Annotated in this window: 205 protein-coding genes, 2 tRNA genes and 1 riboswitch (1 of these 208 running past the window's edge); of the genes, 118 read left to right on the forward strand and 89 right to left on the reverse strand. The window is 72.8% G+C overall.

Annotated elements, in window-relative coordinates:
* A partial coding sequence (locus tag ACWD4U_RS04155) for an ABC transporter ATP-binding protein (RefSeq protein ID WP_363450254.1) occupies window positions 1–582 on the forward strand: 582 nt, incomplete at its 5' end.
* Between the two features lie 61 nt (window positions 583–643).
* Here the strand turns inward: ACWD4U_RS04155 and ACWD4U_RS04160 are convergent.
* The 10 genes from ACWD4U_RS04160 to ACWD4U_RS04205 form a co-directional block, all read right to left on the reverse strand.
* Window positions 644–1,744 carry an ABC transporter ATP-binding protein gene (locus ACWD4U_RS04160; protein WP_363450252.1) on the reverse strand — a complete coding sequence of 367 codons (1,101 nt, stop codon included), beginning with the start codon at window positions 1,742–1,744 and terminating at the stop codon, window positions 644–646.
* Window positions 1,745–1,761: 17 nt separating this feature from the next.
* Complete coding sequence (locus tag ACWD4U_RS04165; RefSeq protein ID WP_363450250.1) at window positions 1,762–2,835, reverse strand: ABC transporter ATP-binding protein; 1,074 nt, start codon at window positions 2,833–2,835, stop codon at window positions 1,762–1,764.
* 64 nt (window positions 2,836–2,899) lie between these two features.
* Entirely contained in the window at window positions 2,900–3,877 is a 978-nt protein-coding gene (locus ACWD4U_RS04170) for an ABC transporter permease (protein ID WP_363450248.1), read from the reverse strand.
* Between the two features lie 87 nt (window positions 3,878–3,964).
* A complete protein-coding gene (locus ACWD4U_RS04175; RefSeq protein ID WP_363450246.1) occupies window positions 3,965–5,728 on the reverse strand; it encodes an ABC transporter substrate-binding protein in 1,764 nt (587 codons plus the stop codon).
* Window positions 5,729–5,815: 87 nt separating this feature from the next.
* On the reverse strand, window positions 5,816–6,859 hold the full coding sequence (locus ACWD4U_RS04180) for an ABC transporter permease (RefSeq protein WP_363450244.1): 1,044 nt from the start codon (window positions 6,857–6,859) through the stop codon (window positions 5,816–5,818).
* Window positions 6,860–7,339: 480 nt separating this feature from the next.
* The gene (locus ACWD4U_RS04185; RefSeq protein ID WP_363450242.1) at window positions 7,340–9,052 is read right to left on the reverse strand and encodes an ABC transporter family substrate-binding protein; all 1,713 of its coding nucleotides are present in this window, start codon (window positions 9,050–9,052) and stop codon (window positions 7,340–7,342) included.
* A gap of 213 nt (window positions 9,053–9,265) precedes the next feature.
* Window positions 9,266–11,422 (reverse strand): peptidoglycan binding domain-containing protein, encoded by a 2,157-nt coding sequence (locus tag ACWD4U_RS04190; protein WP_363450240.1) that lies wholly within the window; start codon window positions 11,420–11,422, stop codon window positions 9,266–9,268.
* Window positions 11,423–11,764: 342 nt separating this feature from the next.
* Window positions 11,765–12,190, reverse strand: coding sequence for a DUF6113 family protein (locus ACWD4U_RS04195; protein WP_363450239.1), 426 nt, complete (start codon window positions 12,188–12,190; stop codon window positions 11,765–11,767).
* Window positions 12,187–13,068 (reverse strand): N-acetyl-1-D-myo-inositol-2-amino-2-deoxy-alpha-D-glucopyranoside deacetylase, encoded by an 882-nt coding sequence (mshB, locus tag ACWD4U_RS04200; RefSeq protein ID WP_363450237.1) that lies wholly within the window; start codon window positions 13,066–13,068, stop codon window positions 12,187–12,189. The genes ACWD4U_RS04195 and mshB overlap by 4 nt, the downstream gene beginning before the upstream one ends.
* Window positions 13,069–13,099: 31 nt before the next feature.
* On the reverse strand, window positions 13,100–13,294 hold the full coding sequence (locus tag ACWD4U_RS04205; protein WP_363450235.1) for a DUF2304 domain-containing protein: 195 nt from the start codon (window positions 13,292–13,294) through the stop codon (window positions 13,100–13,102).
* Window positions 13,295–13,554: 260 nt separating this feature from the next.
* Here ACWD4U_RS04205 and ACWD4U_RS04210 point away from each other — a divergent pair, with 260 nt between their 5' ends.
* From ACWD4U_RS04210 to ACWD4U_RS04230, 5 genes are all read left to right on the forward strand, one after another.
* The gene (locus ACWD4U_RS04210) at window positions 13,555–15,672 is read left to right on the forward strand and encodes a S9 family peptidase (RefSeq protein WP_363450233.1); all 2,118 of its coding nucleotides are present in this window, start codon (window positions 13,555–13,557) and stop codon (window positions 15,670–15,672) included.
* Between the two features lie 120 nt (window positions 15,673–15,792).
* Complete coding sequence (locus tag ACWD4U_RS04215) at window positions 15,793–16,764, forward strand: ABC transporter ATP-binding protein (protein WP_363450231.1); 972 nt, start codon at window positions 15,793–15,795, stop codon at window positions 16,762–16,764.
* On the forward strand, window positions 16,761–17,486 hold the full coding sequence (locus ACWD4U_RS04220; RefSeq protein ID WP_363450229.1) for an ABC transporter permease: 726 nt from the start codon (window positions 16,761–16,763) through the stop codon (window positions 17,484–17,486). Before ACWD4U_RS04215 ends, ACWD4U_RS04220 begins: the two co-directional genes overlap by 4 nt.
* 8 nt (window positions 17,487–17,494) lie before the next feature.
* A complete protein-coding gene (locus ACWD4U_RS04225) occupies window positions 17,495–18,730 on the forward strand; it encodes a sensor histidine kinase (protein ID WP_363450227.1) in 1,236 nt (411 codons plus the stop codon).
* A 9-nt stretch (window positions 18,731–18,739) separates the two neighbouring features.
* Window positions 18,740–19,348: a response regulator transcription factor gene (locus tag ACWD4U_RS04230; protein WP_363450225.1), complete on the forward strand. Its 609-nt coding sequence runs from the start codon at window positions 18,740–18,742 to the stop codon at window positions 19,346–19,348.
* Window positions 19,349–19,358: 10 nt separating this feature from the next.
* On the opposite strand, the gene ACWD4U_RS04235 is transcribed toward ACWD4U_RS04230, so the two are convergent.
* Window positions 19,359–20,228 (reverse strand): transglutaminase-like domain-containing protein, encoded by an 870-nt coding sequence (locus tag ACWD4U_RS04235; protein ID WP_363450223.1) that lies wholly within the window; start codon window positions 20,226–20,228, stop codon window positions 19,359–19,361.
* Window positions 20,229–20,277: 49 nt separating this feature from the next.
* Window positions 20,278–21,294, reverse strand: a complete 1,017-nt coding sequence (locus tag ACWD4U_RS04240) for a GNAT family N-acetyltransferase (protein WP_449787096.1) — start codon at window positions 21,292–21,294, stop codon at window positions 20,278–20,280.
* A gap of 127 nt (window positions 21,295–21,421) precedes the next feature.
* Between ACWD4U_RS04240 and fdxA the strand changes: the two genes are divergently transcribed.
* Both fdxA and dapC read left to right on the forward strand, forming a co-directional pair.
* Window positions 21,422–21,748 (forward strand): ferredoxin, encoded by a 327-nt coding sequence (fdxA, locus tag ACWD4U_RS04245; protein ID WP_363450219.1) that lies wholly within the window; start codon window positions 21,422–21,424, stop codon window positions 21,746–21,748.
* A gap of 17 nt (window positions 21,749–21,765) precedes the next feature.
* Complete coding sequence (dapC, locus tag ACWD4U_RS04250; protein WP_363450217.1) at window positions 21,766–22,911, forward strand: succinyldiaminopimelate transaminase; 1,146 nt, start codon at window positions 21,766–21,768, stop codon at window positions 22,909–22,911.
* Window positions 22,912–22,978: 67 nt separating this feature from the next.
* Here dapC and ACWD4U_RS04255 read toward each other — a convergent pair whose 3' ends face one another.
* Together ACWD4U_RS04255 and ACWD4U_RS04260 are read right to left on the reverse strand one after the other, a co-directional pair.
* A complete protein-coding gene (locus ACWD4U_RS04255; RefSeq protein ID WP_363450214.1) occupies window positions 22,979–23,695 on the reverse strand; it encodes a hypothetical protein in 717 nt (238 codons plus the stop codon).
* A gap of 358 nt (window positions 23,696–24,053) precedes the next feature.
* On the reverse strand, window positions 24,054–25,043 hold the full coding sequence (locus ACWD4U_RS04260) for a hypothetical protein (protein WP_363450211.1): 990 nt from the start codon (window positions 25,041–25,043) through the stop codon (window positions 24,054–24,056).
* Between the two features lie 147 nt (window positions 25,044–25,190).
* Between ACWD4U_RS04260 and dapE the strand changes: the two genes are divergently transcribed.
* Window positions 25,191–26,264: a succinyl-diaminopimelate desuccinylase gene (dapE, locus tag ACWD4U_RS04265; RefSeq protein ID WP_363450209.1), complete on the forward strand. Its 1,074-nt coding sequence runs from the start codon at window positions 25,191–25,193 to the stop codon at window positions 26,262–26,264.
* Window positions 26,265–26,325: 61 nt separating this feature from the next.
* Window positions 26,326–27,138 (forward strand): LOG family protein, encoded by an 813-nt coding sequence (locus ACWD4U_RS04270; RefSeq protein ID WP_363450207.1) that lies wholly within the window; start codon window positions 26,326–26,328, stop codon window positions 27,136–27,138.
* A 24-nt stretch (window positions 27,139–27,162) separates the two neighbouring features.
* Here ACWD4U_RS04270 and folP read toward each other — a convergent pair whose 3' ends face one another.
* Complete coding sequence (folP, locus tag ACWD4U_RS04275; protein WP_363450286.1) at window positions 27,163–27,975, reverse strand: dihydropteroate synthase; 813 nt, start codon at window positions 27,973–27,975, stop codon at window positions 27,163–27,165.
* Between the two features lie 205 nt (window positions 27,976–28,180).
* Between folP and ACWD4U_RS04280 the strand changes: the two genes are divergently transcribed.
* Window positions 28,181–28,582 carry a DivIVA domain-containing protein gene (locus ACWD4U_RS04280; RefSeq protein WP_449787097.1) on the forward strand — a complete coding sequence of 134 codons (402 nt, stop codon included), beginning with the start codon at window positions 28,181–28,183 and terminating at the stop codon, window positions 28,580–28,582.
* Window positions 28,579–29,145, forward strand: a complete 567-nt coding sequence (locus ACWD4U_RS04285; RefSeq protein ID WP_363450203.1) for a DNA-3-methyladenine glycosylase I — start codon at window positions 28,579–28,581, stop codon at window positions 29,143–29,145. Before ACWD4U_RS04280 ends, ACWD4U_RS04285 begins: the two co-directional genes overlap by 4 nt.
* A gap of 95 nt (window positions 29,146–29,240) precedes the next feature.
* Here ACWD4U_RS04285 and ACWD4U_RS04290 read toward each other — a convergent pair whose 3' ends face one another.
* Window positions 29,241–30,041, reverse strand: a complete 801-nt coding sequence (locus ACWD4U_RS04290) for an enoyl-CoA hydratase/isomerase family protein (RefSeq protein ID WP_363450201.1) — start codon at window positions 30,039–30,041, stop codon at window positions 29,241–29,243.
* A 337-nt stretch (window positions 30,042–30,378) separates the two neighbouring features.
* On the opposite strand from ACWD4U_RS04290, the gene ACWD4U_RS04295 reads away from it, so the two are divergent.
* Window positions 30,379–30,546, forward strand: coding sequence for a DUF3117 domain-containing protein (locus ACWD4U_RS04295; RefSeq protein WP_014137929.1), 168 nt, complete (start codon window positions 30,379–30,381; stop codon window positions 30,544–30,546).
* Between the two features lie 133 nt (window positions 30,547–30,679).
* Here the strand turns inward: ACWD4U_RS04295 and ACWD4U_RS04300 are convergent, their stop codons facing one another.
* Window positions 30,680–31,357: an O-methyltransferase gene (locus ACWD4U_RS04300; RefSeq protein ID WP_449787098.1), complete on the reverse strand. Its 678-nt coding sequence runs from the start codon at window positions 31,355–31,357 to the stop codon at window positions 30,680–30,682.
* 247 nt (window positions 31,358–31,604) lie between these two features.
* On the opposite strand from ACWD4U_RS04300, the gene sigE reads away from it, so the two are divergent.
* The 4 genes from sigE to ACWD4U_RS04320 all read left to right on the forward strand — a co-directional run bounded on the left by sigE (window position 31,605) and on the right by ACWD4U_RS04320 (window position 34,641).
* The gene (sigE, locus tag ACWD4U_RS04305) at window positions 31,605–32,312 is read left to right on the forward strand and encodes an RNA polymerase sigma factor SigE (protein ID WP_449787099.1); all 708 of its coding nucleotides are present in this window, start codon (window positions 31,605–31,607) and stop codon (window positions 32,310–32,312) included.
* A complete protein-coding gene (locus ACWD4U_RS04310) occupies window positions 32,309–33,175 on the forward strand; it encodes an anti-sigma factor (protein WP_363450197.1) in 867 nt (288 codons plus the stop codon). The genes sigE and ACWD4U_RS04310 overlap by 4 nt, the downstream gene beginning before the upstream one ends.
* 136 nt (window positions 33,176–33,311) lie before the next feature.
* A complete protein-coding gene (locus ACWD4U_RS04315; protein WP_363450195.1) occupies window positions 33,312–33,746 on the forward strand; it encodes a sec-independent translocase in 435 nt (144 codons plus the stop codon).
* Between the two features lie 223 nt (window positions 33,747–33,969).
* Window positions 33,970–34,641, forward strand: coding sequence for a hypothetical protein (locus ACWD4U_RS04320; RefSeq protein WP_449787100.1), 672 nt, complete (start codon window positions 33,970–33,972; stop codon window positions 34,639–34,641).
* A 46-nt stretch (window positions 34,642–34,687) separates the two neighbouring features.
* Here ACWD4U_RS04320 and ACWD4U_RS04325 read toward each other — a convergent pair whose 3' ends face one another.
* Window positions 34,688–35,014 (reverse strand): hypothetical protein, encoded by a 327-nt coding sequence (locus tag ACWD4U_RS04325; RefSeq protein ID WP_449787101.1) that lies wholly within the window; start codon window positions 35,012–35,014, stop codon window positions 34,688–34,690.
* A gap of 85 nt (window positions 35,015–35,099) precedes the next feature.
* On the opposite strand from ACWD4U_RS04325, the gene ACWD4U_RS04330 reads away from it, so the two are divergent.
* Window positions 35,100–35,909, forward strand: coding sequence for a protein phosphatase 2C domain-containing protein (locus ACWD4U_RS04330; RefSeq protein WP_363450191.1), 810 nt, complete (start codon window positions 35,100–35,102; stop codon window positions 35,907–35,909).
* Window positions 35,910–35,984: 75 nt separating this feature from the next.
* Here ACWD4U_RS04330 and ACWD4U_RS04335 read toward each other — a convergent pair whose 3' ends face one another.
* The 4 genes from ACWD4U_RS04335 to ACWD4U_RS04350 form a co-directional block, all read right to left on the reverse strand.
* Window positions 35,985–37,145 (reverse strand): Mrp/NBP35 family ATP-binding protein, encoded by a 1,161-nt coding sequence (locus ACWD4U_RS04335; protein ID WP_363450189.1) that lies wholly within the window; start codon window positions 37,143–37,145, stop codon window positions 35,985–35,987.
* Window positions 37,146–37,201: 56 nt separating this feature from the next.
* Window positions 37,202–37,837 carry a DUF1003 domain-containing protein gene (locus tag ACWD4U_RS04340; RefSeq protein WP_363450187.1) on the reverse strand — a complete coding sequence of 212 codons (636 nt, stop codon included), beginning with the start codon at window positions 37,835–37,837 and terminating at the stop codon, window positions 37,202–37,204.
* Complete coding sequence (locus ACWD4U_RS04345; RefSeq protein WP_363450185.1) at window positions 37,827–39,134, reverse strand: magnesium transporter MgtE N-terminal domain-containing protein; 1,308 nt, start codon at window positions 39,132–39,134, stop codon at window positions 37,827–37,829. Before ACWD4U_RS04345 ends, ACWD4U_RS04340 begins: the two co-directional genes overlap by 11 nt.
* 207 nt (window positions 39,135–39,341) lie before the next feature.
* Window positions 39,342–39,872, reverse strand: coding sequence for a pyridoxamine 5'-phosphate oxidase family protein (locus ACWD4U_RS04350; protein ID WP_363450183.1), 531 nt, complete (start codon window positions 39,870–39,872; stop codon window positions 39,342–39,344).
* 126 nt (window positions 39,873–39,998) lie between these two features.
* Here ACWD4U_RS04350 and ACWD4U_RS04355 point away from each other — a divergent pair, with 126 nt between their 5' ends.
* Window positions 39,999–40,928 carry a DMT family transporter gene (locus ACWD4U_RS04355; RefSeq protein WP_449787102.1) on the forward strand — a complete coding sequence of 310 codons (930 nt, stop codon included), beginning with the start codon at window positions 39,999–40,001 and terminating at the stop codon, window positions 40,926–40,928.
* A gap of 21 nt (window positions 40,929–40,949) precedes the next feature.
* On the opposite strand, the gene corA is transcribed toward ACWD4U_RS04355, so the two are convergent.
* A complete protein-coding gene (gene corA, locus ACWD4U_RS04360) occupies window positions 40,950–42,068 on the reverse strand; it encodes a magnesium/cobalt transporter CorA (RefSeq protein WP_363450181.1) in 1,119 nt (372 codons plus the stop codon).
* A 405-nt stretch (window positions 42,069–42,473) separates the two neighbouring features.
* On the opposite strand from corA, the gene ACWD4U_RS04365 reads away from it, so the two are divergent.
* Window positions 42,474–43,118: a suppressor of fused domain protein gene (locus ACWD4U_RS04365; protein ID WP_363450179.1), complete on the forward strand. Its 645-nt coding sequence runs from the start codon at window positions 42,474–42,476 to the stop codon at window positions 43,116–43,118.
* 7 nt (window positions 43,119–43,125) lie between these two features.
* On the opposite strand, the gene ACWD4U_RS04370 is transcribed toward ACWD4U_RS04365, so the two are convergent.
* The 6 genes from ACWD4U_RS04370 to ACWD4U_RS04395 all read right to left on the reverse strand — a co-directional run bounded on the left by ACWD4U_RS04370 (window position 43,126) and on the right by ACWD4U_RS04395 (window position 49,817).
* Window positions 43,126–43,752 carry a MarC family protein gene (locus ACWD4U_RS04370; RefSeq protein ID WP_363450177.1) on the reverse strand — a complete coding sequence of 209 codons (627 nt, stop codon included), beginning with the start codon at window positions 43,750–43,752 and terminating at the stop codon, window positions 43,126–43,128.
* Window positions 43,753–43,806: 54 nt separating this feature from the next.
* On the reverse strand, window positions 43,807–44,655 hold the full coding sequence (locus ACWD4U_RS04375) for a PHP domain-containing protein (RefSeq protein WP_363450175.1): 849 nt from the start codon (window positions 44,653–44,655) through the stop codon (window positions 43,807–43,809).
* Between the two features lie 31 nt (window positions 44,656–44,686).
* Window positions 44,687–45,325 (reverse strand): DUF6758 family protein, encoded by a 639-nt coding sequence (locus ACWD4U_RS04380; protein ID WP_363450173.1) that lies wholly within the window; start codon window positions 45,323–45,325, stop codon window positions 44,687–44,689.
* A 270-nt stretch (window positions 45,326–45,595) separates the two neighbouring features.
* On the reverse strand, window positions 45,596–45,739 hold the full coding sequence (locus tag ACWD4U_RS04385; RefSeq protein WP_363450171.1) for a hypothetical protein: 144 nt from the start codon (window positions 45,737–45,739) through the stop codon (window positions 45,596–45,598).
* 427 nt (window positions 45,740–46,166) lie between these two features.
* Complete coding sequence (locus ACWD4U_RS04390) at window positions 46,167–47,012, reverse strand: alpha/beta fold hydrolase (RefSeq protein ID WP_363450169.1); 846 nt, start codon at window positions 47,010–47,012, stop codon at window positions 46,167–46,169.
* A gap of 324 nt (window positions 47,013–47,336) precedes the next feature.
* Window positions 47,337–49,817, reverse strand: coding sequence for a DEAD/DEAH box helicase (locus ACWD4U_RS04395; protein ID WP_363450167.1), 2,481 nt, complete (start codon window positions 49,815–49,817; stop codon window positions 47,337–47,339).
* 576 nt (window positions 49,818–50,393) lie between these two features.
* On the opposite strand from ACWD4U_RS04395, the gene ACWD4U_RS04400 reads away from it, so the two are divergent.
* A complete protein-coding gene (locus ACWD4U_RS04400) occupies window positions 50,394–51,119 on the forward strand; it encodes a ferritin-like fold-containing protein (protein WP_363450165.1) in 726 nt (241 codons plus the stop codon).
* Between the two features lie 42 nt (window positions 51,120–51,161).
* Here ACWD4U_RS04400 and ACWD4U_RS04405 read toward each other — a convergent pair whose 3' ends face one another.
* The 3 genes from ACWD4U_RS04405 to ACWD4U_RS04415 form a co-directional block, all read right to left on the reverse strand.
* The gene (locus ACWD4U_RS04405) at window positions 51,162–51,476 is read right to left on the reverse strand and encodes a hypothetical protein (RefSeq protein ID WP_363450163.1); all 315 of its coding nucleotides are present in this window, start codon (window positions 51,474–51,476) and stop codon (window positions 51,162–51,164) included.
* 132 nt (window positions 51,477–51,608) lie between these two features.
* A complete protein-coding gene (locus tag ACWD4U_RS04410; protein WP_363450161.1) occupies window positions 51,609–51,836 on the reverse strand; it encodes a DUF3107 domain-containing protein in 228 nt (75 codons plus the stop codon).
* 152 nt (window positions 51,837–51,988) lie between these two features.
* Entirely contained in the window at window positions 51,989–52,645 is a 657-nt protein-coding gene (locus ACWD4U_RS04415) for a TetR/AcrR family transcriptional regulator (RefSeq protein ID WP_363450159.1), read from the reverse strand.
* A gap of 206 nt (window positions 52,646–52,851) precedes the next feature.
* On the opposite strand from ACWD4U_RS04415, the gene ACWD4U_RS04420 reads away from it, so the two are divergent.
* From ACWD4U_RS04420 to ACWD4U_RS04445, 6 genes are all read left to right on the forward strand, one after another.
* Window positions 52,852–53,772: an alpha/beta fold hydrolase gene (locus tag ACWD4U_RS04420; RefSeq protein ID WP_363450157.1), complete on the forward strand. Its 921-nt coding sequence runs from the start codon at window positions 52,852–52,854 to the stop codon at window positions 53,770–53,772.
* A 280-nt stretch (window positions 53,773–54,052) separates the two neighbouring features.
* Complete coding sequence (locus tag ACWD4U_RS04425; protein ID WP_363450155.1) at window positions 54,053–55,624, forward strand: DUF3492 domain-containing protein; 1,572 nt, start codon at window positions 54,053–54,055, stop codon at window positions 55,622–55,624.
* The gene (locus ACWD4U_RS04430) at window positions 55,621–56,565 is read left to right on the forward strand and encodes a hypothetical protein (protein WP_363450153.1); all 945 of its coding nucleotides are present in this window, start codon (window positions 55,621–55,623) and stop codon (window positions 56,563–56,565) included. The genes ACWD4U_RS04425 and ACWD4U_RS04430 overlap by 4 nt, the downstream gene beginning before the upstream one ends.
* 106 nt (window positions 56,566–56,671) lie before the next feature.
* Complete coding sequence (locus ACWD4U_RS04435) at window positions 56,672–57,616, forward strand: NAD-dependent epimerase/dehydratase family protein (RefSeq protein ID WP_363450151.1); 945 nt, start codon at window positions 56,672–56,674, stop codon at window positions 57,614–57,616.
* Between the two features lie 161 nt (window positions 57,617–57,777).
* Window positions 57,778–58,956, forward strand: a complete 1,179-nt coding sequence (moeZ, locus tag ACWD4U_RS04440; protein WP_363450149.1) for an adenylyltransferase/sulfurtransferase MoeZ — start codon at window positions 57,778–57,780, stop codon at window positions 58,954–58,956.
* A 64-nt stretch (window positions 58,957–59,020) separates the two neighbouring features.
* The gene (locus ACWD4U_RS04445; protein ID WP_363450147.1) at window positions 59,021–59,239 is read left to right on the forward strand and encodes a Rossmann-fold NAD(P)-binding domain-containing protein; all 219 of its coding nucleotides are present in this window, start codon (window positions 59,021–59,023) and stop codon (window positions 59,237–59,239) included.
* Here ACWD4U_RS04445 and ACWD4U_RS04450 read toward each other — a convergent pair.
* Window positions 59,236–61,929 carry a lysylphosphatidylglycerol synthase domain-containing protein gene (locus ACWD4U_RS04450; RefSeq protein WP_449787103.1) on the reverse strand — a complete coding sequence of 898 codons (2,694 nt, stop codon included), beginning with the start codon at window positions 61,927–61,929 and terminating at the stop codon, window positions 59,236–59,238. The genes ACWD4U_RS04445 and ACWD4U_RS04450 overlap by 4 nt on opposite strands.
* A gap of 134 nt (window positions 61,930–62,063) precedes the next feature.
* On the opposite strand from ACWD4U_RS04450, the gene ACWD4U_RS04455 reads away from it, so the two are divergent.
* The 4 genes from ACWD4U_RS04455 to ACWD4U_RS04470 all read left to right on the forward strand — a co-directional run bounded on the left by ACWD4U_RS04455 (window position 62,064) and on the right by ACWD4U_RS04470 (window position 70,409).
* Window positions 62,064–62,414: an MGMT family protein gene (locus ACWD4U_RS04455; protein WP_363450143.1), complete on the forward strand. Its 351-nt coding sequence runs from the start codon at window positions 62,064–62,066 to the stop codon at window positions 62,412–62,414.
* Between the two features lie 130 nt (window positions 62,415–62,544).
* Window positions 62,545–65,796: an ATP-dependent helicase gene (locus tag ACWD4U_RS04460; protein ID WP_363450141.1), complete on the forward strand. Its 3,252-nt coding sequence runs from the start codon at window positions 62,545–62,547 to the stop codon at window positions 65,794–65,796.
* Window positions 65,783–69,004: an ATP-dependent DNA helicase gene (locus tag ACWD4U_RS04465; protein ID WP_363450139.1), complete on the forward strand. Its 3,222-nt coding sequence runs from the start codon at window positions 65,783–65,785 to the stop codon at window positions 69,002–69,004. The genes ACWD4U_RS04460 and ACWD4U_RS04465 overlap by 14 nt, the downstream gene beginning before the upstream one ends.
* Window positions 69,005–69,200: 196 nt before the next feature.
* Window positions 69,201–70,409 carry a PP2C family protein-serine/threonine phosphatase gene (locus ACWD4U_RS04470; protein WP_363450137.1) on the forward strand — a complete coding sequence of 403 codons (1,209 nt, stop codon included), beginning with the start codon at window positions 69,201–69,203 and terminating at the stop codon, window positions 70,407–70,409.
* A 136-nt stretch (window positions 70,410–70,545) separates the two neighbouring features.
* Here ACWD4U_RS04470 and ACWD4U_RS04475 read toward each other — a convergent pair whose 3' ends face one another.
* Window positions 70,546–71,463 (reverse strand): endonuclease/exonuclease/phosphatase family protein, encoded by a 918-nt coding sequence (locus ACWD4U_RS04475; protein WP_363450135.1) that lies wholly within the window; start codon window positions 71,461–71,463, stop codon window positions 70,546–70,548.
* Between the two features lie 77 nt (window positions 71,464–71,540).
* Between ACWD4U_RS04475 and ACWD4U_RS04480 the strand changes: the two genes are divergently transcribed.
* The 5 genes from ACWD4U_RS04480 (at window position 71,541) to nudC (ending at window position 78,260) form a co-directional block, all read left to right on the forward strand.
* Window positions 71,541–72,182: a PadR family transcriptional regulator gene (locus ACWD4U_RS04480; protein ID WP_363450133.1), complete on the forward strand. Its 642-nt coding sequence runs from the start codon at window positions 71,541–71,543 to the stop codon at window positions 72,180–72,182.
* Between the two features lie 16 nt (window positions 72,183–72,198).
* Window positions 72,199–72,963 (forward strand): ABC transporter ATP-binding protein, encoded by a 765-nt coding sequence (locus tag ACWD4U_RS04485; protein WP_363450131.1) that lies wholly within the window; start codon window positions 72,199–72,201, stop codon window positions 72,961–72,963.
* Window positions 72,960–75,794, forward strand: a complete 2,835-nt coding sequence (locus ACWD4U_RS04490; RefSeq protein ID WP_363450129.1) for an FtsX-like permease family protein — start codon at window positions 72,960–72,962, stop codon at window positions 75,792–75,794. The genes ACWD4U_RS04485 and ACWD4U_RS04490 overlap by 4 nt, the downstream gene beginning before the upstream one ends.
* 74 nt (window positions 75,795–75,868) lie before the next feature.
* Complete coding sequence (locus tag ACWD4U_RS04495; RefSeq protein ID WP_363450127.1) at window positions 75,869–77,266, forward strand: dipeptidase; 1,398 nt, start codon at window positions 75,869–75,871, stop codon at window positions 77,264–77,266.
* Window positions 77,267–77,318: 52 nt separating this feature from the next.
* Entirely contained in the window at window positions 77,319–78,260 is a 942-nt protein-coding gene (nudC, locus tag ACWD4U_RS04500; RefSeq protein WP_363450125.1) for an NAD(+) diphosphatase, read from the forward strand.
* A 69-nt stretch (window positions 78,261–78,329) separates the two neighbouring features.
* Here nudC and ACWD4U_RS04505 read toward each other — a convergent pair whose 3' ends face one another.
* Window positions 78,330–78,857 (reverse strand): ATP-binding protein, encoded by a 528-nt coding sequence (locus tag ACWD4U_RS04505; protein WP_363450123.1) that lies wholly within the window; start codon window positions 78,855–78,857, stop codon window positions 78,330–78,332.
* A gap of 186 nt (window positions 78,858–79,043) precedes the next feature.
* Between ACWD4U_RS04505 and ACWD4U_RS04510 the strand changes: the two genes are divergently transcribed.
* On the forward strand, window positions 79,044–79,832 hold the full coding sequence (locus ACWD4U_RS04510; RefSeq protein WP_363450121.1) for a GntR family transcriptional regulator: 789 nt from the start codon (window positions 79,044–79,046) through the stop codon (window positions 79,830–79,832).
* 162 nt (window positions 79,833–79,994) lie between these two features.
* On the opposite strand, the gene ACWD4U_RS04515 is transcribed toward ACWD4U_RS04510, so the two are convergent.
* Complete coding sequence (locus tag ACWD4U_RS04515; RefSeq protein WP_363450119.1) at window positions 79,995–80,246, reverse strand: mycoredoxin; 252 nt, start codon at window positions 80,244–80,246, stop codon at window positions 79,995–79,997.
* A gap of 263 nt (window positions 80,247–80,509) precedes the next feature.
* Between ACWD4U_RS04515 and ACWD4U_RS04520 the strand changes: the two genes are divergently transcribed.
* The 4 genes from ACWD4U_RS04520 (at window position 80,510) to ACWD4U_RS04535 (ending at window position 84,220) form a co-directional block, all read left to right on the forward strand.
* The gene (locus ACWD4U_RS04520; RefSeq protein ID WP_363450278.1) at window positions 80,510–82,696 is read left to right on the forward strand and encodes an ATP-dependent DNA helicase UvrD2; all 2,187 of its coding nucleotides are present in this window, start codon (window positions 80,510–80,512) and stop codon (window positions 82,694–82,696) included.
* Window positions 82,697–82,855: 159 nt separating this feature from the next.
* Window positions 82,856–83,269, forward strand: coding sequence for a hypothetical protein (locus ACWD4U_RS04525; RefSeq protein WP_363450117.1), 414 nt, complete (start codon window positions 82,856–82,858; stop codon window positions 83,267–83,269).
* A 169-nt stretch (window positions 83,270–83,438) separates the two neighbouring features.
* A complete protein-coding gene (locus tag ACWD4U_RS04530; protein WP_449787104.1) occupies window positions 83,439–83,807 on the forward strand; it encodes a WhiB family transcriptional regulator in 369 nt (122 codons plus the stop codon).
* 167 nt (window positions 83,808–83,974) lie between these two features.
* Window positions 83,975–84,220: a hypothetical protein gene (locus ACWD4U_RS04535; protein WP_449787112.1), complete on the forward strand. Its 246-nt coding sequence runs from the start codon at window positions 83,975–83,977 to the stop codon at window positions 84,218–84,220.
* A gap of 137 nt (window positions 84,221–84,357) precedes the next feature.
* Here ACWD4U_RS04535 and ACWD4U_RS04540 read toward each other — a convergent pair whose 3' ends face one another.
* Window positions 84,358–85,689 (reverse strand): ABC1 kinase family protein, encoded by a 1,332-nt coding sequence (locus ACWD4U_RS04540; protein WP_363450113.1) that lies wholly within the window; start codon window positions 85,687–85,689, stop codon window positions 84,358–84,360.
* Window positions 85,690–85,871: 182 nt separating this feature from the next.
* Window positions 85,872–86,981: a ThiF family adenylyltransferase gene (locus ACWD4U_RS04545; RefSeq protein WP_363450111.1), complete on the reverse strand. Its 1,110-nt coding sequence runs from the start codon at window positions 86,979–86,981 to the stop codon at window positions 85,872–85,874.
* A gap of 204 nt (window positions 86,982–87,185) precedes the next feature.
* Between ACWD4U_RS04545 and ACWD4U_RS04550 the strand changes: the two genes are divergently transcribed.
* Window positions 87,186–87,839 carry a M48 metallopeptidase family protein gene (locus ACWD4U_RS04550; protein ID WP_363450109.1) on the forward strand — a complete coding sequence of 218 codons (654 nt, stop codon included), beginning with the start codon at window positions 87,186–87,188 and terminating at the stop codon, window positions 87,837–87,839.
* Window positions 87,840–87,887: 48 nt separating this feature from the next.
* On the opposite strand, the gene ACWD4U_RS04555 is transcribed toward ACWD4U_RS04550, so the two are convergent.
* Both ACWD4U_RS04555 and ACWD4U_RS04560 read right to left on the reverse strand, forming a co-directional pair.
* Complete coding sequence (locus ACWD4U_RS04555; protein WP_363450107.1) at window positions 87,888–88,451, reverse strand: NUDIX hydrolase; 564 nt, start codon at window positions 88,449–88,451, stop codon at window positions 87,888–87,890.
* Window positions 88,448–90,016 carry a zinc-dependent metalloprotease gene (locus ACWD4U_RS04560; RefSeq protein WP_363450105.1) on the reverse strand — a complete coding sequence of 523 codons (1,569 nt, stop codon included), beginning with the start codon at window positions 90,014–90,016 and terminating at the stop codon, window positions 88,448–88,450. Before ACWD4U_RS04560 ends, ACWD4U_RS04555 begins: the two co-directional genes overlap by 4 nt.
* Window positions 90,017–90,204: 188 nt before the next feature.
* On the opposite strand from ACWD4U_RS04560, the gene ACWD4U_RS04565 reads away from it, so the two are divergent.
* The 4 genes from ACWD4U_RS04565 to ACWD4U_RS04580 all read left to right on the forward strand — a co-directional run bounded on the left by ACWD4U_RS04565 (window position 90,205) and on the right by ACWD4U_RS04580 (window position 93,405).
* Entirely contained in the window at window positions 90,205–91,353 is a 1,149-nt protein-coding gene (locus tag ACWD4U_RS04565; RefSeq protein WP_449787105.1) for an NAD-dependent epimerase/dehydratase family protein, read from the forward strand.
* Between the two features lie 99 nt (window positions 91,354–91,452).
* Window positions 91,453–91,893: a molybdenum cofactor biosynthesis protein MoaE gene (locus ACWD4U_RS04570; RefSeq protein WP_363450103.1), complete on the forward strand. Its 441-nt coding sequence runs from the start codon at window positions 91,453–91,455 to the stop codon at window positions 91,891–91,893.
* A gap of 176 nt (window positions 91,894–92,069) precedes the next feature.
* Window positions 92,070–92,249, forward strand: coding sequence for a hypothetical protein (locus tag ACWD4U_RS04575; protein ID WP_363450101.1), 180 nt, complete (start codon window positions 92,070–92,072; stop codon window positions 92,247–92,249).
* 76 nt (window positions 92,250–92,325) lie between these two features.
* The gene (locus tag ACWD4U_RS04580) at window positions 92,326–93,405 is read left to right on the forward strand and encodes a YlbL family protein (protein ID WP_363450099.1); all 1,080 of its coding nucleotides are present in this window, start codon (window positions 92,326–92,328) and stop codon (window positions 93,403–93,405) included.
* Window positions 93,406–93,432: 27 nt separating this feature from the next.
* On the opposite strand, the gene ACWD4U_RS04585 is transcribed toward ACWD4U_RS04580, so the two are convergent.
* Window positions 93,433–93,990, reverse strand: coding sequence for a PPA1309 family protein (locus ACWD4U_RS04585; protein ID WP_363450097.1), 558 nt, complete (start codon window positions 93,988–93,990; stop codon window positions 93,433–93,435).
* A 137-nt stretch (window positions 93,991–94,127) separates the two neighbouring features.
* On the opposite strand from ACWD4U_RS04585, the gene ACWD4U_RS04590 reads away from it, so the two are divergent.
* The 4 genes from ACWD4U_RS04590 (at window position 94,128) to ACWD4U_RS04605 (ending at window position 101,705) form a co-directional block, all read left to right on the forward strand.
* A complete protein-coding gene (locus ACWD4U_RS04590) occupies window positions 94,128–97,010 on the forward strand; it encodes a UPF0182 family membrane protein (RefSeq protein ID WP_363450269.1) in 2,883 nt (960 codons plus the stop codon).
* 56 nt (window positions 97,011–97,066) lie between these two features.
* Window positions 97,067–97,140, forward strand: a tRNA-Met gene (locus tag ACWD4U_RS04595).
* A gap of 258 nt (window positions 97,141–97,398) precedes the next feature.
* Window positions 97,399–99,426 (forward strand): glycosyl hydrolase family 18 protein, encoded by a 2,028-nt coding sequence (locus tag ACWD4U_RS04600; RefSeq protein ID WP_363450095.1) that lies wholly within the window; start codon window positions 97,399–97,401, stop codon window positions 99,424–99,426.
* A gap of 353 nt (window positions 99,427–99,779) precedes the next feature.
* Complete coding sequence (locus ACWD4U_RS04605) at window positions 99,780–101,705, forward strand: tetratricopeptide repeat protein (protein ID WP_363450093.1); 1,926 nt, start codon at window positions 99,780–99,782, stop codon at window positions 101,703–101,705.
* A 99-nt stretch (window positions 101,706–101,804) separates the two neighbouring features.
* On the opposite strand, the gene hisN is transcribed toward ACWD4U_RS04605, so the two are convergent.
* The 5 genes from hisN to ACWD4U_RS04630 form a co-directional block, all read right to left on the reverse strand.
* Entirely contained in the window at window positions 101,805–102,602 is a 798-nt protein-coding gene (gene hisN / locus ACWD4U_RS04610) for a histidinol-phosphatase (protein ID WP_363450092.1), read from the reverse strand.
* A gap of 18 nt (window positions 102,603–102,620) precedes the next feature.
* A complete protein-coding gene (locus ACWD4U_RS04615) occupies window positions 102,621–102,944 on the reverse strand; it encodes a DMT family transporter (RefSeq protein WP_363450090.1) in 324 nt (107 codons plus the stop codon).
* Between the two features lie 88 nt (window positions 102,945–103,032).
* A complete protein-coding gene (gene rsgA, locus ACWD4U_RS04620; RefSeq protein ID WP_363450088.1) occupies window positions 103,033–104,088 on the reverse strand; it encodes a ribosome small subunit-dependent GTPase A in 1,056 nt (351 codons plus the stop codon).
* Window positions 104,089–104,103: 15 nt separating this feature from the next.
* A complete protein-coding gene (aroA, locus tag ACWD4U_RS04625) occupies window positions 104,104–105,423 on the reverse strand; it encodes a 3-phosphoshikimate 1-carboxyvinyltransferase (RefSeq protein WP_363450086.1) in 1,320 nt (439 codons plus the stop codon).
* A gap of 28 nt (window positions 105,424–105,451) precedes the next feature.
* On the reverse strand, window positions 105,452–106,156 hold the full coding sequence (locus ACWD4U_RS04630) for a M50 family metallopeptidase (RefSeq protein WP_363450085.1): 705 nt from the start codon (window positions 106,154–106,156) through the stop codon (window positions 105,452–105,454).
* Window positions 106,157–106,280: 124 nt separating this feature from the next.
* Between ACWD4U_RS04630 and ACWD4U_RS04635 the strand changes: the two genes are divergently transcribed.
* From ACWD4U_RS04635 to ACWD4U_RS04675, 9 genes are all read left to right on the forward strand, one after another.
* Window positions 106,281–107,018, forward strand: coding sequence for an SOS response-associated peptidase (locus ACWD4U_RS04635; RefSeq protein WP_363450083.1), 738 nt, complete (start codon window positions 106,281–106,283; stop codon window positions 107,016–107,018).
* A gap of 26 nt (window positions 107,019–107,044) precedes the next feature.
* A complete protein-coding gene (locus tag ACWD4U_RS04640) occupies window positions 107,045–107,671 on the forward strand; it encodes an alpha/beta hydrolase family protein (protein WP_363450081.1) in 627 nt (208 codons plus the stop codon).
* 267 nt (window positions 107,672–107,938) lie between these two features.
* The gene (locus ACWD4U_RS04645) at window positions 107,939–108,652 is read left to right on the forward strand and encodes a sigma-70 family RNA polymerase sigma factor (RefSeq protein ID WP_363450079.1); all 714 of its coding nucleotides are present in this window, start codon (window positions 107,939–107,941) and stop codon (window positions 108,650–108,652) included.
* Window positions 108,649–109,023, forward strand: a complete 375-nt coding sequence (gene rsrA, locus ACWD4U_RS04650; protein WP_363450077.1) for a mycothiol system anti-sigma-R factor — start codon at window positions 108,649–108,651, stop codon at window positions 109,021–109,023. Before ACWD4U_RS04645 ends, rsrA begins: the two co-directional genes overlap by 4 nt.
* Window positions 109,024–109,219: 196 nt before the next feature.
* Window positions 109,220–110,596, forward strand: a complete 1,377-nt coding sequence (locus ACWD4U_RS04655; protein WP_363450075.1) for an HD-GYP domain-containing protein — start codon at window positions 109,220–109,222, stop codon at window positions 110,594–110,596.
* Entirely contained in the window at window positions 110,593–111,900 is a 1,308-nt protein-coding gene (locus ACWD4U_RS04660; RefSeq protein WP_363450073.1) for an HD-GYP domain-containing protein, read from the forward strand. The genes ACWD4U_RS04655 and ACWD4U_RS04660 overlap by 4 nt, the downstream gene beginning before the upstream one ends.
* Window positions 111,901–112,029: 129 nt before the next feature.
* Complete coding sequence (locus tag ACWD4U_RS04665; RefSeq protein ID WP_363450071.1) at window positions 112,030–113,016, forward strand: tetratricopeptide repeat protein; 987 nt, start codon at window positions 112,030–112,032, stop codon at window positions 113,014–113,016.
* 76 nt (window positions 113,017–113,092) lie between these two features.
* Window positions 113,093–113,746 (forward strand): peptide deformylase, encoded by a 654-nt coding sequence (gene def / locus ACWD4U_RS04670; RefSeq protein ID WP_363450069.1) that lies wholly within the window; start codon window positions 113,093–113,095, stop codon window positions 113,744–113,746.
* 284 nt (window positions 113,747–114,030) lie between these two features.
* On the forward strand, window positions 114,031–114,258 hold the full coding sequence (locus tag ACWD4U_RS04675; protein WP_363450067.1) for a BTAD domain-containing putative transcriptional regulator: 228 nt from the start codon (window positions 114,031–114,033) through the stop codon (window positions 114,256–114,258).
* Between the two features lie 49 nt (window positions 114,259–114,307).
* On the opposite strand, the gene ACWD4U_RS04680 is transcribed toward ACWD4U_RS04675, so the two are convergent.
* The 3 genes from ACWD4U_RS04680 to ACWD4U_RS04690 all read right to left on the reverse strand — a co-directional run bounded on the left by ACWD4U_RS04680 (window position 114,308) and on the right by ACWD4U_RS04690 (window position 118,620).
* Window positions 114,308–115,321: a ribonucleotide-diphosphate reductase subunit beta gene (locus tag ACWD4U_RS04680; protein ID WP_363450065.1), complete on the reverse strand. Its 1,014-nt coding sequence runs from the start codon at window positions 115,319–115,321 to the stop codon at window positions 114,308–114,310.
* A complete protein-coding gene (locus tag ACWD4U_RS04685) occupies window positions 115,321–117,735 on the reverse strand; it encodes a ribonucleoside-diphosphate reductase subunit alpha (protein WP_363450063.1) in 2,415 nt (804 codons plus the stop codon). Before ACWD4U_RS04685 ends, ACWD4U_RS04680 begins: the two co-directional genes overlap by 1 nt.
* Window positions 117,736–117,906: 171 nt before the next feature.
* Window positions 117,907–118,033, reverse strand: a riboswitch (cobalamin riboswitch).
* 92 nt (window positions 118,034–118,125) lie between these two features.
* Entirely contained in the window at window positions 118,126–118,620 is a 495-nt protein-coding gene (locus tag ACWD4U_RS04690) for a GNAT family N-acetyltransferase (protein ID WP_363450061.1), read from the reverse strand.
* Window positions 118,621–118,889: 269 nt separating this feature from the next.
* Here ACWD4U_RS04690 and ACWD4U_RS04695 point away from each other — a divergent pair, with 269 nt between their 5' ends.
* Window positions 118,890–119,861 (forward strand): helix-turn-helix domain-containing protein, encoded by a 972-nt coding sequence (locus ACWD4U_RS04695; protein ID WP_363450059.1) that lies wholly within the window; start codon window positions 118,890–118,892, stop codon window positions 119,859–119,861.
* Window positions 119,862–119,919: 58 nt separating this feature from the next.
* On the opposite strand, the gene ACWD4U_RS04700 is transcribed toward ACWD4U_RS04695, so the two are convergent.
* The 8 genes from ACWD4U_RS04700 to ACWD4U_RS04735 all read right to left on the reverse strand — a co-directional run bounded on the left by ACWD4U_RS04700 (window position 119,920) and on the right by ACWD4U_RS04735 (window position 128,987).
* Complete coding sequence (locus ACWD4U_RS04700) at window positions 119,920–120,666, reverse strand: histidine phosphatase family protein (RefSeq protein WP_363450057.1); 747 nt, start codon at window positions 120,664–120,666, stop codon at window positions 119,920–119,922.
* 162 nt (window positions 120,667–120,828) lie between these two features.
* The gene (gene mctP / locus ACWD4U_RS04705) at window positions 120,829–122,451 is read right to left on the reverse strand and encodes a monocarboxylate uptake permease MctP (RefSeq protein WP_363450055.1); all 1,623 of its coding nucleotides are present in this window, start codon (window positions 122,449–122,451) and stop codon (window positions 120,829–120,831) included.
* A complete protein-coding gene (locus ACWD4U_RS04710; RefSeq protein WP_363450053.1) occupies window positions 122,448–122,747 on the reverse strand; it encodes a DUF3311 domain-containing protein in 300 nt (99 codons plus the stop codon). The genes mctP and ACWD4U_RS04710 overlap by 4 nt, the downstream gene beginning before the upstream one ends.
* 293 nt (window positions 122,748–123,040) lie before the next feature.
* A complete protein-coding gene (locus tag ACWD4U_RS04715; RefSeq protein ID WP_363450051.1) occupies window positions 123,041–123,826 on the reverse strand; it encodes a GntR family transcriptional regulator in 786 nt (261 codons plus the stop codon).
* Window positions 123,827–123,997: 171 nt separating this feature from the next.
* Window positions 123,998–125,578 carry a glycoside hydrolase family 3 protein gene (locus tag ACWD4U_RS04720; RefSeq protein ID WP_449787106.1) on the reverse strand — a complete coding sequence of 527 codons (1,581 nt, stop codon included), beginning with the start codon at window positions 125,576–125,578 and terminating at the stop codon, window positions 123,998–124,000.
* A gap of 55 nt (window positions 125,579–125,633) precedes the next feature.
* Entirely contained in the window at window positions 125,634–126,554 is a 921-nt protein-coding gene (locus ACWD4U_RS04725) for a carbohydrate ABC transporter permease (RefSeq protein WP_363450047.1), read from the reverse strand.
* On the reverse strand, window positions 126,551–127,540 hold the full coding sequence (locus tag ACWD4U_RS04730) for a carbohydrate ABC transporter permease (protein WP_363450045.1): 990 nt from the start codon (window positions 127,538–127,540) through the stop codon (window positions 126,551–126,553). The genes ACWD4U_RS04725 and ACWD4U_RS04730 overlap by 4 nt, the downstream gene beginning before the upstream one ends.
* A gap of 154 nt (window positions 127,541–127,694) precedes the next feature.
* The gene (locus tag ACWD4U_RS04735; RefSeq protein ID WP_363450043.1) at window positions 127,695–128,987 is read right to left on the reverse strand and encodes an extracellular solute-binding protein; all 1,293 of its coding nucleotides are present in this window, start codon (window positions 128,985–128,987) and stop codon (window positions 127,695–127,697) included.
* Between the two features lie 559 nt (window positions 128,988–129,546).
* Between ACWD4U_RS04735 and ACWD4U_RS04740 the strand changes: the two genes are divergently transcribed.
* The 3 genes from ACWD4U_RS04740 (at window position 129,547) to ACWD4U_RS04750 (ending at window position 133,956) form a co-directional block, all read left to right on the forward strand.
* On the forward strand, window positions 129,547–130,854 hold the full coding sequence (locus ACWD4U_RS04740) for an extracellular solute-binding protein (protein WP_363450041.1): 1,308 nt from the start codon (window positions 129,547–129,549) through the stop codon (window positions 130,852–130,854).
* Window positions 130,855–130,981: 127 nt separating this feature from the next.
* Window positions 130,982–132,040 carry an SIS domain-containing protein gene (locus tag ACWD4U_RS04745; RefSeq protein WP_363450039.1) on the forward strand — a complete coding sequence of 353 codons (1,059 nt, stop codon included), beginning with the start codon at window positions 130,982–130,984 and terminating at the stop codon, window positions 132,038–132,040.
* Window positions 132,041–132,435: 395 nt separating this feature from the next.
* Window positions 132,436–133,956, forward strand: coding sequence for a sensor histidine kinase (locus ACWD4U_RS04750; RefSeq protein ID WP_363450037.1), 1,521 nt, complete (start codon window positions 132,436–132,438; stop codon window positions 133,954–133,956).
* 320 nt (window positions 133,957–134,276) lie between these two features.
* Here ACWD4U_RS04750 and ACWD4U_RS04755 read toward each other — a convergent pair whose 3' ends face one another.
* Together ACWD4U_RS04755 and ACWD4U_RS04760 are read right to left on the reverse strand one after the other, a co-directional pair.
* A complete protein-coding gene (locus ACWD4U_RS04755; protein WP_014138019.1) occupies window positions 134,277–134,528 on the reverse strand; it encodes a WhiB family transcriptional regulator in 252 nt (83 codons plus the stop codon).
* A gap of 344 nt (window positions 134,529–134,872) precedes the next feature.
* Window positions 134,873–135,844, reverse strand: coding sequence for a diacylglycerol/lipid kinase family protein (locus ACWD4U_RS04760; protein ID WP_363450035.1), 972 nt, complete (start codon window positions 135,842–135,844; stop codon window positions 134,873–134,875).
* Between the two features lie 51 nt (window positions 135,845–135,895).
* On the opposite strand from ACWD4U_RS04760, the gene ACWD4U_RS04765 reads away from it, so the two are divergent.
* On the forward strand, window positions 135,896–136,309 hold the full coding sequence (locus ACWD4U_RS04765; RefSeq protein WP_363450033.1) for a hypothetical protein: 414 nt from the start codon (window positions 135,896–135,898) through the stop codon (window positions 136,307–136,309).
* 95 nt (window positions 136,310–136,404) lie between these two features.
* On the opposite strand, the gene ACWD4U_RS04770 is transcribed toward ACWD4U_RS04765, so the two are convergent.
* The 4 genes from ACWD4U_RS04770 to sodN form a co-directional block, all read right to left on the reverse strand.
* Window positions 136,405–137,388 carry an RNA polymerase sigma factor SigF gene (locus ACWD4U_RS04770; protein ID WP_363450031.1) on the reverse strand — a complete coding sequence of 328 codons (984 nt, stop codon included), beginning with the start codon at window positions 137,386–137,388 and terminating at the stop codon, window positions 136,405–136,407.
* A gap of 42 nt (window positions 137,389–137,430) precedes the next feature.
* Window positions 137,431–137,844 (reverse strand): ATP-binding protein, encoded by a 414-nt coding sequence (locus ACWD4U_RS04775; protein ID WP_363450029.1) that lies wholly within the window; start codon window positions 137,842–137,844, stop codon window positions 137,431–137,433.
* A gap of 158 nt (window positions 137,845–138,002) precedes the next feature.
* The gene (locus ACWD4U_RS04780) at window positions 138,003–138,482 is read right to left on the reverse strand and encodes a GNAT family N-acetyltransferase (RefSeq protein ID WP_363450027.1); all 480 of its coding nucleotides are present in this window, start codon (window positions 138,480–138,482) and stop codon (window positions 138,003–138,005) included.
* A 163-nt stretch (window positions 138,483–138,645) separates the two neighbouring features.
* Window positions 138,646–139,044 carry a superoxide dismutase, Ni gene (sodN, locus tag ACWD4U_RS04785; protein WP_363450026.1) on the reverse strand — a complete coding sequence of 133 codons (399 nt, stop codon included), beginning with the start codon at window positions 139,042–139,044 and terminating at the stop codon, window positions 138,646–138,648.
* Window positions 139,045–139,196: 152 nt separating this feature from the next.
* Between sodN and sodX the strand changes: the two genes are divergently transcribed.
* Window positions 139,197–139,556, forward strand: coding sequence for a nickel-type superoxide dismutase maturation protease (gene sodX / locus ACWD4U_RS04790; protein ID WP_363450267.1), 360 nt, complete (start codon window positions 139,197–139,199; stop codon window positions 139,554–139,556).
* A 7-nt stretch (window positions 139,557–139,563) separates the two neighbouring features.
* Here sodX and ACWD4U_RS04795 read toward each other — a convergent pair whose 3' ends face one another.
* The 5 genes from ACWD4U_RS04795 to ACWD4U_RS04815 form a co-directional block, all read right to left on the reverse strand.
* Window positions 139,564–140,151: a CGNR zinc finger domain-containing protein gene (locus tag ACWD4U_RS04795; protein ID WP_363450024.1), complete on the reverse strand. Its 588-nt coding sequence runs from the start codon at window positions 140,149–140,151 to the stop codon at window positions 139,564–139,566.
* A 141-nt stretch (window positions 140,152–140,292) separates the two neighbouring features.
* Window positions 140,293–141,045, reverse strand: coding sequence for an amino acid ABC transporter ATP-binding protein (locus ACWD4U_RS04800; protein ID WP_363450265.1), 753 nt, complete (start codon window positions 141,043–141,045; stop codon window positions 140,293–140,295).
* 35 nt (window positions 141,046–141,080) lie between these two features.
* Window positions 141,081–142,058 carry an amino acid ABC transporter permease gene (locus ACWD4U_RS04805; protein ID WP_363450022.1) on the reverse strand — a complete coding sequence of 326 codons (978 nt, stop codon included), beginning with the start codon at window positions 142,056–142,058 and terminating at the stop codon, window positions 141,081–141,083.
* A 35-nt stretch (window positions 142,059–142,093) separates the two neighbouring features.
* Window positions 142,094–143,026, reverse strand: coding sequence for an ABC transporter substrate-binding protein (locus ACWD4U_RS04810; RefSeq protein WP_363450020.1), 933 nt, complete (start codon window positions 143,024–143,026; stop codon window positions 142,094–142,096).
* Window positions 143,027–143,319: 293 nt separating this feature from the next.
* Window positions 143,320–144,249 carry an ABC transporter substrate-binding protein gene (locus tag ACWD4U_RS04815; protein ID WP_363450018.1) on the reverse strand — a complete coding sequence of 310 codons (930 nt, stop codon included), beginning with the start codon at window positions 144,247–144,249 and terminating at the stop codon, window positions 143,320–143,322.
* A gap of 477 nt (window positions 144,250–144,726) precedes the next feature.
* Here ACWD4U_RS04815 and ACWD4U_RS04820 point away from each other — a divergent pair, with 477 nt between their 5' ends.
* Together ACWD4U_RS04820 and ACWD4U_RS04825 are read left to right on the forward strand one after the other, a co-directional pair.
* Entirely contained in the window at window positions 144,727–145,923 is a 1,197-nt protein-coding gene (locus tag ACWD4U_RS04820) for an NAD(P)-dependent malic enzyme (protein ID WP_363450015.1), read from the forward strand.
* An 83-nt stretch (window positions 145,924–146,006) separates the two neighbouring features.
* Window positions 146,007–146,969, forward strand: coding sequence for a zinc-binding dehydrogenase (locus ACWD4U_RS04825; RefSeq protein ID WP_363450013.1), 963 nt, complete (start codon window positions 146,007–146,009; stop codon window positions 146,967–146,969).
* Window positions 146,970–147,064: 95 nt separating this feature from the next.
* Here the strand turns inward: ACWD4U_RS04825 and ACWD4U_RS04830 are convergent, their stop codons facing one another.
* The 6 genes from ACWD4U_RS04830 to ACWD4U_RS04855 all read right to left on the reverse strand — a co-directional run bounded on the left by ACWD4U_RS04830 (window position 147,065) and on the right by ACWD4U_RS04855 (window position 155,351).
* A complete protein-coding gene (locus ACWD4U_RS04830; protein WP_363450011.1) occupies window positions 147,065–148,081 on the reverse strand; it encodes a PadR family transcriptional regulator in 1,017 nt (338 codons plus the stop codon).
* 1 nt (window position 148,082) lies between these two features.
* Window positions 148,083–148,976, reverse strand: a complete 894-nt coding sequence (locus ACWD4U_RS04835; RefSeq protein ID WP_363450010.1) for a DUF4097 family beta strand repeat-containing protein — start codon at window positions 148,974–148,976, stop codon at window positions 148,083–148,085.
* 203 nt (window positions 148,977–149,179) lie between these two features.
* Window positions 149,180–149,359 carry a DUF6104 family protein gene (locus ACWD4U_RS04840; RefSeq protein ID WP_363450008.1) on the reverse strand — a complete coding sequence of 60 codons (180 nt, stop codon included), beginning with the start codon at window positions 149,357–149,359 and terminating at the stop codon, window positions 149,180–149,182.
* A gap of 30 nt (window positions 149,360–149,389) precedes the next feature.
* Window positions 149,390–153,121 (reverse strand): multifunctional oxoglutarate decarboxylase/oxoglutarate dehydrogenase thiamine pyrophosphate-binding subunit/dihydrolipoyllysine-residue succinyltransferase subunit, encoded by a 3,732-nt coding sequence (locus tag ACWD4U_RS04845; RefSeq protein WP_363450006.1) that lies wholly within the window; start codon window positions 153,119–153,121, stop codon window positions 149,390–149,392.
* A 300-nt stretch (window positions 153,122–153,421) separates the two neighbouring features.
* A complete protein-coding gene (locus ACWD4U_RS04850; protein WP_363450004.1) occupies window positions 153,422–154,561 on the reverse strand; it encodes a HAMP domain-containing sensor histidine kinase in 1,140 nt (379 codons plus the stop codon).
* Between the two features lie 79 nt (window positions 154,562–154,640).
* Window positions 154,641–155,351 (reverse strand): response regulator transcription factor, encoded by a 711-nt coding sequence (locus ACWD4U_RS04855; protein ID WP_363450002.1) that lies wholly within the window; start codon window positions 155,349–155,351, stop codon window positions 154,641–154,643.
* A gap of 397 nt (window positions 155,352–155,748) precedes the next feature.
* On the opposite strand from ACWD4U_RS04855, the gene ACWD4U_RS04860 reads away from it, so the two are divergent.
* The 3 genes from ACWD4U_RS04860 (at window position 155,749) to ACWD4U_RS04870 (ending at window position 159,664) form a co-directional block, all read left to right on the forward strand.
* Window positions 155,749–156,462, forward strand: coding sequence for a rhomboid-like protein (locus tag ACWD4U_RS04860; protein ID WP_363450000.1), 714 nt, complete (start codon window positions 155,749–155,751; stop codon window positions 156,460–156,462).
* A 195-nt stretch (window positions 156,463–156,657) separates the two neighbouring features.
* On the forward strand, window positions 156,658–159,054 hold the full coding sequence (lon, locus tag ACWD4U_RS04865; protein WP_363449998.1) for an endopeptidase La: 2,397 nt from the start codon (window positions 156,658–156,660) through the stop codon (window positions 159,052–159,054).
* Window positions 159,055–159,130: 76 nt separating this feature from the next.
* Window positions 159,131–159,664: a GtrA family protein gene (locus ACWD4U_RS04870; protein ID WP_363449996.1), complete on the forward strand. Its 534-nt coding sequence runs from the start codon at window positions 159,131–159,133 to the stop codon at window positions 159,662–159,664.
* 7 nt (window positions 159,665–159,671) lie between these two features.
* Here the strand turns inward: ACWD4U_RS04870 and ACWD4U_RS04875 are convergent, their stop codons facing one another.
* Window positions 159,672–160,706: an ABC-2 transporter permease gene (locus ACWD4U_RS04875; RefSeq protein ID WP_363449994.1), complete on the reverse strand. Its 1,035-nt coding sequence runs from the start codon at window positions 160,704–160,706 to the stop codon at window positions 159,672–159,674.
* Window positions 160,707–160,814: 108 nt separating this feature from the next.
* Between ACWD4U_RS04875 and ACWD4U_RS04880 the strand changes: the two genes are divergently transcribed.
* Together ACWD4U_RS04880 and ACWD4U_RS04885 are read left to right on the forward strand one after the other, a co-directional pair.
* Entirely contained in the window at window positions 160,815–161,279 is a 465-nt protein-coding gene (locus ACWD4U_RS04880; RefSeq protein WP_363449992.1) for a MarR family winged helix-turn-helix transcriptional regulator, read from the forward strand.
* A 105-nt stretch (window positions 161,280–161,384) separates the two neighbouring features.
* Window positions 161,385–162,953 carry an MDR family MFS transporter gene (locus ACWD4U_RS04885; RefSeq protein ID WP_363449990.1) on the forward strand — a complete coding sequence of 523 codons (1,569 nt, stop codon included), beginning with the start codon at window positions 161,385–161,387 and terminating at the stop codon, window positions 162,951–162,953.
* 70 nt (window positions 162,954–163,023) lie between these two features.
* On the opposite strand, the gene ACWD4U_RS04890 is transcribed toward ACWD4U_RS04885, so the two are convergent.
* Window positions 163,024–163,254: a hypothetical protein gene (locus ACWD4U_RS04890; RefSeq protein WP_363449988.1), complete on the reverse strand. Its 231-nt coding sequence runs from the start codon at window positions 163,252–163,254 to the stop codon at window positions 163,024–163,026.
* Between the two features lie 13 nt (window positions 163,255–163,267).
* Window positions 163,268–164,431: an inorganic phosphate transporter gene (locus ACWD4U_RS04895; RefSeq protein WP_363449986.1), complete on the reverse strand. Its 1,164-nt coding sequence runs from the start codon at window positions 164,429–164,431 to the stop codon at window positions 163,268–163,270.
* A 335-nt stretch (window positions 164,432–164,766) separates the two neighbouring features.
* On the opposite strand from ACWD4U_RS04895, the gene ACWD4U_RS04900 reads away from it, so the two are divergent.
* Window positions 164,767–166,284 carry a C40 family peptidase gene (locus tag ACWD4U_RS04900; protein WP_363449984.1) on the forward strand — a complete coding sequence of 506 codons (1,518 nt, stop codon included), beginning with the start codon at window positions 164,767–164,769 and terminating at the stop codon, window positions 166,282–166,284.
* Window positions 166,285–166,342: 58 nt separating this feature from the next.
* Here the strand turns inward: ACWD4U_RS04900 and ACWD4U_RS04905 are convergent, their stop codons facing one another.
* The 3 genes from ACWD4U_RS04905 to ACWD4U_RS04915 all read right to left on the reverse strand — a co-directional run bounded on the left by ACWD4U_RS04905 (window position 166,343) and on the right by ACWD4U_RS04915 (window position 171,558).
* On the reverse strand, window positions 166,343–168,622 hold the full coding sequence (locus tag ACWD4U_RS04905) for an FdhF/YdeP family oxidoreductase (RefSeq protein WP_363449982.1): 2,280 nt from the start codon (window positions 168,620–168,622) through the stop codon (window positions 166,343–166,345).
* A 93-nt stretch (window positions 168,623–168,715) separates the two neighbouring features.
* The gene (locus ACWD4U_RS04910) at window positions 168,716–170,602 is read right to left on the reverse strand and encodes an FAD/NAD(P)-binding protein (protein WP_363449980.1); all 1,887 of its coding nucleotides are present in this window, start codon (window positions 170,600–170,602) and stop codon (window positions 168,716–168,718) included.
* Between the two features lie 5 nt (window positions 170,603–170,607).
* A complete protein-coding gene (locus ACWD4U_RS04915) occupies window positions 170,608–171,558 on the reverse strand; it encodes an amino acid ABC transporter permease (protein WP_363449978.1) in 951 nt (316 codons plus the stop codon).
* 551 nt (window positions 171,559–172,109) lie between these two features.
* On the opposite strand from ACWD4U_RS04915, the gene ACWD4U_RS04920 reads away from it, so the two are divergent.
* From ACWD4U_RS04920 to ACWD4U_RS04945, 6 genes are read left to right on the forward strand one after another with little or no spacing between them, the layout of a single operon-like run.
* Window positions 172,110–173,246 carry an LLM class flavin-dependent oxidoreductase gene (locus ACWD4U_RS04920; RefSeq protein ID WP_363449976.1) on the forward strand — a complete coding sequence of 379 codons (1,137 nt, stop codon included), beginning with the start codon at window positions 172,110–172,112 and terminating at the stop codon, window positions 173,244–173,246.
* Window positions 173,243–173,743, forward strand: a complete 501-nt coding sequence (locus ACWD4U_RS04925; RefSeq protein WP_363449974.1) for a GNAT family N-acetyltransferase — start codon at window positions 173,243–173,245, stop codon at window positions 173,741–173,743. Before ACWD4U_RS04920 ends, ACWD4U_RS04925 begins: the two co-directional genes overlap by 4 nt.
* Entirely contained in the window at window positions 173,740–174,663 is a 924-nt protein-coding gene (locus ACWD4U_RS04930; RefSeq protein WP_363449972.1) for an ABC transporter substrate-binding protein, read from the forward strand. Before ACWD4U_RS04925 ends, ACWD4U_RS04930 begins: the two co-directional genes overlap by 4 nt.
* Before the next feature lie 12 nt (window positions 174,664–174,675).
* Window positions 174,676–175,623, forward strand: coding sequence for an amino acid ABC transporter permease (locus ACWD4U_RS04935; protein ID WP_363449970.1), 948 nt, complete (start codon window positions 174,676–174,678; stop codon window positions 175,621–175,623).
* On the forward strand, window positions 175,620–176,387 hold the full coding sequence (locus ACWD4U_RS04940) for an amino acid ABC transporter ATP-binding protein (RefSeq protein ID WP_363449968.1): 768 nt from the start codon (window positions 175,620–175,622) through the stop codon (window positions 176,385–176,387). Before ACWD4U_RS04935 ends, ACWD4U_RS04940 begins: the two co-directional genes overlap by 4 nt.
* A gap of 29 nt (window positions 176,388–176,416) precedes the next feature.
* Window positions 176,417–177,421 carry an ABC transporter substrate-binding protein gene (locus tag ACWD4U_RS04945; protein WP_363449966.1) on the forward strand — a complete coding sequence of 335 codons (1,005 nt, stop codon included), beginning with the start codon at window positions 176,417–176,419 and terminating at the stop codon, window positions 177,419–177,421.
* A 28-nt stretch (window positions 177,422–177,449) separates the two neighbouring features.
* Here ACWD4U_RS04945 and ACWD4U_RS04950 read toward each other — a convergent pair whose 3' ends face one another.
* From ACWD4U_RS04950 to ACWD4U_RS04970, 5 genes are all read right to left on the reverse strand, one after another.
* Window positions 177,450–178,298 carry an STM4011 family radical SAM protein gene (locus tag ACWD4U_RS04950; RefSeq protein ID WP_363449964.1) on the reverse strand — a complete coding sequence of 283 codons (849 nt, stop codon included), beginning with the start codon at window positions 178,296–178,298 and terminating at the stop codon, window positions 177,450–177,452.
* A complete protein-coding gene (locus ACWD4U_RS04955) occupies window positions 178,295–179,620 on the reverse strand; it encodes an STM4012 family radical SAM protein (RefSeq protein ID WP_363449962.1) in 1,326 nt (441 codons plus the stop codon). The genes ACWD4U_RS04950 and ACWD4U_RS04955 overlap by 4 nt, the downstream gene beginning before the upstream one ends.
* Window positions 179,617–180,438, reverse strand: a complete 822-nt coding sequence (locus ACWD4U_RS04960) for an STM4013/SEN3800 family hydrolase (protein ID WP_363450263.1) — start codon at window positions 180,436–180,438, stop codon at window positions 179,617–179,619. Before ACWD4U_RS04960 ends, ACWD4U_RS04955 begins: the two co-directional genes overlap by 4 nt.
* Window positions 180,439–180,546: 108 nt before the next feature.
* The gene (locus ACWD4U_RS04965) at window positions 180,547–181,761 is read right to left on the reverse strand and encodes an STM4014 family protein (protein ID WP_363449960.1); all 1,215 of its coding nucleotides are present in this window, start codon (window positions 181,759–181,761) and stop codon (window positions 180,547–180,549) included.
* A 6-nt stretch (window positions 181,762–181,767) separates the two neighbouring features.
* A complete protein-coding gene (locus ACWD4U_RS04970) occupies window positions 181,768–182,718 on the reverse strand; it encodes an STM4015 family protein (RefSeq protein ID WP_363449958.1) in 951 nt (316 codons plus the stop codon).
* A gap of 151 nt (window positions 182,719–182,869) precedes the next feature.
* Between ACWD4U_RS04970 and ACWD4U_RS04975 the strand changes: the two genes are divergently transcribed.
* The 3 genes from ACWD4U_RS04975 to ACWD4U_RS04985 all read left to right on the forward strand — a co-directional run bounded on the left by ACWD4U_RS04975 (window position 182,870) and on the right by ACWD4U_RS04985 (window position 185,388).
* Entirely contained in the window at window positions 182,870–183,196 is a 327-nt protein-coding gene (locus tag ACWD4U_RS04975; RefSeq protein WP_363449956.1) for a hypothetical protein, read from the forward strand.
* A 66-nt stretch (window positions 183,197–183,262) separates the two neighbouring features.
* On the forward strand, window positions 183,263–184,369 hold the full coding sequence (locus ACWD4U_RS04980; protein ID WP_363449954.1) for a DUF6745 domain-containing protein: 1,107 nt from the start codon (window positions 183,263–183,265) through the stop codon (window positions 184,367–184,369).
* Between the two features lie 179 nt (window positions 184,370–184,548).
* The gene (locus ACWD4U_RS04985) at window positions 184,549–185,388 is read left to right on the forward strand and encodes a fumarylacetoacetate hydrolase family protein (protein ID WP_363449952.1); all 840 of its coding nucleotides are present in this window, start codon (window positions 184,549–184,551) and stop codon (window positions 185,386–185,388) included.
* Window positions 185,389–185,530: 142 nt separating this feature from the next.
* On the opposite strand, the gene ACWD4U_RS04990 is transcribed toward ACWD4U_RS04985, so the two are convergent.
* Window positions 185,531–186,277, reverse strand: coding sequence for a TetR/AcrR family transcriptional regulator (locus tag ACWD4U_RS04990; RefSeq protein ID WP_363449950.1), 747 nt, complete (start codon window positions 186,275–186,277; stop codon window positions 185,531–185,533).
* 139 nt (window positions 186,278–186,416) lie between these two features.
* Between ACWD4U_RS04990 and ACWD4U_RS04995 the strand changes: the two genes are divergently transcribed.
* From ACWD4U_RS04995 to ACWD4U_RS05015, 5 genes are all read left to right on the forward strand, one after another.
* Entirely contained in the window at window positions 186,417–187,094 is a 678-nt protein-coding gene (locus ACWD4U_RS04995) for a rhomboid-like protein (protein ID WP_449787107.1), read from the forward strand.
* A gap of 30 nt (window positions 187,095–187,124) precedes the next feature.
* A complete protein-coding gene (locus ACWD4U_RS05000; RefSeq protein ID WP_363449946.1) occupies window positions 187,125–188,837 on the forward strand; it encodes a DUF885 domain-containing protein in 1,713 nt (570 codons plus the stop codon).
* Between the two features lie 168 nt (window positions 188,838–189,005).
* Window positions 189,006–190,511 carry an MFS transporter gene (locus ACWD4U_RS05005; RefSeq protein WP_363449944.1) on the forward strand — a complete coding sequence of 502 codons (1,506 nt, stop codon included), beginning with the start codon at window positions 189,006–189,008 and terminating at the stop codon, window positions 190,509–190,511.
* 210 nt (window positions 190,512–190,721) lie between these two features.
* Complete coding sequence (locus tag ACWD4U_RS05010; RefSeq protein ID WP_363449942.1) at window positions 190,722–191,684, forward strand: trypsin-like serine peptidase; 963 nt, start codon at window positions 190,722–190,724, stop codon at window positions 191,682–191,684.
* Between the two features lie 107 nt (window positions 191,685–191,791).
* A complete protein-coding gene (locus ACWD4U_RS05015) occupies window positions 191,792–192,526 on the forward strand; it encodes a hypothetical protein (RefSeq protein WP_363449940.1) in 735 nt (244 codons plus the stop codon).
* A gap of 8 nt (window positions 192,527–192,534) precedes the next feature.
* On the opposite strand, the gene ACWD4U_RS05020 is transcribed toward ACWD4U_RS05015, so the two are convergent.
* On the reverse strand, window positions 192,535–192,882 hold the full coding sequence (locus ACWD4U_RS05020) for a hypothetical protein (RefSeq protein ID WP_363449938.1): 348 nt from the start codon (window positions 192,880–192,882) through the stop codon (window positions 192,535–192,537).
* Window positions 192,883–193,037: 155 nt separating this feature from the next.
* Window positions 193,038–193,109 (reverse strand) — tRNA-Arg (locus ACWD4U_RS05025).
* A 165-nt stretch (window positions 193,110–193,274) separates the two neighbouring features.
* Here ACWD4U_RS05025 and ACWD4U_RS05030 point away from each other — a divergent pair.
* The 31 genes from ACWD4U_RS05030 (at window position 193,275) to ACWD4U_RS05180 (ending at window position 227,259) form a co-directional block, all read left to right on the forward strand.
* Window positions 193,275–193,784 carry a response regulator gene (locus ACWD4U_RS05030; protein ID WP_363449936.1) on the forward strand — a complete coding sequence of 170 codons (510 nt, stop codon included), beginning with the start codon at window positions 193,275–193,277 and terminating at the stop codon, window positions 193,782–193,784.
* Between the two features lie 117 nt (window positions 193,785–193,901).
* Entirely contained in the window at window positions 193,902–195,557 is a 1,656-nt protein-coding gene (gene argS, locus ACWD4U_RS05035) for an arginine--tRNA ligase (RefSeq protein WP_363449934.1), read from the forward strand.
* 97 nt (window positions 195,558–195,654) lie between these two features.
* Window positions 195,655–197,046, forward strand: a complete 1,392-nt coding sequence (gene lysA / locus ACWD4U_RS05040; RefSeq protein WP_363449931.1) for a diaminopimelate decarboxylase — start codon at window positions 195,655–195,657, stop codon at window positions 197,044–197,046.
* Window positions 197,047–197,177: 131 nt separating this feature from the next.
* Window positions 197,178–198,470: a homoserine dehydrogenase gene (locus ACWD4U_RS05045; protein ID WP_363449929.1), complete on the forward strand. Its 1,293-nt coding sequence runs from the start codon at window positions 197,178–197,180 to the stop codon at window positions 198,468–198,470.
* 3 nt (window positions 198,471–198,473) lie between these two features.
* Window positions 198,474–199,562, forward strand: coding sequence for a threonine synthase (gene thrC, locus ACWD4U_RS05050; RefSeq protein WP_449787108.1), 1,089 nt, complete (start codon window positions 198,474–198,476; stop codon window positions 199,560–199,562).
* Between the two features lie 279 nt (window positions 199,563–199,841).
* Window positions 199,842–200,762 carry a homoserine kinase gene (thrB, locus tag ACWD4U_RS05055; protein WP_363449927.1) on the forward strand — a complete coding sequence of 307 codons (921 nt, stop codon included), beginning with the start codon at window positions 199,842–199,844 and terminating at the stop codon, window positions 200,760–200,762.
* Window positions 200,763–201,273: 511 nt separating this feature from the next.
* Window positions 201,274–203,382 (forward strand): transcription termination factor Rho, encoded by a 2,109-nt coding sequence (gene rho, locus ACWD4U_RS05060; RefSeq protein ID WP_363449925.1) that lies wholly within the window; start codon window positions 201,274–201,276, stop codon window positions 203,380–203,382.
* Between the two features lie 139 nt (window positions 203,383–203,521).
* Entirely contained in the window at window positions 203,522–204,688 is a 1,167-nt protein-coding gene (locus tag ACWD4U_RS05065) for an LCP family protein (RefSeq protein WP_363449923.1), read from the forward strand.
* Window positions 204,689–204,811: 123 nt separating this feature from the next.
* A complete protein-coding gene (gene rpmE / locus ACWD4U_RS05070; RefSeq protein WP_363449921.1) occupies window positions 204,812–205,036 on the forward strand; it encodes a 50S ribosomal protein L31 in 225 nt (74 codons plus the stop codon).
* A gap of 129 nt (window positions 205,037–205,165) precedes the next feature.
* Entirely contained in the window at window positions 205,166–206,242 is a 1,077-nt protein-coding gene (gene prfA / locus ACWD4U_RS05075) for a peptide chain release factor 1 (protein WP_363449919.1), read from the forward strand.
* 210 nt (window positions 206,243–206,452) lie between these two features.
* Window positions 206,453–207,319 carry a peptide chain release factor N(5)-glutamine methyltransferase gene (gene prmC / locus ACWD4U_RS05080; RefSeq protein WP_363449917.1) on the forward strand — a complete coding sequence of 289 codons (867 nt, stop codon included), beginning with the start codon at window positions 206,453–206,455 and terminating at the stop codon, window positions 207,317–207,319.
* 117 nt (window positions 207,320–207,436) lie between these two features.
* Window positions 207,437–208,084: an L-threonylcarbamoyladenylate synthase gene (locus tag ACWD4U_RS05085; protein WP_363449915.1), complete on the forward strand. Its 648-nt coding sequence runs from the start codon at window positions 207,437–207,439 to the stop codon at window positions 208,082–208,084.
* Window positions 208,081–208,746, forward strand: coding sequence for an arsenate reductase/protein-tyrosine-phosphatase family protein (locus ACWD4U_RS05090; protein WP_449787109.1), 666 nt, complete (start codon window positions 208,081–208,083; stop codon window positions 208,744–208,746). Before ACWD4U_RS05085 ends, ACWD4U_RS05090 begins: the two co-directional genes overlap by 4 nt.
* 196 nt (window positions 208,747–208,942) lie before the next feature.
* Window positions 208,943–210,205: a serine hydroxymethyltransferase gene (locus ACWD4U_RS05095; RefSeq protein WP_363449913.1), complete on the forward strand. Its 1,263-nt coding sequence runs from the start codon at window positions 208,943–208,945 to the stop codon at window positions 210,203–210,205.
* A 150-nt stretch (window positions 210,206–210,355) separates the two neighbouring features.
* A complete protein-coding gene (locus ACWD4U_RS05100) occupies window positions 210,356–211,708 on the forward strand; it encodes an MraY family glycosyltransferase (RefSeq protein ID WP_363449911.1) in 1,353 nt (450 codons plus the stop codon).
* Between the two features lie 361 nt (window positions 211,709–212,069).
* On the forward strand, window positions 212,070–212,423 hold the full coding sequence (locus tag ACWD4U_RS05105) for a hypothetical protein (protein WP_363449909.1): 354 nt from the start codon (window positions 212,070–212,072) through the stop codon (window positions 212,421–212,423).
* A gap of 279 nt (window positions 212,424–212,702) precedes the next feature.
* Window positions 212,703–213,518, forward strand: coding sequence for a F0F1 ATP synthase subunit A (gene atpB / locus ACWD4U_RS05110; RefSeq protein ID WP_363449907.1), 816 nt, complete (start codon window positions 212,703–212,705; stop codon window positions 213,516–213,518).
* 81 nt (window positions 213,519–213,599) lie between these two features.
* Window positions 213,600–213,830 (forward strand): ATP synthase F0 subunit C, encoded by a 231-nt coding sequence (gene atpE / locus ACWD4U_RS05115; protein ID WP_363449905.1) that lies wholly within the window; start codon window positions 213,600–213,602, stop codon window positions 213,828–213,830.
* Between the two features lie 41 nt (window positions 213,831–213,871).
* The gene (locus tag ACWD4U_RS05120; protein ID WP_363449903.1) at window positions 213,872–214,429 is read left to right on the forward strand and encodes a F0F1 ATP synthase subunit B; all 558 of its coding nucleotides are present in this window, start codon (window positions 213,872–213,874) and stop codon (window positions 214,427–214,429) included.
* The gene (locus ACWD4U_RS05125; RefSeq protein ID WP_363449901.1) at window positions 214,426–215,241 is read left to right on the forward strand and encodes a F0F1 ATP synthase subunit delta; all 816 of its coding nucleotides are present in this window, start codon (window positions 214,426–214,428) and stop codon (window positions 215,239–215,241) included. Before ACWD4U_RS05120 ends, ACWD4U_RS05125 begins: the two co-directional genes overlap by 4 nt.
* A gap of 154 nt (window positions 215,242–215,395) precedes the next feature.
* Window positions 215,396–216,970, forward strand: coding sequence for a F0F1 ATP synthase subunit alpha (gene atpA, locus ACWD4U_RS05130; protein WP_363449900.1), 1,575 nt, complete (start codon window positions 215,396–215,398; stop codon window positions 216,968–216,970).
* A 32-nt stretch (window positions 216,971–217,002) separates the two neighbouring features.
* On the forward strand, window positions 217,003–217,917 hold the full coding sequence (locus ACWD4U_RS05135; RefSeq protein WP_363449898.1) for a F0F1 ATP synthase subunit gamma: 915 nt from the start codon (window positions 217,003–217,005) through the stop codon (window positions 217,915–217,917).
* A gap of 2 nt (window positions 217,918–217,919) precedes the next feature.
* Window positions 217,920–219,365: a F0F1 ATP synthase subunit beta gene (gene atpD, locus ACWD4U_RS05140; protein WP_363449896.1), complete on the forward strand. Its 1,446-nt coding sequence runs from the start codon at window positions 217,920–217,922 to the stop codon at window positions 219,363–219,365.
* A gap of 192 nt (window positions 219,366–219,557) precedes the next feature.
* Window positions 219,558–219,938: a F0F1 ATP synthase subunit epsilon gene (locus ACWD4U_RS05145; RefSeq protein ID WP_363449894.1), complete on the forward strand. Its 381-nt coding sequence runs from the start codon at window positions 219,558–219,560 to the stop codon at window positions 219,936–219,938.
* Between the two features lie 127 nt (window positions 219,939–220,065).
* Entirely contained in the window at window positions 220,066–220,566 is a 501-nt protein-coding gene (locus tag ACWD4U_RS05150; protein ID WP_363449892.1) for a DUF2550 domain-containing protein, read from the forward strand.
* A gap of 127 nt (window positions 220,567–220,693) precedes the next feature.
* The gene (locus tag ACWD4U_RS05155; RefSeq protein WP_363449890.1) at window positions 220,694–221,266 is read left to right on the forward strand and encodes a cob(I)yrinic acid a,c-diamide adenosyltransferase; all 573 of its coding nucleotides are present in this window, start codon (window positions 220,694–220,696) and stop codon (window positions 221,264–221,266) included.
* Between the two features lie 124 nt (window positions 221,267–221,390).
* The gene (locus tag ACWD4U_RS05160) at window positions 221,391–222,581 is read left to right on the forward strand and encodes a sensor histidine kinase (protein WP_363449888.1); all 1,191 of its coding nucleotides are present in this window, start codon (window positions 221,391–221,393) and stop codon (window positions 222,579–222,581) included.
* On the forward strand, window positions 222,578–223,234 hold the full coding sequence (locus tag ACWD4U_RS05165) for a response regulator transcription factor (RefSeq protein WP_363449886.1): 657 nt from the start codon (window positions 222,578–222,580) through the stop codon (window positions 223,232–223,234). Before ACWD4U_RS05160 ends, ACWD4U_RS05165 begins: the two co-directional genes overlap by 4 nt.
* A 182-nt stretch (window positions 223,235–223,416) precedes the next feature.
* Window positions 223,417–224,289: a 3-hydroxyacyl-CoA dehydrogenase family protein gene (locus ACWD4U_RS05170; RefSeq protein ID WP_363449884.1), complete on the forward strand. Its 873-nt coding sequence runs from the start codon at window positions 223,417–223,419 to the stop codon at window positions 224,287–224,289.
* 307 nt (window positions 224,290–224,596) lie between these two features.
* Window positions 224,597–224,932 (forward strand): STAS domain-containing protein, encoded by a 336-nt coding sequence (locus ACWD4U_RS05175; protein WP_363449882.1) that lies wholly within the window; start codon window positions 224,597–224,599, stop codon window positions 224,930–224,932.
* A 107-nt stretch (window positions 224,933–225,039) separates the two neighbouring features.
* Complete coding sequence (locus ACWD4U_RS05180) at window positions 225,040–227,259, forward strand: ATP-binding protein (protein ID WP_363449880.1); 2,220 nt, start codon at window positions 225,040–225,042, stop codon at window positions 227,257–227,259.
* A 4-nt stretch (window positions 227,260–227,263) separates the two neighbouring features.
* Here ACWD4U_RS05180 and ACWD4U_RS05185 read toward each other — a convergent pair whose 3' ends face one another.
* A protein-coding gene (locus tag ACWD4U_RS05185; RefSeq protein WP_363449878.1) for a nucleotidyl transferase AbiEii/AbiGii toxin family protein crosses the window boundary here: on the reverse strand, window positions 227,264–227,672 show its 3' end. The gene runs 791 nt beyond the window's last position; 409 of the gene's 1,200 nt are visible here — the last part of the coding sequence; its start codon lies beyond the right edge, outside the window — the gene reads right to left on this strand; its stop codon occupies window positions 227,264–227,266.

Genomic DNA, 227,672 nt, shown 5'->3' on the forward strand with positions numbered 1-227,672 from the left:
GGCCTGAACCCCGAGTACATCAACCGGTACCCGCACCAGTTCTCCGGCGGCCAGCGCCAGCGCATCGGCATCGCCCGCGGCCTCGCGCTCAAGCCCGAGATCATCATCTGCGACGAGCCGGTCTCCGCGCTGGACGTCTCGGTGCAGGCCCAGGTGATCAACCTGCTGGAGCAGCTCCAGGGCGAGTTCAACCTGTCGTACATGTTCATCGCCCACGACCTGTCGATCGTGCGTCACATCTCCGACCGGGTCGGCGTGATGTACCTCGGGCGGATGGTGGAGATCGGCACCGACCTGGAGATCTACGACCACGCCACCCACCCGTACACCCAGGCGCTGCTGAGCGCGGTGCCGGTGCCGGACCCGGCGGCGCGGGAGTCGCGGGACCGGATCGTGCTCACCGGCGACGTGCCCTCCCCGGCCAACCCGCCCTCCGGGTGCCGGTTCCGGACCAGGTGCTGGAAGGCCCAGGAGAAGTGCGCGAGGGAGGACCCGGCGCTGACGGTGCGGGACTGGCTGGAAGGGCGGGCCCGGCACGACTCCGCCTGCCACTTCGCCGGCGAGCGGGAGATCGGCCAGTAGCAGCGCGGACACGGAAGGGCCCCCACCGAGCGGATCGGCGGGGGCCCTTCGTGACGTGCGGTCAGGCCTCGGTGCGGGGCTCCGGAACGGCCACCGCGATCGCGCCGTCCTCCGGGCTCTGCTTGATGTCCCCGGCCTCGGGGAAGTGACAGGCCGTCAGGTGCCCCGGCTTGTTGCCGGAGATCTGCACCAGCGGCGGCTCGTCGGTCGCGCACTTCTCCTGCGCCTTCCAGCAGCGGGTGCGGAACCGGCAGCCGGACGGCGGGTTGATCGGCGAGGGGACGTCGCCGACCAGGCGGATCCGCTCGCGGTTGTCGTCCGGGTCGGCCTCCGGCACCGCGGAGAGCAGCGCGTGGGTGTACGGGTGGCGGGGCGACTCGTACAGCGAGGCGCGGTCGGCGATCTCGACGATCTTGCCGAGGTACATCACCGCGACGCGCTGCGAGAAGTGCCGCACCACCGAGAGGTCGTGGGCGATGAACAGGAAGGCGATGCCCAGGTCGCGCTGCAGCTCCTGGAGCAGGTTGACCACCTGCGCCTGGATCGACACGTCGAGCGCGGAGACCGGCTCGTCGGCGACGATCAGCTTCGGGTTGAGCGAGAGCGCGCGGGCCACGCCGATGCGCTGGCGCTGGCCGCCGGAGAACTCGTGCGGGAAGCGGTTGTAGTGCTCCGGGTTGAGGCCGACCGTCTCCAGCAGCTCCTGCACCCGGCGCTGGATGCCGCCGGCCGGGTTGATGCCGTTGATCTCCATCGGCGCGCCGATGATCGAGCCGACGGTGTGCCGCGGGTTCAGCGAGGAGTACGGGTCCTGGAAGATCATCTGGATCTCGGACCGGATCGGCGCCAGCTGCTTGCGCTTGGCGTGCGTGATGTCCTGCCCGGCGTAGGTGATCTCGCCGCCGGTCGGCTCCAGCAGGCGGGTGACCAGCCGACCGAGGGTCGACTTGCCGCAGCCGGACTCGCCGACCAGGCCGACCGCCTCGCCGCGGAACACCTCCAGGTCCACGCCGTCGACCGCGTGCACCGCGCCGACCTTGCGCTTGAACAGGAAGCCGTCCGTGACCGGGAAGTGCTTCTCCAGGCCCGAGATCGACAGCAGCGGGTCGCCGGTGGCCGCGGCCGGGGCGGCGGACTTGTCGAGGGTGAGTTCGTTGCTCATGGTGTCGCCGGTCCCTCTCAGCCGAGCCGCGGCTTGATCTGGTCGATGAAGATGTCCTGCCGCTGCGCCGCCTTCAGGTGGCAGGCCGCGGCGTGCCCGGTCTCCGGGCTGAGCGCCGGGCGCTCGCTGGTGCAGCCGCCGCCGATCACCTGCTCGCGGAAGTCGCAGCGCGGGTTGAACGGGCAGCCGGTCGGCAGGTTGATCAGGCTCGGCGGAGTGCCGCGCACCGGGGTCAGCGGCACGTTCACGTCACCGGTCAGGCTCGGCATCGAGGACAGCAGGCCCCAGGTGTACGGGTGCTGAGGGGTCTTCAGCACCTCGCGGACGGTGCCGCGCTCGATCGCCCGGCCCGCGTACATCACCATGATGTTCTGCGCCGTCCGCGCCACCACGCCGAGGTCGTGGGTGATCAGGATGATCGCGGTGCCCATCTCCTGCTGAAGGTCCTTCAGCAGGTCCAGGATCTGCGCCTGGACGGTGACGTCGAGGGCGGTGGTCGGCTCGTCGGCGATCACCAGCTTCGGGTCGCAGACCAGCGACATGGCGATCATCGCGCGCTGGCGCATACCGCCGGAGAACTGGTGCGGGTAGTCGTCGACCCGGGTGGTGGGCTGCGGGATGCCGACCTTGGTCAGCATCTCGATCGCCCGGTCCCGGGCCTCCTTCTTGGAGGCGCCGGTGTGCTTGCGGTAGGTCTCGCCGATCTGCTTGCCGATGGTGTGGAACGGCGAGAGCGCGGTCAGCGGGTCCTGGAAGATCATCGACATGGTCTTGCCGCGGAGCTGCTCCAGCTCGCGGTTGGACGCGCCGACCAGCTCCCGGCCGTCCAGCTTGATCGAGCCGCTGATCTCGGTCCGCTCCGGGTTGTGCAGGCCCAGCACGGCCAGGTTGGTGACCGACTTTCCGGACCCGGACTCGCCGACGATGCCGAGCGTGGTGCCCGGGGCCACGTCGAAGGAGAGGTTGTCCACGGCCCGGACCACGCCGTCCTCGGTGCTGAAGCGGACCGAGAGGTCGCGGACTGAGAGGAAGGGCGCGCTGCCGCCGCTGCCGGCGGGCGACGCCTCCTCGGGCTTGGCCTGGGTGGTCATGGACTGGGCTCCTCGGTGCGGTACGTGAGGTCGGGACTGCTGGATCGGCCTGGGGTGCGGCCGGTCAGGCCAGGCGGATGCGCGGGTCGATCAGGGCGTAGGCGGCGTCGACGACGATGTTGAAGGCGACGATCAGGGTGGCGGCCACCATGGTGACGCCGACCAGCAGCGACAGGTCGGAGTCGCGGAAGGAGTGGATCGCCAGCTCGCCGAGGCCGTGCAGGCTGAAGGTGGTCTCGGTGATGATGGCGCCGCCGAGCAGCACGCCCAGGTCGATGCCGAAGACGGTGACGATGGTGCCCATCGCGCCGCGCCAGGCGTAGCGCAGGAAGACCGAGCTGCCCGACATGCCCTTGGCGCGAGCGGTCCGCACGTAGTCCTCGGAGAGCTGCTCGACCATCGAGGAGCGCGTCATGCGGGTGTAGTTGGCGGTCCAGATCAGCGAGAGCACGATCCAGGGGACCAGCATGCCGGTGATCGAACCGATCGGGTCCTCGGTGAACGGCACGTAGGCGGGCTGCTTCATCAGGTCGGTGCTGTAGACCAGCGCCCACAGGGCGAGCGGGCCGGCCACGTAGATCTGCATCGAGGAGGCGAGCAGCGAGGCGGAGCTGGCGATCTTGTCGACGGCCTTGCCCTGCTTGTGGGCGGCCAGCATGCCGGTGCCGATGCCGAAGATCAGGAAGATGATCGCCGAACCGATGGTCAGCGACAGGGTGGTCGGGAACCGGTCCAGCAGGATGCCGCCGACCATCTCCTGCTTGGCGAAGGAGTAGCCGAAGCAGGGGGCGGCGCAGTTCTTGCCGTCGATGATCTGGCCGGTGAAGATGCCGGAGAGCCAGTGCCAGTACTGCACCGGTGTGCTCTGGTCGAAGCCCATGGCGTGCTTGATCAGGGCGAGGTTCTCGGGGCTGCAGGTCTTGCCGCAGTAGAGCCGCGCCGGGTCCGCCGGGATCGCGAAGAACAGCGCGTAGGTGACCATCGAGACGATCACCAGAATGACGAGCGCGCCGAGAGATCGGCGGACGAGGAATCGGAGCATCGGACGGGCTCTCCTGATCGGGGTGCGGGGCGCCGGCAGATCGTGCCGGCGCCCCCACCGTGAGCTAGCGCTCGGTGATGACTACTACTACTTGACGTAGATGTTCAGCGGGAACTGCAGGCCGAACAGGCTGTCGAACTTGACGCCGCCGAGGCCCGAGCCGTACAGGCTGATCGAGCGCTGGTACACGTCCGGGATGGAGGCGGCCTTCTGCTGCAGCTGCTTGTCGATCGCGGCCCACGCCTTGCCCTGGGCGATCGGGTCGGCGATCTTCGCTGCGGCGTCGATCGCGGTGTTGATCTCCGGGTCGTTGAAGTGGGCGTAGTTGGACGCGCCGTCGGCGATGGTGCGACCGTCCCAGACCGGCTGGATCGAGGTGTAACCGGTCGGCCAGTCGGCGCCCCAGCCGCCCCAGTACAGGTCGTACTCGTTGTTCACGAGGCCGGTCTGGTCGTAGTAGGTCTTCGAGTCGAGCGGCTTCGGCACGAACTTGAAGCCGGCCTTCTCGAGGGCGTCGCGGATCGCCTCGGTGACCTTCTGCTGGACCGGGGTGTTGTTGTAGGCGTAGACGATGGTCTGGCCCACGGCGTTGGCCTCGGTCAGCAGCTTCTTGGCGGCCTCCGGGTCACCCTCGGGCTTCTTGAGGACGTCGTAGAGGTCGTTGGCCTCGTAGCCCAGGACGGTCGGGCTCATGTACGAGGTCGCGTAGTCGCCGTAGCTGGTGCCGCCCTGGAGCTGGCGGGTCTGCTGGTGCGGGAACGCGCGGATCAGCGCCTCGCGGACCTTCTGGTCCTTGATGCGGGTGTTGTTGATGTAGTAGTAGTCCACGTACGGGGTCAGACCCTGGAGCGTACGGGGCTTCAGCTTCTCGTCGGCCTTCACCTGGTCGATGTAGGTGGTGTGGACCTGGTTGTGGAACGAGAAGGCGGTCTTGTCCGGGCCGTTGTCCGCCATGAAGCGCTCGGTGGACTGCTGGGCCTGGACGCCGAACTCCATGTGCCACTTGTCCGGGTAGGCGTTCCGGATCGGGTCGGTGGCCGGGTCCCAGTTCGGGTTGCGCTCCAGGTCGAGCGACTTGTCGGTGACATGCTCGACGATCTGGTACGGGCCGGAGGAGAACGGCTTCTTGTCGTACTCCTCCTTGGTGTCGTGGGCCTTCGGCACGATGCCGTAACCGGTCATCGCCAGGGTGAAGTTCGCGTCCGGGTGCACGTCGGCGAAGGTGATGACCACGGTCTTGTCGTCCGGGGTCGCGATCGCGCCGAGCTCCTGGCCGCCCATCGGGCCCGGGTACGCGTCGCGGTACTTGTCACCCGAGATCCAGGACTGGATGTAGGTCGGGCCGGACTTGATGAAGGAGGCGTAGGTGCGCTCGATCGAGTACTTGACGTCGCCCGAGGTGATCGGGGTGCCGTCCTGCCACTTCACGCCGTCCTTCAGCGTGAACTTCCAGGTCTTGCCGCCGTCGGTGGTGGTGCCGGTGTCGGTGGCGAGGTCGCCGACCAGCTTCTGGCTGCTGCCGTCCGCCGAGTACTTGTAACCCGTCAGCTGACGGGTGAACAGCAGCGAGACCTCGCTGTTGTAGTTCATGTAGACCTGCGCCGGGTCCAGGTGCGAGAAGTCGTCGCGGTCGATCATGTTGACCGTGCCGCCCTTCTTCGCGCCGGGCTCGGCGACGGCCGGGCCCTTCGAGTCGGCGGCGGTGCCGACCGAGATCGCGGTGGCGGCGACCGGCGACTTCGAGGCCGAGGCCGAGTCGCTGTTGCTGTGGCCGCTGGAGCACGCCGTGGTGACGGTCAGGGCCCCGGCCACCAAGATGGCGGCGGCGAGCCGCATGTTGCGAGAGCTCATTCTCATCCTGCCTGGGGTAGGTGTTGACAACTTGAGTGGGTGTGCCCGGGGCCTGGCTTGCCCATCCCCCCGGAGTCTTTGGGGCTGCTAGCGGTTGGTCTTGGGGTCGAAGGCGTCCCGGACGGAGTCACCGAGCAGGTTGAAGGCCAGGACGAAGATCACCATCGCGAGGCCGGGGAAGAGCAGGAACGTGACGTCGGTGCGGAGGTAGTTGGCCGCGTCGGCGATCATCCGGCCCCAGTCGGGGGTGGGCTCGTTGACGCCGACACCGAGGTAGGAGAGGCCGGCCTCGGCGGTGACGAAGGCGGGCAGCGCCAGCGTCGACTGCACCAGGATCGGGGTCCACAGGTTCGGCAGGATCTCCTTGAAGATGATCCGCGCGGGGGAGGCACCGGTGACCTTGGCCGCCTCGATGAACTCCCGCTCGCGCAGCGACAGCGAGACACCGCGCAGGATGCGGGCCAGGCCCATCCAGCCGAGCAGCGAGAGCACGATGGTGACCGCGACGAACGGCAGCCAGCCCGGCTCCTTCTCGTCCGGGGCGACCAGCAGGCTGGTGACCACCGGCATGGTGGCGATCAGGAAGATCTGCGAGGGGAACGACATCAGCACGTCGATGACGCGACCGATGAAGTAGTCGGTCTTGCCGCCCAGGTAGCCGGCCGCGATGCCGAGCGCGACACCGATCACGGTGGTCAGCAGCGAGGTGGCGAGGGCGATGACCAGCGAGGTACGGATGCCGTAGATCAGCTGCATCAGCACGTCGCGGCCCAGGCCCGGCTCCAGGCCGAACCAGAAGTCACCGCTCATGCCGCCGTTGGCGCCCACCGGCAGACCGGAGTCGGTCAGCAGGGAGGGGTCGTTCTGCCCGTAGTGCGTCTGCGGGTCCTTGCCGTACACAAGCGAGATCAGCGGTGCCAGCACCGCCACGGCGATGAAGAAGAGCACCACGCACGCACTCACCACGCCGGTGCGGTCGCGCAGGAAGCGCCGCCACATCAGCTTGCCGGGCGAGAGGCCGCGGAAGCCGGGATCGGCGGGCGCGTCGGCCGAGGCGTTGTCCGCGAGGTCCGTCGTGGACCCGGGACGGAGGGTGTCCCCGTCCGTCGTGGCCCCAGAAGGCGTCGTCATGGTGCAAAAGCTCCCGACCGTGGTCCGTGCAGAAGCAAGGAGTAAGAACTTGGATGAATGGACTCTTGCAAGTCGTTTATCGAACGTCAAGAGTTCCTCAGTTGCTGGTGGGGCATTTCCTGCTTCGTGCTGGAATGTCAACCACTTCGTAGTTCTGAAACTCTTGACACGCAGTCAGCAAGACGGTCATAACCGGACAAATGCGGTCGAGGCCTGTTCACCTGTCCGTAACGATGGACCATCAGCTCCGCTATCAGGACGGCGAGTTCGGGCAGGCGGTCAGGCGACGCGCGTAGATCCGATGTCCGTTTTGCCGCTGTTCGGCGGAATTATTGTCGGCAAATGAGTGTCCGATAATCGGACACCGGTGTTTTCGGGCGTGCCGAAGCGAATTCACTGTATGGTCGCCTTAATTCTGGCGACAGGCCGCGCGGTCGCACCCCTGGCAATTTCCCGCCAATGGCGAGTCCTCGCCGCGCGCTACTTCAGCAGGCCGATGTTCTCGTACACGAAGTCGGCGAGCCCGGGGGCGCCGAGGTTGGCGAGGTTCTTGCGCACCCCGTAGATCGCCGGCCGCTGGTAGAGCGGGACCAGTCCGGCCACCTGCCACGCCTCGGCGTCGGCGCGGTTGAGCGCCTCCGTCTCGCCGTCCACGGTGTCCGCCTTGGCCGCCTCGGCCATCGCCTTGTCGAGCGCCTTGCTGCCGACCTGGGACCAGTTGGAGCCGGAGTCCTGCTGGAAGGTGCTGATCGAGTTGGAGACGGGGAAGGGGGTGCCCAGCAGGGCGAAGGCGGTCAGGTCGAAGTCGTGCTTGTACACGTAGCCGTCGAAGAACTCGCCGGCCGGCACGGTCTGCACCGTGACCTTCACCCCGATCTCGCCCAGCATCCGGGTGACCAGCGCGCTCTCGTTGGCGGCCAGGTTGTTCGAGGCCGGCGCCAGGAAGCGCAGCGCCAGTTCCTTGCCGTCCTTGGTGCGGACGCCCGAGGGGCCGGCCTTCCAGCCCAGCGAGTCCAGGGTCGCCTTCGCGGCGTCCGGGTCGAAGCGGCTCAGGCCGCCCGAGTTGTCCTGGTAGCCGTGCTGCGAGGGCACCAGGAAGTGGTTGTTCATCGGGACGTAGGGCCAGTCCAGGCCGTTCAGGTCGGTCCGGGTGATCTCCGAGCGGTCGATCGCCTGGATCAGCGCCTGACGCAGCTTCGGATCGCCGAGCAGCGCGCTGCGGCCGTTCAGCACCAGGTGCCGCAGGTTCGGCCCGCCGGCCTTGCGCACCTCGGCGCCGGCGGTGGCCTGGATGGTGCGGTAACCCTCGGCGTTGGGGCCGTTGTTGTAGAAGTCGATGTCGCCCTTGGCGAAGGCCTGCGGCATCGCGCCGGTGTCGACCACCTTGAAGACGATCTTGTCCAGCAGCGGCTTGTCACCCCACCAGCCGGGATCGGCGACCACCGTGACGGTGTGTGCCTCGCCGTCCAGCTTGGCCACCTTGAACGGGCCCGCGGTGACCGGGATGCGGCCCTTGAAGGCGGTGTTGAACAGGTCCGGGGTGGAGATGTACTTCGCGGGCAGCAGCGGGGCGTTGCCGGCATTGTTGAACATCGCCTGCCACTCCGAGTACGGCTCCTTGAAGGTCATCACGGCCTGGAAGTCGTCCTGGCCGCGGACCACGCTCTCCACCTGGTCGAAGCCGTTGCTGGTGGCGGTCTTGAAGGCCGGGTCCTGGCCGTTCAGCGCCTGCCAGTTGGCCTGGATGTCGCGCCAGGTGATCGGCTCGCCGTCGGACCAGTGCGCCTTCGGGTTGAGCGTCCAGACGACGGTCTGCTTCCCCTGCCGGGTCTCGGCCCGGGCGTCCGCCAGGTAGGCCGGGTTGGGGGTCTGCACGCCGCCCGCGTCGGAGCGCCACAGGGTCGGCAGCAGGGCCTTGACCACGTCGTTGGTGGAGGCCTCGGAGCCGTCCGCGTGCACCGGGTTCCACTGGCTGGAGAACTGGTCGATCGCCCAGTTCAGGGTGCCGCCCTGGCGCAGTGCGGTGCGCGGTTTGGCGTTCAGCGCCTGCTGGGTCATCCGCGGCACGTCACCGGCCGCCGCCGCCCCGGCTCCGCCGCCCGCCGGGCCGCCGGTGGAGGCGCACGAACACAGCGCGAAGGACAGCGCCGCCACCGTGGCGGTCAGGGCGGACGGAATGCGGGGTCTCGGCACGCGGCACATCTTGCGTACCGGTGAACAGACTTGTCGACCGGCTCCGGATCAAGGATTGGTAACGCGACGTGTCCGGTCGGTCGCCCGGGGCGTTTTGCCCGGTTGTGCGACGCCACTGGCGAGGATCCGCCAAGAACGGCCGCGGGCCGGGGCGCCGGGTCGGACGCCCCGGCCCGTCGGCCGGATTGACGAGGGGTCAGGTGGTGGGGCGGGTCAGGCCGGGAACTTGTACGTCCGGTCCTTGCCGCTCTTGCCGATCACCTGGCCGATGCCGTCCGCCACGTCCTGCGCGGTGATCGGCGACTGCTGCCCGTTCTTGGTGAACTTCAGCTTGTCGAAGGTGGTGCCGATCGCCGCGTCCAGCTTGGCGAGGTCCCACTTCAGCACGACCTGGCCGGAGGCGTCCGGGGCCAGCACCAGCGCCTTCGCGGCGGTGCCCTTGCCGAACAGGAACTGCTTGGTGCCGGACACCACGGTGATGTTGCCGTTCAGCACCTGCTTGCCGAGCGAGTCCGCGGCGGCCTGCAGCACGTCCTGGCCGACCTTCGGCTGCGCGGCGGTGAGGTTGAGCGCCAGCTCCGCGTCCGGCTTGCCGGCCGCCCGGTCCCGGTACGCCTGCTCGACCTGGTCGGCGGCGGCCGCCGAGTCCAGCGCCTGGCCGGCCTTGCCGGGGACGACCTCGGTGGTGCCCGCGTCGGTGAACCGGACGAAGCCCTCCTGCAGGCCCTGCCCGGACTTGCCCGCCAGGTCGTCGAGCGCCGCGCGCAGCTTCGACTTGTCGACCCGCACCTGCGGGGCGACCGCCTTGCCGGTGCCGGTCAGCGCGCCGACCACCTCGACCGGGTTGTAGCTGTGCTTGGTCAGCGAGTCGACCGTGGCGGTGGTGTCGAAGGACAGGCCCGCGCTGGCCGGGTCGAGGGCGACCGACTGGTCGCCGATCTTCAGCTTCAGCGGCTGCTGCCCGGCCTTGCCGACCGTGCCGTCCAGCGCGGTCACCGCCTGGTCGCGGCTGTCCCCGCCGATGGCGGTGCCCAGCACCGTGGTGCCCTTGGGGATGTCCGACTGATTCATCATCAGGCCGGCGCCGTACGCCGCGGCGCCCGCGAACACCAGGGCGCCGAACGCGGTCACCGCCAGCTTGCGGGCCCGGCCGCGCTTCTTCGGCTCGTCCGCGTCGTCGTCGTCCGACTCCGGCGGCGGCACCGGGGCGTCCGGGCGCTTGGGGGTGGCGGCGCGGGAGCCGCCGGGGAACGGCTGGGCCTCGGGGACGTCGGCGAACCGGCCGCCGCCGGGCGCCGCCGGGCGGGGGCGCTCCTGGGCGAAGGGGTCGGCGGCGGGGGCCGCGCCGCCCGGGCCCGAGGCGTTCAGGAAGAGCTGGGTGGTCGGCGGGTCCGGTATGCCGCCGTTCGGCTCGCGCTCCTCGCCGGTGATCGGGTCGAAGCCGCCGATCTGGGTGTCCTCCGGCTCCTGGCCGCCGGGGAACGGGGCCTTCGGCGCGGCGCCGCCGCGCCCCGCCGGGGCGGTGGAGAACGGGTCGACCGGTCCGCGCGCGGCGGGGTCCGGACGGCCGCCCTGACGGGTCGCGTCCGGACGGCCGCCCTGACGGGTCGGCAGCCCGCGGCCGTCGGTGCGGCCGGAGTCGGCCGGGCCGCCGAACGGGTCCGCCTGGGCGAACGGGTCCGGCTGCGGCGCGCCCTGCGGGCCGGCCGCGAACGGGTCGGCGGAGGCGGCGGCGCGGAACGGGTCGTCCGGCTGCGCGGGCAGCGGAGTCTGGCCGGTCCGCGAGGCGGCCGGTTCGGCCGGCGGCGCGAACGGCGAGGCGGGGGCGCCGGAGGGCCGCGGCGCGGCCTCCCGGGCAGCGGCGGCGGGCCCGGGCGGGGCGGGCGCCGCAGCGGCCGGAGCGGGCTCCTGACGGCCCTTCTGGCGCGGCTTGAACCACTCGCCGGTGGAGTCCGACTCGGCGGGCTTCCCGCCGGGCGCCGGCTCCTGCCACTCCGGCGGCAGGTTCGGCGGCGTGGCGGTGCGGGCGCCGGAGTCCATCACGCCGAGCACCGGGTCGCCGGCCCCGCCGCGGTGGCGCGGACCGGCCGGCTCGGCCGGCTTGTCGTCCTTCACCTGGCTGCGCACCACGACCGGCGGGATCGGCCGCGAGCCGGGGATGTTGATCCGCACCCGGGTGGTCAGCGTGGTCTCGGTCTTCGGCACCTCGGACTCCCCGGCCCGCGGGCCGGGGGCGGTCCGTCCGGCCGCCGGGTCCGCACCCAGACCGCCGGGCAGGCCGGTGCCGTACGGCGGGGTGCCGGACGGGTAGGCGTCGGGCCCGCTGCGACGGGGCTGCGGGTTGGCGCTGTCAGATTCGCGGCTGCTCAATGCTGCTCTGCTCCGGGTTCGCGGCCGGGCCGGCGGGGCCGTCCGCTGCGTATGGGGCGGGTCACCGCCGAACGACGGCGAGGCGGCGTTGCGACGGGCCGACCGGCCCCGGGGACATCAGCTTGTTCACATGTCGGCTGCGGCGATCGCCCCCGCCACGCGAGTGGTGCCGAAGGTACCCTCCGGCCCGGCTCGCGCGCACAGTGGGGTTGCCGCCGCGGCACCACCATACCGACAAGCAATTCGGCCCGTCCGGCGACCGGGAGATCCCTTTGGTCCGAATCCCCCCGCTATGCGGCTACTTCCGGCCACTCCTGACGCCCCGTCGGGACCGGTCCCCGGTCAGGCGGCGGGCGGTGCGCCGAACAGGAAACCGGACCGGGTCGGCAGGGTCGCGCAGACCACGCCCGAGACCGCGCCGAGGAAGAGGTACAGGTAGGCGGAGGCGGTGGCGGCCAGCACCAGGTCGCCCTCCGGACGGGGCGCCAGCAGCACGGCCAGCACCAGGAACCAGCCGGCCAGCGGGGCGCCCGCGCCGAGCTTGGTGCCGGTGGCCCGCAGCCCGCCGTAGAACACCCCCGCGGTCGCGGCCAGCGAGACCAGCAGCCCGAGCGGGGGCCACAGACTCTGCACGAAAGCTCCGCACACGGACACCGCGGCGCCCAGCAGGAAGAGCACCACGTACGCGGTGATCCGCAGGCCGCGCGGCGGCAGCGGCTCGGCCAGGCGCTCGTCGCGGGAGCCGAAGAACGGCTGAAGGATCCTCACGAGGCCACCCCGGCGAACAGATCGGTCTCCGGCCCGCCCGCGCCCAGCGCGCCGCGGACCAGCTCGTAGTACTCGGTGGCGAGCAGCGGCTGCCCCAGGTCGTTGCTGAGCGCGAAGAAGTCGCCGTCGACGGTGATCTGGGTGGCGTGCGCCCGCATCGCCGCGGCCTTCGCCCCGGCGTGCGCCGCACCGTCCAGCACCGTGGTGACCAGCAGGTCGTCCACCACGCCGGGCACGTCGGTGACGGCGGCGGTGCCGGGGAACGGGGCCTTGGCGGCGGTCTCGCGCAGCGCGGCCTCGATCACCGAGCGGGGCATCCGGTTGTAGTAGACCTTGGCGATCCGCCAGGGCGCGCCCAGTTCGGGGCGGAAGGCCGGATCGGCGGCGAGCTCGAAGGCGCGCAGCGCCACCCGGTGCGCCTGGATGTGGTCGGGGTGGCCGTAGCCGCCCTGCTCGTCGTAGGTGACCAGCACCTGCGGGCGGACCTCGCGGACGACCGCGACCAGGTGGCCGGCCGCCTCGTCGAGGTCGGCCCGCCAGAAGCAGTCGGGGTGGTCGTTGTCCGGGACGCCCATCATCCCGGAGTCCCGGTAGCGGCCCTCGCCGCCCAGGAAGCGGTGGTCGGTGACGCCCAGCTCGCGCATCGCGGCGGCGAGTTCGCCGACCCGGTGGGCGCCGAGGGCGTCCTCCCGGTCCTGCGTCAGGCGGGCCAGCTCGGGCGGGATCACCTCACCGCCCTCGCCGAGGGTGCAGGTCACCAGCGTGACGCGGACACCCTCGGCGGCGTAGCGGGCCATGGTGGCGCCGTTGCCGATCGACTCGTCGTCGGGATGGGCGTGCACCAGCAGCAGGCCGCGCGGGTCGGTCTCGGTGGTCATGCCCCGCAGCCTAGCCAAGTGCGGCGCGGTCTCAGAGCTTCAGTCCGTTGATCATGCCGGCCAGGTTGGCCGTCACCTGCTGGATCGACGGGGCGATGGAGGTGGACGCCAGGTAGAAGCCGAGCAGCGCGCAGACCAGGGCGTGACTCAGCTTCAGACCGGAACGCCGGACCAGCACCCAGACCACGACCAGCATCAGAACAGCGGCGGAGACGGACAAAGCCATGACGGCTCACACCCTTCCTCGGGTGCGCTGCCCCGGGGCGGGGCAGCGGGCGGAACGATGCTCCAACTGATACCCGATGAGTGACGGCGGAATGACGTTCCGTGAGGTCGCCCGGGGTGTCGCGGGGGCGTGCGGGAGGACAGCGGGGCCGGTCAGGGCCGGTCCGAACGACCGTGCGCGACTGTTGGTGGAGGCTGCGCCGAACGAGTGATCACGAAATGTCCGGGGCCGCGGCCGGGTCGGCGCTTAGGGTCGGCGGCATGACCACCGAGAAGTCGCACGACACCTTTCCCCGGCAGTACGCGCGCACCCAGCGGTACACCGTGGGCGCGCCCCGGTCGTTCAGCGTCACGCCCGACGGGGCGCGGGTGCTGTTCCTCCGCTCCCGAGGGGGGAGGGAGCGGGCCAACCTGCTGTGGAGCCTGGACGTCGCGAGCGGGGCCGAGCGGGTGCTGGCCGATCCGGCGGTGCTGCTCGGCGGCGGGGCCGAGGAGCTGTCCGCGGCCGAGCGGGCCCGCCGGGAGCGCAGCCGGGAGACCTCGGCCGGGATCGTCGGGTACGCGCTTGACGCGGCCGGGGAGCAGGCCGTCCTCGCGCTCTCCGGGCGGCTGTTCGCCGTCGACACCACGACCGGGAAGGCCCGCGAACTGCCCGCCGCCGGGCCGCTGCTGGACCCGCGGCCGAGCCCGGACGGCCGGCTGGCGGCGTACGCCACCGCGGGCGGCGAGCTGCGGGTGACCGCGCTCGACGGCAGCGGGGACCGGCTGCTGGCGGGGCCGGAGGAGGACGGGATCGCCTGGGGACAGGCCGAGTTCATCGCGCAGGAGGAGATGGGGCGCGACCGCGGGTACTGGTGGGCGCCGGACGGCTCCGCGCTGCTCGCCGCGCGGGTGGACGACCGGCCGGTGCGCCGCTGGTGGATCGCCGACCCCGCCAACCCGGACCGGCCGCCGACGCAGGTCGCCTACCCGGCGGCGGGGACGCCCAACGCCGAGGTCGGGCTGTGGCTGCTCGGCCTGGACGGCGCCCGCACCGAGATCCGCTGGGACCGCGCCGCGTACCCGTACCTGGCGCGGGTGCACTGGTCGGCGGGCGGGCCGCCGGTGCTCCAGGTGCAGGCCCGCGACCAGCGCGAACAGCTGCTGCTGGAGGTCGAGGTGGCGACCGGTGCGACCAGCGTGCTGGTCACCGAGCGGGACCCGGACTGGCTGGAGCTGTTCGCCGGGGTGCCGGCCCGGCGGGCCGACGGGGAGCTGGTGCGGATCGCCGACCGGGACGGCGCCCGGGTGCTGCTGGTCGGCGAACGGCCCGTCACCGACGCGGCGCTGCACGTGCGTTCGGTGCTGGGCCTGGACGGCGAGCGGGTGCTGTTCACCGCCTCCGCCGGGGCCGCCGAGTTCGAGGTGCGGCCGCCCGGCTGGCTGGGCGTCTTCGAGGCCGGCCCGGACGGCCTCCGCGAGCTCGGCGACGGCGCGCTCGGCGCGGTCCGCGGCGGCGGCGTCACCGTCCTCACCACCGCGACGCCCCGGCGGCCCGGCAGCACCGCGACCGTGCTGCGCGGCGCCGACGAGCCGCTGGTGATCGCCTCGTACGCCGAGACGCCGCTGCTGACGGCCCGTCCGGTGTTCCGGTTCGCGGGGGAGCGGCGGATTCCGTGCGCGGTGCTGCTGCCCACCGGGTACGACCCGGACGTCGACGGGGAGCTGCCGGTGCTGATGGACCCGTACGGCGGGCCGCACGGGCAGCGGGTGGTGCAGGCGCACAACCCGCACCTGACCTCGCAGTGGTTCGCCGACCAGGGCTTCGCGGTGATCGTCGCGGACGGGCGCGGCACCCCCGGGCACAGCCCCGGCTGGGAGAAGTCGATCAAGGACCGGACGGCGGAGGTCTGCGTCGCCGACCAGGTCGACGCGCTGCGGGCGCTGGCCGCCGATTTCCCGCTCGACCTCACCCGGGTCGGCATCCGCGGCTGGTCCTACGGCGGCTACCTGGCCGCGCACGCCGTGCTGCGCGAACCGGAGGTCTTCCACGCCGCCGTCGTCGGCGCGCCGGTCACCGAGCACGAGCTCTACGACACCCACTACACCGAGCGCTACCACGGCGACCCGGAGGCGAACGCCGAGGTGTACCGGGCCAATTCGGTGGTCGAGCTGGCGCCCACGCTGCGCCGGCCGATGATGATCGTGCACGGCCTCGCCGACGACAACGTGGTGGCCGCGCACAGCCTGCGGCTGTCCACCGCGCTGCTCGCCGCCGGCCGCCCGCACACCGTGCTGCCGCTCTCCGGGGTGACCCACATGACCCCGCAGGAGCAGGTCGCGGAGAACCTGCTGGTGCTCCAGGTGCGCTTCCTGAAGGACGCCCTCGGCATCGCGTGACGGCCGCTCCCGTGACATCTGTCATGCGGAGCCCACGACGGCGCACACTGCCGCGGCCACCCCCGTTCCCGGGAGTCTTGAGGTGTCGGAGAGAACACGGCACCGAGAGGACGAGGCGAGATGGGTACGGGAACGGGGGAGGTCGCGGCCTTCCGGAACGTCAGCAAGAGCTACGGCCGGGTGAAGGCGGTGAGCGGGCTCGACCTGGTGCTGCGACCGGGCGAGACCGTGGCGCTGCTCGGCCCCAACGGCGCGGGCAAGTCCAGCAGCCTGGACCTGCTGCTGGGCCTGCGGGAGCCGGACAGCGGCACCGTCGAACTGTTCGGCGGCGCCCCGCGCGAGGCGATCACCGGCGGCCGGGTCGGCGCCATGCTGCAGAGCGGCGGCCTGATGAGCGACGTCAGGGTCCGCGAACTCGTCGCGCTGGCCTGCGCCGTCCACCCCAAGGGCCACCGGCCCGCGGAGGTGCTGGAGTCCGCCGGGATCACCGAGATCGCCGACCGCCGGGTCGACAAGCTCTCCGGCGGCCAGGAGCAGCGGGTCCGGTTCGCGCTCGCCATCGCCGGCGCCAACGACCTGATCGTCCTGGACGAGCCCACCACCGGCATGGACGTCTCGGTCCGCCGCCAGTTCTGGGCCGCGATGCGCGCCCAGGCCGACGCCGGACGCACCGTGCTGTTCGCCACCCACTACCTGGAGGAGGCCGACTCCATCGCCGACCGGGTGCTGGTCCTGCACAAGGGCCGCCTGATCGCCGACGGCTCCTCCGCCGAGATCAAGGCCCGGGCCGGCGCCCGCCGGATCGGCTTCGAACTGCACCCCTCCGACGGCGGTGCCTTCGACGAGGCGGTGCTGCGCGCCCTGCCCGGCACCGTCGGACTGGACGTCAGCGCCCGCGCCGACGGCGTCCGCACCGTCCGGATCCGCTCGACCGACGCGGACGCCGGTGTCGCCGCCCTCTACAAGGCGGGCCTCTACCCGCGCGGCCTGGAGGTCACCAGCCTCGGCCTGGAGCAGGCCTTCCTGACCATCACCGGGGAGCAGGACGAGCACGACGAGCAGGACCACGACGTGGAGGAGAGCGCGCGATGACCACCCTGATCAAGCTGGAGATCCTGCGCACCCTGCGCAACAAGCGGTACCTGCTGTTCACCGTGCTCTACCCCGCGCTGCTGTACGTCTTCTTCATCAGCGCCTACGGCAGCCAGGGCACGGTCGCCGACGGAGTCTCCGTCAAGTCCTACTTCATGGTCTCGATGGCCACCTTCGGCGCGGTCGGCGCGGTGCTCACCGGCTCCGCGCAGCGGATCTCGCTGGAGCGCAAGAGCGGCTGGACCCGCCAACTGCGGCTCACCGCACTGCCCGGGCGGGCCTACACCGTCGGCAAGATCGCCTCCTGCGCGGTCACCACGCTGCCCGCGATCGCGGTGGTCTTCGCGATCGGCGCGATCGAGGGCGTCAAGCTCGACGCCCTGCAGTGGGCCGGCCTCGGCGCCGCGCTGTGGCTCGGCAGCTTCGTCTTCGCCGCGCTCGGCGTCGCCCTCGGCTACGCCGCCCAGCCGGACGCCGTCCAGCCCGTGGTGATGATCGTCTACATGCTGATGGCGCTGTTCGGCGGGACCTGGTTCCCGGTCGGCGACTCGCTGCAGAAGTTCGCCCGGTTCAACCCGGTCTACGACTACAACCAGCTCGCCGCCTTCATCCACCCCGGCCACGGCATCAGCACCTTCTCGATCGCCGCACTGGCCGCCTTCCTGGCCCTCTTCACGGCCGCGGCGGCCTTCCTGTACCGCAAGGACGCCCAGCAGGCATGATGGCCCGCATGCAGACCTCCCGACCGGCCCGCCACCCCGACCACACCCGGGAGGACGGGCCGGAAGGCCGTTGGACCACCTACCCCGGCGCGCCCGTCGACGACCGGCGCCAGCTGTGGGTCAAGCTCGCCTGGACCTCGATCTGGGCGCTCTACCTGCTGTACCCCGTCCAGGACCTGACCACCGGTCAGCACACGCCCGCGGCCACCGCGGCCGGTGCCGTCGCCCTGGTGGTCTTCCTCGGCTCGTACTTCTCGCTGGTGGTGATCCGCAACGGGCCGTGGGCCCACCAGGCCCGGCGCTACCCGCCGTTCGCGGTGATGGCCGCCATCGCGATCGCCACCACGCTCGGCCTCGGCGAGTCCTGGCTGACGCTCTTCACCTACACCTCGGTCTGCGCCGCCGTCATCTTCCCCGGCCGCGCCGGGCTGGCCGGCGTCCTCGGCACCACCGTGGCCTGCGTGCTGCTCGGCACCGCGATCGGCACCGACAACGCGACCCTGATCGCCATCGGGCTGCCCTGCCTGCTGGCCGGCATCGCGATGTCCGGCATGCAGCGGCTGGTCGCCACCATGCGCGAACTGCGCGAGGCCCGCGCCGCGGTGGCCCACCTCGCCGCCTCCGAGGAACGGCTGCGGCTCGCCCGCGACCTGCACGACCTGCTCGGCCACTCGCTCTCGCTGATCGCCATCAAGAGCGAGCTCGCCGGACGCTTCATGGACGCCGAGAAGGCCGCCGAGGCGCGGGCCCAGGTCGCCGACATCGAGCAGGTGGCCCGGCAGTCGCTCACCGACGTACGGGAGGCGGTGAGCGGGTTCCGCCGCCCCACCCTGGCCGTCGAACTCGCCGCCGCCCGGACCGCACTGACGGCCAGTCAGGTCGAACTGGAGGCCGACCCCGCGCTGACCGCGGAGCGGCCCGGCCTCGGCGGCGAGGAGGCCGGCGCGCTGGCCTGGGCGCTGCGGGAGGCCGTCACCAACGTGGTCCGGCACGGCGTCGGCGCCACCCGCTGCACCGTCCACCTCGACGAGGTCTGGGAGGACGACGGCGGGCGGTACGCGGTGCTGGACGTCTCCGACAACGGCCCCGGCCCCGGCAAGTCCGGCCCCGGCAACGGGCTTTCCGGTCTGCGCGAGCGCCTGGAGCAGACCGGCGGCCGGCTGGAGGCCGGGCCCGCCGCCCGCGGCAAGGGCTTCCGGGTGCGGGCCCTGGTGCCGCTGCGCCCCGGTCCGAGCGGGGAATAGGCTGCCGACGTGACCGTACGTGTGCTGCTGGCCGAGGACCAGGGAATGGTGCGGGAGGCGCTCGCCGCGCTGCTCTCGCTCGAGGACGACCTGGAGGTCGTCGCGCAGGTGTCGCGCGGCGACGCCGTCGCGGCGGCGGTGACGGAGCATCAGGTGGACGTCGCGGTGCTCGACATCGAGATGCCGGGGATGACCGGGATCGACGCCTGCGCCGAGATCCGCCGGGTGCGGCCCGAGACGAAGGTGGTGATCGCGACCACCTTCGGACGGCCCGGTTACCTGCGGCGGGCGATGGAGTCCGGGGCGGACGCCTTCCTGGTGAAGGACGCGCCGGCCGCGGAGCTGGCGGAGGCGATCCGGCGGGTGCTGCGCGGGGAGCGGGTCATCGACCCGACGCTGGCCGCGGCGGCGCTGGCGGAGGGGGCCAACCCGCTCACCGGGCGGGAGCGGGACGTGCTGGCCGCGGCGGCGGACGGCGCGGTCAACGCGGAGATCGCCCGGCGGTTGCACCTGTCGGAGGGGACGGTGCGCAACTACCTGTCGATGGCGATCCAGAAGACCGCGGCGCGGAACCGCGCCGAGGCGGTGCGGGTGGCCCGGGAGAAGGGCTGGCTGTAGGTGTGGCCGGCTAGTTGAGACGGTGGCGGGCGGCCTTGGCCTCGTGGCGGACCTTCCTGGCGCTGTCCGGGTCGAAGGCGTCGAGGATCCGGGCGTAGGACTCCATCTCGGCGGCGCCGGCCAGGAAGTCCCCGGTCTTCACCAGCAGTTCGGCGCGTTCCAGGCGGAGTTGGGCCGGGTGACGGGGGAGCAGCAGGGCGAGTTCGGTGGCCCAGAGCTGGGTGCGGGCGTGTTCGGGGCGGTCGGCCGCCCAGCGGCGGATGTTGCCGAGCACGCGCAGCACGATGTCCAGGGGCTGCGCGGGGGTGAGCAGTTCGGGGCTGTAGGGGTGGCCGGAGGCGGCCACCAGGCGTTCGAGGTCGGGGACGTCGAGGATGCGGCCGCCGTGGAAGGGATCGGCGAGGACGTACTCCTCGCCGCCCGCGGGGCCGCCGACGGCGACGATGAAGTGGCCCGGCAGGGCGATGCCGTGGACGGTGAGGCCGGCCCGGGCGGCGACCGCGGACCAGACCAGCGCGAGCATGATGGGCAGTCCGCGGCGGCGGCGCAGCACCTCCGGGAGCAGCGAGGACTCCAGGCGGCGGTAGTCGGACTGCCGGCCGTGGAAGCGCTCGCGCCCGCCGAGGACCGCGGCCAGCAGTGCGGCGGTCTCCTCGGGGCCGCTCGGGCGGCGCTCGGCGACGGCCTGGCGGATGGCGGCGGCGTGCCGGTCGAGCGCGGCCTGGCAGGCCGTCAGCAGGGCTTCCAGGTCGGGTGGTTCGGCGCCCTCGCCCTGGTCGCCGAGGGTGTGCTCGGCGGAGGCGAGCAGGCACAGCAGCACCGGGTCGGGGCGTTCGGCCCGGGCCTCGGTACGGAAGCGGTTTCGGCTCTGCTCGGTCACTGCGGCCTTCGGTTCAGCAGCGGTCGTTGCTCAGTTCAAGAGGTGCACGCTACCGCTGGGGAAGGCGGGCGTAGTGGTAAGTGTGACTGGTCGTGAAGCCCAGGCGGTCGTAAAGGGCGATCGCGGCGGCGTTGTCGGCCTCGACCTGGAGGTAGCCGCCGGTGGCGCCCTCCTCGGCGGCGCGGGACGCCAGCACCGCCATCAGGGTGGTGGCGAGGCCGCGGCGGCGGGCCGCGGGGACCACCTCGACCGCGCCGAACCCGGCCCAGGCGCCGTCCACCACCAGCCGACCGATGGCGAGCGGGGCGCCGTCCGGGCCGGGAACGTGGGCGAACCAGACCGAGGGGCCGCCGTGAATCACCCGGCGGGCGGCCTCCTCGACGGACTCGTCGGGGTCGACCCGGCGGTAGAGCGCCAGCCACTCGGGGCCGGCGGTGCGGGCCAGGCGGACCTGCCGCCAGCTCTCCGGGGCCGCCGCCCGGGCCGGCTCGCCGAGCGGGGCGACGCGTACCGCGGTGGGGGCCAACGCGGCTCCCAGCCGGTCGAGTTCGGCCGCCAGTTCGGGCGGTGAGCCGGGAGTGGTCAGCTCGACGTACGCGGGCAGGCCGCGGGCGGCGTACCAGGCGCGCACCCGGTCCAGCGCGGCGTCCAGCGGCAGGCCGGGGTCGCCCAGCGCCTGCACCGAGTTGGCCCGCCGGGTGAAGCCGGCCGAGGCGCGCAGCAGCCAGTCGCCGAGCGGCTCCTGCTCGATCGCGAGCCAGCCGCGGGCGGCCGTCCGCTGCAGCTCGACCGGGTCGGTGGCGGGCAGTGCGACCCGGCGGGCCGGGAACGGCGGCACCGGCTTCCCGGCCACCAGCAACTCCTCGGCGAACTGCACCACTCGGCCGCCCCGACCCTCCACCGTCAACCCGGTGTCGTCCCAACAGGTGAGCACGCCGATCGCATCGTGGAACACCGGCCGATCTTCCAGCTTGCCGTCGACACGCCGGACGGAAACCCGTCGTCCCACGTCAGAGCGGTCCATCCGGACCTCCGGACGGGACTCCACCGGTACTCCGCTCGCCATCAACGGCACCTCCTGTGCATTTGCGGTCCTCGACCCGCGATACTAGGGGCGGGCATCGACGACGCCGCGCGAACCGCGCGACCGAGTAAACAGTAGGGCGGCAGCCCTTCCGAGGAGGAACGACAGCGTGACCTACGTCATCGCGCAGCCTTGTGTCGACGTCAAGGACAAGGCGTGCATCGAAGAGTGCCCGGTCGACTGCATCTACGAGGGCGAGCGCTCTCTCTACATCCACCCGGATGAGTGCGTCGACTGCGGTGCGTGCGAGCCGGTCTGCCCGGTCGAGGCGATCTTCTACGAGGACGATGTCCCGGAGGAGTGGAAGGACTACTACAAGGCCAACGTCGAGTTCTTCGACGACCTCGGCTCCCCCGGCGGCGCCTCCAAGCTCGGCGTGATCGACCGGGACCACCCGTTCATCGCCGCGCTGGCCCCCCAGAACGCCGAGCACTGATCGGTGGCATCCAAGCTGTGAGCACCAACGACAGCACGTACGCGCCGTTCCCGGGCCACCCGGGGGCGGCGCGCCGCGTATCCGACCGCCTGCCGGTCTTCCCGTGGGACAAGCTCGAACCGTACAAGCGCACCGCCGAGGCCCACCCGGACGGGCTGTGCGACTTCTCCGTCGGCACCCCGGTCGACCCGGTGCCCGAGCTGATCCGGCAGGCGCTGGCCGCGAACACCGACACGCCCGGCTACCCGACCGTGTGGGGCCCGCTGGAGCTGCGCGGCGCCGTCGCCGGCTGGCTGAACCGCCGCTGCGGCGCCGAGATCGGCCCCGAGGCGGTCCTGCCGACCGTCGGCTCCAAGGAGCTGGTGGCCTGGCTGCCCGGCCAGCTCGGCCTCGGCCCCGGCGACCAGGTCGCCTACCCCCGGCTCGCCTACCCCACCTACGAGGTCGGGGCGCTGCTCTGCGGCGCCGAGCCGGTCGCGTACGACGACGTGGACGAGCTGGACGGCTCCAGGGTCCGGCTGCTGTGGCTGAACTCCCCGTCCAACCCGACCGGCCGGGTGCTGGACGCCGCCGAGCTGCGGCGCGCCGTCGAGTGGGCCCGGGCGCACCGGGTGCTGCTGGTCAGCGACGAGTGCTACCTCGAACTCGGCTGGGACGCCGAGCCGGTGTCGGTGCTCAACCCCGCGGTGTGCGGCGGTTCGCACGAGGGGCTGCTGGCCGTCCACTCGCTCTCCAAGCGGTCCAACCTGGCCGGCTACCGGGCGTCCTTCGCGGCCGGTGACCCGGTGGTGGTCCGCGAGCTGCTCGAGGTGCGCAAGCACGGCGGCATGATCGTGCCCGCGCCGGTGCAGGCGGCCACCGCGGCCGCGCTCGCCGACGACGCGCACGTCGCCGAGCAGCGGGCCCGGTACGCCCAGCGGCGCTCCGCGCTGCGGGCCGCGCTGGAGGCGTACGGCTTCCGGATCGAGCACTCCGAGGCGAGCCTGTACCTGTGGGCGACCCAGGACCGGCCGTGCTGGGAGACCGTCGCGGAACTCGCCGAGCTGGGCATCCTGGTCGCCCCCGGCGACTTCTACGGCCCGGCCGGCGACCGGTTCGTCCGGGTGGCGTTCACCGCCACCGACGAGCGGGTGGCCGCGGCGGTGGAGCGGCTCAAGCGCTGACGGCGCGTCAGGGTGTGTGGAAGGGGCGGAGCCTGGTGGCTCCGCCCCTTTCCGGTGCGGCGCGGGATCAGCCGCCGATCGGCAGACCGCCGCCCAGCAGGCCGCCGACCGGGCCGAGGGCGCCGGTCAGGGTGCCGAGCGGGCCGCCGCCGCCCAGCGAGGGCATCCCGCCGAGGCGGTTGGCGGAGTCGTGCTCGGCCAGGCCGGCCACGGTGCCCGCGATCGGCAGCGACTGGACGGCGCCGGTCACCGGGCCGAGCTTGTCGGCGGCCGGCAGGCCCTGGGTGAGCTTGTCGGCGGGCAGGCCCTTGGCGACGGTGCCGAGCGGGCTGGCGCTGGCCTTGTGGGTGGCCGGGATGACCTTGTCGGTGACGGCCGGGCCGACCTTCTCCTCGACCGCCGGGGCGAGCCGGTCGGCGACCGTGCCGAGCGAGTCGGTGAGCCGGCCGGCCTTGCCGACCGGGCCCAGCTTGCCGAGCGCGTCGTCGGTGGAGGGCAGGCTGTGCGCCAGGGTGTTGCCGGCCGCGTCGCCGGCCGCCGGGCCGCCCGCCGCCAGGGTCGCGGCACCGGTGGTGCCGACCATCTGGCCGAGCTCGTGGGTCGCTCCCTGCATCGCGTCGCCCGAGTTGGGCACGTCGGCCAGCTTGGTCACGCCGGCGCCCAGGTCGGTCTGCGGCACCACCTCGGTGGCGGAGGCGGTGCCCGCGGCGAGCGCCATCGGCGCCGCGGTCGCGGCGACGGCGAGCGCGGCCTGGGCGATCCGGCGCGAGAGGGGGAGGGACATGGTGCTCCTAAGAGGTGAGGTCTACGGGCCCGCCGGGCAGACGACCTGACTTGCGGTCGGACCGCCCCGCGGACGACGTGTATGACCGCTAGAGCACCTGGAAGGTTTCGGCCGGTCAAGGTCAAGCGTCGGCAAAGATCAGACGATCCTTTTTCGGGCAACCCGGATATTCCGACCCGTCGGGAAGCGCTGAAGAACCGTCACTCCGCTTGCCGCGACTGGGCTGCGGCGGTCTCGCCGGGAGCCGCCCGCCACCCGGCGCGCCAGGGTCCGCGCCGTCAGGTCCGGTTGACGAGAATCACCCGGCAGGCGGTAACCCGTGCACCAGTGCGTCAACGGAGCGAACCGGCGCGCGGCCTCACTTCGAGGCCGGCGCGCCCAGCGTCACCAGCACCCGGTCGGACGGCGCGCCCGCCAGCGGCTTCCAGCCGTCGCGCGGCCGGTCCATCCGCCACACCTTGCCGTCGAACGCCACCGCGCCGATCCCCAGGTCCGCCGCCCGGGCCACCGACCAGTGCGCCAGCGCCCAGCCGGTCTGCTTCGCGCCGCCGCCGCCCGCCGTGCTCGCGGTGGCCTGCGGGGTGAGCGCCAGCACCTCGCGCGGGTCCTTCGCCGCCTTCGGGCCGGCCGCCACCGCGACCGCCTTGCCGAACTCCCGGCGCACCCGCTCCGACACCCCCGAGGGTGGCGCCGCACCGGCCGGCGAGGCCGTGGCGGACGCGCCGGACGGCGACGCCCCCGGGGCGGGCAGCGCGTGCACCACGCAGTCCAGCGCACCCGGCTCACGGCCCGTCAGCACCGAGGCCACCAGCATCGCGTCGTTCTCGTGCTTGGCGTACGCCTGCGGGTAGCCGCTCTTCTGCACCTGCTGGGCGGCGTCGGTCAGCGGCATCTGCGCGTAGCCGTTCACCTTGACCAGCGCGTCCAGGAACTTGTTGGTCGCGTACACCGGGTCCATGATCTGGTCGACCGTGCCCCAGCCCTGCGAGGGGCGCTGCTGGAACAGGCCCACCGAGTCCCGGTCGCCGCCCTCCAGGTTGCGCAGCTTCGACTCCTGCATCGCGGTGGCCAGCGCGATGGTCACCGCGCGCTCCGGCAGCCCGCGGGACATCGCCACCGCGGTGATGGTCGCCGCGTTCGCCGCGGCCGGCAGCTCCAGCGTCCCGGAGCCCGCGGCGGTGGCGATCTTGCACTGCTCGTCGGGGACCGAGATCTTGTCCCGGTTCAGCCACACCACCAGGGCGCCGACCACGGCCAGCGCCAGCACGCCGACCAGCACCCGTCGCCACGGCCGCCGCCGACGCGCCCCGCCCGCGGCGTTCCCGTCGTTACCGGCGTACTCGGCCACCGTGGCCCCTCTCCCTCGTGCGACGCGACCGTCCTGTGCCCGGCGCGCTCCGTTCGCGGACACCGTAACCGCTCGGACGGCCGTACGGGTCCGCGCGGTTGCGCGCCCGCCTCCGGGGGCGTCCGGCGCCTCGATAAGGTGACCGCCATGAGCAGCCCGATCGAGCCCCTCGACCTCACCCTCGACGGCGGCACGCTGACCGCCCGCCTCGTCGACTTCCCCTCCGTCAGCGGCGACGAGGCCGCCCTCGCCGACGCGGTCGAGGCCGCGCTCCGGGCCTACCCGCACCTCACCGTCGACCGGTTCGGCAACAACGTGGTGGCCCGGACCCAGCTCGGCCGCGCCGAGCGGGTGGTGCTCGCCGGGCACCTGGACACCGTGCCGATCGCCGACAACCTGCCCTCCCGGGTCGAGGGGGACCTGCTCTACGGCTGCGGCACCTCCGACATGAAGTCCGGCGTCGCCGTGCAGCTGCGGCTCGCCGCCACCGTCACCGAGCCCAACCGGGACCTCACCTTCGTCTTCTACGACTGCGAGGAGGTCGAGGCCTACCGCAACGGCCTCGGCCGCCTGGTCGAGACCCACCCCGACTGGATCGCCGCCGACTTCGCGGTCCTGATGGAGCCCAGCGGCGCCGTCGTCGAGGGCGGCTGCCAGGGCAGCCTGCGCGCCGACATCGTGCTCACCGGCACCCGCGCCCACGCCGCCCGCAGCTGGCTCGGCGACAACGCCATCCACAAGGCCGCCGACGTGCTGCGCCGACTCGCCGAGTACCAGTCGCGCCGGGTGGTCATCGACGGGCTGGAGTACCGCGAGGGCCTGAACGCCACCCGGATCGCGGGCGGCGTGGCCGGCAACGTCATCCCCGACGAGTGCCGGATCCACGTCAACTTCCGCTACGCGCCCGACCGCAGCGTCGAGGAGGCGAAGGCCCACCTGCACGAGGTCTTCGACGGCTACGAGCTCGACCTGGTCGACGTCTCGCCCGCCGCCCTGCCCGGCCTGTCCCAGCCCGCCGCCCAGGCCTTCCTGGCCGCGGTCGGCGGCGAACCGCGGGCCAAGTTCGGCTGGACCGACGTGGCCCGGTTCTCCGCGCTCGGCGTCCCCGCGGTCAACTACGGCCCCGGCGACCCGAACCTGGCGCACAAGCGGGACGAGTACTGCTCGCTCAGCGCGATCGCCGACGTCGAGAAGCGGCTGCGCGACTGGCTGACCCGATAGGCCGCTTCGGCTTTTCCCGGTGTTCCCCGGAAAGTTGCCTCGTCAGGCGTAGGGTTTCGTCATGACAGCCAACGGAGATGAGCCGTACTACGGACACGGTCCGGAAGAAGTCTCCGCGCCCGCGCGCAAGAAGCCGTGGCCGGAGAAGCGCAAGGGCCCGGTGCTGCTGCGCCGAGACCAGGTCGAGACCAGCACCACCGACCAGCGGCTGCTGGACACCACGGGACCCACGGACTGGTTGCACACCGATCCGTGGCGGGTCCTGCGGATCACCTCGGAGTTCGTCGAGGGCTTCGGCGCGCTGGCCGAACTCCCGTCCGCCGTCAGCGTCTTCGGCTCCGCCCGGACCCCGGTGGACTCCCCGGAGTACGCCGCGGGCGTGGCGATCGGCCGGGCCCTCGCCGAGGCCGGCTACGCGGTGATCACCGGCGGCGGCCCCGGCGCGATGGAGGCCGCCAACCGCGGCGCCTCCGAGGCGGGCGGCCTGAGCGTCGGCCTCGGCATCGAGCTGCCGTTCGAGCAGGGGCTGAACGAGTTCGTCGACCTCGGGCTGAACTTCCGGTACTTCTTCGTCCGCAAGACGATGTTCGTGAAGTACGCGCAGGGCTTCGTGGTCCTCCCCGGCGGCCTCGGCACGCTGGACGAGCTGTTCGAGGCGCTCACCCTGGTGCAGACGAAGAAGGTCACCCGGTTCCCGGTGATCCTGTTCGGCACCGACTACTGGGGCGGCCTGGTGGAGTGGCTGAAGTCCACCCTGGTCGCCCAGGGCAAGGCCGCCCCGCAGGACCTGGAGTTGTTCCACGTCACCGACGACATCGCCGACGTGCTGAAGATCCTGGACGCCAGCCGCGCGCCCAAGGGCACGCCCGCGTAACGCCGCCGACCGGGCGTCAGGCCGCTACGCCAGCCCCCGGCGGGCCACCGCCGGGGGACGGGTGCCGCGGATCGACGCCACCATGTCGAGCACCTGCCGGGTCTCCGCCACCTGGTGCACCCGGTAGACCTGCGCGCCCAGCCAGGCCGAGACCGCGGTGGTCGCCAGGGTGCCCAGCAGCCGCTCGTGCACCGGCTTGTCCAGCGTCTCGCCGACGAAGTCCTTGTTGGAGAGCGAGACCAGCACCGGGTACCCGGTCGCGGTCATCTCCGGCAGCCGGCGGGTGGCCTCCAGCGAGTGCCGGGTGTTCTTCCCGAAGTCGTGGCCCGGGTCGATGATCAGACCGTCCCGGCGCACGCCCAGCTCCAGCGCCCGCTCGGCCAGCCCGACGGTCACCCGCAGGATGTCCGCCATCACGTCCTCGTACCCCACCCGGTGCGGACGGGTCCGCGGCTCCGCACCGCCCGCGTGCGTGCACACCAGCCCCGCGCCGTACCGGCCCGCGACCTCCGCCAGCTTCGGGTCCCAGCCGCCCCAGGCGTCGTTCAGCAGGTCCGCGCCGACCTCGCAGACCGCCTCGCCGACCTCGTGCCGCCAGGTGTCCACGCTGATCACCACGTCCGGGTGGCGCTTGCGGAGCTCGGCCACGAACGGGACGGTGCGGCGCAGCTCCTCCTCCACCCCGACCTCCTCGCCGGGCCCGGCCTTCACGCCGCCGATGTCCAGGATCGCCGCGCCCTCGGCCACCGCGCGGTCCGCCGCGGCGAACGCGGCCTCGTCCGCGAAGGTCGCACCCTGGTCGAAGAAGGAGTCCGGAGTGCGGTTCACGATGGCCATGATGACCGGTTCGTCCGGACCGAACTCCCGCGTGCCGAGGCGTAGTGCCACCGGTGTCTCCTCCTCCGCGCCCCCGGGTGCAATGATGGGCCCCGGCCTACTGGGGACCATGATCCCACCTTGGTCCCGCCCATGGCCGATGCCGACCGGCAACTGACCGGGAACTGACGGAGGACAGCTCGTGTTCTGGGTGATCGTGGTTGCGATGGCCGTGGTCGTCGGCGGCGCCGCGCTGGTGGCGTTGGGTGGCGGCGGTTCCCTCCCCGAGGCGGAACACGACCGGCTCTCCGCCCGTCTCCCGCAGGACCGTGCGCTCAGCCGCACCGACGTCGACGAGCTCCGCCTGCCGATGGCGCTGCGCGGCTACCGGATGGACGAGGTGGACGACGTCCTCGACCGGCTCGGCGCCGAGCTCGCCCTCCGGGACGAGCGGATCGCCGAACTCGAGGCGGTCGGCGCGGTACGCGGCTCCGTCGAGGCGTCCGGCGTGGCCGGGGGCGAGCCGCTGCCCGGGCTGGAGTCGTTCACCGCGGTGCTCGAGAAGCCGGGCACGCCCGCTCCGGCGGCGGCCGAGGCCGACGAGGACGAGAAGAGCGACCGGACGTGAGTGGCGCGGTGCTCGGCGCCGACGGGCTGCGACGGTGCGGGTGGGGGGACTCGACGGACGACTACCGGGTCTACCACGACACCGAGTGGGGCCGGCCGGTGCACGGGGACCAGCCGCTCTTCGAACGCATCTCGCTGGAGGCCTTCCAGTCCGGCCTCTCCTGGATCACGATCCTGCGCCGCCGGGAGGGCTTCCGGGCCGCGTTCGCGGGCTTCTCGATCGAGGCGGTGGCGCGGTTCGGCCCGGCCGACGTCGAGCGGCTGCTCGGCGACGCGGGGATCATCCGGAACCGCGCGAAGATCGAGGCGACCATCGCCAACGCCCGGGCCGCGATCGAACTCGGCGTCGGGCTGGACGAGTTGGTGTGGCGCCACGCGGGCGACCCGGCCCGTCCGGCACCCGCGACGCTCGCGGACGTGCCGGCGGTGACCCCGGAGTCGACGGCACTGGCCAAGGACCTGAAGAAGAACGGGTTCCGCTTCGTCGGGCCGACCACGGCCTACGCCCTGATGCAGGCCTGCGGACTGGTCAACGACCACCTGGCCGACTGCCACGCCCGGTAGCCCGCGCCCCTCGCGGGACGCGGCGCTCCGTCCGGTGCCCCAGGGCGGGTCTTCCGGATCACGCCGGGCGGGCGCCGTGATCCGGAAGACCCGCCCTAGCGGCCCACGAAGTCCGGCTTGCGCTTCGCGAGGAAGGCGTCGACGGCGATCTGGTGGTCCTCGCTGTTGCCGGCCAGGGTCTGGAGTTCGTCCTCCTTGTCCAGCAGCTCGTCCAGGGAGTGCGAGGCGCCGTAGGCCAGCGACTCCTTGATCGCGCCGTAGGCGACGGTCGGACCGTTGGCCAGGGTGAGGGCGAACTCGTGCGCGGTGGCGGCGAGTTCGGCACCAGGGACGATGCGGGTGGCGAGGCCGAGGGTGAGCGCCTCGTCGGCGCGGACGGTGCGGGGGAGCATCAGCAGCTCGGTGGCCCGGGCGTGGCCGACCAGCCGGGGGAGGGTCCAGGAGGCGCCGGAGTCCGCGGTGAGGGCGACGCCCGCGAAGGACGTGTTGAAGCCCGCGGTGTCGGCGAGGATCCGGAAGTCGCAGGCGAAGGCGAGCGACGCGCCCGCGCCCGCGGCGATGCCGTTGACCGCGGCGACGGTCGGCTTGCGCATCCCGGCCAGGGCGCGGACCAGCGGGTTGTAGTGCTCGGCGACGGTGCGCAGGGCGCCTTCGCCGGTCTCCTGCTGGTGCTTGAGCAGGCCGAGGTGCTCCTTGAGGTCCTGGCCGACGCAGAAGGCCTTGTCGCCGGCGCCGGTGAGCAGCACGGCGCGGACCGAGGGGTCCTCGGCGGCGGTGGTGACGGCGTCCCGGAGGGCGACCTTGGTGGCGACGTCGAGGGCGTTCATGGCGTCGGCGCGGTCGATGGTGAGGACGGCGAGGGCGCCGTCGCGCTCGTAGCGCACGGTGTCGGACATGGGTGAGGGCTCCCGGGTCGCGGTGGGCTGCTGGGGGGCCGCCTGGGTGGTCGGCGGGCCCTGCGGGTCAGCATGCCGGAGGCGGGCGCGGCGGGGGAGTACCGTTCGGGCGAAGTGTGAGCTGCCGCACCCCGAGCAGGCGTGTCGGAGTGCGGCGCGGTGTCGCTTTCGGCAGGTAATCGACGCTTTGCGGCCGCTTGGAGCGGGTTGGCGCAGAGAGTGATGTTGGTCATCCAGCGGTCGCATGCGGGATAATGGCTTCCGATCAATGCGTTCGATGCCGGCGGTGGACGGACTGCCGGTGCGTACCTGAACGGTTGCAGGAAGGGGAACGAGCATGGCGGCCATGAAGCCGCGGACGGGTGACGGCCCGCTTGAGGTCACCAAAGAGGGGCGGGGCATCATCATGCGAGTTCCGCTCGAAGGGGGCGGGCGCCTGGTGGTGGAGCTGACGCCGGACGAGGCCGACGCGCTGGGCGAGGCGCTGAAGAAGGCCTGCGGCTGACCTCTGGCTGCTGCCCTCCACCTCCGCAGCCCGGAGGTGTGCGACGGGCCCGGATCCCACTCAGGGATCCGGGCCCGTTCCGCGTTCCCGCGGTGCTGTTCCGGCGGTGCGGGCCGGGGTTCCCGCGGTGCGGTCAGCGCTTGACCGCGCAGAGCAGGCCGTCGCTGACCGGCAGCAGTGCGGTCAGCAGCAGGTCGCTCTCCCGGATGTCGGCGACCAGTTCGCGGACCGCGTGGGTCTGCGGGTCGTCGACCAGGGGTTCGGCCAGTCGGCCCTCCTGGAAGACGCCTTCGAAGCAGACCATGCCGCCCGGGCGGAGCAGGCGCAGCGACTCGGCGAGGTAGAACCGCGACTCGGCCGGGTCGCCGTCGCAGAACACCAGGTCGTACTGGCCGTCGGCGAGCCGGGGGAGCACCTCGCGGGCGCGGCCGGGGATGAAGCGGGCGCGGTTGGCGGCGAAACCGGCAGCGAGGTAGGCCTCGCGGGCGTACTGCTGGCGGACCGGCTCGGAGTCGACGGTGGTGAGCACGCCGTCGGCCCGCATGCCGCGCAGCAGGTAGACGCCGGACACCCCGGTGCCGGTGCCGATCTCGGCGACCGCCTTGGCGTCGAGCGCGGCGGCGAGCAGCCGCAGCGCGGCGCCGCCGCTGGGGCCGATGGCGCGTATCCCGGTGCGGGCGGAGAGGGCCCGGGCGTAGGTCAGCACCGCGTCCTCGCCGACGTAGGTGTCGGCGAGCGCCGCTCGCTCGGGCCCGAACTCGGTGATGGCTGCCTCTTCCGGAGCGCAGGTGCCGACGGGGGAAGTCGACAATTCCAGCCGACAGACTACTGGCCGCCCGGGAACCGCGTTCGACGGCTGGCCGTTGTTCTTCCATGGGTGGCGCGGCCGCCCGCGGAGGCGGTTGTTCGACCGCTCTTATCCTGGCTTGACAGGTGAGGTGGATATGGTGGTGGCTCTGCTGGGCAGAAGAGCCGACCGAGGAGGTGTGGCCGAGGGCGACGTCCCTGTGCAGCGGCACTCCCGCGGCACCACGTCGGCCCGTACGCCGAAGCCCGTGATGAACCAGTCTGTGCACTCCCCCCTAGATGAGCCGACCGCAGCCGACGGCACGGCGCCCGAGGTCGCCGGCACGCTCGCGTCCTTCGCCGAGGGGCCTGACGCGCAGGGCTGGACGCCGCCCAGCTGGGAGGAGATCGTCGAGGCGCACAGCGCCCGGGTCTACCGCCTGGCCTACCGGCTGACGGGCAACCAGCACGACGCCGAGGACCTCACGCAGGAGGTCTTCGTGCGGGTGTTCCGCTCGCTCTCCACCTACACGCCCGGCACCTTCGAGGGCTGGCTGCACCGGATCACCACCAACCTGTTCCTGGACATGGTGCGCCGCCGCCAGCGGATCCGCTTCGACTCGCTCGCCGAGGACGCCGCGGAGCGCCTGGCCAGCCGCGAGCCCAGCCCGGCGCAGCACTTCAGCGACACCCACTTCGACGCGGACGTCCAGCAGGCGCTGGACACCCTGGCCCCGGAGTTCCGGGCCGCGGTGGTGCTCTGCGACATCGAGGGACTGTCGTACGAGGAGATCGCCGCCACCCTCGGGGTGAAGCTGGGCACCGTCCGCAGCCGGATCCACCGTGGCCGCTCGCACCTGCGGGCCGCCCTCAAGCACCGGGCGCCGAACACCGCCGAGGGCCGTTCCCGCCGTGGCGGGTCGGTCGAGCCCGTGCCGGTCGGCGCGGAGCCCGGCGGCAGCGACCGGAGGGGGTCATGAACGATCGCGCCCCCGAGCGCGCGGACGCCACCGGCCGCTCGCGGTGGGCACTCGCCCGCCGGGCCGAGCCGGCCCCGGCGGCGCCCGAGCTGCGCGCCGTGACGGTCCGTCCGGTCGAGCCGGCCGCCGAGGAGCACCATCTCGGCGACCGCCTCTCGGCGTACCTGGACGGCGAGTTGGGCCATGACGCCCGCGAGCGGGTGCAGGCCCACCTGGCCACCTGTCCGGACTGCCTGGCGGAGGCGGACGAGGCCCGCTCGGTCAAGCGGATGCTGACCGGCACCGGCACGCCCGGCCCGTCGGCGGCCCTGATGGCCCGTCTGATGGCCGTCGCCGCGCTGCCCGACGAGGACTCCGGTCCGGACGGCCCGGGCGCGTCCGGCGGGGTGTTCGGCGGCAGCCGGCTCACCGGCGGCTCGTTCGGCTCCGGCTCCGGTTTCGGCGGCGGGGCGCTCGGGGCGGAGGCCCCGATACCCGGGATCGATCCGCGGGCCGCCGGGCCGTTCGGCTCCCGGCCGGCCTTCGGGGCGCGCCGCCCGGCCGCGATGCCGCGTCCGCTGGCCGCCGCGCTCGGCGAGCTGCCCTCCGTCCGCCCGGCCGCGCCGCGCGGACGCCGCCTGGTGTTCGCCGCCGCCGGGGCGTTCTCGGTCGCCGCGGTCACCCTCGGCGGGGTCGGCGGCCTCCCCAACGGCCAGGCCGGCACCAACCGCCAGCCCACCACCATCACCCCGGTCGGCGGGGCGATCGTCCCGGTCAACGCCCAGCAGCCGGTCGACGTCCAGGACTACCCGATGCGCGCCGCCCGGCAGCAGGCCAGCCCGGCTCCGTCGCCCACCGGTGACCCGCGCCAACTGCTGCGCTAGCCTGCCCTCACCGGCCCGACCCGTTGGGACGGCGGTCGCCCGGGTGGTCTTCACCACGGCTTCATGAGCAGGAGGCCGCGGATCGGCCGCCCGCGTTTACTCTTGGTTCAGCGTTGTCGGGTGCTGGGGAGTTCAGGTGTTCGGAGACATAGGCGGACTGGAGGTCCTGACGATCCTCGTCATGGCCATCGTGATCTTCGGTCCGGACAAGCTTCCCAAGCTGATCCAGGACACCATGGCGCTGGTGCGCAAGCTGCGCTCCTTCGCGGACAGCGCCAAGCAGGACATCCGCAACGAGCTCGGCCCGGAGTTCCAGAACTTCGAGTTCGAGGACCTGCACCCGAAGACCTTCGTGCGCAAGCAGCTGCTCGGCGACAGCGAGGACCCGCTCGGGCTGAAGGACCTCAAGGACGGCGTCGACCTGAAGTCGGCGCTGAACGGGGAACCCGCACCGTCCTCGACGCCCACGCCCACCGCCTCGGTGGCCCCCGCCGACTTCATCAAGGTCGGCGCCGCGAGCCCGAGCCTGGCGGCCGGCGAGCGCCCCCCGTTCGACCCGGACGCCACCTGACGCGCCCCGCCCCGCACTCCGACGCCCCGCCCGAGCAGGCGGGGCGTTCGCGTTCCCGCCGCTATCGTTGCGACTACCTCCCAGGACGGCGGCACCCGTGCCGTCCGTCCGTGCCGTCGGTCACACCCGGCCGTGTCGGGCCCGGATTGCCGGACGGAGGGGCCGCGGTGCGCCACCATGGAGCCCCGCCCGTGGCAGGAGCGCACAGCCGAGGAGACCCGCAGTGGACGCCACGCACAACACCGGAGGCACCGTCACCACGCGCCCGGTGGGAGCCCAGGCCAAGCCGGCCGACCCGCTCGTCCCCTACCGGGCCGCCGACTTCCCCTGGTACGGCCTCGACGAGGGCTGGACCGGCCGCCGCTGGCTCGGCCAGGTCGGCACCGGCCAGCACCCGGGCAGCGTGGAGGGCGGCGTCCCCGACTACGGCACCCTCGGGCACGGCGACGAGCCCGCCCGGCAGCCCGACAGCCGCGACCACCGCCGCTTCGCCGTGGTGGTCACCGTCGCCCGCCGCCCCGGCCGCCGCAGCTCCGACAACACCGGCACCCTGGAAGCCACCTCCGCCTCCTCCGCCGCCTGGCTGGCCGGCGCCGGACTGCTCGCCGCCACCTGGCCCGGCAACCTCGACCGCACGCTGCGCCAGAACTGGCTCGACCAGCAGACCGCCCTCGCCTGGGACCTCGCCGACGACCTCGAAGGGTCCGCCTGGTCCTCCCTCACCCTCCCCGTCAACGGCCTCCCGCAGCCCTTCCGCTACCGCGAGTCCGAGTACGGCTGGGTGCTTGCCGGCGAGGCCCCCGGCGTCCTGATCGGCGCCTACGGCCGCTCGGTCTCCGCGTACGGCGTCGGCTTCACGGCGGTCTCCGACCTCGCGGCGTACGACGGGCGCTGAGACCTGCCGGGGCCGGTGCAGCTGGTACGGCTGGTACGGAGGTCGGCTAGAGGTCGGTGCAGACGTAGGAGCCGTCGTCCTGGGCGGAGATCCGGCTGCCGTCGCAGGCGAGCATCGGGGCCAGCACCGTCATCCGGAAGACGCCGAAGGCCGGCAACGGCACGGCGACCGCGGCGACCGCGATGCGGCGGGCCCGGCCGCCCGCGCGCAGCGCGAGGACGGCGCCGGCGAGCAGCATCAGCAGACCCGGGACCAGGAGCAGCACGGCCGGCCCGGCGGCGTTGTCCTGGAAACCAGGATGGGTCTGCATCGGGCCCTCCAGCTCCAGTGTGAAAGCCGCGCTGAGGAGCATGACCGGGGCCGAGATTCCCACCAGGGCCAGGCCAAGGGATCCTTGTGCTCGTCTGTCCATGCCGAGTGGACGGCGTCCCCACCCGCCCCGGTTCCGGAGTCCGCCCGTGCAGATCTCGCTCGCCACCGCCCCCGGCACCGCCCACCCCAACGAGGACTACGCGCTCGCCGGGCCCGACACCGTGCTGGTCCTCGACGGCGCCGGGCTGCCCGAGGGCACCCCCACCGGCTGCGTGCACGGGGTGGGGTGGTTCGTCCGGTCGCTCGGCGTGCGGCTGCTGCGCCACGCCGCCGAGCGGGACGCAGAACTGACGGAGTGTCTGGCCGACGCGCTCGCGGAGACGGCCGGGCTGCACGCGGGCGGCTGCGACCTCGGCGACCCGATGACGCCGAGCGCCACCGTCGCGGTGGTGCGGCGGCGCGGCGAGCGGCTGGAGTGGCTGGTGCTGGCCGACTCCACCGTCCTGCTCGACCTGGCGGACGGCCTGCGGGTGGTCGCCGACCACCGGGTCTCCGAGGTGACGACACGTCAACGTTTTGAACTGGCAGGGCGGTTGGAAGGTCTGCCGGCCGGCGAGCGGCGTGCCCTGCTCACCGCCGCCCAGCGCGAGGCGATGAACACCTCCGACGGCTACTGGGTCGCCGCCGCCAACCCGGACGCCGCCGCCCACGCCCGCACCGGCAGCGCCCCCTGGACCGACCTCCGGCACGCCGCCCTGCTCACCGACGGCGCCGCCCGCCCCGTCGACGACTTCGCCACCGACGACTGGCCCGGCCTGCTCACCCTCCTCCGCGAGGCCGGCCCACAGGCCCTCATCGACCACACCCGCGCCCTCGAACGCACCGACCCGCACCACCACCGCTGGCCCCGCACCAAGACCCACGACGACGCCACGGCCGCCTTCCTGACCCCGTGACCGGGCCACCGGACCAGGCGTGCGCGCACATGCGACGGCCCCGGGACACACGTCCCGGGGCCGTCGGCGGGTGGATCAGAACTTGTTCTTCGGGGTGAGGCCGAGGGAGAGGCCGGAGAGGCCGCGCTGGCGGCCGGAGAGCTTGCCGGCGATGGTGCGGAGGGCGGCGGCGGCGGGGGATTCGGGGGTGGAGAGGACGACCGGGCGGCCGTCGTCGCCGCCCTCGCGGAGGCGGACGTCGATCGGGATGGAGCCGAGGACGGGGACGGTGGCGCCGACGGTGCGGGTGAGGGCGTCGGCGACGGTCTGGCCGCCGCCGGTGCCGAAGACGTCGATCATCTCGTCGCAGTGCGGGCAGGGCATGCCCGACATGTTCTCGATCACGCCGACGATCTTCTGGTGGGTCTGCAGCGCGATCGTGCCGGCCCGCTCGGCGACCTCCGCGGCGGCCATCTGCGGGGTGGTGACGATCAGGATCTCGGCGTTGGGGACCAGCTGGGCGACCGAGATGGCGATGTCGCCGGTGCCCGGCGGCAGGTCGAGCAGCAGGACGTCGAGGTCGCCCCAGTAGACGTCGGCGAGGAACTGCTGCAGGGCGCGGTGCAGCATCGGTCCGCGCCACACGACGGGCGCGTTGCCCGGGGTGAACATGCCGATCGAGATGACCTTCACGCCGTTCGCGGACGGCGGCATGATCATGTCCTGGACCTGGGTGGGCCGGCCCTCGACGCCCAGCATCCGGGGGATGCTGTGGCCGTAGATGTCGGCGTCGACCACGGCGACCTTCAGGCCGTCGGCGGCCAGCGCGGCCGCCAGGTTGACCGTCACCGAGGACTTGCCGACGCCGCCCTTGCCGGAGGCGACCGCGTAGACCCGGGTCAGGGTGCCGGGCTTGGCGAACGGGATCTCCCGCTCGGGCGCGCCGCCGCGCAGCAGCGTGGACAGCTCGCGGCGCTGCTCCTCGCTCATCACGTCGAGCTCGACGGCCACCGAGGTGACCCCCGGGACGCGGGAGACCGCGTCGGTGACCCGCTGGGTGATCGTCTCGCGCATCGGACAGCCCGAGACGGTCAGGTACACCGCGACCTGCACCGCGCCGCCGTCGCCGATCTCGACGGATTTCACCATGCCGATGTCGGTGATCGGGCGGTTGATCTCCGGATCGTGGACGGTCGCCAGGGCCTCGCGGACGGACTGCTCCGTCACCCCGGCCGCCACCTCTGTCTCGTTGGCCATGTGTTGATGGTACGGCGCGGCGCGCCGCGCCCGACTCGCCGGTAGCGTGCCGCCGGTCACAACCTGTCGGCGGACTCCCGGAGGTCCTCGATCTCCTTGAGCAGCGACTGCAGTTCGGAGCGGATGAAGTCGCGGGTCGCCACCTCGCCCAGGCCCTGGCGCAGCGCCGCGACCTCGCGGGTGAGGTACTCGGTGTCGGCGATGTTGCGGTCGCTGCGGGCCCGGTCCTGCTCCATGTTGACGCGGTCGCGGTCGTCTTGGCGGTTCTGCGCGAGCAGGATCAGCGGGGCGGCGTACGAGGCCTGCAGGGAGAGCATCAGGGTGAGGAAGATGAACGGGTAGTCGTCGAAGTGCACGGTGTCCGGCAGCAGGGTGTTCCACACCACCCACGCCACGATGACCACCGACATCCAGACGATGAAGCGGCCGGTGCCGAGGAAGCGGGCGATCCGCTCGGACAGCTTGCCGAACGCCTCCGGGTCCCAGGCGGGCAGCGTGATCAGGCCGGGGCGGGCGGTGCGCGGCTGGTCCAGGCGGGAGCGGGCGGGGCCGGACGGCGCGCGTTCCTCGCGGCGGTCGCGATCCCGGCCGCGTTCGCGGGAGCGCAGTTCGCGCAGCTGGCGGAGTTCCCGCAGCTCGCCCTGGAGGCGCTGGCGCGGCGTCTCCTCGCGCTTCTTGCGGTCACTGTCCACCGGGTACTCCGCTCGTCTCGTCGTCCGGCACGTCGCCGCGGGCGGCGATGCCGTGCACCGCGCCCTCGCGCCAGTCCTCGGGCAGCAGGTGGTCGAGCACGTCGTCGACGGTGACCGCGCCGAGCAGGTGGTCGCCCTCGTCGACCACGGCGGCGGCCACCATGTTGTACGTCGCCAGGTAGCTGGTGATCAGCGGCAGCGGGGTGTTCGGCGGCAGCGGGTCGAGGTCGTCGTCGACCAGCGCGCCGACCAGGGTGAACGGCGGCTCCCGGAGCAGGCGTTGGAAGTGCACGGTGCCGAGGTAGGTGCCGGTCGGGGTCTCGTTGGGCGGCCGGCAGACGTACACCTGGGCGGCCAGCGCGGGCTTGGTGTCGGCGATCCGCACCCGGGCCAGTGCCTCGGCGACGGTCGCGTCCGGCTCCAGCACGATCGGCTCGGTGGTCATCAGGCCGCCCGCGGTGTCCTCCTCGTAGGAGAGCAGGCGGCGCATCTCCTCGGCGTCCTCCGGCTCCATCAGGCGCAGCAGCCGTTCGGCGTCCTCGGCGGGCAGGTCGGAGAGCAGGTCGGCGGCGTCGTCCGGGTCCATCGCCTCCAGGATGTCGGCGGCCCGTTCCTCCTGCAGCTTGCCGATGATCTCCACCTGGTCGTCCTCGGGCAGCTCCTCCAGGACGTCCGCCAGCCGGTCGTCGTCGAGGGCGGCGGCGACCTCGGCGCGGCGCTTGGACGACAGGTGGTGCATCACGTTGGCGAGGTCGGCGGGGCGCAGCTGCTCGAAGGTGGCGAGCAGGTTGGCGGCGCCCTGGCCCTCCTCGGTGAGCGAGAAGCCGGTGACGGCGGACCAGTCCAGCAGCAGCTGCTCGCCCTTGCCCTTGCGCAGCCGCCCGGGCCGGCCGACCTGGACGAAGACCCGGTCGATCTCCCACTCGCGCAGCCGGGTCTGCACCATGGCGACGTCCAGGACGGTCACCTCGTCCGCGGTCTTGGTGCGGGTGACGGTGCGGTCCAGCAGTTCGGCGAGGACCAGGGTCTCGGACGGGCGCTGCTCGAAGCGGCGCATGTTCAGCAGGCCGGTGCTCAGCACCTGCCCGGACTCCATGCTGGTCACCCGGGTCATCGGCAGGAAGATCCGGCGCCGCCCGATCACCTCGATCACCAGCCCCAGCACCCGCGGGGGCCGGCCGCCCAGCCGCAGCGTCACCACGACGTCCCGCACCCGCCCGACCTGGTCGCCGTTCGGGTCGAAGACGGCCACCCCGGAGAGGTGCGAGATGAACACCCGACTTCCCGGCCCCGCCACGGCAGCTCCTCCCAAAACGGACTTAACCCGACAAATCTAGCGGGCGGGGCGAGTGTGGAGCCTGCGGCTCGCGCGGGAGCGGGACGGGAAGGGGAGGCAGGGGAAGGGGAACGGGACGGAGAGCATGACGCCAGGGGCTCGCGCGGAGCGGGGCCGACGGGGCGGGATGCGGCTCGCGCGGAGCGGAGGGCTCGCGGCCCGCGAGGGCTAGCGCTTGCGCTTCTTGAAGAGGAGTTTCGGGAGGCCGGCCGGGATGGGCTGACGGGTCGTCACCGGGGTGGGCATGGGGGCGGCGGCGAGCGAGTCCTCGGGGAGGGGCGTGAGCGGGCCGGTGGGGGTCAGGCGCAGGACGCGGCACTCGCGGGACCAGCGGTCGGTGATGGTGTCGGTGTCGGGGGCGTTCAGGCGCTTGCCCTTGAGCTCCTCGACGGCGCCGTCCCAGCCGGCGGTGCCGGGGTCGACGGCGGTGACGGTCGCGGTGAAGGCGACCAGGCGGCCCCACTTGTCCTTGCTGCGCAGCGTCACCGCGGCGGTGGAGCCGGCGGTGAGGCCGTGCAGGGGCTGCTCGGCGCCGTCGCCGACCACGACCACCGCGCCGTCGTGCCAGGCGTGCCAGAGCGGGCGGGCGGACGGCTCCCCGGCGGGCTGGACCCACAACAGGCCGGACTTCTTGGCGGCCTCTTCCACCAGTGCCCGGTCGAGGAAGTCTGCCGCGCTCGCGGCCGTCGTACGCTCCATGGCGGACAGCGTACGGCCTGGGTGTCCGCGGCCGGTCCCATCCCCCGGGACGACAGTGCCGTCGGTGGCGGACAGCCCTTACCGTAGGGGGGCCTCCCGTACCGCCAGAGCACCGTAAGGAGAGCCGTGCCCGCCGCCCGGCCCGCCACCACCGCACCTGCGACCACCCTCGCCACCCCCGTCGAGCGGCCCCGACTGCCGCGCACCGACCTGTTGCTGCTCGCGGTGTCGATCGGCGGGATCTCGCTGTCGGCCCCGCTGATCAGCGCCACCGCCGCGCCGGCGCTGGCGATCGCGTTCTGGCGCAACGCCATGTCGGTGGCGGTGCTCGGCCCGTACGCGCTGGTGCGGCACCCGGCGGAGCTGCGGGCGATCCCGCGTCGCGCGCTGCTGCTGGCGATGGCGGCCGGCGTGCTGCTGGCGCTGCACTTCGCGCTGTGGATGCCGAGCCTGCGGATGACCTCGGTGGCTTCGGCGACGGCGCTGGTCACCACCACGCCGTTGTGGACGATCCTGCTGATGCGGCTGTTCGGCGTCCGCGCGCCGCGGATGGTGTGGCTGGGTACCGGCCTGGCGTTCGCCGGGGTGCTGGTGCTGACCGGCGTCGACCTGTCGGTGTCGCCGCGGGCGCTGCTCGGCGACGCGCTGGCGCTGGGCGCGGGCGCCGCGGCGGCCGGGTACATGCTGCTGGGCGCGGAGGTGCGCCGGACGGTGTCGACCACCGCGTACACCCTGGTCTGCTACGCGACCTGCGCGGTGGCGCTGCTGACGGTGTGTCTGCTGACCGGCACCTCGATGGCCGGCTGGTCCGCCGGGGTGTGGTGGCAGATCTTCCTGCTGATGGTGGCCGCCCAGCTGCTCGGGCACTCGCTGAGCAACCGGGTGGTGCGCACCCTGGGCCCCTCGGTCACCTCGACGGCGATCCTGCTGGAGACCCCGGGCGCGGCGCTGATCGCGGCCGTGTGGCTGGGCCAGTGGCCGCCGGCCGCCGCCTACCCGGCGGTCGGCCTGATCCTCGCGGGCCTGGTGCTGGTGGCCCGCGCCGGGCGGCGCTGACGCCCCGTCGGGGCGCGGGCGTCAGAGCCAGCCGTTGCGGCGGAAACCGCGGTACATGCCGACGCAGATGACGGCGATCACGCCGAGCACGGTCGGGTAGCCGTACGTCCAGCGCAGCTCGGGCATGTTCTCGAAGTTCATGCCGTAGACGCCGGTGATCATGGTCGGGACGGCGAAGATGGCCGCCCAGGCGGTGATCTTGCGCATGTCCTCGTTCTGGGCCACCGAGACCTGCGCCAGGTTGGCCTGGAGCAGCGAGTTGAGCAGCTCGTCGAAGCCCTGCACCTGCTCGGCGACCCGGGCCAGGTGGTCGGCGACGTCCCGGAAGTACTTCTGGATCTCCGGGTCGACCAGCCGCTGCAGCGGCTCGGAGAGCTGCACCATCGGGCGCAGCAGCGGGGTGACGGCGCGCTTGAACTCCAGCACCTCGCGCTTGAGCTGGTACACCCGGCCGACGTCGGCGCCGCGCCCGCCCTTGTTGGCGAAGACGTCGTACTCGATCTCGTCGACGTCGTTCTGCAACCGGTCGGCGACCACCAGGTAGTTGTCGACCACGTGGTCGGCGATGGCGTGCAGCACCGCGGCCGGGCCCATGGCGAGCAGGCCGGTGCCCTCGGCGTCGGCCTCCAGGCGGTGGCGCAGCTCGCGCAGCGAGGAGTGCGCGCCGTGCCGGACGGTGATCACGAAGTCCGCCCCGGCGAAGACCATCAGCTCGCCGGTCTCCACCACCTCGCTGGTCGGGGTGAGCTGCTCGTGCTCGACGTAGCGCACCGTCTTGAAGACCGCGAACAGCATGCCGTCGTACCGCTCGACCTTCGGGCGCTGGTGCGCGTGCACCGCGTCCTCCACCGCCAGCGGGTGCAGGCCGAAGCGCTGCGCGATGCCCTCGAACTCGGCCTCGGTCGGCTCGTGCAGCCCGATCCAGCTGAACGAGCCGGGCCCGGCCGCCTGCGCGGCCTTCACCTGGCGGGCGGCCTCGCGCGGGCTGCAGCTCTCCCCGGCCCGCTTGCCCTCGTGGTAGACCGCGCAGTCGACCACGGCGGACGGGGTGTGGCCGGGGTGCAGCGGGTAGCCCGCGTCGTCGGCACGGCGGCGGGCGGGACGGACGACGGCGGCGCGCAGGTTGTTCATCATCGACATGGCGCAGGCTCCTAGGGCCGGACCGGCGCGCCCCGGCGGGTGGGGGGCGCGGCGGTGGGAAACACCGGTGGGCGCCGGAGCCGATGGATCGTCAAAACGCCGCTGGCGTACGGTGTTTCGAGGTGCGGACTCCGGGGAAGGTGCTCTCCCGGGCCGTGGCGCGACGCTGCGCGGGTGCCTGGTTCAGCCGAAGTGACGGCGGAGCCGGGTGGCCGAGGGAGAGCTGCCGGTACTGCATGGTCGACTGCTATCCACCGTGACCACCTCCTCCACGCCGGGGCCCCGGGCGGGCCGTTGGGCCCTGGTTGGTGTTCACAAGGCCAGCCGCCCATATTAACGGTTCCTGCCCCGCCGAGGCCCCCGGGTGGGCCAACTCCTCGGTAAAGATCGCGCTAAGGTCGCGTCATGGCGCACGACTTCCCGCTCTTCGGCGACTTCTCCGACCCGGACGCCGGCTCCGGCCCCACCCGCCAGGACGTGCTCACCGCCGTCGAGGCGCGGCTGATCACCACCTTCGGCGAACCCACCGGCCGGGCCGCGGTGACCTTCCTCGGCGCGGACCGGATCGAGGTGCTGCGCTTCGGCCCGGACGCCGACGGCCTGGTCCGCTACGCCACCCTCGGGATGTCCGCCGCGCCGATGGCCGACCCCGCCGCCCCGGTCGCCGACCCGGTCCGCGGCCCGCGGGTCGAACTGGTGCTCACCGTCCGCGGCGGCCGCGACGAGGCGCACAAGGCGCTCGCCGTCTTCGCCGCCAGCCCGCAGGTGGAGGGCCTGGTGGTGGCCCCCGGCGGCTCGCTCGACCTGGGCTCCCCGCTGTGGGCCGGCGCCCCGTTCACCTCGGTGCTGGCCGCCGAGCCCGGCGGCCTGGTGGAGGACCTCGACCTGCCCGCCCCCGCCGACCCGGTCCGCTTCCTGCCGCTGCTGCCGATGACCCCCAACGAGGCCGCCTTCAAGCGGGTCCAGGGCGCCGCCGCCCTGGAGGAGCGCTGGCTGCAGCAGGGCACCGACCTGCGCGACCCGCAGCGCCGCGGCGTCCCGCTGGACTGACGCTCCGTCAGCCCTGCGCGGGGTAGGCGTCGATGAAGCCGAACACCCCGCTGGCCACCAGCTGCACCGCGATCGCCGACAGCAGCAGGCCGGACAGCCGGGTGATCAGCACCACGCCGCCCTCCTTGATCACCCGGATGATCACCAGCGAGAAGCGCATGGTCAGCCAGAGCACCACGTGGATCGCCACGATCGCCGACCACACCGCCACGTACTGCGCCGAGCCGTCGGCCTGCTGCACCGCCAGGATCACCGCGACGATCGCCCCGGGCCCCGCCAGCAGCGGGGTGCCCAGCGGCACCAGCGCCACGTTGACGTCCTTGGTCTGGGTCGGTTCCTCGATCTTCCCGGTCAGCAGGTCCAGCGCGATCAGCAGCAGCAGGATCCCGCCGGAGACCTGCAGCGCCGGGATCGAGACGTGCAGGTAGCTGAGGATCTGCTGCCCGAACAGTCCGAAGCAGGTGATCACCCCGAGCGCCACCGCCGCGGCCTGCCAGGCCATCCGGCGCTGCACCCGGTGCGCGCGCCCCGAGGTGAGCGCCAGGAAGATCGGGATGGTGCCCGGCGGATCCATGATCACGAACAGCGTGACGAACAGCGATCCGAAGACCTTGCCGTCCGCGAAGCCGCCCATACCGGGCATTGTGCGCGCCCCGGCCGCCCGCGGACGGGGGACGCGCCGAACGGGTCACCCGGTGATCGGCTTCGCCCCCGTCGCCTGCGCCACCAGCGCCTCGTACACCGCCGGGTCGGTGGTGTACTCGCCCAGCCGGACCGTCTTGCGGCTGCCGTGGTAGTCGCTCGACCCGGTCACCAGCAGGCCCAGCTCCGCAGCGAGGCCGCGCAGGTGCGCCCGGGTCTCCTCGTCGTGGTCGGTGTGGTCCACCTCCAGGCCGCCCAGGCCGGCCGCCGCCAGGTCCGCGATCACCTGGTCCGACACGGTCTCCCCGCGCTTCGCCGCCCCCGGGTGCGCGAACACCGGCACCCCGCCCGCCGCCCGCACCAGCCGCACCGCCACCGTCGGATCGGTCTCGTGCTTGCGGACGTCCGCCCGGCCGCCGTTGGCCAGCCACTCCGCGGTGAACGCGTCCGAGACGGTCGCCACCACGCCGGCCTCCACCAGCGCCGAGGCGATGTGCGGACGGCCCACCGAGCCCGCCCCGGCGATCCGCTGCACCTGCTCCCAGCTGATCGGCGCGCCCAGCTCCCGGCAGCGCTCCACGATCGCCCGGCCGCGCCGGAACCGGTCGGTGCGCACCAGCTCGCGCTCCGCCGCGAACTCCGGCTCCGTCGGGTCGAACAGGTACGCCAGCAGGTGCAGGCTGATCCCGCCGACGTGGCAGGAGAGTTCGGCGCCCGGCACCAGGGTCAGCCCCGTCCCGGCCACCGCCGCGGCCGCCTCGCCGTACCCGGCCACCGTGTCGTGGTCGGTCAGCGCCACCACGTCCAGCCCCGCGGCCACCGCGTTGGCGACCAGCTCGGCCGGGGAGTCGGTGCCGTCCGAGGCATTGCTGTGGGCGTGCAGATCGATACGCATGCCGCCCAGGATAGGGAGCCGCCCGCGGGCCTCAGCCGAGCAGGCGGGGGGAGAGCGCTCCGCAGGGGAGCAGGCCGAGTTCGGCGCCCGCGTCACGGAGGTCGGTCAACACCAGTTCGTCGTGCATCAGCAGGGCCGACTGCTCGGGCCAGGCGATCGCCCACAGCCACAGGCCGCGCGCCTCGCCCACGTAGACCGCGCGGTCGTCCGGTGCCTGCGGCACGTGGAACATCGGGGTCGGCCGGCCCGCGGCCATCAGCTTGGCGTCGGCCGGCTTGTACAGGGCCACCGACTCGCCCGGGTCGGGACCGTCCAGGCCCGCGTAGCGCGCGCCCAGGCCGACGCCCAACTCCTCGGCCACCAGGACCAGTTCACCGAAACCGCCGAGCGGAGCCGGGCCGGAGCAGGCCACCGCCGTCGCCCGGGCGCCCGACAGGTCGTCGCCGGCGTGCGCGATCCCGGTGAACAGCCAGCCCACCGGCAGCGGCCAGGGCAGCCAGACCGGCACCTGCGAACGGTTCACCGCGACGTTCAACGCCTCGACGCTCGGGGGCAGCACGGGCTGCATCGGGTACACGGCACCGTGCTGGTCGCATTGCCAGGTGTCGGAGAAGAGACCGGGGGCGCGGACCCGACCGGCGCACCTCGGGCAGCTTGGCTCGCCCCTCATAACCGACAACGGTCCTCCCTCCGGACTGCCGCGTCAAGGACGATCACCCGTAAGGGGTGCGTCGCGAGCCGCCCCCGGCGCCAGCCCGGGCCCGGCTTGGGTGATGTCCCCAGCGGGGCGGCGTCAAACCCCCGCAGGTCGGATCATGCGAACACGCGCGGGCGGATCCGAACACACTGACGCCCCGCCATCCCAGGGTTCTCCCTGCGGTGACGGGGCGTCAGCCGGGTATCGGAACGTCGGACGGCGCGGCGGCCGGTCCGCTTCCGCTCACACGGCCTTGCACGGCCGGATGTACAGGCGTTCACCGGTGAGCGCGGCGGCCTTCACATATTCGGAGACGGTCTCCGCGTCGGCGATCAGCCGATCGGTCTCCGCTCCCGCGTGATCCAGGCGAAGGATCTCGAAACGCATGGGCCTCTCCCTTCCCGACCTCGGTATCCGAGGCGGACTCGGCCGACGGTCGGCCATCTCCCGATGGCTCGCCGGCACTGGTTGAGTCGGACGTCAGGTACTGACACCCCTGTCGCTCCCCCTACTCTCGGGCAGGACTGCCTTGGTGGCACTCCCCTTGTGGCACTGGAGGGAGGCGACGGTGCCTCATTCGTCCACAGTGCCGCGACGCTGCTAACGGGCGGTTGCCCGCCCGTAAATCCGTGGTTTCGGCGGCCGGAGGGTGCGACCGACGGAGGGTGTGGTGATCCCGGACAGAATCAAATATTACCCGACCTAACGATCGGTGTCGCGTGAAAACCCCGGCCGACTTCTGAGTGGACGTCAGTAAGCCTGCAAGGGGCGGTGGTTGGGGCCGAAGCGGGCCCGCGGCGGGGTGTGTCCCGGGTCAGGCGGTCCAGAAGGCGGCCAGCGCGGCGGCGGTCTCGGCCGGGCGTTCGGCGTTCGGCGAGTGGCCGGCGCCGGCCACCACCGTGCGACGGGCGTGCAGGCGCTCCGCCATCGCGGACTGCTCCGGCACCGGCCAGGCATAGTCCTGCGTGCCGGAGACCACGTGGGTCCGAAGGCCGACCGCGGCCAGCTCGTCCACCCGGTCCTGGGCGGAGACCAGATGCGCGCCGGTGGTCTTCAGCGACTGCGGGACGTTCGCCAGCCAGCGCCGGTGCAGGAACTCCGCCACCGCGCGGCTCGGCGGCGGGTTCTTGCCCTCGTCCAGCTGCTGCATCACCTGCCAGATCGACTCCAGGTCCATCGACTCCAGGGCGTCCAGCAGCAGCTTCGTACGGGCCGCCTCCGAGGGATCGATCGCGGCCGGGCCGGTCGACAGCAGCGTCAGCGAGCGCCACGGGCGGGCGTCCTGCAGCACCGCCTCGCGGACCACGTGGCCGCCGAAGGAGTGGCCGAGCAGGTGGATCGCCTCGTCCCCGGTACGGCGGAGGATCTCGGCGGTCAGGGCGTGGACGTCCGCGCCGAGGGCCGCGGTCGCGTAGGCCGACGGGTCGTCGGGGCCGCCGGTCTCGTACTGGCCGCGCTGGTCCACGGCGACGATCCGGAAGCCCGCGTCGGCCAGCGGCTCCAGCAGGGCGACGAAGTCCTCCTTGCTGCCGGTGAACCCCGGCACCAGCAACGCCGTCCCGGCGACCGGCCCCGTCGGCTCCGCCCACAACGCGGCCCACCCCGCGAGGCGGACCGCCCGCGCGCACTCCGGCAAGGTCAGGAACGGCGGCGTACTCATGCCCGGCACCTCTCAGATCGCCCGAAACCCGAGGCCAACAGTAGGGGGTGGGGGAGCCGGGGGCGGAGATGGGAGGTGGCGTGGCGCGGTGAGGGTGAGGGGCACGGCGGGGTGGGGGAGTGGGGGGCGGAGACGGGAGGTGGTGTGGCGGGGCGGGGATGGCGAGCGGCTGGGCGGGGGTGGGGCGATCGGGGGACGGGCGGCGGAGGTGGTGTGGTGGGGGCGGATGTCGGAGGTGGTGTGGCGGGGGTGCCCCGGGGGCGGGAATGCCGACGGGGAGGGCCGACGTGGTGGTCGGGCCCTCCCCGGTCGGGGTGGTGCGGGTTACTGCTCGACGGCCTTGCGGGTGCGTCGCGGGGCCGGGATCTCCTCGGCGGAGGACTCGGCCGCGGCGGCGGTCTTCCGGGTGGCCCGCTTGCGCGGGGCCGCCGGCTCGTCGGTGGTGGTCGCCTTGCGGACGGCACGCTTGCGCGGAGCCGGGGCGGTCTCGGCGTCGGCCTCGACCGGTGCGGCGGCGGCCGCCTTGCGGGCGGTGCGCTTGCGCGGCGCCGGGACCGCCTCGTCCGCCGCCGGGGCGGCGTCGGTGACGGGCGCGGCGGCCTTCCGGGTGGCCCGCTTGCGCGGGGCCGGGGCGACCTCGGTCTCCACCGGCTCGGCCGGGGTCTCCACCACGGAGGTGGTCGCCTTCCGGACGGCGCGCCTGCGCGGGGCGGGGGCCTCGACGGTGGCGGCGGCCTCGGCCACGGGGGTTTCGTCGACGGGCGCGGCCGGGGTCTCCACCACGGAGGTGGTGGCCTTGCGGACCGCGCGCCTGCGCGGGGCCGGGGCCTCGACGGCGGCCTCGGACACCGGGGTCTCGTCGACCGGCGCGGCGACCGGCTTGCGGGCCGGACGCTTCTGCGGGACGCGCGCCGCGGGAGCCTCGGCCGGAGCCTCGGTCACCACGGTCTCCTCCACCGGGGAGACGTCCGCCTTGCGGGCGGTGCGCTTGCGCGGGGTCCGGGCCGGGGCCTCGTCCGGGGTCCGGACCGACGGCTCGTCGACCAGCGAGGTGATCGGCTTGCGGACCGGGCGGCGCTGCGGGACGCGGGACGACACCGGGGCGTCGGCGGTCGCGACCGGCGCGGCCGGGGCCTCGACGGTCTCGGCCACGGTCTCGGTCGCGGTCTCGGTCGCGGTCTCGGTCGCGGTGACGACCGCGGTCTCGGCCACGGCCTCGGTCACCGGCTGGGCGCCGCCGCCACGGCGGGTGCGCTTGCGCGGGGAGCGGGCGGCCGTGTCCTCGACGGTCTCGACAGCCGGGGCGACCGGGGCGGCCGGAGCCTCGACGGTCACGGTGTCGACCGCCACCGCCTCCACCGCGGCAGCGCCGGACCGGCGGTTGCGGCTGCGCTTGCGCGGGCTCCGGGCGTCGGCGGGGGCGTCCACGGGGACGGCGGTGGTCTCGGCGGTCAGCTCGCCGGCGGGGGCGAGGCCGCCGCTGCGGGTGCGGCGCCGCTCGCGCGCCTTGCGGGCCGGACGCTCGGCGGGCGCCGGGGTCTCGGGAGCCCCGCCGCGCCGACCGCGGCCGTTGCCGCCGCCGGTCCCGCTGCTGCTGCGGGCGTTGCGCTGACCGGTCTCGCCGAGGTCCTCGACCTCTTCGGCGGCCAGGCCGGCCCGGGTGCGCTCGGAGCGGGGCAGGATGCCCTTGGTGCCCGGCGCGATGCGCAGCAGCTCGTAGAGGTGCGGCGAGCTGGAGTAGGTCTCCTCCGGCTCGTTGAACGGCAGGTCCAGCGCCTTGTTGATCAGCTGCCAGCGCGGGATGTCGTCCCAGTCGACCAGGGTGACGGCGGTACCGGACGCGCCGGCGCGGCCGGTGCGGCCGACCCGGTGCAGGTAGGTCTTCTCGTCGTCGGTGCACTGGTAGTTGATGACGTGCGTGACGCCCTCGACGTCGATGCCACGGGCGGCGACGTCGGTGCAGACCAGCACGTCGACCTTGCCGTTGCGGAAGGCGCGCAGCGCCTGCTCGCGGGCGCCCTGCCCGAGGTCGCCGTGGACGGCGCCGGCCGCGAAGCCGCGCTTGGTCAGCTGCTCGGCGACGTCGGCGGCGGTGCGCTTGGTGCGGCAGAAGATCATCGCCAGCCCGCGGCCGTCGGCCTGCAGGATGCGCGAGACCATCTCGACCTTGTCGAGCGAGTGCGCACGGAAGACGTGCTGCTCGATGTTGGCGACGGTGGCGCCGGTGTCGTCCGGCGCCGCGGCGCGGATGTGGGTGGGCTGGCTCATGTACCGGCGGGCCAGCGAGATGACCTGGCCGGGCATGGTGGCGGAGAAGAGTAGGGTCTGCCGCTTGGCGGGCAGCATGGTGATGATCTTCTCGACGTCCGGCAGGAAGCCCAGGTCGAGCATCTCGTCGGCCTCGTCCAGGACCAGCGCGCGGACCTGCGAGAGGTCGAGCTTGCGCTGCCCGGCCAGGTCGAGCAGGCGGCCGGGGGTGCCGACGACGATGTCGACGCCCTTCTTCAGCGCCTCGACCTGCGGCTCGTACGCCCGGCCGCCGTAGACGGCGAGGACGCGGACGTTTCGGACCTTGCCGGCGGTCTGCAGGTCGTTGGTGACCTGGGTGCACAGCTCGCGGGTGGGCACCACGATGAGCGCCTGCGGGCTCTCGGTGAGCTGCTCCGCGGTGGCCCGGCCGGCCGCCACGTCGGCCTGCACGACGACCCGCTCGATCAGCGGGAGGCCGAAGCCGAGGGTCTTGCCGGTGCCGGTCTTGGCCTGGCCGATGACGTCGTGGCCGGTCAGCGCGACCGGCAGGGTCATCTCCTGGATCGGGAACGGGTGGACGATGCCGACGGCCTCCAGGGCCTCGGCCGTCTCCGGGAGGATCCCGAGTTCCCGGAAAGTGGTCTTGGTGGGTTCAGCGGTGGTGGACAGGGTGCTGCCTCTTCCATGTGGAGGGCCGAGTCCGAGCGCGTCCTGCCGTACCCGGGCAGCCCCGAACCGGGGCGCGTCGGGCGGGCGGCGCGGGGGAGGGTGTCCCGTGAGGGGGTCGCGCGGCCCGGCGCTCCTGGCGCGGTTCGCGGCGGCCCTCGCTCGGCCTGATGCGGTGCCTGGGCCCGAGGCTCGGGCCAGGTCGGAGCCGATCGGGTCTCCGACCGGGCATCCGCGTACGTGAGCGCCGGGTGTGTTTCGTACCGGGCGGCTGATGCCGCCGGGGCACGACTGCGCGGCCTGCCGATTGAACGGACGGGCCGCGCCTACACCTGGCCTCGGTACCACCATACAGTCAAGCGACGACTCGAACACGTGACGGGTACTACTCCGACCGGCCCCGCCCGGGTGGCGGAGCAGGTCCGGCCGGGCCTCGGGCGGGTACGGGCCACTAAGGTCTGTGCCATGGAGACTCAGGAATCTGGCGACGCCGTCCCCGACTCGATCGGCAGCTGGGAGGCCCGGGCGGCCGACCCGCAGTACCGCGCGGCGGTGCTCGACCTGCTGGGCGCGCTGGCCTACGGCGAGCTGAGCGCCTTCGAACGGCTGGCCGAGGACGCCAAGTTCGCGCCCGGGATCGAGGACAAGGCCGCACTGGCCCGGATGGCCTCCGCCGAGTTCCAGCACTACCAGCTGCTGCACGACCGGCTGGCCGAGGTGGGCGCCGACCCGACCGAGGTGATGGACCCGTTCGTGGAGCCGCTGGAGGCCTTCCACCGGATGACCGCGCCCTCGGACTGGCTGGAGGGCCTGGTCAAGGCGTACGTCGGCGACTCCATCGCCACCGACTTCTACCGCGAGGTGGCGGTCCGGCTGGACGACGACACCCGGGAGCTGGTGCTGAGCGTGATGTCCGACACCGGGCACGCCCAGTTCGCGGTGGACCGGGTGCGGCAGGCGATCGCCGAGGACCCGCGGGTCGGCGGACGGCTCGCCCTGTGGGGCCGGCGGCTGATGGGCGAGGCACTCAGCCAGGCCCAGCGGGTGGTCGCCGAGCGGGACGCGCTCTCCAACCTGCTGGTCGGCGGCGCCCAGGTGGCGGGCTTCGACCTGGTCGAGGTCGGCAAGATGTTCAACCGGATCACCGAGTCGCACACCCGCCGGATGGCCGCGCTGGGTCTGGCCTCCTGACCCACCCTGGCCTCCTGGCGCGCGTCGGCCGGGCCTGACCCGCTAGCCGTGCCCGACCCGCCGGCCGTGCCCGACCCGCCGGCCGTGCCGGTGCCGGCCGCGCGGGTGCGGGGCCAGGTCCGGGCGGGCCGGTACCGACACCAGCAGCGCCGACACCAGGGCCGAGATCAGCAGTTGCACCACGGGCGCGTTCCCGTCCAGCACGTAGTGCGAGAGCCGGCCGGCCAGCACGGCGGCGACCAGTGCGGTGCCGACGGTCAGCGCCCGCGGGCCGGGGAACAGGTCCGGGAACAGCCGCAGCGCGGCCGCGCCGACGGCCAGGCCGATCAGGACGAAGGCGGTCGTCTCCCAGAGCATCGGACTGCCTCCCGGGGGTGCGAGGATGCGGCACCCACGCCATACCCGCCGCCGGCCCCTCGTACGCGGAGCAGGCGGACAGCACGGTGCCCCGTCCCCCCGGCGGGGGAACGGGGCACCGGTCGAGCAGGCTCAGAGCGTGCCGAAGCCGACCTTGCGGATGCTCGGCTCGCCGATCTCCACGTAGGCGAGACGGTCGGCCGGGATGAGCACCCGGCGGCCGTGCTCGTCGGCCAGCGAGAAGAGCTTCGCCGTGCCGTCCAGGGCCTTGGCGACCGCGTCCGCGACCTCTTCGGCAGTTTGCGCGCTCTCCAGGACGATCTCCCGGTTCGCGTTCTGCACGCCGATCTTGACCTCCACGGCTTCCGTCCCTCCGGTAGCTGGCAGCACGCGCTCGAACCGCTGTTCGCGGACGGGCGCGCCGTACGGGCTCACCTTAAGGCAGCGGGGCGGCTCGGCGGTGAAGGTCCGGGGGCGCTCCGCTCAGGGCTGATTCCGCGGCGGCCGGGCGGTCACTCGCCGGGCTGGGCGACGCCGTCCTGCGCGGGGTGCATCGGGAAGCCCTTCAGGCCGCGCCAGGCCAGGCTGGCGACCAGCCGGACCGCCTCCTCGCTGGGGATCTCGGCGTCCTGCGAGAGCCAGTAGCGGGCGGTGATCTGGGCCATCCCGCAGACGCCGACGGCCAGCAGCTTGGCCTCCGCCTCCGGCAGGTCGGTGTCCTCGGCGATCACCTTGGAGACCAGCGTGGCGCTCAGGTCGGTGGCGCGCTCCACCCGCTCGCGGACCGCCGGGTCGTTGGTCAGGTCCGACTCGAACACCAGCCGGAACGCGCCGGACTCGCTGGAGACGTAGTGGAAGTACGCCTCCATGGTCGCGGCGACGCGCTGCTTGTTGTCGGTGGTCGCCTCCAGCGCGGCGCGGGTGCCGTCGACCAGGGCGTCGCAGTGCTTGTCCAGCAGCGCGAGGTAGAGCTCGAGCTTGCCCGGGAAGTGCTGGTACAGCACCGGCTTGCTGACCCCGGCCCGCTCGGCGATGTCGTCCATCGCGGCCGCGTGGTAGCCCTGGGCGACGAACACCTCCTGGGCGGCACCGAGCAGTTGTTCACGGCGGGCGCTTCGCGGCAGGCGGGCACCGCGCGGGCGCTCCTGCGCCTCCTGGATGGCCGTCACGGCGGTCCTCACTTCACGGTCAGCTTGGGCTGGCAAGGCAACTGATTCTACTTTTCGGTAACCCCGGTGTGCGCGGGTGAAGCCGAGTAAAGCGCACAACAGCCCTTGTCGGGAGCCCACAATACGACCCGACCCGATTCGTCCACAGGTCGAGACGACGGCCAGGCGCGCGGCCGGCGGGCCCGGCCTCACTACCATCGTGCTCCATGAGCGCCGACCAGTACCCCCTCGCCGCCCTGGAGCCCTACCGCACCGTCGAGGTGCCCGGGGCTTCGCTGGCGGTCAGCCGCCACTCCGAACCCGTCGGAGGCCTGCCGCCCGCGCTGTTCGTGCACGGCCTCGGCGGATCGGGCGACAACTGGCTGGAGCTGCTGGCCGAACTCTCCGCCGACGTCGACGGCGAGGCGGTCGACCTGCCCGGCTTCGGGTACTCCGCGCCGCCGCTGGACGGCAACCTCTCCCTCAACGGCCACGTCCGCGCGGTGATCGGCTACCTGGAGGAGACCGGGCGCGGGCCGGTCCACCTGTTCGGCAACTCGCTCGGCGGCGCGGTCGCCGTCCGGCTCGCCGCGCTCCGGCCCGACCTGGTGCGCAGCCTGGTGCTGATCTCGCCCGCCCTGCCGGAACTGCCCCCGCAGTACACCGCCTGGCCGACCGGCCTGCTCGCCGTCCCCGGCCTGGCCGAACTGGTCCGCCGGCGCAGCAACTCCGGCACCGACGCCGAGACCGCCACCGAGGAACTGCTGCGCCTCGTCTACGCCGACACCGCCGCCATCCCCGCGCACCGCCGGGCCCGCGCCGTCGCCGAGTACCGCCGCCGCTCCACCCTGCCGTATGCGCTGCAGGCCGTGGTCGGCTCCGCGCGCGGGATCGTCTCCGCGTACACCGAGCGCGGCGGGCAGTCGCTGTGGCGGCAGGCCGAGCAGGTCACGGCGCCGGTGCTGCTGGTCTACGGGCTCAAGGACAAGCTGGTCTCCTACCGCTCCGCGCGCCGGGCCTGCGCCGCGTTCCGGGACGCCAGGCTGCTGGTGCTGCCCGACTCCGGCCACGTCGCGATGCTCGAACACCCCGAACCGGTGGCCCGCGCGGTGCGCGAACTCCTCGCGGAGGCCGACGCCCGGAGCTAGCCCGCGCAGGGCGTGCGCCGGGCGCGTGGGGCGGAAACGCGGGGGGTGCGGGCGAGGACACGGGCGTTCACTCGATCAGGTGGCAAGCGGGGCCGGGTTCCTAGGGGGCTCGGCCCGGCGCTCTACCGTCGTGTTGTCGGACCGAACAGGTGTGGGGGGCGAGACGGCGAGGACGGCGGACGCGGGGAGCGGACACCGGCTCAGCGGCCGTCGAGCACCGACGGGATCCCCTGTGTCGTAGGCCGTGAACCCAGTCGAAACGCTCTGCTCTGGAGGCGTCGTGCGCATTGCTCTGCTCACCGAGGGCACCCTTTCGAACGCGCAGCGTGGTGACGGCGGCTGGTGCGGCCGCCTGGTCGAGGGGCTGCCGGAGCACGAGTTCAGGCTCTACCGGCTGCTCCCCGCCGACCGCCCCGCCGCGCCGGCCGGCGTGCCCGGCCCGCACGGCGTCCACGAGCTCGCGCTCTGGGGCCGCCGCCCCGGCGGCCGCGGACCGGCACTGCACCGCCGCCGCGGCTACCAGCGGGCCTACGAGGAGCTGATCCGCTCGCTGGTGATGCCCGGCGAGCGCGGACTCTTCGGCCCGGCCCTGTACCGGCTCGCCGCCCTCAACCGGGAGGACGACGCGCTGCCCGCCTTCCTCGCCTCCGGCCACGCCCAGCGCGTGCTGGAGCGGATCTGGCGCTCGCCCGGCGCCGACACCGCCGCCGGCGAGCCGCTGGTCTGCGACGTCCTGGTCGCCGCCGACCTGCTGGAGCAGAGCCTGCGGCCGCTCTCCGCCCCCTGGTACGGCACCGGCGCGGCCGGGCTCGGCGGCACCGACCTGTGCCACGTGGTCGGCGGCGGACCCGCCGCGCTGCCCGCGCTGGTCGCCCGCGAGCTGCACGGCATCCCGTTCGTGGTCACCGAGCACGGGCTGCACCTGCGCGAGCAGTACCGCGGCTACCGCAGCGCCCCCTACCGCTGGCCGGTGCGCGCCCTGCTGCTGGCGTTCTTCCGGCAGCTCACCGAGGAGACCTACCGGCAGGCCGCCGTGCTCACCCCGGGCAGCGCCTACGACCAGCAGTGGCAGCAGCGCTGCGGCGGCGACCCCGCCCGCACCCGGGTGGTCTACGAGGGCACCCCCGCCACCGGCCGGGCCGCCGCCGGCGCCGAACCCGACGCGCCCACCCTGGTCTGGGCCGGCGCCCTGGAACCCGGCCGCGACCCCGAACTGATGCTGCACGCCTTCGCCCACGTCCGAGCCGAACTGCCCGACGCCCGGCTGCGGATGTACGGCGAGGAGAGCGCCCGCGGCTACCTCGCGCACTGCGGGGCGATCGCGGAACGGCTCGGCATCGCCGACGCCGTCGAGTTCGCCGGGCGGCCCGCCGCGCTGGCCGACGCCTGGGAGAGCGGCACCGCCGCGGTCTTCACCGCGCTCGCCCAGCGCAGCCCCCGGCTGCTCGCCGACGCCATGCTCAGCGGCCGCGCCGTGGTCGCCACCGAGGTCGGGGTGGCCCGCGAGGTACTCGGCCCGACCGGGCTGCTGGTCCCGCCGCGCAGCCCGCGGGCGCTCGCCGCGGCCTGCCTCGCGCTGCTCGGCGACGCCGAACGCCGCTCCCGGCTCGGTCTGGCCGGCCGGTTGCGGGCGCAGGAACGCTTCGCCGTGGAACCGGTGGTCGGTGCCTTCCGCGAGGTCTACCTCGAACTGGTCTCCCGTTACCCCGCGTTCCCCGCCCGCCCCGGCGCCGAGGCGCGGCCGTTCGCCCGCCCCGCCGAGTACTGGGTGGCCGGTGCCACCGCCGCGCCCGAACGCGCCGCCGGCGGCGGCCGGTTGGCGGCCGGGCCCGCCCTCGCGGAGGCGCTGTGACGCCGCCCGCCGACCCCGTCCGCGAACTGCTCGACGCCAACCGGGAGGTCTGCGAGCAGGCCACCGACCCGCTGGAGATCGCCGCCGCGCTGGAGGACTCCGGCCTGCCCACGGCCGGCACCGGGCGCTACCGGCACGCCGACATCTTCGGCCTCGCCGAGGAGCTGTACGCCCGCGTCCCGCGCCGCCCGCCGGTCGAGGAGTCGCCGCCGCCCGTCCGCGAACGCGCGCTCGCCCCGGCCGCCCTCGGGCTCGCCGCACACCTGCTGCCGTTGGCGCCGGTCGCCCTGCTCGGGGCCGGGGCGGCGGGCGGTGCGCTCGCGGTGCTGTGCGGCGCGCTCGGCGGAGCGGCGGCCGAGCACTGGTCGCCGCGGGCCGCGGGCGCGGAGCCGGCGGGGCGGCCCGGACGTGCCTGGGCCGCGCTCGGGCACGGGGCCGGGACCGGACTGCTGCTCGCGCTGCTGGCCGGTTCGGCGCCCGGGGCGGCGCTCGCGGTCGCGCTCGGCGGCGGGACGGCCGGCTGGTGCGCGGCACGGCTGCGCCGGGTCGGGCGGCGACAGCTCACGGCGGCGACGCTGGGGGAGTTCCGCTCCCGGCTGCGCCCCGCGCTGCCGCTGGCCGTGCTGGCGCAGCTCACCGCGACCGCCGCGCTCGCCGTCCTCACCGCGCGCGGTGCGGGCGCCACCGGCTGGGCCGCCCTGCTGGTGCTCGGCACCCTGCTGCTGCTCGCCGCCGTGGTCCGCGGCGGCGGACGGCAGGGCACCGCCGCGACCGCCGTGCTGACCGCCGCGGCGGGTGCGGCGGCCCTCACGCTGCCCGCCCCCGCCCACTGGCTGGGCGCCCCGCCCCCGGGCGGACTGCTCGCCGCCTGCCTCGGGCCGACGGCCCTGCTGGCGGCGGCCGCCTGGCCGCTCACCGGCCGCCCGGGGGCGTACCGGTGAGGGCGGCCGGGGCCGAGCGCCGGACCGGCGCCCTCGGCTCGGCGCGTTTCCCGTTCCCATCTCTCTGCCCGGTCGTCTCCGGGCCTCGTGGAAGGACTTCGGCCCGATGAGGGTGCTGCTGCTGGGAGCCGACGGGTTCATCGGCCGGCGGGTGGCCGACCGGCTGCTGGCGGAGGAGGGGCTCCAGGTGACCGTGCTGGGGCGTAGCGACGCCGCCGACATCCGGTTCGACCTGGCCGCGGGGAGTCCGGGCGCGCTGGCCCGGTTCCTGGACGCGGTCGCGCCGCAGGTGGTGATCAACTGCGCGGGGGCGACCTACGGGTCGTCGCGGGCGCTGATCCGGGCGAACACGCTGGCCGTGGCCACCGTGTGCGAGGCGATCCGGCGCAGCCGGGAGCCGGCCCGGCTGGTGCACGTGGGATCGGCGGCGGAGTACGGGCCGACCCCGCCGGGCGGGCCGGTGCCGGAGAGCGCGGAGCCGCGCCCGGTCGGGCCGTACGGGGTGTCGAAGCTGGCGGGCACCGAGCTGGTGCTGAGCTCGGGGCTGGACGCGCTGGTGCTGCGGGTGTTCGACGTGGTGGGCCCGGGGTCGCCGACGGCGTCGCTGTTCGGGCGGCTGGCGGAGGGGCTGCGGCGGGCGCTGGAGCAGGACGAGTCGCAGGTACGGATGCCGGACCTGTCCGGGTACCGGGACTTCGTGGACGTGCGGGACGTCGCGCGGGCGATCCAGGCGGCGGCGGTCTCGGCGGCCACCGGGGTGATCAACATCGGCAGCGGCCACGCGGTGCGGGCTCGGGACGCGGCGCACCTGCTGGTGCGGGCCTCCGGCTTCGAGGGCGCCGTGATCGAGGACGCCCGCCAGGTGGTGCTGCCCGCGCAGGCGGCGGGCGGGGACGGGCTGCGCGCGGCCGAGGCCCGGCCGGCCGCGGAGCCGGTGCAGTGGCGGCAGGCGGACGTCCGGACCGCCAGGGACCGTCTCGGATGGCGGACACAGGTGCCGCTGGAGGAGTCGCTGGGAGACGTCTGGCTGGAGACCGCCTGCCGGGTCTGATCCCGGCCGCCCCGGGCTGACCAGCGGCGATGGTGCGAGGGGCGGCGTCTCGGCATGCGATGTCGCCCATCTCACCCAGTGGACCCCTTGCCGTGGAATACCCCGGGCACGTGACACTGTTGGCGTAGTCGAACGTGAAACTGACGACCATCGGAGTCTTCGTGTCGCTGCCACCCCTGGTCGAGCCCGCCGCCGAGCTCACCGTCGACGAGGTCCGCCGGTACTCCCGCCACCTGATCATCCCCGACGTGGGCATGGACGGGCAGAAGCGGCTGAAGAACGCCAAGGTGCTGTGCGTCGGCGCCGGCGGCCTCGGCTCGCCGGCCCTGATGTACCTGGCCGCCGCCGGCGTGGGCACGCTCGGCATCGTCGAGTTCGACACCGTCGACGAGTCGAACCTGCAGCGCCAGATCATCCACGGCCAGTCGGACATCGGCCGCTCCAAGGGCGAGTCGGCGCGGGACTCCGTCAAGGAGATCAACCCGTACGTCAACGTGATCCTCCACGACGAGCGTCTCGACAACGACAACGTCATGGAGATCTTCTCCGGCTACGACCTGATCGTGGACGGCACCGACAACTTCGCCACCCGGTACCTGGTGAACGACGCCGCGGTGCTGCTCGGCAAGCCGTACGTGTGGGGCTCGATCTACCGCTTCGACGGCCAGGCCAGCGTGTTCTGGGCCGAGCACGGCCCCTGCTACCGCTGCCTCTACCCGGAGGCCCCGCCGCCGGGCATGGTCCCGTCCTGCGCCGAGGGCGGCGTGCTGGGCGTGCTGTGCGCCTCGATCGGCTCGATCCAGGTCACCGAGGCGATCAAGCTGCTGGCCGGTGTCGGCGACCCGCTGGTCGGCCGACTGATGATCTACGACGCCCTGGAGATGCAGTACCGCTCGGTGAAGGTCCGCAAGGACCCGAACTGCGCGCTCTGCGGCGAGAACCCGACCGTCACCGAGCTGATCGACTACGAGTCGTTCTGCGGTGTCGTCTCGGAGGAGGCCCAGGAGGCCGCCCAGGGCTCGACGATCACCTCCAAGCAGCTCAAGGAGTGGATCGACGGCGGCGAGAACATCGACATCATCGACGTCCGCGAGATCAACGAGTACGAGATCGTCAACATCCCGGGCGCCCGCCTGATCCCGAAGAACGAGTTCCTGATGGGCAACGCCCTGCAGGACCTGCCGCAGGACAAGCGGATCGTGCTGCACTGCAAGACCGGCGTGCGCTCCGCCGAGGTCCTCGCGGTGCTGAAGTCCGCGGGCTTCGCCGACGCCGTCCACCTGGGCGGCGGCGTGATCGGCTGGGTCAACCAGATCGAGCCCGAGAAGCCCGTCTACTGACGGACGCCCGCACGTCGCAGGACCATGACCGCCCGGTCGGGGAGCTCCCCGGCCGGGCGGTCCCGTGCGTTCAGCGGTCCCGTGCGTTCAGGGCGCGGTCGGGCCGGTGCTCGCCCTGCTCGGACTGGTGAACCCGACGGTGCGCGCGGCCCGGGGGACGGCGTACCAGTTCCAGCGGCCGTTCGTGCTCGACGACCGGGCCGGCCGCGAGCTGTTCGGGCTGGCCCCCGTGCCGTGGGAGCGGATGCTGGCGGAGATCGCCGCCGTCCACGCGCAGCGCTAGATCGCGCCCTTGCGCTGCAGCACGTTGTAGGCCACCCAGCCCGGCAGCACCGGCAGCCAGAAGGTGAGCAGGCGGTAGAGGAAGACCGCGGGGGTGGCGGCGGTGGCCGGGACGCCGGCCACCGTCAGGGCGGTGATCAGGGCGATCTCGACCGGGCCGATGCCGCCCGGGGTGGGGATCGCCGAGCCGGCCGCGTTGGCGGTCAGGAAGACCACCGCGACCGCGGCGAAGGTGACGTGGCCGCCGCCGAAGGCCTGCACCGAGGCGTCCAGGCAGGCGGTGAAGGAGAGCGTCAGGAGCAGGATGCCGCCGAAGCCGGTGACCAGCTTGCGGGGGGTCTGCATCAGGTCGAGCATCCGCGGGATCACGCCGAAGAACAGCGAGCGCACCCGGGTCACCACGAACCGGCGCAGCGGCGCGACCGCGGCCACCACCAGGGCGAGCACCGCGGCGGTCAGCACGCCGATGATCACCGCCCGGGAGGCGCCCAGGTCGCCGTTGGTCTGGGTGCCGGTGATCAGGCCGAAGGAGAACAGCAGCAGCAGGTGCCCCCCGAGGCCGGCCAGCTGGGAGGCGCCGACCGAGGCGACCGCCTGCACCGGACGGATGCCGGCCCGCTGCAGGTAGCGGGTGTTCAGCGCGATGCCGCCGACCGCGGCGGGCGCCACCAGCTTCACGAACGAGCCGGCGAGCTGCGCCGCGACGGTCCGGCCGAACGGCAGCCGCTCCGGGACGAAGCCGGTCAGGCTCATCGAGGCGGCCACGTACGAGACGGCGGAGGCGGCCAGGGCCAGCGCGGCCCAGCCCCAGTTCATCTGGGAGACCTTGAACTGGTCCGGGCGGATGGTGGTCAGCGCCAGGTAGGCGGCGAAGGTCAGCGCCACCACCATGATCAGCGTCTTCGGCTTGAGCCGTTCCAGCTTCGCCGGGGCCATCGGCGCCTCGGGGACGATCGCCAGGATCTGCCCGCGGATCTTCGACAGCAGGTCCTCGCCGGCCTGCGCGATGTCCTCCTCGGCCTGCTGCTGGGTGCGCTCGCCGGCCGCGACCTGCTCCAGGGCCAGCGCCTGCGCGGCGGCCTTCCGCTCCTTGGTCATCCGCTGCAGGTCGGCGCGGGTCTGCCGGCTCAGGCCGACCGGCTGCAGCAGCGGCAGCGCCTCGGCGACCCGGGTCGGCCCGAGCACCGTGGTGGCCACCGCGACGGCCCGCTCCGGGCCGATCCGCAGCGCGAAGGTGGTGAGCAGCTGGGCGACGTCGATGCGCAGCGTCAGGTCGCCGGCCGCGATGTCGCCGCCGGACAGGTTGACCAGGCAGCCGGTCTTGTCGTCGACCGCCAGCAGGGACTCGCCGGTGAGCCGGCGGTGCGCGATCCGGCGCTCGTGCAGGGTGGCCACCGACTCCCAGAACGAGGCCATCACCGCGTCGGTGATCTCCTCGGCGTCGAGTTCGTCGAGGGTCCGGCCGGCCACGTTCTCGTAGACCAGGATCGCCGCGTCCGGGCCGAGCTCGGAGGTGGCCACCAGCTGCGGGGCGCGGGCCCCGGAGGCGGCCGCGGCGTACGCGATCAGGGCTTCCTGTTCGAGCGCCTGGCGCAGCGACTGCGGGCTGCGGCGGACCGCCACCGAGCGCAGCCGCAGCCGGCGCCAGGCCCGGTAGAAGAAGCCGGAGGCCTGCTGCTCGCGGTCGATGACGTGGACGTCCAGCAGCGGGCCGTGCTGCTGGGTGACCAGGTAGCGGCGGGTGCCGCCGGGCGCGTCCGGGGCGAGGTGCGCGGCGGACGGCACGAAGCCGACCTTGCGCAGGCCGATCATCAGGTGCTGCCCGGTCGGCCGGATGTTCGGCGAGCCGATCGCGTACAGCGTGCCGTACGCCACCGACCAGCCGATCAGCACGGTCAGCAGCAGCGACAGCGGGGTGGTGTAGCCGCTGATCAGCTCGGTCGCGCCGGAGAGGATCACCACCACCCACAGCGCCACCCGCCAGCGGGGTCTGCTCGACATGCCGACGGCGGTCATGTAGGCGATCACGGGGGCGAGGTAGCCGTGCACCGGGTCGGTGAGGGTCTCCCCGCCGCCCGGTGGGAACTGGGTGAGCGCGTTGCGGATCGCGTCGGGCGCGCTGGCCGCCACCCACCAGTCCACGCCCAGCGAGACGCCGTACGCCAGCACCGAGGCCAGCACGCCGTCGGCGACGCGCAGGCCGTCGCGTTTGATCAGCCGTTCCACCGCGAAGGCCAGCGGCACCGCCAGCACCGCGATGGAGGAGACCAGCGCGGCGATGGTGGAGAGCACGCCGGGGATGCGCTTGGCGTTGACGGTGATGTCGTTCTCGATGCCGGTGGTGGTGGAGACCGCCACCTGCGCCAGCACGAACACCGCGATGATGCCGAGCAGCCCGGCGAGGAAGCGCAGCAGATCGGACGGTCGGTGGGCGCGCGGCGGCAGCAGGGGTTCGTCGACCGCCAGGTACTCACCGGCCGGTTCCTCGGCCGGCGGCTCCGGCGGCCGGTCGTCGGCCGGCCCGTCGTCCGGCGGCTGCTGAGCGGCCACCGTGTCCTCCCCCGTGTGATGCGTGTCCCGCGCCCCGTGGCGCAGGGAGACCGTCGGGGCGTACCCGCCCCGGCCGGCGGAACCGGGCGTGGCGGACTCCCCGGAGTCCTCGTCCACGTTCAATTCTGCCGTCCCGGTCATCTGCTCTGGTTTCCTCGTCGTTCGCGTCGCCCCGAAGATGCTGCCATGCCCGCCCGCCCCGTGCGGGCCAGGGGCGGTATCCCGCGCGGCGGGTCGCCCGCACGGGGTGCTGGAAATCGACCGGATGGGGAAGAATGCGTCGGATGACCGAGCCCGACGACGCCGCCGAGGCGCCCGAACTCCCGCCGTACGCCGAGGCGGTGCTCGACCTCGCCGAGCGGATCCCGGCGGGGCGGGTGATGACCTACGGAGACGTCGCCGAGTACCTGGGCCGCGGCGGACCCCGCCAGGTCGGCCGGGTGATGGCGCTGTACGGCGGCTCGGTGCCCTGGTGGCGGGTGATCCGCGCGGACGGCCGCCCGCTGCCCGGCCACGAGCACCGGGCGCTGCCGGAGTACCGTTCCGAGGGCACCCCGCTGCGCACCACCGCCGGCGGCGAACCGCGCGTCGACCTGCGGACCGCCCGCTGGGACGGGACGGACTGACCGAAAGCCGAGCGCGGCCGGGGACTGACGGTGCAGGATCGTAGGCTCGGTGCGGGCGGTCCTGCCGCCACCGCCCGCCGAACCGCCGTACGACCCTGGACCTACCGCAGTGACCTCACCGTTCCGCCTGGTGCGCAGCCCCCTCGCGCAGCCCGACCCGCCCGCGCTGGACGACTACCAGCGGGCGGTGGTCGAGCACGCGTCGGGGCCGCTGCTGGTGCTCGCCGGGCCGGGCACCGGGAAGACCACCACGCTGGTCGAGGCGGTCGCCCGGCGGATCGAGCGCGGTACCGCCCCCGAGCGGGTGCTGGTGCTCACCTTCAGCCGCAAGGCCGCGATGGAGCTGCGCGACCGGATGACCGCCCGGATCGGCGCCACCGCCCCGCAGGCCACCACCTTCCACTCGTTCTGCTACGCCCTGCTGCGCGCCCACCAGCCGCCCGAGGAGTACGCCGAGCCGCTGCGGCTGCTGTCCGGCCCCGAGCAGGACGTGATGGTCCGCGAGCTGCTGGCCGGCGGCGCCGAGGACGCGAAGGCGGGCACCGGCACCATCCACTGGCCGCTCGACCTGCGGGCCTGCCTGACCACCCGCGGCTTCGCCGACGAAGTCCGCGCCGTGCTCGCCCGGAGCCGCGAACTCGGCCTCGGCGAAGCCGAGTTGGCGCGCTTCGCGGAGGGAGTCCAGCGTCCCGACTGGGCGGCCGCCGCGCACTTCCTGGCCGAGTACCTGGACGTCCTGGACCTGCGCGGGGTGCTCGACTACGCCGAGCTGGTGCACCGCGCCGTGCTGCTCGCCGAGCGCGAGGAGGGCGCCGCCGAACTGCGCGCGCGCTACGACGTGGTCTTCGTCGACGAGTACCAGGACACCGACCCGGCGCAGGTCCGGCTGCTGCGGCGGCTGGCCGGCGGCGGCCGGGACCTGGTCGCGGTCGGCGACCCCGACCAGTCGATCTACGCGTTCCGCGGCGCGGACGTGAACGGCATCCTGGAGTTCCCCGACACCTTCCGCCGCGCCGACGGCCGCCCCGCCGAGGTGAAGGTGCTGCGGGTCTCCCGGCGCTCCGGCGCGGTGCTGCTGGCCGCCTCCCGCGAGCTCGCCCGGCGGATGCCGATGAGCCGGCTGCCCGCAGACAAGCTCGCCGCGCACCGCGCGCTGCTGCCGTCCCGCGAGGGCGGCGCGGTCGAGGTGTACACCTACCCGACGCCCGGCGCCGAACTCGACTCGGTCGCCGACCTGCTGCGCCGCGCCCACCTGGAGGACGGCGTCCCCTGGGGCGAGATGGCGGTGCTGGTGCGGGCCGGCGGCCGGTCGATACCGGGCGTCCGCCGCGCGCTGTCCGCCGCGGGCGTCCCGCTGGAGATCGACGGCGACGACCTGCCGCTGCGCGAGGAGCCCGCCGTCACCCCGCTGCTGCTCGCCCTGCGGGTCTGCGCCGAGGGCGAGGCCGCGCTGACCGCGGAGCTCGCGCACACCCTGCTCACCGGCCCGCTCGCCGCGCTGGACGGCTCCGACCTGCGCCGGCTCGGCCGCACCCTGCGCGAGGAGGAACGCCGCGCGCTGGCCGCCGAGGGCACCCCCGGCGTGGTCCGCCCCGCCGAGGAACTGGTCCGCGAGGCGCTCGCCCAGCCCGAGCTGCTGGCCCTGGTGGACGCCTCCTACGCCCGCCGCGCCTACGAACTCGGGCTGCTGCTGCGCAAGGTCCGCGAGCTGCTGGCCGGCGGCGCGAGCGCCGAGGAGGCCCTGTGGGAGCTGTGGGACGGCTCCAGGCGCTGGCGCGAGCGCCTGGAGCGCGCCGCGCTGCGCGGCGGCCCGGCCGGCCGCAACGCCGACCGCGACCTGGACGCGCTGTGCGCCCTGTTCGAGACCGCCGCCCGCGCCGAGGAGCGGGTCAGCGGCCACCGCGGCGCCCTCGACCTGCTCGCCGAGGTCGAGGCGCAGGACATCGCCGCCGACACCCTGCACGTGCGCGCCGTGCGCCCCGACGCGGTCCGGCTGATGACCGCCCACCGCGCCAAGGGCCTGGAGTGGCGGCTGGTGGTGGTCACCGGCGTGCAGGACGGCCTGTGGCCCGACCTGCGCCGCCGCGGCTCGCTGCTGGAGGCCGACCGGATCGGCCGGGACGGCCTCGCCGAGCCGCTCTCCCCGGCCGCGCTGCTCGCCGAGGAGCGCCGGCTGTTCTACGTCGCCGCCACCCGCGCCAAGGACCGGCTGGTGGTGACCGCCGTCAAGGCTCCCGCCGAGGACGGCGACGAGCCGTCCCGGTTCCTGCGCGAGCTGTACCGGGAGACCGTCGACCCGCGCACCGGCCGGGTGCTGGAGCGCACCCCGCAGGTGCAGGTCGCCGACGTCACCGCCCGCCCGCGCCGCCCGCTGTCGGTCCCCGCGCTGGTCGCCGAACTGCGCGCCGTCACCGTCGACCCGGACCGCTCCCCGCAGCTGCGCCGGGCCGCCGCCGAACGGCTCGCCACGCTCGCCGCCGCCCTCGACGAGGAGGGCCGCCCGCTCGTCCCCGCCGCCCACCCCGACCAGTGGTGGGGGCTGGTGGACGCCACCGCCGCCCCGCAGCCGCTGCGCGAGCCGCAGGCACCGGTGCGGCTGTCCGGCAGCGGCCTGGAGCAGCTGGAGTCCTGCACCCTGCAGTGGTTCCTGGAGAAGGACGTGCAGGCCGGCCGGACCGCCAGCGCCGCCCAGGGCTTCGGCAACGTGGTGCACGCACTGGCGGACGAGGTCGGCTCCGGCCGCACCCCCGCCGACCTGGCCGTGCTGATGGAGCGCCTGGACACGGTCTGGGACGCGCTGGCCTTCGACGCGCCGTGGAAGTCCCAGCAGGAGAAGACCGAGGCCCGCGCCGCCCTGGAGCGCTTCCTGCGCTGGCACGTGCTGGAGCGCGACCGCACCACGGTGGCCACCGAGCACGGCTTCGACCTCACCCTCGACGTCGGCGGCGTCGCGGTGCGCATCCGCGGCTCGATGGACCGGGTCGAGACCGACGCGGTGGGCCGCGCGTACGTCGTCGACTTCAAGACCGGCAAGCAGATCCCCACCGAGAAGTCGCTCCCCGACCACCGCCAACTCGCCGTCTACCAGCTCGCGGTGCGCGGCGGCGCACTCGACGGCCTGCCCGGCTTCGAGGACGGCGCGACACCCGGCGGTGCCGAGCTGGTCCACCTGCGCGAGCCCGCCAAGGGCGACCCGGACGCCCCCAAGGTGCAGCGGCAACTGCCGGACGACAGCACCCCGTGGATCGAGGACCTGCTGGTCGACACCGCCGGGAAGGTCCTCGCCGAGCGGTTCACCCCCACCGCGGGCGAGCGCTGCGGACGCTGCGCCTTCCGCGGTAGCTGCTCCGCGCAGCGGGACGGGCGGCATGTCGTCGACTGAGCCGTTGGAGGCCGGGCTGCTGGAACACCCCGCACAGCTCCGCGAACTGCTCGGCATCCCGTTCAACGGCGAGCAGGTGGCGGCGATCGGCGCGCCCCTGGAACCCGGCGTGATCGTGGCCGGCGCGGGCTCCGGCAAGACCACCGTGATGGCCGCCCGAGTGGTGTGGCTGGTCGGCTCCGGCGCGGTGCGCCCCGAGCAGGTGCTCGGCCTGACCTTCACCAACAAGGCCGCCGGCGAACTCGCCGAACGCGTCCGGGCCTCGCTGCTGCGGGCCGGCGTGCGCGACCAGGACGAGGACGCGCTGGGCGAGCCGCAGATCTCCACCTACCACGCCTTCGCGGGCACCCTGCTCAAGGAGCACGGCCTGCGGCTGGGCATAGAGCCGGACGTCCGGCTGCTCGCCGACGCCACCCGGTTCCAGCTCGCCGCCCGGGTGCTGCGCCAGGCCCGCGGCCCGTTCCCGGCGCTGACCGGCACCTTCAGCGCGCTGGTCGCCGAACTGATCGCGCTGGACTCCGAGTTGGCCGAGCACCTGGTCGAACCCGCGCAACTTCGGTCGTACGACCAGGAGTTGCTCGACACCCTGGCCGGCGTCCGGTTGAGCAACGACGACCTCCGGGCCGTCCCGAAGGCCGCCCGCGGCCGGCAGGAACTGCTGCACCTGGTCGAGGACTACCGGGCCCGCAAGCAGCAGCTCGGCCTGCTCGACTTCGGCGACCAGATCGCCGCCTCCGCCCGGCTCGCCCAGCAGCGCCCCGAGGTCGGCCGGCTGCTGCGCGAGCAGTACCGGGTGGTGCTGCTGGACGAGTACCAGGACACCTCGGTCGCCCAACGCCTGATGCTGGCCGGGCTGTTCGGCGGATCGACCGGGGCCGGCCACCCGGTCACCGCGGTCGGCGACCCCTGCCAGGCGATCTACGGCTGGCGCGGCGCCTCGGTCGCCAACCTGGACGACTTCCCCCACCACTTCCCGCGCTCCGACGGCAGTCCCGGGTACCGCTTCGCGCTCAGCGAGAACCGCCGCAGCGGCGGCCGACTGCTCGCCTTCGCCAACGAACTCGCCGCCCCGCTGCGGGAGATGCACGAGGGCGTGGAGGCGCTGCGGCCCGCGCCCGGCGCCGAACTCGACGGCTACGTGCGGACCGCGCTGCTGCCCACCCACGCCGAGGAGGTGGACTGGCTGGCCGACTCGATCGCCCACCTGGTCCGCACCGGCACCGCGCCCGGCCGGATCGCGGTGCTCTGCCGGGCCGGCAGCTCCTTCCCCGACATCCACGCCGCGCTGGTCGCCCGGCAGGTCCCGGTCGAGGTGGTCGGCCTCGGTGGACTGCTCCAACTTCCGGAAGTTGCCGACCTGGTGGCGGTCTGCGAGGTGCTCCAGGACCCCACCGCCAACGCCGCGCTGGTCCGGCTGCTGATCGGCCCGCGCTGGCGGATCGGCCCGCGCGACCTCGCCCTGCTCGGCCGCCGCGCCGCCGACCTGGTGCGCACCGCCCGGCTCGGCGACCAGGACCCCCTCGCCGCCGCCGTCGCCGAGACCGACCCCACCGAGGTGGTCTCGCTGGCCGACGCGCTGGAGACCTTCGTCGACGCCGAACAGCCCGACGAGCTGCCGTTCTCCCCGGAGGCCCGGGTGCGCTTCGCCCGCTTCGCCCGGGAGATCCGCGAACTGCGCCGGGCGCTGGCCGAACCGCTGATGGACGTGCTGCACCGGGTGCTCGCCGCCACCGGCCTGGAGGTCGAACTCTCCGCCTCCCCGCTGGCGTTGGCCGCCCGCCGGCGGGAGACCCTGCACTCCTTTCTGGACGTCGCCGCCTCCTTCGCCGACCTGGACGGCGACCCGGGACTCGCCGCCTTCCTGGCCTTCCTGCGCGCCGCCCAGGAGTACGAACGCGGCCTGGACGCCGGCCTGCCCGGCGGCGAGGACACCGTCAAGGTGCTCACCGCGCACAAGTCCAAGGGCCTGGAGTGGGACGTGGTCGCCGTCCCCGGCCTGGTCAAGGGCGGCTTCCCGTCCGGCCAGGGCCGCGAGCGCTGGACCTCCACCCGCAAGGTGCTGCCGCACGCGCTGCGCGGCGACGCCGCCACCCTGCCCGCCGACCCCGAGTGGAACGCCAAGGGCATCGGCCTGTTCAAGAAGGAGACGACCGCGCACGGGGCGGTCGAGGAACTCCGGCTCGGCTACGTCGCGTTCACCCGCCCGCGGAGCCTGCTGCTGGCCTCCGGACACTGGTGGGGGCCGTCCCAGAAGCGCCGCCGCGGCCCGTCCGACTTCCTGCTGCAGGTGCGCGCGCACTGCGAGGCGCCCGGCAACGGCGAGATCGAGCACTGGGCCGAGGAGCCGCTGCCCGACGCCGAGAACCCGGCGTTCGACGTCTCGGTGGAGACCCCCTGGCCGCTGCCGCTCGACCCGGACGCCCAGCTCGCCCGCCGCCGGGTCGCCGAGGTGGTCCGCCGCCGCCTCGACGGCGCGCCCGCCCCGGAACCCGAGCCGATGGCCGTCGAGGACCAGCGGCTGGTCGCCTCCTGGGACCGCGACCTGACCGCCCTGCTCGGCGAGTTGGAACGCTCCCGGCGCACCGTCCGGGAGGTCGAACTGCCCGCCTCGCTCTCCGCCTCCGAGCTGATGCGGCTGGCCGCCGACCCCGACGGCTTCGCCTGGGAGCTCGCCCGCCCGATGCCCCGTCCGCCCGCGCCCGCCGCCCGCCGCGGCACCCGCTTCCACGCCTGGGTGCAGTCCCGCTACGACCAGCCGCTGCTGCTCGGCCCCGACGCGCTGTTCGGCCCCGACGCCCTGCCCGGCCTGGACGCCGAGGAGATCGAGGACGAACGCGACCTGGAACGCCTCAAGGAGGCCTTCCTGCGCGGCCCGTACGCCCACCGCACCCCGTACCGGGTCGAGGCCCCGTTCCAACTGGTGCTCGCGGGACGGGTGGTGCGCGGCCGGATCGATGCGGTGTACCGGGGCGCCGACGGTGGCTCAGGGTCACCGCGGTACGAGGTGGTCGACTGGAAGACCGGCCGCGAGGAGAGCGCCGACCCGCTGCAGCTCGCGATCTACCGGCTCGCCTGGGCGGAACAGGCGGGCGTCCCGCCGGAGCAGGTCACGGCCTCGTTCTGCCACGTCCGCAGCGGCCGGATCGAGACTCCGTCAGGACTTCCCGGCCGAAAAGAGTTGAGCGATCTTCTGATCGGGAATAGGTAAGAAAGAGTCACGCAGAGCATTCAACTCGTCACCAGCTCGTTCGAAACGTGTGCGCCGTGCACGTTTCGTGCCTATTGTGGGGTCGGTAACCGGTCACCACCCGTACTCCGGCCGCCGTCAGGGCGCCACCCCTGACCACCCGTCAACACCCGCAGGTGCCCCGCCGCACCCGCACCTCCCGCTGGAGAGACCGACCTTGAGCGCGACCGGATGGATCAGGGACGTCCTGCGCGGCCCCAACCCCGGGCCGGCACCCGGCACCGTGACCGGAACCTGGCCCAAGACCTCCCACGCACTGCCGCTGATCGGCATGCTGCTGGTGGTCTCCCTCGACTTCCTCACCAACAGTCAGGTCACCGTCGAACCCGCGCTGACCGCCGTCCCGGCCCTCGCCGCGGTGGTCAGCCGCCGCACCTGGTACCCGCTGCTGATCGGCGCCCTCGCCGAGGCCTGCGCCTTCGCCATGGCCTGGTACAACGGCGTGCTCGGCCAGTCCGTGCACACCGCCACCGTCGCCGCGATCGTCCTGGTCGCCGGCATCGGCTACGTCAGCGCCACCCTGAGACTCCGTCAGGAACTCGCCCTCGCCGAGGCCCAGCTGGTCGCCGAGATCGCCCGCCGGGTCCTGCTGCGCTCCGTCCCCGACCGGGTCGGGCCGGTCCGCGCCGCCGTCCGCTACGCCGCCGCCGCCGCGCACGCCTCCATCGGCGGCGACCTCTACGAAGTCGTCAACACCCGGCACGGCGTCCGTGCGGTGGTCGGCGACGTCCGCGGCAAGGGCCTCGCCGCCGTCGAGACCGCGGCCGCCGTCCTCGGCGCCTTCCGCGAGGCGGCCCACCAGGAACCCGCCCTCGACCGCGTCGCCGGCTGGCTCGCCGTCAGCCTCGACCGCGCCCTCCACGAGAACGACCATCCCGGCGTCGAGGAGGAGTTCGTCACCCTGGTCCTCATCGGCGTCCGCCCCGACGGCGTCCTGGAGATCGCCAACTGCGGCCACCCCCCGCCGATCCTGCTCCGCGAGGACGGCGTCCGCCTGCTCGCCCTCGACGACACCGTCCCCCCGCTCGGCGTCCTCGACCCCGCCGACGTCTGCCCCCCGCTGCAGACCGTCCCCGTCGAGCCCGGCGACCGGGTCCTGCTGTACACCGACGGCGTGATCGAGGCCCGTGACCACCGCGGCGCGTTCTACCCCCTGACGGACCGGCTGCCCCTGATCGCCGACGGCGGCCCGGTCGACGTCCTGCGACGCCTGCACGACGACGTGGTGCGGCACGTGGGGCACAAGCTGGGGGACGACGCGGCGATGCTGATGCTGCAGTTCGAGCCGGTCGTGCTGCCGCAGCAGATGGCAGCGCCTGAAGTGGCAACACCTGGTGGCTCGGGGAACTGCGAGGCGAGTGCCTGACGGTCTCGAGCCGGCTGGGGGTCTTCGGAGACCTCCATGCGCCCAGACCTCGCAGCGCCCTGTGACCCCGACCGCCACGCACTCCCGCCGTTCCGCCCCCAGCCCCAAGGGGGGCCGGGAGGTACCCCCAGGGCCCCTAAAGACCCATCTGTACGTCGACCACCAGGGGCCGGTGGTCGGAGACCTCGGTGCGGGGGGCGGAGACGGAGCCGACGGTGTTGCGGGGGACGCCGATGCCGAGGATGTGGTCGAACTGGACGCTGGGGCGGTGGGAGGGGTAGGTGGGGGTGCGGGCCAGGTCGTACCAGCCCTGGAGGCGGGTGCGGCGGGCGGTGCGGACGCGTTCGCGTCGCGCGGTGCGCTGGATCGCGTGGGCGGAGCCGAGGACGGTGCGGGGGACGGCGCCGATCAGGTTGAAGTCGCCGAGGACCAGGTAGGGCTGCGGCAGGTCGGCGATCCAGCGCCGGATCGCGGCGAGTTGTGCGACGTTCCAGCCCGGCACGAAGGAGAGGTGGGCGGCGACCGCGGTGAACTCGCCGCCGGGGCCGGCCAGGACGGCGGCGAGTGCGGCGCGGGGTTCGTCCGGCACCGGTGTGAGGCCGCGGCGGCCGGCGACCCGTAGCGGGAGGCCGAAGGGCGCGGGGGCGAAGCGGCGGGCCCGCCAGTGCAGGACGGGGAGCCGGGTCAGCAGCGCGGTGCCGTAGGAGGGCTGGCCGGTGGCGGCGTCGAGGTCGTCGGGGCCGTAGACCTGGAGTCCGGGGACGGCGGGGTCGGTGACCCAGCCGGCCGACGGGGCGGGGGTGCCGTGCAGCGCGGCGGCGAACCGCCAGTCGGTGGCGCCCATCGCCTTGGCGGCGACGGCGGCCTGGTCGGTGCGGCCGGAGCGGTCCTGGTGGCGGTCGACCTCCTGGAGGGCGAGCACGTCCGCGTCGAGGGCGGCGACCGCCTCGGCGAGCGGTGCGCCGGGGTCGGCCGGGAACGGCGCGGGGCTGCCGTCGGGGGCCACCGGCTGGCCGTGCAGCAGGTTGTACGTGGCGATCCGCAGAGTGGTCACGGGCCCGACCGTACCGGGTGGGTGTGAACGCCAGGGCCGCTTGAGTAGGGGGAGCATACCGGGTATACATACTCGGTATGTCGATCCGTCACGGCCTGCTCGCCCTGCTCGACCAGGGCCCCCGCTACGGCTACCAGCTGCGAACCGAGTTCGAGGCGCGCACCGGCGCGACCTGGCCGCTGAACGTCGGCCAGGTGTACACCACGCTGGGCCGGCTGGAGCGGGACGGCATGGTCGAGCCCGCCGGCGAGGACGCCGAGGGGCACCAGTTCTACGCCGTCACCGATGAGGGACGCGCGGAACTGCGCCGGTGGTTCGACACCCCGGTGCCGCGTACCAATCCGCCGCGCGACGAGCTGGCGATCAAGCTGGCGATGGCGGTGACCGTCCCCGGCGTGGACGTCGCCGCCGTGGTGCAGGGCCAGCGCCGGCACAGCATGCGGGCACTGCAGGACTACACCCGGCTCAAGGGCCAGGCACTGGCCGCCGACCACGGCGGCGACGGGGACCTGGCCTGGCTGCTGGTGCTGGAGCAGCTGATCTTCCAGACCGAGGCGGAGATCCGCTGGCTGGACCACTGCGAGTCCCGGCTCGGCCAGCGCGCCGAGCGGCGGTCCGCCGAGGCGCCGTCCGCGCCCGACCCGGCCGCGCCCGCGCAGCCCGCTGTGCCGACGGCCGAGCGCCGCACCGTCCGAGGCCGCAGTCGCGGCCGACTCTGAAACTCCTGGGGGAGCGATGTCCGATCAACTCAAGCCCGCCGAACCGGTGCTGCACCTGGACCAGGTCAGCCGGGTGCACGGCCACGGCGCGGCCGAGGTGCACGCGCTGCGCTCGGTCGACCTGAAGGTGTTCCCCGGCGAACTCGTCGCCGTGATGGGGCCCTCCGGGTCCGGCAAGTCCACCCTGCTGACGCTGGCGGGCGGTCTGGACAGCCCGACCGGCGGCCGGGTGCTGGTGGAGGGCGTGGTCCTCGGCGAGCTGAACCGCAAGCAGCAGGCGGCCGTCCGCCGCCGCGCGGTCGGCTACGTGTTCCAGGACTACAACCTGATACCGGCCCTGACCGCGGCCGAGAACATCGCGCTGCCACGGGAGTTGGACGGCCTGTCGACCCGGGCCGCGCGCCGCGAGGCGCTGGCCGCGCTGGCGGAGCTGGGCATCGGCGAGCTGGCCGACCGCTTCCCCGACGACATGTCGGGCGGCCAGCAGCAGCGGGTCGCCATCGCCCGGGCGCTGATCGGCGAGCGCCGGCTGGTGCTCGCCGACGAGCCGACCGGCGCGCTGGACTCCACCACCGGCGAGGCCGTCCTCTCGGTGCTGCGAGCCCGCTGCGACGCCGGCGCCGCCGCCATGATGGTCACCCACGAGGCCCGGCACGCGGCCTGGGCGGACCGTGTGGTCTTCCTGCGCGACGGCCTGCTGGTCGACGAGACCGTCCGGCAGGACGCCGCCAGCCTGCTGGTCACCGCCGCCGCCAACTCGGTGAAGGGCGAAGAGCAGTGAGGCTCACCGCCTGGCGCTCCGCGCTGCGGATCGCCCGCCGCGACGCCGTCCGCGCCAAGGGCCGCAGCGCCCTGGTGCTGGCGATGATCGCGCTGCCGGTGCTCGGCGTCACCGGCGCGGACGTGATGCTCCGCTCCGCCGACCTCAGCCCCGCGGAGCACGCCACCCGGGTGATGGGGCGGGCCGACGCGATGATCACCGCGTCGGACCTCGGCAGGACGATCCTGCAGGCACCCGACCCGCAGAGCGGCACCATGACCCAGGGCGACGGCACCGAGACGCCCACCGCCGAGCAGAAGCGGGCCCGCGAGGGCACGCCCGCCGAGGCGCTCGCCGCGCTGCTGCCGCCCGGCACCACCCTCACCCCCGAGGGCAGCGGGCCGCGCACCACGACCACCACCAAGGAAGGCCGGATGAGCGTCGGCCTCACCGAGGCCGACCTGACCCTGCCGCTGCGCAAGGGCATGGTCGACCTGGTGGGCGGCAGCGCGCCCAGCCAGCCCCAGCAGATCGCCGTCACCCAGGCCTTCCTCGACCAGTCCAAGCTGCGGATCGGCGACGCCACCGCGCTGCACGGCCTGGAGGGCAAGCCGTACACCATCACCGGCGTGGTGGAGTACCCCGGCGACCTGAAGCGGGTCGAGCTGGTGGGCCGGCCCGGCGCGCTCTTCCAGGCGCTCGCCGAGTCCCCCAAGGACAAGGTCAACGCCGACCCGCACAGCTGGCTGGTCAGCCTGCCCACCGGGTCCGCCGCGCTGGACTGGCCGGCGGTGCTGAAGCTGAACCAGATCGGCTTCGTGGTCACCAGCCGGGCCGTGCTGGTCGACCCGCCCGCCCGCGCCGACGTGCCGTACTACACCGAGATGGCGAAGCACGGCTGGAGCAGCGCCGGGGTCAGCACCACCGCGCTGGCGATCCTGGCGACCGTGGTCGGCATGGCGCTGCTGGAGATCGTCCTGCTCGCCGGTCCGGCGTTCGCGGTCGGCGCCCGCCGCTCGCGCCGCCAGCTCGGCCTGCTCGCGGCCGGCGGCGGCGACCGGGCGCACGTACGGGCGGTGGTGCTCGGCGGCGGCGTGGTGCTCGGCCTGGCCGGCGCGATGGTCGGCGTGGTGCTGGCGATCGCCCTGGTCGCGGTCTTCCGGCCGCTCGCCGAGGACCTGGCCGGCAGCCGCTTCGGGCACTTCGCCCTGGAACCGCTGGACCTGCTGGCGATCGCCGCGGTCGGCCTGGTCACCGGCCTGCTCGCGGCCGTGGTGCCCGCCGTCCAGGCGTCCCGGCAGGACGTCGTCGAGGCGCTCACCGGCCGCGGCTCGATCAAGCCCGCCAACCGGATCATCGCGGTGCTCGGCCTGGTCATGGTGGTGGCCGGCAGCACGGTGGCGCTCGGCACCGCCGCCGCCGGACGCGCGGTGACGGTCGGCCTGCTCGGCGGCTCGGCGATCGCCGAACTCGGCATGGTGCTGTGCACGCCCACCCTGGTCGGCCTGTTCGGTCGACTCGGCCGGATGCTGCCGCTCAGCCCCCGGCTGGCGCTGCGCGACGCGGTCCGGCACCGCGGCCGCACCGCACCCGCGGTGGCCGCCGTGATGGCCGCCGTGGCCGGCTCGGTCGCGGTGGGCATCTACACCGCCAGCGCCGACGAGCAGAGCCGCCGCGACTACGTGGCGATGCTGCCCTCCGGCGCGGTCTCGGTGCAGATCGGATGGGGAACGGACGGCGACCCGGGCCGGCTGTCCGCGCTGCGCGACGCCGTCCAGCGCAACGTCGCCGACCTCGGCGAGCGCGCCGACATCGGCGACCTGCGGACCGGCGAGCAGTGCCGGCAGCACCCCTCCCGCGGCTGCGCCTACATCCGGCCGCTGAAGCGCGAGGAACTGCGCTGCCCGCTCGACGGCGTCGGCCGGCCGGACCCCGGGGCGATGGCCGCCGCCCGGAACGACCCGCGCTGCCACAGCGACGGCCTCCGCAGCGGTGGCTACGGCGAGTTCGGCAACATCGCGGTGGGCGACGCCGCCGCGCTGCACCTGCTGTTCGGGGTGCACGACCCGGCCGCCGAGCAGGCGCTGGCGGCCGGCAAGGCGCTGGTCTTCCTGCCGGACTACCTCAAGGACGGCCGGACCACGCTGGAGATCGAGAACGTCACGTCGCCGACCTCCGGCGGCGCGGCCCAGCCGGAGCCGAGCACCCGTCAGATCGCCGTGGACGCCGTGGCGGTGTCCTCCCCGCACCCGTACGGCACCGTGCTGCTCAGCCCGGCCGCCGCCAAGGCCGCGGGCCTGGACAGCGTCGTGGTCGGCTCGCTGTGGCAGCCCGCCGCCCCGCCGTCCTCGACCGCGGAGCAGAAGACCACCGCCGCGGTCGCCGCGCAGGACGACGGTGCCAGCCTGACCGTGGAGCGCGGCTACCGCTCCAACGACAGCCTGTTCACGATCGGCCTGACCGCCTTCGCCGGCCTGGTCGCGCTCGGCGCGGCGGGCATCGCCACCGGCCTGGCCGCCGCCGACTCCCAGCAGGACCTGACGACGCTGGCCGCGGTCGGCGCGCACGGCGGGATCCGGCGCCGGCTGAGCGGCTTCCAGTGCGGCGTGATCGCCGCGATGGGCGCGGTGCTCGGCACGGTCTGCGGCGTGGTGCCCGCGGTCGCCCTGCGGTTGCTGGAGGGCCAGGGGCAGAAGCGCTTCCTCGGCCCGCTGGACAAGGTCCCGGACACCGTGATCGCCGTCCCGTGGGCCCAGCTGCTGGCCACCGCGGTCGGCCTCCCGCTGCTCGCCCTAGCCCTGGCGGCACTCCTCACCCGCTCCCGGATCACCCTGACCCGGCGCGCGGCCTGACCCGCGGGTGACGGTGCTCACGGCGGGGGGAGGCCGTGGGCACGCACCCGCTCGGGCGAACTAAAGTCGTCCGTATGACGAAAACCCCGGACAGCGCCGTCCGCTCCTTCATCGACCAGCACGAGGCCGCCTTCCTGGCCGACCTCGCCGACTGGCTGCGCATCCCGTCCGTCTCCGCCGACCCGGAGCGGGCCGGGGAGGTCCGCCGCTCCGCCGAGTGGCTGGCCGGCAAGCTGCGCGAGACCGGGTTCCCGGTCGCCGAGGTGTGGGAGACGGACGGGCTGCCGGCGGTCTTCGCCGAGTGGCCGTCCGGCGAGCCGGACGCGCCGACCGTGCTGGTCTACGGCCACCACGACGTGCAGCCCGCCGCCAAGGCGGACGGCTGGGAGACCGAGCCGTTCGAGCCCACCGTGGTCGGCCGCCGGCTGTACGCGCGCGGCGCCGCCGACGACAAGGGCCAGGTCTTCTTCCACACCCTCGGGGTGCGCGCCCACCTCGACACCACCGGCCGCACCGCCCCCGCGGTCAACCTCAAGCTGCTGATCGAGGGCGAGGAGGAGTCCGGCTCGCCGAACTTCGCCGCACTGATCCGGCGCGAGGCCGAGCGGCTGGCCGCCGACGTGGTGGTGGTCTCCGACACCGGCATGTGGAACGAGACCACCCCGACCGTCTGCACCGGCATGCGCGGCCTGGCCGACTGCCAGATCGACCTGTACGGCCCGGACAGCGACATCCACTCCGGCTCCTTCGGCGGCGCCGTCCCCAACCCGGCCGACGTGGCCGCCGCGCTGGCGGCCGGCCTGCACGACGCCGAGCGCAAGGTGGCGGTCCCCGGCTTCTACGAGGGCGTGGTCGAACTCACCGAGCAGGAGCGGGAGCTGTTCGCCAAGCTGCCCTTCGACGAGGCGCAGTGGCTGCGCACCGCGAAGTCGTACGGCACCCAGGGCGAGGCCGGCTACACCACCCTGGAGCGGGTCTGGGCCCGGCCCACCGCCGAGGTCAACGGCATCTGGGGCGGCTACACCGGCCCCGGCGGCAAGACCATCGTCCCGGCCGAGGCGCACCTGAAGCTGTCCTTCCGGCTGGTCGCCGGGCAGGAGGTGGAGAAGGTCCGCGAGGCGGTCGCCGCCTGGGTCGCCGAGCAGGTCCCGGACGGCATCCGGCACGCGATCGTCTTCCCCGGCGCCACCCGTCCCTGCCTGACCCCGCTGGACCACCCGGCGCTGCAGTCGACCGTCCGGGCGATGGGCCGGGCCTTCGAGCAGGAGATCCTGTTCACCCGGGAGGGCGGTTCCGGACCCGCCGCCGACCTGCAGGACGTGCTCGGCGCGCCGGTGCTCTTCCTCGGCATCTCGGTGCCCTCGGACGGCTGGCACTCCGTCAACGAGAAGGTCGAGCTGGACCTGCTGCGCAAGGGCGTCGAGACCTCCGCCTACCTGTGGGGCGACCTCGCCGAGAACTTCCGGCGATGACCCGCCGGCCCTGCACCCTGCCGAACCGAGAGCCCGCCGAAGCGACCTGGGGATGGACGAGTTGAGCAGCGCGCCCGACAGCAAGCACCTCGCACTGGCCCGCGCCGGGCTGGACCGGGCGGCGCACCGCCGGCTGGACGAGCCGTGGCTCGCCGCGGCGTGGAGCCACCCCTCCACCAAGGTGCTGCCGATCTCCGGCGGCGAGGCGTTCGTGGTGGACGCCGGCAGCGGCACCGAACTGGTGCTGCTGCCCTCCTTCGAGGCCCCGGAGAGCGGCGACCGGTACTTCCTCGGCACCGACGACGCGGGCGTCCACTACTTCGCGCTGGACTGCGAGTCGCTGCCCGGCCGGCTGGACGGCGACGCCCGCCCCGCCGGGCTGCGCGAGGTCGGCGGCTCGCTCTCCGACCGGGACGCCGGACTGCTGGTGCACGCCGTGGCCCTGGAGCACTGGCACCGGCTGCACACCTTCTGCTCGCGCTGCGGGCACCGCACCGAGAAGGCCGGCGCCGGGCACCTGCGCCGGTGCACCTCCTGTGCGGCCGAGCACTACCCGCGCACCGACCCGGCGGTGATCATGCTGATCACCGACGAGGAGGGGCGCTGCCTGCTGGGCCGGCAGGCGCTGTGGCCGGAGGGCCGCTGGTCGACGCTGGCCGGGTTCGTCGAGCCCGGCGAGTCGATCGAGCAGGCGGTGGCCCGCGAGGTGCTGGAGGAGGCGGGCGTGCGGGTCGCCGAGGCGACCTACGTGGCCAGCCAGCCCTGGCCGTTCCCGTCCAGCCTGATGCTGGGCTTCCTCGGCACGGCCGACCCGGCCGGCACCAAGATCGAGGTGGACGGCGAGGAGCTCTCCGAGGCCCGCTGGTTCACCCGCGAGGAACTGCGGGCCGGGATGGCCGCGGGCGACATCGTGCCGCCCTCCGGCATCTCGATCGCCCGCCACCTGGTGGAGCTCTGGTACGGAGAACCGCTGCCGTCGGCGGCCCGCTGGTGAACGGATCACTGCGGGGGCGTGTGGATCACTCCGCACGCCCCCGTGGTGCATCCGCCGGTCGGCCGCCGGTCAGTCCTGCCCGGCGCCCGGCCGGTCCGGCTCGGCGGCCGGCCCGGCGCCGTCCGGCGGGAGCAGGCACTCCACCGTCTTGCCGGTCAGCCGGGTGGTCACCGACCAGTGGTCGCAGAGCGCGCTGACGATCGCCAGGCCGCGCCCGCCGGCGTCCCCGTCGGCGGCCTCCCGGGCCTCGGGCAGCGCCGGACCGTAGTCCGCCACCGCGATCCGCAGCCCGTCCTGATCGAGTGTCAGGTCCAGCGAGACCGCGCCCCGGCCGTACCGGATCGCGTTGGTGACCAGTTCGGAGACCACCAGCTCGGCGGCCTCGGCCAGCCCGGAGGCGTTCCAGGCGGCGAGTGAGACGGTGGCCAGCCGCCGGGCCAGCGCGACGTTGCGCGGACACGGCGGGAAGGTCGCCGACACGGTCCAGATGCCGTGCTCGGCCGCCGGGAGGTCCCGGCCGGGGCGCCCGGCGGCGCCGGAGGGGTCGTGGGCCTCGGACGCTGTGCCGAGTCGCTGCGGGGTACTGCTCACGGGCATGGATCGGCCCCCGGAGTGTGCGTGGATGTGCGGTTGTGGGGGGAGCCCGATCCGCCGTCCGGACCGCCGACGGAAATGTTCCAATGCGGTCCACAGTGATTCGGAAGGGATGCGGAATCCCCAATCCCGGCCAATGTTGGCGGGTTCCGCTGAAATGGCGCAAGCAGAATGGCTACATTCACTCGCGTGACGATCCCCCGCGGCACTGTGCCGTCACCGAAGTACCAGCGGCTGGCCGCCGATCTGCGCCGCCGCATCGAGGCCGGCGAATGGCAGGGCGGCGGCCGGCTGCCGGTGGAGGGCGAACTGGAGGAGCAGTACGGGGTGGCCCGCAACACCGTCCGGCTCGCCGTCGACGTGCTGGTCAACGAGGGCCGGGTGGTGCGGATCCAGGGCAAGGGCACCTACCTGCGCCACCGCGCCCGGCACGACCACCGGGTGTACGCCCCGCCCCGGACGCCCCCGCGCCACCAGCCGCTGCCGCCCAGCGCCGAGGTGTACGCGGCCGAGGCCCGGGCCACCGGCCGGCAGCTCACCGTCGACTTCGAGGTCTGGGCGGTGCGGGCCCGCCGCGACATCGCCGAATGGCTCGGACTGCGGCCCGAGGACACCGTGATGATGCGCCGTCAGCTCTGCCGGGTCGACCAGGAGCCGTACGCCATCGAGGAGAGCCACTACCGGGCCGGACTGGCCGCCGGCACCCCGCTGATGGACGAACTCCCGGTGCCCGGCGGGGACGAGCGGATACTGGCCGAACTCGGCCGCGCCGAGACCTCCGCCACCGACCACCTCACCGCCCGGATGCCCGACCCCGCCGAGGCCGCCTGGTTCGGCGTCGGGCCCGGCGTGCCGCTGCTGGTGCAGACCCGGGTCACCCGCGACCGGCGCGGCCCGATCCGGGTGGTGGAGACCCGCTACGCCGCCGACCGGGCCCGGCTGCTCTTCGAACTCGGCGACCGCACCCCGGCGGGCTGAGCCATTCCGGACCGGCCAATTCCGCGGGAATTCCGGCGGCCGGCGCAATTCCGCCGCCGTCCGGCCCCGGCGGACCGGGGAATTCGAACGGCGGCGGAATGCGGGTTCCGATCGAAAGCGACCGGATCGTTTCCCGGGTTGATCAGGCCTTTCTCGGGTTGATCAGACCAGGGCGGCCTGGACCTGGCGCAGGCTCGGGTTGGTCATCACGCTCTGCTCGCCGGCGGCGGAGACCACGATCACGGTCGGCACCGTCTGGTTGCCGTTGTTCACGGACTCCACGAAGGACGCCGAGGCCGGGTCCTGCTCGATGTTGATCTCGGTGTAGCCGATGCCCTCGCGGTCCAGCTGGCTCTTGAGGCGGTTGCAGTAGCCGCACCAGGTCGTGCTGTACATCGTGACGGTGCCGGACATGGCAGGAGACTCCTTCGATCGACGGACGGGAGGCGAACGGTCGCCGGGTGCAACGTCCGGCGGCCCGCGGCCATTCCGCGGCGGCGCACGGCTCCGCGGCGACTGACGGCTGTGATTATCCGATGAGCCTGCCGGGGTTGTGGACAGCGCACCCCGGACTGTCGGGCACGCCTGCGAGGATGGAGAGCATGCAGGAAGAACTCCTCGGCCTTGACAGCCCCTTCGAGGACCGCGGCGGCGGCCCCGCGTCCGGCGCGGACGCCGTGCTGGCCGGACTCGACCCCGAGCAGCGGGCCGTCGCCACCGCCCTGCACGGCCCGGTCTGCGTGCTGGCCGGCGCCGGCACCGGCAAGACCCGGGCCATCACGCACCGGATCGCCTACGGCGTGCGCAGCGGCGTCTACCAGCCGCAGCAGGTGCTCGCCGTCACCTTCACCGCCCGCGCGGCCGGCGAGATGCGCGGCCGGCTCCGCCAGCTCGGCGCGGAGGGCGTGCAGGCCCGCACCTTCCACTCCGCCGCGCTGCGCCAGCTCCAGTACTTCTGGCCGCGCGCGGTCGGCGGCGAGCTGCCCCGGCTGCTGGAGCGCAAGGTCCAGCTGGTCGCGGAGGCGGCCGGCCGCAGCGGCCTGCGGGTCCAGCGCACCGAACTGCGCGACCTGACCGCCGAGGTCGAGTGGGCCAAGGTCACCCAGCTGGTGCCCGACGACTACCCGTCCGCGATCGCCAAGTCCGGCCGCGAGGCCCCGCGCGACCCGGCCGAGATCGCCCGCGTCTACGCCGCCTACGAGCAGACCAAGCGCGACCGCGGCCTGATCGACTTCGAGGACGTGCTGCTGCTCACCGCCGCCATCCTGGAGGACCGCCCGGAGATCGCCGACCGGGTGCGCGCCCAGTACCGGCACTTCACGGTCGACGAGTACCAGGACGTCTCCCCGCTCCAGCAGCGCCTGCTGGACCAGTGGACGGGCGGCGGCGCCAGCCTCTGCGTGGTCGGCGACGCCAGCCAGACCATCTACTCCTTCACCGGCGCCACCCCGGACTACCTGCTGAACTTCCGTCAGCGCCACCCCGAGGCCACCGTGGTCAAGCTGGTGCGCGACTACCGCTCCACCCCGCAGGTGGTCCACCTGGCCAACGGCCTGCTCGCCCAGGCCCGCGGCCAGGCCGCCCAGCACCGCCTGGAGCTGATCTCCCAGCGCGAGGCCGGCCCCGAGCCGGTCTACCGGGAGTACGCCGACGAGCCCACCGAGGCCGAGGCCACCGGCCGGCTGATCCGCGACCTGCTCGGCACCGGCGTGCGGGCCAGCGAGATCGCGGTGCTGTTCCGCACCAACAGCCAGTCCGAGGTGTACGAGCAGGCGCTGTCCGACCTCGGCATCTCCTACCAGCTGAAGGGCGCCGAGCGGTTCTTCGAGCGCCCCGAGGTCCGCGAGGCCGGCGTCCTGCTGAAGGGCGCCGCCCGCGCCGCGGACGACCCGCTCACCTCCGGCGCGCCCGACCTCGCCGCCCAGGTCCGCGCGGTGCTGGCCACCCGCGGCTTCGCGGCCACCCCGCCGGCCGGCTCCGGCGCGGTCCGCGAGCGCTGGGAGTCGCTGAACGCGCTGGTCCGGCTCGCCGAGGAGTTCGAGTCCGCCCGCCTCGCCGCCGGCGAGCGCGCCGACCTCGCGGCCTACGTCGCCGAGCTCGACGCCCGCGCCGCCGCGCAGCACGCCCCCGCGGTCGAGGGCGTCACGCTCGCCTCGCTGCACGCCGCCAAGGGCCTGGAGTGGGACGCGGTCTTCCTGGTCGGCCTGACCGAGGGCACCATGCCGATCATCTACGCCAAGACCGACGAGCAGGTCGAGGAGGAGCGCCGCCTCCTCTACGTCGGGGTCACCCGGGCCCGCCGCTTCCTCACCCTCTCCTGGGCGCTCTCCCGCTCCCCGGGCGGCCGGGCCTCCCGCAAGCCCACCCGCTTCCTGGACGGCCTGCGCCCCGGCTCCTCCGCCGCCGGCCCGCGCACCCGCGGCGGCCGCGGCGGCATCGAGCCGGGCGCCGACCGCTCCGCCGCCCGCCGGGTCCGCGGCCCGGTCAAGTGCCGGGTCTGCGAGCGCACGCTGACCGACGCCGTCGAGCGCAAGCTCCGCCGCTGCGAGGGCTGCCCGTCGACCATGGACGAGGCGCTGTACGAGCGGCTGCGCGAGTGGCGGGCCCGCCGGGCCAAGGAACAGGGCGCCCCGGCCTACGTGGTGTTCACCGACGCCACCCTGACCGCCATCGCCGAGGACGTCCCGGGCAGCCTCGCCGAGCTGTCCCGGATCTCCGGAGTGGGCGCCCTGAAGCTGGACAAGTACGGCGCCGACGTGCTCTTGTTGTGTGCGGGGGAGAGTCCGGAGACCGTCGCTGATTCCGTTGAGGAGTCCGACGGGGAGCCGGGCGGGAACCCGCCCGAGAACTCGCCGGAAAAATAGTTTGCGCGCCGCATGTACGGCGCAATAGCCTGCCGGAGCGGTCAAGGGGACGAGACCGCAAAGCTCGCAGAGGGCTTGTTTCTGCGTGCGCTGACCATCAACCAGATACCGGAACCCGGGCGACCGGGAACCGCGAGACGCCGAGAGGAGGCGAGGACAGTGGAGATCATCCTGAGCACCAAAGTGACCGGTCAGACCGTCCTTGCCATGCCCGCGCGTTCTCTCGTGACGGGTCTGGGTCTCGACGCGTTCGGCGGCAACGCCGGCGCCCTGGCGACCAGCCACTGCCTTGTCAGTGGCCTGGGCAATGCTGAGGGCACCCGTGTCGAGGCGGGTCCGTCCCGTGACTGGGCGACGTTCGGCGGCGGCATTTCGCTGCGCGACGAGCGACCGACCAAGGCGTCGAAGGCAGTAGCGGCAGAAGCGGCCCATGGGCGCTATGCGGCGGTCGTCGGCGCCGGAGTCAAGCAGCAGGATCAGCAGATCTCCCTGGCCGAGGCCGCCGTTTCCGGCGCCGAAGCCGTCCGGATGCGGGCCTTCCGCGGGCCTGAACCCTGGAGCGAACAACCCTGACGGAGCGTCAGGGCGGTGCCCTCCAGGGCCGCGGAAACCCACTACCGGGTTCCGCGGCCCTTCTGTTTTGTCCGGTACGCAAGAGACCCACCCAGGCCCCCCGGGGCCTCCGGCCAGACCCGCTACCGCGGGAAGCCGGATCCACCACGAAGACGAGGAAGACGACCCAGTGTCCACGGTCATCACACCGCCGCCCCTCCCGTTCGTACCGACCGACAAGACCATCAAGGCCGACCAGGCCGACCCCCCGGAGGTATCGCTCATGCAGCTCACCGCTATCGACGAGGCTGACTCCCTCGGCATGCCCATCCCGTGCCGGGCCTTCGACCCGGAGGTCTTCTTCGCGGAGACGCCGGCCGACGTCGAGTACGCCAAGTCCCTCTGCGGCACCTGCCCCGTCAAGGACGCCTGCCTGACCGGCGCGCTCGAGCGCCGCGAGCCCTGGGGTGTCTGGGGTGGCGAGCTCTTCGTCCAGGGCGTCGTCGTCGCCCGGAAGCGTCCGCGTGGCCGCCCGCGCAAGACCGAGGTCATGGCGTGAACCCCGCAGCCATGCCCGAGCGCTCCACCGCCGGTGCCGTCCACAGGGGAGAGCAGCCCCCGCTGGACACCGCACTGCGCGACTCGGTGCGCATAGCCGCCGCCAAGGCCGACGCCGAGGCACTCTCCCGTTCCTTCCCTTCGACGCACCACGAGCAGGACCACCACATGAACCCCGCCGGCATCGATCCGACCGTCCGCTCCGAGCAGACCACCGAACTTCAGATCCAGAACAGGACCCTCGAAATGAATCTCCTCCAGGAATCCCTGGCTCGCGCGCATATGCAGCAACGCCTCCAAGAGGCCGAGGAGCAACGCCTCGGCCTGCGGGTGATGCGCGCCGACCGCCTGCGGCGCAAGGCCGAACGTGCCTCCCTGCGCGCCCGCAAGGCCCTCGCCGTCGCCCTGATGTGACGGTAGCCCCACCCCGGCGCGGCGCCGGGACGCACCACCCCTGAACGCCGATGGCCGGCTCCCACCCCCGGGAGCCGGCCATCGGCGCGTTCGCGCGCTGTCGTTCGAGCCTCGTCTGGGCCTCGTCCGTGTCTCGGCTAGTCCTCGGTGAAGCCCGGGAGCCAGTGGGTCAGTTCCTCGTTCAGGCGGACGGTGGCGCCGAGTTGGCACAGGACGCCGATGGTGGAGAGCGTGACGCGGTGGATCAGCAGGTAGGAGGGCGGGAGGTTGAGCTGCTTGCCGAGGTTGTAGGCGGGGGAGCGCGGGTCGGCGATCCGGGCGGCCTGGGTGCGCATCCACTCGCGGCTGAAGGTGAACTCCTCGGCGCGGGTGGGCTCGATGATCGGCACCAGGTAGTCGAGCACCGCGTCCGGGTCCAGCGAGATGGTGGGCTTGACGAAGCCCTCCTGCTTCAGCAGGTCGTAGACGGCTCCGGCGTCTCCCGCCAGGGCCAGCCGCAGCGAGGTGCCGATCGGGCTGGGCAGGCCGCCGGGGAGGCGGTCGACGGTGCCGAAGTCGAGCACGCCGAGCTGCCAGGAGGCGGCGGTGCGGCCGGTCTTGACGAGGCGGAAGTTCCCCGGGTGCGGGTCGGCGTGCAGCAGGCCGGTGCGGGAGGGCCCGGCGAACAGGAAGCGGGCCAGCAGCTGCCCGGCCCGGTCGCGTTCGGCGCGGGTGCCCTCCGAGATCACCTGGGAGAGCGGCTTGCCGTCCAGCCACTCGGTGACCAGCACCTGCCCGGCCTGGGCGACCACCCGGGGCACCACGATGTCGGCGTCCCCGGCGAACTCCTCGGCGTGGATCTGCTGGGACTCCGCCTCCAGCTGGTAGTCCAGCTCCTCGGTGACCCGCTCGCGCAGTTCGGCGATCAGCGGCTTGATGTCCATGCCGGGGATCAGCGGGCCCAGCATCCGTGCCAGCCGGGCGAGTTGGCCGAGGTCGCTGAGCAGCGCGTCGCCCGCGCCCGGGTACTGGATCTTCACCGCGACGGTGCGGCCGTCCGCCCAGACCGCCCGGTGCACCTGGCCGATCGAGGCGGCGGCTGACGGCTCGTCGGAGAAGGAGCGGAAGCCGGCGGCCCAGTCTGCGCCGAGGTTGGCCGCCAGCACCGAGTGGACGGTGCGGGTCGGCATCGCCGGGGCGGAGTCCTGGAGCTTGGTCAGGGCGGCCCGGTAGGGGCCCGCGACGTCCTCCGGGAGGGCCGACTCGAAGACCGACATGGCCTGCCCGAACTTCATCGCGCCCCCCTTCAACTTGCCCAGGGTGGCGAAGAGTTGCTCGGCCGTCTGGGCCTGCAGCTCGGCCGCGACCTCCTCCGCCGGACGCCCGCCGAGCCGCTTGCCCAGGCCCAGGGTGGCCCGGCCGGCGAAGCTCAGCGGGAGCGCCGCCAGCCTCGCCGTCCGGGAGACCGCCTTGCGCGGCATGTCAGACATCCGCCACCCCCGAACCGGCCGTGCCCGACGAGCCGGTGGCCCGGTGCGCCGTGCCGGTCACTGCCTTGCGCGGAAGATCGCTCACCGGGCCTCCTGATCAGCCGGACCGCCCGGCACCCCGCCGGCGGTGGTCTGTCCTGGGGGCTGTCGTCGAGCCCCCGTCGCGGCCCCGACGACAGGCCCTAGGCCATTGTGCCCGCTTGGCCCGGCGTGGCGGACTGCCACAGGCACCCGCAGTCCGGGTGGCTGCGCAGCCGCAGGCGGCGCACCATCCCGTCGGCGGCGGAGAGTTCGCACCAGCCGTCCACGCTGGGCGGGAGCACCCCGTCCAGATAGAGCTGGACGTGCAGCGCGGCGAGCCCCGCCACCGCGGCGGCGACCGCGCCGTCGCAGGCGGGGACGCGGGCCCGGCCGGGGCCCTCGTCGATCAGCTGGGCGAGCAGCCGGGGCCAGGCCTCGTCCTCGTCCCGCCGGGCCAGGGTGGCGCAGCTGCCGCAGGCCGAGGCGCCGGGGACCACCAACGGGCCGACCACGCCCAGGTGTTCGAGCACGCCGGTGTACAGGTGCGGGATGCCGGCCCGCATCAGCTCCTGTGCGTCGACCGCCGCGCCGGTGTAGGCGGCCGAGCCGTCCCGCGGGGCGAGCACCACCAGGGTGGGTGGCGGGGGAGTGGCCGGGGCGCGCCGGTACCGCTCCCCGGCGGCGGCGCCGGTTGCCCGGTGCACCAGCTCGCGTGCGGCGGTGGAGCGCAGCCGCCCGACGTCCCCGGGCGGGAAGCCGCCGGGCGCGCAGTCCCGGGCGGCGACCCGGCCGCGGTCGAGCACCGCGACCTCGCCGATGCCGCCGGCGGCCAGCGCGGTGCCGACGGCCGCGCCGATCCGCCCGGCGCCGCGTACCTCGACCCGGGCCTGGGCGCGGCCTTGCAGCACGGCGGCGGCCTCGCCGGGCGCGGGGTGGACCAGGGAGAGCGAGGCGAGGTCCGGACCGAGCAGCTCCCGCCGGGCGGCCGGGTACAGGTCGAGCACGGCCTTGGTGGACGCCGGGTCGTCCAGTAGCTCGCTCTGGGCGAGCGAGTCGAGCATCGCCTGGCAGTACTCCCGCTCCAGGCCGAGCCGGTGCCCGGCCTCGACCAGGGCGGGGCCGTCCCGGGTACCGTCGATCAGCTCCAGGAACGAGGCGAGCTTGCGGTCCACTCCTTCGATCAGCCGGGCGTGCTGCCGGACGGTGCCGAACTGCAGGGTCTGCCGCTCCCGCCAGAGCCGGGACAACGCGGGCTTGAGCATGGGACGCATGCGGTTCCTCCAACCCCTCGGGATCACTGGTGACCGCAGCTTGCCCGCCGTCAGCGTGACGCGGAAATCCGTTATCCACAGGCCTGATATGGCGATATGACCATCACTGTGCACAGCCTGTGGATAACGCACCCGGGTGGTCCCGCAGACAACGCCGACCCGGTACCGGACTAATGTCCCGGGTACGGGGTAACGTCGTGTGCCATGGCAGCCGAACGGGACTCCCATCGGTCGGCGTCGCGTCGGCGTGCCCAAGCAGCCTCCGGGTCCACGACCGCGGCGCCCGGTGCGCATGCCAGCACCGAGACCGCACCCTCCGCCCCCGCTCCGTCCGACCGCGGCCAGGTCGAGGTCCGCCGCAGCGCCCGCCGCAGCCGCACCGTCTCCGCGTACCGCGAGGGCGACCGCACGGTGGTGCTGATCCCGGCCCGGATGTCGCACGCCGAGGAGCAGCGCTGGGTGGCCCAGATGCTGGAGAAGCTGGCCGCGCAGGAGAGCCGCAAGGTGCTCGGCGACGAGGCCCTGCAGACCCGGGCCGCCGAACTCTCCCGCCTCTACCTCGGCGGCCGGGCCGTCCCCGACCAGGTCCGCTGGGTGACCAACCAGAACTCCCGCTGGGGCTCCTGCACCCCCAGCGAGCGCACCATCCGGCTCTCCCACCGCCTCCAGGGCATGCCCGAGTACGTGGTGGACTACGTGCTGCTGCACGAACTGGCGCACCTGCTGGTGCCCGACCACGGCCCCCGGTTCTGGGCCCTGCTCGACACCTACCCGCGCACCGAGCGGGCCCGCGGCTACCTGGAGGGCGTCGCCGCCGCGGCCCGCCTGCCGCACATCCCGGGCGCCCGCACCAGCTGACGCACCGTCAGGCGATCGCCGGGGCGGCCGGTCGGGCCGGGCGGCGGGTCAGACCAGCGCCCGCGCCCGCGCCACCAGGTCCCGCACCGAGCGGTCGGTGTCCGCAGGCAGCTCCCGGTAGCCGAACCAGCGCAGGTCCAGCGACTCCTCGCTGATCAGCTCCCGCGCCCCGGCCGGTGCCAGCGCGACGTACTGGACGTCCAGGTGGATGTTCTCCGGCCGGTCCTTGCCCGCGCACCGGACGTGGTGCCGGTCCAGCTTCACCGGTGTGGCCGGCCCGTCCTCCGTCAGCAGCTCGAGGCCGGCGATCCCGGATTCCTCGACCGCCTCGCGCAGCGCGGCCGCCGCCAGGGTGGCGTCGCCGGGCTCGCAGTGGCCGCCCATCTGCAGCCACCGCCCGACCTTGGGGTGCAGGGTGAGCAGCACCCGCTCCGCGGACGGGTCGATCACCAGCGCGCTGGCGGTGATGTGCGCGGGCACGCAGGCCCGCCACATCCCGTCCGGGTGGGCGGTCAGGTGCTCCAGGTAGTCCCGGCGCAGCGTGTCCTGGCCGGCCTCGCCGGGCGCCCACTCGCGCAGCGCCCGGACGGCGTCGTCGTGCAGCGAGGTCACTTGGCGGTGCCCTCCTCGCCGTCCTCGCCCTTCGCGGAATCGCCCTTCGCGGCATCGTCCTCGACGGAGCCCGCGTCGTCCTTCGCCGCGCCGGCGTCCTCGGCCGCGGTGCCCTCCGGACCCTTGGTCAGCTGCGGCGTCCCGCCGCCCGCGGCCTCGCCGAGCAGCTTGTCCAGCGCCTCGAAGTCGAAGCCGCCGTCCTCGGCGTCCGCCGCGGTGTCGCGGTGCACGAAGCCGTCCGGGTCGTCCAGGTCGGCGGCGGTGGGCAGCATGTCGGGGTGGCTCCACAGCGCGTCGCGGCCCTCCAGGCCGCGGGCGTCGGCGAGCGAGGCCCACAGGCGGGAGGCGTCGCGCAGGCGGCGCGGGCGCAGTTCCAGGCCGACCAGGGTGGCGAAGGTCTGCTCGGCCGGGCCGCCGGTGGCGCGGCGGCGGCGCAGCGTCTCGCGCAGCGCGCCGGCCTGCGGCAGGTGGGGTTCGGCGGCGGCGTGCACCACCGCGTCGACCCAGCCCTCGACCAGCGCGAGCGCGGTCTCCAGCCGGGCCAGCGCGGCCTTCTGCTCGGGGGTGTCCTCGGGCTGCAGCAGCCCGCCGGCCAGCGCCTCCTGCAGCGCCTCGGGGTTGGCCGGGTCGAGCTGGCCGACCAACTCCTCCATCCGCGAGGTGTCGACCTTGATGCCGCGGGCGTACGCCTCGACCGCGCCGAACAGGTGGGCCCGCAGCCACGGCACGTGGGCGAAGAGGCGCTGGTGCGCGGCCTCGCGCAGGGCCAGGTAGAGCCGGACCTCCTCGGCGGGCACGCTCAGGCCCTCGCCGAACTCGGCGATGTTCTGCGGCAGCAGCGCGGCCTTCCCGGCGGGCGCGAGCGGCAGGCCGACGTCGGTGGAGCCGAGCACCTCGGCGGCGAGCGCGCCGAGCGCCTGCCCGATCTGGGTGCCGAACATCGCGCCGCCCATCGACCGCATCATGCCCATCAGCGGACCGGCCATCGCCTGCATCTCGGGCGGCAGCACGCCGCCCATGGCGTTGCCGACCCGCTCGGCGACCGGGTCCACCAGGTCCTTCCAGACCGGCAGGGTGGCCTCGATCCACTCGGCGCGGCTCCACGCCACCGCCGCGGAGGAGGTGGACGGGAACTCGGTCGCCGAGTCCAGCCACAGGTCGGCCAGCCGGACGGCCTCGGTGACGGCGGTGCGCTCGGCCTCGCCGACCGAGCGGTCCTTGGTCCTGCCCTCGGGCTGCTCGGCGACCACGGTCTGCCGGGCGATGTTCTTGGCCAGCTCCCAGTTGACCGGGCCGCCCTCGAAGGACAGCATCTGGCCGAGCTGCTGGAAGGCCGCGCCGAGGTCGTTCGGGTTGAAGCCGCCCATCATCGCGGCGAACGGGTTGTCCCCGCCCTGACCGCCGGGGCCGCCCATGCCGAACAGCGCCCCGAACGGGTTGCCGGTGCCGAAGCCGAACGGCTGCTGCGGGGTCGAGTCGCCCTGCTCGCCGTCCTTCTTGCCCTTGTCGTTGCCGTCCTCGGGCTCCTCGGGGGGAACACCGAATCCGAAGGGGAGGTCGCTCACGGGTTCCTCGATCTGATCGGCCGTCACGCGGAGGTGTGGCGGGAAAGTCTGGCGCCCGGGGCACCGGGCGGATGCAATGGTCTCGCGGCCGACCGCGCCGGGTGCACCGCTTGGGCTGAGCCTCGGGCAGGATGGACCGTGCGTGACACTCGTACGTACGCACATAAGCTAACCGTGGAGGATGGCCGGTGAGTTCCCCGCCTTCGGACGTTCGCTCTGGGCTGACCGAGGGCGAGGACGCGCCGGCCGACGCCGGGTCGCCGTCTCCAGCCTACGGCGGCAAACCGCTGATCGTGGCCGTCACGGGCGCGGCGGGCGTGCTGGGCGAGCGGGTCGCCGCCCGGCTGGTCGCCTCCCCGCACGTGCGCAAGGTGCTGGCGGTGGACGACCGCCGCGGCGAGGTGCCCGGAGTGCACTGGCGGGTGCTGGACGTCCGCGATCCGGCGGTGGCCGAACGGCTCGCCGGGGTGGACGTGGTGGTGCACCTGGCGATGGACCTCGGCATGGAGTCCGACCCGCGGGCCCGCAGCGCGTACAACGTGCGGGGCGCGCAGACCGTGGTGACCGCCGCCGCTGCCGCCGGGGTGCACCGCGTGGTGCTGTGCACCTCCGCGATGGTCTACGGCGCGCTGGCCGACAACGAGGTCCCGCTGGCCGAGGACTCCGAGCTGCGGGCCACCGAGGAGGCCTCGCTGGTCGGCGACCTGCTGGAGATCGAGCGGCTGGCCCGGCGCGCCCCGCGCACCCACCCGGGGCTGCAGATCACCGTGCTGCGCCCGGCCGTGGTGGTCGGCCCCGGCATCGACACCGTGCTCACCCGGCACTTCGAGGCGCCCCGGCTGCTGGTGGTGGCCGGCTCCCGCCCGTGCTGGCAGTTCTGTCACCTGGACGACCTGGCCTCGGCGCTGGAGTACGCGGCGCTCGGCCTGGTCGAGGGCGAGGTGACGGTCGGCTGCGACGGCTGGCTGGAGCAGGAGGACGTCGAGGAGCTGTCCGGGATCCGGCGGATGGAGCTGCCCGCGGCGCTCGCCCTGGGCACCGCGGCCCGGCTGCACCGGCTCGGCCTGACCCCGGCCCCGGCCGGCGACCTGGCGTACACCATGTACCCGTGGGTGGTCTCCGGCAGTCGGCTGCACGAGGCGGGCTGGCGTCCCGCGTACACCAACGAGGACGTGCTGGCCGAGCTGCTCGCCCAGGTGTCCGGCAAGCACGCGGTGGCCGGGCGGCGGCTCGGCGGCAAGGAGGCCGCCACCAGCCTGGGCGCGGCCGGGGCCACGGTGGCGCTGATCGGTACCGCGGCGCTGGTGCGGCGGGCCCGCAAGCACCGCCGGATCTGACCGGCCGAACCGACCTTCTGATTTTCGTATCGCGGAATTACCGCATCGTGATGCGAAAGCTGTTGCCCGGTCCGGGACCCGATGCGGAATGATGGTGCCATGTCCGAGAACCACGACCCGATCCGCCTGCTCGCCATCCGCGAGACCCCGCTCTCGCTGGACGAGGTGCACGCCGCGGTCGGCGACGACGCGGCGGGCGGCACCACCCTGTTCGTCGGCACCGTGCGCGACCACGACGGCGGCAAGTCGGTGGCCGCGCTGGAGTACAGCGCCCACCCGACCGCCGAGCGGGAGCTGCGCCGGATCGCCGAGAAGATCTGCGCCGACTTCCCGGTCCGCGCGCTGGCCGCGGTGCACCGCACCGGCCGGCTGGAGATCGGGGACGCCGCGGTGATCGTCGCGGTCTCCTGCCCGCACCGCGGCGAGGCCTTCGCGGCCGCCCGCCGGCTGATCGACGACCTCAAGCACGAGGTGCCGATCTGGAAGCACCAGATCTTCACCGACGGCGAGGAGGAGTGGGTCGGCGCGGGCTCCTGCTGACCTCCGCCCGCCGTCGCTCCCGCCCGCCGCGCCGGGCTGCCCCGACACCCGTTCGGTGGTACCTCGTGACGGTGAGCGCCACGCTGGACCCGTAACCCGGACACCGTTCGCGCCGTTGCCCATACAGGCGGTTAATCTGCTCATAGACACGACGAGCCTGTGTGGGGAGTTCGAAGATGGCTGCGCTCGCCTGGTTGATCATTCCTGTGGTGGCCGGACTGCTGGCCATGGTCTGGGCCGGGTGGGCGGCCCGGCCGCCGCGGGCCACCACCGATCCGAGTTCACTCGCCGAGCACGAGCGGTTCCGGGCCGCGATGGAGCGGAGTACCGGCGGCGGCCGCGCCGACGGGGAGTGATTCCCGGCCGCCGATCAGCCGCTCGGGGCCGGGACCGGCAGTACACCCCGGCCCCGCCTTCACGTACTGTCGTGGCATGCCACGCCGTTCGGCGACCATGCTCGCCGCCACCCTGCTGCTGATAGGCCTGCTCTGCGTCTCGGTCCTGATGAAGGTGCCGTACACCGAGATGAGCCCGGGGCCGACCTACAACACGCTCGGCGTGCAGGACAAGACCGGCGACCCGGTGATCACCATCACCGGGCACGAGACGTACCCGACCTCCGGGCACCTCAACATGACCACGGTGCAGGTCACCGGGGCCAAGTACGAGCCCAGCCTGGTGGCGGCGGTGGTCGGGTGGATGCGCGACGACGTGCTGGTGGTGCCGCACGACAACGTCTACCCGAAGGGCCAGACCGACCAGGAGGCCCAGCAGCAGAACGCGGAGGAGTTCGCCTCCTCCGAGGACAGCGCCAAGACCGCCGCGCTGAACGAGCTGAAGATCCCGGTCGGCACCGAGATCATCGTCTCCTCGGTGGTCTCCGGCGGTCCCGCCGAGGGCAAGCTGCACGCGGGCGACCAGATCGTGGCGGTCGACGGCACCCCGATCACCACCCGGGCCGGCGTGGCCGAGCAGGTGGTGAAGCACAAGCCGGGCGAGACCGCGGTCTTCACCGTGGTGCCGCACGCCAAGGCCGGCCCGACGCCGAACCCGGCGGACCAGGTGCAGGTCCCGATCGTCACCGGCAAGGCGCCGAACGAGGACCGGGCGATCGTCGGCATCACGCCCGGTGTCGACCACGTCTACCCGTTCAAGATCGACATCGGGCTGCAGGACGTCGGCGGCCCCAGCGCGGGCCTGATGTTCGCGCTCGGCATCGTGGACAAGCTGACCCCGACCGACCTGACCGGCGGCAAGTTCGTGGCGGGCACCGGGACCATCGACGACGACGGCACGGTCGGTCCGATCGGCGGCATCCAGATGAAGCTGATCGCCGCCCGGGACAAGGGCGCCGAGTACTTCTTCACCCCGTCCGACAACTGCTCCGAGGCGACCAAGGGCACCCCGTCCGGGCTGACCCTGGTCAAGGTCGACACCCTGGACGGCGCGGTGAAGGCGCTCGACGCCATCCGGGCGGGCGACAGGGCCGCGCTGCCGAGCTGCTCGAAGTAGCAGCCCGGCGGCCGGACCGCGGGAGGGTCAGGAGAAGGTCGCCAGCAGCGCGTCGGTGAGGTTCGGGACCAGATCGGGACCGGTGAGGACCTCGCGGGCGACGTCCTTCTCGCGCAGGCGCAGGGCGGTCTCCTTGGAGCCGTCGCGCAGCACGGCGGCGGTGATCCGGACCTCCTGGCGCTGCGGGTGGTTGGCCACCCAGTCGTTGATCTCCTGCTCGCCGGCGTTCTTCGGGCGGGAGGCCTCGGCGCCGGGCGGGAGCATCAGCCGCTCGATCACCAGGGCGCAGCCGACCACGCCGTCCGGCCAGGCGATGGTGCCCAGGAAGCGGTCGAGCTCCATGCCCGGGGGCAGCTCCTCCTGCTCGACCGGGGTCAGGCCGGTCGGGTTCTCGTCCAGGCCGAGCTGCTTGGCGAGCCGGGGGTTGGCCTTGCGCATCTGGGCGTTGTCGACCAGCGCGAACAGCCGGGCGGGGAGGTCCCAGCCGAGGGTGGCGGCGTGCTCGTCGATCTCCAGGGCGGCCCGGGTGAGCGGGGTGGCGGCGGGCAGGCCGGAGGCGGCGGGGAGGTCTGGGGCGTCGGACATGCACCCATCCTCACACGCCGCGGGGGCCGCTCTCCAACTCCGACGCATTGCTCGGGAACTCCGGTAAAGACCGATTAAGTTGCATGGGAGACATCGACCCTGACGACACAGCTAGAGGTGGCGCCTTGACCTTCCAGATGCCGGACCGACCGGGCCCGGCCTTCCGTGCGAGAGTCGGGCCGCCGTCGCGCCGGGCCAAGGTGCTGCTGCTGACCGTCGGCGTGGTGGCGGCGCTGTTCCTGGCGTTCGCGTTGTTCTCCGGGGTGTGGACGGACTGGCTGTGGTTCCGGTCGGTCCGGTACGGCTCGGTCTTCAGCGGCCAGCTGTGGACCAAGGCCGGGCTGTTCGCGGTCTTCGGGCTGCTGATGGCGCTGGTGGTCGGCTTCAACCTGTGGCTGGCGTACCGGCTGCGGCCGCCGCTGGCCGCGATGTCGGTGGAGCAGCAGAGCCTGGACCGCTACCGGATGGGCGTCGCCCCGTTCCGCCGGTGGCTGCTGATCGGGGTGTCGCTGCTGATCGGCCTGGTGGCCGGCGCGGCCGCCGCCGGGCAGTGGCGGACCTGGATGCTCTGGGTCAACGGGACGTCCTTCGGGGTGAAGGACAGTCAGTTCCACCTGGACGTCTCCTACTACGCGTTCAAGCTGCCCTGGTACGAGTTCCTGCTGGGCTTCGCGTTCAGCGCGGTGATCGTCTCGCTGCTGGCCTCGGTGCTGGTGCACTACCTGTACGGCGGGCTGCGGCTGCAGGGGCCCGGGCGGCGGGCCAGCTCCGGGGCGCAGGGGCACCTGGCGGTGCTGCTCGGCGTGTTCGTGCTGCTGAAGGCGGTGGCGTACTGGCTGGACCGGTACGCGCTGGCGGTGAAGAGCGAGTCGTACAAGCAGGTCGACGGCTGGACCGGGCTGCGCTACGTGGACGCCAACGCGTTCCTGCCGGCCAAGACCATCCTGTTCTTCGTGGCGATCATCTGCGCGCTGCTGTTCTTCCTGACCCCGATCCGGCGGACCTGGGCGCCCGCGCTGATCGGCTTCGGGCTGATGGCGCTGTCGGCGGTGCTGATCGGCGGGGTGTACCCGGCGATCGTGCAGCAGTTCCAGGTCAAGCCGAACGAGCAGGCCAAGGAGACGCCGTACATCCAGCAGAACATCGACGCGACGCGGCAGGCGTACGGCATCGCGGACAGCGACGCGCAGCAGTACACGCCGACCGACTCCACCAACGCGGACGCGCTGAAGCAGGACGCGCAGACCATCGCCGACATCCGGCTGCTGGACCCGAACGTGGTCTCGCCGACCTTCCAGCAGAACCAGGCGCTGCGCCAGTACTACGCGTTCCCGAAGACCCTGGACGTGGACCGGTACGGCAAGCAGGACACCGTGCTCGGGGTGCGCGAGCTCGACCTCAGCGGGGTGCAGCAGCGCAACTTCATCAACGACCACTTCAAGTACACCCACGGCTACGGCGTGGTGGCCGCCAAGGGCAACCAGGTGGACGCCAACGGCAACCCGGTCTACACCGAGCAGTCGCTGCCGACCACCGGCGCGTTCGGCGACTACCAGCAGCGGGTTTACTACGGCGAGAAGACCTCCGGGTACTCCATCGTCGGCGGTACCGACATGAAGGAGATCGACTACACCTCGGACTCCAGTGCGGACCAGACCACCCAGTACACCGGCGGCAGCGGCGTCGCACTGGGCAACCCGCTGACCCGGGCCGCGTACGCGGTGAAGTTCGGCGAGCCGCAGATCCTCTACTCCGGGGCGATCAAGGACGGCGCGCGGATCCTCTACGACCGCACCCCCAAGGAGCGGGTGGAGAAGGTCGCGCCGTGGCTGTCGATCGACGCCGACCCGTACCCGGTGGTCGAGGGCGGCCGCGTGGTGTGGGTGCTGGACGGCTACACCACCTCGGACGGGTTCCCGTTCTCCTCGAAGACGGTGCTCGGCGACGCCACCAAGGACTCGCTGACCGACCAGCGCGGCCGCATCCTGAGCGCCGTCAACCAGGTCAACTACATCCGCAACTCGGTCAAGGCCACGGTGGACGCGTACACCGGCGAGGTGACGCTCTACCAGTGGGACGAGTCGGACCCGGTGCTGAAGACCTGGATGAAGGCGTTCCCCGGCACGGTGAAGGCGAAGGCGGACATCCCGTCCGGGCTGCTGCCGCACCTGCGCTACCCACAGGACCTGTTCAAGGTGCAGCGCGACCTGCTCGGGATGTACCACATGACGGACGCCACGGCGTTCTTCAACGGCACCGACATCTGGCAGGTGCCCACCGACCCGACGGTCAACTCCGGTGAGGTGCAGCCGCCGTACTACCTGACGCTGCGGATGCCCGACGCCCAGGACGCCAGCTTCTCGCTGACCACCTCCTTCGTGCCCTCCGGCCGCGCCAACCTGGCCGCCTTCATGGCGGTGGACGCCGACCCCGGGGCGGACTACGGGAAGATCCGGCTGCTCAAGGTGCCGGCCGGCTCGGGCGCGCTCGGACCGGCGCTCACCCAGGCCAAGTTCAACTCCGACCAGTCGGTGGCCTCGCAGCTCACCCTGCTGCGCAACGGCACCGACTCCCAGGTGGAGTACGGCAACCTGCTGACCCTGCCGGTCGGCGGCGGCTTCCTCAACGTCGAACCGGTCTACCTGGTGGCCCGCGGTGCCAAGGTGCCGGTGCTGAAGAAGGTGCTGGCGGTGTACGGCGACCACAACGTGGCGCTGGAGGACACCCTGGACGCCGCGCTGGCCAAGGTGCTCGGCGGTGCCTCCACCGGGGCCACCACCCCGGTCGAGCCGAGCAACCCGGGCACCACCACGCCCACCACGCCGACGACGCCCACCACGCCGACCACCCCGGCCAACCCGGACCTGCAGAAGGCGCTGGCGGACGCTCAGAAGGCCTTCACCGACGGGCAGAACGCGTTGAAGAACGGCGACTGGGCGGCGTACGGCCAGTCCCAGCAGGCGCTGCAGAAGGCGCTGAACGACGCGGCGGCCGCCCAGAAGAAGGCATCCGGGGGCTGAGCTGCGGCAACCGATTGTCGGGCCGCCCCGCGACCGTGCTACTGTTGTCTCACCGACGCGGGGTGGAGCAGCTCGGTAGCTCGCTGGGCTCATAACCCAGAGGTCGCAGGTTCAAATCCTGTCCCCGCTACTCAGTAGCGAAAGGCCCGGAGACTCAGGTCTCCGGGCCTTTGCCATTCCTTGGGGTACGGGTCGATTGACACCCCATATGGTCCAGTCCAATCTGGGTCATGCCCACGACGGGTGGCCCCCACCGTCCGTCCATCGGGTTGCAACTCGCATGCCAGCACAGGGAATTGATCGTTTCCTCGGTTCCGTCTGGAGCTCTCCCCGACCGGGTGACGGACGGTGTTCCTGCATCCCCACGTGACAGGAGAGGCACACCAGCATGCACCGAAACAGCAGAAGGGCCTGGGCCGTATCGGCCGCGGCCGCCACCCTGCTCTCCGCGGCGATGTCGTTGCTCGGGGCCCCGAGCGCCAGCGCCGGCCCGGCCAACACCACCGGCGCGCCCGCCACCAGCGGCGGCCTCAAGGTCGCCTACTTCGACCAGTGGTCGATCTACCAGAACGCGTACTTCGTGAAGAACGTCGACACGTCCGGGATGGCGTCGAAGCTCGACTACCTGCTCTACGACTTCGCCAACATCGACCCGACCAACCTGACCTGTTTCGAGGCCAACTCGGCGGCCTCGCAGGACGAGAACAACCCGAACGCGGGCGACGGCGCGGGCGACTACTACGCCGACTACGCGAAGACCTTCGCCAACGGGCAGAGCGTCGACAACTCCACCGACACCTGGAACCAGCCGATCGCCGGCAACTTCCACCAGCTCCAGGAGCTGAAGGCGAAGTACCCGAAGCTCAAGGTCCTGCTGTCGATCGGCGGTTGGACCTACTCCAAGTACTTCTCGGACGCGGCGGCCACCGACGCCTCGCGCAAGAAGCTGGTCTCCTCCTGCGTCGACATGTTCATCAAGGGCAACCTGCCCGCGCAGGGCGGCTACGGTGGCGCCGGCACCGGCAAGGGCATCTTCGACGGCTTCGACATCGACTGGGAGTACCCGGGCGGCGGCGGCCACACCGGCAACCACTCCTCGCCGAACGACAAGCAGAACTTCACCGCGCTGCTCGCCGAGTTCCGCAGCGAGCTCAACACCCAGGGCGCGGCGGACGGCAAGAGCTACGCGCTGACCGCGGCGGTGCCGGCCGGCCAGGACAAGATCAAGTCGATCGAGACCGACAAGATCGGCCAGTACCTGACCTTCGCCGACCCGATGACCTACGACATGCACGGCGGTTGGGAGCCTACGGGGCCGACCAACCACCAGTCGCCGATCTACCAGAACCCGGCCGACCCGTCGAACGCCATCCCGCCGGGCACCGCCAAGTACTCGATCGACGAGGCGATCCGGGCCTGGACGGTCGGCGACCCTGCGTACGGCATCCCCGGCGGCTTCCCGGCCAACAAGCTCAACCTCGGTGTCCCGCTGTACTACCGGGGCTGGACGGGCGTCGCGGCCGGCGCCAACCACGGGCTGTACCAGACCGCCAGCGGACCGGCCCAGGGCGCGCCGAACTCCGGCAACGTCGCGGGCGTGCGGATGTACAAGGAGCTGGGCGGCATCGTCGACAACGCCGCCGACACCTACTGGGACGACGCCGCGAAGGCCGCGTACTTCTACGACGGCACCAACTTCTGGTCCGGCGAGAACGCCCGGTCGATCCAGGCCAAGGCCGACTACCTGCACTGCAACGGCCTCGGCGGCTCGTTCGTCTTCTCGCTCTACGACGACCCGAACGCGGCGCTGCTGAACCCGCTGATGACCGCCACCGGCGGCTCGGCGGCCTCCTGCCCGGCGCCGTCCAGCTCGCCCTCGGTCAGCACCTCACCGTCGGTCAGCACCTCGCCGTCGCACAGCACGTCGCCGTCGCCGTCCACCAGCACCTCGCCGTCCTCCTCGCCCTCCACGTCGAGCAGCCCGTCGACCTCGACCAGCCCGTCCGGCTCGCCGACCGGCCCCGGCGGCGGCGTGGTGGCCAACGCGGGCTTCGAGAGCGGCTCGCTCTCCCCGTGGACCTGCACCGCGGGCGGCGGCAACGTGGTCAGCGGCGGGCACACCGGCGCGTACGCGCTGCAGGGCACGCCCAGCGCCAGTGACACCGCGCAGTGCTCGCAGACCATCACGGTCAAGCCGAACACCGCGTACACGCTCTCCGCCTGGGTCAAGGGCAACTACACCTACCTGGGCGTCACCGGTTCCGGGGCGGACAGCTCGACCTGGACCAGCGGGAGCGCGTGGAGCCAGCTGTCCACCAAGTTCACCACCGGGGCCTCGGTCACCTCGGTGACCGTCTGGGTGCACGGTTGGTACGCGCAGGGGGCCTACCAGGCCGACGACTTCAGCGTGAGCTGAGGCTCCGTCAAGAACCCTCTAAGGAAGGCCCGGAGGAATCGTTCCTCCGGGCCTTCGCCCTTGCGGGCGCGCGGAGTTGATCGACTCCGGTACGATGCATGGCCGGGGTTTGTGGGGCCCGGGTGTCGGGAAATCGACAAAGCGCCGAAGCAATCTCGCCGGGCTACGGCCCCGCTCCGCCAAAACGGACGGAGCAGGTGTAAGCGGGTTGCGGGTGATGCGACGATGGACCACACGGGGGACGCACCACGGCTTCTGACGGGCCGTAGGGTCCGCCGCACCCCCTGGGGGGAATACCTCTGGCCGAAGGCCCGAGGCGAATGCCGCGACACTCGGGGGGAGCGGGAGTCGGCATGAAGCTCATCGGCAGGAACGGGACGGGAGAAGGACTGGCGGCTCGCAGCACCACGGACACCGACACCGGCGTCCACACCACCGACGAGTCGCTGGGCACCGAGTCGCACAGCACGCTGCCCGGACAGCGCACCACCGCGGGCGGCGAAACCGTCGTGACCGGGTACGGCCCGGAGAGCCTGGTCCACCTGACGGCCGACCAGGTCGCGCACGCCGCCCGGGAGATCGTCGCGCCCGACGACGGCGCCGACTTCGAGACCGCCCTGGCCGCCCGCGAGCAGGCCGCCCTGGAAGCCCGCCACCGCGGCTCCGCCGATGCCGGCGACGCCAACGCCGCCAGCCAGCTCGGCGCCCTGCTGCTGCGTCGCGGCGACCTGGCGGACGCCGAACCGTACCTGCGCAGCGCCGCCGCCGCCGGGCTGCGCGCCGCCGCCAACAACCTCGGCGTGCTGCTGCACCAGCAGGGCCACCGCACCGAGGCCGCCCAGTGGTGGCGGCAGGCCGCCGTGGCCGGCTCCGCCCCCGCCGCCCACGCGCTCGGCCTGCAACTGCGCGACCAGGGCGAGGAGGAAGCCGCCGAGTACTGGCTGCACTTCGCCGCCGAACACGGCCACCCGCTCGGCGCATACGCCCTCGGCGACCTGATGGAGCACCGCCGCGACGTCCGCGCCGAGCGCTGGTTCAAGACCGCCGCCGACTCCGGCCACCGCGAGGCCGGCTACCGGCTCGCCCGGATGCGCGAGGCCGCCGGCGACAAGGACACCGCCGAGACCTGGTACCGCACCGCCGCCGCCCGCAGCCACCCGCGCGCCGCGCTGCGGCTCGGCGTGCTGCTGGAGGAGCGCGGCGACCTCGACGAGGCCGCCCGCTGGTACCGGCAGTCCGCGCAGAACGGCGAACCCCGCGCCGCCTGCGCCCTCGGCTTCCTGCTGCGCGACGCCGGCGACCTCGCCGCGGCCGCCGAATGGTGGCAGGAGGCCGCCGAGGCCGGCGACGGCACCGCCGCCAACGCCCTCGGCGCGCTGCACGCCGGCCGCGGCGAGAACGCCGTCGCCGAGCGCTGGTACCGCGTCGCCCTGGACGCGGGCGACCACAACGGAGCCTTCAACCTCGGCCTGCTGTGCGCCGGCGCCGGCCGCGAGGCGCAGGCCGAGCAGTGGTACCGGCGCGCCGCCTACGCCGGCCACCGGGAGGCCTGCAACGCGCTCGCCGTCATGCTGCTCCAGCGCGGCGACGAGTCCGGCGCCGAACCCTGGTTCTCCAAGGCCGCCGAGGCGGGCTCCGTCGACGGCGCCTTCAACCTCGGCGTCCTGCACGCCGGCCGCGGCGAACACCGCCAGGCCCAGGAGTGGTACGCCCGCGCCGCCGCCGAGGGCCACGGCGAGGCCGCCCTGCAGCTCGCGGTCGTCCAGGAGCAGCGCGGCAACCTGGTCGGCGCGCTCGACCGCTACCGGCAGGCCGCGGACGGCGGCTCCGCGGAGGGCGCGTTCCGGCTCGCCTCGCTGCTCGACCGGCGCGGCGACGCGGACGCCGAGGCCGAGCACTGGTACGCCGTCGCGGCCGACGCCGGGCACCGCCGCGCCCAGGTCCGGATGGGCGTGCGGGCTGCCGAACGCGGGGCGCTGCAGATCGCCGAGAGCTGGTACCGCCGCGCGGCGGAGGGCGGGAGCCGCAGCGCCGCGTTCAACCTCGGCCTGCTGCTGGCCCGTCAGGACAGCGAGGCCGAGGCCATGCTCTGGTACACCCGCGCCGCCGACGCCGGCCACGGCCGCGCCGCCCTGCGGCTCGCCCTCCTGGCCCTGCGCCGCGGCGAGGCCGTCCAGGCGGAGAACTGGTGCAAGCGCGCCGCCGAGTACGGCCCGGCCGAGGTCGCGGAGCGCGCGGGGCGGCTGCTGGGGGCGCTGGACGCCGAGCTCAGCGCCTGACAGGTCGTGGGGTCGCGTCCACGTGCAACTGGACCTCTTCGGCGCGATCTTTCCGGCGTGTGCCTTCCGCTTCGCGCAGTTCCCCGCGCCCCTGACGGTTCACACCGTCAGTGCGCGCAGCGTCGCCTCGTGGAGGATCCCGTTGGAGGCCACCGCGTCCGCGCCGCCGGGGCCGTCGATGCCGTCGAGGCCGGTGAAGCGGCCGCCGGCCTCCTGGACGACGATGCAGGGGGCGGCCATGTCCCAGAGGGAGAGCTCGGGTTCGGCGGCGATGTCGACCGCGCCCTCGGCGACCATCATGTAGGACCAGAAGTCGCCGTAGGCGCGGGTGCGCCAGCACTGGCGGGTGAGGTCGAGGAAGGCGTCGAGCCGGGCGCGCTCCTCCCAGCCGGTGAGGGAGGAGTAGGAGAGCGAGGCGTCGGCGAGCCGGGAGACCTTGGAGACGTGGATCCGCTGGGCCTTGGCGAGGCTGCGCCCGGCGTACGCGCCGAGCCCCTTCGCGGCCCACCAGCGGCGGCTGATCGCGGGCGCCGAGACGATGCCGACCACGGGCTGGAGCTCGCCGTCCGGCTGCTCCTCGAGCAGGGCGATCAGGGTGGCCCAGACCGGCACGCCGCGGACGTAGTTCTTGGTGCCGTCGATCGGGTCGATCACCCAGCGGCGCGGGCCGGTGCCCTGCAGGCCGTACTCCTCGCCCATCACCGCGTCGCGCGGCCGGGCGCGCTGCAGCACCGAGCGGACCAGTTCCTCGGCGGCCTTGTCGGCGTCGCTGACGGGCGTCAGGTCGGGCTTGGTCTCGATCTTCAGGTCCAGCGCCTTGAAGCGCTCCATGGTGACCGAGTCGGCCGAGTCGGCGAGGACGTGGGCGAGTCGGAGATCGTCGTGGTAGTCGGCCATGCCCGAACCCTAGCGGAATCAGTGCCCGGAGCCGCTGAGTTGGAGGCCGATCACGCCCGCGATCACCAGCGTGATCGAGACCAGCTTCAGGGTGGAGGAGGACTCGCCCAGGAAGACGATCCCGTAGACCGCGGTACCGGCCGCGCCGATGCCGGTCCACACCGCGTAGGCGCTGCCGACCGGCAGGGTCTTCAGGGACAGGGTGAGCAGACCGAAGGAGCCGAGCGCGAAGACGCAGAAGCTGATGGTGGGCCAGAGCTTGGTGAAGCCGTCGCTGAGCTTGAGGTTGACCGCGAAGCCCGTTTCCAGCAGACCGGCGAGGATCACCATGGCCCATGCCATCGGGTTGACTCCCTGTCAGATCGGAGGGTGTGACCCTCCTATCGTTACCCAGCGCAGGGGCCCGGGCGACTCGTGATCGCGTGAACTCTCAGTCGCCCTCGCCCGCCTCCTTGGTGGCGAGCAGACGGCGCAGCGAGTACAGCCGGGCGGGGTCGGCGTGGCCCTCGGCGACCCAGGCGTCCAGTGCGCAGTCCGGCTCGTCGTGCGAGCAGGCGCGCGGGCAGTCGGCGGTGCCGGGCTCCAGGTCGGGGAAGGCGAGGATGACCCGGGACGGGTCGATGTGGGACAGGCCGAAGGAGCGGAAGCCGGGGGTGTCGATCACCCAGCCCGGGTCGAGCGCCTTCTTCGAGCCGGGCTTGACGCCGGGCGGCGGCGGCAGCCGCAGCGCGAGCGCGGAGACGGTGGTGTGCCGGCCGCGGCCGGTGACGGCGTTGACGTGGCCGGTGCTCCGCTGCCGGTCCGGGACCAGCGCGTTGACCAGGGTGGTCTTGCCGACGCCGGAGTGCCCGATGAAGACGGTGGTCAGCCCGCGCAGGTGTTCCCGGACGGCCTCCGCGCCGGCCGTGGCCAGCTCGTCGTGACGGGTCACCACGTAGCGGATGCCGAGCGGGGCGTAGGACTCCAGCAGCTCGTCGGCGGAGGCCAGGTCGGCCTTGGTGAGCACCAGCAGCGGGTCCATCCCGGCGTCGTACGCGGCGACCAGGCAGCGGTCGATCAGCCGGGGGCGCGGCTCGGGGTTGGCGAGGGCGGTGACGATGGCCATCTGCTCGGCGTTGGCGACCACGATCCGCTCGTACGGGTCGTCGTCGTCCGCGGTGCGGCGCAGCACCGAGGTGCGCTCCTCGACCCGGACGATCCGGGCCAGCGTGTCCGGGTCGCCGGTGAGGTCGCCGACCACGTTGACCACGTCGCCGACGACGACGCCCTTGCGGCCGAGTTCGCGGGCCTTCATGGCGGTGACCAGGCGCTCGTCCTTGGTGCCGCCGTCGACCAGGCAGGTGATCCGGCCGCGGTCCACGGTGAGGATCATCGCCTCGGCGGCGTCCTCGTGCTTGGGCCGGATGCGGGTGCGGGGGCGGGAGCCCCGGCGGCCCGGGCGGCTGCGGATGTCGTCCTCGTCGGCGTCCTTGCCGTAGCGGCGCATGCTCGTGATCCCCCGTCAGCCCTGGCCGAGGAGATCGGCCCACATCTGCGGGAAGTCCGGCAGGGTCTTGGCCGTGGTCGCCACGTTCTCCACCAGCACGCCGTCGGCGGCCAGGCCCAGCACGGCGGCGGCGGTGGCCAGCCGGTGGTCCTCGTAGGTGTGGAAGACGCCGCCGTGCAGCGGGCGGGGCCGGATCCGCAGGCCGTCCTCGGTCTCCCGGACGTCGCCGCCGAGGCCGTTGATCTCCGTGGCGAGCGCGGCCAGCCGGTCGGTCTCGTGCATCCGCAGGTGGGAGATGCCGTACAGGTGGGACTCGGAGTCGGCGAGCGCGGCGACCGCGGCGATCACCGGGGTGAGCTCGCCGACGTCGTGCAGGTCCACCTCGATCCCGTGGATCTTGCCGGTGCCGGTGAACTCCAGTCCCTCGTCGGTGAACTGGCAGCTGCCGCCCATCGCGGTGTAGATCTCGCGGAGCTGGTCGCCGGGCTGGTAGGTGTGCCGCGGCCAGTCCCGGACGGTGACCCGGCCGCCGGTGACCAGGGCCGCGGCGAAGAACGGCGCGGCGTTCGACAGGTCCGGCTCGACCACCAGGTCGCGGCCGATCAGCGCGCCCGGGGTGACCCGCCAGACGTCCTTCTCCCCGCCGTCCTCCGGCGCGTCGACCTGGCCGCCGGCCTTGCGGATCATGTCGACGGTCATCCGGATGTGCGGCAGCGAGGGCACGGTCTCGCCGACGTTGCGGATCTCCACGCCGTGGTTGAAGCGGGCGCCGGAGAGCAGCAGCGCCGAGATGAACTGCGAGGAGGACGAGGCGTCCACCTCCACCGGGCCGCCGTCCAGCGCGCCGGTGCCGTGCACGGTCAGCGGGAAGCCGCCGCGGCCGCCGTCGTCGATCCGGGCGCCGAGGGTGCGCAGCGCGTCGATCACCCCGTGCTGCGGGCGCTCGTGGCTGCGCGGGTCGCCGTCGAAGTGCACCGGGCCGTCGGCCAGCGTGGCCAGCGGCGGCAGGAAGCGCATCACGGTGCCCGCGTTGCCGACGTCCACCTGGGCCGGGCCGCGCAGCTGGGCGGCCGGGATGACCCGCCACGCCTCGCCGCCGCCGGTGCCGCCGGAGGCCGCGTTCACCGTCTCCTCGACCGTCACGCCCAGCGCCCGCAGGCCGTCCGCCATCAGCTGCGAGTCGCGGCTGCGCAGCGGTCGGCGCACCCAGCCCGGGCCGTCGGCCAGCGCCGCCAGCACCAGCGCGCGGTTGGTCGCGGACTTCGAGCCGGGGATGGTCACGGTCGCGTCCACGGCGGCGGTGGCGAGGGGAGCGGGCCACAGGGTGTCGGTCATGGCGCCAAGTCTATGAGGCGCCGCCCGGCTACCGGGGCAGCAGCCAGCTGCCCCCGAGCGCCAGGCAGGCCAGCGACACCACCAGGAACACCGTCACCCACAGCACCGCGGGCACCCGGGTCAGGTGCGCGAGCTGGTCGGCGTCCGACCCCGGGGAGGCCCCGCGCCGCCGGGTCGCCTGGAGCTCGACCACCGGCCGCACGCCCGCCAACAGGAGGAACCACACGCCCAGGTAGGCGAAGCCCGCCTGCCACTCGGCGCCGCCGTACCAGGACACCGCCCAGAACGCCCCGCCGGTGGCCAGCACCGCCAGCACCCCGAACAGGTTGCGCAGCATCACCAGCATCCCGGCCAGCAGCGCGATGCCGATCCACAGCAGCGCGGTGACCCGGCCCGAGGCGAGCAGCGCCGCCCCGCCCAGCCCGAGCAACGAGGGCGCCGGATAGCCCGCCGCGGCGGTCAGCACCATGCCCGGGCCGGAGGGCCGGCCCGAGGAGACGGTCAGCCCCGAGGTGTCCGAGTGCAGTTGGATGCCGGACAGCCGACGGCGCGTCAGCAGCGCCATCACGCCGTGCCCGCCCTCGTGCGCGATGGTCACCGCGGTGCGGCTCAGCCGCCACACCGGGCGCAGCGCCACCGCCAGCAGCGCCGCCGCCGCGGCGGCCAGCACCAGCCAGCGCGGCGGGTCCGGCTGAGCGCCGGCCAGCCGGTCCCACAGCTGTGCGAGTTCCATCCGGTCCGCCTCCGATCCAGTCGCGTCCGCGCGGGCAGCCTCCCACGGAGGGACGAGCGGCCGGTAGCCGCCGGTTCTCCCGGACCCGTCCGGGCCGCCGGGCGGCTCTGGCAAGCTGATCGACATGTGCGGTCGCTTCGCCTCCTCCACCGACCCGGCCGACCTGGTCGGGCACTTCGGCGTCCAGCAGTGGGACCCGACCGAGACGCTCGCGCCCAGCTGGAACGTCGCGCCGACCGCGCGGACCTTCGCCGTGCTCGACCGCGCACCCCGCGGCGAGCGCCGCCCCGTGCGCCAACTGCGCATCCTGCGCTGGGGACTGGTGCCCGCCTGGGCCGGCAGCCCGGACACCGCGGTGAAGATGATCAACGCCCGCGCGGAGACCGTCCACGAGAAGCCCGCCTACCGGCAGGCCTACGCCTCGCGGCGCTGCCTGATACCCGTCGACGGCTACTACGAATGGCAGACCGCCCCCACCGACGACCCGGCCCGCCCGCCCCGGCAGCCCTACTTCGTCTCCCGCGCCGACGGCGCCCCGCTCGCCCTGGCCGGCCTCTACGAGTTCTGGCGCAACCGCGAGCTGCCCGCCGACCACCCCGACGCCTGGCTGGTCACCTGCACCATCGTCACGACCGCCGCCGAACCGCTGCTCGCCCCCGTCCACGAGCGGATGCCGCTCTACCTGGACCGCACCCGGTGGGACGCCTGGCTCGACCCGGCCGCCGAACGCGCCGACCTCACCCCGCCCGCGCCCGGCTCGCTGCGCATCCACCCGGTCGGCGACGCGGTCGGCAGCGTCCGCAACAACCACCCCGGCCTGACCGGGCAACTCACCGAGGACGACCGCACCACGCTGTTCTGACCCGCACCGTTGCCTAGGCTCGGCGCATGCAGCGGACCATCGCCACTCCCGCCGGGGACGCCCGGCTCCACTACTTCCGCGCCGCCGACGCGCGCGCCGTCCTCCTGCTCGGCCACGGCGCCGGCGGCGGGATCGAAGCCCCCGACCTGCAGACCCTCGCCGCCGCGCTCCCGGCCGCCGGCGTCACCGTGGTCCTCGCCGAACAGCCCTGGCGGGTGGCCGGCCGCAAGCTCGCCCCCGCGCCGGCGACGCTCGACGCCGGCTGGCCCGCGCAGTTCGCCGCCGCGCGGGAGGAGGGCCTGCCGGTCTTCGCCGGCGGCCGCAGCGCCGGCGCGCGGGTCGCCTGCCGGACCTCGGCCGGGCTCGGCGCCGCGGGCGTGCTGGCGCTCGCCTTCCCGCTGCACCCGCCGGGCCGGCCGGAGAAGAGCCGCGCCGAGGAACTCCTGGCCACCGCCCTGCCCACCCTGGTGGTGCAGGGCGGCGCCGACACCTTCGGCACCCCCGCCGAGTTCCCGCCGCTCCCGGACACCCACCGCCTGGTCGAAGTCCCGCACGCCTCCCACGCCTTCAAGGTCCCCAAGAAGGCGCCCGTCGACCAGGGCCAGACGCTGGCGCTGATCACCGGAGCGGTCACCCAGTGGCTCGACCGGTGACCGGGAATGCCCGGTGCCCCCGCGGGGTTGCACAGGTCGTCAGAACATGCCCCCGGTGGAAAGGCAGCGTCCATGGGTTCGATCGCGTGCCCCGAACGGCCCGAGGAGCGGGCGACGGCCACGTCACTCGTCCCGGACTGGTCGGAGTGGGTTGTCGCGGGCGACAAGCCGGTCAGCCCGATATCCTCGCTTCCGGGTCGGCCCAAGTCGGGCCGTACCCGAGTGATCGAGGAGGTGGGTCCGGTCGTCGGGACCGATGACGCGGCCGTGTCGGGTGCTTCAGGCACCGACCAGGGCCGTCCGGAGGGCGAGCAGCTCACCGGCGACGAACTGGCCGAGGCGATCGGCGAGGACACCTTCCGGGTGTCCGAGAACGAGAGCGAGGAGGCCAGGCGCGAGCGCTTCGAGCGCGACGCGCTGGGCTACCTGGACCAGATGTACTCGGCGGCGCTGCGCATGACGCGCAACCCGGCCGATGCGGAGGACCTGCTCCAGGAGGCGTTCGCCAAGGCGTACGCGTCCTTCCACCAGTTCCGCGAGGGCACCAACCTCAAGGCGTGGCTGTACCGCATCCTCACCAACACGTTCATCAACTCGTACCGCAAGAAGCAGCGCGAACCCCAGCGCACCGCGGCCGAGGAGATCGAGGACTGGCAGCTGGCGCGCGCCGAGTCGCACATGTCGACCGGGCTGCGCTCGGCCGAGGCGCAGGCGCTCGACCACCTGCCGGACAGCGACGTGAAGGACGCCCTGCAGGCGATCCCGGAGGAATTCCGGATCGCCGTCTATCTCGCGGACGTCGAGGGCTTTGCGTACAAGGAGATCGCGGACATCATGGGTACACCCATCGGTACGGTGATGTCCCGACTGCACCGTGGCCGCCGCCAGCTGCGCGGCATGCTGGAGGACTACGCCCGCGAGCGAGGGCTGGTTCCGGCCGGTACCGGTGCAGGGCAGGAAGCGAAGGGCGCGGGCTCATGAGCTGCGGCGAGCCGCACGAGACCGAGTGCGGAGAGGTGCTGGACCACCTCTACGAATTCCTCGACAACGAGATGCCCGAGGGCGACTGCGCCAAGCTGCGGGTGCACTTCGACGAGTGCTCGCCGTGCCTGGAGAAGTACGGCCTCGAACAGGCGATCAAGGCGCTGATCAAGCGGTCCTGCGGCTGCGACGACACGCCGACCGATCTGCGGTCGAAGGTGCTGGCGCGGATCGACTCGATCCGCTCGGCCCAGCGCTCCGCGGAGGGCGGCGAGTCGGTGGTCGAGGTGTCCGTGGCGCGCGCGGTGGCCGTCGAGATGACGGTCGAGGGGGCGGCCGGACACGGCACGGCGGTTGCAGCCGCGGAGTGAGCGCTCACTCGATCGGGTGAGCTGGCACTGCTCCGGCTGCGGCTATCCGCGATCGTGCGCCGCAGCCGCACGGCCGGGCCCTATTCTCTGACGAGTCCTCACGTCGGAGGGCCCGGTACGGGCGGGGGAGGCCGAGATCGCCAGCGAACGCGAGCGCACCGCGCTACCGGGGCGGGCGGTCGGCTACCTGGTCGCGGTGCTGCTGGCCGCGGTGGCCGTGCTGCTGCCGCTGGCCGCCGCCGGACCCGAGTTCGACTGGCCCCGGATCGGGCTGCTGGCGCTGCTGCACCTCTGCCTGGAGTCGCTGGCGCACGGCGCTCCCACCCCGTGCGCCCGGCTGTGGCGGCGGCTGCGAGGCCGGCCGCCGGTCGAGCCGGCCGCCGAGTCGGACGGCGGCGGCTTCTTCCCGGTGCTGTTCGCCGGGGTGCTGATGCTTCCGCCCGCCGCCGCCGCGCTGGTCGCCCTGCCCGGGGCGCTGCTCGGCCCGGCTCCCGAGCCGCGCACGCTGCGCCGGGCCTGGAACGCCGCCCAGCTGGCGCTGGCCTCGGCCGCCGCCGCCGAGGTGTTCCGCCTGCTCGGCGGGGCCCGGCTGCTGCTGGGCACCCGGTTCCCCGCGGCGGCGCTCGGCGCACTCGCCGCGGTACTGGCGTTCTGCCTGGTCAACGGCGTGCTGGTGGCCGGGATGCGGCGCCTGACCTGCGGCCGCCGGACGGGTGCGGCGCTGCGCGCGGTGCGCGGGGCGGCGCCCGCCGCGCTGCTGCACGGCGCCGGCGGGCTGATGATCGCGGTGCTCTGGCAGGGCCCGTACGGAGCGTTCGCCGCGGTGCTCGGACTGCTGCCGCTGACCATCGCCGCCTGGCTGTCCGCGCAGGGCCACCGCGAGCGCACCGCGCACCGGGCGACCGTGCAGGCGCTGGTGCAGGCGGTGGAGATCAAGGACGCGTACACCCGCGGGCACAGCGAACGGGTCGGCCGGGCCTCGGTGCTGATCGCCCGTCAGCTCGGCCTGGCCGAGGACCGGGTGCGCACCCTGCACTTCGCCGGGACGCTGCACGACGTCGGCAAGCTCGCCGTCGCCACCGAACTGCTGCGCCGCAACGGGCCGCTCACCGAGGCGGAGCGGCGGGCGGTCGAGGTGCACCCGGTGTTCGGGCACGAGCTGGTGCGCCAGCTGGACTTCCTCGGCGAGGGCCGGGACGGCATCCTGCACCACCACGAGCGGATGGACGGCCGCGGCTACCCGCACGGGCTGGCCGGGGACCGGATCCCCGAGTTCGCCCGGATCATCTCGGTCGCCGACGCCTTCGACTCGATGACCTCCACCCGTTCCTACCGGCGCGGCCGGCCCGTCCCGGAGGCCGTCGCCGAGCTGGAGCGCTGCGCGGGCAGCCAGTTCGACCCGGTGATGGTCGGCGCCCTGGTCTCCGCGGTCGCCGAGCACGGCTGGCAGCCCGAACCCGCCCCGCCCGGCGGCTGGGACGGCGAGGTCCCGGACATCCCGCTCGGCGTCCCCGAACCCGCCCGGCTGCCGCAGCAGAGCGGCCGGACCCTGCCGACCAGCGGGGCGGCATGAGGCTCCGCCGTCCCGGTGCGGCCGACCTGGTGCACGGCGCGGCCGCCCTGCTGTGCGCGGCCGCGCTGCTGCACCTGCTGGCCGACGGGTTCGTCCAGCCGGCCGTGGCGCTGGCGTTCACCGGTCTGATCACGCTCGGGCAGAGCGCCGGCCCCGCCCTCCCCGGCGACCGGGAACCCGCGCCGGTGGCCACCGCCGTCGCGCTGGCGTACGCGCTGCTCGGCCCGCTGCACGGGCTGCCCACCACGCACGGGGTGCTGCAGGTCTCCGCGGTGACCGCGCTCGGCACCGCCGCCCGGCTGGTGCTGCAACTGGCCGGCCGGGCCGCGCTCACCGCCGCCCGGCGGATCCCGCCCGCGCCGTTCGATCCGGCGCTGGACGCCGCCGCGCGCCGGCTGGTCACCGTCTCGTTCGCGGCGCTGCTGTTCCAACCGCTGTACAACGCGGGCGTCACCGACCGGCTGCCCGGGCCGGCGTACGGGGCGCTGCTGGCCGCGGTCGCCGCCCTGGCCGCGCTCGGCGACGCGGTGCTGGCCGCCGTGCAGCAGCGGGTCCGGACCGGGCTGCGGTTCGCCGCGGCGCTCGACGACCAGCTGCACGCGCTGCTCGGCATCGGCTCGGCGGTGGTCGCCACCGGACTGCTGCTGGCCCTGCTCGCCGGGGAGGCCGGGCTGTGGGCGCTGCCGGTGTTCTGCGTGCCGCTGCTGCTCGCCCAGACCTCGTTCCGGCGGGCCGCGGCGGTCCGGGCCACCGCCGGGCAGACCATCGAGACGCTCGCCCGGGCCACCGAGATCGCCGGCTACACCACCCCCGGACACGCCCGCCGGGTGGCCGACACGGCCTGCGCGCTGGGCCGCGAACTCGGCCTCGGCAGCCGGGAGTTGGCGCAGCTGGAGTACGCCGCGCTGATGCACGACATCGGCCAGCTGTCGCTGGTCGAGCCGGTGCCCGGCGGGGCGACCGCGCTGCTGCCCGACGCCGAGCAGCAGCGGATCGCCCGGCTCGGCAGCGAGGTGATCCAGCGCACCGGGGTGCCCCGGCAGGTGTGGCAGCAGGTCGCCCGGCTCGCCGACCCGTGCCGGCTGCCGGACGGCCGTCCGGACGCGACGCTGCCGCTGGCCGCCCGGATCATCCGGGTCGCCAACGCCCACGACGACCTGCGCACCGCCGCCGCCGACCGCCCCCGCGGCGGCGGCCTCGACCCGCTGGACCACCTGCGGCTGGACGCCGGCGGCTACGACCCGGCGGTGCTGGACGCGCTCGCCCGGCTCGGCGCGCGGCGCCACCGCCGCCGCCCGCTCTGACCGGCGGGCCCGCGCTGCCTGAATGGACGCGCGGGGCGCGCACCGCAAGGTCGGCGTGGTTGGATGCGGTCGTGGCGGGAAGACCCGGAGGCGGGGCGACCCGGTGACGACCGACGGCAAGGGACCAACGTGAGGATCTTCCACCGCGCACGGCACCGTCCGTCGGCGACCTGGCGGCAGACCACCGACCGGGCCTTCACGCTGATCGGCGACGGCCGGTACGAGGACGCCGGGGCGCTGCTGGTGATGGCCGCGGACCTGGAGCCGTGGCTGTCCGACTCCTGGTTCAACCTGGCCCTGCTGCACAAGTTCCGCCGCGACTGGGAGCAGGCCCGCAGCGCCGGGCTGCGTGCCGTCGCGCTGCTCGACCGCCAGCACGGCGCCCCGGACTGGTGGAACCTCGGCATCACCGCCACCGCCCTGCAGGACTGGCCGCTGGCCCGCCGCGCCTGGCAGGCGTACGGGCTGCGGCTGCCGGGCGGGGCGGGCCCGGCGGACGGGCCGATCGAGCTGGACCTGGGCACCACCCCCGTGCGGCTCTCCCCGGACGGCGAGTCCGAGGTGGTGTGGGGGCGGCGGCTCGACCCGGCGCGGATCGAGGTGCTGTCCATCCCGCTGCCGTCCTCCGGCCGCCGCTGGGGCGAGGTGGTGCTGCACGACGGCGCCCCGCACGGCGAGCGGGTGGCCGACGGCGTCGCCTACCCGGTCTTCGACGAGATCGAACTGTGGGCGCCGTCCCCCGTGCCGACCTGGGTGGTGCTGCTGCAGGCCGCGACCGCCGCCGACCGGGACGCGCTGGAGCGGGTGGTCGCCGACGCCGGGTACGCCGCCGAGGACTGGACCTCCTCGGTGCGGCTGCTGTGCCGGGCCTGCTCGGAGAGCCGGATGGCGATCGACGACGGGTACACCGCGCACCACGACCCGCACGACGACGGCGACCCGCTGCACCCCGGCCACCTCAGCCACCTCAGCCAGGGCGCGGCCGGCGGGTCCTGGCTGGTCGAGCGGGAGTGCGGGATCGCCGCGCCGACCGGGCTGGTGCGCGCCCTGCTGGACCGCTGGGCGGCGGCCTCCCCGGCCACCCGCGCCTACCGCGATCTCGAAGAAGTGTGTTGAGCCGCCCCGTAGGCTGGACCTCGACATCCCGGTAGATCAGGCATCCCGGTAGATCCAGACGGAGCGGAAAGCAGCGATGGCCGAGCAGCACGACCACGACCACCACGACCACCACGGGCACGACCACCACGAGCACGAGCACGAGGAGCCCCGGGAGCTGAAGGTGGTCGGCGAGGAGCCCGACCTGAGCAAGGGCGCCGCCCGCCCGATCACCGTGGTCGGCAACCCGGTGCTGCACCGCGAGGTGAAGACGGTGACCGCGTTCGACGCCGAGCTCTCCGCGCTGGTCGACGACATGTTCCAGTCGATGTACGCCGCCGAGGGCGTGGGCCTGGCCGCCAACCAGGTCGGCGTCGACCTGAAGGTCTTCGTCTACGACTGCCCCGACGACCAGGGCGTGCGCCACATCGGCCACGTGGTCAACCCCGTGCTGGAGGAGCTCCCGGCCGGCCGCCGCACCCTGGACGACTCGCCGGAGGGCTGCCTGTCCGTCCCCGGCGCGTACATGGACCTGGCCCGCCCCGACTTCGCGGCCGTCACCGGCCAGGACAAGGACGGCAACCCGATCCGGGTCGAGGGCACCGGCTTCTTCGCCCGCTGCCTGCAGCACGAGACCGACCACCTGTACGGCTACCTGTACATCGACCGGCTCTCCAAGCGCGACCGCAAGGACGCCCTGCGCCAGATGGCCGACGGCACCCCGAAGTACGCGACCGTCGCCAACGACTGACGGCAGGTCAGGGGCCGGTGCCGCTTCGGCGGCGCCGGCCCCTTTCGCGTTCCCGGGCCGCCGAGACCGCCGCCACACCGGGACAACACCGGGGCTGCATGGATTCGGGCCCACCTTGTTGGTTCGGAGGAAGGAGACGCCGATGCCGTCCCAGACCGTGGAACTGCCGAAGATCCAGGTGCCCGCCGAGGCGGCCGCCATCACCAGCGACGCCCAGCACGAGCGCGCCTGGTACCCGCCGTACCCGCACCCCCGACCGTACCGACGCTGCCACGAGGTGAACGTTGCTCCATGTCGAGATCGACCGAATCCTGGGAACGGACCCGCAGTTCGGCGCGGCCGGGTTCGAACGGCTCGGGGCGCTGTTCCGCTGCGGCCGGCAGGCGGAGGCGCCGGCGGTCCACGCCGAGCTGCGCGACCTGCTCCGCGAGGAGCAGGGCCTGGACCCGAGCCGGGCGGTCACCGAGCTGCAGGCCGGGATCCTGGCCGGCGACCGGGAGTTGGAACGCTGACGGGGGTGCGGGGCGGTGCCCCGCACCCCCGGTGCGTGCTGCGGTCGGCTCAGAAGTCGTCGTCGAAGGAGACCGAGCCCTCGACGGCGACCTGGTACGCGGAGACCCGGCGCTCGAAGAAGTTGGTCAGCTCCTGGACGTTCTGCAGCTCCATGAACCCGAACGGGTTGGTGGAGCCGTAGCGGATCGGCAGGCCGAGGCGGGCCAGGCGCTGGTCGGCGACGGCCTCCAGGTACTGGCGCATCGACTCGGTGTTCATGCCGGCCAGGCCGTCGCCGCACAGGTCGCGGGCGAACTGGAGCTCGGCCTCGACGGCCTCCTCCAGCATCTCGGTGACCTGCTTGGCCATCTCGTCGTCGAAGAGGTCGGGCTCCTCCTCGCGGACGGTGTCGACCACCGACATGGCGAAGTCCATGTGCATCGACTCGTCGCGGAACACCCAGTTGGTGCCGGTCGCCAGGCCGTGCAGCAGGCCGCGGCTGCGGAACCAGTACACGTACGCGAAGGCGCCGTAGAAGAACAGGCCCTCGACGCAGGCGGCGAAGCAGATCAGGTTGAGGAGGAACGCGCGGCGGTCCTCCTTGGTCTGCAGCGAGTCGAGGTGGTCGACCGCGTTCATGTACTTGAAGCAGAACTGGGCCTTCTGGTGGATGGAGGGGATGTTCTCCACCGCGGCGAAGGCCGCGTTGCGGTCCTCGGGGTCGGGCAGGTAGGTGTCCAGCAGCGTCAGGTAGAACTGGACGTGCACGGCCTCCTCGAACAGCTGCCGGGACAGGTAGAGCCGGGCCTCGGGGGAGTTGATGTGCTTGTAGAGGCTCAGCACCACGTTGTTGGCGACGATCGAGTCGCCGGTGGCGAAGAAGGCCACCAGGCGGCCGATCAGGTGGCGCTCGCCCTCGGAGAGCTTGGCCAGGTCGGCCACGTCCGAGTGCAGGTCCACCTCCTCGACGGTCCAGGTGTTCTTGATCGCGTCCCGGTACCGGTCGTAGAACGACGGGTAGCGCATCGGACGGAGCGTCAGTTCGAAGCCCGGGTCGAGCAGCATCTTCGTGTCGTCGGACATTACTGGCAGGCCTCGCAGGACTCGGGGTTCTCCAGGGAGCAGGCGATGGCGTCCTGCTCCTCCTGGCTGAGGGTCGGGGCGGCCACCGGCACGGGGGCGGCGGCGCGGGCGGCTCCGGAGGCGGCCTGGGCGATCCGGGTCGCGGGGCGGGAGCGCAGGTAGTAGGTGGTCTTGAGACCGACCTTCCAGGCGTAGGAGTACATCGAGGAGAGCTTGCCGATGGTCGGCGCCGCCATGAACAGGTTCAGCGACTGGCTCTGGTCGATGTACGGCTGGCGGGCGGCGGCCAGGTCGATCAGCGCGCGCTGGGGCAGCTCCCACGCCGTGCGGTAGAGCGAACGGACCTCCTGCGGCAGCCAGTTGAACTCCTGGATGGAGCCGTTGGCGTCGCGCAGCGCGTCCCGGGTCTGCTGGTCCCAGACGCCGAGGTCCTTCAGCTCGCGCACCAGGTACGGGTTGACCTGGAGGAACTCGCCGGACAGCGTCTCGCGCTTGAACAGGTTGGAGACCTGCGGCTCGATGCACTCGTAGACGCCGGCGATCGAGGCGATGGTCGCGGTCGGCGCGATGGCGAGCAGCAGCGAGTTGCGCAGGCCGACGGCGGCGATCCGGGCGCGCAGCGCGTCCCAGCGCTCGGTCCACTGCGGGGCGGCCGCACCGAAGTGGTCGATGTGCAGCTGGCCGCGGGCGGCGCGGGTCTCCTCGTACGCCTCGTGCCGGCCGAACTGCTCGGCCAGGTCGGCGGAGCGCTCGTAGGCGGTGAGCATGATGCGCTCGGCGATCAGGGTGGAGAGGGTCTTCGCCTCGGCGGAGTCGAAGTCGATCCGCAGCTTGAAGAAGACGTCCTGCAGGCCCATCACGCCCAGGCCCACCGGGCGCCAGCGGGAGTTGGACGCCCCGGCCTCGGTGGTCGGGTAGAAGTTGATGTCGATCACGCGGTCGAGGAAGGTCACCGCGGTGCGGACGGTGGCGTCCAGGCGCTCCCAGTCCATCGCGCTCGTGAGGTCGTCGACCGAGGCGCCCGGGGCGACGTGCGCGCCCAGGTTGACCGAGCCGAGGTTGCAGACCGCGGTCTCGGAGTCGTCGGTGACCTCCAGGATCTCGGTGCACAGGTTCGAGGAGTGCACCACGCGGCCCGGCAGCGCGGTCTGGTTGGCGGCCCGGTTGGAGGCGTCCTTGAAGGTCATCCAGCCGTTGCCGGTCTGCGCCAGGGTGCGCATCATCCGGGCGTACAGGGTCTGCGCGGGGATGGTGCGCACGGCCTTGCCGGCCAGCTCGGCCTTGCGGTACGCCTCGTCGAAGTCGGCGCCCCACAGGTCGACCAGCTCGGGCACGTCGGCGGGGGAGAACAGCGACCAGTCCTGGTTGGCGTTCACCCGGCGCATGAACTCGTCCGGGATCCAGTGCGCCAGGTTCAGGTTGTGGGTGCGCCGCGCCTCCTCGCCGGTGTTGTCGCGCAGCTCCAGGAACTCCTCGATGTCGGCGTGCCAGGTCTCCAGGTAGACGCAGGCCGCGCCCTTGCGCCGGCCGCCCTGGTTGACCGCCGCCACGGAGGAGTCCAGGGTGCGCAGGAACGGCACGATGCCGTTGGACTGCCCGTTGGTGCCGCGGATCAGCGAGCCGCGGGAGCGGATCCGGGAGTAGGACAGGCCGATGCCGCCGGCGTGCTTGGACAGCCGGGCGATCTGCGCGTAGCGGTTGTAGATCGAGTCCAGGTTGTCCAGCGGCGAGTCCAGCAGGTAGCAGGAGGACATCTGCGGGTGCCGGGTGCCGGAGTTGAACAGCGTCGGGGAGGACGTCAGGTACTCCAGCCGGCTCATCAGCCGGTACAGCTCGGCCACCTCGTGCACCGAGCGCTCGTCGGTGCCGACCGCGAGGCCCGCCGCCACGCGGAGCAGGAAGTGCTGCGGGGTCTCGACCACCTTGCGGGTGATCGGGTGGCGCAGCAGGTAGCGGGACTGGACGGTGCGCAGGCCGAAGTACTCGAAGCGGTCGTCGCCCTGAGGGTCGATCAGCGCGTCGAAGAGCGCGGCGTGCTCGGCGACGTAGGCGGCGGTGGCGTCGCCGATCAGGCCCTCGGCGTGGCCGACGGCGACCGAGTCGGAGAACGCGGTGACGCCCTGGGTGCGGGCCTCGTCACGGATCTCCAGGGCGAGCAGGCGGGCGGCCAGCTTCGAGTACTGGGGGTCCTCGGCGATCATCGACGCGGCGGCCTCCACGGCCAGCCCGCGCAGCTCGGCGAAGTCCGAGCCGGCATGGCGGCCGCGCAGTGCGGCGGCGGCGACGTGGCCGGGGTCCACCTGGGGGAGATCGGTGCTGCGGTCGGTGAGCAGCCGAAGCAGCGCCGCACCGGGATCGGTGAAGGTGTCGGCGGAACCCTGGGACGGCAGGGTGACTGAGGCGGCGACGGTCAAGGCGCACTCTCTCCTGTGGCGGCGGTCGGACGTGGCACGGTTGTCCGGATCCGCGCGTGCGGCAGGGGAGGACGGCACGCCGAAAACGCGTAACGGCGCGCGAAAGACCCACCCCCGGCCCGCCCGCGAGACCGGACGGCAAAGCAGTGCTGCATGGCGTCTGCGGGGATGCCGTGTCGCACACCGTCGGCAGGTCCTCGGACTGCGCGGGCGTCGCTGCAGCCCGCTCACCGTTGCGGGGCAGTCCCGGACTCGCACCGGGTTCCCCTGCGTTGACAGCGAGAGTGAGCATACATGTAGTGGCGGCTGGAGCTGGAAGCACCAGATGTAGTAGCGCGTGTCGTGTCGGCCCGTCCGCGCGTAGACAACAGGACGGATGCGAAGCGCCCGTCAGAACCGGATCGTGTAGACCATCAGCTGAAGGCCGGGCATCGGCTGCCAGTCCCGGGCGGGGGTGCGGACGAAGCCCAGCGCCTCGTAGATCCGGTGCGCGGCGGTCATCGCGGGCCGGGTGGAGAACGCCATTCCGGCCAGGCCCAGCTCCCGGCTGCGCTCCATCGCGGCGGCCACCAGGGCCCGGCCGACGCCGCGGCCGCGGGCCGCCGCGCCGACCGCCAGCATCCGGATCTCGCCCTCGTGCGGCTCGGCGATGTCCGCCCACTCGGTGCCGCCGGCGGCGAAGGTCACACAGCCGAGGACCTGCCCCGACGCGTCGACCGCGACCAGGAGTTCGGCCTCCCGGTCGCGGCGCGCGGCGTCCCTCAGCAGGTGGACGTACGGGGAATCGGAGCGGGTGTGGCCGTCGCCGACGAAGGCCTCGACGCTGACCGCGCCGGCGCCTTCGAGGTCCTCGGCGAGGGCGCGGCGGATGATCGGGGGCTGCATTCGGACAGTGTGCCGGAGCGGATCCGGCGCGGGTCGGCGAGGTCCGGGTCGACGGGATAGCCGGTGGGGCGGTGGCGGTTGTCCCGGCCGTGCCTGGTGGTCCGGTCCAGGTCGCGGCCGACCAGGACGCCGAGGAGTCCGAAACTGCCGAGGAGGCCCAGCAGGGCGAGCGCGGTGGTCATGGGTCCACTCTCCGCTCCGGGCGCACCGCGTACGAGTGGCAGGAAAGCCTGCTTGCCTCGAAATCCTGCCACTGCCATCCTGGACCCATGCTGAGCAACGTCGCGGTGATCGTGCTGGAGGAGGTCCACCCCTTCGAACTGGGCGTGGCCTGCGAGGTGTTCGGCCTGGACCGGAGCGAGGAGGGCCTGCCGGTCTACGACTTCGCGCTGGTCGGCGACCGCCCCGGCCCGATGCGCACGCACGCCGGGTTCAGCATCGACGTGCCGCACGGCCCCGAGCGGATCGCCGAGGCCGACCTGGTGATCGCCACCGCCACCGGCATCCGCGACCACTACCCCGAGGAGCTGTGCGAGGCGCTGCGCGCCGCGCTGGCCCGCGGCGCGCACCTGCTGTCGATCTGCTCCGGCAGCTTCCTGCTCGGCGCGGCCGGCCTGCTCGACGGCCGGCGCTCCACCACCCACTGGCGGTATGCGGACCTGATGGCCGAGCGCTTCCCGCTGACCACCGTCGAACCGGACGTGCTGTACGTCGACGACGACCCCGTGATCACCTCGGCGGGCACCGCGGCCGGCATCGACGCCTGCCTGCACCTGGTGCGCAAGGTGCAGGGCGCCGAGGTGGCCCGCGGCATCGCCCGCCGGATGGTGGTCGCCCCGCACCGGGACGGCGGGCAGGCCCAGTTCATCAACCGCCCGCTGCCGGAGGGCGAGGGCGACTCCCTCGGCGGGGTGCTGGAGTGGATGCGCCGCCACCTGGAGGAGGAGACCAGCGTCGAGCGGCTCGCCCAGCTCGCCCACATGTCGCCGCGCACCTTCGCCCGCCGCTTCCAGCAGGAGACCGGCACCACCCCGCACCGCTGGCTGATCGGGCAGCGGGTGCTGTTCGCCCAGCGGCTGCTGGAGTCCACCGACGAGAGCGTGGACGCCGTCGCCGCGCGCTGCGGCTTCGGCAACGCCGCCACCCTGCGCCACCACTTCGGCCGCCGGCTCGGCACCACCCCGCAGGCCTACCGGCGGGCCTTCGGCCACCCCCGGCCGGCCGTGAGCCCGGCGGCCTGAGCCCCGCCCCGACGGCCCGCACGCCGTCCCGGGGCCCTCCCGCGGCCCTGACGGCGCGTCAGGACAGGTGGCCGGTCTGGTTCCAGGACTGCGGGCGCAGCCGCCCGTCGCGGGCCCGCCAGACGCTGGTCGAGCAGTTGGCGACCGGGTCGAGGGCCAGCAGCTGCTCCTCGCCGAGCCGGTCCAGCACGTGGCGCATCATCAGCACCGTGCAGTCGTGCGCCACCACCAGCACCGGCCGACCGGCCTCCTCCTCGGCCAGGTCGCGCAGCAGCGAGCGCACCCGCAGCGCCACGTCCAGCCAGGACTCGCCGCCCGGCGGGCGGTAGTACAGCTCGCCCATCCGGCGGCGGCGCTCGGCCTCCGCGGGGTGGTCACGCTCGATCGCGGCCTTGGTGAGCATCTCCAGCACCCCGAGTTCGCGGTCGCGCAGCCGCTCGTCGTAGCGCACCGGCAGGCCGACCGGGACGGCGCCCATGCCGGAGGCCTGGGCGAGCGCGATTCTGGCGGTCTCGGCGGTGCGCAGGTACGGCGAGCACCACAGCGAGCGGGGGCGGTCGGCGGGCGGCAGGTCGGCCCACCAGCGGCCCAGGTCGTGGGCCTGGGCCTGGCCGCGCAGCGACAGCGGGATGTCGGCGTCCCGGGAGGTGATCGGGACGGACAGCGCGCCGGTGGCGTCGGCGTGCCGGAACTCCACGTTGGCCGTCGACTCGCCGTGCCGGGTGGCGATCAGCACCGAGGGCAGCCGCGGCCGGCCGTCCGGCTGGCTGCGATGCCCGTTGCGTACCGTGGTGAGGTCGGTCATGCGTGGCTCCCCGTGGTCGGTGCGGTGGTCGTAGGTTGTCTCTCCCGGTCTCTCCGTTGGACGGCTCGTCATAACAGATGATCGCGCCGTCACCCCAGTCTCGGCTGAGGCAACGGCGCGATCACGGGGCGCACGGGCGCGGCTATGCGCGCCCCCGGCGCGTCAGTGCGCCACCACGGGCTGCGGGGCACGCTCCACGGACTCGTCGCCCGCCTCGGCGGAGTAGTCGGCCGGGGAGGTCTCGTCGGCGCCCTCCGGGGCCTTCAGGGCCCGCAGGAGGAGCGTCAGGACCACCGCCACCGCCAGGTTCAGCACGAACGCGGTCAGGCCGATGTAGCCGATCTTCCCGATCACCGGGATCTGCGAGCTGTTGCCGCCGAAGTGCTTGGTGGCCTTGGAGGAGATCCCGTACGCCACCCAGGTTCCGTAGACCATGCCGACCGCCCAGCCCGCCAGCAGCGCCCAGCGGTGGAACCACCGGGTGAACAGGCCCGCCACCAGCGACACCGCGGTCTGCAGGATCCACAGGCCGCCCAGCAACTGCAGGTTGATCGCCGCCTGCTTGTCCATCACCAGCACGAAGGCCAGCGCGCCGACCTTCACCAGCAGCGAGGCGATCTTCGCCACCCGGGTCTCGTCCGCCGCGGTGGCGTCCGGCTTCAGGAAGTCCTTGTAGACGTTGCGGGTGAACAGGTTCGCCGCCGCGATCGACATGATCGCGGCCGGCACCAGCGCGCCGATCCCGATCGCCGCGAACGCCACGCCGGTGAACCAGCTCGGGAACATGTCCGCGAACAGCTGCGGCACCGCCAGCTGCGCGTTGTAGCCCTTGACGCCCTTGCCCACGCCCGCCGCGATCGCCATGAAGCCCAGCAGCGCCAGCAGGCCCAGCATCAGCGAGTACGCCGGCATGATCGCCATGTTCCGGCGCACCGTGTTGCGGGACTTCGACGCCAGCACGCCGGTCACCGAGTGCGGGTACATGAACAGCGCCAGCGCCGAGCCGAACGCCAGCGTCGCGTACGTCCACTGCCCGGCCGGTCCGACCACCAGCGACCCGATCGGCTTGCCGGTGTCCGGGTTGACCGTCGAGAACTTCTGCGCCGCGGTGTCGAAGATGTGCCCGTAGCCGCCCAGCTTCATCGGCAGGTAGATCACCGCCACGATGATCACCACGTAGATCAGGGTGTCCTTGACGAAGGCGATCAGCGCCGGCGCCCGCAGCCCCGAGGAGTACGTGTACGCGGCCAGCACGCCGAACGCCAGGAACAGCGGCAGGTCCTTCATGAACCAGTTGCCGCTGCCGCCGACGCCCAGCGTGTCCAGCACCGCCTGGATGCCGACCAGCTGCAGCGCCACGTACGGCATGGTGGCCAGGATGCCGGTCAGCGCCACCGCCAACGACAGCCCGCGCGAGCCGTACCGGCCGCGCACGAAGTCCGCCGGGGTCACGTAGCCGTGCACCCGGGAGACCGACCACAGCCGCGGCAGGAACAGGAACACCAGCGGGTACGCGATGATCGTGTACGGCACCGCGAAGAAGCCCGCCGCGCCGGTGGCGTAGATCGCGGCCGGCACCGCGATGAACGTGTACGCGGTGTACAGGTCGCCGCCGAGCAGGAACCAGGTGATCCAGGTGCCGAAGCTGCGCCCGCCCAGGCCCCACTCGTGCAGGTGCTGCGCGTCGTCCGCGCGGCGCCAGCGGGAGGCCAGGAAGCCCATCACGGTGACCACCGCGAAGAACAGCAGGAAGACCGTCAGCGCGGTCCAGTCGACGTGCTTCACGACAGTTCACCGCCCTCGGACTGGGCGGGCAGCGCGAACGCCGTGGAGGCGGCCCGGCGGGCCGCCTCGTCCCGGCGGATCAGCAGGTAGGCGGCGCCGGTGAACACCGCCGACACCGGCACCCACAGCAGCTGGTACCAGTAGAAGAACGGGATCCCGCCGAGCTCGGGCGCGGTCTTGGTGTACGACGGCACCCACAGCATCGCGACGATCGGCACCAGCAGGCTCAACCCCGCCAGCACCCTGGCGGGGGACACCGCGGGCAGGGCGCCCGCGGCTGGCAGTTCAGACGACATGGAGCGGCTCCGGGATGACGAGGAGTCACCTCACTGGCGCCGCAGCGCACATCGCTGTACGCCCGCCGAGCAGCACCCTCGGTGATCGAAAGGTCCACGTGAGGGTAGGGCAAGCACGTGACGCGTGTCACTACCCTGTCAACACGTGGACGTCCGACTACTCCGGTCGCCGCAGGCGCGTGATGCTATTCGGGTCGCTGGAGCCTGGTGATGCTGTGTCCACCGGGCCGGCCGACGACTTATTCGGGTCGCTGCAGCCTGGTGATGCTGTGTCCACCGGGCCGGCCGACGACTTATTCGGGTCGCTGCAGCCTGGTGATGAACTTGTACCGGTCGCCGCGGTAGATCGAGCGCACCCACTCCACCGGCGCGCCGTCCGCGTCGAAGGAGTGCCGGGACAGCTGCAGCATCGGCAGGCCCAGGTCGGAGCCGAGCAGGCCGGCCTCGCGCGGGTTGGCCAGGGTGGTCTCGATGGTCTCCTCGGCCTCCGCCACCACCACGCCGTAGACCTCGCGCAGCGCGGTGTACAGCGAGTTGTGCTTGGCCAGGTTGCGCCGCAGCGCGGGGAAGCGCTTCGCGGACAGGTGCGCCACCTCGATCGCCATCGGGTCGCCGTTGGCCAGGCGCAGCCGCTCGATCCGTAGCACCCGGCCGCCGGGCTTGATGTCCAGCAGCGGGGCGAGCCGGTCGTCGGCGCTGATGTACGCGACCTCCACCAGCCGGGAGGTCGGCTCCAGGCCCTGGGCGCGCATGTCCTCGGTGTACGAGGTCAGCTGCAGCGCCTGCGCGACCTTCGGCTTGGCCACGAAGGTGCCCTTGCCCTGGATCCGCTCCAGCCGGCCCTCGACGACCAGCTCCTGCAGCGCCTGCCGGACGGTGGTGCGCGAGGTGTCGAACTGGGCCGCCAGCGCCCGCTCCGGCGGCACCGGGGTGCCGGCCGGCTGGGTCTCGGTCAGCTGCAGCAGGTGCCGCTTCAGCCCGTAGTACTTCGGCACCCGGGCGGTGGCGGTCGCGGGGCCCGACTGCGCCGGCACCGTGGAGCCCTCGGCGAGCGCCGCCGTATCCCTGTCGCCACTCATGGCCGCTCTCACTCCTCGCTGCGGTGGCCCCTTAACAGGCCCCTAAATCCTATGTAACAGCACATGGTTGCACGCGCGGGCGAGCGAGCGTGAGCTCCCTCGGGCAAATCCGCGAACGCAGCGGGCCCGCAGCGGGGGGTGAACCGTCCGCTCCGGGCCCGCGGAGGTCGTTCAGACCGCCTTGGCCGCGCCGACCGACAGGCCGGCCAGCGCCTCCGCCGCGGCGATCGAGCAGACCCGCGATCCGCCGTAGGTGGCGAGCGTGGTGACGCCGCGGGCGGCGAACAGCTCGGCCACGCCGTGCGCGGTGCCGAGCTCGACGACCACCGCGTCCGGCCGGGCCTCGACCAGCGCGAGGGCGGCCCGGCGCATCCAGCCGTGCCGGTGGACGTCGCGGACGACCAGCACCAGCGGGCGGCCGATCGCGGCGCCGAGCAGCGGGTCGGTGTCGATCACGGCGTCCTCGGCGGCGACCGCGACGTGCAGCAGGCCGGAGCCCTCGGTCACGGTGGCGGGCGGGGAGACCCGGGTCGAGGTGGTGCCGGGGACCAGCTCGGCCAGCGGCGAGGCCACGCCCCACGGGGTCTCGTCGCCGGCCGCGATGTTCGCGCCGGCGGAGAACTCGACCACGTGCGGGACGCCGCCGAGCGGGCGCAGCTCGCCGGTGACCCGCAGCGCCCGGCGGGCGGCGGTCAGGCCGACGCCGACCTCGCCGGTCTGGCCGATCAGCGACTGCCGCACCCCGGCGGACCAGCGGGCCACCGTCCGGTTGCGCTCGGCGGCCTCGTGCAGCCGGTCGGCGGAGAGCCGGCCCTCGCGGACCGCCCAGACCAGGGCGTCGCGCAGGTAGACGAAGGCGGCCTCGTCGTGCAGGCCGCCGCCGACGCAGATGGTGTCGGCGCCGGCCGCGACGGCCCGCACCGAGCCGGCCGCCACGCCGTGGGTGCCGGAGATGGCGCCCATCTCGATGCCGTCGGTGACGATCAGCCCGTCGAAGCCGAGCTCCTCGCGCAGCAGGCCGGTGAGGATCCGCTGCGACATGGTGGCCGGCAGCTGGGCGTCGTAGGCGCCGAACAGGATGTGCGCGGTCATGATGCTCTTCACGCCGGCCGTGATGGCGGCGCGGAACGGCAGCAGGTGCTCGGCGAACTGGTCGGGCGCCAGGTCGATCCTGGGCAGGCCCAGGTGCGAGTCGCCGGCGGTGTCGCCGTGGCCGGGGAAGTGCTTGGCGCAGGCCGCGACGCCCGCGGACTGCAGGCCGCGGACGTACGCCGCGGTGTGGCGGGCGGCCAGGTCGCCGTCGCCGCCGAAGGACCGGACGCCGATGACCGGGTTGTCCGGGTTGGAGTTGACGTCCGCGTCGGGGGCGTAGTTGAGGTTCACGCCGACGCTGGAGAGGTCGAAGCCGATGGAGCGGGCCACCCGCTCGGTGAGGTCGGTGTCGTCGACCTCACCGAGCGCCAGGTTGCCCGGGTAGGAGGAGCCGCTGGTCACCTCGAGGCGGGTGACGTCGCCGCCCTCCTCGTCGGTGGCGATCAGCAGGTCTCCGTTGAGCGCGTACAGCTCGGAGGTGAGCTCGGCGACCTGCTGCGGGGTGCGGATGTTGCGGCCGAACAGGGCGACCCCGCCGAGCTCGCCGTCGCCCAGTCTGCGACGCAGCCACTCGGGTGCGGTCAGACCGGCGAAGCCGGGCTGCAGGACCGTTCCGGCGTCGCGCAGGAGTTCGGCGCTTTCCGTACCGGGCATCGCCATGGTTCCTTCCCTGGGGGTGGGGTGTGCTGAAGTGCGGTGGGGGTGGGGAAAGGGCTCAGCCCTTGACCGCACCGGCGGTGAGACCCGCCGACACCTTCTTCTGGAAGAACACGAACAGGATGATCACGGGCAGCGAGACCAGCAGACCGCCGGCCATCTGCGCGCCGTAGTCGGCGCCGCGGGTGGGGGTGGTGGCGTAGAAGGTCAGCCAGCCCATCGAGGTGCGCTGGCCGCCGGTGGAGAGCAGCGTGTTGGCGACGATGAACTCGTTCCAGGCCTGGATCCAGCTGTACACGCCGGTGGTGATCAGGCCGGGCAGGGTCAGCGGCAGCACGACGCGGAAGAACGCGCCCCACTGGGTGCAGCCGTCCACCATCGCGGCCTCGTCCAGCTCGGCCGGGATGTTGACGATGAACGAGCGCAGCGTCCAGATCACGTACGGGACGGTGAAGACCAGGTAGGCCAGGATCACGCCGAGCACGGTGCCGGTCAGGTTGGCGCCGTTCATCACCACGAACAGCGGGACGATGATCGCCAGCAGCGGCACCATCTGGACCACCAGCATGGTGATGATGAAGAAGTTCCGGCCGCGGAAGTTGAACCGGGCGACCGCGACGGCGGCGAGGAAGCCGACGACCAGGCCGAGCACCACCGAGCCGAGGGTGATCAGCACGGTGTTCTGCAGCGAGGGCAGGAACTCGGTGTCGTTGAAGATGGTCTGGTAGCTGTCGAACGAGAACGCGCTCGGCCAGAACGTGGGGTCCTGGGCGATCAGGTCCTTGTTGGTCTTGAAGGTGGTGATGACCATCCAGTAGATCGGGAAGCCCATCACCACGGCGATCGCCAGGCCGATGGAATTCCACACCCAGGTCATCACCCGGTTCTCGCCGGTCTTGCGGACCTTGCCGGTCTTCGGCTTGGCGCGCTCGGGGCCGGGCGTCGGGACGGGCTTGGCCGCCATGGTGTCCGCGCTCATCGTTCGTTGGCTCCGATCTTGAGCATCTGGCGGATGTAGAAGACGAGCACCGCCAGCATCATGACGATCATCACGAGCGAGATCACCGAGCTGTCGCTGTACTTCGAGGCGACGATGCCCTTCTGGTACAGGTAGGTGCCGATGGTCCAGTACTCGGGCTCGGGGGAGGTGTTGCGCAGCGAGAAGATCTGCGCGAAGACCTGGAAGTCCCAGATGAAGCTCAGTGCGGCGCTGATCATCAGGAAGGGCCGGACCACCGGGATGGTGACGTGCCGGAAGGCCTGCAGGGCGGTGGCGCCGTCCAGCTTGGCGGCCTCCATCAGCTCCTTCGGCACCTGGGTGAGGGCGGCGTTCAGGCCGAGCACCAGGAACGGCAGCGCGCCCCAGATGATCACCGCGGCGCCGACCACGTACAGGCCGACCGTCGGGTCGGCGAACCAGTCGTAGTGCTTCCAGCTGTCGTCGCCGGTGATCAGCGACAGCACGTAGTCGACCACGCCGCCGTTGGAGGAGAACAGCCAGCGGAACACCTGGCCGGTGACCAGCGCGGGGATCGCCCAGACGAACATCAGCACCGTGATGACGGTGACCTTGACCCAGTTGGAGACCCGGTTCAGCAGCAGGGCGATCAGCATGCCCAGCACCATCGAGAGGATCACCAGCTCGGCGGTGAAGTAGATCGAGCGGAGGATCACCTCCCAGAACTGGCCGTCCTTGAAGATCTTGGTGTACCCGTCGAAGCCGATGTACTTCGACAGCGAGGGGTTGGCCAGGTACGCGTACCGGTTGACGTTCTTGAACGACAGGTCGAACAGGCTGTACACCGGGTACGCCAGAACGCCCACCAGCGCGATGATGGCGGGCAGCAGCAGGGCGTAGGGGATGTACTGGCCGGCCGCGAAGAACCCGCGCCGCTGCGGCTTCTCCGCCGGGGCAGGCCCGGAAGACTCGGACCGGATCACGGTCTCGTCGGTGGTCACACTCATCAGGGTCCTTCCCGGGCCCGCGGTTCTGGTCGGTCCTGGCGCACGGGTGGGCAGTCCGCGCACAGTGCGGACTGCCCACCCCTTTCTCAGCGCTCAGTGCTGGCAGTCGCCCGGGAGCCGTGCGGGCCCCCGAGCCGACTGCGCGTCAGCGGTCTCAGCCGTTCAGGTCCTTGACGAGGGTGTCCTGGGCCTTCTTGAGCTCGGCGGCCGGGTCGCCACCGGCGGCGATCGCACCGAAGGCGTTCTTCAGCGCGGTCTCGTCGGCGCCGGACCACAGCGGCGAGTTCGGGATGAACCAGGTGGCACCCTCGGCCGCGTCACCGGTCGCCTTGTTCGCCGGAGCGGCGGCCTTGTAGGCGGCGACGAGGTTCTTGGCGTTCGGGATCGCGAACTTCGCGAGCTCGGTCTGCTGCTTGGTGTTGGTGTAGATCTGCAGGAAGGTCGCGCCCAGGCCCGCGTTGGCGGCCTTGGACGGGACGGCCAGGTCGGAGCCGCCGAGGAACGCCGGGGTGGTGGAGCCGGCCGCCGCGCCCGGGAGGGCGATGGTGGCGAGCTTGTCCTTCAGCGCCGGGTCGCCGGTCTTCGGGTCGGCGACCGAGCCGACCTCCCAGCCGTTGCCGATGATGGCGGCGATGTTGCCCTTCGCCATCAGGGCGTCCTGGGTGGCCTCATCGGTGGTGGTGCCGCCGACCGAGAAGTTCTTCTGCAGGTCGTTCCAGGTCTTGATGCCGTCGATGAACTTCGGGTCGGTCAGGTTGCCGGACCACTTGTCGCCGTCCTTCTTGGCGATGACGCCCTTGACACCGAACGAGCCGGCGCCGAAGGAGACCGCGGAGTACCAGTTCTGGCCCGGCATGTACAGGGCGGAGAAGTTCGGCACCGAGGCGTTGGCGGCCTTGACCTTGGTCAGGGCGGCCTTCAGCTCGTCCAGGGTGGTCGGCGCGGTGGTGACGCCGGCCGCGTCGAACAGGTCCTTGCGGTAGATCAGGACGCGGGCACCGGCGTAGTACGGGACGGCGTAGGTCTTGGAGCCGTCGGCCGACTGGCCGGAGGCGGCCAGCGAGTCCAGCCACTTGTCCGAGTTGTCGAACTGGCTCTTGACCGAGGTCAGGTCGACGAAGGAGCCCGCCTCGATGTACTTCGCGGCCTGGGTGTTGCCGAGCTCCAGCGCGTCGGGGGCGTTGCCGGAGAGCAGCGCGGTGTCGAGCTTGGTGGTGTAGTTGGTCCAGGTCTGCCACTGGATGTCGACGTCGGCGCCGGTCTGCGCCTTGAACTCCGCCTTCGCGGCGTCGACCACGGTCGGCCAGCCCTTCTGGGCGTCGTCCATCAGCCAGACGGTGATCTTCTTGCCCTTGCCGTCCTTGCTCAGCGTGGCCTGCTTCGAGTCGCCCGAGGAACCGGACGAGGAGCACGCCGAGGCGACGAGCACGGTGGCGATAGCGGCCACGGCTGCGATCTTGCGGTTCAAACCATCCTCCAGAGGGATGAGCAAGGTAGGGCACCGGGCTGCCGGGCTGTGCGCCCTGGAGCTTCGTCGTGCCTGTGGGGGGAACGTCACCGGATGACACGGGTGCGAACTGCCGGTGCCGGCTGCCGAATCCGTGTGGTGGAGTAGACCATTGGTTTAGACCAACGCCTGGAGATTGGCATGGACCAATGACGAGCGTCAAGAGTCCAAAGAGCGTCTGCACAACCCGTTATCAACGCTTGACTCGGCCGTGTTGGACTGGACCAACCCGGGGGCGGATCCGGATATGGCGGGGCGAATCGCCCACGGCCGGGGTGGGGGGCATGACCACTCAAGGTGACCTGAAGGCAACCTTAAGTAAGCCCTAAGGCGCATACCCGTGCCGGTATTGACGTGGCCCGGCTGAAACGCGCAACGGATCGACAACGAGCGGGACTTGTAATCATCACGTGCGTTGACGCTCTTAATGGTCTAGGCCAGGCTTCGGGGAATCTGGTCTGTACCACAGCGCAGACCTCGCTCGATTCCGGAGGAATGCGTGAAGCGTCAGGTTCTGGCTGCGCTCAGCACAATCGCACTGGCGGCCACCGCCGCGGGGTGCGGGTCCGGCGGCCCGTCGTCCTCGGAGGCCGGCGCGGCCGACCCGAAGAACATGACCGGCTCCGTGACCGTGTGGCTGATGAACGAGGCCCAGACGAACTGGCCCGAGCTGGTCCAGCAGGTCAACGACCAGTTCGCGGCGAAGTACCCGAAGGTGCAGCTGAAACTCGCGTACCAGACCTGGTCCGACAAGATCAGCAATCTCGATGCGGCGATCAAGGCCAACCAGGCACCGGACGTGGTCGAACTCGGAAACACCGAGACCATGAAGTACATCCTGAACGGCTCGCTGGCGCCGGTGGACCGCACCTCGTTCGACAACTCGGACGCCTGGATCAAGGGTCTGGTCAACACCTGCTCCTACCAGGACAAGCTGTACTGCGTCCCCTACTACGCGGGCGCCCGGGTCGGCATCTACAACTCGCAGCTCTTCCAGGACGCCACCGGCTCCGCGGACTTCCCGCAGACCGAGGACGACCTGATGACCGCGCTCGACAAGGTGCAGGCCAAGAACAAGAACGCGGGCGGCTTCTCCTCGCTGTACCTGCCCGGCCCGTACTGGTACGCCGCGATGTCCTACGTCGCCGCCTACGACGGCGCGATCGCCAAGTTCGACTCCAGCGGCCGCTGGCACGGCACCCTGCACGAGCCCAAGTCGCAGCAGGGCGTCCAGCACTTCGTCGACCTGGTGAAGAAGTACAACAAGAGCGGCGACCTCAAGGTCAACGAGCTCAACCAGGCCCAGGTGCTCGGCCGCGAGAAGGCCGCCGTGATCTACGGCAACGGCTGGGAGGCGGCCACCGCCACCGCGCCGATCACCGGTCAGCCCAAGCTGAAGGACGTCCTCAAGGTCACCGGCATGCCCGGCCCGAACGGCAAGCCGCTGCCCTCCTTCATCGGCGGCTCCGACCTCGCGGTCACCTCCAAGTCGCCGAACGCCGCGCTGGCCGCCGACTGGATCCGGATGTTCACCAGCACCAAGTCCCAGCAGGTGCTGGTCGACAAGGACACCCTGCCGAACAACCTGACCCAGCTCACCCCGCTGAAGAGCAAGCCGGCCACCGCCGCGGCCGCCAACGCCGTCCCGGACGCCTGGTTCACCCCGCTCGCCCCCGGCTGGGGCGCGATCGAGAAGCAGAACATCCTGGTCAACATGCTCAACGACATCTTCAAGGGCAAGAGCGTCGACGACGCGACCAAGGACGCCGACGCGCAGATCGACCAGCTCATCAACAACCCGTCCTGACCCGGCACGGGTAGGATCGGCGCAGCAACAAGCTCAGCAGCGAGAGTGCGGACTCGCCGCCGTTCAGAGGTCCCCGTCGGGCAGCCGCCCGGCGGGGTCGAACCACTCTCCACGGAGGCCCACCCCGATGTCCGACCAGCAGACTGTTTCCGTTCCCGGCAGGATCATGTCGGCGGAGATGGCCGAGCAGCCGGCCGTCCTGCAGCGCATCCTCGACGAGGGCGCCCCGAAGATCCGGGAGATCGCGGCCCAGATCGCCGCCCGCAACCCGCGCTTCGTGCTGCTGACCGCCCGCGGCACGTCCGACAACGCCGCGCTGTACGCCAAGTACCTGATCGAGGTGCTGCTCGGCAAGCCGTCCGGCCTCACCTCGATGTCCACCACCACCGCGTACGGGGCCAAGCCCGACCTCACCGACTGCCTGGTCATCACGGTCAGCCAGTCCGGCGGCTCGCCCGACCTGGTCGCCTCGACCAAGGCCGCCCGCGAGGCCGGCGCGATCACCCTGGCGGTCACCAACAACGCCGGCTCCCCGCTCGCCGAGGTCTCCGAGTTCCACATCGACGTGCTGGCCGGCCCGGAGAAGGCGCTGCCCGCCACCAAGACCTACACCGCCGAACTGCTCGCCCTCTACCTCTTCGTCGAGGGCCTGCGCGGCGGCGACGGCGCGGCCGCGAAGCACCTGCCGGAGCTGGCGGCCGGCATCCTGGCCCGGCAGGCCGAGGTCAAGGCGCTCGCCGAGCGCTACCGCTTCGCCCAGCGCCTGGTCATCACCTCGCGCGGCTACGGCTACCCGACCGCCCGCGAGGCGGCGCTGAAGCTGATGGAGACCACCTACATCCCGGCCTCCCCGTTCTCCGGCGCCGACCTGCTGCACGGCCCGCTGGCCATGGTCGACAACGTCTCGCCGGTCATCGCGATCGTCCCCGACGGCAAGGGCGGCGAGGCCCTCCAGCCGGTCCTGGACCGCCTGCGCGGCCGGGGCGCCGACCTCGTGGTGATCGGCCAGCAGGAGCAGGTCGACGCCGCCTCGGCCGGCTTCGCCCTCCCGGCCGGCGTCCCCGAGGAGGTCCAGCCGATCCTGGAGATCCTCCCGCTGCAGCTCCTCGCCTACGAGGTCACCATCGCCCGCGGCCAGGACCCGGACGCCCCGCGCGCCCTCGCCAAGGTCACCGAGACCCACTGACACCGGGACCCGCTGACACCGGGCACACGAAAGCCGCTCCCCGCAGATCGCGGGGAGCGGCTTTCGTCGTGTGCGGCCAACGCGTCGAGCGCGGCCGGTGCGGGCGGAACGGGCCCGGAAAACACTACGGGCCACGGCGCCGACACGGGACCCTCAACCCATGCGGCACCGCAGCCCGGAGCTGGATGTCGGAGGCGGGGACCGATCGAGAGTTGTGCGGGACCCTCGATCGACGCCTCCGACCGAGGAGGGACCTCGCGCGGTCAGGGCAGTTGCGCGGGGGGTCTCTCCTTGGTGCATCTTCATTGTGGACTAGACCAATCTGGGTTGTCCAGGGGGTCGCCACAATTGGTCTGGACAACGTGACGGGTGGGGCGCGGCGTTACGCTCAGCACGTGCCCTCGCTGAACGAACTCGTCCGCCGCCACACCACCCTCACCGGTGCCGACGTGGAGTGGCTGCATCTGCTGGTCTCGGAGTGGCAGCTGCTCTCCGACCTGTCCTTCGCCGACCTGGTGCTGTGGATCCCCACCTGGGACGGCATCCGCTACGTCTCGGTGGCCCAGATGCGGCCCAACACCGGCCCCACCTCCTACCAGGACGACATGGTCGGCCACCTGGTGCCGCGCGGCCGCCGGCCGCTGCTGGACGCCGCCTACGACGAGGGGCGGATCGTCCGGGAGGGCGACCCGGAGTGGCGGGAGGAGGTGCCGGTGCGGGTGGAGTCCATCCCGGTGCGACGGGAGGGCAAGGTGCTCGGCGTGATCGCCCGCAACACCAACCTGCTGACCGTGCGCACTCCCAGCCGGCTAGAGCTCACCTACCTGCAGAGCGCCTCCGACCTGGCGCAGATGATCGCGGCCGGCACCTTCCCCTACCCGGGCGCCGAGCAGACCGACATGGACGCCGCGCCGAGGGTCGGCGACGGGCTGATCCGGCTGGACCTGGAGGGCGTGGTCACCTATGCCAGCCCGAACGCGCTGTCGGCCTACCACCGGCTCGGCCTGACCACCGACCTGGTGGGCAGTCACCTCGGGAGGACCACCGCCGAGTTGGTGCCGCCGAGCCGCAGCAAGGTGCACGAGGCGCTGGTGAAGATGGCCAGCGGCTGGGCGCCCCGGCAGACCGAGGTGGAGGCGCAGGGCGGCGTGGTGACCCTGCGGACCATCCCGCTCAAGCCCAAGGGCACCCCCACCGGCTCCCTGGTGCTCTGCCGCGACGTCACCGAACTGCGCCGACGCGACCGCGAGTTGATGACCAAGGACGCCACCATCCGGGAGATCCACCACCGGGTGAAGAACAACCTGCAGACGGTCGCGGCGCTGCTGCGGCTGCAGTCCCGCCGGATGGACTCCGAGGCCGGCCGGGCCGCGCTGGACGAGGCGGTGCGCCGGGTCGGCTCGATCGCCATCGTGCACGAGACGCTGTCGCAGGCCCTGGACGAGCAGGTGACCTTCGACGAGATCGCCGACCGGGTACTGGCGATGGTGATGGAGCTCTCCCAGGACGGGCGGGTCGCGACCCGGCGCAGCGGTTCCTTCGGCATCCTCTCCGCCGAGGTGGCCACCCCGCTGGCGATGATCCTCACCGAGCTCACCCAGAACGCCCTGGAGCACGCGTTCGGCCCGAGCGCCTCCGGCAACCTGGAGGTGAGCGCCCTGCGCGGCCGGGCCCCGGTCGGCGGCAAGGGCTGGTCGGACAGCTGGAACAACGGGGTGCGCCCGGAGGAGTACCTGCTGATCACCGTTCAGGACGACGGCCGCGGCATGCCGGAGGGCTTCGACCCGCAGCAGGCGGGCAACCTCGGGCTGCAGATCGTCCGCACCCTGGCCACCGGCGAACTCGGCGGCACCTTCGACATGGTGGCCGCGCCGGACGGCGGGACCAAGGTGGTGCTGGAGATCCCGGTCCGCTGACGGGTGCTCACCCGCGCCGGGCGGAAAGAGAAACGAGGCCCTGCCGACCGGGGGGGGGTGGGTCGGCAGGGCCTCTCGACCCGGTCCGGCCGTCGGGGGGAGTCGGCCGGAACGGGGGCTCTGGTGTGGCGCGACGCCCGCCTCGTGTGTTGCACACGGTGAGCGCCTCAGCTCCACGATATTGCTCTAAGTGAACAGTATCAAGTGCCTGGGCGGCTCGCGTCGTCGGCCCCGCGGATGGGCGGGCCCGCTCGGAAGGCTCGGCCGGCCGTTGCGGCCGAACCCTTGATCGTTGGTTGATCCGTACTGCTGATGATGCGTCAGGCGGTGCGGGCGCGGTTGCGGGCGGCGCGGCGCTTCATCGCGCGACGCTCGTCCTCGCTCATGCCGCCCCAGACGCCGGCGTCCTGGCCGGTCTCGAGCGCCCACTGCAGGCACTGCTCCATGACGGGACACCGGCGGCACACGGCCTTGGCTTCCTCGATCTGCAGCAGGGCCGGACCGGTGTTCCCGATCGGGAAGAACAGCTCCGGGTCCTCTTCGCGGCAGACAGCGCGGTGGCGCCAGTCCATGGTCGTCCAACTCCTCCGGTCGACGGGCTGTGGCCCGTGCGACTCACTCGATGGCTTGTGAATGTGAACGCTTTCACGAATCCCGCAACAGCAAAAGGGACCTAAGGCCCATCGGGCCCGGGCGGTCTGTGCTGAGAGGGGTTCGGCGATTCGAGGGACTCTCCCGCGTTGTCCCGCTGCGGTGTGTCCCGATCGCCATGTAGAGGTTCGCAAACCTCGGACGTGGATACAACCCCCTTCGGCAAGAAATTTTTGATTCTTCGGTGTCGCCTACCTCACAGGCAGTACTTCTATGGGGTGAAGGGGCTCGCGCGTTCGAGAAGAAGGGCGGGACCCCCTTCTGGTCACACAATCACACGCAGTGCCCGGCGTACGCCTGTGAAACTGACGCGACTCCTGTCTCCAAGGTGGTCCCCGTCGACCTGAAACGGGGCCGGTTCCTGGGAAACCAAGGTGAAGTGCCGAACGTCGTGATAGGACACGAGGTGCTTCCCGGAGGGCCCGGCGGGGCCTGCGGAGGCTTCCTCGGCGGGCAGCGGACGCAGGATCTGACGGATCGTCCGGGCGGTGCGGAACGCGGTCATTCGAGTGATGCCGAAGATGTCGAGATCGGTTTCGAAGGACGCGGAGGGCGAGGGGAAGACCGGCCGCGAGCCGAGGAAGGTCCACGGCGAGGTGTTGGAAACTATCGCCATCACCAGGCCCGGTTCGGGCTCCTGGCCGTTGATCTCCAGGGAGATCGGGCCCGAGCGGCGATGATCACGCTCGGTGACGTAGTGCCGGAGCGCCTCGACGACATAGAGCGCGTGCGTGGATTTGCGCCCCGCTCTGCGCTGGCGCTCCACCCGGCCGACCACGCCGGCGTCGAAGCCGAGTCCCGCGGTGAAGGTGAACCAGCGGTCCGGCAGCCCGTCGGTCAGCGCCTTGCCCAGGCCGATCGCGCGCTCCCGGCGCGCGTCCAGCGCGTCCAGCAGCGCACCGGTCGCCTCCACCGGGTCGTTCGGCAGCCCCAGCGCGCGGGCGAAGACGTTGGTCGAGCCGCCCGGCACCACCGCCAGCCGCGGCACCCGCTCGCCCGGGCCGTGCGCCAGCAGCCCGTTCACCACCTCGTTGACGGTGCCGTCGCCGCCCAGGGCCACCACCAGGTCCACGGTGCCGTCCTCGGCCGCCTGCCGGGCCAGGTCGCGGGCGTGGCCGCGGTACTTGGTCTGTGCGACGTCCAGCTTCAGGTCGCTGCGCAGGGCATGGATCAGGACGTCCCGGGTCCGGCCACTGGTGGTGGTCGCCTTCGGGTTCACGACCAGGAGAGCGCGCATGACGATCAGCCTACGACCCGGCCGACATAAGGAGGCCGTTACCCTGGCCCGGTGACCGCTGAATCCGCTCCCGCCCCCGCCGCCGCCCGGCCCGTCCCGCTGCTCGTCGGAGCGGCCGTGACCGCGCTGGAGGGCGCCGCCCTGGCGGGCTGGGGCCTCTACGACCTGGTCGCCGGGTTCACCGGCTCCGACGCCGCGTTCGGCCGTACCGAGACCGGCGGCCTGGTGCTGCTGCTGATGGGCCTGCTGCCGCTGCTGGCCGGCCGGGCGCTGCTGCGCGGCCGGAAGTGGGGCCGCAGCCCGGCGGTGCTCACCAACTCGATCTGCCTGCCGGTGGCGTACTACATGTGGCAGTCGGGCGGCGCGATGGCGGTGGCCGCCGTCGCGGTCGGCCTGCTCGGGCTGGCCGGCATCGTGGCCCTGCTCAACCCGCGGGTGACCGCGGTGCTCTACGGCGAGCAGTAGCGGTCAGGAGCGCCCCCGGACGACGGCGCGCGACGACAACGCGTAGGGCCCGCACCCGAGTTCGGGGCGGGCCCTACGGCGTGAAAGGGGCCGGTCTACTCCTCGACCAGGAGCTTCTCGCGCAGCTGGGCGAGGGTGCGGGCGAGCAGCCGGGAGACGTGCATCTGCGAGATGCCGACCTCCGCGGCGATCTGCGACTGGGTCATGTTGCGGAAGAACCGCAGCACCAGGATCTTCTGCTCGCGGGGCGGGAGTTGGGCGAGCAGCGGCTTCAGCGACTCGCGGTACTCGACGCCCTCCAGGGCCTCGTCGGTGGCGCCCAGGGTGTCCGCCACGGCCGGCGACTCGTCGTCGCTGTCCGGGACGTCCAGGGAGAGCGTGGAGTACGCGTTGGCGGACTCCAGGCCCTCCAGCACGTCCTCCTCGGAGATGCCCAGGTGCTCGGCCAGCTCGTGCACCGTGGGGGAGCGCCCGTGCCGCTGGGACAGCTCGCTGGTCGCGGTGGTCAGCGACAGCCGCAGCTCCTGCAGGCGGCGCGGCACGCGCACCGCCCAGCCCTTGTCGCGGAAGTGCCGCTTGATCTCGCCGACGATGGTGGGCGTGGCGTAGGTGGAGAACTCCACGCCGCGCTCGTGGTCGAAGCGGTCCACCGACTTGATCAGGCCGATGGTGGCGACCTGGGTGAGGTCGTCCAGCGGCTCGCCGCGGTTGCGGAACCGGCGGGCCAGGTGCTCGACCAGCGGGATGTGCATCCGGACCAGCTGGTTGCGGATCTCGACCCGCTCGGGGGACCCCTCCGGCAGCTCGGACAGCCGCACGAACAGCGCCCGCGCCGCCTCCCGGTCCGGGGCACCACTGCGGTGCCCCTGGGCCGGGACGGTGGAGCGGACGGCCTCGGCGGCGGCCTCCAGGTCCGCCTCCGCGGGCTCGGCCGCGGGCGCCGGCTCGGGCCGCTCGGGCTTCGGGTCGGTCGGCTGGCTCATCCGGTGGGAGTCCTTCGGGAGGGCTTCGTCAGGGGTGGCGGCGTGGGCGGCGCCGGCCTGCGGCGGTACGACGGCTGTGCGGTCCAGATCACTCACGGCGATCACCCGTTCCGTTCCGAGAACACGTCGAACACGTCACTACGGCTGGCCCGGCGACCCGCCGCGCTTCTTGTGCAGACTGATGGAGACCGTGTTGTCCGCCGCGACCGAGGAGTCCACCTCGCCGGCCAGCGCGGAGAGCACCGTCCACGCGAAGGTGTCGCGCTCGGGGGCGCGGCCGTCGGTGGTCGGGGCCGACACGGTCACCCGCAGCGAGTCGCCGACCAGTCGGAACTCGCAGCTCAGGATCGAGCCGGGAACGGCCTGTTGGAGCAGGATCGCGCAGGCCTCGTCCACCGCGATGCGCAGGTCCTCGATCTCGTCCAGCGTGAAGTCCAACCGTGCCGCGAGCCCGGCCGTGGCCGTCCGCAGCACCGACAGGTAGGCGCCCTCCGCGGGCAGCCGCACCTCCACGAAGTCCTTCACTCCGGGCTCGCCGTCGATCTGGGACACCCTCACCTCCTGGGTGACGCTTGCTGCTTGCGGCCGGGGCGGCCATGGCACTACCACTGGCTCGGTTCAACTGCCTTGTGCCCCGAGACGTTACCGCGCCCGGGCGGTTCCTGTCGTGATCTCGGACGACCGTCACGGGAACGAGCGACGCGTGGCGCTCAGCGGGGCTGCGCGCCGAGCTCGGCGAGCGGGCCGTCGGTGAGCCGGAAGACGGTCCAGCCGTCCATCGGCACCGCGCCGAGCGACTTGTAGAAACCGATCGAGGGTTCGTTCCAGTCCAGCACCGACCACTCCATCCGCTGGTAGCCGCGCTCCACGCAGATCCGGGCCAGTTCGGTCAGCAGGGCCTTGCCGTGGCCGCCGCCGCGCCTGCTCGGGCGGACGTACAGGTCCTCCAGGTAGACGCCGTGGGTGCCGCGCCAGGTGGAGAAGTTGCGGAACCACAGCGCGAAGCCGACCGGCTCGCCCGCGTCGTCCTCGGCGATCAGGCCGAAGACCGCCGGGTGCTCGCCGAACAGCGCGTCGTGCAGCTGCTCGTCGGTGGCGCGGGCCTCGTCCACCGCCTTCTCGTACTCGGCGAGCTCGCGGATCATGGCGCGGATGACGGGGACGTCGGCGGGGGTCGCGGTGCGGATCATACGGTCGAGCGTACTCACCGGAGGGGGGCGGACGGAAAGGGCTTTCTGCCCTGGATTCCGGCCGGGAACCGCCCCCGCCGGCCCCGGAACGCCGGAACCCGGCCGCCCGGCCCCGGTGTCGGGGCGGTGGCGGCCGGGTTCCGGTCCGTGCGGAGTGCCCGGATCAGGCGGCCTTCTTGGTCTCCCAGAAGATGGCGTCGATCTCGGCGATCAGGTCGAGCAGGGCCTGGCCGGTCGCCGGGTCGGTGGACGCCTTGGCGGCCGAGGCGGCCTTGCCGGCCCGGTTGAACAGGTCGTGCAGGCCCGGGTAGGCCTCGAAGTGCGGGGCCTTGAAGTAGTCGGTGTGCAGCACCGAGAGGTGGTGCTTGACCAGCTCGGCGCGCTCCTCCTTGATGACGATGGCGCGCGCGCGGAACTCGCCGTCCTCGTTGGCCTGGTACTTCTCCTGAGTGGCCTTCACCGACTCGGCCTCGATCCGGGCCTGGGCCGGGTCGTACACGCCGCAGGGCAGGTCGCAGTGCGCGTGGGCGGTGACCCGCGGAGCAAACAGACGAGAGAACATGGTGGTCCTTCCTTAGATCGTCTTCCCGCGCCCGACATTACCCTCACGCCACGCCGGAACGCTTCTCGCCCCGGGGGCCTAGGGCAAAAGAAGGAGACCGAATCGTGCGATTCCAGACACCGCTCGGCCTCGCCGACGTCAGCGGCCCCTCGATGCGCCGTCTGCTCTCCGACGGGGACCGGGTGTTGGTGCGCTACGGGGCCCGGCTGCGGCCCGGCGCCATCGCCCTGTTCCGGCACCCGCTGCAGCAGGACCTGCTGGTGGTCAAACGCGCCGCGGGCCGCCGGCCGGGCGGCTGGTGGATGCTCTCCGACAACCCGCTGGTGCACTCCGACAGCCGCGAATACGGCGCGGTGCCGGACGAGTTGGTGCTCGGCCGGGTGCTGCTGCGGCTCGCGCCGCGCCCGGCCTGGCTGGCGCCGGGGCGCCGGCTGGAACGCGCGCTGGCCGGTCGGCCGGCGCGCTGGACCGAGCGACTGGGCGTCAGCGCGCCCGTCGACCTCGAGCTCTGACGCCGGGTCAGCCCTGGGCGGCCAGCGCGCGCTGCGCCTCCAGGCGCTTGCGGGCCCGGTAGGCGGCCACGTTGGCGCGGGTGGCGCAGCGGTCGGAGCAGTAGCGGCGGGAGCGGTTGGTGGAGGTGTCCAGGTAGGCGTTGCGGCAGGGCGCGGCCTGGCAGATGCCGAGCCGGTCGACGCCGAGCTCGGTGAGGTGGATGGCCAGGCCCATGCAGGCGACCGCGGCGAAGTTGGCGGCGGCGGTGGGGGCGTTGTCGGCCAGGTGCAGGTGCCAGTTGGGGCGGCCGGTGTCGTCCAGGTCGTCGTGGCCGGAGACCAGCGGGCTGACCGGGTACTCCACCATCAGGCTGTTGAGCAGGTCCACCGCCCGGACGTCCTCGCCGTCGGCGGCGGCCTCGAACACCCCGCGCAGCCGGGTGCGGACCGCGCGCAGCCGGGGCAGGTCGGACTCGTCGGCCAGCGCGGCGGCCTGCGAGGGGGCGCCGAACAGGGCGCGGACGGCGTCCGCCGAGGTGAGCCGGTCGGTGCCGCGGTCCGGCTCCTCGCTGTTGACCAGCCGGACGGCGAAGTCGGCGTACGAGGCGAGCTCCACGGGGGTCCTTCCGAGCATGTAACGGGCTGAATGACTCCAGGGTATTACAGTCGGGCCCGGACATGCCGGTGCCCGCCGTACGCGGGGGCGTGCGGCGGGCACCGGGGGAGCGCTCGTGGTCGGAGCGCCGGGGCGCTCGGGTCAGAGCACCTTGGAGAGGAAGGCGCGGGTGCGCTCGTGCTGCGGGTTGGTGAGCACCTCGCGCGGGTGGCCGGACTCGACCACCACGCCGCCGTCCATGAAGACCAGCGCGTCGCCGACCTCGCGGGCGAAGCCCATCTCGTGGGTGACCACGATCATCGTCATGCCCTCCTCGGCGAGGCCGCGCATGACGTCGAGGACCTCGCCGACCAGCTCCGGGTCGAGCGCCGAGGTGGGCTCGTCGAAGAGCATCAGCTTGGGCTTCATGGCCAGCGCGCGGGCGATCGCCACGCGCTGCTGCTGGCCGCCGGAGAGCTGGGACGGGTAGCTCTTCGCCTTGTCGGCGAGCCCCACCCGCTCCAGCAGCGCCATGGCGCGCTCCTTGGCCTCGCCCCGGCTCTCCCGCTTCACCTGGACCGGCGCCTCGATGACGTTCTCCAGCGCCGTCATGTGCGGGAACAGGTTGAAGCGCTGGAAGACCATGCCGATGTCCCGGCGCTTGAGGGCGACCTCGCGGTCCCGCAGCTCGTAGAGCCGGTCGCCCTTCTGCCGGTAGCCGACCAGTTCGCCGTCGACGTAGAGCCGGCCGGCGTTGATCTTCTCCAGGTGGTTGATGCAGCGCAGGAAGGTGGACTTGCCGGAGCCGGACGGACCGACCAGGCAGAACACCTCGGACTGCTTGACCTCCAGGTCGATGCCCTTGAGCACCTCGACCAGGCCGTAGGACTTGTGCACGCCCTCGGCCCGGACCATCGGCTGGTCGGAGGCCTGCGGCTTGGACAGCTCGGTCATGAGTGGTTACCTCCAGCCGGCGGCTCCGGGGCCTCGGCCGCGGCGGCCGGCGCGGGCCGGCGGGCCTGGAACAGGCCGCGCAGCCGCTGGATCGGGGTGGGCGGCAGGGTGCGGTTGGCGCCCCGGGCGTAGTGCCGCTCGATGTAGTACTGGCCGACCGTCATGATCGAGGTCATCAGCAGGTAGTAGATCGAGACCGCGATCAGGACCGGGATGGTCTGGAAGGTGCGGGCGTAGATGTCGTGACCGGCCGTGAACAGCTCGACCAGCGCGATCACCTGCACCAGCGAGGTGTTCTTCAGCATCGAGATGGTCTCGTTGCCGGTCGGCGGGATGATCACCCGCATCGCCTGCGGCAGCACGATCCGGCGCATGGTGGCGGTCCGGCTCATGCCGAGCGCGTGCGCCGCCTCGGTCTGGCCCTCGTCCACCGACTGGATGCCGGCGCGGACGATCTCCGCCATGTACGCGGCCTCGTTCAGGCCGAGGCCGAGCAGCGCGGCGGTGAACACCGGGATCAGGGTGTTGGAGCTCTCGGACCAGAACGACGGTCCGAACGGGATGCCGAGCGACAGCTCGGGCCAGAGCGCGCCGATGCTGTTCCAGAACACCAGCTGCACCAGCAGCGGGGTGCCGCGGAAGATCCAGATGAACACCCAGGAGCTGCCGGAGAGCACCGGGTTGCCGGACAGGCGCATGACGGCCAGCAGCACGCCGCCGATCACGCCCATCACCATGGACAGCACGGTCAGTTCCAGCGTGACCCAGATGCCGTGGATGACGGTCTGGTTGGTCAGCGTGTCGCCGACCACGTCCCACTTGATCGCCGGGTTGGTGAGCAGCGCGTGGACCAGCATCGCGGTGAGCACCGCGATGACGGCCACGCCCGCCCAGCGTCCGGGGTGGCGCACCGGGACGGCCTTGATGGCCTCGGGCCGTCCCGGTTTCACCGACCCCTGGTCGGTCTTGTTCACGTGATTACCTCGTCAGGGGTTCGGGCGGCGGAGGGTCAGCTCTTGGCGGCGTTGATCTCGGAGGTGGTGACGGCGCCCGCGGAGACGCCCCACTTGTCGAGGATCGACTTGTAGGTGCCGTCGGCGATCAGCGCCGTCACCGCACCCTGGACCGCCTTGGTGAGGTCGCTGCCCTTGGCGACGACGATGCCGTACGGCGCGGAGTCGTAGGTGTCGCCGACCTTCTCCAGCTGGCCGTTGGTCTGCTTGATGGCGTAGTCGACGACCGGGGAGTCGGCGAGCATCACCTGGTCGCGGCCGGCCACCAGCGCGCCGGTGACGTCGGTCTGCAGGGTGAACTTGTCACCGTCGTTCGGGATGGTCGGCTTGCCGGCCTTGACGCAGTCCGGGTTGCGGACGTCCTTGATCTCGTCGGCCTGGGTGGTGCCGGTCTGGACGGCGACCTTCTTGCCGCAGAGGTCCTTCGGGTCGATCTTGTCCGGGTTGCCCTTCTTCACCGCGGCGGCCGAGCCGGCGGTGAAGTAGGTGACCATGTCGACGGTCTGCTCGCGCTCCTTGGTGTCGGTGAAGGAGCTCATGCCGAGCTGGTACTTCTTCGACGCGATGCCCGGGATGATCGAGGTGAAGTCGGCGTTCTGGACGTCCGCGGTCAGGCCGAGCTTCTGCGCGATGGCGACCGCCAGGTCGACGTCCATGCCGACGATGGCGCCCTTGTCGTCCTTGAACTCGTTGGGCGCGTAGGACGCGTCGGCGGCGACCACCAGCTTGCCGCTGGACTTCACGTCGGCCGGGACCAGCGCCGCCAGCGACGGGTCGGCGGAAGCGGACTTCACCGAGGCGGTCGAGCCCGCGGAGCCGGTGGAGCCCGAGGAGCTGGACGAGCTGCTGCACGCGGTCAGGAGCAGCGAACCGGCCGCGAGGACGGCGCCCGCGGCGACCAGCCGGCTGCGCGAGGTACGAGCGGTCATGAGGGGGATCTCCTCCTGGGGAGTCTGACGGGGCGCGCCGCCGGGGGAAGCGGTGCGGGTACGGCTCTGTTCGGTGCTCGCCACCCTCCGCCGAGGTGGACACGTGTGATCCGAGTTGTGGGGAATCCTGCCACTCGGTCCGGGGTAGCGGGCCCTGGATCAGATCAAAATCGGATAACGGGACCACCGACTGTCCGCTATTCGGACGATTCCCTTGTCCCTGTCACCTTCTGTATAAGTATGCGGAGCGGAACCCGCCCGGCGCGGGACGCCGGGCCGGGTGTCCGCCGCACTCAGAAACCGCCGTTGATCACCGCGTTCTGCGCCGCACCCGCCGACACGTTCCACTTCGCCAGCACCTTCTCGTACTCGCCGGTGCGGATGATCCGGTCCAGCGCCTTCGCGAGCGCGTCCCGCAGCGCCGCGTTCTCCTTGTGCACCGCGATCCCGTACGGCGAGGCCTGCAGCTGCGCGCCGGTCAGCTGGAACTGTGCGCCGTTCTGGCCCTGCTGCGCGACGTACGCGGCCACCGGGTAGTCGTTCAGGTCGGCGGTCGCCTTGCCCTGCGCCACCATCGTCAGGGCCTGGTCGTCGGTGTCGGTCAGCTTCACCGTCATCGGCTTGTGCGCCTTGTCGCAGGCCGAGGTCTGCCGCTGCACGATCGCCGCCTGGGTGGTGCCGCGCTGCAGCGCCACGGTGCGGCCGCACAGGTCGTCCAGCGAGGCGACGTTCTGCGGGTTGCCCTTGGCCACCACGATCGAGGTGCCGGCGATGAAGTAGTCCACGAAGTCCACGCCCGGGTTCACCTGCGCGCCGGAGTCGTCGGTGCCGTCCCGGCGCTGCCGGTTGTCGGTCAGCGCCGACATCACCGCGTCGTACTGGTGCGCCTGCAGGCCCGGTATCAGCTTCTCGAACGGGGTGTCGGTGAACTGCACCTGCACCCCCAGCGCCTCGCCCAGCGCCTGCGCCAGGTCCGGGTCCAGCCCGTCCGGCTTGCCGCCCTGGTTCTTGAAGTCCACCGGCGCGTAGTTCAGGTCCGCCGCGATCCGCAGCACCCCCGCCTTGCGCACCGGCTCGGGCAGCAGCTTGTGCAGGTCGGCGGCGGCCGAGCCGCCCGAGGCACCGGCGGCGCCGCAGCCGGTCAGCAGCAGCGATCCGGCCGCCGCGGCGGCGCCGAACCGGCCGGCGGTGCGGGCCACGGCAGGGTGGGTGGCGATCAGCATGAGGGTGCTCCTGTGGGAGAGGCGGTGCGGTCCCCGGCTGCGCTTGGGGTGAGCGCGCGGGAAGGGCCGGACGAGACGCTGCGGGTGCGCGAACGTCCGGACAACGGTGGTCGAACACCGGATACTGCCATCCCGGCCTGCTGAGCCGGGTCACGGGTGTGTCAGAATCTGGTACCGGGTGACCCCCGACGCAGGACTCAGACCGCCGGTTCGCCACAGGGCCGGGGTGCGCAGGACCGGAAGCCGAGACCGGCTCTGGATCCGAGGCACCGGAAGGCCCGGCACAGGTGCAGTGCCGAAGCCCTGACGAACAGCGCAGAACACCGAAAACCCTCACCCGAGGGCGCCGCCCGACGGCCGCGCCCCGACCCCGGCTCCGGGTACGCCAGGCGGCGTGCCCGCCTTCGCGCATCGCCGCGACCGGTGTCGACCGCCCGTCGGATCGCGCGCCTTCGCTGATATGACGAAGAGGTCATTGTGGCAGCGGAGATCATCCATACCGACACCCAGAGCACCGACGACCCCGTCGATGCCGTCTTCGCGCTCCACCGCGGCGGCAAGATGGAGATCCGGGCCACCGTGCCGGTGCGCGACGCGGACGACCTGTCCCTCGCCTACACCCCGGGCGTCGCCCGGGTGTGCACCGCCATCGCCGAGCAGCCCGCCCTGGTGAACGACTACACCTGGAAGGCCAACACGGTCGCCGTGGTCACCGACGGCACCGCGGTGCTCGGCCTCGGCGACATCGGCCCGGAGGCCTCGCTGCCCGTCATGGAGGGCAAGGCGATCCTGTTCAAGCAGTTCGGCGGCGTCGACGCGGTGCCGATCGCGCTGGCCTGCACCGGCGTCGACGAGATCGTCGAGACCGTGGTCCGGCTCGCCCCGTCCTTCGGCGGCGTGAACCTGGAGGACATCTCCGCCCCGCGCTGCTTCGAGATCGAGAAGCGCCTGCAGGAGGCCCTGGACATCCCGGTCTTCCACGACGACCAGCACGGCACCGCGATCGTCACCACCGCCGCCCTGTGGAACGCCGCCAAGGTGACGAACCGTGAGATCGGCTCGCTGCGCGCGGTCATCTCCGGCGCCGGCGCGGCCGGCATCGCGATCGCCAAGATGCTGGTGGCCGCCGGCATCGGCGACGTCTCGGTCTGCGACCGGCGCGGCGTGGTGTACGAGGGCCGCGGCGACCTGACCGACGTCAAGGCCGAGATCGCCGCCCTCACCAACAAGGAGGGCCTCAAGGGCAGCCTGGCCGACGCGCTGGTCGGCGCCGACGTCTTCATCGGCGTCTCCGGCGGAACCGTCCCGGAGGAGGCCGTCGCCACCATGGCGCCCGGCTGCTTCATCTTCGCGATGGCCAACCCCAACCCGGAGATCCACCCCGAGGTCGCGCACCGCTACGCCGCGGTCGTCGCCACCGGGCGCTCCGACTTCCCGAACCAGATCAACAACGTGCTGGCCTTCCCCGGCATCTTCGCCGGCGCCCTCTCGGTGCGCGCCAGCCGGATCTCCGAGGGCATGAAGCTCGCCGCCGCCAAGGCCCTCGCGGGCGTCGTCGCCGAGGAGCTGACCCCGCAGAAGGTCATCCCGTCGCCGTTCGACGAGCGGGTCGCCCCGGCGGTCACCCGCGCGGTCGCCGAGGCCGCGAAGGCGGAGGGCCTGGCCCGCCTGTAACGACGCGGCCGGATGCGCAATATGTGAACCCTCACAGCGGGGCGTGGTTACTCCACCACGCCCCGCAGGGCTATGGTCCGGACATGTTTGCTGCCTACGCCGCCCGTATCAGTCCTGACGATCCGTTGAGCGCGCTGGAGCTGGGCGAGCTGCCCGAACCGCAGGCGCGTCCGGGGTGGAGCGTGGTGACGGTGAAGGCCGCCACCCTGAACCACCACGACCTGTGGTCGCTGCGCGGGGTGGGCCTGCCCGCCGAGCGGCTGCCGATGATCCTGGGCTGCGACGCCGCCGGGGTCGACGAGGACGGCAACGAGGTGGTGATCCACTCGGTGATCGGCCAGAGCGGCCACGGCGTCGGCCCGAACGAGCCCCGGTCGATCCTGACCGAGCGCTACCAGGGCACCTTCGCCCAGCGGGTGGCGGTGCCGGCCTGGAACCTGCTGCCCAAGCCGGCCGAGCTGAGCTTCGAGCAGGCGGCCTGCCTGCCCACCGCGTGGCTGACGGCGTACCGGATGCTGTTCACCAACGCCGGGGTGAAGCCCGGCGACACCGTGCTGGTGCAGGGCGCCGGCGGCGGGGTGTCGACCGCGCTGGTGGTGCTGGCCAAGGCCGCCGGGCTGCGGGTCTGGGTGACCGGCCGGGACGAGGCCAAGCGGGCCCGGGCGGTGGAGCTCGGCGCGGACGCGGCGTTCGAGAGCGGCGCCCGGCTGCCGGAGCGGGTGGACGCGGTGATGGAGACGGTCGGCGCCGCGACCTGGTCGCACTCGGTGAAGTCACTGCGTCCGGGCGGCACCATCGTGATCTCCGGGGCGACCAGCGGCCCGAACCCGAAGGCCGCCGAGCTGAACCGGATCTTCTTCCTGGAGCTGAAGGTGGTCGGCTCGACCATGGGCACCAAGGAGGAGCTGGCCGGCCTGCTCGCGCTCTGCGCCAACGCCGGGATCCGCCCGGTGATCGACTCGGTGCTGCCGCTGGCCGAGGCCCGCGAGGCGTTCGCCCGGCTGGAGAAGGGCGAGGTCTTCGGCAAGCTGGTGCTCACGCCCTGAGCTGACGAGGCGTCAGAAGCCCATGCCCGAAGGGCCGCTGACCCGTCCTCAGCGGCCCTCCGTGTCCATGTGGTCCCGCGGCGCGGTGCCCCCGGTCAGTGCTCGAACAGCGCGCGGGCGGCGGCGGCCAGCGCCTGCCGGGCGCGCTCCAGCCGGGCGGCGTCCACGCCGGTGTCCCGGGCGCCGTCGCGGACGTGGTCGCGGAACCGGTCGAGCAGCCGCTCCAGTTCGCGGGCCGGGTCGCCGTCCGGGTCGATCCGGGCCCAGTCCGGCAGCTCCGCCGCGGGAACGGTCTTGTCGAGGTCGATCCGGACGCTCTCCGCGGGTGCGGCGGCGCCGGCCGGCCGGGTCTCCGCCGGGCTGCCCCAGCGGGCGGAGTCCGCCAGCGAGCCGAGACCGCGGGTGAGTTCGGCCAGGCCCTCGGCGAGACCGGTGGACCAGTCGCCGCGCGAGGCGTGCTCGCGGACCTGCTCCTCGACCCGCCGCTTCAGCCGCAGCGCCTCCTCCTGGGCGGCGCTGCGGGCGGCCCGGGACTGCTCACGCAGCCGCTTGGCCTCCGCCTCGGCCTCCTTGGCCTTCAGCCGGGCAGCCTTCTCCTGCTCCTTGGCCCGCCGGGCCTGCTCCCGGGCCTCGGCCTTGAGCTGCGCGAACTCCTCCTTGGCACGCTGCCAGGACTCCTTGTCCCGCCACGAGCCGCCGGCGAACGGGTCGAGGGGCGCGGCGGTGCCGGACTGCTTGGCCTGCTGCCACATCTCGTCGCGCAGGTTCTTGGCGCTGGTCCGGACGTCGTGCCGGATCGCGCCGGCCAGCTGGCCGACCGAGTCGTGGATCTCCGCCTCCAGGGCGGCCAGTTCGTCCTGCCGGGAGGCGAGTTCGGCCCGCCCGGCGTCGGTCAGCCGGTACACCTTGCGGCCGCCCTCGACGGCATGGCTGACCAGGCCCTCGGCCTCCAGCTTGGCCAGCCGGGGGTAGACGGTGCCCGCGGAGGGCGCGTACAGGCCGTGGAAGCGCTCCTCCAGCAGGCGGATCACCTCGTAGCCGTGCCGCGGGCTCTCGTCGAGCAGCTTGAGCAGGTAGAGGCGGAGCCGGCCGTGGCCGAACACCGGGGTCATCTCAGACCTCCTTGGTCAGGTCGAGCCCGCCGACGGGCAGTTCCTTCACCGGCCGGTCCTCCTCGGCGTCGGGGCGGCGCTGCACGGTGACCGCGCCGGTCACGGTGGTCACCTGCAGGTGGCCGCGGCCGCTGCCGAGCTGGCCGGAGAGCTTCTTGGACCCCCAGCCGCCGCCGACCGTCAGTTCGGAGAAGGCGCTGGAGAGGGAGCCGGCGGTGGTGCCGGCCTCCACCCGGGCGTCGGCGAGCGAGGGCAGCCGCACGCCGACCGCCCCGGAGACGGTGGTGACCGCGATGTCGGTCGGGGTGGTGACGTCCAGGTCGAGGGTGACCGCGCCGGAGACCGAGTTGGCCCGGATCCGGTCCGCGGTGCCGGCCACCAGGGTGACCGCGCCGGAGACGGTGTTGACCTTGAGCTCGCCGGACAGGCCCTCGGCGTCGATGTCGCCGGAGACGGTGTTGGCCTGCACCCGGCCGGTCAGGCCCGCCAGCGTGGTGTCGCCGCTGGCGCCGTGCACGCCGACCTCGCCGGTGATCCCGGAGACGGTGGCGTGCGCCGAGACGGTGCCGAGCTTGACCGCGGCGGCGGCCGGCACGGCGACGGTCACCTCGGCCCGGCGCTTGCGGCGCAGCGAGGAGAAGAACGACTTGACGGTCTGCACCGACTTCACGGCCTCGCCGAACTCGTGCCAGGAGAGGTCCTTGTAGGAGACGGTCAGCACCCCGTTCTCCAGGCTGACCTGCAGCGGGTCGCCCTCCAGCAGGGCCACCTCCAGCCGGGCCGGCCCGTCGGTGGGCACCACGTTCACGGTGCCGTCGACGATCCGCACGTGCAGGGTCTGCACCGGCTCGTCGAAGGCGATGTTCTCGGTCGCGTCAACCGTCCACTGGGTCATTGCTCTCTCCCCGTCCCTCCATACGCGATGTATCGCGTTCTCTTGATATTCACGATATATCGCGTATGGAGAAAGTCAAGGAAGCCGTGCCCCGGAGACCACCCGCACCGGACCCCGAGCCGACCCGGAGTCCGACCCCGAGAAAAACGGCACGGCCCGGGAGGTGGGAACCTCCCGGGCCGTGCCGTTGGACCGACCTGCCGTCAGTCCTCGTCCTCGTCGTCCAGCCGGGCCAGCCAGGTGGCCAGCCGCTCCACCGGCACCTCGAAGTCCGGGTTCAGGTCGACGAACTCCCGCAGGCGCTCGGCCAGCCACTCGAAGGTGACCTCCTCGTCGCCACGCCGGTTCTGCAGTTCCTCGATGCCGCGGTCAGTGAAGTACACGGTGGGTCTTTCTCCGGTCGAAGGGGGGTGTCAGATCGCGTAGACCTCGTCGAGCAGCGCCTGCTGCTCCGCGGCGTGCCGCTTGGCCGAGCCGACCGCCGGGGCCGAGGAGGCCGGGCGGGCGACGCGGCGCAGCCGGGCGCCGTTGGCGGAGCGGCCGATGACGACCTGCAGGTGGTCGACCAGGTTCATCGCGATGAACGGCCAGGCACCCTGGTTCGCCGGCTCCTCCTGCGCCCAGATGAACTGGACGCCCTCGCCGTAGCGGCTCAGCTCCTCCTGGAGCTCGGCCACCGGCAGCGGGTACAGGCGCTCGACGCGGACGATCGCGGTGTCGGTGACGCCGCGCTCGGTCCGGGCCGCCTCCAGGTCGTAGTAGAACTTGCCGGAGGTGATGACCACCTTGCGCACCTGCGCCGGGTCCACCGTCGAGTCGCCGATCACCGGGCGGAAGCCGCCGGAGAGGAACTCGCTGGTGGCGGACGCCGCGGCCTTCAGACGCAGCATCGACTTCGGGGTGAAGACGATGAGCGGCTTGTGGTGCGGGTTGTGCGCCTGCCAGCGCAGCAGGTGGAAGTAGTTCGACGGCAGGGTCGGCATCGCGACCGTCATGTTGTCCTGCGCGCACAGCTGCAGGAAGCGCTCCGGGCGGGCGGACGAGTGGTCCGGGCCCTGGCCCTCCATGCCGTGCGGCAGCAGCAGGGTGACGCCGGAGTGCTGGCCCCACTTCTGCTCGGCGGACGCGATGTACTCGTCCACCATGGTCTGCGCGCCGTTGACGAAGTCGCCGAACTGCGCCTCCCACATGACCAGCGCGTTCGGGCGGGTCAGCGAGTAGCCGTACTCGAAGCCCATCGCCGCGTACTCCGACAGCAGGCTGTCGTAGACGGTGTAGCGGGCCTGGTCCTCGGTCAGGTACAGCAGCGGGGTGTAGTCCTCGCCGCTGTTGCGGTCGATCAGCACCGCGTGGCGCTGGCCGAAGGTGCCGCGGCGGGAGTCCTGGCCGGCCAGGCGGACCGGGTGACCCTCCATCAGCAGCGAGCCGATGGCGAGGGTCTCGCCCATCGCCCAGTCGATGGTGTTGTCCTCGACCGAGGCGGCGCGGCGCTGCAGCTGCGGCAGCAGGCGCGGGTGGACGGTCAGCCAGTCCGGCAGGTTGACCTGCGAGGCGGCGATCCGCTTGACCATCTCCTCGGAGATGCCGGTCTGGATGGAGACCGGGAAGTCGGCGACCGGCTTGCCGTTGGCGGCGCCGACCGGAGCGGTGGCGGCCTCGCGGACCTCGGCGAAGACCTTCTCCAGCTGTCCCTGGAAGTCCTGGAGCGCCTGCTCCGCCTCTTCCATGGTGATGTCGCCGCGACCGATCAGCGCCTCGGTGTAGAGCTTGCGCACCGAGCGCTTCTTGTCGATCAGGTCGTACATCAGCGGCTGGGTGAACGACGGGTTGTCGGCCTCGTTGTGACCGCGGCGGCGGTAGCAGATGAGGTCGATCACGACGTCCTTGTGGAACTGCTCGCGGAACTCGAAGGCCAGGCGGGCCACGCGGACCACGGCCTCCGGGTCGTCGCCGTTCACGTGGAAGATCGGCGCCTCGATCATCCGGGCCACGTCGGTGCAGTACATCGACGAGCGCGAGGAGGTCGGGGCGGCGGTGAAGCCGACCTGGTTGTTGACCACGATGTGCACGGTGCCGCCGGTGCGGTAGCCGCGCAGCTGCGACATGTTCAGGGTCTCCGCGACCACGCCCTGGCCCGCGAAGGCCGCGTCGCCGTGGATCTGGATCGGCAGCACCGGGAAGGTCGTGCCGCCGAAGTCCAGGATGTCCTGCTTGGCGCGGGCGATGCCCTCGACGACCGGGTCCACGGTCTCCAGGTGCGAGGGGTTGGCGGCCAGCGACACCTTGATGGTCTCGCCGTCCAGGCCGGTGAAGGTGCCCTCGGAGCCCAGGTGGTACTTCACGTCGCCGGAGCCGTGCATCGACTTCGGGTCCAGGTTGCCCTCGAACTCGCCGAAGATCTTGCCGAACGGCTTGCCGACGATGTTCGCCAGCACGTTCAGGCGTCCGCGGTGCGCCATGCCGATGACGGCCTCGTCGAGGCGGTGCTCGGCGGCGGCGTCGATGGTGGCGTCCAGCAGCGGGATGAGCGACTCGCCGCCCTCCAGCGAGAAACGCTTCTGCCCGACGTACTTGGTCTGCAGGAAGGTCTCGAACGCCTCGGCCGAGTTCAGCCGGCGCAGGATGCGCAGCTGCTCCTCGCGCTCCGGCTTGGTGTACGGCTTCTCCAGGCGCTCCTGCAGCCAGGTGCGCTGCGCCGGGTCCTGGATGTGCATGTACTCGATGCCGACGGTGCGGCAGTAGGTGTTGCGCAGCAGGCCGAGGATGTCGCGGAGCTTCATCATCTTCTGGCCGCCGAAGCCGCCGACCGCGAACTCGCGCTCCAGGTCCCACAGCGTGAGGCCGTGCTGGACGACGTCCAGGTCGGGGTGCTTGCGCTGCTTGTACTCCAGCGGGTCGGTGTCGGCCATCAGGTGGCCGCGGACCCGGTAGGAGTGGATCAGCTCGATGACGCGGGCGGTCTTGTTGACCTCGTCGTCGTGGGTGGTCGCCACGTCGGTGGCCCAGCGCACCGGCTCGTACGGGATCCGCAGGGACTCGAAGACCTCGTCGTAGAAGTCGTTCGAGCCCAGCAGCAGCTGGTGGATCGAGCGCAGGAACTCGCCCGACGCCGCGCCCTGGATGACGCGGTGGTCGTAGGTCGAGGTCAGCGTCATGATCTTGGAGATGCCCAGGCGGGCCAGCGTCTCCTGGGAGGAGCCCTGGAACTCGGCCGGGTACTCCATCGCGCCGACGCCGACGATGGTGCCCTGGTTCTGCATCAGGCGCGGCACGGAGTGCACGGTGCCGATGCCGCCGGGGTTGGTCAGCGAGACCGTGACCCCGGTGAAGTCGTCCATGGTCAGCTTGTTGGCGCGGGCCCGGCGGACGATGTCCTCGTAGGCCTGCCAGAAGCCGAAGAAGTCGAGGGTCTCGGCCTTCTTGATGGCCGCGACGACCAGCTGGCGCTCGCCGTTCGGCTTGACCAGGTCGATGGCGAGGCCCAGGTTCACGTGCTCGGGCTTCACCAGGTAGGACTTGCCGTCCTCCACCTTGTAGCTGTAGTTCATCGCGGGGTTGGCCTTCACGGCCTGCACCAGCGCGTAGCCGATCAGGTGGGTGAAGGAGACCTTGCCGCCGCGGGCGCGCTGCAGGTGGTTGTTGATGACGATGCGGTTGTCGATCAACAGCTTGGCGGGCACCGCGCGCACCGAGGTGGCGGTCGGAACCTCCAGCGAGGCGTCCATGTTGGTGGCCACGGCCTTGGCCGGGCCACGCAGCTGGACCAGCTCCGGACCCTCGGCTGCCTTCGGCGCGGCCGGGGCGGCGGCCTTCGGCGCGGGCGGCGCGGCGGGCGCGGCCGGCAGCGGCGCGGGCGCGGCCACCGGGGCGGGTGCGGCGGGCGCCGGAGCAGCGGGGGCGGACGCGGCCGGAGCAGCGGCAGCGGGAGCGGCAACGGGGGTCGGCGGGGCGCCGACCGGGGTTGCGGCCTGGGTCACTGAAGTCACCTCGGTACCGGGCTTGTAGTCGGCGAAAAAGTCCCACCAGGCCCGGTCAACCGAGCTCGGGTCCTGGAGGTACTGCTGGTAGATCTCGTCGACGAGCCACTCATTGGGGCCGAAGCCAGTGGAGCTTGCCGAGCTGGGGGTTTCTTGGTGTGGCGACACGGGGCAACCGCCCTCTTCCGCTTCCTTTTGGGATGGTGGACAGCGGGGATTAAGGCTACGCCTCCGACGAGTGATCGCGCAGTCCCCGGCGGTCAGGCGTCGCCCAGATCACATCAAGGGGTCGGAATTTGGCTTGATCTGAGCGTTAGAGATGCCGGAAAGGTGGGAACTGACCCCATTTCCATACCGGTTGATAGTCGCCGAAAATCGGACAAAACCAATGGTCTGGACCACTTGGCAGGTCCTTCGGGCTCGGTCCGACAACGGTTCGGCCCCGGTTTGTACCAGTTCTGCGACAAACTATGCCGGAACCGCGCTCTCACCCGGCAGGGTGACCTCGATCCGGCAGCCCTCGGCCGCCTCCGCCACCCGGATCCGGCCGCCGTGCAGGTCCACCGCCCAGCGGGCGATCGCCAGCCCCAGCCCGGTGCCGCCGTCGCTGCCCGGGCCCAGCGCGGTCGGCGAGCCGCTGCGCCCGAACCGCTCGAACACCCGCTCGCGGTCGGCCGGCGGGATGCCGGGGCCCTCGTCCTCGACCTCCAGCAGCAGGCCGCCGTCGTCGGTCGCGCGGGCCCGCACCGTGACCGTGCCGCCCTCCGGCGAGTGCTTGCAGGCGTTGTCCACCAGGTTGGCCACCACCTGGTGCAGCCGCTCCTCGTCCGCCACCGCGGTCAGCCGGTCCGGCTGCACGTCCAGCGCCAGGCGGACGTCCTCGCGGCGTGCGTACGCGCCGCCGGCCACCGCGCCGTCCACCGTCACCCCGCGCAGCACGCCGTCCAGGAACGGGCGCACCAGGAACGGGCGGGTGTCCAGCGGGACCACGCCGTCGTCCAGCTTCGACAGGTCCAGCAGGTGGGTGACCAGGCGGCCCAACCGCTCGGTCTGCTCCAGGGCGGTGCCCAGGGTCTTCGGGTCCGCCTTCACCACGCCGTCCACCACGTTCTCCAGCACCCCGCGCAGCGCCGCGATCGGCGTGCGCAGCTCGTGCGAGACGTTGGCGATCAGCTCGCGGCGGTGCCGGTCGGCGGCCTCCAGGTCGCCCGCCATCCGGTTGAAGGTGTCGGCCAGCTCGCCGATCTCGTCCCGCGAGGCGACCTCGACCCGGGCGCTGTAGTCGCCCTCGGCCATCGCCCGGGCCGCCGCCGTCATGTCCCGCAGCGGGGCGGTCAGCCCGTGCGCGAGGAACTGCATGAACAGCAGCGAGGCGATCAGCGAGAAGATCATGATGACCCGGATCTGGGTCTCCGACCAGATAGCCACCACCACCATGCCGGTGGCCAGCACCACCGAGACGACCACCAGCAGGGCCAGCTTGCCCTTGATCGACCGCACCGGGTCGAACGGGCGGATGTCGGCCCACACCCGGCGCGCCGCGCGCACCGCGAGCGGGGGCTGCGGGGTGAGCTCGGCTTCCCCGTTGCGTTGCTGTGGAAAGGTCATGGTGTCCCTAGGACTCGTCCCCCGTGAACGACCGGAACGCCGCGCGGGCCCCCCGGAGGCCCGAACCGGCGCCGTCCGGTCAGGACAGCGGTGCCTCCAGCGCGTAGCCCACGCCGTGCACCGTGCGGATCCAGCTCGCACCGATCTTGCGGCGCAGCGCCTTCACGTGGCTGTCCACGGTGCGGGTGCCGGACGCGTCGGTCCAGTCCCACACCTCGGCCAGCAGCTGCTCGCGGGTCAGCACCGCGCGCGGCTGCGCCGCCAGGCAGGCCAGCAGGTCGAACTCGGTCGGCGTCAGGTGGACGTCGCCCGAGCCCAGCCGCACCCGGCGCTGCACGTGGTCGATCTCGAGCTCGCCGAAGCGCAGGCTGCCCAGCGCCGGGGTGCGGGCCGCCTGCTGGGCGCGCTCCACCCGGCGCAGCAGCACGTTCACCCGGGCCGCCAGCTCGCGCATCGAGAACGGCTTGGTCATGTAGTCGTCCGCACCGACGCCCAGACCCACCAGCAGGTCGGTCTCGTCGTCCCGGGCGGTCAGCATCAGCACCGGCACCGGGCGCTGGGCCTGGATCCGACGGCACACCTCGAGGCCGTCGAAGCCCGGCAGCATGATGTCGAGCACCACCAGGTCCGGCTGCCAGGTGTGGAAGCCGTCCACCGCGCCCGGCCCGTCGTGGGCCACCGCCACCTTGAAGCCCTCGGCTCCCAGCCGGGCCGCGATGGACTCGGCGATCGTGGGCTCGTCCTCCACGACGAGCACCCGTCGCTGGGTGCCCACCGGGCCGCTGTTCATGGGCTCTTGCTGGATCTCTGTCACGGTCACGCCACCGCCCCCAGGGCTGCGGGCCGGCTGCCTGTGGGGACAGCGGGCTCCGCTCGTAGTCGTCTTCATCCGTCGTGGGCCGTGCCCCGCCCGCCGATGCTCCTGCTCGCAGGGTACGGACGCCGTCGCCGCCAGGGCGGGCGGACCGGAGGAATTTCCGGTCACGGACCGCCTGCGCGCGCCGCCTCCGTGTTTGGCAGGTTCCCGATCGGACGGGCACGGGCCGATACCTTACCCGCAGCACTACCGAGCTGTAACGGTACGTGTGCGAGCGGCAGGTGCGGCGGGCGAGGTCTTCACAGGACTTCCTCAGACACCTCTCAGTCGGCACCCGTATCGTGGGCACGACAGGCGTTCGGGAGGCACCATGACCAGCGCGGAACTGCGACGACGACTGATTCGACCCGGCCTGCGGGCGATCCCCACCCCCCGTGCGAACCCGTTCGCGCTCGGTTACCTCGCACTGCTGCTGGGCACCACGCTGTTCGCGCGTTTCGGCGACACGGACACCGTCCACCGGCTGCAGTCGCTCTCCTCGACCGACGCGCACAACCTGCTCGCCCACCCGATGCTCTCGCTGGTGGGCTCCGGGCTGTGGGTCGCCGGGCCGGTGTGGATGCCGTACTTCTGGGCCTTCCTGCTGACCGTCGCACCCCTGGAGCGCCGGGTCGGCGCGCTGCGCGCGCTCGGCGTCTTCGCGGCGGGGCACATCGTCGCGACGCTGCTCTCGCAGGGCGTGGTGGTCGCGGTGGTCGCGGACGGGCGGGCCGAGCCCGGGCTGCTGGACGCGATGGACATCGGGGTGAGCTACGGCGTCCTCACCTCGCTGGGCGCGCTGGCCGGGCTGCTGCGACCCGCCGGGCGGGGCATCGCGCTCGGCGCGGGGCTGGCGCTGATCGCGCACCAGGTGGCGTCGGACCCGGACCTGGTGACCTCGGTCGGGCACCCGGCGGCGCTGGCGGTGGGCATCTCGCTGTGGCCGCTGCTGCGAGGGCGGGGGCCGAGGGGGCCGCGACGGGCGCTCCGCGAGCCGGCGTTGGCTCCTGCGGGGTCGCGATCGCTGGCAACTGAGTCTTCGTAGCGCGATCTTTCAGACGCGCGCCTTCCGCCTCGCGCAGTTCCGCCCCCAGCCCCATGAGGGGCTGGGAGGTACCCCCAGCGCCCCTGTGGTGCGCGGGGTTTCTGCGTTCTCTGACGGTGAACACGGGCGGGGGAACAATCCCCGGGCGCCAAACCTTAGTCAGGTCAGCTCAAGTTCACTGACTGGGGAGAGATCATGGCATCGACGTCCACTCCGCTCACCCTGCCCGTGCTGCCGCTCGACGACGAAGTGGTGCTCCCCGGCATGGTGGTTCCGCTGGAGCTTTCGGATCCCGAGGTGCGGGCTGCCGTGGAGGCGGCCCGGGCGGGTAGCAACGGGGGTGGGAAGCCGCAGGTGCTGCTGGTGCCGCGGCTGGACGGGTCGTACGCGGCGGTAGGCACGTTGGCGACGGTCGAGCAGGTGGGCCGGCTCGCGGACGGTGACCCGGCGGCGCTGGTGCGGGCGGTGCGCCGGGTGCGGATCGGCGCGGGGACGACCGGGCCGGGGGCGGCGCTGTGGGTGGAGACCACGCCGTTCCGGGAGTCGGACCCGGGGACGCCGGTGGCCGGGCGGGCCGCCGAGCTGGTCAAGGAGTACAAGGCGCTGTCCACGAAGTGGCTGCGCAAGCGCGGGGCGTGGCAGATCGTCGACCGGGTGGCCGCGATCGACGACGTCGGCGAGCTGGCCGACAACATCGGGTACGCGCCGTTCGCGACCGCCGAGCAGAAGCTGAAGGTGCTGCTGGAGGCGGACCGGCTGGCCCGGTTGGAGTACGCGCTGAGCCTGCTGCGCGACCACCTGGCGGAGGAGGAGGTCAACGACACCATCCGCAAGGACGTCGAGGAGGGCGTGGCGAAGCAGCAGAAGGAGTTCCTGCTGCGGCGCCAGCTGGAGGCGGTGCGCAAGGAGCTGGCCGAGCTGAACGGCGAGTCGGGCACCGAGGAGGACGACTACCGGGCGCGGGTGGAGACGGCCGAGCTGCCGGAGAAGGTGCGCGAGGCGGCGCTCAAGGAGGTCGACAAGCTGGAGCGCTCCAGCGACCAGTCGCCGGAGGGGTCGTGGATCCGCACCTGGCTGGACACCGTGCTGGAGCTGCCGTGGAGCACCCGCTCCGAGGACGCGTACGACATCGCCGGCGCCCGTGCGGTGCTGGACGCCGACCACACCGGCCTGGACGACGTGAAGGACCGGATCGTCGAGTACCTGGCGGTGCGCAAGCGGCGGGCCGACCTCGGGCTCGGGCAGATCGGCGGGCGGCGCGGGGGCGCGGTACTGGCGCTGGTGGGTCCGCCGGGCGTGGGCAAGACCTCGCTGGGCGAGTCGGTGGCGCGGGCGATGGGCCGCTCGTTCGTGCGGGTGTCGCTGGGCGGCGTCCGGGACGAGGCGGAGATCCGCGGCCACCGCAGGACGTACGTGGGCGCGCTGCCGGGCCGGATCGTCCGGGCGATCAAGGAGGCCGGGTCGATGAACCCGGTGGTGCTGCTGGACGAGATCGACAAGGTCGGCTCGGACTTCCGGGGCGACCCGGCGGCGGCGCTGCTGGAGGTGCTGGACCCGGCGCAGAACCACACCTTCCGGGACCACTACCTGGAGGTCGAGCTGGACCTGTCGGACGTGGTCTTCCTGGCCACCGCCAACGTGCTGGAGGCCATCCCGGAGCCGCTGCTGGACCGGATGGACCTGGTGCGGCTGGACGGCTACACCGAGGACGAGAAGGTCGCGATCGCCCGTGACCACCTGCTGCCCCGTCAGCTGGCGAAGGCCGGGCTGAGCGCGGAGCAGGTCGCGGTGGACGAGGCGGCGCTGCGCCGGCTGGCCGCCGAGTACACCCGGGAGGCGGGCGTCCGGAACCTGGAGCGGTCGATCGCGCGCATCCTGCGGAAGGTCGCGGCCCAGACCGAGCTGGGCGGCCGCGAGCTGCCCGCCGCGATCGGGGCGGACGACCTGCGAGCGCTGCTCGGCCGGCCGCACCACGTGCCGGAGGCGGCGCAGGAGCCGTCCGAGCGCCGGACCGCGGTGCCCGGCGTGGCGACCGGGCTGGCGGTCACCGGGGCCGGCGGCGACGTCCTCTACATCGAGGCCTCGCTGGCGGACGCGGAGACCGGCTCGACCGGGCTGACCCTGACCGGCCAGCTGGGCGACGTGATGAAGGAGTCGGCGCACATCGCGCTCTCCTACCTGCGTTCGCGCGGCGCCGAGCTGGAGCTGCCGGTGACCGGGCTGCGCGAGCGGGGCATCCACCTGCACGTGCCGGCCGGGGCGGTGCCCAAGGACGGTCCGAGCGCGGGCATCACCATGACCACGGCGCTGGCCTCGCTGCTGTCCGGCCGCAAGGTGCGCACCGACGTGGCGATGACCGGTGAGGTGTCGCTGACCGGGCGGGTGCTGCCGATCGGCGGGGTGAAGCAGAAGCTGCTGGCCGCCGACCGGGCCGGGATCACCACGGTGATCATCCCGAAGCGCAACGAGCCGGACCTGGACGACGTCCCGGACGAGGTGCTGGAGCGGCTGACGGTCCACCCGGTGGCCGACGTGCGGGAGGTGCTGAAGCTGGCCCTGGAGCCGGCCGAGGTGCTGGTCGCCGCGGCCTGACCGGAAACCACCACGGGCGCGGGCGAGCTCCGCGCCCGTGGTGGTTCGTGCTCGGGACGCGTGGCAGACTGCCCGCATGCCGTCCCTTACGCAGCGGGTGCTCGCCGCCGTGCCGGAGCGCTACCGCCCGTTCCTGGTGAAGCACCGCAAGCTGGTGAAGTTCCTCATGGTCGGGGGGACCTGCTTCCTGCTGACCATGCTGATCAACTTCGGGCTGAAGCTGACGGTCTGCCAGAACAAGCCGGTGGTGGCGCTGACCATCGCCACCGTGGTCACCACGGTGATCTCCTACGTGCTGAACCGGCAGTGGTCCTTCCGGGCGGTCGGCAAGCAGCGCGAGGCGGTGCTGTTCTTCGTGGTCAGCGGGCTGGCGGTGCTGGTGAACGACATCCCGCTGGCGCTGTCGCGGTACGTCCTCGACCTGCGGACGCCGGACGTCAGCCATCTGACCCAGGAGATCGCGGACTTCCTCAGCGGCATGATCATCGGAACGCTGGTGGCGATGGTCTTCCGCTTCTGGGCGATGAGCCGGTTCGTCTTCACCCGGCTGTCCGAGGGGGAGGCCCCCGCCGAGCCGGAGCGGCCCGGGCGGGAGCCGGAACGGGTCTGACGGACGGTCAGCGCCCCCCGGGCAGCGGGCGGCCGAACCGCGGGCCGCCCGCCACGGCGAGGAAGGTCACCGCGACGCCGATCACCGCCCAGGCGGCCAGCACCAGGAACGGCACCGTCAGGTTGGTGGAGTCCAGGTAGGCGATGGAACGGGCGGCCGAGGTGCCGGCGCCGTTCGGGATCCACTGGCCGATCGCCCGCCAGAACGCGGGCAGCAGCGGCGGTGGGAAGACGCCGCCCGCGCTGGGGTTGCCCAGCACCACGAAGACCAGCACCGCCAGGCCGATGCCGACCACGTCGAACAGGCACTCCAGCGCCATGGTGACGGCGCCGACCGCGAAGACCACCAGGGTGCCGAGGCCGGTGAGGGCGGCGATCGAGCCGGGCAGCGCGTCCAGGATCGGGCCGGTGATCAGCGCGCCGCCGAGGCCGGCCGCGACCGAGTAGAGCGCCAGCGTGCCGAGCCGGAGCACCGCGCGGCCGCTGTTGGCGGGCCGGGAGCCGGCGCTGATGCCGAGGATCGAGGCGACCAGGTAGCCGCCGACGCACCAGCCGACCACCAGGTAGAAGGAGGAGAGCCCCTCCGCGTCGCCCGCGGCCAGCGGGATGGTGTCCTCGACGGCGATGGTGCGGCCCTGGGTGGCGGCCAGCTTGCCGACGATCTCCTCGGCCGCGGTGGCGGCGGCCGGTCCGCGGGCGTCGGCGACCAGCAGGGCGTCCTTGGTGCCGGTCGGGTCGACGACCCAGGCCGCGTAGATCTTCTGGTCCTTGATCCGGGACGCGGCGGTGGCCTGGTCGGGCGCGGTGGAGGCGCGTACCGCGTCGTTCGGGACGGCCTCCAGGGCGGCGGTCAGCTTCCCGGCGACCTGCTCGGGGGCGACCACGGCGATCGAGAGCTGGTGCGGCGTCGGGTGGTGCAGGGCGCCGACGTACGAGGTGATGAAGCCGAGCTGGAGCAGCAGGGTGGCGACGACCAGCAGGAACGCGCGCGGGGTAACCGCGTCCCGAAGGTCCGCCGCGAATCCCGTTCCGGGCTCTGCCATGGCGGGGCCTCTCCCTCCAGGAGTGGATCAATACGGGCGAAACGGATACTTCATAACATGAACTAGTTCCGGGGAGGGGGAGGCGCGAGCTGCGCGATACTGAGCGCCATGAACGAGGCCCCCGGTGTGCAGACCCCCGTCGAGCAGGCGTTCCTGGACGTCGAGCGCGAGGTGTTGACGCTGTTCCGGCGCAGTCGGGCGCGGGCGGCGGAGGTCTCCCGGCTGGTCCACCCGGAGCTGGAGGCGGGGGCGTACGCGCTGCTCGGGTTCATCCACGACGCCGGGCGGGCCCGGGTGACCGACGTCGGGCTGCACTTCGGGGTGGGCAAGGCGACGGTGAGCCGGCAGATCAAGGCGATCGAGGAGCTCGGGCTGCTGCGCCGGGAGACCGACCCGCTGGACCGGCGGGCCTCGCTGGTCTCGCTGACCGCCGAGGGGGAGGAGCGGTTCGTCCGTGCGCGGGCGGAGCGGATGGCCCGGTTCCGCTCGCGCCTGGAGGTCTGGGATCCGGCCGAGTTGCGCCGCTTCGCCGAACTGCTGGAGCGGTTCAACGAGCTGACCGAGGGGGTCTGACGGGCGGCGCGGGGGATTCCTTTACCTGAATTTGAAGAAAGTTGTCTTAGTCAACTATCGACGTATAGTTGCTTCAGGCAACGAAATTTCAGGCGAAGGAACCCCATGCCGCCGACTCCCCAGGCCCAGATGTCCCACCGACAAGTCCTCGAAGCCCTCTCGGGCCTGCTGCTCGGCCTGTTCGTGGCCGTTCTCTCCTCGACCGTCGTCTCCAACGCACTGCCGCGGATCCTCACCGACCTGCACGGCGGCGAGTCCGCGTACACCTGGGTGGTGACCGCGGCGCTGCTGTCGATCACCGCCGCGACCCCGCTCTGGGGCAAGCTCTCCGACCTGGTCAGCAAGAAGCTGCTGGTGCAGATCGCCATGGTGATCTACGTGATCTCCTCGGCGCTGGCCGGCCTCTCGCAGTCCATCGGCATGCTGATCTTCTGCCGGGTGCTGCAGGGCATCGGCGCCGGCGGCGTGATCGCGCTCGGCCAGATCTGCCTGGCCGCGATGGTCCCGCCGCGCGAACGCGGCCGGTACAGCGGCTACTTCGGCGCGGTCTTCGCGCTCGCCACCATCGGCGGCCCGCTGATCGGCGGCGTCATCGTGGACACCGACTGGCTCGGCTGGCGCTGGTGCTTCTACGTCGGCGTGCCGTTCGCGCTGGTCGCCGTCCTGGTGCTGCAGCGCACCCTGAAGCTGCCCGAGCAGCCGGTCCGCAAGCCGAAGATCGACTACCTCGGCGCGGTGCTGATCACCGCCGCGGTCAGCCTGGTGATGATCTGGATCTCGCTGGCCGGCAAGAACTACGCCTGGGTCTCCTGGCAGACGGCCGCCATGGTCGGCGGCGGACTGCTGCTCGCCCTGGTCTTCGTGCTGGTGGAGAAGCGCGCCGCCGAGCCGCTGATCCCGCTCGACCTGTTCCGCCACCGCACCGTCGCGCTGGCCGCGCTGGCCAGCGCCTTCGTCGGCGTCGGGATGTACGGCACCACCACCTTCCTCGGCCAGTACTTCCAGCTCGCCAAGGAGAAGACCCCCACCCAGGCCGGCCTGCTCACCCTGCCGATGATCCTCGGCCTGGCGCTCTCCTCCACCATCGGCGGCCGCCTGATCACCAAGTACGGCCGCTGGAAGGGCTTCCTGGTCGGCGGCACGCTGATGCTCGCGGTCGGACTCGCGCTGCTCGGCACCGCCCGCGACGACAGCTCCTACGCGCTGCTCGCGCTCTACATGGCGGTGGCCGGCGTCGGCCTCGGCCTGACCAGCCAGAACCTGGTGCTCGCGGTGCAGAACACCGTCCCGCGGCACGAGCTCGGCGCGGCCAGCTCGGTGGTCACCTTCTTCCGCACCATGGGCGGCGCGATGGGCGTCTCCGCGCTCGGCGCGCTGCTCGGCAACAAGGTCGCCTCCTACCTGGCGGAGAACTTCGCCAAGGCCGGTCTGCCGGCCGCCGGGGCCGGCGGCGACGGCATCCCCGACCTGCACAAGCTGCCCGCGCGGATCGTCCCGCTGGTCACCGACGCCTTCGGCCACGGCGTGGGCACGGTCTTCCTGGTCGCCGCCCCGTTCGCGGTGGTCGGCTTCCTGCTGGTGCTGTTCATCCGCGAGGTGCCGCTGCGCACCGCCGCCGACGAGCGGGCCGCGACCGCGGACGCCCCCAAGGCCGCGGAGCTGGTCGCCGACTGAGCGCGCGACGCACGCGAGAGGGCCCCGCCGGTAATCCGGCGGGGCCCTTCGTCGTGCGGTGCGCGGATGCCTACTTGGAGGCGATCAGCGAGATGCCGTAGCCCACCACCGCCGCGCAGGCGGCGAAGCAGACGCCGGCGGCGACCAGGGCGGGGACGCCCTTGCCGGTGGCCCCGGAGGCCACCGCGGCCTCGCGGCGGGACAGGGCGAGGTTGCCCAGGGCGAAGACGACGACCACCCCGAGGGTGACGGCCAGGCTCACGCCCGCGGTCTCGGCCAGTGCGGCCCACTTGATCTGCATGGCTGACGTCCTCTCAGGCCGCGATGGTGGTGGTGGGGGCGGCCGGGGCGGCGGTGACCGGGACCTCGACCTGGGTGGTCTCGTTGACGTTGTCGGCGTGCACCGGCTGGCGGCGGGAGAGCAGCCACATCGAACCGGCGCCCAGCACCAGCGCCAGGCCGACCAGCGCCACGCCCCAGTCGCCCTGGTCGGCGACGAAGGCGGCGGCGCCGGAGACCGCGGCGGCGGCCGGCAGGGTCAGGCCCCAGGTGTAGACCATGCGGCGGACCATGCCCCAGCGCAGCTTGCCGGACGGGCCGCCGAGGCCGGCGCCCATGATGCCGCCGGAGCAGACCTGGGTGGTGGACAGGCCGTAGCCCATGTGCGAGGAGGTCAGGATCACGGTGGCCGCGGCGGTCTCCGAGGAGAAGCCCTGCGGCGGCCGGATGTCCGCCAGGCCGGAGCCCATCGAGCGGATGATCCGCCAGCCGCCCATGTAGGTGCCGAGCGCGATGGCCAGACCGGCGCTGACGATCACCCAGGTCGGCGGCTGGGCGCCCTTGTGCAGCGCACCGGCCGACACCAGGGTCAGCGTGATGATGCCCATGGTCTTCTGCGCGTCGTTGGTGCCGTGCGCCAGCGAGATCAGCGAGGAGGAGAACATCTGGCCGCGCTTGAAGCCCTTCTCGGTGGACTTCTTCGGCGCGCCGCGGGTGATCAGGTAGGCCAGCTTGGTGGCGCCCCAGGAGGCCAGGCCCGCCACGATCGGCGAGGCGACCGCGGGGATCAGGATCTTGGAGACCACGGTGGAGAAGTTGACGCCGTGCAGGCCGACGCCGACCACGGTGGCGCCGATCAGGCCGCCGTACAGGGCGTGCGAGGAGGACGACGGCAGGCCCTTGAGCCAGGTCAGCAGGTTCCACAGGATCGCGCCGACCAGGGCGGCGAAGATGATCGAGGGCTGCAGTCCGGACTTCTCGTTGACGATGCCGCCCGAGATGGTGGTGGCGACCTTCACCGAGAGGAAGGCGCCCGCGAAGTTCAGCACCGCCGCGATCGCGACGGCCACCTTGGGCTTGAGGGCGCCGGTGGCGATGGAGGTGGCCATCGCGTTGGCGGTGTCGTGGAAGCCGTTGGTGAAGTCGAAGGCGAGCGCCGTGATGATCACAACGGCCACCAGGAACGTGATGTGTTCCATACCCAAACAATCGTCGTAGTGGTCGGACTGACGTTGCTGTCCTCGGCGACCGTAGGAAGCCTCGGTGAACGGGAGGTTAACTACGAACGGAGTCGGGGTTCCGTTGGTGACGTCCGACTGGCCGGGCCGTTGGGTTTCCATGGAGGTCGGGGCTCCGGGTGAGAGTGTTCTCACACGCCGGGCCGGATGAGAATTCACCGAGTCGCCCCGATACCCCCTGACGGGAAGACGGCCCCACGTGGCAGGATTCGGCGCAGATCGCCGACGGACAATCAGGGGAGGGCCGGTCGATGGGGGCTGGGCAGTGCACGGAGTCTTCTGGCCTACGGCCGTGGGTGCGTGCCGCCCTGCGCTGCGGAGCGGTGCTGGCCGCCGCCGCGCTGAGCCTGCCGTTCGCCTCGGCCGCGTACGCCGCGCCCGAGCCGGGCGCCCCGATCACGGCGCCGACCGTCGCCCCCGGGGCCGACCCGCTGGCCGACGCCAAGAACACCCTCGGCCCGCTGCTGGACAAGCTGCACGACCTGTACCAGCAGGCCGAGGCCGCCACCGAGCAGTACAACACCACCGCCGCCCGGCTCACCGAGCAGCAGGCCACGCTCGCCGAGCTGAACGACCGGGTGGTCCGCCAGCAGGCCGCGGTGGAGACCGGCTCCGACCTGGCCGCCCAGCTCGCCGCCGCCCAGTACCGCAACAGCCAGGTCTCCGGCTACGCCGAACTGCTGCTCGCCAAGGACCCGTACGAGGCGGTGCTGATCGCCGAGCTGCTGGACTCGGCCGGGCGGTCGCAGAAGGCCTTCCTCGACCGGCTGAAGGCCGACCGGGACACCCTGAACGCGCTGCAGCTCGCCGCCCGGCAGGCGCTGGCGGAGTCGCAGACGCTCGCCGCGCAGCAACAGGCCGCGAAGAACGACGTCGCGACCAAGCTGAACCAGGTCGAGCAGCTGGTCGGCTCGCTCACCGGCGCGCAGCGCAGCGAGCTGGAGGTGCTGGAGAAGCAGCGCGCCGACCAGGCGCAGCTGGCCTTCCTGGCCTCCGGGGCGCTCGGCAAGGGCGAGCGCACGCCGTCCGCGCAGGGCCGCAAGGCGGTGGCCTTCGCGCTGGCCCAGCTCGGCAAGGACTACGTGTGGGGCGGTGACGGGCCGGACGTGTTCGACTGCTCCGGGCTGACCTCGCAGGCCTGGCTGGCGGCCGGCCGGGGCATCCCGCGCACCAGCCAGGAGCAGTGGGCGCAGCTGCAGCACGTCCCGCTGAACCAGATCCGCCCCGGCGACCTGATCGTCTACTTCGGCGGCGCCACCCACATCGCGATGTACATCGGCGGCGGCCTGATGGTGCAGGCGCCGCACACCGGCGACGTGGTGAAGGTCTCGCAGATCGGTGCGATGCCGATCCTCGGCGCGGTCCGTCCCGACCCGGACGACGTGGCGGACGACGCGGGCGGCGGCTGGAAGGTGCCGGACGTGCCGATCGGCTCGGTCCGGATCGCGCCCGCCAAGCCGTCCACCCTGCCGCCCCCGCCGCCGGCCACCGGCACCCCGACCGGCGGTGCCACCCCGACCGACCCGGCCACGCCGGGCGGCTCCGCCGGCCCCACCCCGCAGCCGAGCGCCTCGGACTCGCCGGGCGCCACCTCGGCGCCGTCGCCGAGCGACGGCGGCAGCGCGTCGGCCACGCCGGGCACCACCGCCTCGGCCACGGCGTCGGACTCGGCGTCGGCCAGCTTCTCGGCGTCGTCGTCGGCCTCGATGGCGCGCACGGGTTCGGCCTCGGCCACCGCCGCGGCCTCCGCGAGCGGCTCGGCCTCCGGCTCGGCCTCGACCGGCACGGGCTCCGGCTCGCCGTCCGCCGGCTAGTCCGGGTCCGCGGCGGGTCCGGGGTGAATGCCGGTCCCGCCGCGGAGTTGACGGTGCGTCAGGCCTGCTGGGGCTCCAGGCGGACCACCACGGCCTTGGAGGTCGGGGTGTTGCTGATGTCGGCGGTGGAGTCCAGCGGCACCAGCACGTTGGTCTCCGGGTAGTAGGCGGCCGCGCCGCCGCGGGCCACCGGGTAGTGGACCACCCGGAAGTGCTCGGCGCGGCGCTCCACGCCGTCCGACCACTCGCCCACCAGGTCGACGAACTGACCGTCGGAGACGCCGAGTTCGGCGGCGTCGGCGGGGTTGACCAGGACCACCCGGCGGCCGCCGGTGATGCCCCGGTAGCGGTCGTCGAGGCCGTACACGGTGGTGTTGTACTGGTCGTGCGAGCGCAGCGTCTGCAGCAGCAGCCGGCCCGCCGGGACCTCGGGTGCGGTGAGCGGGTTGACGGTGAAGTTGGCCTTGCCGGTCGCGGTGGGGAAGGTCCGGGTGTCGCGCGGGGCGTGCGGCAGGGTGAAGCCGCCGGGGCGGCGGACCTTGGCGTTGAAGTCGTCGAAGCCCGGCACCACGCGGGCGATCCGGTCCCGGACGGTGTCGTAGTCGCGGGCGAAGTCCTCCCACGGGACGGTGTCCTGCGGGCCGAGCGCGGCGCGGGCCAGGCGGGCGACGATCGCCACCTCGGAGAGCAGGCCGGGCGCGGGCGGGCGCAGGCCGCCGCGCGAGGAGTGCACCATGCCCATCGAGTCCTCGACGCTGACGAACTGGGCGCCGGCGTCGGTCCAGTCCCGGTCGGTGCGGCCCAGGGTGGGCAGGATCAGCGCGCGGGCGCCGGTGACCACGTGCGAGCGGTTCAGCTTGGTGGAGACGTGCACGGTGAGCCGGCAGCGGCGCATCGCGGCCTCGGTGGCGTCGGTGTCCGGGCTCGCCGCGACGAAGTTGCCGCCCATCGCGAAGAACACCTTGACCCGGCCGTCGCGCATCGCCCGGATGGTGTCCACGGTGTCGTAGCCGTGCGCGCGCGGCGGCTCGAAGGCGAACTCCCTGCCGAGCGCGTCCAGGAACGCGGGGGCGGGCCGCTCGAAGATGCCCATGGTGCGGTCGCCCTGGACGTTGCTGTGCCCGCGCACCGGGCAGACGCCGGCCCCGGGGCGGCCGACGTTGCCGCGCAGCAGCAGGAAGTTGACGACCTCCCGGATGGTCGGCACGGCGTGCTTGTGCTGGGTGAGGCCCATCGCCCAGCAGACGATGATCTTCTTCGAACCGAGCACCAGCCGGTGCAGCTCCTCGACCTGCTCCCACGGCAGGCCGGTGGCGTCCGTGGTGGCGGCCCGGTCCAGCTCGGCCGCCTCGGCGGCGAACTCCGGGTAGCCGGCGCAGTGTTCGGCGATGAAGGCCTCGTCGACGGCGCCGGGGGTGGTGAGCAGCAGGTGGTTGAGGGCGCGGAACAGCGCCAGGTCGCCGCCGAGCCGGATCTGCAGGAACAGGTCGGTGAGCTTGGTGCCGCCGCCGACCAGGCCGCGCGCGTTCTGCGGGTTCTTGAACCGCTCCAGGCCCGCCTCGGGCAGCGGGTTGACGCTGACGATCTTCGCCCCGGCCCGCTTGGCCCGCTCCAGCGCGGAGAGCATCCGCGGGTGGTTGGTGCCGGGGTTCTGGCCCGCGACGATGATCAGGTCGGCCTGGTAGAGGTCCTTCAGGTGGACGCTGCCCTTGCCGACCCCGAGGGTCTCGGTGAGCGCCGAACCGGACGACTCGTGGCACATGTTGGAGCAGTCCGGCAGGTTGTTGGTGCCGAGCCGGCGGGCGAACAGCTGGTACGCGAAGGCCGCCTCGTTGGAGGTGCGGCCGGAGGTGTAGAACGCCGCCTCGTTCGGCGAGCCGAGCGCGGTCAACTCCTCGGCGATCAGCCGGAAGGCGTCGTCCCAGCCGATCGGCGCGTAGTGGCTCGCGCCCTCCGCCAGCAGCATCGGCTCGGTCAACCGGCCCTGCTGGCCGAGCCAGTAGCCGGAGCGCTCGGCCAGCTCGGCGACCGGGTGGGCGGCGAAGAACTCGGCGGTGATCCGCCGCTCGGTGGCCTCCTCGGCGACCGCCTTCGCGCCGTTCTCGCAGAACTCCGCCAGGTGCGGCTTGTCCGGCTCCGGCCAGGCGCACCCGGGGCAGTCGAACCCGCCCTGCTGGTTGACCTTCCGCAGCGTCGCCAGCACCCGGCGCGGGGACATCTGCTCGCCCGCCATCCGCAGCGTGTGCCCGATCGCCGGCAACCCCGCCGCCGCGTGCGCGGGCGGGCCCACCCGGGGCTCGTCCTGGACGGGATCGCGGTGCGGGGGCTGCTTGGCCATGGCGGGACTCTCCGGAGGGCTCGGTGTGTTGCGAGCGTATCGGGTGGGCGAACGGCTGTCGTGCGGCCGGACGCCGGTGCGGGACCGGCGTGCTCACCCCTCCTTCTGGAGCTCCGTCAGCAGCCGTCTGGCGACGGCGTCGTTCTGCCGGAAGGACGGGGCGTCGGTGCGGGGCCGGGCGAAGGCCGCGGGGGCGCGGGTGGTGGTCGGCGCGCCGAGGGCGGTCCGGCGGGGGTGCGGGCGGCCGCCGAGCGCGGGGTCGAGCACCCGGGCGTCGGGATCGGTCCGGATCAGGCCGGACCGGTAGGTGTGCTGGTCCGGGTCGGTGAGGAGTTCCTCGTCCAGCCGGCCCTCGCGCAGCAGGTGGCGCAGCAGCGGGTCGGCGGTGCGGTCGAGGGCGTGCCGGGGGAGGAAGGCGTCGACCAGCGCGGTGCCGTGCACGCGGTGGCCGGGCAGGGCGGGGGAGGAGGCGCGGAAGGTGCCGTGCTCCTCGTCGAGGGCGACCTCCAGCTCCGGGCCGAGGAAGTGCAGCAGGCCGGCGTCGGAGAGGGCGAGCAGCTGCTCCAGGCGGAAGCCGGGCGGGCCGGAGGCGTAGAAGGAGAAGAAGCCGGCCCACCAGCCGTCGAGTTCGGCGGCCGTGGAGCGGGCGGTGAGCGGGTGCTCGGCCAGTACCCGGACCAGCTGGCCGTACAGCGAGAGCAGGGCGAGGAAGGCGCCGAGGTCGGCGCTGTGCCGCAGGTCGGAGCGGCGGGCCAGGTCGGCGCGCAGGTGGGCGTGCAGCCGGTGGCGGAGCTCGTCGGCGCTGCCGGTCCGCAGGTCGGCCAGTGGGCGGTCGAGCCGTTCCAGGTCGAGCCGGTCGGCCGGGTCGGGCACCGCGGCGGCGACCAGTGCCTCGCGCTCGGGCCCGTACCAGTCGACCCGGTCGTACCCGGCGAGGAAGGCGTCCCAGGGCAGCGTGGTGCGCTCGGGGTGGCCGTGGAACAGCTCGTGGTAGTAGCCGAAGCCGATCTCCTTGGCCATCGACGGCCACAGGTCGCGCCGGAACTCCAGTGGCCCGGGCGGGAGTTCGGTGTCCGGCCCGAAGTAGCGCGGCAGCGGAGGGGGCGGGCCCTGCAGGCGGTAGCCGGTCTTGGCGTGGTACGGCACGCCGCGCTGGGAGCCCGCGTACAGCACCGGCTCGCGGCCCGACGGGTGGTAGCGCAGCCCGCCGTCCGGGCGCGGGGTGAAGTGCCCGCCGCGACCCTCGGAGAGCAGCGCGACCAGGTCGACGAAGGCCAGGCCCAGACCGCGCACGATCACCGGCTCGCCGGGGGCCAGCCCGGCGAGGTCGGTGTCGGCGGTGAACGCGGGCGGCAGGTAGGTGCGGCCGTGGCGGCCGGCGAAGGCACGGGCGGCGGCCGTGTCGGGGCCGGGCGCGGAGTCGAGGTGGCCGAGGGCGAGCACCACCCGGTCGGCGAGCAGCACGGTGTCGGTGAGGTGGACGCGCTGCGGTCCCTCGGGGTCCCCGGTGATCCGACGGGCGGTGTCCTGGTGGACGAACAGCCGCACGTTGTCCGGGAGTTCGTCGGCGGCGCGGCGGAACACCCAGTCCAGGTAGGCGCTCTGGGCGCGGCGGGTGGGGAAGTCGGTGGCGGCGAGGGCGCGCAGCTCCTCGTCGACCGCCGGGTCGGCGGTCGGCCGGTAGGGGGCGAACTGCTCGGGGGCGGCGGCCCATTCGGCCAGCGAGGGGCCGGGGCGCACCGGGCCCTCGAGCGTGGAGCGCTCGTCGGTGAACATGGTGACGTCCTCGGCCATGGAGTTCATCCGCAGCAGCGGGGACTGCTCGCTGCGCCAGATCCGGCCGCCGCCCGGCGGGTGCGGATCGACCAGGTGGATGTCCAACCCGGTTCCGGGGGCGAGGAGTTCGGGGGCGTTGGCGGCGATCCGCTCCAGCAGGCCGGTGCCCCGCGGCCCGGCGCCGACGACGACCAGGACGGGCACCGCGGTCACCGTCCGGCCAGTCGGCCGAGCACGGCCCGGGTCCGCTGCCACGGTGTGGGCGGCAGTCCGGCGCGGGTGGCGCCGCGGGCGAAGTGCCGTTCCAGGTAGTACTGGCCGACCGACAGCACACTGGTCACCACCACGTACCAGAGCGTGGCGACGGTCAGCAGCGGGATCACCTGGTACGTCTGGTTGTAGATCAGCTGGGCGGAGAACAGCAGGTCGTGGACGGCCAGCACGCTGATCACCGAGGTGCCCTTGAGGGTGCCGATCAGCATGTTCCCGGCTGGCGGCAGGATCGCCCGCATCGCCTGCGGCAGCACGATCCGGCGCAGCACCCGCCCGCGGCCCAGGCCGAGCGAGGCGGCGGCCTCCAACTGCCCCTGGTCGACCGAGAGGACGCCGCTGCGCACCACCTCGGCGGCGAACGCGGCCTCGTGCAGGGTCAGGCCGATCAGCGCGGTGAGCACCGGCCCGAGCAGGTTGACGGTCCGGACGGCGAACAGCTCCGGGCCGAGCGGCAGGCTGAGCGAGAGCGTCGGGTACAGCGCCCCGATGTTGAACCAGAACAGCAGCTGGACCAGCAGCGGGGTGGCCCGGAAGATCCACACGAAGGTCCAACTCAGGCCCTGCAGAACCGGGTTGCCGGAGAGCCGGGCGACCGCCAGCGCGGTGCCGAGGGCGAAGCCGAGGGCGGTGACGGCGGCGGTCAGCCACAGCGTCAGCAGCAGGCCGCGCAGGATCGCGGCGGACGTCAGGTAGCCGCCGACCACGTCCCACTGGAACGCCGGGTTGGCGGCGAGCGAGCGGGCCACCAGGGCGGCGGCGAGCAGGGCGAGGCCGCCGCTCGCGTACCGGAGGGGGCGGCGGCGCGGCACGATCGGCAGCGCCGCGGTCTCCGGCGGGGGCGGTTCGGCGGGGCGGGCGGCGCTCAGGACGCCGGAGGGCGAGGCCATGGAGGGCTCCAGGGGCGGCGGGGCAGGCGGAATCCACATGCCGTCACTCACGCGCGCCGTGTCCCTCAACACGGCTGTTCCGGGCGGCGGTCGGACCGGGCCCGGGCAGTTCTCGCTCTGTCCCGATCGTACGGGTGAGCGAGGCGGCGGTGTCAAGGAGCACCCGATTCCGGCATCTGGAAGCCGGGTTGACGGATCGCCGGGCACGCTGCTCAACTGTTCGGCATGAACGCCGAGCTGCCCGCCCTGGTCACGCGAGGCCACATCGACTTCGGTCGGGTGTGGTCCGCAGCGTGTTGCGGCTGACTCGGCAGCGGGCCGTCTGACCGGCCCCCTTCTCCTTCGGGAGTCCTCCCTCGGTCGCCCCGTCGCGGGCCCGGAAGCCGTCCTGTCCTGACGGCGCATCAGGCATCCGCTGCCGCCTGTTTCGAGATCGTGCTCGCTCTGCCGGCGCCCCGTCACGCGCCGAGCCCACCGCCGTGCCCGCCCGCCGAGGCCCTGCCCCGGCCTGCCCCGGCACGTCCTCAGCCGACCCGGAAGGCCCCACCGCCATGCCCGTCGAGTTCCTCGGAATCGCCGCCACCGGCGACGGTTCGGAGACCACCCCGCGCACCACCGCCGCCTTCGACCGCGACTACACCCTGCGCCTGGCCCGCGCCCACGAGGACCACGGCTGGGACCGGGTGCTGTTCGCCTACGCCGCCGGCTCCCCGGAACCCGCCGCCGCCGCGGCGTTCCTGGCCGCCAAGCTGGACCGGCTCCAGATCCTGCTGGCGCACCGCCCGAACGTCTCCTACCCGACCTTCGCCGCCAAGACCTTCGCCACCCTCGACCAGATCAGCGGCGGTCGGCTCACGGTCCACTTCATCACCGGCGGCAACGACCACGAGCAGCAACGCGAGGGCGACTTCGTCCCGAAGGACCGCCGTTACGACCGCACCCGGGAGTACATCGGGATCGTCAAGCGCGCCTGGACCAGCCGCGAACCCTTCGACCACGAAGGCGAGTTCTACCGCTTCAACGACTTCGTCTCGGACGTCTTCCCGCTCCAGCAGCCCCGGCCCGGGGTCTCCTTCGGCGGCTCCTCGCCCGCCGCCTACGCGGCCGGCGGGGCCGAGGCCGACGTCTACTGCCTGTGGGGCGAGCCGCTGGCCCGTACGGCCGAGCAGATCGAGCTGGTCAAGGCGGCCGCGCGGGCCGCCGGCCGTACCGAACCGCCGCGGATCCAGGTGGCGTTCCGGCCGATCATCGCCCCGACCGCGGAACTCGCCTGGGAGAAGGCGCACCGCACGGTCGCGGCGATCCGGGCGCGCCGCGCCGCCGCCGGGCCGGACCGCCGCCGCGCGGGCGGCGCCGGGCCGGAGAACACCGGCTCGCAGCGGCTGCTGGAGATCGCCGAGGCCGGGGAGCGCTACGACCGGGCGCTGTGGACCCCGACCGCCGCCGCCACCGGCGGCGCGGGCAACTCCAACGCGCTGGTGGGCACCCCCGAGACGGTCGCCCAGGCCCTGCTCGACTACTACGACCTGGGCGTGGACATCCTCTCCGCCCGCGGCTACGACCACGTCGGCGACGCCATCGACTTCGGCCGGTACGTGATCCCGATCGTGCGCGAGGAGGTCGCCAAGCGCGACGCCGCGAAGGCGGCCGACAGCGTGGCGACCGACGGCTCGGCGGCTGCGGCGTGAGTGCGCTGACCGTGGAGCGGGTCGCGCTGGGGGACCCGCTCACCGCCCCGCTGATCCGCGAACTCACCCACGAGTACACCACCCGCTACGGACCCGGCGCCCAGCAGGAGATGACCCGCTACCCCGCCGAGGAGTTCACGCCGCCGCACGGCCTGCTGCTCCTGCTGCTGCTCGACGGCCTGCCGGTGGCCGGCGGCGCCTTCCGGCGCTACGACGAGCACACCGCCGAGCTGAAGCGGATGTGGACCAGCTCCGAGCACCGCCGCCGGGGCCTCGGCCGCCGGGTGCTCGCCGAACTGGAGAGCGCCGCCGGCGCCGCCGGCTACCGGCGGATCTTCCTGACCACCGGCCCGCGCCAGCCCGAGGCCAGGGGCCTCTACCTGGCCACCGGCTACACCCCGTTGTTCGACGTCACGGCCGATCCACTGGAGATCGGACCGCTGCCGTTCGAGAAGCACCTCGCCGTCGACCCGGCGGGAAAGGCACCGATCCGATGAAGCGTCAGCTCCCCGCCGCCTTGGCCGTCCTCACGGCGCTCACCCTGGCCGGCTGCGGTTCCGGACCGGCCGCCCCGAGCGCCGCCCCGGTCGGCGTCTCGCCGAGCCAGGACGTCGTGGCGGGTGTCACCAGGTCGGAGGCGGCGGCCGCGCTGCTGCCCGCCGACGTGCGGGCGGCCGGCAGCATCCGGCTGGGCGGCGCGGTCGGCACCGCGCCCACCGCGTACTACCCGGACCCGGCGAAGAAGGAGCCGGCCGGTCTGGACGTCGACCTGGCGAACGCCGTCGCCCGGAAGCTCGGGCTGACCGTCCAGCGCGAGGACGCCGCGTTCGAGACCATCCTGCCCGCACTCGGCAGCGGCAAGTACGACGTCGGCACCGGCAACTTCGGCGTCACCACGGCCCGGCTGAAGACCATCGACTTCGTCACCTACATCGACGACGGCCAGGGCTTCGGGGTCCGCGCCGACAACAAGCAGCTGACCTCCGTCACCGACCTGGTGCAGCTGTGCGGCCTGGTGGTCGGCACCGGCGCGGGCACCACCTTCGAGGCGACCCTGAACGCCAGGAAGGACGTCTGCGCGCAGGCCGGCAAGAAGCCGTACGAGGTGAAGTCGTTCTCGGAGAACGGCGCCGTGGTCACCGGACTCCAGCAGGGCCGGATCGACGTGGTGATGTCCACCATCAACGGGCTGCGCTACCAGGCCGCCCAGCCGAGCGCCAACACCCGCTTCCTGGGCGAGTTCCACCGGCTGGACGTCGGGTTCGCGTTCAGGAAGGGCTCGCCGCTCACCCCGGCGTTCCAGGCGGCGGTCAACGAGCTGATCAAGGACGGCAGTTACCAGAAGATCCTCGCCAAGTGGGGCACCGCCGACTCGGCGATCACCGAGTCGCGGATCAACCCTCCCGAGCACCCCTGACCTGGAGCCCCGATGACCACCACGACCCCTGAGGCTCGGCCGGCGCTCCGACCACCCGGCGACGACCCGGCCGGGCTGCGCGTCGTCCCGGCCCGCCACCCGTGGCGCTGGGCGGCCGGCGTCGCAGCCCTGGTGCTGATCGCCCAGTTCCTGCACGGCCTGGCCGTCAACCCGGGCTGGGACTGGCCCACCTTCCGCGCCTTCGTGTTCTCCGACAGCATCCTGCGCGCCGTCGGCCTGACGCTCCAACTCACCGCCTACGGAACGGTGCTGGGCTTCGCCCTGGGCGCGGTGGTGGCCGCGCTGCGGCTCTCCGGCAGCCCGATCCTGCGCACCCTCGCCTGGACGTACGTGTGGGCGTTCCGCTCGATCCCGCTCATCGTCCAGCTGGTGTTCTGGTTCAACCTGGCCTACCTCTACAAGCGGATCGGCGTCGGCATCCCGTTCGGGCCGACCTTCGCCTCGTTCGCCACCATGGACCTGCTCGGCGCGCTCGGCGCCGCCGTCCTCGGCCTGGCGCTGCACCAGGCCGCGTACGCCGCCGAGATCATCCGCGGCGGGGTGCTGGCGGTCGACGCCGGCCAGCTCGAAGCGGCCGCCGCGCTCGGCATCCCGCGCCTGCGGCAGGCCTGGCGGATCGTGCTGCCGCAGGCCATGCGCGGCATCCTGCCGAACGCCGCCAACGAGGTGATCTCGCTGTTCAAGGGCACCTCCATCGTCTACGTGATGGCGATCGGCGAGCTCTTCTACCAGGTCCAGGTGATCTACGGCCGCACCGGACGGGTGGTGCCGCTGCTGCTGGTCGCCACCGCCTGGTACGTGCTGCTGACCACCGTGCTGTCCGTCGCGCAGTACTACGTCGAGCGGTACTTCGCCCGCGGCAGCGAGCGCAACCCGCCACCCACCCCCTGGCAGCGGCTGCGCGCCGCCGCCGACGAGATCCGGGAGAAGCGAGCATGAGCGGCACGGCGATGGTGGAGGTCCGCGGCGTCCACAAGAGCTTCGGCCGGCTGGAGGTGCTGCGCGGCGTGGACCTCAGCGTCGAGCCGGGCACCGTCACGGTGATCCTCGGCCCGTCCGGATCCGGCAAGTCCACCCTGCTGCGCGCGATCAACCACCTGGAGAAGCTCGACCGCGGCTACGTGGCGGTCGACGGGGAACTGATCGGCTACCGGCGCGTCGGCGACAAGCTGCACGAACTGCGCGAACACGAGGTGCTCAGGCAGCGCACCAGGCTCGGCTTCGTGTTCCAGAACTTCAACCTCTTCCCGCACCTGACGGTGCTGGAGAACCTGGTCGAGGCCCCGGTCAGCGCCCTCGGCGTGCCCAAGGCGCAGGCCCGCGAGCGGGCCCTGGAGCTGCTCGCCCGGGTCGGCCTCGCCGACAAGGCCGAGGAGTACCCGCGCCGGCTCTCCGGCGGCCAGCAGCAGCGGGTCGCCATCGCCCGGGCGCTCGCCCTGGAGCCCAAGGTGCTGCTCTTCGACGAGCCGACGTCCGCGCTCGACCCCGAGCTGGTCGGCGAGGTGCTCGACGTGATCAGGGACCTGGCCCGGGCCGGCACCACGATGATCGTGGTCACCCACGAGATCGGCTTCGCCCGCGAGGTCGCCGACACCGTCGTCTTCATGGACGGCGGGGTGGTCGTCGAACAGGGCCCGCCGGCCAAGGTGCTGGACGCCCCGGACCAGGCCCGGACCCGCGCCTTCCTCGCCAAGGTCCTCTGAAACCCCTTATCCCACAAAGGAGTTCCACCATGCCCGCGCTCGCCCGCCCCGCGCTCGCCCGCCCCGCCCTCGCCCCGGCCGCGCTCACGCTCGCCGCCGCCCTCCTGCTCACCGCCTGCGGCTCCACCGGGGGCAGCGCCGACGGCTCGGCCGGCGCCAAGGCGAGCACCGCCCCCAACGGCGTGCAGGTCAACCTGACACCCGATCAGAACCGCGTCACCACGCCGAAAGTGGACGCGATCGCGGCACTCGTGCCGGACGAGGTGAGAAAGCGAGGCACCCTCCAGGTCGTCGACTCGCTCGGCACCGTCCCCCCGCTGGACTTCCACGCCACCGACGACCGGACCATCATCGGCGCCGAACCCGACCTCGCCTACCTGATCGGCAACGTGCTCGGCCTCAAGGTCGAACTCAACCCGGTCTCCTGGGAGAACGTCTTCGTCGGCCTGGACAGCAGCAAGTACGACGTCGGCATCACCAACATCACCGTCACCGAGGCGCGCAAGGAGAAGTACGACTTCGCCACCTACCGGCTCGACATCCTCGGCTTCGAGGCGAAGAAGGGCAGCGGCTGGACGGTCAAGGGCCCGAAGGACGTCGCCGGACACACCATCGGCGTCTCCTCCGGCACCAACCAGGAGAAGCTGCTGCTCGCCTGGAACGACCAGAACGTCAAGGCCGGGCTCAAGCCGGTCGACGTGAAGTACTACCAGAACGCCTCCGACTACTACCTCGCCCTCGGCTCCGGCCGGATCGACGCCTGGCTCGGCCCCAACCCGTCCAGCGCCTTCCACGCCGCCCAGACCGGCGAGACCGAGGTGATCGGCACCTACTCGGGCGCCGGCGACCAGGTGCTGGGCAAGATCGCCGCCACCACGAAGAAGGACAGCGGCCTGGTCCAGCCGCTCAACGCGGCGATCAACGAGATCATCAAGAACGGCTCCTACGCCCAGGTGCTGAAGCGCTGGGGCCTGGACAACGAGGCGGTGCAGACCTCCGAGATCAACCCGCCCGGCCTGCCCAAGACCGGCTGACCCCGCCCGCCGTCCTGGAGCGCTTCCCTCACCAGCCGTGCGGGATGCGCTCCAGCACGCCGCCGGCGAAGACGTCGTAGAGCGGCAGGGTCTCCAGGTGGACGTAGCCGATGTGGCAGTCGCAGGTGCCCAACGGGCAGGGGCGGGGCTGGAGTTGGCGGCGGTAGGAGTCGTCGTAGAGGTTGCCGAGCGGGGGCCGGACGAAGTGGCAGCGGCGGACGGTGCCCTCGCCGTCGACGGAGACCACGGTGTCGCCGGTGCGGCACGGGAGGCCGGCCGACGGGTGCGGGTGGCGGCTGTAGGAGAACAGCGGGTCGAGGGCGCTCCAGTCGGCGGCCTCGGCGTCGGTGTAGGTCCGGCCCTCGGCGGCGTTCACCCACAGGTAGGTGCTCGCGGGCAGCGCGGCACGCAGCCGGCGGGCGGCCGCCAGGTGCTCCGGCTGCCCGACCACGCCGACGCTGAACCGGACGCCCAGGGCGGTGAGTTCGGCGCACTTGGCGAGGAAGCGCGGCTCGGTCACCTGGCCCGGGTGGTAGGTGACCCAGAGCGCGAGCTTGGCCAGGTCGGCCTCGGCCAGCCAGTCGGTGCGGCAGCTGGCGTTGGTCTGCACGGCGACCCGCGCCAGGTGCGGCAGCCGGCTCAGCTCGACCATCGCCCTGCGGTACCAGGAGCGCACCAGCCCCTCGCCCCAGGGCGTGAACAGCACCGACAGCGGCCCGTGCCGGTACTCCGCGGCCCAGGCGGTGAACCGCTCCAGCGCCGCCCGGTCGGCGCGCAGCAGCTCGGGGGAGTCCCGCCGCTTGGCGAACGGGCAGTACGGGCAGTCGTAGTCGCAGGAGGAGAGCGGCCCGCGGTACAGGACGGTCAGCGCGCTCACTTCGCCTGGTACCCCGCCATCCGCTCGCGCACCTCGGCCGAGAACAGCCGCGGGCCGACCGCGTCCGAGTACGCCAGCCCCTCCGCGCTCAGCACCAGCCGCTCCCCGCCGCCGTCGGCCAGCCAGCCGCGCGCCGCGAACTCCGCCAGCTCGGCCGGGAAGTCCTCCGCCGGGGCGGCGCCGAAGCGCTGTCGATAGGTCGTCAGATCGACACCCTCGCCCTGCAGCAGCGACTGCACCAAGTGCCGGCGGCGGGACTCCTCGGGCGTCATCCACCAGCCGTACTCGGCGCGCGAGAAGTCCTCGGCGGCCACGTAGCCGTCGATGATCCGGCGCACCTCGCGGGCGTCCACCGCGTAGTCGAAGGAGTAGTGCAGCCGCGAGGTGTAGGAGCGCGCCCCGCAGCCCAGGCCGACCATGCCGTCGGTCTGGCAGGCGTACTCCCCGGCGCTCGCGGTGGCCGCGCCGACGCGGCGGAACATCCGCATCGACACCTGCTCGTAGCCCTCGGCGAGCAGATGGTCGCGACCGGCCCGGTAGAGCCGCAGCCGCTGCTCGTCCCAGTCGGCCGACGGCCCGTCGGCGTGCCGGCCGAGGCCGGTCAGCGGGCGGACGTACAGCGGGTAGAGGTAGAGCTCCTCGGGCCGCCAGGCCAGCGCGGCGTCCAGCGACTGCAGCCAACTGGCCTCGGTCTGGCCGTCGATGCCGTAGATCAGGTCGATGTTGAGCACCGGGATGCCCGCGTCCCGGACCCGGCCGAGCGCGGCCTCCACCGCGGCCCGCTTCTGCGGCCGCACCGCCGCCCGCGCCTCGTCGTCCAGGAAGGACTGCACGCCGAGGCTGAGCCGGGTGGTGCCGCGCTCGGCGAGCACCCGCAGCCGGTCGGCGGTCGCGGTGTCGGGCGAGGCCTCGACGGAGAGCGGGACGGCCCGCAGGTCGGCGCCCATCCGCTGCTCCGCGATGTCGCACAGGCGCTCCAGCTCACCCGCCGTCAGATAGGTGGGGGTCCCGCCGCCGAACGCGGCGAGGGCGAACCGGGCATCCGCGTCCAGCGCCTCCCGGACCTGGCCGGCCTGCCGATCCAGCGCGTCCAGGTAGGCGGTGGTCAGGCCCTCGGGGCTGCCGATCCGGGTGAACAGGTTGCAGAACCCGCAGCGCACCTCGCAGAACGGGACGTGCAGGTAGAGCGAGAGCGCGTGCTGCCGCTCGCCGCGCCAGAGCTCGGCGAGCGACGGCCGGTCCCGGAGCGGCTGGTAGGCCGTCTTGTGCGGGTAGGCGTAGACGTACGACTGGTACGGGGCGATCGCTGCTTCGGTGGTCACTCGGCTGCTTCCTGCGCGGCGGGGAGGGTGAAGTGCGCGTACGGGACGGTCCAGACCACCTCGTGGCCGATTCGGTGACCGGTGTAACCGTCCTCGCCGTACGCGGTGCCGTGGTCGGAGCAGACCACGGCGAAGCACGGCCGACGGGCCGTCATGGCGGCGAACAGACGGCCCAGATGGGCGTCCACGTACTCCAGCGCGGCGGCGTGGCTCTCCCGGGTGTCGCCGTCCTCGCGGGTCGCGCCGGGCAGGTGGAACCAGTTGGGCTGGTGCAGGGCGGAGACGTTGACGAACAGGAAGAGCGGCTGCTGCGGCGGCTGCTCGGCGGCCACCCGCTCCGCGACGGCGACCTGGGACTCGAAGGAGGTGGGCGAGGGGACGCCGAGCTCCGGCGCCCAGTGGCTCTCCTGGAACAGGTTCGGCAGCACCGAGCCGAGCGGGCCCTGCTTGTTGAAGAACCCGACGCCGCCGATGCAGACCGTGCGGTACCCCGCCGCGCCGAGCGCGGTGGGCAGGTCCGGGGCGTCGAAGACCCAGGTACGGGGCTCGGTGGTCTCGGAGCCGGCGAAGCGCGCCGCGAACAGCCGCGGGTGCGGCCCGTCCGGGGAGGCCGGGGTGGGCAGGAAGCCGGCCAGGATCGCCTGGTGCGAGGCGTAGGTGAAGCTGCCCGGTGAGTGCCGCTTCTCCCAGCGCCCGCCGGGCAGCACCGCCGCCAGGTTCGGCAACCGGCCGGCGGCGAGGAGTTCCGCGGCGACGTCGTGGCGCAGCGTGTCGAGGGTGACCAGCAGCAGGTCGTGCGAGCCGACGACGGCGTTCATGTCGGGTATGTCGTGGTGGGGCATGTGGGGTCTCTCAGGTCGGGCGAGTGTGCGCTGACGGTCGGTGCCCCGTCAGGGGCGCGGGGAACTGCGCGAGCGGCCATGCACCTACCGCCAGGTCGCGTCCACGTGCAACTGGCCCTCGTCGGCGCGATCTCGCGGGCGCTCCCCTTCCGCTTCGCGCAGTTCCCCGCGCCCCTGGCGGTGCGCGTCCGGGCGGTGCGCGTCCGGGCGGTGCGCCACCTCGGCGTATGCGGGGGACCGCAGCTGCGCGGCGTAGGTGTCCAGGCCGGCGGCCGGGCCGTCGGGCAGGCCTGTCAGGTTCGGCAGCAGGTCGCCGAAGGCGTTGACCTCGCCGACCAGGGCCCGGCGCCAGCCGGAGACCGGCAGCAGGTCGACGCCGACCATCGGCGAGGCGGGGAAGCACTCGGCGGCGGCCTCCGCGGTGGCCAGCAGCCGCGGCCACGCGTCGCCCGCGGCCGCCCGGACCAGCTCCGTCTCGCCGCGCTGCCCGCCGAGGTGGAGGTTGGTCATCGGGTGGCGGCTGGTCCGCACCACCACGTGGGTGGCCCGGCCGCCGATCACCACCACCCGCAGGTCGGCGGAGCGCCCGCCCTGCCCGGCCTTCGGCACCCAGCGCTCGACGTGCAGGCCCTCCGGCGCCAGCCGGTCGACCAGCTCGGCGACCTCCGCCGTCGACCGGTACCGGCGCACCGTCAGCGAGTTGAACAACCCGGCCGGGGTCAGCTCAACCGAGGTGGTGGCCTGTACCTGGCCGCGCGGCCCGAACTCCAGCGCGACCACGCCCGAGGCGGACGAGCCGTGCGCCGGCTTCAGGAACACCCGGTGCAGTCCGGCCGCCGCCAGCCGCTCGCGCAACTCCCGGTAGCCGCCCACCGGTTCGCCGTCGAGCGCGGGCGGCACCGGCACCCCGGCCGCGGCGAGCAGCGCGTGGGTGCGGCGTTTGTCGAACATCACCGCGATCTCCGCCGGGTCGCCGAGCAGCCGCACCCCCGGTCGGGACGCCAGCTCCCGCAGCGCGGCGGTGAGCCCGGCGTACCAGGCGGGGCCGCCCTCGACCCGGGTGGCCGCGTAGCCGGCGCCCAGCGCGGGCCCGCGCAGCAGCCGGTCGGCCTCGGGGTCCTCGCCGGGCGAGTCGATCCGGACCACCGCGCCGGGCTGCAGCTCGTACCGCCCGCGCAGCAGCTCGGACCACGGCAGCACCGCGGGCGCGGGCAGTCCGGCCGCCCGGGCGGCGGCGGTGAACAGTTCCACCCGTCGCTGCCCCGGGCAGCCCAGCACGACCAGCTGACGCACCGTCAAGACCGCCTACTCGGAGATCGCGACGTAGCGCCAGTTGTCGTTCGGGTCCTCCTGGTCGGAGAGGTCCAGCTCGACGCCGGGCAGGGCCTCCCGCAGGCGCTGCTGCATGCCCTCGGTCAGGTAGTGGTGGTGCAGGTCCAGGGTCTTCAGGTGGGTGAGCGGCTGGCCCTCCAGCAGCGCCGCGGCGCCCTCGTCGGTGAGTGCGCCCATCGACAGGGCGAGACCGGTCAGCCGCGGCACGATCGGCGCCTGCGCGGCCAGCGCGGCGATCCGGTCCTGCTGCTCGGCGTTCTGCAGGCCGAGGTGGCGCAGCGCCGGCAGGTTGGCGCCGGACAGGAACGGCGCGAGGTCCTCCATCGTCCAGTCGCCGCCGTAGTTGCCGACGCCGAGCCACAGCTCCAGCTTCTCCAGCGCCGGGAAGTCGCTGGCCGCGACCGAGCGGACCACCGCGCCCGGCAGGCCGCCCGCCTCGAAGCGCAGCGCCTTCAGCCGCTCGTGCTTCACGGGCTTGAGGGCCAGGCCGCCGGCGCCGTCCCAGTCGCCGCTCGCGCCGCGCACGACCAGCTCCTCCAGCGCGGGGAAGGTCTCCAGGACGGCGGTCACGTCGCACATCTGCAGCCAGGAGATCTCGCACTGCTCGTAGGTGATGTCGCCGACGAACAGCGCCCGCAGCGCGGGCAGCCGGTCGGCCGAGGCCAGCACCGCGGCCAGCGGTTCGGTCAGGGTGTCCGGCTCGTCCGTGAACCAGGAACCGATCACCACCGCGGTGACCTGCTCCACCGCGACGGTCTCCAGGAACCGCTCCCAGACCTCGGCGAAGCCGATCTCGTCGTCGTAGTCCAGCGCGATCCGCCAGGCCGTGGCGGCGGGCTGCGGCAGCTTCCCGTCGTCCGCGGCGGCGCGGAAATCGGTGACCGGAAGGCCGTGGAACTCCTCGATGTGCCGGCTGATCGCCATGCGCTGCTCCTCGTTGCTCGTCGTGCGGCCGGACCCTGTCTACCAGGCCCGGGGGACAGCCGAGGGAACGGGGGACGCGGTGTCAGACCCCGGGCCTAGCTTTCCGTTCGGGGCGTCCGACACACCGTCGGACCGGAGAGCGGGAGGTCCCGTGTACCGCCAGGGCGACGTACTGATCGTGCCGGTCGAGCAGGGCGCCGTGCCCGCCACGGTGGCCGCGCTGCCGCGCCAGCCGCGGGACGCCCGGGGCCGGCTGGTGCTGGCCCTCGGCGAGGTCACCGGGCACGCGCACGCCGTGGTCGGCCCGGGTGAACTGGTGCGCGAGGCCGGGCCGTTCGGCCGCGCCTGGCTGCACCTGCCGGAGGGCGGCCGGGTGGTGCACGAGGAGCACGCGGTGATCGCCCTGCCCAGCGGCTGGTTCCGGGTGGTCCGCCAGCGCGAGTACGTGCCCGGCGCGGTCCGCATCGTGGCGGACTGAACCGGCCGCGGTGGCGAACGGATCGTGCGGGACCGAGCAGACGGAAGCGATGAGGGAGCAGAACTGATGAGCACTCAGCTGACCGGGCGTCCGGCCGAGCAGTCGGTGGCGCACTGGCGCGGCGTCGCGGCCGCCACCGGGCCGGCCGACCGGGCCACCGCCGAACAGGCCGTCCGGGACGCCTACCGGGCCGCGGGCCTGGCCGAGCCGGTCGAGTTCCGCTGGCACCCGTCGCCGCTCGCAGCCGTCACCGACCTGCTCGCCCACCGCGGTGAGTTCGGAGCCGGCGTGCGCGAGCAGATCCGCACCCGGGCCTGGGAGCGGGCCCGCACCCGCGCCTTCACCGCGCACGGCCCGGCAGGCTGGACCGAGATCTGGGGCGCCACCGGCGCCGAACTCGCCGCCACCGCGAGCCTGCCCGCCGAGCGGGTCCGCGCCGCGGTGCTCGACCACTTCGCCCCCGAGCCCGAACCGCTCGACTGGGCGGAGTCCCGCAAGCCGGAGAACAAGGCCGCTCGGAAGACCGCCGGCGACGCCCGCGCCGAGATCCGGCTCGCCCTGCTGGACGCGGTGGCCGGCCAGCACGACGCCCCCTGGCTGGCCGCCTTCGACACCGCCGGCACCGGCGACGAGGCACTCGCCGCCCTCGCCTCGGTCGCCCGCCAGACCGGCTGGTGGTGGCCGTACGAGCGCACCGTGCTGCTCAGCGAGCGCCCGGTTGCCCTGCACCGCGACGAGGCCGGCCGGCTCGACCGCGCCGACGGCCCCGCCCTCGCGTACGCCGACGGCTTCGCGCTGTACGCCTGGCGCGGCATGCCCGTCCCCGCCGACTTCCTCGACCAGCTCACCGGCCTCACCGCCGAGCGGATCCGCGCCGAGGAGAACGCCGAACTGCGCCGCGTCATGCTGGAGCACTTCGGCTACGACCGCTACCTCGCCGACTCCGGCGCCGAACCCCTCCACCGGGACGAGACCGGCATCCTGTGGCGGATCCAACTCCCGGACGACGAACCGGTGGTGATGGTCGAGGTGGTCAACTCCACGGCGGAGCCCGACGGCACCTTCCGCACCTACTACCTGCGCGTCCCGCCCGGCACCCGCACCGCCCGGGCCGGCGTCGCCTGGACCTTCGGGGTCTCCGAGGACGACTACCGCCCGCAGCGCGAAACCTGACCGTCCGCGTGCTGTCAAGGGTGCGGCGCGCTGATTCGGGCCGCACCCCCTCCGCCCCGTTTGGGAGGAATTCGCCGAGCCGTCACCACTGTTCCGTCGCCGCCGCCGGTTGATATACCTCGGAGACCGGGGGCGGGGTTCGGCCCGCCCGCACGAGACGAACCAGGTGGTGATGGGCAGTGAAGCTCCTCCGCATCGGCCCCGCGGGCGGCGAACGACCGGTCGTACTGGCCCCGGACGGAACCGCCCACGACCTCACCCCGCTCACCGCCGACCTCGACGGCGACTTCCTCGCCGCCTTCGACCCCGCGACGGTGGACCTCGCCGCCCTCCCCGTGGTCGACCTCACCGGACAGCGCATCGGCCCGCCGGTCGCCCGCCCCGGCAAGATCGTCGGCATCGGCCTCAACTACCGCGACCACGCGGAGGAGGCCGGCGCCGCGATCCCGGCCGAGCCGGTGGTCTTCCTGAAGCCCGTCAACACGCTGGCCGGCCCCAACGACGAGGTGCTCATCCCGCGCGGCAGCGAGAAGACCGACTACGAGGTCGAACTCGCCGTCGTCATCGGCCGCACCGGGCGCTACCTCGCCACCGCGGAGGAGGCCGCCGCCACCATCGCCGGCTACGCGACCGTCAACGACGTCACCGAGCGCGCCTTCCAGTTCGACCGCGGCGGCCAGTGGGACAAGAGCAAGTCCGCCGAGACCTTCACCCCGCTCGGTCCCTGGCTGGTCACCGCCGACGAGGTCCCCGACCCGCAGGCCCTCGCCCTGCGCCTCTGGGTCAACGGCGAACTCCGCCAGGACGGCAGCACCGCCGACATGATCTTCCCGGTGCACGAGATCGTCCGCTACCTCAGCCACTTCATGCGGCTCGACCCGGGCGACATCATCGTCACCGGCACCCCCGCCGGCGTCACCCTCGGCCGCCCCGGCACCCCCTTCCTCCGCGAGGGCGACAAGCTCACCCTGGAGGTCGAGGGCCTGGGCCGGCAATCGCTGACGCTGGGCCAGGCATAGGTCTTCAGGGGCTCGGGGAACTGCGAGGCGAGTGGCGGTGCGGTCTCAGTCCGGCGGTAGGTCTTCGGAGACGTCCATGCGCCGAGACCTTGCAGCGCCCAGTGACCCTCGCCGCCACGCACCCCCGCCGTTCCCCGGGCCCCTAAAGGCCTATGTCGCGTAGCCGTCCGATCAGGACTCCCGCCGGGCTGTCCGCCGTTTCCAGGGCGAGCCAGCCGTGCAGGACCTCCGCGGTCTGGGCGTCGCGGACGGCCGTCGCGCCGGCCATCACCACGAACTGGTCGACCAGCCAGTCGCAGAGCGAGTCGACCGGGATCTGCCGCCCCTCGTCGAGCCAGCTGAGCGCGGAGGCCTCGACCACCGAGATCCAGGAGCGGACCAGCAGGGTGAGCCGCGGCCCGGCCTCGCGGACGCCGAGGTGGCGCAGGGTGCGCCGGAGCGCGGCGCGCCGCACCTCGTCGACGATCGCCGAGGTGCGCGCCGTCTCCGCCACCGAGCCGCCGCGCAGCAGCGCGCCGTAGCCCGCCGCGTGCTCGGCGACGAACGCGAAGTAGCGCCGGAGCACGGCGCCGAGCTGCTCGGTGGGGGTGCCGGTGGCGTCGGCGACGGAGAACCGGGCGGTGAGTTCGGTGGCGGCGCTGCGCAGGGCGGCCTCGTAGAGCTGCTGCTTGCCGCCGGCGAAGTAGCGGTAGACGAGTGGGCGGGAGGCCCCGGCGGCCTCCGCGACGTCGTCGAGGGAGACCTCCTCGGGCGGGCGGGAGGCGAAGAGTTCGAGGGCGACGGCGATGAGTTGTTCGCGCCGTTGCTGGACGGGCAGTCGGCGGTAGGCGGCGCGGCGGGGGCGCTCCGCGGCGGTGGGGTCCTCGAGCGGGGACGGGGTCGCTGCCATGCGGGCCAGCGTAATCGTCCGGCGGGCCGTCGCACCCCTCCCAGCACGGCCGTCTCCGGCCGGCGCCTGCCGGGCGGGAGCGGTCGGCCGACCGCAGAATGTGACCAGGTGTCAGCGGTTGGGCGGCGAGGAGCGGCCGGTGCGGTGGTTGCGGGCGGTCTGGCAGTGGATCCGGAAGTCCCCGGGCACGTACGTGTGGCTGGCGGTGCTGGCGATGACGAGCTTCGTGGTGGCCCGGATGGACCCGGGCACGCTCGACTTCTTCCTGGAGAAGCGGTCCACCAACATCGACCAGTTGACGTCCCATCCGGTGCACGCGCTGCTGGCCAGTCTGATCTGGACGGAGCAGGCGAACTTCGCGTTCTACTTCGTGGTCTTCCACCTCTTCCACGTCCCGGCCGAGCGCTGGCTGGGCACCTGGCGCTGGCTGACGGTGGCGCTGACCGCGCACGTGGTGGCGACCTTCGTCAGCGAGGGCGTGGTTGCCTGGGGCGTGCACCACCACGTGCTGCCGGAGAACATGTCGAGCACCATCGACGTCGGCGTCTCGTACGCGCTGGCCGGGGTCGAGGGCGTGCTCACGTACGCCTTCGCCGGGGCCTGGCGGTGGGTGTACGGGGTCGCACTGGTGGGGTTCTACCTGGTGCCGCTGCTGGTCTCGCACACCTTCACCGACCTGGGGCACTTCTGCTCGGTGCTGATCGGGCTGGCGTTCAAGCCGATCACCCGGGGACGGCCGACCTGGGACCCGTGGCGCACCGTGCGTTCGCTGACGGCGAGTCGAAGGTTGACCACACAGGGGACCGACAGGGGTTGAATTCGCCACCGGCTGCGACAGGATGGCCGGATGGTTCATGAACTGATCACTCCTCATACGGACGGCCCCACCCCGCGCCGGATCGCCGACGACCACGTCCGCGCCCTCGCCGAACTGGACCCGCTGACCGCGGCCTACCTCGGGCTCAACCCGGAGGACGACCGGCTGACCGACCTCTCGCCGGCCGGCTCCGCCGCCCTCGCCGACCTCTCCCGCCGCACCCTCGCCGCGCTGGACGCCGCGGAGGCGGCGGGCGCCGCCGACGACGAGGCCGAGCGCCGCTGCGCCCGACTGCTGCGCGAACGCCTGACCGCCGAGCTGGCGGTGCACGACGCCGGCGAGGAGTTCCGCGCGGTGCGCAACCTCGGCTCGCCGGTGCACAACCTGCGCGAGGTCTTCACCCTGCTGCCCACCGACACCGACGAGGACTGGCTGCGGCTGGGCCGCCGGCTGGCCCGGGTGCCGCTGGCGCTGGAGCAGTACCAGGAGACCCTGGAGGAGGGCATCCGCCGCGGGCTGCTGTCGGGCCCCCGTCAAGTGTCCACCGTGGTGGGCCAGTTCGGCGAGTGGATCGCGGGCGAGCGGGAGGGCGGCTGGTTCGCCGAGTTCGTCCGGCCCGCGCCGGAGCACCTGCGGGAGGCGCTGACCGCCACCGCCGTGCAGGCCACCGCCGCCCTCGCCGAACTGCGCGACTGGCTGCGCGACGTCTACGGCCCGGCCGCGGCCGACACCCCGGACGCGGTCGGCCGGGAGCGCTACACCCGCTGGGTGCGCTACTGGACCGGCGCCGAGCTCGACCTGGACGAGGCGTACGCCTGGGCCTGGGAGCAGTTCCACGAGCTGGACGCCCAGATGCGTACTGAGGCGGAGAAGGTGCGGCCGGGGGAGACCCCGATGCGCGCGATGAAGTGGCTGGAGACCGAGGGTCCCGCGATCCGGGGCGAGCAGGCCGTCCAGGAGTACCTGCAGGGCCTGATGGACCAGGCCATCACCGACCTGCAGGGCGTCCACTTCGACCTGGCCGAGCCGCTGCTGCGGGTCGAGTCGAGGATCGCCCCGGCCGGCAGCGCGGCCGCCCCGTACTACACCCAGCCGTCGCTGGACTTCTCCCGCCCCGGCCGCACCTGGCTGCCCACCCTGGGCCGGGAGGCCTTCCCGGTGTGGGACCTGGTCTCCACCTGGTACCACGAGGGCGTTCCGGGTCACCACCTGCAACTCGCCCAGTGGACCCACGTCGCCGACCGGCTCTCCACCTACCAGGTCACCCTCGGCGGCGTCAGCGCCAACCTGGAGGGCTGGGCGCTGTACGCGGAGCGGCTGATGGACGAGCTCGGCTACCTGACCGACCCCGGCCACCGGCTGGGCTACCTGAACGCGCAGATGATGCGGGCGCTGCGGGTGATCGTCGACATCGGCATGCACGCCCAACTGTCCTTCCCCGCCGACTCGCCGTTCCGTCCCGGCGAGGCGATGGACCCGCAGAACGCCCGGGAGTTCTTCGGCGAGTACTGCGGCCTGTCCGTCGACTTCCTGGACAGCGAGCTGGTCCGCTACCTGGGCATGCCCGGCCAGGCGATCGGCTACAAGCTCGGCGAGCGGGCCTGGCTGCGCGGCCGGGCGGCGGCGCGGGCGGCGGCGGAGGCCCGCGGCGAGGAGTTCGACCTGAAGGCCTGGCACATGGCGGCGCTCTCCCAGGGCTCGCTCGGCCTGGACGACCTGGTCACCGAGCTCAGCGCGCTGTAGCCCGGGAGCCGTCCCGGGTGGCCGATGCGGCCGGACATCCGGGACACCGTCCCACATCGTGACACAACCGGACATACCGCCTTGCCCTTCTCCCTGACCGGGAGTTGTGTGGAGGAAGCGCCGTGCGCTCCCTTGCCCCACTCCCGATCTGCGGAAGGCGGCCCTACGGTGACCCCCCAGCACGCCCCCGACTCCCAGGCGGCGGATCCGCGCCGCTGGTGGGCCCTGGCGGTCATCGCCATCGCCCAGCTGATGATCGTGCTCGACGCGACCATCGTGAACATCGCCCTGCCGTCCGCGCAGAAGGCGCTCGGCATCTCCGACGGCAACCGCCAGTGGGTGATCACCGCCTACCTGCTGGCCTTCGGTGGACTCCTGCTGCTCGGCGGCCGGATCGGCGACCTGTACGGCCGCAAGCGGACCTTCATCATCGGCCTGCTCGGCTTCGCGTTCGCCTCCGCCCTCGGCGGCTTCGCCACCACCGGCGCGGTGCTGTTCATCGCCCGCGCCCTGCAGGGCGCGTTCGGCGCCCTGCTCGCCCCGTCGGCGCTGTCGCTGCTCTCCACCACCTTCAAGGACCCGCGCGAACGCGCCACCGCCTTCGGCGTCTTCGGCGCTCTGGCCGGCTGCGGCGCCGCGATCGGCCTGATCACCGGCGGCCTGCTCACCGAGTACCTGTCCTGGCGCTGGTGCCTGTACGTCAACGTCCCGATCGCCATCGCCGCCGCGATCGGTGCGTACTACCTGCTGCAGCGCGACCACATCGACCGCGCGCACCGCATCCCGCTAGACCTGCCAGGCGCGGTGCTCGGCTGCGGCGGCCTGCTCGCCATCGTCTACGGCACCTCCGAAGCGGTCTCCCGCGGTTGGAGCGACTGGCTGGTGCTCGGCTCGCTGAGCCTGGGCGTCGTCCTGCTGGCGGTCTTCGCCCTCGTCGAGCGCCGCACCGCGCACGCGCTGCTGCCGATGCACCTGATCAGCGACCGCAACCGGGCCGGCGGCGCGCTCTCGGTCGGCCTCGCCGTGATCGGCATGTACGGCCTGTTCCTGTTCCTCACCTACTACCTGCAGGGCATCAAGGGGTACTCGCCGGTCATGGCCGGCGTCTCCTTCCTCCCGATGACCGCCGCGATCATCCTCGCCGCCACCGGCATCGCCTCCCGGCTGATGACCCGCGTCCCGTCCCGGAACCTGGTCGTCCCCGGGCTGCTGTTCGGCGCCGGCGGCATGGCCTGGCTGACCCAGCTCCAGGTCGACAGCCCGTACGGCACCATGGTGCTGCCCGCCGAACTGCTGCTCGGCTTCGGCATGGGCCTGGTCTTCATGCCGACCATGAGCCTGTCCACCCTCGGCGTCCCGCCGAACGAGACCGGCGCGGCTTCCGCGATCATCAACAGCGCCCAGCAGGTGGGCGGTTCGATCGGCACCGCGCTGCTCAACACCATCGCCGCCAGTGCCACCGCGACCTACCTGGCGGTGGCCGGCCGCAACGCCGCCGATCCGGCCACCCAGGCGGTGGGCGCGGTGCACGGCTACACGGTGGCCACCACCGTCGCGATGGGCATCCTGCTGGCGGCCGCGGTGATCGCGTTCCTGATGATCAACCACCGCCCGGCGCCGGGCGAGGCCGAGGGCAGGACCGCCGAGTCCGACGAGGCGCAGGTGCTCGCCTGACGCCGCGGCACTCAGGGTGTCGATCCCGTTCCGGCGCCCGTTCATGAGAACCTGCTGTCCGCCGTCGGAAATCTCACGAGTCTCCCAGACACCCATCACGGCATTTCCAGCTCGGCAGCGCATATTTTGAGTGTTCAGTATCAGTGTCCACGCCGGTCCCCGGCGTGGACACCGCGTTGACCGCCGACCGGGCAGGAACGGGGCCGAGGATTGGGACGCCACCGCAGGGCGCGCAGCCGCCGCTCGCTCCGACCCGTCGTCGTCACCTCCGTGCTCGCCGTCGGCGTGGCCGGAGCGATAGCGGCGGTGGGCCTGCTCTCCGCCAACACCGCGCGTTCGAACGACAGTGCCTTCGCCGGGTCGGCCGACTCCGCCCCGAGCGCCGCGGCCACCGTCGTCCCCGCGGCGCCGAGCCCGACGCCCAGCCCCACGCCGTCCGAGGCGGAGGAACAGCTGCAGCGCGCCGCCCAGTCCATCGACCCGAGCGACGCGCCCCGCCAACTCATGCCGACCGCCCCGCCGGACGTCACCCTCGGCGTCACCGCCGCCGTCGCCGCGGGCCCCGAGGCCAACCGGGTCGGCGCGCTGTTCACCGGCGCCGCGGGCCCCGGCAACCACGTCTGCACCGCCAGCGTGATCGACAGCCCCGGCCGCGACCTGATCCTCACCGCCGCCCACTGCCTCGACACCGCCGACGGCGTCACCTTCGCCCCCGGCTATCGTGACGGCCAGACCCCGTACGGCAGTTGGCAGGTCACCAAGATCTACACCGCGGACGGCTGGCGCTCCGGCAGCGACCCCGACGAGGACTTCGCGATCCTCCGGGTCGCCCCCCAGGGCGGCCGCCGGATCGAGGACGTGGTCGGCGGCAACCCGTTGGGCACCGACGCCTCCTGGACCGCCCAGACCCGCCTGTACGGCTACCCCGCCGGCACCGAGGCGCCCATCCTCTGCACCAACGCCACCGCCCGCCAGGACACCTTCCAGCGCCGCATCGACTGCCCCTCCTTCCCGGGCGGCACCAGCGGCGGCCCGTTCGTCGACACCGCCACCGGCAAGGTGGTCGGCGTCATCGGCGGCTACCAGCAGGGCGGCGACACCGACGACACCTCCTACAGCGCCTACTTCGACCACACGGTGGCGGACCTGCTCAAGCAGGCCGCCGGCGGCTGACGGCCCGTCAACCGGCCCTCCGCGCCCGCCCCGGCCTTCCCTTCCTTCGCATCCGGACCACAATGGGGCGTCAGCCCCGTACGGACACGGACAGGAGACCCGGACAGGTGTTCCGCCGCTGGTGGTTCCTCGGCCTGCTGCGCGCTCCCCAGCGGACCGCGCCGCCCCCCACCCGCCGCGAGCTGCGCGAACAGCAGGCGCTGCTGATCGGCGAGTGGGAGGTGCTGCGCGAACGGCTGCGCACCCTGGCCGCGGACCGGGTCACCGCCGCCGGCACGGTCTTCCGCGCCGCCGAACTCCGGCTCTCCGCCGCCGAGTCGGCCGCCCACCGCAGCTACCAGTGGGCGCTGGAGGCGTACGAGGCGGCCGGCCGGCTGCTCGACCAGGCCGACGCGCCCGAGACCGACCTGCCCGACCTGGCCGCCGCGGTCGTGCTCGCCGAACAGGCCGTCGAACGGCTCGCCGCCGCGCACGCGCTGCACGCCGGGCAGCGGCCCGAGCCGCCCGCGGTGCGCTGCTACTACAACCCGCTGCACGGACCCGCCGGCCACCAGCCGACCCGCAAGGGCAAGAAGGCCCGCCAGCGGCCCACCCACACGGCCCGCGAGGCCGCCGCCGACCGCCGTCCCGCCTGCCCGTCCTGCCGCCGCGCGATCCTGGCCGGCCAGCAGCCCGACGTCCTCCCGGCCCTGCTCCCCGCCAAGCCCGGCCCCACCCTGGTCCCCTACTACACCGTCCCCCAGCAGTGGTCCCCCTGGTCCACCACCGCCTGCGGCGCCTACGACCCCACCACCCCCGCCCTCATCCTCCGCGGAGCCCACCGCCGCCACCCACCCCGCTGACGCCCCACCTACCGCCGCTTCCGGCTCTCGGCGGCCCGCCGTTCCACATCCGCCAGGAACCACTCGGGCACCTCGCCGGTGGCCCGCAGGCGGCCGCGCTCCTCGGCGGACAGCCGCTCCGAAGCCGCATCGACCGCGAACGCGTAGTCGTGCATCCGCCCCGACGACCCCTCACGCCGCATGTCCCCGGCAATCCCCGCCGCAGTCCCGCCCTGCCGCCCGCCCGACGCCGCAGTCAGCGCCAGCAACCAGCCGAACGGCCCGACCCTGCGCGCTTTCTTCCCCAACCGATCCCGAACGGCCAACCAGCACAACCGCTCATCCGTCAGGCTCGGCACCTGCTGCCCCTGCCCCATGCGTACGCCCTCCCTGATATCGGCCGGGAGCCTACTCGCCGCCGCGTACCCCTGCCGACCGGCCCGCGCACCCAGCCCCGGCCCCACAACGACGAAGGTCCAGACCGGCGGATGAACTCCGCTGATCTGGACCTCTACTGCACTTCTATCCGAAGTGCCCCCGGCAGGATTCGAACCTGCGCACCCGCCTCCGGAGGGCGGTGCTCTATCCCCTGAGCTACGGGGGCCGGTTGGCCGGTCGCGTGGTGCTCGGTGCGACGTGGAGAACATTACCAGGCCGTGGGGGTGGTCCGTGCACGCGTTTCGGGTGGGGCGGGCTGACGGGTCGTCGGGGGTGGGGGAAGTGCGGAAAGGGCGGACGCGGTGAGGTGGGCGCGGCTACCCTCGGTGAGGTGGCGGCGACGTCTGGGCGGGTTCTCGTGGTGGACGACAGCGAGGTGATCCGCCAACTGATCAGGGTCAACCTGGAGCTGGAGGGCTTCGAGGTGGTGACCGCCGCCGACGGTGCCGAGTGCCTGGAGGTGGTCCGCCGGGTCGCGCCGGACGTGATCACCCTGGACGTGGTGATGCCGCGCCTGGACGGCCTGCGGACGGCGGCCCGGCTGCGCGCCTCGCGCGACACCGCACACCTGCCGATCGCGATCGTCAGCGCCTGCACGCCGGCGGACCTGGAGCGCGGCGCCTCGGTGGGCGTGGACGGGTACCTGGCGAAGCCGTTCGATCCGGCGGACCTGGTGGAGCTGGTGCGGCGGCTGAGCGAATCGACCCGCTCGCCGCGTGCGGAGCGCCGCTTCGCGTACGACTTCGGCACCGCAGGCGGGAGCGGTTCGCAAACCCCCCGCGATTCAGCTCTGAGCGAACACCCGCAGGAACTTGTTCCGCCGGAGGAGCCGCACCCGTGAGAAGTGCCCGCCAGCGGCGACGTTCGACGAGACGAAGCACAGTGGCCGGCGCGACGCGGATCTCGACCCGCAAACCGAGTGGCGGTCGGGTACCCCGTCTCGCCTAGGCTGGGCACCGTGACACCCGCAGAACTCTCCCAGGCAGTCCAGGCCGCCGTCAGCGCCGCCATCGAGGCCGGCGACCTGACCGTCGACGTGCCCGCGCACGTGACGGTCGAGCGGCCCAAGAACAGGGACCACGGCGACTACGCCACCAACGTGGCCCTCCAGCTCGCGAAGCCGGCCGGCAAGCCGCCGCGCGCCGTCGCGGAGATCCTGGCCGGGCGTCTGCGAGAGATCACCGGCATCGCGAAGGTCGACATCGCCGGTCCGGGCTTCCTGAACATCACGCTGGACGCCGCCACCCAGGGCGGGCTGGCGCGCACCATCGTCGAGGCGGGCGAGGCGTACGGCCGCAACGAGGCGCTCAAGGGCCTGAAGATCAACCTGGAGTTCGTCTCGGCGAACCCGACCGGCCCGATCCACATCGGCGGCGTCCGCTGGGCCGCCGTCGGCGACTCGCTGGCCCGGGTGCTCAAGGCCACCGGCGCCGAGGTGTCCACCGAGTACTACCTCAACGACGCCGGCGTGCAGATCACCAAGTTCGCCAAGTCGCTGAAGGCCGCCGCCAACGGACAGCCCGTCCCCGAGGACGGCTACGTCGGCGAGTACATCGTCGACATCGCCAAGGCCGTCACCGAGGGCGTCCCCGGCATCCTGGAGCAGCCCGAGGACGAGCAGCTGCAGACCTTCCGCACCGAGGGCCTGAAGCTGATGGTCGCCGAGATCCAGCGGTCGATGGCCGAGTTCGGCGTGCACTTCGACACCTGGTTCTCCGAGCAGTCGCTGCACGACTCCGGCGCGGTGGAGAAGGCGATCGAGCGGCTGCGCGAGCAGGGCCACGTCTTCGACCGGGACGGCGCGATCTGGCTGCGCACCACCGACTTCGGTGACGACAAGGACCGCGTCCTGATCAAGGCCGACGGCGAGACCACCTACTTCGCCGCCGACGCCGCCTACTACCTGAGCAAGCGGGACCGCGGCGCGGAGGTCTCGGTCTACATGCTCGGCGCCGACCACCACGGCTACGTCAACCGCCTCAAGGCCATCGCGGCCTGCGCGGGCGACGACATGGACCGCAACATCGAGGTGATGATCGGTCAGTTCGTGAAGATGCTGCGCGACGGCAAGGAGGTCCGGCTCTCCAAGCGCGCGGGCAACATCATCACGATCGACGACGTGATCGACTGGATCGGCGTGGACGCCGCCCGCTACATGCTGGTGCGGCAGTCCACCGACTCCACCATCACCATCGACATCGACCTGGTGACCAGCGCCCGCCGGGAGAACCCGGTCTACTACGTGCAGTACGCGCACGCCCGGATGAGCGCGGTGCAGCGCAACGCGGTGGAGAAGGGCATCACCCGCAGCGCGGACTTCAAACCGGAGCTGCTGAGCACCGAGTGGGAGAACGACCTGCTCGGCCAGCTCGGCGAGTTCCCGCGGGTGCTGGCCAAGGCCGGCGAGCTGCGCGAGCCGCACCACGTGGCCACGTACCTGGAGGAGCTGGCCCGCGCCTACCACCGGTTCTACGACAACTGCCAGATCCTGCCGAAGGGCGACGAGGAGGTCACCGACCTCACGCACGCCCGCCTCTGGCTGGCCGACGCCACGCGAACGACGCTGGCCAACGGCCTCCACCTGCTGGGCGTCTCGGCGCCCGAGCGGATGTAAGCACCACACCCCCACCGCGCAGCACAGCGGGGGCGGCTGACCGGTCGACGGCGACCGGTCGCCGCCCCTCGCCATAGGTCGAGGAAGTCAGCCACAGATGAGTCGCTCCGCCCACCCCGCAGGTCCCCGCCACGGCGACGTGCTGCCCGAGGGCCACTACCAGGCCCCGCCGGCCGACCTGAACGCGCTCGACCCCAAGGTCTGGTCGCGCACCGTGACCCGGAACGCCGAGGGCGTCGCCACCGTCGGCGGCGTCGACGTGCGCACCCTGGCCGCCGAGTTCGGCACCCCCGCGTACGTGATGGACGAGGCCGACTTCCGGGCCCGCGCCCGGGCCTGGCGGGACGCCTTCGGCGACCGCGCCGACGTCTACTACGCGGGCAAGGCGTTCCTCTCCAAGGCCGTGGTGCGCTGGCTGCACGAGGAGGGGCTGAACGTCGACGTCTGCTCCGCCGGTGAGCTGCACGTGGCGCTGGCGGCCGGGATGCCGGGGGAGCGGATCGCGCTGCACGGCAACAACAAGTCGGTGGCGGAGCTGGAGCAGGCGGTGAAGGCCGGGGTGGGCCACATCGTGGTCGACTCCTACCAGGAGATCGAGCGGCTGGCCGAGATCGCCGGGGCGCAGGGCGTGCGGCAGCCGGTGCTGATCCGGATCACCGTCGGCGTCGAGGCGCACACCCACGAGTTCATCGCCACCGCGCACGAGGACCAGAAGTTCGGGCTGTCGCTGAACGGCGGCTCGGCGGCCGAGGCGGTCCGCCGGGTGCTCGCGCAGCCCAGCCTGGAGCTGCGCGGCATCCACTCGCACATCGGCTCGCAGATCTTCGACTTCGCGGGCTTCGAGGTGGCCGCCCGCCGGGTGGTCGGCCTGCTCGCCGAGATCCGCGACGAGCACGGCGTCGAGCTGCCGGAGATCGACCTGGGCGGCGGCCTGGGCATCGCCTACACCGCCGACGACGACCCGCGGGAGCCCGCCGAGATCGCCGCCTCGCTCAGCGAGATCGTCCGACGCGAGTGCGCAGCGGCCGAGTTGACGGTGCCGCGGATCTCGGTGGAGCCGGGCCGGGCGATCGTCGGCCCGACCGCGTTCACGCTGTACGAGGTCGGCACGGTCAAGCCGCTGGAGGGCCTGCGCACCTACGTCAGCGTGGACGGCGGGATGTCGGACAACATCCGCACCGCGCTGTACGACGCCGAGTACTCGGTGGCGCTGGTCTCCCGCACCAGCGACGCCGAGCCGATGCTGGTCCGGGTGGTCGGCAAGCACTGCGAGTCCGGCGACATCGTGGTCCGGGACGCCTTCCTGCCGGCCGACCTGGCCCCCGGCGACCTGATCGCGGTGCCCGCCACCGGCGCGTACTGCCGGTCGATGGCGAGCAACTACAACCACGCCCTCAAGCCTCCGGTGCTGGCCGTCGCGGACGGCGCGGCCCGGGTCATCGTCCGCCGCGAGACGGAGGAGGATCTCCTGCGGCTCGATATCGGCTGACGAAATTTTCGTCTCAGAACGTGGACCAGCCGTAGATCCGTGCGGAAAGTCCCGGAGACTGGTGGGGACCGAACAGCCCCCGGGGACCCCAGAGGCCCCGGCGGGGACCGAAGAATGCAGAGCGGAGTCGGATGATGCGTACGCGCCCGCTGAAGGTGGCGTTGCTGGGCTGTGGTGTGGTGGGCTCCGAGGTGGCGCGCATCATGACGACGACGGCCGACGACCTCGCCGCGCGCATCGGCGCCCCGGTCGAGCTCGCGGGCATCGCGGTCCGGCGCGCCGGGCGTCCCCGTCCCGGGGTGCCCGAGCACCTGCTGACCACCGACGCCGAGGCCCTGGTGAGCCGCGACGACATCGACGTGGTGGTCGAGGTGGTGGGCGGCATCGAGCCGTCCAAGTCGCTGCTGCTGAAAGCCTTCGCGCACGGCGCCTCGGTGGTCTCCGCCAACAAGGCGCTGCTCGCCAAGGACGGCGCGGAACTGCACGCCGCGGCCGCCGCGGCCGGCGCCGACCTCTACTACGAGGCCGCGGTGGCCGGGGCGATCCCGCTGCTGCGCCCGCTGCGCGAGTCGCTGGCCGGCGACAAGGTGAACCGGGTGCTGGGCATCGTCAACGGCACCACCAACTTCATCCTCGACAAGATGGACTCCACCGGCGCCGGGTACTCCGAGGCGCTGGAGGAGGCCACCGCGCTCGGCTACGCCGAGGCCGACCCGACCGCCGACGTGGAGGGCTTCGACGCCGCCGCGAAGGCCGCCATCCTGGCCGGGATCGCCTTCCACACCAAGGTCACCGCCGCGGACGTCTACCGCGAGGGCATCACCGAGGTGACCGCCGCCGACATCGCCTCCGCCAAGCAGATGGGCTGCGTGGTCAAGCTGCTGGCGATCTGCGAGCGGTCCGCCGACGGCACCTCGGTCACCGCCCGGGTGCACCCGGCGATGATCCCGCTCAGCCACCCGCTGGCCTCCGTCCGGGAGGCCTACAACGCGGTGTTCGTGGAGGCCGAGGCGGCCGGCCGGCTGATGTTCTACGGCCCGGGCGCGGGCGGCTCGCCGACCGCCTCCGCGGTCCTCGGCGACCTGGTCGCGGTCTGCCGCAACAAGCTGAGCGGCACCACCGGGCCCGGCGACTCGGTCTACGCCCAGCTGCCCGCCAAGCCGATGGACGAGGTCGTCACCCGGTACCACGTCAGCCTGGACGTGGACGACCGGGCCGGTGTGCTGGCCCAGGTCGCGTCCGTCTTCGCCGAGCACGGCGTCTCCATCGACACCGTGCGCCAGCAGGGCCGCGACGGCGACGCCGCGCTCGTCGTGGTCACCCACCGCGCCACCGACGCCGCGCTGTCGGCGACGGTCGACAAGCTCCGCGCACTGGACAGCGTGCGCGACGTGGCCAGCATCATGCGGGTCGAAGGGGAGTAAGACATGAACGCCGTGATTGCCCGAGGCACCCACACGCACCAGTGGCGCGGCCTCATCGAGGAGTACCGGGACCGGCTGCCGGTCACCGCCTCCACCCCGGTGGTCACCCTGCTCGAGGGCGGCACGCCGCTGGTCCCCGCGCAGGTGCTCTCCGAGCGCACCGGCTGCGACGTCTACCTCAAGGTGGAGGGCGCCAACCCGACCGGCTCCTTCAAGGACCGCGGGATGACGATGGCCATCTCCAAGGCCAAGGAGGACGGCGCCCAGGCCGTCATCTGCGCCTCCACCGGCAACACCTCGGCCTCCGCCGCCGCCTACGCGGTGCGGGCCGGGATGGTCTGCGCGGTGCTGGTCCCGCAGGGCAAGATCGCCCTCGGCAAGATGGGCCAGGCGCTGGTGCACGGCGCGAAGATCCTGCAGGTGGACGGCAACTTCGACGACTGCCTGACGCTGGCCCGCGAGCTGTCCGAGAAGTACCCGGTGGCGCTGGTCAACTCGGTCAACCCGGTGCGCATCGAGGGCCAGAAGACCGCCGCCTTCGAGATCGTCGACATGCTCGGCGACGCCCCCGACATCCACGTCCTCCCGGTCGGCAACGCGGGCAACATCACCGCCTACTGGAAGGGCTACCGCGAGTACGCGGCGGACGGCCTGGCCGCCCGCACCCCGCGGATGTGGGGCTTCCAGGCGTCCGGCTCGGCCCCGATCGTGGACGGCGCCCCGGTGCTCAAGCCGCAGACCATCGCGACCGCGATCCGGATCGGCAACCCCGCCTCCTGGGACTTCGCGCTCGCCGCGCGGGACGAGTCCGGCGGCCTCATCGACAAGGTGACGGACCGTCAGATCCTGTCCGCGTACCGCCTGTTGGCCGCGCAGGAGGGCGTCTTCGTGGAGCCCGCCTCGGCCGCCTCGGTGGCCGGCCTGCTGGCCAAGGCGGAGGCCGGCCTGGTCGACCCCGGCCAGCGGATCGTCTGCACCGTCACCGGCAACGGCCTGAAGGACCCGGACTGGGCGGTGGCCGGCGCGCCGCAGCCGCAGATCGTCCCGATCGACGCGGAGGCCGCCGCGGTCCGCCTCGGCCTGCTGGACTGACCGGACGTCAGCCGGCTGACCGCACGTCAGCACCCGGGCCGGCCCCCCGACGGGGGGCCGGCCCGGGGCGGCCTCTTTCGAGTCAATTCAGCGGCGTTTTCACGCTTCTTTGGCAACACGGAAGATCGAAGCCGAGCAGGGTGTACCGCTCTGGAACTTCTCTTCGATACGCTGGACCCCGGCGGGCCGCGCCGTGATCCGCGCGCCTGACGCCCCGCCGCCGTACCACGCAGGCCCCGTCGTCCGGGCCTCATCTCACTCCCCAGGAGAGTCCACCGCATGGCCGGTCCCGCGTTCCGCGCCGCCGCCGTCCGGGTCCGCGTCCCCGCGACCAGCGCCAACCTCGGCCCCGGCTTCGACGCCTTCGGCCTCGCTCTGGGCCTCTACGACGACGTGGTGGTGCGCGTCTCCGACTCCGGACTCAGCGTGGACATCGCCGGCGAGGGCTCCGAGAACCTGGCCCGCGACGAGCGCCACCTGGTGGTCCGCTCGATGCGCGCCGCCTTCGACCGGCTCGGCGGACAGCCCCGCGGCCTCGAAGTGGTCTGCGCCAACCGGATACCGCACGGCCGCGGCCTCGGCTCCTCGTCCGCGGCGATCTGCGCCGGCATCGTCGCCGCCCGCGCGGTCACCATCGGCGGCGCCTCCGCGCTCGACGACGACGCGCTGCTCGCCCTCGCCTCCGAGCTGGAGGGCCACCCCGACAACGTCGCCGCCTGTCTGCGCGGCAACTTCACCGTCGCCTGGACCGAGGACGACGGCCTCGCCCGCACCATCACGCTGGACCCCTCCGACCGGGTCGTCCCGGTGGTGTTCATCCCGTCCACCGAGGTGCTCACCGAGACCGCCCGCGGCCTGCTCCCCAAGACGGTCCCGCTGTCCGACGCCGCGCTCAACGCCGGCCGCGCCGCCCTGCTGGTCGAGGCGCTCACCCGCCGCCCCGAACTGCTGCTCACCGCCACCGAGGACCGCCTCCACCAGGACTACCGCGCCTCCGCGATGCCGGACAGCGCCGCCCTGGTCGGCGCGCTGCGCGCCGAGGGCGTCCCCGCGGTCATCTCGGGTGCCGGACCGACCGTGCTCGCGCTCACCGACGAGGCCGGCGCCGACAAGGTCCTCAACTTCGCCGGTCCGCAGTTCGCGGCACACCGGTTGGAGCTCGACCGCACCGGCGCCACCGTCCTGCCACTCGACATGTGAGACGGACACGATTGACAAGGACAGGGCTGGGGAATGTGTCAGGGGGTAGGTAGTGTTAACCTCATTGCTGCACCAGGTGCCCTCCGGGGCCGGGTGCGACGCATCCCGATCCCGATCTCCCGTCGTCACGGGGGCCGGAAGCTCGGGAGCACGATTCTCCGGGAGTCCGCCACACCGCGTACGCAGCCTGCCTGCGCGATTGCGGCCCATCCCGAAGCCGTGACGGCACCAGACTCCCACCCGCAGCCTCCGCACTGAGGCCTGGTCGGGCGGGGCCCGGAATGCCGCCGCGCGACGGGGGCCCGGGCATCGCAGGCGCAGCGAGGTCGGCACGAGTTCCGACCATCCGCGTCACTTCGCACCACAGTGCATCGCACTTCGCAGCTCCCCGGAAAGGATCAGCCTTTCGGGGGAATCCAGCCCCTGACCAGCGCAAAGAGACGTTGGACAGGACAGCACAACCGGTCGCCGTGCCAGACAGGCCGACGTCCGCTCCAGGGAAGGACCCTTAGTGAGCGACACCACCGATCTGATGGGCGCGCGCCCGGACGCCGAAGCGTCGGACGCAGCCGCCGCCCCCGCGGCTCCGGCGCGACGCCGTCGTACCGCTGCCGCCGGCCTGGACGGCCTGGTCCTGGCCGAGCTCCAGAAGCTCGCCTCGACCCTCGGGATCAGCGGTACCGGGCGGATGCGCAAGAGCCAGCTGATCGAGGCCATCAAGGAGAAGAGCGGCGGAGACCCGCTGCTCGCGGGCGGTTCCGCCCCCGCCGCTCCGGCCGCCAAGAAGGCCGCCAAGGCCGCCGCCCCCGCCGTCGAGGCTCCCGCCGCGGAGGCCCCGGCCGCCGAGGAGAAGCCGGCCCGCCGGACCCGCGCCGCCGCCGCCACCGAGACGCAGCCGCAGGCGCAGATCGAGATCCCGGTGCAGGCCGCCAGCGAGACCGCGGCCGCCGCCGCCCGGGCCGAGCGTCCGCGCCGCCGGGCCACCGCCGCCGCCGGCGCCCCGACCGCCGAGGCCGCTGCCGCCGAGCAGGCCCAGTCCGCCGTCGTCGCCGAGGCCAAGGCGGAGGGCCAGCGCCCCGCCGCCGCCGAGGGCGAGGGCCGGATCGAGCGCCGTGACCGCCGGGACCGCCGCGACCGCCGCGAGGGCGGCGAGCGCACCGAGGCCGCCACGGCCGAGAGCGACAACGACGTCCGCGAGTCCCGCCGGGACCGCCGCAACCGCCGCGAGCGCGACCGCGCCGACCGGCAGGGCGGTTCGCAGCAGCAGGACGGCGGCCAGAGCCGTCAGCAGAACCAGGGCCAGGGCCAGAACCAGCAGGGCGGTTCGCAGCAGCAGGGCGGCGGCGCCCAGCAGCAGGGCGGCTACGACGACGACGAGTTCGGCGACGGTCGCCGCGGCCGCCGTGGCCGCTACCGCGACCGCCGGGGCCGTCGCCGCGACGGCTTCGAGGGCGCGGCCGGCCCCGAGGTCCCGCTGAGCGACGACGACGTCCTGATTCCCGTCGCGGGCATCCTGGACATCCTGGACAACTACGCGTTCGTCCGGACCTCCGGCTACCTGCCCGGCCAGAACGACGTCTACGTCTCGCTGGCCCAGGTCCGCAAGCACGGCCTGCGCAAGGGCGACGCCATCACCGGCGCCGTCCGGCAGCCGAAGGACGGCGAGCGCCGCGAGAAGTTCAACGCGCTGGTCCGCCTGGACTCCGTCAACGGCATGGACCCGGACAGCGGCCGCGGCCGCCCCGAGTTCGGCAAGCTGACCCCGCTGTACCCGCAGGAGCGGCTGCGCCTGGAGACCGACCCGGGCGTCCTGACCACCCGGATCATCGACCTGGTGTCGCCGATCGGCAAGGGCCAGCGCGGTCTGATCGTGGCCCCGCCGAAGACCGGCAAGACCATGATCATGCAGTCGATCGCCAACGCGATCACGCACAACAACCCCGAGTGCCACCTGATGGTCGTCCTGGTCGACGAGCGTCCGGAAGAGGTCACCGACATGCAGCGGTCGGTGAAGGGCGAGGTCATCTCCTCGACCTTCGACCGCCCGGCCGAGGACCACACCACCGTCGCCGAGCTGGCCATCGAGCGCGCCAAGCGCCTGGTGGAGCTGGGCCACGACGTGGTCATCCTGCTGGACTCGATCACCCGCCTGGGCCGCGCCTACAACCTGGCCGCGCCCGCCTCCGGCCGCATCCTGTCCGGTGGTGTCGACTCGACCGCGCTGTACCCGCCGAAGAAGTTCTTCGGTGCCGCGCGCAACATCGAGAACGGCGGCTCGCTGACCATCCTGGCCACCGCGCTGGTCGAGACCGGCTCGCGGATGGACGAGGTGATCTTCGAGGAGTTCAAGGGCACCGGCAACATGGAGCTCAAGCTCGACCGGAAGCTCTCCGACAAGCGCATCTTCCCCTCCGTCGACGTGGACGTCTCCGGCACCCGCAAGGAGGAGATCCTGCTCGGTCACGAGGAGCTGTCGATCGTCTGGAAGCTGCGCCGGGTGCTGCACGCGCTCGACTCGCAGCAGGCGATCGAGCTGCTGCTCGACAAGATGAAGCAGACCAAGTCGAACGCCGAGTTCCTGATGCAGATCGCCAAGACCACCCCCGGTTCCAGCGACTGACGCGTCACGCCCCCGAGACCCCGTACCGCTTGCGCGGTGCGGGGTCTCACGCGTTTCTCAGGCCCCGTTCAGAACCGGACCGCCCCACCGCTGCGTCACTTATGATCGAAAGGTCGCACTACAGGGGAAATGAGGCGATATGGCCGAGCACACGAAGGACCGCAGCCCGCGGCGCCGAGCGGTGCGGATCGCGCTGGTCACCCTGTCCGGCCTGCTGGTGGCGGGTGCGGCGCTCGGCGGTGTCGCCTACTGGAAGCTGAACGGGAACATCCACAGCGTCGACATCTCCGGGCAGCTCGGCAGCGCCCGGCCGCCCGCTTCCACCGGCGGCGCCTTCAACCTGCTGGTGCTCGGCTCCGACTCCCGCTCCGGCGCCAACGGCAACCTGGCCGGCGGTGACACCGGCGACACCGCCCGCTCGGACACCGCGATGGTGGTGCACGTCAACCAGTCGCACACCGCCGCCTCGGTGGTCTCGATACCGCGCGACACCCTGGTCGCCCGGCCCGCCTGCACCGGCACCGACGGCAAGCCGGTCGCCGCCGCGCGCAGCGCGATGTTCAACTCGGCCTTCGAGGTCGGCGGCCCGGCCTGTGCGGTGAGGACCACCGAGCAGCTCACCGGGATGCGGATGGACCACTTCGTCGAGGTCGACTTCACCGGCTTCGCCTCGCTGATCGACGCGATAGGGGGCGTCGACGTCACCACCACCGTCCCGATCAGTGACAAGGACAGCGGACTGCAGCTGGCCGCCGGCAGCCACCACCTGGGCGGGCAGCAGGCGCTCGCCTTCGTGCGCACCCGGCACGGCGTCGGCGACGGCAGCGACCTGGGCCGGATCGAGCTGCAGAAGGAGATGGTCAAGGCGATGCTCGCCCGGATCGGCTCGATGGGCCTGACCTCGAACCCGGTGGCGATGTGGAACCTCGGCAACAAGCTGACCAGCGCGCTGACCACCGACTCCGACCTGGCCTCGGTGAACTCGCTGGTGGGCCTGGCGCAGACGCTGAAGCGGATCGGCCCGGACCAGCTCACCATGGTCACCCTGCCGGTGGCCTACGCCCCCAGCGACCCCAACCGGGTGGTCCCCAGGAAGCCCGACGCCGACCAGCTGTGGGCCGCGCTGCGCGCCGACCAGGCGGTGCCGCAGGCGGTGGTCTCCGCCCAGCCCACCAACCCCGCACAGGTCGACCCGTCCGCGTCCGCCGCGGCGAGTGCGTGGGCGAGCACCGGCGCGAGTCCGAGCGCGAGTCCGACCGCGAGTCCGACCGTGCGGACGGGCACGGTGGCCGGGGCGGCGGAATAGCGGGATCCGCCTCCCGGTTTGGGAAGATGCGGGCAGTGCTGGCACACTGGTCCGTCGGTCCCGGTTCACGAGCGGCTGTCCGGCCGCCGACCCGGTGCCCTCCCGAACATCTAGGAGAATCCCTTGAAGCCCAACGTTCACCCGGAGTACGTGCTCACCAAGGTGACCTGCACCTGTGGCAACGAGTTCACCACTCGTTCCACCGAGACCAGCGGCGAGATCCGCGCCGAGGTCTGCTCGAACTGCCACCCCTTCTACACCGGCAAGCAGAAGATTCTGGACACCGGTGGCCGCGTGGCGCGCTTCGAGGCCCGCTTCGGCAAGAAGCTCTCCGGCAACAAGGCCTAGCGCTTCCACGGCGCCGGTCTCGGGTGCCTCCGTGTCGGTTCACGGGGGCGTCCGGGCCGGCGCCGTTCGCGTCTCTCCCCGTTCTCCCGCCACGGCACCGCGGCACTCTCACGGAAGTAGGACCAACCGATGTTCGAGGCAGTCGAAGAGCTCCTCGTCGAGCACGCCGACCTCGAGAAGAGGCTGGCCGACCCGTCCGTGCACGCCGATCAGGCGAACGCCCGCAAGCTGGCCAAGCGGTACGCCGAGCTGACCCCGATCACCCGGACCTACCTGGCCTGGAAGCAGGCCGGCGAGGACATCGTCGCCGCGCGCGAACTGGCCGCCGAGGACCCGGAGTTCATCGCCGAGGCGAAGGAGTCGGAGGCCCGCCGGGAGGAGCTGACCGAGGAACTGCGGCTGCTGCTGGTGCCGCGCGACCCCAATGACGACAAGGACGTCATCCTGGAGGTCAAGGCCGGCGAGGGCGGCGAGGAGTCCGCGCTGTTCGCCGGCGACCTGCTGCGGATGTACCTGCGGTACGCCGAGCGGCTGGGCTGGAAGACCGAGATCATCGACGCCAACGAGTCCGACCTCGGCGGCTACAAGGACGTCTCGGTGGCCGTGAAGACCAAGGGGAACGCCGAGCCCGGCCACGGCGTCTGGGCGCAGCTGAAGTACGAGGGCGGCGTGCACCGCGTGCAGCGGGTGCCCGCGACCGAGTCGCAGGGCCGCATCCACACCTCCGCCGCGGGCGTGCTGGTCACCCCGGAGGCCGAGGAGGTCGAGGTGGAGATCCACGCCAACGACCTGCGGATCGACGTCTACCGGTCCTCCGGCCCCGGCGGCCAGTCGGTCAACACCACCGACTCCGCGGTCCGGATCACCCACCTGCCGACCGGTATCGTGGCGTCCTGCCAGAACGAGAAGAGCCAGCTGCAGAACAAGGAGCAGGCGATGCGCATCCTGCGTTCGCGGCTGCTGGCCGCCGCGCAGGAGGAGGCCGAGCGGGAGGCGTCCGACGCCCGCCGCAGCCAGGTGCGCACCGTGGACCGCTCCGAGCGCATCCGGACCTACAACTTCCCGGAGAACCGCATCTCCGACCACCGCACCGGCTTCAAGTCCTACAACCTGGACCAGGTGCTGGACGGCGAGCTGAACGCGGTGATCCAGTCCTGTGTGGACGCCGACGCCGCGGCCAAGCTGGCCGCCGCGCAGGAGAACTGAGCCTAGGGTCTGTCTGACGACACCCGCCGGGCGGTCGCCGCCGGAGCACGCGCCTCGCCGGCTTGTCGTCAGTCACCTATGCTCCGCATGGATTCTCCCCCAGCCTTCGGCCGGGAGGGACCCCCATCCTCCGCACCGCCGATGCACGCACTCCAACGACGCCCGCTATCCGACGGGAGTCGTCAGACAGACCCTTAAGGGGCCCGTGGGATGAACCTGCTGCTCGCCGAGGTGGCCCAGGCCACCCAGCGCCTGGCCGCGGCCGGCGTGCCCTCGCCGCGCTTCGACGCGGAGGAGCTGGCGGCGTACATCCACGGCGTGAAGCGCAGCCAGCTGCACACCGTGCCGGACGGCGACTTCGACGCGCGCTACTGGGAGGCGATCTCCCGGCGCGAGCAGCGCGAGCCGCTGCAGCACATCACCGGGCGGGCGTTCTTCCGCTACCTGGAACTCGAGGTCGGCCCCGGGGTGTTCGTGCCCCGGCCGGAGACCGAGTCGGTGGTGGAGTGGGCGATAGACGCGGTCCGGGCGATGGATGTCGCGGAGCCGCTGGTGGTCGACCTGTGCACCGGCTCCGGGGCGATCGCGCTGGCCCTCGCGCAGGAGCTGCCGCGCTCGACCGTGCACGCCTTCGAACTCGACGAGGGCGCCCTGCGCTACACCCGCCGCAACGTCGAGGCCAGCCCCGACCGGGCCCGGGTGCACCTGCACCAGGGCGACGCCACCCGGGCCTTCGCGGACGAGCGCGGCTGGGACGGCCGCTTCGACCTGGTGATCAGCAACCCGCCGTACATCCCGCTCACAGAGTGGGAGTACGTGGCGCCCGAGGCCCGCGACCACGACCCGCAGATGTCGCTGTTCTCCGGCGAGGACGGGCTGGACACCATCCGCGGCATCGAGCGGGTGGCCGCCCGGCTGCTGCGCCCCGGCGGCGCGGTGGTGATCGAGCACGCGGACACCCAGGGCGGCCAGGTGCCGTGGATCTTCCGCGAGGAAGCCGGCTGGACGGACGCCGCGGACCACCGGGACCTGAACAACCGCCCGCGTTTCACGACGGCCCGCAGGGCGTCGCTGTGAACGTCGGGGACCGCAGCACGGCGCGCCGGGCTTCACTGTGACCACCGGCGCCGTACCGAGCAGCGCGGTGACCAGCTGCGCTGAGATGACCAAAGCCACCGGAAGGGGATTGCACCGATGAGCCGCCGATACGACTGCTCCGATGCCCAGGACCGTGCCAGCGGCCTGCGTGAGGCCGCCTCGTCGATCCGCCGCGGCGAGCTGGTGGTGCTGCCGACCGACACCCTGTACGGGATCGGCGCGGACGCCTTCTCCCCGGAGGCGGTCGGAGCGCTGCTGGCGGCCAAGGGCCGCGGCCGCAACATGCCCTCGCCGGTGCTGGTCGGCTCGCCGACCACGCTGCACGGGCTGGTCACCGACTTCTCCGAGCAGGCCTGGGAGCTGGTGGACGCGTTCTGGCCGGGCGGTCTGACCCTGGTGGCCCGTCACCAGCCGTCGCTGCGCTGGGACCTGGGCGAGACCCGGGGCACCGTCGCGGTCCGGATGCCGCTGCACCCGGTCGCCCTGGAGCTGCTGAACGCCACCGGCCCGCTCGCGGTCTCCTCCGCGAACAAGACCGGCGGCCCCTCGCCGGCCACCTGCGACGAGGCCGAGGCGCAGCTCGGCGACGCGGTGTCGATCTACCTCGACGGCGGGACGGCCGACCACGCCACGGCCTCGACCATCGTCGACGTCACCGGCAAGGTGCCGGTGGTGCTGCGGGCGGGCGCGATCAGCGTCGAGCAGCTGAGGGAGGTCGCTCCGGACGTCGAGGCCGGCAGTTGACCGCGCCTCCGTTGTACGGGGCGGGCGGCGGCCTGGCGGCGTACCCGCAGCCGCTGCCGCTGGACACCTTCCGCATCCTGTTCGTCTGCACGGGCAACATCTGCCGCTCGCCGATCGCCGAGCGGCTCGCCCGGCTGGAGCTGGACTCCCGGCTGGGGGACCGGGTCGGCCGGCGGATCGTGGTGGAGAGCGCCGGGACCTGGGGCCACGAGGGCGCGCCGATGGAGGCGCACGCCGCGACCGTGCTCGGCGAGTACGGCGCGGACAGCGCGCACTTCTCCGGCCGGGAGCTGCTGGACGAGCACGTGATCGACGCCGACCTGGTGCTGACCGCGACCCTGGACCACCGGGCGCAGGTGATCTCCATGGGGCACTCGGCGGGGCTGCGCACCTTCACGCTCAAGGAGTTCACCCGGCTGGTGCAGCGGGTCGACCCGCGCACCCTGCCGGACCCCCGGGACGGCGCTCGGCTGACCGAGCGCGCCCGCGCACTGGTCCGGGCGGCCGCCGCCCTGCGCGGCTGGCTGCTGGCCGCGTCGCCCGAGTCGGACGAGCTGCGGGACCCGTACGGCGCCCCGATCGGCATGTTCCGGGACTGCGGCGAGGAGATATTCGGCGCGCTGGACCCGGTGGTGACCGCACTGACCGGTGTGAAGCGGTGACTTGAGCGTCCTCCACTAAAGTTCTGGTGGAGAATTCGTGAAGGCCGGGTGCGCAGGACGTGGAGGCGACCGGAACGGACTAGGCCCGCGTGTGCGGGCGGGCCCGGGCGGGACCTGGGACCTACGCTGGAGGAATCTCAGCCCCCCACCGGCCTCCGGCCCGCCGCCGGGGGAACTCCAGCCCGGGAGCCGCACCATGACGGTCGCCGATGCCCAAGAGACCCACTGGGAGGCCGCCGAGGCCCTGCGCGCGGCGGACCCGCTGATCGCCGACCTGCTCACCGCCGAGGCCGAGCGCCGCGCCGACAGCCTGCAACTGCTCGCCGGGGAGAACCTGGCCACCGACGCCGTGCTGGCCGCGCTGGCCGGCCCGCTGGTCGACAAGTACGCCGAGGGCTACCCGGGCCGCCGCCACCACACCGGCTGCGCGCCCGCCGACACGGTGGAGCTGCTGGCGGTCGACCGGGCCCGCGAACTGTTCGCCGCCCCGCACGCCAACGTCCAACCCCGGTCCGGGACTTCGGCGATGCTGGCGGCCTACGCGGCGCTGCTGCGGCCGGGCGACGCGGTGCTCGCGATGTCGCTGGAGCACGGCGGCCATCTGAGCGCCGGCTCGCGCGCCAACTTCTCCGGCCGCTGGTTCCAGTTCATCGGCTACGGGGTGCGCGAGGAGGACGGCCGGATCGACCTGGAGCAGGTCCGCCGGCTCGCCCACGAGCACCGCCCGAAGGCGATCGTGGCGGGCGGCATCTCCTACCCGCGGCACGTCGACTGGGCGGCCTTCCGGCGGATCGCCGACGAGGTGGACGCCTACCTGATCGCCGCCGCCGCGCAGACCGCAGGGCTCGTCGCGGCCGGCGCCGCGCCCTCCCCGGTGCCGTACGCCGACGTCACCGTCGCCGCCACCCACAAGCTGCTGCGCGGGCCGCGCGGCGGGCTGCTGCTGTGCACCGCGGAGCTGGCCGACCGGATCGACCGGGCGGTGTTCCCGTTCACCCAGGGCGGGGCGGCGATGAACGAGGTGGCCGCCAAGGCGGTGGCGCTGGCCCAGGCCGCCACCCCCGGCTACACCGCCTACATCCGGCGGGCGGTCTCCGGCGCCCGGGCGATGGCCGCCGAACTGGCCGCTGCCGGGGCCCAGCCGCTCACCGGCGGCACCGACACCCACCTGGTCACCGCCGACCTGAGCGGACTGCGGCTGACCGGCGTGGAGGCCGAACGCCGATGCGCCGCCGCCGGGTTGATGCTCGGCCGGTGCGCGGTCCCGTACGACCCGGCGCCGCCCACCGAGACCTCCGGGATCCGGGTCGGCACCGGGGCCTGCGCCGCCCAGGGGATGGGGGAGGAGGAGCTGACCGAGGTCGGCCGACTGCTCGGCCGGGTGCTCGCCGGGGAGCCGGTGGAGCAGGTCAGGGCCCGGGTGCGGGAGCTCGCGCGGGCGTTCGCCGGGCGCCGCTGAGCGGTTCGCGCCCGCGGAGGCGAACCGCGATGCGGGGACACGGCGTCGGAGTCAATAAGGTGTGCACCGTGGTGACGCACCTCGAACCCCCAACCAGCGCCGGAGTACGCTGCGTACTCGACCGTCGGACCGTGACCCTGGAGGCCAGTGGTGCGTGAGTATCTGCTGGTCCTGTTCGTCTCGGCGGCGGTGACCTACCTGCTGGTCAGCCCGGTCCGGAAGTTCGCCATCGCGGCCGGCGCGATGCCCGCCGTACGGGCGCGCGACGTGCACCGCGAGCCGACTCCGCGGCTGGGCGGCATCGCGATGTTCGGCGGCCTGCTGGCCGGCCTGCTCGCGGCCTCCCAACTCACCAACCTGGGACGGCTGTTCGTCCAGAGCGCGGACGTCAAGGCGCTGCTCTCCGGGGCCGGGATCATGTTCGTGCTGGGCGTCCTGGACGACAAGTGGGGCGTGGACGCGCTGGTGAAGCTCGGCGGGCAGATGATCGCCGCCGGCGTGATGGTCTGGCAGGGCGTCACGGTGATCTCCATCCCGGTGCCCGGCTACGGCCCGGTCGCGGTCACCCCCACCCAGGGCATGATCATCTCGGTCACGCTGGTGGTCGTGATGGTCAACGCGGTGAACTTCATCGACGGCCTGGACGGCCTGGCCGCCGGCATGGTCTGCATCGCCGCGATGGCCTTCTTCCTGTACTCCTACCGGCTGTGGCTCGGGTACGGGGTCAACGACGCCGCGCCCGCCGCGCTGTTCAGCGCGGTGCTGATCGGGATGTGCCTGGGCTTCCTGCCGCACAACCTGCACCCCGCGCGGATCTTCATGGGCGACTCCGGCTCGATGATGCTCGGCCTGATGCTGGCGGTCGCCGCGATCTCCATCACCGGCCGCGTCGACCCCGACCTGATCAGCGCCCAGACCGGGTCCAAGACCCTCACCGTGCACGCCCTGGTGCCGATCTACATCCCGCTGATCCTGCCGCTGACCGTGATCGCGCTGCCGCTGGCCGACCTGCTGCTGGCCGTGGTGCGCCGCACCTGGGCCGGCAAGTCGCCGTTCGCGGCGGACAAGCAGCACCTGCACCACCGGCTGCTGGAGGTCGGGCACTCGCACAGCCGGGCCGTGCTGATCATGTACTTCTGGGCCGCGCTGATCGCCTTCGGCACGGTCGCGGTCTCGGTCACCAACACCGGCCGCACGGTGATCCTCACGATGGCCGGGCTCTGCCTGCTCGGCCTGGTGGTGCTGCTGGTGCCGCGGTTCCGGCCGCGCGCCCCGAAGGCCGTGCAGCCCTTCGTGCCGCCCCGTTACCGCACCGCCGACGGCTCGGTCGACGGCTCCGTCGAGGCGGCCCCGGTGGCGGCTCCGACGGCCCCGGTCGCGGCGGCCGCCGAGCAGCCGGCCCCGGCCGCGATGGCCGAGCTCTCGGCGAAGGACAAGGAGCTGCTGGGCCGACTCGGCACCGGCGCGAGCGCGGCCGGAACCCGGGGCCAGCGGCGCGGGTGACGCGGCGTCAACTCCGATTGGGCCGGGTGGAGTCGCCCGTTCGGCGGCACTCGTGGGCCGACGGTGTGACAGGTACCACACGTTCATGGTAAAGCTCTCATCAAATAGTTTGTGATACCGTTCACGAGTACCGAGAACGCGCCGAAAGACCTGACAGGTGGAGGACTTCCGTCCCTGGTCGGTCTCCCTCGACGGGCTCGCCGTCGAACGGCTGCCCGCGGTGCTTCGCTCGTCCAGTACCTGTGTTCCTCGTTCGTCCCCCTGTCACCGACATGCCGCCGGAGCTGCCGACATGCCGTCCCACGACGCCCGGATCCTCCGTGGCGCCGCAATTCCCACTGCGGCCGCCGGAGTTGTCGCCATGGCGATCTCCTTCGGGGTTGCCCAGGGGAAGGGGTTGCTCGGCGCCCTGCTCGCCACGGTGGTGGTGATCGGCTTCTTCGGCTTCGGCCAGGTCGCGCTCGACCGGCTGACCCGGAACAACCCGCAGATGCTGATGCCGGCCGCGCTGATGGTCTACACCACTCAGATCCTTGCGATCGGCGTGCTGCTGGCCGTGGCCAAACACCTCTCGTTCTTCGACCACAAGGTCTTCGGTTTCGCCCTGCTCGGCCTCGCGATCATCTGGACGGTGTTCCAGGTGCGGGGCTGGCTCAAGGTGAAGATGTACTACGTGGAACCCGACGGGAAGCCGAAATCGGGGCGTCAACCGTGAGCGGGGCGAGCTGTCCCCCGCGCGAGGGGGGCGGTGTTTATGCCCCTCCGACAGACTGCTATCGTCCGTCCCAACGGCGGAGTACGGGATGCGGCCAGGTCTCTCCGATGATCGGACGGATCGCCCCCCGGCTCCACGAAGCTTTCGAAGATCCCGCGGCAGGGATACGCGCCGCGCAGGGTCCGCGAGAAATCCAACTAGTTCCAGTGCCGCACCGTGGCCGCAGGCCACGCCGACACACCGAGGTCGCCGTAACCATGCGTCAGAACGAAGGAGTCTGTGGTGGGTGCTGACGTTGTCCAGCTCGCCTCCGAGGCCGGTTGCCACCTGAACTCCGGCTGCGGCTTCCCGGCCCCCGGCCTGAGCGAGTTCGACTTCAAGCCGATCTTCACGATCGGCAGCGTCGACTTCACCAAGCCGATGCTGCTGTCGATCATCTGCGCGCTCCTGGTGGTCGGCTTCTTCTGGGCCGCGTTCGCCAAGCCGAAGCTGCTCCCGGGCAAGCTCCAGCTGGTCGGCGAGATCGGGTACGACTTCGTGAAGCGGAGCATCGTGCTCGAGACGATCGGCAAGAAGGGCGAGAAGTACGTCCCGATGCTGGTCTCGATGTTCTTCTTCGTGTGGATCATGAACATCATGTCCATCATCCCGTTCGCCCAGTTCCCGGTGATGTCGCGCATCGCGTTCCCGGTCGGGCTGGCGGCGGTCGTGTGGGTCACCTACATGGGACTGACGTTCAAGAAGCACGGCTTCGTGGGCGGTCTGAAGAACCTGTGCTGGCCGTCGGGCATCCCGGGCTGGGTCATGTTCATCCTGGTGCCGATCGAGTTCTTCTCGAACATCTTCGTGCGCCCGTTCACCCTCGCGGTCCGAGCCTTCGCCAACATGTTCGCCGGTCACCTGCTGATCGTCGTCTTCTCGGTGGCCTCCTGGTACCTGCTGAGCCCGAGCATCGGCGCCCTGTACGGCTCGGTGTCCTTCGTGGTGGCGGTCGGCCTGACCGGCTTCGAGCTGCTGGTGCAGTTCCTGCAGGCGTACATCTTCGTGATGCTGGCCAGCAGCTACATCGCCGGTGCCCTGGAAGAGGCGCACTGAGCCCCGCGGCCCCGGCCGCGCCCCTGAACTCCCGGTGGCCAACACCCACCGGTAACCCATCCCCGCAAAGGATTAGCTGAGATGTCCGCTCTCGCCGCTGGTGTGTCCGGTTCCGTTGCTTCCATCGGCTACGGCCTCGCCGCGATCGGCCCCGGCATCGGTGTCGGTCTGATCTTCGGTAACGGCGTGCAGGCGATGGCCCGTCAGCCCGAGGCTGCCGGCCTGATCCGCTCCAACATGTTCATCGGCTTCGCCCTGACCGAGGCCCTCGCCCTCATCGGCATCGTCATGCCGTTCGTCTACGGCAAGTAAGCCAGACGAACCGGTAGTCCGATCCGACGAAAGGTTCTGACATGAACCCCCTGGTCAACATTGCGGCCGAGGAGCAGATGAACCCGCTCCTCCCCGCCTGGCCCGAGATCGTCATCGGCCTGCTCTGCTTCTTCATCGTCTTCGGCATCCTCGGCAAGAAGCTCCTCCCCAGCATCGAGAAGGTGCTGGGGGAGCGCCGTGACGCCATCGAAGGCGGCATGAAGCGCGCGGAGACTGCTCAGGCCGAGGCCCAGGCCCTGCTGGAGCAGTACCGCGCCGAGCTCGCCGAGGCGCGCCACGAGGCCGCTCGTATCACCGAGCACGCTCGCGAGCAGGGTGCCGCCCTGGTCGCCGAGATGCGCGAGGAGGGCCAGCGTCAGCGCGAGGCCATCGTCGCCGCCGGCCACGCCCAGATCGAGGCCGACAAGAAGCAGGCGAGCGCCGCGCTGCGCCAGGACGTGGGCTCGCTCGCTTCCCAGCTGGCGTCCCGCATCGTGGGTGAGTCCCTGGAGGACCACGCCCGCCAGAGCGGTGTCATCGACCGCTTCCTGGAGGAGCTGGAGTCCAAGGCCGCCGTTGCCCAGGGCGCTGCCAAGTGATCGGCGCGAGCCGTGAGGCACTGGCTGCCGGCCGCGACAACCTCGAGAGCCTGACCGACAACACTTCGGTGGACGCGGCCAAGCTCGCCGAGGAACTCGCCGCCGTCACCGCGCTGCTGGACCGCGAGGTCTCGCTGCGCCGACTCCTGACCGACCCGTCCCGGTCCGGTCAGGACAAGGCCCAGCTGGTCGGCTCGCTGCTGGCCGGTCAGGTCTCCGGCGAGACGGTCGACCTGGTCTCCGGCCTGGTCCGCTCCCGCTGGTCGGGCCCGCGCGACCTGGTGGACGCGGTCGAGGAGCTCGCCGCCTACGCCGAGGTCATCGCCGCGGACAAGGCCGGCGCGCTGGACGACCTGGAGGACGAGCTGTTCCGGTTCGGCCGGGTGGTGCAGGGCTCGCACGAGCTGCGCTCCGGGCTGACCGAGCCGAAGGCCGACGCCGCCGCCAAGGCCGGGCTGGTGCGCAAGCTGCTCGGCGGCCGCGCCAACGCCGGCACCGTCCGACTGGTCACCAGCCTGGTGACCAACCCGCGTGGCCGTAGCCTGGAGGGTGGCCTGGAGTCCTACTCCAAGCTCGCCGCCTCCCGGCGGGGCCGTGTGGTGGCCCTGGTCACCAGCGCGGTGCCGCTGTCGGACCGCCAGAAGGAGCGGCTGTCCGCCGCCCTGGCCGGTGTCTACGGCCGGCAGGTGCACCTGAACATCGACGTCGACCCCGAGGTCGTCGGCGGTATCCGGGTGCAGATCGGCGACGAGGTCATCGACGGCACGGTCGCGACCCGCCTGGAAGGCGCGCGCCAGGGCCTCGAAGGCTGAGCACGAGCACTATCCGACCCTCGGTCGGGCGTCGGTCCACACCGGGTGGGCCGGCAAAACGTACGGCCGGTTCACTCGACCCGGCCGAGAGTCGAGCACTTGCGGCCCTCAATGGCGGGCCGAGGATCGCAAACTAGGAGAGCAGGGAAGCCTGATGGCGGAGCTTACGATCCGTCCGGAGGAGATCCGGGACGCGCTGGCCGACTTTGTCCAGTCGTACCAGCCGGACGCGGCCTCGCGTGAAGAGGTCGGCACGGTCACCGAGGCCATGGACGGTATCGCCAAGGTCGAGGGTCTGCCCTCGGTCATGGCCAACGAACTGCTGAAGTTCGAGGACGGCACCCTCGGCCTCGCGCTGAACCTCGACACCCGCGAGATCGGTGTCGTCGTCCTCGGTGAGTTCTCGGGCATCGAGGAGGGCCAGACGGTGCAGCGCACCGGCGAGGTCCTCTCCGTCCCGGTCGGCGACGGCTACCTCGGCCGTGTCGTGGACCCGCTGGGCAACCCGATCGACGGCCTGGGCGAGATCGCCACCACCGGCCGCCGCGCGCTCGAGCTGCAGGCCCCCGGCGTCATGGTCCGCAAGTCGGTGCACGAGCCGATGCAGACCGGCATCAAGGCCATCGACGCGATGACCCCGATCGGCCGCGGCCAGCGCCAGCTGATCATCGGCGACCGCCAGACCGGCAAGACCGCGGTGGCGATCGACACGATCATCAACCAGCGCGACAACTGGCGCTCGGGCGACCCGAAGAAGCAGGTCCGCTGCATCTACGTCGCCGTGGGCCAGAAGGGCTCCACCATCGCGTCCGTCCGCGGCGCCCTGGCGGACGCCGGCGCGCTGGAGTACACCACCATCGTGGCTGCTCCCGCCTCCGACCCGGCCGGCTTCAAGTACCTCGCCCCGTACACCGGTTCGGCCATCGGCCAGGAGTGGATGTACGACGGCAAGCACGTGCTGATCGTCTTCGACGACCTGTCGAAGCAGGCCGAGGCCTACCGCTCCGTCTCCCTGCTGCTGCGCCGCCCGCCGGGCCGCGAGGCGTACCCGGGTGACGTCTTCTACCTGCACTCCCGCCTGCTGGAGCGCTGCGCCAAGCTCTCCGACGAGCTGGGCGCCGGCTCGATGACCGGTCTGCCGATCATCGAGACCAAGGCCAACGACGTCTCGGCGTACATCCCGACCAACGTCATCTCCATCACCGACGGCCAGTGCTTCCTGGAGTCCGACCTGTTCAACGCCGGCATCCGCCCGGCCGTGAACGTCGGTATCTCGGTCTCCCGCGTCGGTGGCTCCGCCCAGATCAAGGCCATGAAGTCGGTCGCCGGCCGCCTGCGCCTGGACCTGGCCCAGTACCGTGAGCTGGAGGCGTTCGCCGCCTTCGGTTCCGACCTGGACCCGGCCTCCAAGGCCCAGCTGGAGCGCGGTGCGCGCATGGTCGAGCTGCTGAAGCAGGGCCAGTACCAGCCGTTCCCGGTCGAGGAGCAGGTCGTCTCCATCTGGGCCGGCACCACCGGCAAGCTGGACGACGTCCCGGTCGCCGACATCCGCCGCTTCGAGCGCGAGTTCCTGGACCACCTGCGTCTGGAGCACAAGGGCATCCTGGCCGGCATCGTCGAGACCTCGAAGCTCGAGGACGGCACCATCGACGCGCTGACCGCGGCGATCTCCGCCTTCAAGCAGGGCTTCACCACGGCTGACGGCAAGCTGCTCTCCGAGCAGGCCTGAGTCCGGTAGCGAGGGAAAGGACGTAACGACCCATGGGAGCACAGCTTCGGGTCTACAAGCGCCGGATCCGCTCTGTCACCGCGACGAAGAAGATCACCAAGGCGATGGAGATGATCTCCGCGTCGCGCATCGTCAAGGCGCAGCGCGCGGTGGCCGCCTCCACTCCGTACGCCGATGAGCTCACCCGGGCGGTGACGGCGGTGGCCACCCGGTCCAACGCCAAGCACCCGCTCACCACCGAGAACCCGCAGGCCGCCAAGGCCGCAGTGCTGCTGATCACGGCGGACCGCGGTCTGGCCGGCGGTTACTCGACCAACGCCATCAAGCAGGCGCTCGCGCTCAGCGCGAAGCTCCGCGAAGAGGGCAAGGACGTGGTGACGTTCATCGTCGGTCGCAAGGGCGTCTCGTACTACAACTTCCGTGACCTGGCGGTCGCGGGGTCGTACACGGGCTTCTCGGACAAGCCGACCTACGGGGACGCCAAGGCCGTCGCGGCCGAGCTGATCGAGGCCTTCACGGCCGAGACCGGCGGCGTGGACGAGCTGCACCTGGTGTCGACGAAGTTCGAGTCGATGCTGACGCAGACCGCCGTGGACGCCCGACTGCTGCCGCTGAAGCTGGACGAGGTCCAGCTCAGCGACGAGTCGAAGGCCAAGAACGAGATCTTCCCGCTCTACGACTTCGAACCGTCGGCGGAGGGCGTGCTGGACGCGCTGCTGCCGCGGTACGTGGAGAGCCGGATCTACAACGCGCTGCTGCAGTCGGCCGCTTCCGAGCACGCCGCCCGCCGCCGCGCGATGAAGAGCGCGACGGACAATGCCGGCGAGCTCATCAAGTCGCTCACGCGGCTTGCCAACTCGGCCCGTCAGGCCGAGATCACCCAGGAAATCAGCGAGATCGTCGGCGGTGCCAACGCGCTCGCAGACGCTAGCCGCGGGAGCGAATGAGAATGACCACCACTGTTGAGCCGACCACGGCGACGGGCCGCGTCGCGCGGGTCATCGGCCCGGTCGTCGACGTGGAGTTCCCCGTCGACGCGATTCCGGACATGTTCAACGCCCTGCACGTCGAGGTGGACAACCCCGACGGCACGGGCAAGAAGACCCTGACCCTCGAGGTTGCCCAGCACCTCGGCGACGGCCTGGTCCGCGGCATCTCGATGCAGCCGACCGACGGCCTGGTCCGCGGCGCGACCGTGACCGACCTCGGCGAGGCCATCTCCGTCCCCGTCGGCCAGATCACCAAGGGCAAGGTCTTCAACGCCCTCGGTGAGGTGCTGAACGTCGACAAGGCCGAGTTCGAGTCGCAGGTCGAGGTCCGCTGGCCGATCCACCGCAAGGCGCCGGAGTTCAAGGACCTCGAGTCGAAGACCGAGATGTTCGAGACCGGCATCAAGGTCATCGACCTGCTCACCCCGTACGTCACCGGTGGCAAGATCGGTCTGTTCGGTGGTGCCGGTGTCGGCAAGACCGTTCTGATCCAGGAGATGATCTACCGCGTCGCCGAGAACTTCGGTGGTGTGTCGGTCTTCGCCGGTGTCGGTGAGCGCACCCGTGAGGGCAACGACCTCATCCACGAGATGGTCGACTCGGGCGTTCTGGACAAGACCGCGCTGGTCTTCGGCCAGATGGACGAGCCGCCGGGCACCCGTCTGCGCGTCGCGCTCTCCGCGCTGACCATGGCGGAGTACTTCCGCGACGTCGAGAAGCAGGACGTGCTCCTCTTCATCGACAACATCTTCCGGTTCACCCAGGCCGGTTCCGAGGTGTCGACCCTGCTCGGCCGCATGCCCTCCGCGGTGGGCTACCAGCCGAACCTGGCCGACGAGATGGGCCTCCTGCAGGAGCGCATCACCTCGACCCGCGGTCACTCGATCACCTCGATGCAGGCGATCTACGTCCCCGCGGACGACCTGACCGACCCGGCGCCGGCCACCACCTTCGCCCACCTGGACGCGACCACCGTTCTGTCGCGCCCGATCTCGGAGAAGGGCATCTACCCGGCCGTCGACCCGCTGGACTCCACGTCCCGCATCCTCGACCCGCGGTACATCACGCAGCTCCACTACGACACGGCCGTCCGTATCAAGGGGATCCTGCAGAAGTACAAGGACCTGCAGGACATCATCGCGATCCTCGGTATCGACGAGCTGTCCGAGGACGACAAGATCACGGTGCACCGCGCCCGTCGCATCGAGCGCTTCCTCTCGCAGAACACCTACGTGGCGAAGCAGTTCACCGGTGTCGAGGGTTCGACCGTGCCGCTGTCGGAGACCATCGAGGCCTTCAACGCGATCGCGGACGGCAAGTACGACCACGTGCCGGAGCAGGCGTTCTTCATGTGCGGTGGCATCGAGGACCTCGAGCGCAACGCCGCCGAGCTGCTGAAGAAGTAGTCCTCGGCAACGTCCGATGAGGGGTGGTTCCCGGCTCTAGGGGGCCACCCCTCACGGCGCAGGATGGCTGTGATCCCGGTCATCTCCGTGCCCTTCGTTTCATTCCGGGGGCACGGGCCCGTTATTCTTACCGAAACTGTCGAGTAATGCCGCACGTTGTCCGGTGTCTCGGCAAGAGCCTAGGAGCCCACGTTGGCTGAGCTGCACGTCGAGCTGGTCGCAGCCGACCGCAAGGTGTGGTCCGGTGCGGCCACCATCGTCGTCGCCCGTACGGCCTCCGGCGACACCGGCATCATGCCGGGTCACACCCCGGTGCTGAGCGTGCTGGAGACCGGTCCGGTCACCATCCGCACCGCCGAGGGCACCATCGTCGCGGCGGTGCACGGCGGCTTCATCTCCTTCGCGGACAACAAGCTGTCGATCCTCGCCGAGATCGCCGAGCTGGCGGACGAGATCGACGTCGCCCGCGCGGAGCGGGCGCTGGAGAACGCCAAGTCCGAGACCGACGCGCACGCCGAGCGGCGCGCCGAGGTCCGGCTGATCGCCGCGCGCGGCGTGAAGGCGCACGTCTGAGCCAGGTCTCAGCGACGGTCCCGGGGACGCCTGGAGCGTGACCCCGGGACTGTCGTATCAGTTGGTAGGAATGGGCGGTCGTGGGTCGACCGCCACGGGGATGTAGGTAGCGAGGAGGTCGGTGAGCATGGTCCTCGCCCTTGTGGTGTGCGCCGCCGTGGTGGCCCTGGCCGTTGCCGGGCTGGCCGGCTTCGCGGTACGCCGCCGCCTCATCCAGCGGGTCGGCGGCACGTTCGACTGCAGCTACCGGTTGAAAATGCCCGCGGACGCCTCCACGCAGCCCGACCTCGACGAGAACGGACAGCCCACCTCCGCCCCGGTCCCGGTGACCGACGGCAAGGGGTGGGTTTTTGGTATCGGCCGCTACAGCGGCGACTCCATCGAGTGGTTCCGGGTCTTCTCGTACGCGCCCCGGCCGCGCCGGGTGCTGCCGCGCACCGAGATCGAGGTGCTGGGCCGCCGCTACCCGCAGGGCCAGGAGGAGCTCGCGCTGCTCTCCGGTTCGGTGGTGCTGCGCTGCCTGCACAACGGCGCGCCGCTGGAGCTGGCGATGAGCGACGACGCGCTGACCGGCTTCCTCGCCTGGCTGGAGGCGGCGCCCCCCGGGCAGAGGGTCAACGTCGCGTAGCGACGAGACCCCTCGGGATGGGGGTGCCCCCGGCCGAAGGCTGGGGGAGGGTCAACGTCGCTTGACGCGTCGTCAGCGTGACCGGGCTTACGCCCAGCCGGTGTGAGCGGCCCGTTAGGCTGCGGGCATGGTGAATCTGACGCGCATCTACACCCGGACCGGGGACGACGGCACCACCGCGCTCGGCGACATGAGCCGGACCACCAAGACCGACCCCCGGCTGGTCGCGTACGCGGACACCAACGAGGCCAACGCCGCGCTCGGCGTGGCGATCGCCGCGGGCGCGCTCCCCGAGGACGTGGCGGCGGTGCTGATCCGGGCGCAGAACGACCTGTTCGACGTCGGCGCGGACCTGGCGACCCCGATCGTCCCGGACCCGAAGTACCCGCCGCTGCGGGTCCAGCAGTCGTACATCGACCGGCTGGAGTCGGACTGCGACCACTACCTGGAGTCGCTGGAGAAGCTGCGCAGCTTCATCCTGCCCGGCGGGACGCCCGGCGCGGCCTACCTGCACCTGGCGTGCACCGTGGTGCGGCGGGCCGAGCGGGCCACCTGGGCGGCGATCGAGGTGCACGGGGAGAGCGTGAACCCGCTGACCGCGAAGTACCTGAACCGGCTCTCCGACCTGCTGTTCATCCTGGCCCGGTCCGCCAACAAGGAGCGCGGCGACGTGCTCTGGGTGCCCGGCGAGAACCGCTGACCCCGCCGGTCCGCGGGAGCTCCCTCCGGTGTCGTCGTCCGGGGAGCCGAGCAGGTCGTCCGACCTTCGGCTGACGACGGGTCGTCCGACCGGTCGTTCCGGCGCGGCAGGAAGGAGTGCTGGGATGTTCGGTGTGAGGCTCACCGACCGTCAGGAGGATCTCGCGATCGCGGCCTTCGGGCTGTTCGGCGGCTTGCTGCTGATCGCCGTCGGGGCGTACGACAGCCGCCCCGACCTGCCGGCCTGGGTGCCGGTGCTGCCGCTGGTGGCGATGTCGGTGCTGGAGCTGCAGCGCCGGCGGCGGCCGGTGTGGGCGGTCGCGCTCGGCGGGATCGTCTTCCTCGCCGCGGTGTACTGCGGCTCGGTGCTGGCCACTCTGCTGATGTACACCGACCTGCTGTACGCGGCGGTGCTGTACGGGCCGCCGCGGATGAGCAAGGTACTGCAGCTGACCGGCGGCGCCGGGAGCCTGGCGGCCACCACCCTGACCTTCGTGTACGGCTCGGTGCAGGGCGCGCTGGTGGTCGCGATGTTCTGCGGGCTGACGCTGCTGCTGCCGGTGTGGACCGCGGAGCTGCTTCGCCACCACCGGGACCGCGCCGAGGCGGAGCGGCTTCGGGCCGAACAGACCACGCTGCTGGCCGAGTTGGACCGGCGCGGCGCGGTGGCGGCGGAGCGCGCCCGGATGGCCCGCGAGCTGCACGACGTGATCGCCAACCACCTGTCGGCGATCGCGATCCACGCCACCGGCGCGCAGGCGGTGGCACGCCGTCAGCAGCGGGTCGAGGACGGTCCGCTGGTGGAGGCGCTGGCGGTGATCCGGGAGAACAGCGTGCAGGGCCTGGCGGAGATGCGCCGGATGATCGGCCTGCTGCGCGAGAGCATCCCCGAAGAGCCGTACGCCGCGCCGCGGTTGGCCGCCGTCGACGTGCTGCTGGAGCAGGCCGGCACGGCCGGGCAGCAGGCCGGACTGCGGTTCGAGGCGGCGGAGGAGGGCGAGCGCGGGGAGCTGCCCGCGCCGCTGGAGCTGGCCGCGTACCGGATCGTCCAGGAGTCGCTGACCAACGCGGTGAAGCACTCTGCGCCGGGCGTGGTGCGGCTGCGGATCGGGTACGGGGAAGCGGAGTTGGAGATCACGGTGGACAGTCCGTACCGCCCGGGGGAGGGGCGGTCGGTGCCCGGGGCGGGCGCCGGGCTGGTCGGCATGGGCGAGCGGGTCCAGTTGCTCGGCGGGACGTTCACCGCCGGGCCGGACGGCGACAGGTGGCGGGTGCGGGCGGTGCTGCCGCGGACGGCGAACGGGGAGCGGACGTGATCCGGGTACTGGTGGCGGAGGACCAGGCGGCGGTACGGGCCGCGCTGGTGATGATCCTGCGGGCCGAGCCGGGCCTGGAGGTGGTCGGGGAGGCCGCGGACGGCGAGGAGGCGGTGCGCCTCGCGCTGGAGTTGCAGCCCGACGTGGTGCTGATGGACGTGTCGATGCCGCGGCTGGACGGGGTGGCGGCGACCCGCCGGATCACCGCCGCACAGGCCGCGCAGGTGCTGGTGCTGACCACCTTCGACCTGGACGAGTGCGTGTGGGGCGCGCTGCGGGCCGGCGCCGCCGGGTTCCTGCTGAAGGACCTGGAGGCGGCCACCCTGGTCGAGGGCATCCGCACGGTGGCCCGCGGCGACGGCATGCTGGCGCCGTCGGTGACCCGTCGGCTGATCTCCTCCTTCGCCCGGCCGGCGCCGCTGCCCGCGCCGACCGCGGACGTGCTGGCCGAGTTGACGCCGAAGGAGCGGGAGGTGCTGGGCTGCCTCGGCGCGGGCCTGTCGAACGCGGAGATCGCCGCCCGGCTGGGCACCGCGGAGGCCACCACCAAGACCCACGTCAGCCGGATCCTGGCCAAGCTGGAGCTCCGCAGCCGGGTCCAGGCGGCGATCCTGGCACAGGAGTTGGGGGTGCAGGTGCCCGGTGAGGGGTGATCGCCGGTGAGTGAGGGGCGCAGATCACACCCCTTCCGGTACAGATCACACTCCCGGAACGCACCACGCGGGGCGCGCTCCCACTAAAGTCCGGCGCAGAGCGAAGTGGCTCCCGCGGGCGGTCGTGTGCCGCCCCGGCGCGGGCAGCCTTCGAACCCGCCCCCTCCGGGAGATTCCACGCCATGAGCAGTGTTTCCAGCGTCGCGGACCAGCGGATCGCCGTGATCGGCGCCGGCCTGATGGGCGCCGGCATCGCGCAGGTCGCCGCGCAGGCCGGCCACCAGGTGGTGCTGCGCGACGTCACCGACGCGGCGCTGGCCCGCGGACTGGACGGCATCCGCGCCTCGTACGAGAAGTTCACCGCCAAGGGGAAGCTGACGGAGCAGCAGGCCGCCGACGCGCTGGCCCGGATCACCGTCACCACCGACCTGGACGCGGTCGCCGAGGCCGACCTGGTGGTCGAGGCGGTGTTCGAGCGGCTGGACGTCAAGGAGGCGGTCTTCCGCGAGCTGGACCGGATCGCCAAGGACGGTGCGGTACTCGGCTCCAACACCTCCGCCATCCCGATCACCCGGATCGCGGCCGCCACCGAGCGGCCCGAGTCCGTGGTCGGCGTGCACTTCTTCTCCCCGGTGCCGCTGATGCAGCTGGTCGAGCTGGTGCGCGGCTACAAGACCTCCGACGAGACGCTGGCCCGGGCCCGGGCCTTCGCCGAGGGCGTCGGCAAGCAGGTGGTGGTGGTCAACCGCGACGTGGCGGGCTTCGTCACCACCCGGCTGATCACCGCCCTGGTGGTCGAGGCGACCCGGCTCTACGAGTCCGGCGTCGCCACCGCCGAGGACATCGACACCGCCTGCCGGCTCGGCTTCGGCCACCCGATGGGACCGCTGCAGACCGCCGACCTGACCGGCGTCGACATCCTGCTGCACGCGGCGGACAACATCTACGAGGAGACCCGCGACGAGAAGTTCGCGGCCCCCGAGCTGATGGCCCGGATGGTGACCGCCGGAGACCTCGGCCGCAAGAGCGGGCAGGGCTTCTACCGGTACGGATGACCGGCGCGCCACCCGCGGCGCGGCGCGGATCCGGGCGACCGGGTGAGTTTGCTCACGGTCCGCGCCGCAGACGGGTGATTTGGGCGGTAATCGAGCGTGGGTGTGAGGTGTTCCTGCGTATATTCCCTCGGACGGGTGAAGTTGAGGGAGAGTCCGCCGGGTGGCAGCAACCTGCGGAACTGGTTCACCGTCAGATGGTGAAGGGGCCGGGGCGAGCGGGACCCCTGGCGGACCCAGCGGTGAGACCCCACCCCGAGTGCGGACCCGGTCGACGGGTGGACGGCAGACGGCCGAAGAGGAGGACAGCGTGCGCATCACCGGCGACCACACCGGTCTGGCCATCGAAGGGCGCCTCGACGTGCGCAGCGCGGCCGACGCCCGGTCGGTGCTGCACGCCGCGGTCGACGGTGGCCAGGGCGACCTGATCCTCGACCTCGGCCGCCTCGAGTTCTGGGACGCCACCGGACTCGGCGTCATCATGGGCACCCACCGCCGGGCCGGCCGGGTCGGCCGCCGGCTGGTCCTGCGCGACGTGCCCGTCCAGCTCCAGCGCCTGCTGGTCGCCACCCGCCTGCACCGCATCCTGGCGGTCGAGGGCGCGGTTCCGGACCCGTACGGGACGACCCTGCCGGCGATGGGCTGAGCGCCTCCGAACTGCGGACGACCGTTCGACGACCCTGAATGTTGACCGGGTGCGGTCATATGGGAGAGTCTGCGCCACAGTATCGGTCCGTAGGCGGGGAGCGTGTCGTGGGTCAGCCGGCAGACGGAGTACGCCCGCGCAGCGGTGAGCTGGTCAGCGGGGAGCGGTTGGTCGCCGTCGGCGGGCCGGAGGGCTCGGAGGCGCGGCACTGCCCGGACGACTGGCTGCCCGCGCCGCGCCGGATCCGCGGCATGGTGCAGGCCCGGCCCGAGCTGGGGCCGAGCTCCGCGGTGGGGCCGCTGGCATTGGGCGGCGGCTCCGACTCCCGGCTGCTGGACCGCGAGGCGGACATCGCGACGCTGCTGGCCCGGCTCGCCGAGGGCCGCTCGATACGCCTGCTCGGCCAGCCCGGTTCGGGCCGCTCCGCGCTGCTCGCCGCGGTCGCCGAGACGGCCGGTGAGGTGGCCCCGGACGGCGTGGTGCGGCTGAGCGGCTACCGCCGCAGCGCCGCCGACCTGCTGCAGGACCTGTTCGCCGCCACCCACCACGCCCCCGACTTCCGCCCCGACCGCGAGCAGCTGACCGAACTGCTGGCCGGCGTCGCCGCGGTGGTGGTCATCGACGACGTCGAGCCGACCGGCGAGGAGCTGGAGGCGCTGCTGGCGATGGCGCCCGAGTGCGCCTTCCTGATCGCGCCCGCCGCCGACAGCACGCCGATGTCGCCCGGTTCGCGGCTGCAGGACCACCTGGTCGCCGGACTCTCCCGCCCCGCCTCGCTGACCCTGGCCGCCCGGTTGGCGGGCCGCTCGTTGGACGACGCCGAGCGGGCGTGGGCGGTCGACCTGTGGTTCGAGTCGGAGGGCCTTCCGCTGCGCTTCGTCCGGGCGGCGGCGCTGCTGCGGCAGCGGGACGTCGCGGTGGACGCGCTGGTCGCCGCGCAGGAGGACCGGCGGGACGTCTTCGGCTCCGTGCGGAGCTACGAACTCCCCGACGACCCTGCCGAGTTGGAGAACGAGCTGCGCCGCCAGGTGCCGCTGCCGTCGGTCGGCGAGAGCGCCTCGCCGGCGGTCCGGCTGGCGGAGGGGCTGAGCGAGCCCGCCCGCCGGGTGCTGCGGCTCGCGCTGGCGCTCGGCGGGGAGTGCCCGACCGCGCCGCACCTGCCCGCGCTGGTGGACGTCGGCCTCGGCGAGAGCGCCCTGCAGGAGCTGGTCGAGGCGGGCCTGGCGATCTCCGTCGGCGGCCACCACCGGCTCACCGAGGGCGTGGTCGAGGCGCTCACCGAGCCGCGACCGGGCGGGCAGCAAGGCGAAGGCCGGGGCGCGTTCGCGCCCGGCACCATCGCGCACGGCGCGGCCGAGCACCTGTCCTGGTGGGTCGGCCACGCCTCGGTGTCGACCGCGCAGGTCGCCGCCGAGGCCGAGGTGATCGTCGCGGTGCTGCTCGCCGACCGGGACGCCGGCCGCCCGGAGGCGGTGCTGCACCTGGCCCGGGCCGCCGCGCCCGCGCTCGCCCTGTCGCTGCGCTGGAGCGCCTGGGAGCGCACCCTGCAGCTCGGCCTGGAAGCCGCCCGGAACCTCGGCGCGGACTTCGAACAGGCGTGGTTCCACCACGAGTTGGGTGTGTACGCGCTCTGCTCGGGCAGCTCGCAGCGGGCGGCCGCGGAGCTGGAGGCGGCGGTCGCGCTGCGCGCCGCGGCCGGCGAGCCGCGGGCCGGTGCGGCCCGCCGGATGCTCGACCTGATCCGTGCCGAGGAGCTCGCCCCGCTCGCCATCGGCCCGGGCGAGGAGCCCGCCCGCAAGCGCCGCAGCATCCGCGCGATCGCCCAGGTGCCGTACCGGCTGCGCAAGTCCCGCACCCGCGGGGACACCCGGCGCACCGTGATCGCCGCCTCCGCGGCGGTGATGGCGCTCGGTGTGCTCGGCACCGCGATCGGGCTGAGCGTCGACCGCACCGGCAACCCCGCCGGCGGCAGCCACCCCGGTCGTTCCATCGAGGACGGCCTCACCCCCGCCGAGATCCCCGACAGCCCGCACCCGTCCTCGGCCTCCCCCTCGCCGAGCGCGGCGGACAGCAGCACGGCGGCGAGCGAGACCCCGGCCGACACCCCGTCCGGCAGCGCCGGCAGCACCCGCAAGCCGTCGGCGACGCCGAAGACGACGCCCCCGGCGGCGCCGACCACCACCAAGCCCGGTGCCACGCCCACGCAGCCGGCGCCGACGAGCACGGCGCCGACGCCGCCGACGTCGTCCCCCAGCGAGAGCCCGAGCGGCAGCGCGTCGGCCACCGCGACCGGGTCGGCGACGGCGAGCACGACGCCGACCACCTGACGGGTCACCAGCTCAGCAGACGCTCCAGCGAGTAGCGGCCGGAGGCCACCGCCTCGGCCTCCCAGGCCCAGGCCGGGCTGCGCAGCATCGCCTCGGCGAGGTCCGCGGGGGCGTCCGGGCCGAGCGCGCGGCCCAGCAGTCGGTGGGCCAGGGCGAGGGAGGCCTGACGGTCCTTCAGCCAGCTCTGGGCAGCCTCGAAGCCGCCGGCGGCGTGGGCCGCGCGCAGCGGGGCGAGCCAGCCCTCGATCCACCAGCGGGTGCGGTCGGCGTCCGGGATCTCGGCGAAGGTCGGGGCGAGCGCGTCGCGCAGGCGGCGGAGGTAGTCGTCCTGGGTCCGCGCCAGGTGCGGGTACTCCGCGGGGAAGTGCTGCCACTCGTGGTCGGGGAAGGCGAAGCTGTCCGCCTGGACCGGG

It is taken from the genome of Kitasatospora sp. NPDC002522, assembly GCF_053595195.1.

Coding starts and splice junctions, on each gene's coding strand:
- ACWD4U_RS04160 (WP_363450252.1), bottom strand. CDS start 1,744: ATGAGCAACGAACTCACCCTCGACAAGTCCGCCGCCCCGGCCGCGGCC.
- ACWD4U_RS04165 (WP_363450250.1), bottom strand. CDS start 2,835: ATGACCACCCAGGCCAAGCCCGAGGAGGCGTCGCCCGCCGGCAGCGGC.
- ACWD4U_RS04170 (WP_363450248.1), bottom strand. CDS start 3,877: ATGCTCCGATTCCTCGTCCGCCGATCTCTCGGCGCGCTCGTCATTCTG.
- ACWD4U_RS04175 (WP_363450246.1), bottom strand. CDS start 5,728: ATGAGCTCTCGCAACATGCGGCTCGCCGCCGCCATCTTGGTGGCCGGG.
- ACWD4U_RS04180 (WP_363450244.1), bottom strand. CDS start 6,859: ATGACGACGCCTTCTGGGGCCACGACGGACGGGGACACCCTCCGTCCC.
- mshB (WP_363450237.1), bottom strand. CDS start 13,068: ATGACCACCGAGACCGACCCGCGCGGCCTGCTGCTGGTGCACGCCCAT.
- ACWD4U_RS04205 (WP_363450235.1), bottom strand. CDS start 13,294: ATGGCTTTGTCCGTCTCCGCCGCTGTTCTGATGCTGGTCGTGGTCTGG.
- ACWD4U_RS04210 (WP_363450233.1), top strand. CDS start 13,555: ATGACCACCGAGAAGTCGCACGACACCTTTCCCCGGCAGTACGCGCGC.
- ACWD4U_RS04215 (WP_363450231.1), top strand. CDS start 15,793: ATGGGTACGGGAACGGGGGAGGTCGCGGCCTTCCGGAACGTCAGCAAG.
- ACWD4U_RS04220 (WP_363450229.1), top strand. CDS start 16,761: ATGACCACCCTGATCAAGCTGGAGATCCTGCGCACCCTGCGCAACAAG.
- ACWD4U_RS04225 (WP_363450227.1), top strand. CDS start 17,495: ATGCAGACCTCCCGACCGGCCCGCCACCCCGACCACACCCGGGAGGAC.
- ACWD4U_RS04240 (WP_449787096.1), bottom strand. CDS start 21,294: ATGGCGAGCGGAGTACCGGTGGAGTCCCGTCCGGAGGTCCGGATGGAC.
- ACWD4U_RS04255 (WP_363450214.1), bottom strand. CDS start 23,695: ATGTCCCTCCCCCTCTCGCGCCGGATCGCCCAGGCCGCGCTCGCCGTC.
- dapE (WP_363450209.1), top strand. CDS start 25,191: ATGAGCAGCCCGATCGAGCCCCTCGACCTCACCCTCGACGGCGGCACG.
- ACWD4U_RS04270 (WP_363450207.1), top strand. CDS start 26,326: ATGACAGCCAACGGAGATGAGCCGTACTACGGACACGGTCCGGAAGAA.
- folP (WP_363450286.1), bottom strand. CDS start 27,975: ATGGCCATCGTGAACCGCACTCCGGACTCCTTCTTCGACCAGGGTGCG.
- ACWD4U_RS04280 (WP_449787097.1), top strand. CDS start 28,181: ATGGCCGTGGTCGTCGGCGGCGCCGCGCTGGTGGCGTTGGGTGGCGGC.
- ACWD4U_RS04290 (WP_363450201.1), bottom strand. CDS start 30,041: ATGTCCGACACCGTGCGCTACGAGCGCGACGGCGCCCTCGCCGTCCTC.
- ACWD4U_RS04295 (WP_014137929.1), top strand. CDS start 30,379: ATGGCGGCCATGAAGCCGCGGACGGGTGACGGCCCGCTTGAGGTCACC.
- sigE (WP_449787099.1), top strand. CDS start 31,605: ATGAACCAGTCTGTGCACTCCCCCCTAGATGAGCCGACCGCAGCCGAC.
- ACWD4U_RS04310 (WP_363450197.1), top strand. CDS start 32,309: ATGAACGATCGCGCCCCCGAGCGCGCGGACGCCACCGGCCGCTCGCGG.
- ACWD4U_RS04335 (WP_363450189.1), bottom strand. CDS start 37,145: ATGGCCAACGAGACAGAGGTGGCGGCCGGGGTGACGGAGCAGTCCGTC.
- ACWD4U_RS04350 (WP_363450183.1), bottom strand. CDS start 39,872: ATGGAGCGTACGACGGCCGCGAGCGCGGCAGACTTCCTCGACCGGGCA.
- corA (WP_363450181.1), bottom strand. CDS start 42,068: ATGTCGATGATGAACAACCTGCGCGCCGCCGTCGTCCGTCCCGCCCGC.
- ACWD4U_RS04365 (WP_363450179.1), top strand. CDS start 42,474: ATGGCGCACGACTTCCCGCTCTTCGGCGACTTCTCCGACCCGGACGCC.
- ACWD4U_RS04370 (WP_363450177.1), bottom strand. CDS start 43,752: ATGGGCGGCTTCGCGGACGGCAAGGTCTTCGGATCGCTGTTCGTCACG.
- ACWD4U_RS04375 (WP_363450175.1), bottom strand. CDS start 44,655: ATGCGTATCGATCTGCACGCCCACAGCAATGCCTCGGACGGCACCGAC.
- ACWD4U_RS04380 (WP_363450173.1), bottom strand. CDS start 45,325: ATGAGGGGCGAGCCAAGCTGCCCGAGGTGCGCCGGTCGGGTCCGCGCC.
- ACWD4U_RS04385 (WP_363450171.1), bottom strand. CDS start 45,739: ATGCGTTTCGAGATCCTTCGCCTGGATCACGCGGGAGCGGAGACCGAT.
- ACWD4U_RS04390 (WP_363450169.1), bottom strand. CDS start 47,012: ATGAGTACGCCGCCGTTCCTGACCTTGCCGGAGTGCGCGCGGGCGGTC.
- ACWD4U_RS04395 (WP_363450167.1), bottom strand. CDS start 49,817: ATGACCCTGCCGGTCGCGCTGACCGGCCACGACGTCATCGGCCAGGCC.
- ACWD4U_RS04400 (WP_363450165.1), top strand. CDS start 50,394: ATGGAGACTCAGGAATCTGGCGACGCCGTCCCCGACTCGATCGGCAGC.
- ACWD4U_RS04405 (WP_363450163.1), bottom strand. CDS start 51,476: ATGCTCTGGGAGACGACCGCCTTCGTCCTGATCGGCCTGGCCGTCGGC.
- ACWD4U_RS04420 (WP_363450157.1), top strand. CDS start 52,852: ATGAGCGCCGACCAGTACCCCCTCGCCGCCCTGGAGCCCTACCGCACC.
- ACWD4U_RS04435 (WP_363450151.1), top strand. CDS start 56,672: ATGAGGGTGCTGCTGCTGGGAGCCGACGGGTTCATCGGCCGGCGGGTG.
- ACWD4U_RS04450 (WP_449787103.1), bottom strand. CDS start 61,929: ATGACCGGGACGGCAGAATTGAACGTGGACGAGGACTCCGGGGAGTCC.
- ACWD4U_RS04455 (WP_363450143.1), top strand. CDS start 62,064: ATGCGTCGGATGACCGAGCCCGACGACGCCGCCGAGGCGCCCGAACTC.
- ACWD4U_RS04465 (WP_363450139.1), top strand. CDS start 65,783: ATGTCGTCGACTGAGCCGTTGGAGGCCGGGCTGCTGGAACACCCCGCA.
- ACWD4U_RS04480 (WP_363450133.1), top strand. CDS start 71,541: ATGTCGATCCGTCACGGCCTGCTCGCCCTGCTCGACCAGGGCCCCCGC.
- ACWD4U_RS04485 (WP_363450131.1), top strand. CDS start 72,199: ATGTCCGATCAACTCAAGCCCGCCGAACCGGTGCTGCACCTGGACCAG.
- ACWD4U_RS04495 (WP_363450127.1), top strand. CDS start 75,869: ATGACGAAAACCCCGGACAGCGCCGTCCGCTCCTTCATCGACCAGCAC.
- nudC (WP_363450125.1), top strand. CDS start 77,319: ATGGACGAGTTGAGCAGCGCGCCCGACAGCAAGCACCTCGCACTGGCC.
- ACWD4U_RS04505 (WP_363450123.1), bottom strand. CDS start 78,857: ATGCCCGTGAGCAGTACCCCGCAGCGACTCGGCACAGCGTCCGAGGCC.
- ACWD4U_RS04515 (WP_363450119.1), bottom strand. CDS start 80,246: ATGTCCGGCACCGTCACGATGTACAGCACGACCTGGTGCGGCTACTGC.
- ACWD4U_RS04535 (WP_449787112.1), top strand. CDS start 83,975: ATGAACCCCGCCGGCATCGATCCGACCGTCCGCTCCGAGCAGACCACC.
- ACWD4U_RS04540 (WP_363450113.1), bottom strand. CDS start 85,689: ATGTCTGACATGCCGCGCAAGGCGGTCTCCCGGACGGCGAGGCTGGCG.
- ACWD4U_RS04545 (WP_363450111.1), bottom strand. CDS start 86,981: ATGCGTCCCATGCTCAAGCCCGCGTTGTCCCGGCTCTGGCGGGAGCGG.
- ACWD4U_RS04550 (WP_363450109.1), top strand. CDS start 87,186: ATGGCAGCCGAACGGGACTCCCATCGGTCGGCGTCGCGTCGGCGTGCC.
- ACWD4U_RS04570 (WP_363450103.1), top strand. CDS start 91,453: ATGTCCGAGAACCACGACCCGATCCGCCTGCTCGCCATCCGCGAGACC.
- ACWD4U_RS04575 (WP_363450101.1), top strand. CDS start 92,070: ATGGCTGCGCTCGCCTGGTTGATCATTCCTGTGGTGGCCGGACTGCTG.
- ACWD4U_RS04580 (WP_363450099.1), top strand. CDS start 92,326: ATGCCACGCCGTTCGGCGACCATGCTCGCCGCCACCCTGCTGCTGATA.
- ACWD4U_RS04585 (WP_363450097.1), bottom strand. CDS start 93,990: ATGTCCGACGCCCCAGACCTCCCCGCCGCCTCCGGCCTGCCCGCCGCC.
- ACWD4U_RS04590 (WP_363450269.1), top strand. CDS start 94,128: ATGCCGGACCGACCGGGCCCGGCCTTCCGTGCGAGAGTCGGGCCGCCG.
- ACWD4U_RS04600 (WP_363450095.1), top strand. CDS start 97,399: ATGCACCGAAACAGCAGAAGGGCCTGGGCCGTATCGGCCGCGGCCGCC.
- ACWD4U_RS04605 (WP_363450093.1), top strand. CDS start 99,780: ATGAAGCTCATCGGCAGGAACGGGACGGGAGAAGGACTGGCGGCTCGC.
- hisN (WP_363450092.1), bottom strand. CDS start 102,602: ATGGCCGACTACCACGACGATCTCCGACTCGCCCACGTCCTCGCCGAC.
- ACWD4U_RS04615 (WP_363450090.1), bottom strand. CDS start 102,944: ATGGCATGGGCCATGGTGATCCTCGCCGGTCTGCTGGAAACGGGCTTC.
- rsgA (WP_363450088.1), bottom strand. CDS start 104,088: ATGCGCCGCTACGGCAAGGACGCCGACGAGGACGACATCCGCAGCCGC.
- aroA (WP_363450086.1), bottom strand. CDS start 105,423: ATGACCGACACCCTGTGGCCCGCTCCCCTCGCCACCGCCGCCGTGGAC.
- ACWD4U_RS04630 (WP_363450085.1), bottom strand. CDS start 106,156: ATGGAACTCGCACAGCTGTGGGACCGGCTGGCCGGCGCTCAGCCGGAC.
- ACWD4U_RS04635 (WP_363450083.1), top strand. CDS start 106,281: ATGTGCGGTCGCTTCGCCTCCTCCACCGACCCGGCCGACCTGGTCGGG.
- ACWD4U_RS04640 (WP_363450081.1), top strand. CDS start 107,045: ATGCAGCGGACCATCGCCACTCCCGCCGGGGACGCCCGGCTCCACTAC.
- rsrA (WP_363450077.1), top strand. CDS start 108,649: ATGAGCTGCGGCGAGCCGCACGAGACCGAGTGCGGAGAGGTGCTGGAC.
- ACWD4U_RS04660 (WP_363450073.1), top strand. CDS start 110,593: ATGAGGCTCCGCCGTCCCGGTGCGGCCGACCTGGTGCACGGCGCGGCC.
- def (WP_363450069.1), top strand. CDS start 113,093: ATGGCCGAGCAGCACGACCACGACCACCACGACCACCACGGGCACGAC.
- ACWD4U_RS04680 (WP_363450065.1), bottom strand. CDS start 115,321: ATGTCCGACGACACGAAGATGCTGCTCGACCCGGGCTTCGAACTGACG.
- ACWD4U_RS04690 (WP_363450061.1), bottom strand. CDS start 118,620: ATGCAGCCCCCGATCATCCGCCGCGCCCTCGCCGAGGACCTCGAAGGC.
- ACWD4U_RS04695 (WP_363450059.1), top strand. CDS start 118,890: ATGCTGAGCAACGTCGCGGTGATCGTGCTGGAGGAGGTCCACCCCTTC.
- ACWD4U_RS04700 (WP_363450057.1), bottom strand. CDS start 120,666: ATGACCGACCTCACCACGGTACGCAACGGGCATCGCAGCCAGCCGGAC.
- ACWD4U_RS04710 (WP_363450053.1), bottom strand. CDS start 122,747: ATGTCGTCTGAACTGCCAGCCGCGGGCGCCCTGCCCGCGGTGTCCCCC.
- ACWD4U_RS04715 (WP_363450051.1), bottom strand. CDS start 123,826: ATGAGTGGCGACAGGGATACGGCGGCGCTCGCCGAGGGCTCCACGGTG.
- ACWD4U_RS04720 (WP_449787106.1), bottom strand. CDS start 125,578: ATGGCGATGCCCGGTACGGAAAGCGCCGAACTCCTGCGCGACGCCGGA.
- ACWD4U_RS04725 (WP_363450047.1), bottom strand. CDS start 126,554: ATGAGCGCGGACACCATGGCGGCCAAGCCCGTCCCGACGCCCGGCCCC.
- ACWD4U_RS04730 (WP_363450045.1), bottom strand. CDS start 127,540: ATGAGTGTGACCACCGACGAGACCGTGATCCGGTCCGAGTCTTCCGGG.
- ACWD4U_RS04745 (WP_363450039.1), top strand. CDS start 130,982: ATGTCCGACCAGCAGACTGTTTCCGTTCCCGGCAGGATCATGTCGGCG.
- ACWD4U_RS04755 (WP_014138019.1), bottom strand. CDS start 134,528: ATGGACTGGCGCCACCGCGCTGTCTGCCGCGAAGAGGACCCGGAGCTG.
- ACWD4U_RS04760 (WP_363450035.1), bottom strand. CDS start 135,844: ATGCGCGCTCTCCTGGTCGTGAACCCGAAGGCGACCACCACCAGTGGC.
- ACWD4U_RS04780 (WP_363450027.1), bottom strand. CDS start 138,482: ATGATCCGCACCGCGACCCCCGCCGACGTCCCCGTCATCCGCGCCATG.
- sodN (WP_363450026.1), bottom strand. CDS start 139,044: ATGTTCTCTCGTCTGTTTGCTCCGCGGGTCACCGCCCACGCGCACTGC.
- sodX (WP_363450267.1), top strand. CDS start 139,197: ATGCGCCGTCTGCTCTCCGACGGGGACCGGGTGTTGGTGCGCTACGGG.
- ACWD4U_RS04800 (WP_363450265.1), bottom strand. CDS start 141,045: ATGGTCCGGGCCGAGGGCGTGCACAAGTCCTACGGCCTGGTCGAGGTG.
- ACWD4U_RS04810 (WP_363450020.1), bottom strand. CDS start 143,026: ATGACCGCTCGTACCTCGCGCAGCCGGCTGGTCGCCGCGGGCGCCGTC.
- ACWD4U_RS04815 (WP_363450018.1), bottom strand. CDS start 144,249: ATGCTGATCGCCACCCACCCTGCCGTGGCCCGCACCGCCGGCCGGTTC.
- ACWD4U_RS04825 (WP_363450013.1), top strand. CDS start 146,007: ATGTTTGCTGCCTACGCCGCCCGTATCAGTCCTGACGATCCGTTGAGC.
- ACWD4U_RS04830 (WP_363450011.1), bottom strand. CDS start 148,081: ATGACCCCGGTGTTCGGCCACGGCCGGCTCCGCCTCTACCTGCTCAAG.
- ACWD4U_RS04835 (WP_363450010.1), bottom strand. CDS start 148,976: ATGACCCAGTGGACGGTTGACGCGACCGAGAACATCGCCTTCGACGAG.
- ACWD4U_RS04850 (WP_363450004.1), bottom strand. CDS start 154,561: ATGACCTTTCCACAGCAACGCAACGGGGAAGCCGAGCTCACCCCGCAG.
- ACWD4U_RS04855 (WP_363450002.1), bottom strand. CDS start 155,351: ATGAACAGCGGCCCGGTGGGCACCCAGCGACGGGTGCTCGTCGTGGAG.
- ACWD4U_RS04860 (WP_363450000.1), top strand. CDS start 155,749: ATGACCAGCGCGGAACTGCGACGACGACTGATTCGACCCGGCCTGCGG.
- lon (WP_363449998.1), top strand. CDS start 156,658: ATGGCATCGACGTCCACTCCGCTCACCCTGCCCGTGCTGCCGCTCGAC.
- ACWD4U_RS04870 (WP_363449996.1), top strand. CDS start 159,131: ATGCCGTCCCTTACGCAGCGGGTGCTCGCCGCCGTGCCGGAGCGCTAC.
- ACWD4U_RS04875 (WP_363449994.1), bottom strand. CDS start 160,706: ATGGCAGAGCCCGGAACGGGATTCGCGGCGGACCTTCGGGACGCGGTT.
- ACWD4U_RS04880 (WP_363449992.1), top strand. CDS start 160,815: ATGAACGAGGCCCCCGGTGTGCAGACCCCCGTCGAGCAGGCGTTCCTG.
- ACWD4U_RS04885 (WP_363449990.1), top strand. CDS start 161,385: ATGCCGCCGACTCCCCAGGCCCAGATGTCCCACCGACAAGTCCTCGAA.
- ACWD4U_RS04890 (WP_363449988.1), bottom strand. CDS start 163,254: ATGCAGATCAAGTGGGCCGCACTGGCCGAGACCGCGGGCGTGAGCCTG.
- ACWD4U_RS04895 (WP_363449986.1), bottom strand. CDS start 164,431: ATGGAACACATCACGTTCCTGGTGGCCGTTGTGATCATCACGGCGCTC.
- ACWD4U_RS04905 (WP_363449982.1), bottom strand. CDS start 168,622: ATGGCCAAGCAGCCCCCGCACCGCGATCCCGTCCAGGACGAGCCCCGG.
- ACWD4U_RS04915 (WP_363449978.1), bottom strand. CDS start 171,558: ATGGCCTCGCCCTCCGGCGTCCTGAGCGCCGCCCGCCCCGCCGAACCG.
- ACWD4U_RS04920 (WP_363449976.1), top strand. CDS start 172,110: ATGCCCGTCGAGTTCCTCGGAATCGCCGCCACCGGCGACGGTTCGGAG.
- ACWD4U_RS04930 (WP_363449972.1), top strand. CDS start 173,740: ATGAAGCGTCAGCTCCCCGCCGCCTTGGCCGTCCTCACGGCGCTCACC.
- ACWD4U_RS04935 (WP_363449970.1), top strand. CDS start 174,676: ATGACCACCACGACCCCTGAGGCTCGGCCGGCGCTCCGACCACCCGGC.
- ACWD4U_RS04940 (WP_363449968.1), top strand. CDS start 175,620: ATGAGCGGCACGGCGATGGTGGAGGTCCGCGGCGTCCACAAGAGCTTC.
- ACWD4U_RS04945 (WP_363449966.1), top strand. CDS start 176,417: ATGCCCGCGCTCGCCCGCCCCGCGCTCGCCCGCCCCGCCCTCGCCCCG.
- ACWD4U_RS04960 (WP_363450263.1), bottom strand. CDS start 180,438: ATGAACGCCGTCGTCGGCTCGCACGACCTGCTGCTGGTCACCCTCGAC.
- ACWD4U_RS04970 (WP_363449958.1), bottom strand. CDS start 182,718: ATGGCGATCAGCCGGCACATCGAGGAGTTCCACGGCCTTCCGGTCACC.
- ACWD4U_RS04980 (WP_363449954.1), top strand. CDS start 183,263: ATGAGCACTCAGCTGACCGGGCGTCCGGCCGAGCAGTCGGTGGCGCAC.
- ACWD4U_RS04990 (WP_363449950.1), bottom strand. CDS start 186,277: ATGGCAGCGACCCCGTCCCCGCTCGAGGACCCCACCGCCGCGGAGCGC.
- ACWD4U_RS05000 (WP_363449946.1), top strand. CDS start 187,125: ATGGTTCATGAACTGATCACTCCTCATACGGACGGCCCCACCCCGCGC.
- ACWD4U_RS05020 (WP_363449938.1), bottom strand. CDS start 192,882: ATGGGGCAGGGGCAGCAGGTGCCGAGCCTGACGGATGAGCGGTTGTGC.
- lysA (WP_363449931.1), top strand. CDS start 195,655: ATGAGTCGCTCCGCCCACCCCGCAGGTCCCCGCCACGGCGACGTGCTG.
- ACWD4U_RS05045 (WP_363449929.1), top strand. CDS start 197,178: ATGATGCGTACGCGCCCGCTGAAGGTGGCGTTGCTGGGCTGTGGTGTG.
- thrC (WP_449787108.1), top strand. CDS start 198,474: ATGAACGCCGTGATTGCCCGAGGCACCCACACGCACCAGTGGCGCGGC.
- thrB (WP_363449927.1), top strand. CDS start 199,842: ATGGCCGGTCCCGCGTTCCGCGCCGCCGCCGTCCGGGTCCGCGTCCCC.
- ACWD4U_RS05065 (WP_363449923.1), top strand. CDS start 203,522: ATGGCCGAGCACACGAAGGACCGCAGCCCGCGGCGCCGAGCGGTGCGG.
- prfA (WP_363449919.1), top strand. CDS start 205,166: ATGTTCGAGGCAGTCGAAGAGCTCCTCGTCGAGCACGCCGACCTCGAG.
- prmC (WP_363449917.1), top strand. CDS start 206,453: ATGAACCTGCTGCTCGCCGAGGTGGCCCAGGCCACCCAGCGCCTGGCC.
- ACWD4U_RS05085 (WP_363449915.1), top strand. CDS start 207,437: ATGAGCCGCCGATACGACTGCTCCGATGCCCAGGACCGTGCCAGCGGC.
- ACWD4U_RS05095 (WP_363449913.1), top strand. CDS start 208,943: ATGACGGTCGCCGATGCCCAAGAGACCCACTGGGAGGCCGCCGAGGCC.
- ACWD4U_RS05105 (WP_363449909.1), top strand. CDS start 212,070: ATGGCGATCTCCTTCGGGGTTGCCCAGGGGAAGGGGTTGCTCGGCGCC.
- atpE (WP_363449905.1), top strand. CDS start 213,600: ATGTCCGCTCTCGCCGCTGGTGTGTCCGGTTCCGTTGCTTCCATCGGC.
- ACWD4U_RS05120 (WP_363449903.1), top strand. CDS start 213,872: ATGAACCCCCTGGTCAACATTGCGGCCGAGGAGCAGATGAACCCGCTC.
- atpA (WP_363449900.1), top strand. CDS start 215,396: ATGGCGGAGCTTACGATCCGTCCGGAGGAGATCCGGGACGCGCTGGCC.
- ACWD4U_RS05135 (WP_363449898.1), top strand. CDS start 217,003: ATGGGAGCACAGCTTCGGGTCTACAAGCGCCGGATCCGCTCTGTCACC.
- atpD (WP_363449896.1), top strand. CDS start 217,920: ATGACCACCACTGTTGAGCCGACCACGGCGACGGGCCGCGTCGCGCGG.
- ACWD4U_RS05150 (WP_363449892.1), top strand. CDS start 220,066: ATGGTCCTCGCCCTTGTGGTGTGCGCCGCCGTGGTGGCCCTGGCCGTT.
- ACWD4U_RS05155 (WP_363449890.1), top strand. CDS start 220,694: ATGGTGAATCTGACGCGCATCTACACCCGGACCGGGGACGACGGCACC.
- ACWD4U_RS05160 (WP_363449888.1), top strand. CDS start 221,391: ATGTTCGGTGTGAGGCTCACCGACCGTCAGGAGGATCTCGCGATCGCG.
- ACWD4U_RS05170 (WP_363449884.1), top strand. CDS start 223,417: ATGAGCAGTGTTTCCAGCGTCGCGGACCAGCGGATCGCCGTGATCGGC.